This is a genomic window from Streptomyces sp. BJ20 (assembly GCF_022869105.1).
In the GTDB taxonomy this organism is placed as follows: domain Bacteria; phylum Actinomycetota; class Actinomycetes; order Streptomycetales; family Streptomycetaceae; genus Streptomyces; species Streptomyces griseoincarnatus.
Genome location: NZ_CP094918.1, coordinates 6,030,852 through 6,261,537, shown reverse-complemented (window position 1 = coordinate 6,261,537; position 230,686 = coordinate 6,030,852). Strand labels below are relative to the sequence as shown.

The window sequence follows — 230,686 nt, the reverse complement described above, 5'->3', positions numbered from 1 at the left end:
ACCTGGAAGTTTGCGGAAAACGTGCGCATCTGGGCGTTTCGGCTATCAAAAGCCGCAAACGTCGCTTACGTTAACAGCGTTCGGTGACCGGTCCACTACGGACTGTGTCCGCTCGAGAAACGGAGAGGTAATGCGTAAGTTCCAGAAGGCTGCGGTCGTCGTGGCCATGCTCGGCACCGTCGGGTTCGCCGGTTCCGGCGTCAGCTACGCCGGTGAGGGCCCGGAGTTCGAGTTCAACAACGAGCAGACGACGGTCTGCCCCCAGGACAACTCGGTCCTGGGTCTGGTCGCGATCGACGACGTCAACGCCGGCGTCGGCGCCCTCCTCGGCCTCGGTGCCGCGGAGAACAGCGAGGTCAACTCGATCGCGTGTGCCTCCAGCGTGGCTCTGGGCGGTCACTGACCACTGTCGGGTGGCTGAGGGCAGGTCCCGAGTCTCGTCCTTTCGTGGTCCGAGACCCGGGCCTGCCCGGCCCGGCCGCTGTTCCGGGACTGTCGAAGAAAAGGTGCATGGTGAAGTCGAAGAAGATCGCGACGGCGGCGATGGGCGTTCTGGGCGGCCTCGCTCTGCTCGCATTCGGCGCGGTGCAGGCCGTGGGTGCTGAAAATCCCGGGACGTGCACGGAGGACGAGAACGGAAAAGTTCGTTGCGTCCAGGTGAGTGAATACCGCGTCACGGAGACGGACAACGGCGTCCGTGTCGACAACAAGACGTCGCAAAGCTGCTCCGGCAAAGGTGAGCTCACCTGCGCCAGCAACCTTGTCGTGGGCTGAACGCTCGACAGGGAATGGTGTGCCGGTGATCGCGCGGTCGGTTCATGAATTCGGTGGTCGGATTTTCTGAGCGGGCGACAGCGGCACAAGGCGAATTTTCTTACTCAAACGCCATTCGGCGTTTCGCTATCAATTTCCGCAAGGGGTCGTTCTAGTTTGGCGGCCGTCACTGACCGGTCCGTTCGGGCCGTGTCAATCGAAGAATGGAGAGGCAATGCGTAAGTTCCAGAAGGCTGCGGTCGTTGTGGCCATGCTCGGCAGCGTCGGCTTCCTCGGCGCGGGCGTCAGCCACGCCGGCGACGACCCGGCCGTGGAGCTGAACAACAAGCAGTCGACCGCTTGCCCCCAGGACAACTCGGCGAAGGGGCTCATCGTGATCGATGACATCAACCTGGCCGTCGGCATCCTGGGGCTGGGTATCGCCGAGAACAGCGAGACGAACTCCATCGAGTGCGCCAGCAGCTTCGCCGTCGCCGGCGAGTGATCACTGCAAGGTGATCCGGGCAGGCTCCGGGGTCCTGTCGTCCATCGGGCGACGCGGACTCCGGAGCCTGCCCGGTTCTTTTAGTGAGCCGGGTATTCAGAGTTGAGCCAGGTATTCAAGGTGTCGACAAGCGGCGTCGCCGTCGGTCGAGGCGGAGCCGAGTTGAGGAACAGGTAGATGTTCAAGTCCAAGAAGATGTCAGCGGTGGCCGCGGTTCTCGGAGGTGTCGTCCTCCTCGGCATCGGAGGCGGCCGGTCCGTCGCCGCCGAGAGCCCGTCCACGTGCTCCGACGACGGCCAGGGCAACGTCCTGTGCAGGGACACCGGTGAACGCGAGTTCACCAGCAAGACCTACGGGAAGGTCCGCATGGTCAACGACGTGCGGCAGAGCTGTTCCGGTGAGCGGGCCGACGTCTCCTGCGGGACCAGCCTCAGCGTCGACGGGCAGGAGCTCTGACGGTCGTCGCCAGGCATCAGGAAGGGCCGGGACCCTACGGGGGGTCCCGGCCCTTCCTGATGCCTGGAGCGCTCGGACCTTCCGGGTGTCACACCTGGGCGAGGGTGTGGTCGGTGCAGGGCGCCTCCACCTCGGTGCAGTACGGCAGCCCCTCCACGGTGCGGTCCGTGCAGAAGCGGGCGATCAGGTCCGCCGACTCCTCCCGGCGTTCGACCGTGACGAGGTGGTCCGCCTCCTTCACGGTGGTGAACAGCGCCCCCGGCATCGTCGCCGCGAACTCCCGCCCCATGTCCGGGGTGCACAGCGTGTCGTACTCCCCGGTGAACACCAGCGTCGGCACCCGCGGCACCGGCAGCGGCTCGTAGCACCCGTGCGTCACCAACCGGATGTTGTGCTCCACGGCCTTCCTGATGTCGTCCGGCGTCTGGTTCATGAACTGCCGCTGGAGCAACCGGGCCACAGCCGCGTGCCGGCGGACCTTCCCGGCCTCCGGGTTCGACATGAAAAGCCGCACCAGCCCCTCCGCGGCCCCCTCGATGTCACCCCGCTCCAGTGTCTGCGTCAGCCGTGGCACGGCCTCGCTGTACAGCTCGGGCAGCCTGTTCGCCGCGGCCCCGAAGACGATGCGCCGGACCGACCGCGGATGACGCTGCGCGAACCGCAGCCCGACGACCTCGCCGAAGCAGCCGCCGAAGAGATTCACCTCGGGTACGCCGAGCTCCGTCAGCATGTGCTGCACCGCGTCCCCGAGGAAGCCGATGTCGTAGGAGGCCGGGAGGAAGTCCGAACTGCCGTATCCGGGGAGGTCCACCGTGATCAGCGTGCAGAGCGGCGCCAGCCACTTCTCGTGGCCCTGCCAGGAGTACCGGTCCTGCGACGAGCCGCCCAGCAGCAGCAACGGCGCCGTCTGCGGCGCGCCCTGCCGGACGATCCGGCAGGTGTACCGGAACCCCCCGAACACCAGCTCGCGCTCCTCCGCTCGCTCGGGCGCTGAGGGAACGGGCCGGGAACCCTCCGCACGGGGTGGGGCCTGGGCGGCGATGACGGCAGTGCGCATGAGCGGCTCCGGGAAAGGCGGAACGGAACGATGGTGAACCGTTCCATCCTTACCAGTGAACTCACTATTCAGGCGTAACCACCCAATTGTGGGCGATCCCGGACAATGTGACTGCTCGGTGCGGGTGTTCGCCCGCCCGGGGCAGGGCGGTGAAGGCCCGCGTGGGGGAGCGCATCCGCGCGCGAGCGCCCCCCGGCGGCGCCTAACGGACGACCGCGTAGTCCCCGGACGACGCCTTCGCGCCGGAGGTGGAGTTGCCGTAGTACACCCAGCGCCAGGTGCCGGACCTGGTGGCCTTCACCGTGGTCCTGAGCACACCCGTCCTGTCGGACTTCACCTTTCTGACGGTGGTGTACGCCTTGGCCCCCGCCGCCTTGAACTGGAGGCTCACGGTGCGGCCCGCGTACGCCTGGTACTTGTGCGTGTCCCAGTTGGCCCGGGTGACCTTCCCGGTCACGGTGAGCGTCCTGCCCTTCCGGACCGGCTCCGGCGAGGCGTTGACGGTGACACGGGTGGCCCGCTTGACCTGGAGCGGGACCTTCACGTCGTCGATGTCGTGCTTGTCACCGGCGAGCCAGACGCGGCCGGCGGTCTTCCATGCGCCCGCGTCCTCGTTGCCGAAGTCGTGGTGGCGCGGGTCGATGTACAGCCGTTCCTCGTAGTCGCAGATCCCCTTCGCCCGGTTCACCACCTTGCAGTCGGAGTTCTCGATCGTGTTCCACAACTGGTCGCCTGACTCGAGGCTGCCGCGGTAGGGGAACACGACCACCCCCGGGTCGTGCTTGAGCTTGGTCGTCATCCGGAAGGTCGCGTGCACCACGACCTCCTCCTTGACCCCGATCACGATCGGCTTGCCGCCGTTCACCTTGACGTTGCTGAAGGAGACCCCTCCCTCGGCCGCGCCCGCCGGTACCGCGGAGACCGCCGTGAACGCGATCGCGGCCCCGCCGGCCGCCAACGCGCTTCCCATGGCCCTTCTCGTCCTCAAGTGCCCTCCCTTTCACCTGTGCCCGCTGTGGTGTTCAGCGGTTGATCAAGGGACAGGGGGGCGCGGTGCGGGGTTGTACGCGCGGCGGCAACGATTCGATCACCGAGCACGCTTTCGACGGGAGGCGCAGTCGGACTACTCCCTCAGCCACGCGACGCACCCCCCGTCGTCCCGCTGACGGGCGCTGCCCGTTCCACTGGTGTCTCCACGGGATGCCCGTCGTCGCTGCAGTACGTCCGCCGGATGTGCGTGACGAGCACGGCCTTGAAACCGGGCCTGGCCAGAAAAAAGCCCTCCCCGACGGGAGGGCAGAGACTTGCGCCCCCGGCAGGACTCGAACCTGCGGCCAAGCGCTTAGAAGGCGCCTGCTCTATCCACTGAGCTACGGGGGCCGGGTGTGGTGGCCTGTCGTCGTGGTGCCCTGGTGGGGGCCTGTCCGTGACGTTGCCGGAGACAAGGATAGGGCTCCCGCATCCTTGTCCCTGTCGCCTCGCCTCCGTGGCTCGATGTGGAGGTTCGGTGAAGCGGTCCTGATAATCGCAGGCAGGTACGAATCGTGCACCCGTTTCGGCCTCTGGCGCATCGGGTGTTGTGCACTCGTTATGCCTTGGCTGTGCGCGCGTCGCAGACGCCCCTTCCATCCGCTTGTGTCCTGTCGGCGCGCAGACATGCTCATATGCTTCAGAATTACCCTGAAATTGGGCATTCTTCGCATGTGGTGACCTTGGACGTACGGCCTCAGCTGCTCGACGCACTCTCCGCCCTGCGCGACCGCGTCGCCGCCGCACGCTTCCCGCTGCCCCTCGCCGGGGCCGCCCGCGCGCGTGCCAACCGCGACGAACTGCTCGCCCAGCTGGACGACTACCTGGTGCCACGTCTGAGAGACCCCGGGGCGCCGCTGCTGGCCGTCGTCGGGGGATCCACCGGAGCCGGGAAGTCCACACTGGTCAACTCGCTCGTGGGCCGGCGCGTCAGCGAGGCGGGGGTGCTGCGGCCGACGACACGGACGCCGGTGCTCGTCTGCCACCCGGAGGACCACCACTGGTTCAGCGGGATGCGCGTACTGCCCGACCTCACCCGCGTCTGGGTGCCCCACCACCAGGACCCCGCCGACGACCTGCTGCTGCCCGGCGAGGACCCCGCGCGCGTCCTGCGCGTCGAGACCGCCGACACCCTGCCGCCCGGCCTCGCCCTCCTCGACGCGCCCGACATCGACTCCCTGGTCTCCGACAACCGGATCCTCGCCGCCGAGCTGATCAACGCCGCCGACATCTGGATCATGGTCACCACCGCCGCCCGCTACGCCGACGCCGTCCCCTGGCACATGCTGCGCACCGCCAAGGAGTACGACGTCAGCCTGGTCACGGTGCTCGACCGGGTGCCGCACCAGGTGGTCTCCGAGGTGTCACGGCAGTACGGCGCCCTCCTCACCAAGGCCGGGCTCGGCGACGTACCCCGGTTCACCGTGCCCGAGCTGCCCGAGTCCGCCTGGGGCGGCGGGCTGCTGCCCGGCACCGCCGTCGCAGCGCTGCGCACCTGGCTCGTCCACCAGACGCTCGACCCGGCCGCCCGCCAGCACGTCATGGCCCGCACCGCGTACGGCGTCCTCGACTCGCTCACCTCCCGGCTCCCCGAGCTGGCCGGCGCCGCCGCCGCCCAGTACGCCGCCACGCTGCGCCTCACCTCCGCGGTGGAGACCGCGTACGACAGCGAGCACTCACGGGTGCGAGGGCGGCTGCAGGCCGGGGCCGTGCTCGCCGGGGACGCCCTCAAACGCTGGCGCGCCTTCCCCCTCGACTGCACCCCCGGCGAACTGCTCGACACGCTCGTGGAAAGCCTCAGCGCGCTCCTGCTGTGCGCCGTCGCCGCCGCCGACGAACGCGTCGACGAGGCCTGGCGGCGTGAGCCCGCCGCCGACGCCCCCGAGCTGGCCGCCCGCGACAGCGCCCCGGAGAGCGTCGAGCACCGCATCGGTCTCGCCGTACGGCGCTGGCGGCGCGAGCTGGAGGAACTCGCCGAGGAGGAGGTGCGCGAGCTGGAGCGCGGCGTCGCGCCCGAGCCCGAGACGGTCACCGCCCTCGTCGCCACGGTCCTGCTCGGCGGCCGTCGCGCCCGGACCGCCGGGGAGACCCTCGCCGAGCGGATCGGCGCCCACGGCGCGCTGCGCCTGCGCGACCGCGGCGGACGGCTCCTCGTCGCCCACGTGGACCGCATCATGCGCGCCGAACGCGAACGCCGGCTCGCCCCGATCGACACGCTCGAGGTGCACGCGGAACCCCAGCCGGAACTCATCGCCGCGTTGTCCGTACTGCAGAAGGAGAGGTGACCGGTGACCGCCGTCACTGACCAGGACCACACCGAGCACCCGAAGCACCCCGACAACACCGAGCAGTCCGAGCGCCCCGCCGGCGCGGACGGCGCCGGGGCCTGGGACGACGGGCTGATCGCACGCCGGGTGAACGGCGCCACGGGCGGCGCCGCCGGGACCTCTCCGGCGGAACGGCCCGTCGTGGCGGAACCCCGCGCCTCCACACCGCAGAAGGTGATCCCCCTGTCGTACGACCCGCAGCTCGCCTCCCGTCTGGACGCGCTGCGCGAGCTGGTGGGGCTGAGCCGCGCACGCCTCGACAACCGCACCCTCTCCCAGGCGGGACGCGTGCTCGACGAGGCCGCCGCGCGGCGCCGCCTCTCCGGGCAGCACACCGTCGTCGCCATCGCGGGCGCCACCGGCAGCGGCAAGTCCCAGCTGTTCAACACGCTGGCCGGGGTGCCGATCTCCGAGACCGGCGTACGGCGCCCCACCACCGCCGCCCCCATCGCGTGCAGCTGGAGCGACGGCGCGGCGAGCCTCATCGAACGCCTCGGCATCCCGCCCCGGCTGCGCCGCCGTCCCCTCCAGGCGATGACGGACGCCGACGAACGGCTGCGCAGACTCGTCCTCGTCGACCTGCCCGACCACGACTCGGCAGCCGTGGAGCACCGCGAGCAGGTGGACCGGGTGCTGGGGCTGGTCGACGCGGTGATCTGGGTCGTCGACCCGGAGAAGTACGCCGACGCCATGCTGCACGAGCGCTACCTGCGGCCCATGGCGGCGCACGCCGAGGTCATGTTCGTCGTCCTCAACCAGGTCGACCGGCTGCCTGGCGACGCCGCCGAACAGGTCCTCGACGACCTGCGTCGGCTCCTGGACGAGGACGGCATCGTGCTGGGGGAGTACGGCGAGCCCGGCACGACCGTGCTCGCCCTCTCGGCGCTCACCGGGGACGGGGTGGGCGACCTGCGCGAGGCGCTCGCCCGGTTCGTCGCCGAGCGCGGGGCGCCCGCCCGCCGGATCTCCGCCGACGTCGACATCACCGCCGCCCGCCTGTGGCCCGCGTACGCGACGCGTCGGCGCACCGGGCTCAGCGAGGAGGCGCGGGACGAGTTCTCCGACCGGCTCGCGGACGCCGTGGGCGCCACCGCGGCGGGCGAGGCGGCCGAACGCGCCTGGCTGCGCAACGCCAACCGTGCCTGCGGGACCCCCTGGCTGCGACTGTGGCGCTGGTGCCAGGCGCGGCGCGAGCCGACCACCGGCAGGGTCCCCCTGGGCGGCCGGCCCGACGAGGAGGTCACCGCACGGCAGCGCGTGGAACAGGCGGTCCGCACGGTCGCCGACCGAGCCTCCGCCGGACTGCCCACGCCCTGGGCGCAGGCGGTGCGCGAGGCGGCGGTGCGCGGGTCGCAGGGGCTGCCGGAGGCACTCGACGAACTGGCCGTACGGGCCGGACTTCCGCCGGGGCGGCCGCCGCGGCCGGGATGGTGGCCGGTCGCCGTGCTCGCCCAGGCGTCCATGACGATCCTGCAGTTCGTGGGCGGACTGTGGCTGCTCGGGCAGATCATCGGCGTCATGGCGCCGAACCTGGGCGTGCCGGTGCTGCTGATGGTCATCGGGATCGTGGGCGGGCCGCTCGTCGAGTGGAGCTGCCGGATGGCCGCACGGGGACCGGCCCGGCGGTACGGGCTGGAGGCGGAGAGACGGCTGCGGGAGGCGGCGGCCGGGTGCGGGCGCGCCCGCGTGCTGGACCCGGTGGCGGCGGAACTGCTGCGGTACCGGGAAGTGCGGGAGCAGTACGGCCGTGTGGCGGGGTTGGGGACGGGGGGAGGGGGGCGCTGAGGCGGTCTCGTCTTCGCGGTGTGTTCGTCGCGCCCCTCGTCCGGGTGGCGGGGTTTTCCACAGGGTGGGGGCGGTCCACAGGGCTCGGCGGGGTCCGGCCCGGCGGAGGCAGTCTGGCTGCGCGGTGACCACGGAGCGCGAGGTGTTCCGGGGTCACCGCGCCAGACGGCAGCCGTACGGGACGGACCCGTACGCGTATCCGCCCGGCGCCGGTGAGCAAGCCGGCGGGGTCCGGGCCAGGGAGGGAAACGCGATGAACGAGACGATGGTGTGCGTGGTGGGCAACGTGGCGACGCGGCCCGTGTACCGGGAGACGGTCTCCGGACCCTCGGCGAGGTTCCGGATCGCGGTCACCGCGCGCTACTGGGACCGGGAGAAGAACAGCTGGGCCGACGGGCACACCAACTTCTTCACGGTGTGGGCCAACCGGCAGCTGGCCACCAACGCGGCGGCGTCCCTGTCGGTGGGTGAACCGGTGATCGTGCAGGGCCGGCTGAAGGTGCGTACGGAGACGCGGGAGGGCCAGCCCGACTGGATGTCGGCGGACATCGACGCGGTGTCCGTCGGGCACGACCTCACCCGCGGCACGACCGCCTTCCGCCGCGCACCGCGCCCGGAGTCGAATGCCGCACCGGACCGCCCGGAGCCCACGTGGGAGACGGATCCGGCACCGTCACCGCCGGTCGACGGGTCGGCGACGGACGGGGCCACGGCCGCCGACAGCGATGACGTGGCGGGTGAACTCCGTCCGGAAGCAGCCATGGTGACGTGAAATCAGCGGTGACGGATCGCGTCACGGCGGCTGTCCGAACCGAGTCTTATCGGCGGATCGATGGTGAACCGTCCTACGGGGATTTGTCGATAAGCCCTGTTCAGTGATGTCCCGGCGATAACGATTCCGATTCGGATCATCGCTCCGACGCGATCACCGGCAAGCGCTGTCCGACGGCTCCTTAGGATGCCGGGCATGGCTCCGGGGGTTCTCGGAGCCGGAGATTCTGCTGGTGGGACCGCCCCCCACGTCACGGGTCCTGCTCGGAAGGGAAATCGGTGTCTGTTTCGTTCTCCGCGCGGCGCCTGCGCGGACGTGGGTCGGCCCGCCTCGCAGCGGGGACGCTGGTGACGGGGATCGTCGCCACCACCGTGCTCGCCGGTGCCGGAACGGCCTCCGCGGGCGACCCCGGGACGATGCCGCGGCACAACGGAGCAGCGGCGACGATCGACGGGCTCAAGACGTACGGCGCGGCCGTCATCCACGGGGCCGCCGGTGACACGCAGGTGTCGGCGGGGCTGTTCGAGATGTCCGTCGAGGGCGGCGGCATGCTGCAGACCTACTGCGTCGACATCCACACCCCCACCCAGCAGGACGCCAAGTACCACGAGACCGCCTGGAGCGGCACCTCGCTGGGCACCAACAAGGACGCCGGCCGGATCCTCTGGATCCTTGAGCACTCCTACCCCCAGGTGAACGACCTGGCGGCGCTCGCGAAGAAGGCGGGCGTCCGGGGCCAGCTCACCGAGCAGGACGCGGCGGCCGGCACCCAGGTGGCGATATGGCGCCACTCCGACGGCGTGGACGTCGACGCGCTCGACCCGCAGGCCGAGCAGCTCGCCGACTACCTGGAGAAGAAGGCGCGGAAGGTGGCGGAGCCGCGGGCGTCGCTGACCCTGGACCCGCCGGTCGTCGCCGGCCGTCCGGGCGAGCGGCTCGGCCCGGTCACCGTCCGCACCGACGCGCGCAGCGTCACCGTCTCCCCGCCCGCCGACGCGGCCACCTCCGGCATACGCATCGTGGACGCCAAGGGCGAGCCCGTCACCACCGCAGGCAACGGCAGCAAGCTGTACGTGGAGGTCCCGGAGGACGCGGAGACGGGCACCGCCCAGCTGACCGTGCAGGCGGCGACGAGCGTGCCGGTCGGCCGTGCCTTCGTCTCCGAGAGCCGGAGCCAGACGCAGATCCTGGCCGGGTCCAGCGAGTCGACCGTCTCCGCGACGGCGAGCGCCGGCTGGGCCGCGGAGGGCGCGATACCGGCGGTGTCGGCCCGCGAGAACTGCGCCGCGGGCGCGGTGGACGTCACGGTCGCCAACCAGGGTGACGCCGCGTTCGCCTTCGAGCTGGCGGGCGCCGAGTACACGGTGCAGGCCGGCAGCTCCCACACGGTGACGGTCCCGCTGAACGAGGACCAGCCGTACGACTTCACCGTCGAGGGGCCGGACGGCTTCGAGCAGCGCTTCACCGGAATGCTCGACTGCCGTACGCGGGCCGCCGAGGCGGGGACGACGACCCAGACCCTCTCGGGTCCGACGCCGGCCCCGGTCGCCGCCCCGGACACGGACACCAACCTCGCCGAGACCGGCGCGTCCAGCGCCACTCCGTGGATCACCGGCACCGCCATCGCACTGGTCGTCCTCGGCGGTGCGGGCCTGGTCTTCACCCGCCGGCGGCAGGGCGTCTCCGGCGACCACGGCTGACGGGGACGCACGCGGGGCTCGCGCCCCGCGTTGCCTCACGACGGGTGGTCGAGGGCGGCGAGCCAGTCGCCGAGGGCGCGGAAGTCGGAGTCCTGGAGGCCGCGGGCCGGGTCGACGCGGTGGAGGAGCGCCGGCCCGGGGTGGGCGGCGGCGACCCACTGACGGTCGACGGCGCCGATCTCGTCGTCGACCCAGACGAACGGCCGGCCGCCGGCCCACTCGACGAGGGGACGGGTCTTCCAGTGCAGGCCGCGAAGGCTCGGCCCGTCTGCCTCCGGCAGGTCCAGCACGGGCAGCCTGGGCAGCCCGAGGCGCGGGGCGACGACCTCGTTCGCCTCCTCCATCCACGTGGTGGCCCAGACGAGCGAGCAGCCCAGGGCGAGCAGCCGGGCGCCGAGACCGGGGTCCAGCCGGGCGAGCAGGGGGTTGCCGTGGGCGGGGGCCGCTTCCGTCGGGGAGGGCTGTACCGACCCGAACGGAATCAACGGGCCGTCGATGTCGAGAAAGAGGAGGGGGCGCTCCGCCGCGGTACTCATGTGGGGCGTCTGGGCACTCATGTGGGGTGCCGACTATGCGGACACCGGGGCAGCGAGGCCCGTTCCGCTTCGGCGAGGAGGATGCGGAACTTGTTGCCCTCGGGGTCGGCGAGCACGACCCGTCCCGGGTCGAAGTGCGGGGCGCTGCCGTCGGGCAGCGTGATCCGGGTTTCGGCGTCACCCGGCCCGCCCTCCGGGTGGACCGGCTGCCCGGTCACCTCGCTCCGGAGAAGGGCGAACTGGTACGCGTTCGCGCAGTCGACCGCCATGTTCGCCACCGTCGGGACCATGCGGGTGATCCTCTCGGAGTGAACGGGCGGGCGCTACCGGAAGTGCCGCAGGGATGCGGTCGGCGTGATCGTGGCATGCACCAGGTCGCCGCCCCCATGCCACGCGATCATTTCGAGGAGTGGGCGGGTGTCGGGGACGGCCGTCGGTTGTGCGGGGCGTGGTGACGGAGGGTGGCGTGGGGGTCGTCCTCGACCGGTGTGTGGTCCGTGTGGACCGTGGCCGCGGTCAGGCGGGGGACCGCGTGGATGAGGGCATGCTCGGCGGCGACCGAGATGCGGTGGGCCTCGACCACGGTGAGCCGCGCGTCGACGACGATGTCCGCCTCGGCGCGCAGGGCGTGGCCGATCCACCGCATCCGCACCTGCCCGGTGTCGAGGACGCCGTCGACGCCGCGCAGCGTGGCGTGGGCGGTGGTGACGAGTTCCGGGTCGACGGAGTCCATCAGACGCCGGTAGACCTCGCGGGCGGCATCTTTGAGGACCAGCAGGATCGCGAGGGTGATGAGCAGTCCGACGACCGGGTCGGCGGCGCGCCAGCCCAGGGCGGTGCCGCCGGCGCCCAGCAGGACGGCGAGGGAGGTGAAGCCGTCGGTGCGTGCATGCAGGCCGTCGGCGACGAGGGCCGCGGAGCCGATGCGGCGGCCGGTGCGGATGCGGTAGCGGGCCACCCATTCGTTGCCGACGAAGCCGGCCAGCGCGGCGCCCGACACGGCCCACAGGTGGGTGATGTCACGGGGGTGGAGGAGGCGGTCGACGCCCGTCCAGGCGGCCAGGACGGCGGAGGCGGCGATGGTGGCGACGATGAGGACGCCGGCCAGGTCCTCGGCACGGCCGTAGCCGTAGGTGTAGCGGCGGTCGGCCGCGCGCCGGCCGAGCAGGAAGGCGATGCCCAGCGGGACGGCGGTCAGGGCGTCGGCGGCGTTGTGGACGGTGTCGCCGAACAGGGCCACCGACCCGGACAGGGCGACGATCACGGCCTGGACGACGGTGGTGACGCCCAGGACGACCAGCGAGATCCACAGCGTGCGCATGCCGTCGCGGGAGGTCTCCATGGCCGCGTCCACCTTGTCGCCGGCCTCGTGGCTGTGGGGGGTGAGGAGGTGGGCGAGCCGATGCCGGAGCAGCCTCAGCCGTCTCATCCGCTGCGTCTGCTCCGTCTGCTGTGTCCGCGTCGGCCGGCCGTGGTCCTGATGTGCGTGCCGCTTCCCGTCCATGCGGCACACCGTGGCAGAAGGAACGCATTGCGGCTACATCCGTCGTACACCGCTTGACCAGGTGCGATGTGTTCGCAACAGCCCCGAGCGCGCATCTGCTGTCGCCCGTCGCGCGACTGCCCCCGCCTCAGCCTCTCAGCACGCGATCGAGCGCCGCCCGACCCGCCGGTCCCCACGCAGGCTTGCCGCCGGGGAGGCCCAGGTCCCCGTTACGGCCCATCAGCATGAGGAACAGGCTCTTCATCGCGGCCAGCCCACGGGCGCGCCGGATCGTCCCCGCGTCCGCTCGCCGGTACGCGTCGAAGAAGCGGGAGGCTGCGCCGGCGGGAAGGACGACCCAGGCGGCCGCGAGGTCCCACGCCGGATCGCCGGCGGAGATGTCGCCGAAGTCGATCACGCCCGAGAGCGTCCCGTCCGAGACGACCACGTTGGCCGGATGGAGGTCGCCGTGCACCCAGAGCGGCGGCCCCTCCCACTCGGGCGCCGCGACGGCGTCGTCCCAGACGGCGCGGACGTCGTCGGCGAGGTCGTCGGGAACGACGGCGTGGAAGAACCGGTCGAAGCCGGCCGTGCACTCCTTGGGGTGGCCGCCGCGGTCACCGCTGACCGGCGCGTCGGCGGGCGCCTCCGCGTGCAGCGCCCTGAGGAAATCCGCCAGGGCCTCGGCCGCGTGGTCGCCGCGGCTGATCGAGGAGCAGTCCAGCGGATCGCCGGGCACCCACGTCATCACGGTCCAGTGCTTGGGGAAGCGGGCGGACGGTTCCCCGGAGCGCACCGGGGTCGGCACCGGAAGCGGCAGACGCGGTGCCAGCACGGGCAGCCACCGCCTCTCGTTGAGCTGGAGCTCCGGGGTGGGGTCCATGCGCTGCATGCGCACCGCCAGCTCGTCCCCGAGGCGCCACATCTGGTTGCCCCAGCCGCCCGCCACCTCGCGGATGCCGAGGTCCGCCAGGTCCGGATGCTGCTCCCGCAGCAGGTCACGGACCAGGTCCGCGGTGATCTCGATGTCGGTGTCGGTCATGCGCCCGCACAGTACGGGAGCGATCGGGCGCCGTGACCGACCGTGATGACCCCGCCGCGCGCCGCACCACGTACGCGCAGGTCAGGCCCCTGCCGCGATACGGGTTTCCCCCCAGGGGTGGCGGTCGGGCAAGATGGGGTGTATCTGCCCACTGCCAGATTTCAAGTTGCCGGACGGTTTCTCTTGGCTGAGTTCATTTACACCATGCGCAAGGCGCGCAAAGCGCACGGCGACAAGGTGATCCTCGACGACGTCACCCTGAGCTTCCTGCCGGGGGCGAAGATCGGTGTCGTCGGCCCGAACGGCGCCGGTAAGTCGACCGTTCTGAAGATCATGGCGGGCCTCGAGCAGCCGTCCAACGGTGACGCCTTCCTCACGCCCGGGTACACCGTGGGCATCCTGCTCCAGGAGCCGCCGCTGGACGAGTCGAAGACGGTCCTGGAGAACGTGCAGGACGGCGTCGCCGAGGTCAAGGGCAAGCTCGACCGGTTCAACGAGATCGCCGAGCAGATGGCCACCGACTACTCCGACGCGCTGCTCGAAGAGATGGGCAAGCTGCAGGAGGAGCTGGACCACGCGAACGCCTGGGACCTCGACGCCCAGCTCGAGCAGGCCATGGACGCCCTGGGCTGCCCGCCCGGCGACTGGCCCGTCACCAACCTCTCCGGCGGTGAGAAGCGCCGCGTCGCGCTGTGCAAGCTGCTGCTGGAGCAGCCCGACCTGCTGCTGCTCGACGAGCCCACCAACCACCTCGACGCCGAGTCGGTGAACTGGCTGGAGCAGCACCTCGCCAAGTACGAGGGCACCGTCGTGGCCGTCACCCACGACCGGTACTTCCTGGACAACGTCGCCGGGTGGATCTGCGAGGTCGACCGCGGCCGCCTGCACGGCTACGAGGGCAACTACTCCAAGTACCTCGAGACCAAGGCCACCCGCCTCAAGGTCGAGGGCCAGAAGGACGCCAAGCGGCAGAAGCGCCTCAAGGACGAGCTCGAGTGGGTGCGCTCCAACGCCAAGGGGCGCCAGGCCAAGTCCAAGGCGCGTCTGGCCCGCTACGAGGAGATGGCCGCCGAGGCCGACAAGATGCGGAAGCTGGACTTCGAGGAGATCCAGATCCCGCCGGGCCCGCGTCTGGGCAACGTCGTGGTCGAGGTCAACAACCTTACCAAGGGCTTCGGCGACAAGCTCCTCATCGACGACCTCAGCTTCACCCTCCCGCGCAACGGCATCGTCGGCATCATCGGCCCGAACGGCGCAGGCAAGACCACGCTGTTCAAGATGATCCAGGGGATCGAGCAGCCCGACTCCGGGTCCATCAAGGTCGGCGACACCGTCAAGATCTCCTACGTCGACCAGAGCCGCGAGAACATCGACCCGAAGAAGACGCTGTGGGCGGTCGTCTCCGACGAGCTCGACTACATCAACGTCGGCCAGGTCGAGATGCCGAGCCGGGCCTACGTGTCCGCGTTCGGGTTCAAGGGCCCCGACCAGCAGAAGCCCGCGGGCGTCCTGTCCGGCGGTGAGCGCAACCGCCTCAACCTCGCGCTCACCCTCAAGCAGGGCGGCAACCTGCTGCTCCTCGACGAGCCGACCAACGACCTCGACGTCGAGACCCTCTCCTCCCTGGAGAACGCGCTGCTGGAGTTCCCCGGCTGCGCCGTGGTCGTCTCCCACGACCGGTGGTTCCTCGACCGCGTGGCCACGCACATCCTGGCCTACGAGGGCGACTCCAAGTGGTTCTGGTTCGAGGGCAACTTCGAGTCGTACGAGAAGAACAAGATCGAGCGGCTCGGCCCGGACGCCGCCCGTCCGCACCGCGCGACCTACAAGAAGCTGACCCGGGGCTGATCTCTTGCGGCACATCTACCGCTGCCCGCTGCGCTGGGCGGACATGGACGCGTACGGCCACGTCAACAACGTGGTGTTCCTCCGTTATCTGGAGGAGGCCCGTATCGACTTCCTGTTCCGCCCGGAGAAGGACTTCAAGCAGGGGTCCGTGGTGGCGCGCCACGAGATCGACTACAAGCGGCAGCTCGTGCACCGGCACCACCCGGTCGACATCGAGCTGTGGGTCACGGAGATCAGGGCGGCGTCCTTCACCCTCACCTACGAGGTGAAGGACGACGATCTGGTCTACGTCCGCGCGTCGACGGTGATCGTTCCGTTCGACTTCGAGGCGCAGCGTCCCCGGCGGCTCACCGCGGAGGAGCGCGAGTTCCTCCAGGAGTACACGGACGACGCCGTCGCCGGTGACAAGGAGGAGGCCGTCGCCGCATGACGGCCCTCCACCTCGCCGACGAGGGGGAGGCCGCGGACCTCGCGGCCTTCCTGTCCCGGCTGCTGCACTACGACCGCGGCGCCGCCGTCCGCCTCCAGGCGGCCGGCACGGCGCTCGCGGTCTTCGGCCGCCCTCCCTCGTTCGAGGTGCTGGCGATCCGTGCCGTGCGGCTGGCCAAGCCGTACGAGAACGGACTCGACGTCACCCTGGACGTGACCGTGTCCGCCGGTGAGCTGCTGGAGTCGGTGGACGAGTCCGCCGCCACCGCGGCCGTGCCGGCGGCGGTCACCGGGCCGCCGTGGGCCGGAGTGCTCCCGCCGCGCGGCGGCTGGAAGCCCGAGCCCGGCCTTCCCGAGCCCGAGCGGCTGCGTCGGCTCGTCGCCGCCTCGGTCGCGGAATTCCGCTCCCGCACCGAGCAGTTGGCCCCGGAGCGGCGCACGCGCGCCGAACTCGACCGCATAGGGCGGGAGATATGGTCCCGCACGGTCGCGGACACCGGCCTGCCGGTGCGCGCCGTGCACGCCGCCCAGTCGCTCCGCTTCCTGCGGGGCGACGACCAGGCCCTGTTCTCGTCCGGGTCGTGGCTGCGGCTGCGGACGCCCTACGGGTCCGTCGCGGTGCGGCGGGCGGGCGTGGGCGCCCTCGGGCTCAGCGTCCGCTGACGCCCGAAGCGTTTGTCTCAGCGTTCCTCGGGGTCGGTCGTCGTCCGGGTTGGACGGCGATGTGGTGCGGTCCAGTTCCGTATGCGGCGGGCGGGTGTGGGTGCCCTCGGGGTCAGCGTTCGCTGGCGGCCGGCGCCCGCCTCACCGCTCCTCGCGGCCGCTGTCGTCCGGACGGACCGCGATGTGGTCCGGCTCCAGTTCCAGGGCCACGCGGTCGCGCATGCCGAGCGCGCTGGTGTACTCGGCCGGGAGCTGGAGGCGGCCCGCGCGGTCCAGCATCGCGTACTCGCGGGCGACCACCTTCTCGTCGCCGGTGGCGGCGTCCACCTCGCTGCGGCGCAGCACCTCCGTCGAGGTGCGGCCGTCGCGGATGGCGACCGTGCGGCTGACCTCGTTCGCCACCGCCTGGTCGTGGGTGACGATCACGACGGTCGTGCCGAGCCGCTCGTTGGCCGTGCGGAACGCTGCGAAGATCTGCTCGCCGGTGTGCGAGTCCAGCTCGCCGGTCGGTTCGTCCGCGAGCAGCACCGCCGGGTCGCCCGCCAGGGCCACGGCGATGGCGACCCGCTGCTGCTGGCCGCCGGACATCTCGTGCGGGCGCCGGTCACGGCAGTCCGCCACCTCCAGCATCTCCAGCAGCTCCAGGGCGCGTTCGGCCCGGGCCCGGCGCGCGGACCGGGAGCGCCCGCCGGGGCGGCCGGAGAGCTGCATCGGCAGTGTCACGTTCTGCGCCGACGTCAGGTACGGCAGGAGATTGCGGGAGGTCTGCTGCCATACGAAGCCGACGACCTCACGGCGGTAGGCGAGCCGGTCCCGGGCGGACATCGTCAGCAGGTCGCGGCCCGCCACCCGGGCCGCGCCGGCCGTGGGGGTGTCCAGGCCGGCCAGGATGTTCATCAGGGTCGATTTGCCGCTGCCGGACGCCCCCACCAGCGCCATCAGCTCGCCCTCCCGCACCAGCAGGTCGAGCCCCTGGAGCGCCTGCACCTCCACGCCGTCCGCGGTGAACACGCGGACCAGGCGGTCGCAGGTGATCAGCGCGTCATGGCCGTACGCGGGCCGGTCGCGGCGGGCCGCGACGCGCTCGGTGAGATCGGAGAGGGTCGGGTCCGAGGTCATCGGGAGCCTCCTGCGGGGAGAAACACGGAGTCGGGCGGGGTCATCGCGCGTCCCCCGCCCTGAGTTCGCCCACCGCGCCCCTGCGCCCCGACCACCAGGCCTGGGCGGCCGCCACGCCGACGGTCAGGGCGACCACCGCCAGCGCCGGCACCAGCAGGGACAGTTGGTCGGCGCGCAGCAGGGCACGTCCCGCGGCGGGCGCGCCCGAGGCGACGGCGACGGTCGTCAGGTCGATGCCGGGCGCCAGCAGCCGGATCGCCGCCCACGCGGTGAGGGCGCCGCCCACCGCGGCGAGCACCGCCTGCGGCAGCGACTCCAGGACCAGCAGCCGCCTGCCCTGGGCGCGGGTGAGGCCCATGGTGCGCAGCCGGGCCAGCAGCGCGGCGCGTTCCGGCGCGGCGCGGAGCAGGGTCAGCAGCAGGGCGAGCGCGGCGTAGGCGGCGCCCGCCGCCGCCGCGGTCGCGTAGACGCGCTCGGCGCCGGTCTGCAGGGGCGACTCGACGGTGGCGGCGACCACGTCCGACCGGAGCCGGACCTGCGCGTCGTCGCCGGCGGCCTTCCGCAGCGCCGCCGCGTCCAGGTGGTCCCCGGTGATCAGCAGGCCGGTGCGCGGTTCGAGGCCGGCGCGCAGGGCGGAGCCGTCCACGACGAGGAAGTCGTCCGCGCCGAGCGCCGGCGTCCAGGTGCGGACCGCCACGACCTGCGCGGTGAACGAGTCGCCGTCGTCCAGGATCACCGGGAACGGGTCGGCACCGAACCGCTCCGCCAGCGCGGGGGATCCCAGGGCGGGCACCGTGTCCTCGCCGTCCGCCTTCAGGGTGTCCGCGTCGAAGGCGCCGTCGTCGAGGCGGTCGCTCAGCGCCGCGTACGCGTCCGGTTCGACCCCGGCCAGCGACACCCGCTGGTTCCCGGCGAGCGCGAAGTAGGAGACCTTCACGGGGGTGACGTCCTCGACGCCGGGGGCGCGCCGTACCCGTTCCTCGACGTCCGCCGCTCCCTCGGCGAGGTTGTCGACGCGGGCGTCGGCGCCGACGGCGAACACCGAGGCGCGCTCCCGGGCGTCGGTCACCCCGGTGAGGACGGAGCCGCCGAACGCGGCGGTGGTCAGCGCGGTCAGCAGCGCGAGCAGCGGCAGCACGGTGGAACCGCCGACGCGTCCCGCGCGGGCCAGCGACAGCGGGCCGACGACGCCCCGCATCCGCCGCGCCGGGCGGGCCAGACCGCGCAGCGGCAGCGGGTACAGGCGCACCAGCACCAGGGCGGCGATCACCGCCACCAGCACGGGGGCCAGCGACACCAGTTCGTCGCCCGTGGGGTCGCCGTCGGCGGACGTGCCGCGCGTCCGCAGCGTCAGGACCGCGCCCACCGCCACGGCCAGCAGTGTCACCTCGGCGACCAGGCGCCGCTTGGACGGACGGGCCCGGACCACGTCCTCGCGGCCGGTGTGCACCGTCACCGCACGGTGGACGGCCATGGCGCGCAGCGGCAGCGCGAGGGCGGCGGCCAGGGCGACGGCGCCCGCCGCGACCGCGGACTGCGCCGGCCGGCCGGTGCCGACGGCGAGCCGGGCGGCCAGCAGGCCGAAGGCGGCGGCGGGCACGGCCACCACCGCCGTCTCCGCCAGCAGCCGGCCCGCCAGACCGCGGAGCGAGGCGCCTCTGGCGCGCAGCAGGGCGAGTTCGGCGCGGCGCCGCTCGGCGGCGAGTCCGCCCGCCATGCACAGGACCACGACCGCGACCGTGCCGGTGCCGAAGGCGGCGACCGCGACGAGGGGACCGATGGCCGACCACAGCCCCGCGTAGCCGCCGAGCACGTCGTCCAGGTCGGTGGACACGTCCAGGTGCGGCGAGACGGTGGCGGTGATCCGCTCCAGCAGCGGCCCGCCCTCCAGGGAGGCGACGGCCGACGTCAGATCATCCAGGTCACGGCCTTGGACGGCCGAGAGGTCGGGGGCCAGCGTCCAGTACCGCGCGGGCGCTCCCGGCGTGGCCGGCAGCACCGGGCCCGCGTCCGGTGCCACCAGCAGGGCGCCGGCCCAGTACTGGCTGGGCACCGGGCCCTGGGTGACCAGGAGGTCCGGCTCGCCCAGGCCGGGCAGCGTGGCCCAGTACGCGCCGTCCGGCTCGCGGGGCGCGACCAGGCCGGTCACGTGCACGGCGAGCGGGTCGCCCTCCGCCCGCGGGAAGTGGACGACCGACCCCACCCGGATGTTCAGCTTCTCGGCCGTCTCGGTGGTGACGGCGGCCTCCAGGGAGTCGGCGCCGGGCCCGGGGTCCTTCGGGGCCTTCGGCAGCCGTCCCTTCGTGAGCCGGGAGTGCTCGGCCACACCGCCCTGGGCGACGAGGTGGAACACCGGGGCGACGCCGTCCGGCTGGGACAGGTACGGGTCCGGGGCCTTCATGGCCCGGGTGGTGCGCACCCCGGCCGACGACTGCTCCTCGTCCAGCGGCAGCGCACGCCCCGGCAGCGCGAGCAGCTTCGCGAACGGGCCCTCCACCTGCTCCCGGGACAGCAGGTCCTCCCACGGCCCGTCGCTCAGGTACATGTCGGCGTCCGAGACCTGGATCTGGACGCTGGTGCGCACGGGCCCCGCGGCCTCCAGCGCGCGGCGCATGCCGTCCTCGTCGTACCGGTCCAGCGTTGGCGGCAGAGCGGAGGCGAGGAACGCGGTCACCGCGACCAGCAGCGCGAGCGCCGCCGCGGCGCCGGGCGCGGTCCGCAACCGGGTGCGCACCCAGGGCACGGTCACCCGGGAGGCGGCTGTCCCCGGCCGTCCTGAGGACCGTCTCGTCACCTCACTCACCTCCCCGGTCGCGCAGCGAGGACACCGCGTCGACCCTGCGCAGGGCCAGGACGGCCGTGATCACGAGCGGGACGGCCGCCACGGCGGCCAGCAACGCCGCGACCCGCGGCGGCGGCAGCACCACCAGCACCCCGGGCAGCGGGCGGGTGGCCTCGGCGGTCAGCATGACCAGCGGAACCACCGCACGGGCCAGCACCGCGCCGAGCAGCACGCCCACCGCGAGCGCCGTCCCCACCAGCACCGCGTGCTCGACGAGCACCACCCGGGCCAGCCGGCGCCGGGAGGCGCCGAGGGCGCGGTACACCCCGAACTCGGCGGACCGCTCCCGCAGTGAGCCGGCCGTGCTCACCGCGAACCCGACCGCCGTCAGGGCCGCCGCGGCGAACGCCGCCGCGGCGAAGGCGTTGCCGGGGCCGGCGCCGAACGGGTCGTCGCGCAGCTGCTCCGCGATCTCGTCACGCACCACCACCCGGGACGGGTCGATGTCGGGCCACTGCCGCAGCGCCGCCGCGACCTGTGAGGACGCGCCCGGCCCGGTGGCGAGCCACCACTCGTCGGGCAGCACGGCCTCGCCCTCGGCGGCCTGGAGCGCCCGGTTGACGGAGGCCAGGTCGAGCATCAGGGCGCCGCCGTCGTCGTCCGCCCCGTCCGACGGGGTGGTGGGCAGCGCCCGTACCGCGCGGGCGATCCGCACCGGGACGGTGCCGCCGCCGAGCCGCACGCCCAGCCGCTGCCCGACCCGGGCGCCGGTGGACTCCAGGTACCGGTCGGTCGCCACGCCCTCGACCACGGGCACCGGCGGCTGCTGGACGCGCAGGTCGAGCGTGAGGGCCGCCGTGGGCAGCCAGACCATGTCGGGCGGGAGGGGGGTCGCGGTGAAGTCGACGGTGGCGGGGACGCCGGCGGCCATCCGCGGCCGTGCGGTGTCGTCGTCGGCGGAGTCGGGGCCGTCGCCGTCCAGCGACGGCCGCCAGCGGGCCGACAGCGGCAGGGCGCGGTCCCGGCCCGCGGTGTCCGTGGCGGTCAGCGCGGTGAGGGCGAGCCGGCTCCGCTCGGGCGGCCCCACCGGCTGCGGCAGGTCCAGGTGGACGCCGGTCAGGGTCAGCGGTCCTGCCGGGCCCCCGGCGACGGCCTCCAGGTCGGCCACCAGGTCGTGCGGCCGTCCGTCCGGGGGCAGCTCGCCCAACGTGAGCGGGTACGGGGTGCCGTGCGCGTCCTCCACGGTGGCGGTCACGTCGGCGGTGGCGGCGGCGTCCGCGCCGCGCAGGGACGCGGTCAGCGCCAGCCGCGCGGTGCCCGCCGGTACGCGCACGCCCGCCGTGGCGCCCTTCGGCGCGAGCCCGGACAGCACCGTGCGCACCGGCACGTCCGCCAGGTCGGGGCGCATCAGCAGGGTGCCCGCGGTGCCCTCGGTGTCCAGCGCCAGCACCGTCGCCTGCCGTCCGCCGGACAGCGACACGGTCGTACGGAGGGCGGGGGAGGCCGAGCGGACGCCGGGGACGGCCGCGTAGGCGGCGCCGCGTCCCGGGCCCTCGGTGCCGTTGGACAGCACGCGCACCTGCGTGCCGGCCCGGAAGTCCGCCTGGTCGTCCTGCGAGCGCTCCCACGAGGAGCCCTGGCCGACCGCCAGCATGCCTAGAGCCACGGCGAGCACCAGTAGCAGCACCGGGCCCGCACCGCGCATCGGGCGGCGGCCGAGCTGCCACCCCGCGAGCGCCCCCGACAGCCCCCGGCTGCGGGCCGCCCGCCGTTCGGCGAGCCGGGCCGGCAGGGGCAGCAGCCGCAGCGTCAGCACCGTGCCGGCGAGCAGTGCCAGCGCCGGAGCGGCCACCAGCAGCGGGTCGACGCCGAGGTCCTCGCCGACGGCCCCGGCCGAGCGGCGGCTCAGCTGCCAGTACGCCACCCCGGCCACCGCCAGCAGCCCCAGGTCCCCGCCCGCCCGCACCAGGCCGGGCAGCGGCTTGGCGCGTCCTGGGGCGTACGGGGTGGCGAGCGCGGGAAGCGTGACGGCAAGCGCGCAGACCAGTGCCACCCCCGCCGACACCAGCCACACCGTGCCCTGCGAGGCGACCGACGTGACGGAGGCGTCCAGGTGGAGCCCGATGCGGGCCAGCGCGCCCCGTCCGGCGAGCAGCCTTGTGAGCGGGCCCGCCAGCAGCGGCGCGCACAGCGCCGCGGGCACGGCCGGCAGCAGCGCCTCCAGGGCGGCGAGGCGTGCCACCCGGGCGCGGGAGGCGCCGCGGGCCCGCAGCAGCCGGGTCTCCGCCGCGCGTTCGGCGGTCAGCAGACGGGCCACCAGCAGCAGGGCGCACGCGGCGAGCAGGGCGAGCTGGAGGACGACGACCAGCAGGGTGGAGCGGGAGACGAACAGGGCCCGCTCGACGCGGTCGAGGGTGGCGGGAAGGTCCCCGGCGGCGGTCGCCGAGCCGTGCAGGGCCGGCGCGTGGGGCAGGGCGGCCACGCCCTCCTTCATGGCGGTGCGCAGCGCGTCGATCCGGCCGGTGGTCGTCCCGGAGAAGTCGGCCGACGCCAGCCAGCCCACGGGCCCCGCGCTCACCCGGCCCCCGGCCAGCACGGCGGGGTCGGTGAGCAGCGGGCCGTAGGTGGTGAAGTGGACGGTGACGATGCCGCGGCCGGCGAGCTCGTCGAGCTGCCAGTAGGGCGCGGAGGTGTCGGCGGGGCGGTAGAGGCCGGTGACGAGCACCCGCGCCGCGGGGCCCTTCAACCGGTTGTCCAGGGTAATCCGGGCGCCCGGCCGCAGGTCCAGCTCACGGGCGGCGACGACGGGGAGGGCGACCTCGATCTCCGGGCCTGCGGGGCGCGCGGAGGGCATCCGGCCCTCGGTGAGGCGCACCTGGGTCCGGTCGAGCGCCGCGAAGTGCGTGAGGTCGGGCTCCTCGCTCCCGGCGCGCCGGTCGGCCGGGCGCAGGGAGGGCGGCAGGCCGTACGGACCGGACCGGGCCAGGGTGCGCAGCGTCACCGGCAGGCCGTCGTAGGCCCGTTCGGCCGCGCGGCGCACGGCGGCGTCGGCGGCGGTCCTGCCGCCCTCGGGCAGCGACTCGGCCTTGACGAGCAGCGTCGTCCCGGCGGCGTCGCGGGGGTTCGCCAACGCGTGCCGCAGGGACGCGTCGCCGATCGTCGTGGAGTAGGCGGCCAGGGTGGCCAGGACGGCCGTGGTCAGCAGGACGGTGAGCAGCGCTGCGGCGAGCAGCGGAGGGTGCGCCCGAGCGCGCGCGAGCACGAATCTCGCCGATCCCCCAGCGGCATCCACCGCGACCCCCCGCGTTGTCCGGACCTGTCGGGGATGGTGTCAGAGGGGGAGAGCGGAGAACATCCGTGCGAGACCGCTTTTGACCTGATCGTGATCGGAATGCGGAGTCGCGCGTTCGGTATGTGACAGCCGTGTGACCACGGCTGGTCGGGGGCTTCTCAGTCCGGGGAGTTGACCATGGAGGCTGCCGCGTAGGTCAGGTACTTCCACAGGGTCTGCTCGTGCTCCTCGGACAGGCCCAGTTCGTCCACGGCGTCACGCATGTGCTTCAGCCACGCGTCGTGCGCGGCCCGGTCGACCTTGAAGGGGACGTGCCGCATGCGCAGCCGCGGATGGCCCCGGTTCTGGCTGTAGGTGGTCGGACCGCCCCAGTACTGCATGAGGAACAGCGCGAGGCGCTCCTCTGCCGGGCCCAGGTCCTCCTCCGGGTACATGGGCCGCAGCAGCGGGTCCTCGGCCACCCCCTGGTAGAAACGGTGGACGAGGCGGCGGAAGGTCTCCTCCCCGCCGACCTGCTCGTAGAAGGTCTGCTCCTGAAGCGTGCCGCGCCGAATCTTTGTCACGCCGTCCATGGTCTCAGACACCACGGCATAGGACTCAAGGCCTAGGACCGCCCCCCGAGCCGGGGGCGGCCGGCCCCGGCCGGACGGCCTCGCGGGGAGGTGCGTCCGGCCGCCCGGTGCTCAGCCCCGGCGGATGGTGATCGTCGTCCAGGCGCCGACGTGGACCCGGTCGCCGTCCTGAAGCGGGACCGGGACGAACGGCTGGATGGGCTCCTCGGAGCCGTTGACCGTCGTGCCGTTCGTCGAGTTCTGGTCGACGACCGCCCAGCTGCCGTCCGGCTGCTGCACCAGCACCGCGTGCTGGTGCGAGACGCCCGGGTCCTCCGGCGGGGTGGACAGATCGATGTCGGGGGTGTCGCCGGTGGAGTGCCGGCGGCGGCCGATGGTGATCTGGTTGCCGGTGAGCGTGCGCTGCTGCTCGGGCGAGTACGCGGGCAGGTTCAGACCCGCGGCCTCGGGGCCGGAGCGCTGCATCATCGCCATGAAGTACTCACGGTCCGGACCGATGGTCGCCGTCCAGGTGACCGGGCCCTGCTGCTGCCGCGGCTGCTGCGGGAAGCCGCCGGGGCCGGGAGGCGCCTGGGTGCCGCCCTGCTGCGGGTAGCCGTAACCGCCGTGCCCGCCGGGGCCGTTCGGACCACCGGGACCACCGGGGCCGCCCGGGCCGCCGTGCCCGCCACCGGGACCGCCGGTCGGCGGGGAGATCACCCAGTCGTCCTCACCGCCGCCGTACGACGGGCCGCCGCCCTGCGGCGGACGGCCGGTCTCCTGCGGGAAGCCGGGAGGGGCCGGGGGACCGGGGTGGAACGCCTGCGGGGCGCCGGGGCCGTTCGGGCCACCGGGGCCATCAGAGCCACCGAAGCCACCGGGGCCATCAGGGCCACCGAAGCCACCAGGGCCGCCGGGACCGCCAGGGCCACCGGGACCGCCGGGGTTGCCGCGGCCGGGGCCGGGCGCGGGCGGGACCGGGCGCGAGGGCTCGCCGCCGAAGCCGGGCGGGCCCGGCGGGATCGGCTCGGCGGGCCGGTTCACCTGCGAGGGGCGCGAGCTCTGGTAGTCGAATCCGTCACCGCCGCCGTACGACGGAGGGGGCGGCTGCTGCCCGAAGGGGCCGCCTGGGCCGCCATGACCACCGGGGCCGCCGCCGGGACCGCCCGGGCCGGGGGCCGGCGGGCGCGGGGCGGCGGGGGTGTAGGAGGTCGCCGTGTTGGTGAGGAAGTTCCACCGGCACTCCTCGCAGAACGGCGCACCGCCCTCACGCGGTGTGCGGCACTGCGGGCACAGCTCCGGCTGCGCGCCGGGGCCGCCGTAACCGCCCGGGCCGCCGGGAGCGCCGCCGGGGCCGCCGGGCGGCGGGAAGCCGTAGCCGCCGCCACCGGGCGCAGGGGGCGGGGGAGGAGGTGGAGGCACGGCACCCGCCATGCGGTGACCGCACACCTCGCACCAGTCGTCGGAACCCGACTGGTGTCCGTTCGGGCAGGTCGGCATGTCGGCGCTTCCCCCTCTCCTTTTCCGGTCGTCTCCGACCGGATTTCTCCAACCCCGAGGGGCCAGGCTCGATTACTTGCAGATCATTTCTTTACACGAACAGTCTTGGTCGACCGTGTCTCGAGTGTCATCTCGTCGGCCTCCTCGACCTTCGTCTTCAGTCGCACAGTACCGGTCGCGGCGTCGACGACGTCCACCACCTTCGCAAGCAGTTTCGCAGTATCGGCGTTGCCGTAGGCGCTCGCGAGCTGAACGGCGCGGCCCAGCTTGGCCGTTGCTCCGTCCATATCTCCCACTTTGCGCAGATCCAGCCCCTCCTGGATGACTTCGGCCAGTTCGGCTTGACCCGTGTAATGGGCGACCTGGGGGTTGATCGACGTCGACGCGGCCAGGTCGTCCGTCCACACGGCCCGCACCAGCCCCTGCGCGCCCAGGTTCTGCACGCTGCCTCCCCCACCCCCGGCCGCCGTCGAGCGGGAGGCGCCCCCAGGGTGCGGGATGACCAGCGAGACGCGCGCCGCGAGCATCTCCCGGCCCACGGCGGCGGGCGGCACCTCCACGCAGAGGTGGTAGTCACGGGACTCGTCGCCCCAGGAACCGAGCGGGTAGTCGCCCGCGCGGGGGCCCGCCTCGGTACGCCGGTCGGTCAGCTCCTCCACCGTCGGCGCGACCTGCTTGACGAACGTGACGGTGGCGCCGGCCGGGGTCCACAGACGCAGCGAGACGTCCGCGACCTCCTTGCCCATCGCCGTCTCCATCATCCGCGTGAAGTCGGCGGCGAGTCCGCCCGGGTCGGCGACGATGTCGGCGGTGCCGAGCAGGCCCGAGGCGATGGCTGTGACTTCTTTCACCTCCCAGTCGGTGCCCACACCGCGGGCGTCACACGTGAACCGGCCGGCGCAGGCGTCCAGCGCCGCCTTCAGATCCTCAGGAGACTCGTGCTCGTTGCGGCCGTCGGTGAGCAGGATGCCGTGCCGGATCGCCACGTCCGCCGACGCCAGCAGCCGGTCGGCGCGGCGCAGCCACGTCCCGATCGCCGTGCCGCCGCCCGCGCCGAGCTTCCGCAGCGCCTGCTTGGCCTGCTCGCGGGTGTCCGGCCCGGCCACCGCGAGCCGGCCGTCGCCCGGGTATACCTCCCGCGCGAGGTGGGTGCCGGCGACCACCGCGAAGTGCACGCCGTCGCGCAGGGTGTCGATCGCGGCGGCCGTGGCGTCCCGCGCGTTGCGCATCTTCGTCGGCGGGTGGTCCATCGAGCCCGAGCAGTCGACCATCAGCACCACCGCCGCCGACGGGCCCTCGCCGGGCGAGTACAGGTGCGGCGCCGCCACCGCGCTGCCGATGGTGCCGCCGCCGGTCGCCGTGACCGTCACCACCGCGTTGACCAAGCGGCCGCCCTCCGGCAGGTACTCGTTCTGGTACACGTCCACCGAGAACCGCGGCACGTTCGATTTCGAGAAAATGGCCATGCCTGATCCGCTCCCCCTCCGGTGCCCCGACGGCGCGGGGCGACGACGTCCTCACGGGCCGGTCCCCTCCGGTCCGTCGAAGCTTCCCCGTGCGAGGCCGGCCGTACGCGGCACGCGGGTGCGGCACACGCGTGCGTGCGTGTGCCGCGTACGGCGCGCGGTGCGAGGTGCGCGGCCTCAGGCCGATCCTGCCCCTTGCGGGACGGCCGGGAACGGCACCAGCGCCACTGTTACGTTGTCGTGGCCGCCGCCGTCGAGGGCGTGACCGACCAGCACGCGGGCGGCGTGCAGGGGGCGCTCGGCGGCGTCGGCGGGAACCGCCTCGGCCATCTCGTCCGCGGACTCGGCGTAGTTCCACAGGCCGTCCGTGCAGACCACGACCACACCGGGGCGGTCCGGCTTGAACGCCGCGGTGTGCGGCTCCAGTTCGTACGCGTCCGCGCCCAGCCAGCCCGTGATCGCGTGCGCGCGGTGGTCGGCGTACGCCTCGGCCTCGCCCATCAGCCCCGCGGCGACCATCTGCGCGGCCCACGAGTCGTCCTCGGTCAGCCGCGCCGCCGGGGCGGATCGGTCCACCGGGATCCAGTACGTCCGGCTGTCCCCGACCCAGCCCACGACCAGCAGACCCGCGGTCACCACGGCTGCGACGATCGTGCACGCGGGCGCGTTCTGCTGCGGGGCGTGCTCGCGGGCCTCCACGCCCTGCTCGTCCGCCAGGGCGTTGACCGCCTCGGAGGCGGCGAGGATCGCCTCGTGCATCGCCTGCTGCGGGTGGGTGCCGCGTGGCAGGGCGTCGAGCAGGGACGCGTTCGCCGCGCGGGAGGCGGCGAGTGACGCCTCGTCGGGGCGGGTCGCCGAGGAGACGCCGTCGCAGACGACCGCCACGGACACGGGGGAGCCGTCGGGCAGCGTGGTCGTGCCGACGGCGAAGGCGTCCTCGTTGCGGTGGTGCCGCAGGCCGCGGTCGCTGACCGCGGCGACGGGGCCGCGTTCCTGTTCCATGTGGTCCCGTTCGCGCGGCTGGGCGTGGCCGCAGTTCTCGCAGTATCCGTCGTCGTCGACCCGGCCCGCCCGGCACGCCACACACACGGCGGCGTGCGGCTCGGGCGCGACGCGGGGGTCGGGCGCCTGAAGGGTGTAGTCGTCCCCGCCGCCGCCACCCTCGTCCGACGCCCGCCGGTCGAGCCTCACCCCGGCGCCGGACGCGGCGGGCCGGTCTTGAACGGGGGCTCCCTGAACGGGCGCGGCCGCGTCGGCGCCGGTCGGCGCGGTGTCGCTCGCGGACACGGACTGCGCGTCGGGCGCCGCAGGGTGCGGGTCGGCTGCCGCCGGGTACGCGGGGGCGCCGGTCCCGGGGATGCCCGGAACTGCGGCCTGCGGGCCTGGGGCGGCCGGGCGGGCGGCTCCATCTCCCTTCGGGCTCACGTCCGTTGGCCGGCCAGCGGACGCCGGGGGCCCGGCGTGCGGGCCGGGTGCCGGGCGATGCGCGGCCGCATCTCCGGACGGGCCGGCCCCCGGCACGTCGCCGCCGGACGCGGTGTGCGGTCCGGCTCCCGCGGTGTGCGGTCCGGGGGCTGCCGGGTGGGCGGAAGGGGCGGGTGTCGGTGCGCCGGGTGCCGAGGTCCCCGGGGCCGCCGCGTGCGGGCCGGGAGGTGGCGGGGCGGTCGGGCGTGGGGGGACCTGGCCCGTGGTGGGGGCGGACCAGGGCGACTGGGACGGCACCGCGCCGTTGAGCGCGATCGTCGGGTCGTCCGACGGCCGGGCCGGGACGGCCGACAAGTCGTATCCGCATGCGCCGCAGAAACGATCACCCGACTCGAGGGGTTCCTCGCAGCTCGGGCACTTCGACAGCGCGGCCTGCTGGGGCATCTGCGACATCAACTACACCCACGTCCGGGGGCGGTAACGATTGGCACGTTCCACCAGGTCGATCCTCTCCTCGCCGCTGCGCGCCAGCCGGGCCAGCGTGCGGTACGAGCGCTCCAGGCCGAAGCGCAGCCCACGCTCGTCCAGGCCGCTGCCGAGCAGCGTCCGCCCCCCGGCGGCGGGAGGAGCGGAACCCTGGCCCCCGGAGAGTACCCAGTCCAGTCCGCGACCGAGGACCTCCGCCGCCAACAGCTCGCGGCGCGCCGGATCCAGACCGTACGACTCCAGGGCCTCGACCTGCCCCGCGGCGGCGGTCAGGTCGTCCAGGAACGGCGCGTCGGCCGCGGTGGCCGTGCGCCCCCGTAGCCGAGCCCGGACCGCCGCGACCCGGGCGGCGGTGTAGTGGATGGAGGACTCCGGCACCGACTCCAGCGTCCGCACGGCGCCGTGCCGGTCGCCGGCCGCCAGCTGCACCCGGGCCAGCCCGAACGCGGCGCTGACGTGGCTCGGGTCGGTGGACCACACCAGGCGGTAGTACTCGGCCGCGTTGTCCAGCTGCCCCAGCACCTCCGCGCACAGCCCCAGCGCCAGCTTCGGTGCGACCTCGCCCGGGAAGGCGTCGTAGATCGCGTCGAAGGCGAGCGCCGCGCCCTCGTGGTCGCCGGTGACGAGCGCGGCCACGCCCCGGGCCCAGACCACCCGCCAGTCGTCGGGATCCTCCGCCTCCAGCGCGTCCAGCGCCTCCAGGGCGGTCGCCCACCCGCCCGTCTCCAGCCGGGCCCGCACCGCGCGCAGCCGCGTCTCGGTCGACGGGTCGGGCGCCGCGGCCAGCGCGTGGATCAGCTCGCCGGGCGCGGACGCCAGCAGACCGGCGAGGAAACCGGCGTCGGGGTCGGTGGGCTGGACGTGCGGCACGGGCAGCGCGAGAGCGGCCGTGGGGCAGTCGACGGGCCGCACCAGGGAGGCGGGGGACGGGGGCAGCGCGGGCGCCGGCACGGGTACGCCCTTGCGGGGCCGGGCGCGGCGGACGCCCAGCCGGGACACGTCCCCGTCCGGCGGCGGGAACAACTCCGTGTCGGTGACCCGCAGTTCCGGACCGAACAGCGTCGAGAGCGCCGGGCGCGCCTGCCCCGACTGCAGCGAGACGACCTCCCGCAGCACGCCCGTCAGCTGCTCCGCCATCTCCTGCGCGGAGGCGAACCGGCGCGCCGGGTCCGGGTCCGTGGCCCGTACGAGCAGCCGGTAGAAGGACTCGTACCGCCAGAACACCTCGATGGTGTCCGGGTCCGGCAGGGAGTCCGCGTAGACGTTGGTGTAGCCCTGGAAGTCGAAGGTGAGAACGGCCAGTGTGCGGGCGACCGTGTACAGGTCGGACGCCACCGACGGGCCCACCTCGGCGACCTCCGGCGCCTGGTAGCCGACCGTGCCGTAGATGGCCGACTCGTCGTCGTCCGTCCGCCGCACCGCGCCCATGTCGATCAGCTTCAGCTGGTCCTCGGTCTGGATCGCGTTGTCGACCTTGAAGTCGCAGTACAGCAGGTTGCGGCTGTGCAGGTGCCCGAGCGCCTCCAGCGCCTCGATGCCGTACGCGCACGCCTGCTCCACCGGCAGCGGGTCACGTCTGCCCTCCGGGGTGCGGCGGGCGTTGGCGATCTCCTTCAGCGACCTGCCGCCGACGTACTCCATGACGATGTAGCCGTCGAGGGAGCCGGTGCGCTGGTCGAGGTGCTCGACGAAGTTGTAGATCCGCACGATGTTGGCGTGCTCGATCTCCGCGAGGAAGCGGCGCTCGGAGATGGCCGCCGCCATCGCGTCCTGGTCGCCCGTGTCCAGCAGGCCCTTCAGCACCACCCAGCGGTCGGCCACCGCGCGGTCCACGGCCAGGTAGATCCAGCCGAGCCCGCCGTGCGCCAGACAGCCGACGACCTCGTACTGGCCGTGCACCACGTCGCCGGGGCGCAGCTTCGGCACGAACGAGTACGGGTGGCCGCACTTGGTGCAGAAGCCCTCCGTACGGCCCGGCCGGCCGTTGCGGGCGCGGCCGACCGGCGCCCCGCAGTCCGACCGCGAGCAGAACCGCTTCCGCTCCGGCACCTCCGGGTCGTCCAGCACCATCCGCCGCGGATCGGGCCGTGGGATCGGCGGCACCTGTACCAGCCCCGCACCCAGCCGGCCCCGCCCCGAACCGGTACCGCCCGCACCGGAACTGCGCACCGACACCGAGCGGCCCGCCGCCGTCCGGCCGGACAGCGAACGGGACAGCCGCCCGGAGACGGAGCGGCGGGACCTCGACGACTGGGAGGATGTACGGGAGCTGCGGCCACTGCCCCCGCTGCCCGCGCCCCCGCTCCCCGAGCGCGCGCCCTGCGAGTCGCGCCCGCCCGCCGTGACGCCCGTCGGGGGTGAGGCCACCAGGCCCGTCGGCGACACCACGGGCGCCAGACCGCACGTGTCGCAGTACAGCTCGCCCCCGCCGACGTCGTCGTACGTGCCGTCGCACTCGGGGCGCTGACAGGCGGACCGTTCCCGCGCGGGCGCGGGCGCCACGGGTCCCTGTGCTCCCGGCTCGCTCATGTGCCCGGCCCCCTCCGCTCGTCCGGTCCCGCCCCCTGCCCCGGCCCACCGGGCGCGGCGCCCAGCAGCTCCACCACCGCCTGCTGGTAGCGCAGCACCGCCTGCTCGGCCGCGCGCAGATCGCACGGCGCGCTCCACAGCATGCGGCGCGCCTTCTCGTACCGCTCCACCAGCAGCGGGTCCTCGGCCAGACCGTGGCGGGACACCTTCGCCTTGTACGCGTCCAGCCGTCCGCGCAGCTCCGCGCGCACCGCGAGCGGCGCCGTGACGGCGGTCAGCGACTCGCGGGCGCGCAGCAGTTCGTCCTCCGCCTTCTGCTCCAGCGACTCCAGCAGCGGGGACAACCGGTGCCACTGGGCGTGCCGACGGTACTCGGCGGCCGTCGACAGCTGCTCCTGGAGCGCCGTCGGCGGGCCGCTGACCACCGGCACCTCCGTCGCCGCGATCTTCGCCAGCACCTCGCCGCGCGCGGTCCGTGCCTCGGCGAGCGTGCGGTCGGCGCGCGAGAGGACGTCGCGGAGGCGGACGATGCGCTTCTCGGCGTCCTGACGGACCGCCAGCACCGCGTCGATCTCGCGGCGCACGTCCTCCAGGGCGCGGGCCTCACGGTCGTAGACGGTGGTGTCGGGTTTTCCGCCGCCCGGGGCGGAGCTGCCCTCGGCCGGCTTCCAGAACGCCAGCGGGTCCGACACGACCTGCTCGCGCAGCTTCTTCAGCGTGCGGGTGATCCGCTCCAGGTCGTCGCCCGCCGGATGCTCGCCCGGGCGCACCCCGACCGAGTGCGCCAGCCTGCTCGTGCGCTGCAGTTCCGCCGAGAGGAGATCGATCCGGGCGGGCAGGGCGGACCAGACCGCGTCCGCGGCGACCACCATGTCCAGCGAGGCCGCGTACAGCTCGTTCATGCGGTCGACGAGGGCGGACAGGGACCAGCGCTCGCTGAGGACGCCCGGACCGGCCCGACCGCCGTGCGGCGTCGCCGCGTTGGCCGTCGCGGCGGCGCTCCCCGCCACCGTCACCGGCTCGCCGCGCAGCAGCTCCGTCAGCTCCGCCAGGTCCTCACGGCTGGACCAGCGGCGCCGGGCACGGATCTCCCGCGCCGTGCGCAACACGTCCGTGTACGCGTCGAAGTACGTCCACAGCAGCGTGATCGCCGCCTCCGTGGACGTCCACCGCTCGGCGGTGACGCCCGTCAGCCGGGCGCCCTCCAGCAGTCGTCGGCCCGCGTGGTCCTGCAGGGCGAGGAGCGAGGTCTCGATCGCCTCGTGCTCCTGGCCGAGCCGCGCCAGCGCACGGTCCACCTCGTCCCGGTCCATCACCGGCCCGGCGGGATCCGTGTCGGCCATCGATCACCTCTCGCTGCGGGGGAGTTCAGGGGTTCGGTTCGGGTTCGGTTCACTCGGGGGCCGGGGCGGGCAGGGCGTGCGGTCAGCTGCGGCGCAGGTACTCCGGGGCCGGGGGCCTCGACGCGGACGGGTCGTCGTCCATCGTGGCGGACAGCCACTTCGTGTACGACGCCTGCCAGCCGGTCGCGGTGTCCTGCCGGAAGTCCACCAGGATCTGGTTGACCCGGCGCACCAGGTCGTCCGCGTCCTTCTTCATCGCCACGCCGTAGTACTCGGTCGTGAACGCCTCGCCCTTGAGCTCCACCGTCGGGTCCTGCGCGGCCTGACTCGCCGCGAGCGCGCCGTCGTTGACGACCGCGTCCACCTCGCCGAGCTGGAGCCGCACCAGGCAGTCCAGCTGGTTCGGCACGGTCGTGGAGATGTCCGTCGACGCCGGCAGGCCTCCGCTCTCCCGGTCCTCCTCCAGCTTCGCGTACGCCGTCGAGCCCTTCGCCGTGCACACCTTGCGGTTCGCGAGGGTCTCGTCGTACCCCTCGACCGGGGAGGACTTCGGCGCCAGCACCTGCTGTCCCGTCTTGAAGTACGGCGCGGAGAACGCCACGTCCTCCAGGCGCGAGCAGTTGATCGTCATCGTGCGGACCACCAGGTCCACCCGGCCGTCCTGGATCGCCGGTATGCGCTGGTCGGTCGGTATCGCCTTGAACTGCACCGCGTCCGGGTCGCCGAGGATGTCCTCCGCGATGCGGTGCACCAGGTCGATGTCGAAGCCCTCGAGGCGGCCGTACTCGCCGCTGTTCGGGTCGCGGTAGCCCCAGCGGTAGCTGTTCTGGTCCACGCCGACGACCAGCTTGCGCTTCTCGCCCGGGCGGTTCTTGATCGCCGTGATGGCGGGGCCGTCGGCGCGGGACGGGGGCAGGGTCTGCTTCTCGGGGGCCTCGCAGTCGTCGGCCGCGCGGGCGGCCTCGACGGTGAGGGCCTTCGCCGTGCGGTGCCCCGCCGGCTGTGCGCCCGCCTGTGAGGCGACCGAGCCCGTGCAGGTCACGGCGAGGGCGAACACGACGGCGAGGGCGCAGGCCGCCGCCATCGCGCCCACCCCGCCCCATCCCTTCAGGCGGGCCCGCAGGTGTCGTGCGTGCATCGTCATGGCCCCCTTCGGCTTCGTCGTGGTTCGCGTCCGCCGCTCCGTCATCGGTACTCCGAGAGCCTGCGGCCGATGCCCAGCACCGCGCCGGTCGCGCCCAGCACGGCGAGGACCGCCGCGCCCGTCGGCAGGCCCGTCAGCGCGTCCCGGCCGTCGCCGGCCGCCGTCGCGAACTCGGCCTGCTCGTGCTCCAGTGCCGTCGCCAGGTTCTTGTCGACCGCGTCGAAGCACTCGCCCGTCGCGCCCTTCGCGCCGATCACCATGTCCAGCGCCTGCTGGTAGTTGCCGTTCTCGTCCTGCTCGCGGGCGGCCGCGTGACGCTTCTTCCACTCCGTCATGTTGCCCAGGGCCGCGGTCACCGGCTTCGCGCCCGTGTCGTCGTCCGCGAGGCGCCGGGCGTGGGCCAGGCCCTTGGCGAGGGTGTCGATGTCGCGGGTGAAGTCGTGGTCGTAGGCGTCGAGGGTCGTGTCGCCGACCTTCACCGTTTCCGCGCCGCGGGCGACCAGGGTCAGGTTCTCGTTGCCGCGGGCCTTGAGGGAGGCGATGCGGGCGTCGTGGAGCACGGCGAGGGACCGCACGCCGTGGTCGTAGGAGTCGTCGAGGTGCGAGCGGGAGAGGGCGTGGCCCGCCGTGAGCCAGAGAAGCACGACGGTGGTCGCCGTCGTCGCCGCGACGAGACCGTGGTTGAGGACGCGGTTCGTGCGGAGGTACGTGCGGCGCTGCACCCAGGCGAGGGCGGCGAGGGTGGCCAGACCCAGGGCGATCGACGGCCAGGGGTACGGGATCGCGTCCGCGTAGTCCGCGCGGAGGCGTTCGTTCTCCATGGTGTAGAGGTCCTGGGCGGCCGGGAGCATCTCCTGCTGCATCTTCTCGTTCGCGTAGCGCAGGTAGGCGCCGCCCACGGGATATCCCTGGCGGTTGTACGTGCGGGCGCGTTCGACCAGGCCCTTGTACTCGGGGAGGAGGCGGTTGAGCTTGGTGATGGTGGCCGTGGAGGCGGAGCCCGGGGCCGCGTTGGCCGCCGCGTTCACCAGTTTCGAGGCGGCCGTCGCGATGTCGCGTTCGTAGCGGTCGCGGGTGGCCGCGGACTCCTGGCCGCCCGCCAGGAAGCCGCTGCTCGCCGCGGTGTTCGCGTCCGCGAGGGAGCGGTAGATGTCGGCGGCGTCCGAGGTGAGGGGCTGGCTGCTGGTGAGGACGGCGTCCGCGGCCGCCGCCCGGTCGGTCATCTGCCAGGCCGTGACCGCGCCGAACGTGACGACCAGGGCGGCCAGCACGGCGCCGATGACGCGGAGGCGGCCGGGTTCCGTGGTGGCGGCGTGACGGAGCTGGTCGACGCCCTCGGCGAAGGCCGTGCGGCGGCGGGCGGGGGGCGCGGGGGGAGAGGTGCCGGTACCGGCGGGTGCGGGGGTGGTGGTCGGCGCGGTGGGGGACGACGGCTGGGGTGGGATCGCGGGCAGCGTCGGTGGCGCGCCCGTGTTCGGTGTGTGTGCCATCTGACCTCCCCCGTGGTCATCCTCGGCGGCAAGTATCGCCGTCGGGCGCGACATCCGCACCGGCCTTGGCCCGATCTTGATCCAATTGCAGCGTGATGGCCGGAAGTTCCGGCCGCCGCACCCCACCCTGCCCAGGAACACGCCCGGGAAATCCGTTCGGTTCCGGGGCGTTGTGCCCGTGGGTGGGTGGGTGGCGCCTGTCCGGGAGGGGGGCTGAAGTCCGAGGCCTGCGGCGCATCCTTTTGTTCGGTGGGGTTGCTGTCGCGCCCACGGTGGGGTGGGGGGCGGGACCGCGGTGGGGGCGCCCGTCCTCGGTCCGGCGCGACTGTGCTTCTTGGAAAGCTCGGGGTGCGGACGCGCCGGCCGCTGCGGGCGGGCACCCCCGCCCCTCCCCTCCCCGCCGTACGCGGCCACCCCTTACGTGTAGTGCGCGCGCAGGCGTTCCTGTGCCTCCGGTGGGGCCTCCATGTCGTCCAGGCCGAGGAGTGCCGCGCCCAGGACCGGGCGTGCCGTCACGATGTGCGGTACGGCTTTGGGGGCTGCTGCCTGGAGTTTTGTGCGGATGCCCTCACTGAGGAGGGGATGGTCCGCTGCCAGGACGCTGCCTCCCAGGCAGACGGGCGTCTCCTCGTCGAGGAGGTCCAGGCGGGTGAGGGCCACCGTCGCCATCGTGACGATCTCGGCGGCCTGGTGGTCGACGACGCCGCGGGCCACGGCGTCGCCCTGGGCCGCCGTGGCGAAGAGGACGGGCGTCGCCTCGTGGCGGCGGCGGAGCGGGATGCGGTCGAGGTGCAGGGCCTCGATCAGGGCGGGCATGTCGGGCACGCCGTAGTGGGCGGGGAGGGCGGCGGCCAGGGCGGTCGGTTCGCCCCGGCCGTCCGCCGCGCGCGCCGCGTGCCACAGGGCCTCCTCGGCCAGGGCCCAGCCGCCGCCCCAGTCGCCCGAGAAGCGGCCCAGGGCGGGGAAGCGTGCCGTACGGCCGTCGGGGCGCATGCCGACGCAGTTGATGCCCGCGCCGCAGACGACGGCGACCCCCCGGGGTTCAGGGACTCCCGCTCGGAGGATGGCGAACGTGTCGTTCCTGACCGTGACCGTGGAAGACCAGGGGCGGGACGCGATGGCCTCGGTGAGTTCCTCCTCCTCGATCGGGAGGTCCGCGTTGGCCAGGCAGGCCGAGATGTGGGCGGCGGTGGGGGCGCCGGCCGCCGACAGGGCCTCCTCGACCGTCCGTGAGAGGGCCTCCATCGCCTTGTCCAGGCCGTCCGCCGGTGGGCGGAAGCCGCCTCCTCGGGCCGTGGCGAGCACCGTGCCGTCGGGGGCGACCACCGCCACGTCCGTCTTGCTGTTGCCCGCGTCGACGGCGAGGACGGCCGCGGTCAGGCCCACGTGAGGTGCTCCCGGTTGTGCGCGATCAGGTCGTCGGTCAGGCGGTCGGCGTACGCGTACTGGCCGATCAGGGGGTGGGCGAGCAGGGCGCGGAAGACGCGGTCCCGGCCGCCGTGCAGGGCCGCCTCCAGGGCCAGGTCCTCGTACGCCGTCACGTTGGCCATCAGGCCCGTGAGGAGCGGGTCGAGCCGCTGTACGGGGAGGGGGGCCGCGCCCTTGGTGGTGACCGCTGCCGGGACTTCGACCACCGCGTCGTCGGGCAGGAAGGGGAGCGTGCCGTTGTTGAGGGTGTTGACCACCTGGTGCCGCGAACCCGCGTCGCGCAGGAGCGCCGCCGCCAGGTCCACCGCCGCCTCCGAGTAGTACGCCCCGCCCCGCTCGGCGAGGAGGGCCGGTTTCTCGTCGAGGGCCGGGTCCGCGTAGAGGGTGAGCAGTTCCTTCTCCATGCGGGCCACTTCGGCCGCCCGGGAGGGCTTGGTGCGCATCTCCGCCACCACTTCGTCGTGCGCGTAGAAGTAGCGGAGGTAGTAGGAGGGGACCACGCCCAGCGTGGTGAGGAGGGGGAGGGGCAGGCGCAGGTCCGCCGCGATCGTCTCGCCGTGGTCGGACAGGAGGCGGGGGAGGACGTCCTCACCGTCGACGTGCACCGCCGTCTCCCACGTGAGGTGGTTCAGGCCCACGTGGTCCAGGTGAACCTCGGAGGGGGCCACGTTCAGGAGCGCCGCGAACTTGCGTTGCAGGCCGATCGCCACGTTGCACAGGCCCAGGGCCTTGTGGCCCTCCCGGAGCAGGGCGCGGGTCACGATGCCCACCGGGTTGGTGAAGTCGATGATCCACGCGTCGGGGTTGGTGCGGCGGACCCGGTCGGCGATGTCCAGCACGACCGGGACCGTGCGCAGTGCCTTGGCCAGGCCGCCCGCGCCGGTCGTCTCCTGGCCGACGCAGCCGCATTCGAGGGGCCACGTCTCGTCCTGGAGGCGCGCCGCCTGGCCGCCCACGCGCAGTTGGAGGAGGACCGCGTCGGCGCCCTCGACCGCCGCGTCCAGGTCGGTGGTCGTGGTGATGCGGCCCGGGTGGCCCATGCGGGCGAAGATGCGCCGGGAGAGGGGGCCGATCAGGTCCAGACGGTCCGTCGCCGGGTCCGTGAGCACCAGCTCCGTGACGGGCAGGACGTCCCTCAGCCGTGCGAAACCGTCGATGAGTTCGGGGGTGTAGGTCGAGCCTCCGCCGACCACGGTGAGTTTCATGCGGTGGTCCTTGTCTCCGGTGAGGGCGACGTCCTCGGCGGACGTCTGCTGGATGCGCGGATCAGGGTCGGCGCGAGGTGTCGAAGACCTCGTCGCGGGTGGTCGCGAGGGCGCTCTCCAGCGCGCCGCGCAGCACGGGGTGTTCACGGACGCCGGCGAGGACGAGCCGCGGGCGGGAGGCGGCCAGGTCCGCCAGCTCGGCCTGGACCAGGTCGCGCAGCGGCTCGCCGCCCGCGGTGAGGGCGGTGCCGCTCAGCACGACGAGCGCGGGGTCGAGGACGGCGACCAGGGAGGCCAGGCCGGTCGCCAGACGGGTGGCGTAGGTGCGCAGCAGCGCGCGGTGCGGTTCCTCGTCGGGGCGGGCCGCGGCGCGCTCCAGCAGCGCCGCCGCGACCTCGGCGTACGGGCCGTCGGGGATGTCCTCGACGCCCAGCTCGCGGGCCAGGCGGGGTATCGCCTGGGCGCCGGCCAGCTCCTGGAAGCCGCCGCTGTTGGCCTTGGTGACCTGCCGGACCAGCGGGGTGCCGGGCACCGGCAGGAAGCCGACCTCGCCGGCGCCGCCGGTGAAGCCGCGGTGCAGCCGGCCGCCCAGCACCAGGGCGGCGCCCAGGCCCTCCTGGTTCCACAACAGGACGAAGTCGCCGTGGTCACGGGCCGCGCCCAGCCGCTGTTCGGCCAGGGCGACCAGGTTGACGTCGTTCTCGTACTCGCACGGCATCGGCAGGGCGGCCGCCAGCTCGTCCAGCAGCGTGGGGGAGTGCCAGCCCGGCAGGTGGGAGGCGTAGCGCAGACGGCCGGTGTTCGGGTCGAACGCGCCCGGGGTGCCTATCACCGTCCGGTGGAGGTCCGCGCGGGTCAGTCCCGCCGCCTTCACCGCGCCGTCCAGGGCGTCGGTGACCTGCTGGACGACGGGCACGGCGGGACGGTGGCCGGGGGTGGGCAGCTCGTGGTGGCCGACGGTGCGGCCGGTGATGTCGGCGACGGCCGCGCGGATCCGGTGCGGGTTCACGTCCAGCGCGGCGGCGTACGCGGCGGCCGGGTTCACGGCGTAGAGCTGGGCGCCAGGGCCCGGGCGGCCCTCCGTCGTGCCGGTGGCGAGGACCAGCCCGGCCGCCTCCAGGCGGGCGAGGAGCTGGGAGGCGGTCGGCTTGGAGAGGCCGGTGAGCTTGCCTGTCCGGGTGCGCGACAGCGGGCCGTGCTCCAGCAGGAGGTCCAGGGCGGCACGGTCGTTCATGGCGCGCAGGACGCGCGGGGTGCCCGGAGTGCCCGGAGTGCCGGCCGTTCCTGCCATGGGGTGCGCCACCTGCCCTTCGTCGACTGCACAGCTTCTCAGCGGGCCGCACGGGACGTCCATCCCGCGGCCGCCCTCCGCGCACTGTCAGGAAGGTTTCCTGTTGGACGGGGAGGAAGGTAAGCCCGGCGCGGAGCGGGCGTCAAGAGCCCGGCCCGGACACGGCGAGGGGGCGGCGCCCGGGAGGTCCCGGGCGCCGCCCCTTCCGCGGTTCCTGCGGCTGCCTGTCGGCGGTTCCTGCGGTTACTTGGTGGTGTTCGGTCCCGGCAGCGGGGACGCGGCCATCGACTGCGGGGAGACGGAGCTGGCGTAGGCGGACGGCGCGGCCATCCCCGCCGTGGGGTCGGCGGCCGGGGCGTCCTCCGTGGCCGTGGCGCCGCCGACGATGCGGATGCCGTGCGCGTCGAAGGCGCGCTTGATGCGCCAGCGCAGCTCCCGCTCCACGGTGAGCGACTTGCCCGGCATGGTCTTCGCGGAGACCCGGACCACCATCGAGTCGAGCAGCACCGAGTCCAGGCCGAGCACCTCGACCGGGCTCCACAGGAGCTCGTTCCAGGGCTCCTCCTTGCTGGTCCGCTCGGCGACGTCGCTCAGCACGTCCTTCACCCGGTCCAGGTCCTCGTCGGAGCGGACCGTGACGTCCACGTGGGCGGTCGCCCAGCCCTGCGAGAGGTTCCCTATGCGCTTGACCTCGCCGTTGCGCACGTACCAGATCTCCCCGTCGGCGCCGCGCAGCTTCGTCACCCGCAGCCCGACCTCGATCACCTCGCCGGTGGCCACGCCCGCGTCGACGGTGTCGCCGACGCCGTACTGGTCCTCCAGAATCATGAAGACACCGGAGAGGAAGTCCGTGACCAGGTTGCGGGCGCCGAAACCGATCGCCACACCGGCCACACCGGCCGACGCCAGCAGCGGCGCGAGGTTGATCTGGAAGGTGCCCAGCACCATCAGCGCGGCCGTGCCCATGATCAGGAACGACGCCACGGAGCGCAGCACCGAGCCGATCGCCATGGACCGCTGACGGCGCCGCTCGGCGTTGACCAGGAGGCCCCCGAGGCCGCCGCCCTCCAGCGTCTGGCCGGAGCGGGACATGCGGTCGACCAGCTTGGTGATGGCCCGCCGCACGAGCACGCGCAGCACCGCCGCGATCACCACGATGAGCAGCACCCGCAGTCCTATGGCGAGCCACGTCGACCAGTTCTCCTCGACCCAGCCGGCCGCGCTCGTGGCGCTCTCCTGGGCGTCCTGCAGCGAGGGGACCCGTGGGGTCCCCGACTCCGCGGGGGTCGGTGAGGGGTCGGCTGCCGACAGGGCGGCTGACAAGGACACGGCTGGTACCTCCAGGTGCACGACCGTCCCCGGTGCGGGCGTCAAGACCGGCCGGATCACGAACAGGTCACCGGTGGGGACAGAACCACCACACTAACGGGGCATTGTGAGCGGAACGGCGGGATGTGTGAAGAAGAGACCGCGCTCACCTGCGCTTGAACAGGCCATGATCCTGGGGATGTATCCGGGTGTGGTCGAAAACACTCCCAGCCCGTTACCGGGACATGGTGGCGCGTTCACCAGGCATGAGGGGAAACTGACTACGGATCGTCCCGGCGCGAGCCACGCGCCGCCGGCGTACAAGGAGGCCGTCCGTGCCGCATGTCCTGGTCCTCAACGCGTCGTACGAGCCGCTCGGCGTCGTACCGCTCCGCCGCGCGCTCGTGCTCGTCCTCGAGAACAAGGCAGTCTGCCTCGAGGAGACCGGCGCCTATCTGCACAGCGCGACCGTCACCGTCCCCGCACCCAGCGTGGTCCGGCTCAAGCGTTTCGTGCGGGTTCCCTACCGGGGGCCCGTCCCACTCACCCGCAGGGCGCTGTTCGCCCGTGACGGGGGCCGGTGCATGTACTGCGGTGGCGTCGCCACCAGCGTCGACCATGTCATCCCGCGCAGCCGCGGGGGCAAGCACGTCTGGGACAACGTGGTGGCGTCCTGCCGCCGCTGCAACCACGTGAAGGCCGACCGCCACCTCTTCGAACTGGGCTGGCGCCTGCGCCACAAGCCCGCCCCGCCGACGGGCCTGGCCTGGCGCATCATCGGCACGGGCCACCGCGACCCGCGCTGGCTGCCGTACCTCCAGCCGTACGGCGCGGACGACGCGCTGGCGCGGATCGACGGGATCTCCGCCTGACGGCGGCGTCCTCGCGTGAGGGTGACGCCGGGACGTCGGTTCCCGCCCGGCCTCGTCCCGGGCCGCCACGCCCCGGCCCGGTTACGGGAAGCCCCCCGCGCCTCCCGGACCGGTCGAGCGCTGCCGGTCAGGCGTACCGCAGCTCCGTGGGACGTAGCCTGCGGTGCAGGAGGGGGAGGGCGGTGGCCGCGGCCAGGAGGGACGCCGTGCAGACGGCGGCCGGCACCAGCAGGAGCGTCCAGGACGTGGACCAGCCGCCGCCCTCGGCGAGCGCGGCGTACCAGAGGCCGATCGCGCCGCCGCCGGCGCCCGCGAGCAGCATGCCCGGCGCCAGCGGCAGGGCGGTCTCCAGCAGCAGCGCCCGGCCGAGGACCGCGCGAGGCACCCCGGCCGCGGCCTGTGCCGCGAGGGTGCGGCGGCGGGTGGCGACGGACTCCGCGGAGCCGACGGCCAGCCCGGCCAGGGTGATCACGAGGCCGGCACCGATGGCCGCGGCCGCCAGGTCGATTCCGGTCGTGTAGAAGTCCAGGTCCTCCGACACGCTCCTGCCGGAGCCCAGCACCTCCAGCAGGGCCCGCCGGATCCCGGCGTAGGCCGTGCCCACCACCGTCACCAGCAGCACCACCGTGTGCGTGCGGGCCGCCGCCCACGGGTCGTCGTTACCGACAGAGGTGAGAAAGGAGCCGGGGCGCGCCCGCCCCGGCTCCCGTGCGCTCAGTCCGCGACCGCGTACGCCTCCACCGACCACAGCGAGTACCCGTACCGCGTGGCCCGCTCCTCGCCCTGGACGCGGATGTGGCGGACGTCCGGCTCGTCCATGCGGACCGTCTCGTGGCCGCCGCGGCTGTCGTGGACCTCCGCGGCCGTGCGCCAGGCGCGGCCGTCCCGGGAGACCTCCACGCGGTACGCCGAGGCGTGCGCGTCCTGCCAGTGCAGGTCGACCCTGCCCAGCCGCACCGGGCGGTCCAGTTCCACCTGCCACCACGCGTCGTCCTCGGCCGGCGACGACCAGCGGCTGTCGGAGTCCCCGTCGTTGGCCGCCGACGCCGGGAAGTCGGGCGTCTCGTCGGCCGAGGACTCCGCGCGGCCGGTACGGGCCACGTCGCGGCCGTCGACGGGCGGCACCGCGTCCACGGTCAGCGTGCGGACCGCGCCGCCGAAGCCGAGGCGGACGTCGTAGGACCGGGTGGGTGTGCCCGGCTTCACGGTCACCTCGACCGGCACCCGCACCGGCGTCCCGCGCGGCACGGACAGCGGCTCCTGCGGCACCCGCACCTCGACGCCCTCCGGCGCGTCCACGGTCAGCCGGTCCCGTACGTCCTCGGGGCGGGCCGAGCCGAGGGTGACCGTCACCGTGCGGGTGCGGCCGATGTCGGCGTCGGCACGGTCGCCGGGCAGCTCCACCACGGCGTCCGGCACGTCGGCGAACCACGGCACCACGTGCCGCACCCGCTCCGGGTCCGCGTCCACGACCCGGACGGCGTCCACCGGCCGCCCGCCGACGGGCAGTTCGGTGGCGCCCTCCGCCGCCAGCGCGCCGATCCGCCGCCAGGCCCCGCCCTCCGTACGCACCTCGACGGAACCGGTGGTGCCCGGTTCGGCCAGTACGGTCACGGTGTCCAGCACCCGGGCGCGCTCCAGCCGCAGCGTGCCGCCGCCGTTCCCGCCGGGCGCCTGTGCGACGCCCGCCCAGCTCTCGTACGCGGTACGCGCCCGGCTCAGGAACGGGTCCAGTACGCCCTCGGCGACCGTGACCCGCGCCGACTCCAGTTCCGTGCGCAGCGTCTCCAGCCGCCGGTACGCGGCCCAGGCGTCCCCCGCGTCACCCGCCTGCTGGGCGCGCAGCATGTCCAGCGCGGCCGTGCCCGCCTCGCCGTAGCGGGCGAGGCGCCCGGTCCAGGGGGTGATCTCGTCGGAGAGGGACGTGCCCGACAGCCGGCCGGGCAGCTCGCGCAGATCGGTGAAGGCGGCGCGCAGCCGGCCGGCCGCCGCCGTGTCGCTCTCACCGCGCGCGGCGGGCCGGGTGCGCCAGAACTCCTCGATCAGCGGCCGCAGATACGCCGCGTCCGTGCCGCCCAGCACCGAGGAGGCGGTGTTGCGGGCGAGGGCGGTCAGCGCCTTCTCACGCCGGGCGTCGCCGCCGGCCAGGTCGGCGATCGCGGCCCGCCAGGACTCCTGGGGGCGGTACTCGCGGGGATTCCAGGCGAAGTCGGCGGCCGTGAACAGGGGGATGCGCGATGCCTCGGGCTGTTCCATCGCGTTGGCGAGCAGCGCGGCCGACCCGGCGGCCACGGCGGGCTCGCGGCCCTGGTAGGGGCCGAGGAAGAGCCGCCCGGGGGCGTAGTCGTTGACCGGGTAGTTGTCCATCGTCACGAGCGGGTGCGCGAACACGTCACGGGCCTCGGACAGCTGACGGCCCGTGATGGTGCGGGGCACCACGCCGACACCGGTCCACGCCACCTCGACACCGTCGTCCAGCTCCCGTGCGAGCGCCCGCCGGTACGCGGTCGAGCCGTCCTCGTAGTACTCCGTGGGCATCAAGGACAGCGCGGGCGCGTCCGGGTACCGCCGCTCCAGGTGCCGTGCGACCGCGTTGGCCACGTGCGCCTGGGCGCGGGCGGCCGCCTCGGGTCCGGAGCCGAACCGTTCGGCGTCCGCCCCGCAGTGCCACTCGCTGTAGCTGACGTCCTGGAACTGCACCTGGAAGGCGCGGAATCCCAGCGCCCACATCGCGTCCAGCTTGCGGGACAGGGCCCGCAGGTCGTCGTCGGAGGAGAGGCACATCGCCTGTCCCGGCGCGACGGCCCAGCCGAGGGTGACGTGGTTGCGCGCGGCCCGCTCGGCCAGTGCCCGGAACTCCGCGCGCCGTTCGGCCGGGTAGGGCTCGCGCCAGCGGGCCTGCCGGTACGGGTCGTCGCCGGGCGCGTACAGATACCGGTTCAGTTTGGCGCGGCCCATGAAGTCGAGCTGGCCGAGCCGCTGCCGGTGTGTCCAGGGGGCGCCGTAGAAGCCCTCGGTGATGCCGCGCACGGCGGTGGCGGGCCAGTCCCGTACGACGGCGGCTGTGAGCGTGCCGTCGGGGCGGACGAGACGGCGCAGGGTCTGCACGGCGTGGAAGAGGCCGTCGCCGTCCGCCCCGGTCAGGGTCACGGAGCCGGCGCCGGAGGTGAGGGTGTAGCCGCCCGCCGGGAGGGCGTGACGGGGGTCGGAGGAGGCGCGTTCGCTGCCCGCGCGCACCACGAGCGCCCCCTCGGGCACCGATGCGCCGGGGTCGGTGAACCGGCGCGCGCCGGCCTCCCGCAGGACGTCCTTCAGCGCCTCCACGGCGTACGGATCCGCGTTCCGCGCGGCGACCAGGGCGACCTCCTCGGTCACCCGGACCGGGGCGCCGTCGGCGCGCAGGGAGTGCGGGCGCGGCCACACCGCCGGCGCGTCCGCGGCGGCCTTCCCGGCCGGGTCGGCGACGGGCGACCGGGTGGGATCCGGCGCGGGCGCGGCCGTCGCGGCGGGGGCGACGCCCAGGGATCCGGCGAGCACGGCGAGTGCGAGTGCGGTCCTCCGCGCCGACGCCGTTCTGCCACGCCACAGCTGCACGAGGCCCCTCCTGATCCCCCGGGACCGGCCGGCCTACGACCGGCGGCCGTGTCCATTCCGTTACCGAGACGCCCCGAGCCCACCACTTCTGGAGTGAACGTGTCAATCAGAGGGGATGTTGTGGTGCATTTGTCCCCCTGTGGAGTGAGAGTGGAGGGAGAGAATGTGACCAGGTTCACGTTGAACGACTTTGTGCGTCTGCGCTCGCGTCCACTGGGTAGGGCTGCGAGATGACCCGCACGTCCGGCTCGACGAGGAGGCCCTTGGTGGCTACAGCGGCATACGTCTTTCCCCCGGTCCTGTCCAAACCCGTGGCGGAGCCCTCCGCTTCCGAGGCGGAGCACTCCGCCTGCGACCCGCACGACTGCTTCCTCAGCGCCGAGGGCACCGGCGCCGAGGCGCCCCTGACCAGCGAACCCCCGCTGCGCGACGCCGAACCCCTCACCAGCGAACCGCCGCTCGCCGACACCACCCCGCTGACCAGCGAGTCCGACACCTTCTCGGACCCCTCGGACTTCGCGGGACTCGACTCCTTCCCGGCCCAGTACCACCCGGAGCCCTAGCGTGACCGCGCCACGGCCGGAGGGGACCCCCTCCGAGGCGCTGTCCCGGCTCGCCGCCCTGCACGGTGTCGCCACCTCCTACCGCCCCTCCCCGGACACGACGGTCCCGGCCTCGGCCGCCGCCGTCACGCGCGCCCTGGCCGCCCTCGGTGTCGACGCGTCCACCGAGGAGGCCGTCCGCGCCGCCCTGGCCGTGCGCGAACAGGAGATCGCCGAGCGGCTGCTGCCGCCCACCGTCGTCGGCCGGGGCGCCCGCCCGCCCGAGGCGCTCGCCGCGCTGCCCGAGGGCACCCGGCTGGAGGTCCGCACCGAGGACGGCGGCACCCGCGCGTCCGCCGAGGACCTCCCGCCCGGAGTGCACCTGCTGACCGCCACCGCACCCGACGGCCGCACCGCCCGCTCCCACCTGATCGTCGCGCCACCCCGGCTGCCCGCGGTCGACGGCCGCTCGTACGGGCTGCTGGTGCAGCTGTACTCGCTGCTCTCCCGCCGCTCCTGGGGCATGGGCGACCTCGCGGACCTCGGTGAGCTCGCCGCGTGGGCCGGGCGCGCGCTGGGCGCCGGGTTCGTGCAGGTGAACCCGCTGCACGCGGCCGTGCCCGGACCCCCGACCGACCCCTCCCCCTATCGCCCCTCCTCGCGTCGCTTCCCCGACCCCGTGCACCTGCGGGTCGAGGCCGTGCCCGAGTTCGCGTACGTCGAGGACCGCGCGCGGCTGGGCGCCCTGCTGGAGCGGGCGGCGCGGCTGCGCGAGGCGGTGCTCGGCAAGGGGGAGCTGATCGACCGGGACGCCGTCTGGGAGGCCAAGCGGGAAGCCCTCGAACTGGTGCGGACGGTTCCGCTCGGTCCCGGCCGCGCCGCCGCCCTGCGCGCCTTCCGCGCAGGGCAGGGCCAGGCCCTGGAGGACCACGCCACCTGGTACGCCCTCGCCGAGGCGCACGGGCCCGACTGGCGCCGCTGGCCCGCCGCCCTGCGTGACCCCCGCTCGGCGGAGACCGCCCGCGCCCGCGAGGAGCTGCGGGACCGCGTCGACTTCCACTCCTGGCTCGTCTGGCTCACCGACGACCAGCTCACGGCCGCCCAGCGGGCCGCGCGGGAAGCCGGGATGGGCGTGGGGATCGTGCACGACCTGGCCGTCGGCGTGCACCCCGACGGCGCGGACGCCTGGGCGCAGCAGGACCACTTCGCGCCCGGCATGTCGGTCGGCGCGCCCCCGGACGCCTTCAACGCGCGCGGCCAGGACTGGGGGCTGCCCCCCTGGCGGCCCGACCGCCTCGCCGAGAGCGGGTACGCGCCGTTCCGCGACCTGCTGCGGGGCCTCTTCCGGTACGCGGGCGCCCTGCGCATCGACCATGTGATGGGCCTGTTCCGGCTCTGGTGGGTGCCCGAGGGCCGCCCGCCCACGGAGGGGACGTACGTCCGCTACGACGCCGAGGCCATGCTCGCCGTGCTCGTCCTGGAGGCGTCCCGCGCCGGGTCGCTGGTGATCGGCGAGGACCTCGGGACGGTCGAGCCCGGGGTGCGTGAGACGTTGCGCGACCGGGGGGTGTACGGGACGTCGGTGCTGTGGTTCGAGCGGGACTGGGAGGGCGACCGCCGTCCGCTGCCGCCGGAGCGGTGGCGCGCCGACTGCCTGGCCACGGCCACCACCCACGACCTGCCGTCCACCGCGGCCCGTCTCACCGGCGAGCACGTGGAGCTGCGCGACCGGCTGGGCCTGCTCACCCGGCCGCTCGCCGAGGAGCGGGCGGAGGCCGCGGCGGACGTGGGGGAGTGGCTGGAGCGCCTGGCGGACCTGGGGCTGCTGCCCGGGACGGACGAGGGCGGCCGGCGCCCCTCCCGGGAGGAGGCCGGGATCCGGGCGGTGTACCGCTATCTCTCGCGCACCCCCGCCCGCATGGTCGGCGTGTGGCTGCCGGACGGCGTCGGGGACCGGCGGCCGCAGAATCTGCCCGGCACCTGGGACCAGTACCCGAACTGGCGGCTGCCCGTCGCCGACGCGGAGGGGCGCCCGGTGACCCTGGAGGACCTGGCCGCGTCCCCCCGGCTGCGGGCCCTGGTCGACGTGCTCCGTGCCGACGCCCCGCCCGGCGGCTGACCGGCCCGCGCGTCCGTACGGCACCCCGGGCGCGCGGCCCCCGACCGCGTTCGATACTTTGGGGACCGTGGACAAGAAGAACGCCCTGCGCGCCGGCGCCCTGGCAGCCGGTACGACGCTGATGATGCTGCTCATGTCGTCCCCCGCGCTCGCCCTGACCCGCGATGACGGCGACGACCCCGGCACGGGCCTGAGCGTCATCGAGACGCTGGGCCTCTACGTCCTGCTCCCGATCGGGCTCTTCGTGGTCATCGCCGGTCTGGTGATGGCGCTCGACAAGTCCCACCAGAAGAAGGACCCGACGAGCTCCAACGTCCGGACCAAGGCGGACGCCAAGGCCTGACCCCCGGCCCGCTCGCCCGAGCGGTCCGCACGCGCTTTCCCCAAGGGCGCCGGCACCTCGCCGGCGCCCTTCGGCGTGTCCAGGGGGCGTCTCCTACCGCTCGGTGGCGAGCAGCAGATCCCGCAGCAGGTCCGCGAGGAGCGCCGACCGCTCCGGGCCCAGGGCGGCCAGCGCCCGCGACTGCTCGGTGACGCCCGCGACCACCGCCTCGTCGATCAGCCGCAGGCCCTCCTCGGTCAGCGTCACCTGGAGCCCGCGCCGGTCGTGCGGGTCGGGGGAGCGGCGCAGCAGCCCCGCGCGCTCCAGCTTGTCGAGACGGCCCGTCATCCCTCCGGTGGTGAGCATCAGCGTGGCCGAGAGCTGCCGGGGCGAGAGGGTGTACGGCTCCCCGGCGCGGCGCAGCGTGGCGAGGACGTCGAACTCGCCCCGGGAGATACCGAACGGCGCGTACACCCGCTCGTGACGGTCGCCCATGGCGCGCGCGAGCCGGTAGACGCGCCCGAAGACCTCCATCCCGGCGGTGTCCAGGTCGGGCCGCACCCGGGCCCACTGCTCGATGATCGCGTCGACGGGGTCCGCGGGGTTCGGCTCGGGGCGTGCACTCATAGCCGGGAGTATCCGTGGGTCAGGGGTTGCCCGCAAGAAAGTAGCTTGCGAACAAGTAGCTTGCGAATAAGTAGCTTGCGAATAAGTAGCTTATGACTAAGCTACTTACGGCCAACCCTTTGGAAGGGGTGCACATGTCCGCGCACCGCCGCGCCGCCGTCGTCGCGCTCACCGCCCTCGCCCCCGTCTCCTGGGGCACCACCTACGTCGTCACCACCGAGTTCCTCCCGCCGGAGCGCCCCCTGTTCACGGCCCTGGTCCGCGCCCTGCCCGCCGGGTTGCTGCTCCTCGCGGCCGCCCGGGTGCTGCCGCGTGGCGCCTGGTGGTGGAAGGCGGCGGTGCTGGGCGCGCTCAACATCGGCGCCTTCTTCCCGCTGCTGTTCCTCTCCGCGTACCGGCTGCCGGGAGGACTGGCGGCCGTCGTCGGTTCGATGGGCCCGCTGCTGGTGCTGGGTCTGTCGGCGCTGCTGCTGGGGCGGCGCCCCGCGCTCCGGGACGTCCTGGCCGGCGCCGTCGCCGCGCTCGGCGTGAGCATGGTCGTGCTGAAGGCGGCCGGGGCGCTGGACACGCTGGGCGTGGCGGCGGCGTTCGCCTCCACGGCGTCGATGTCCGCGGGCACCGTACTGACGCAGAAGTGGGGCCGCCCCGAGGGTGTCGGCCCTCTCGCCCTCACCGGCTGGCAACTGACAGCGGGCGGGCTGCTGATCGCCCCGCTCGCCTTCCTGGTGGAGGGCGCCCCGCCCGCCCTGGACGCCGGGGCGGCCGGAGGCTACGCCTACCTGGCCCTGGTCAACACGGCCGTCGCGTACTGCCTGTGGTTCCGGGGCATCGGCCGCCTCACCGCGACCCAGGCCACACTCCTCGGCCCCCTGTCCCCGCTGACGGCGGCGATGCTCGGCTGGGCGGCCCTGGGCGAAAGCCTGACGGCTCTCCAACTCGCCGGAATGGCACTCGCATTCGGCGCGACGGTGGCGGGCCAGCTGACGTCGGTCCCGGCGCGGCGCCGAGACCGGGCCCGGGGGCTCGACGCCGATACGGTGCCGTGCCCCCGGCCGGGCATCCTGGAAGCCCCACAGCCAGGAGGAACCCGTGTCGCACCCGCAGACCCCCGCGGAGACGCTCGTTGAGGCGAAGAAAGGGCTGGGCCTGCCGCGTATCGTCGTGATCTGCGGCTCCACCCGGTTCATGGCCGAGATGGCCGAGGCGGACGCGCGGGAGACCGAAGCCGGAAGGATCGTCGTCAAGCCGGGCGTCGACATGAAGTCGTCGCACGCGAGGCGGTCCGAACCCGCCGGCGCCGCGGCGCTGAAGGCCCGGCTCGACGAGCTGCACCGGGCGAAGATCCGGCTCGCCGACGAGGTGCTCGTGGTCGGCGGCTACATCGGGGACAGTACGCGCGCGGAGATCGCCTACGCGCGGTCGCTGGGCAAACCCGTGCGGTTCACGCACCCCGAGGTCGACCCCGACGCCTGACCGCCCACTGCGGCCGCCCCCGCGAACGGGTACGTCGGAGCGCCCAGTTCGCACCACACGACCTTGCCCCGGTTTCCCTCCCTCGTCAGCGGCTGCCAGCCCCACACGTCGGCGCAGGCCCGCACCAGCGCCAACCCTCGCCCGTCCTCGCGGTCGGTGACCGCGCTGAAGGGCCGCGGGGGTTCAGGAGGCGAGGGGTCCGCGTCCCACGCCCCGAGCCGCAGCACGCCGGTCCGTGACCAGCGCATCCGTAGCGCCGCCGAGCCTGTGGTGTGCCGGACGGCGTTCGAGACCAGCTCCGCCGCGAGCAGTTCGGCGACGCCGGTCAAGCCGATCAGGCCGTGCATCGTGAGGATGAGACGCAGAGTGCGGCGGCACACGGGGACGGCTCTGGGGTCGTTCGGGACGTGGAGGGAGTACTCCCACGATTCGTTCTCGGGCATGCGGATTCCTTGTGTCGGTGGAGGAGCTGTGCGGCGGCGGTGTCATTGCCGGCCCGTCAGGGCAGGACGGGGCGGTGCGCTTCCGCGGCCAGGTGCGCAACGTGTTCGTTGCGTGACCGAACGTAGGCCTTAGATTTAACCTACGGCAAGTGGATCGCGTAGCCTGACGCCCGAACGAGTTGCTGAGCGAGGAGGCGTCGATGGGGACGAGGCGCGATCCGACGGCGCGTCAGCTGCGCCTGGCCGTGGAGCTTCGGCGGCTTCGTGAGGCAGCGGGACTCAGCGCGCGTGAGGCGGCGGCGCTGCTCGGTGTCAACTCCGTGCAGATCAGCCAGATCGAAGCCGGTACGACCGGGGTGAGCGAGGAGCGGTTGCGGCGGCTCGCCGCTCATTACGCCTGCACGGACACTGGGTTGATCGACGCCCTGGCTGTCATGGCGTCCGACCGGGTGCGCGGTTGGTGGGAGGAGTACCGGGGCCGCCTCCCCACGGCGTTCCTGGACCTGTCCGAACTGGAGCACCACGCCACCTTCCGGTGGGATGTCGACTTCCTGCACGTGCCGGGGCTTCTGCAGACCGAGGGCTACGCCCGCGCGCTGTTCTCCCGCAGGGTCCCGGAGCTTCCGGAGGAGGAACTCGGGCTGCGGGTGCGGCATCGCATGCAGCGTGGCGTGATCATCGAGGGGCCACGTCCGGCCCCGTACCGGGCGGTCGTCCACGAAGCGGCGTTGCGGATCAAGGTGGGTGGCCGGGAGGCAATGCGCGGTCAGCTCGCGCGCATCCTGGAGCTCTCGGAGGCGGAGCACGTGACGGTGCGGGTGATCCCCTTCGAGCTGGAGGAGTTCGCGGACGTCACGGCGGCCATGGTGTACGCGGGTGGCGCCGTGCCCCGCCTGGACACCGTGCTGCGCGACGGTCCGGACGGAGTCGCCCTCGTGGACACGGAAGCGCGGCTTGCCGTGTTCCGCACGCTCTTCCATAGGGTGGAGGCGGTTTCACTCGACCCGCTGCGCTCGCGTGACTTCATCCACGGATTGGCCAAGGAACTGTGAGGACCCGGTGCTTACTCCCGACTGCTGGCGCAAGTCTTCGTACTCCGGAAGCGGCGACGGCAACGCCTGCGTGGAAGTCGCCCCCCGCCGTGCCCGGATAGCCATACGCGACTCCAAGGCGCCGTCCCACGGCACCCTCACCGTGCCCGCCCCGTCGTTCGCCGCGTTCGTGAAGGCGCTGAAGCGGCCGGGCGGGCTGCTGTAACGCCGCCCGGCCCACCGCACCGCGCGCGTCAGACCACGATCACCCGCCGCCCCCTCGTGTGCCCCGCCCGGCTGTCGGCGTGGGCGGCGGCCGCCTCCGTGAGGGAGTAGACCTTCTCCACCGGGATGTGGAGCGTGCCCTGTTCGAGGAGACGGACCGTCTCCTTCAGCGCGTCCGGGACGCTGCCCGCGACGTTCGAGAAGCGGACGCCCAGTTCGGGGGCGGTGCGGTCCGCGATGGAGACCACCGTGGCCGGGTCCCCGGTCAGCTCCACGAGTTCGCGGACGACGCCCGCGCCGGCCAGGTCGAGGGCCGCGTCGACCGAGGTGAACGCCCGCACCCGCTCAGGCCAGCCCTCGGCGTACGTCGTGGCGTGCGCGCCGAGGCCGCGCAGGTACTCCAGGTTGGCCGCCCCGGCCGTGCCGACCACCGTGATGCCGCGGTCGCGTGCGATCTGCAGCACCGCCGAGCCGACCCCGCCCGAGGCACCGCTGACCAGCAGCGTCTGTCCGGGGCGGACACCGCACTCGCCCAGGATGCGCAGAGCCGTCTCCATGACGGACGGATAGCCGGCCGCCTCCTCGAAGGAGAGGCCCTCGTGCATCCGGGCCCAGGCGTGCAACACCGCGAACTCGGCATACGTGTCGGCGCCTTCGCCGAAGACGCGGTCACCGGGCGCCACATCCGTGACGCCCTCACCGACCTCGTCCACCACCCCTGCGGCGTCCAGTCCGACGCCCGCGGGCAGTGACGCGGGGAGGGCCGGACGCATCTGGCCCTCCCGGATCCTCCAGTCGACGGGGTTCACCCCGGCCGCGCGCACGGCGATGCGTATCTCTCCCGGACCCGCGTGGGGCTTCTCGGCGTCGACGAGACGAAGGACCTCGGGGCCGCCGAACGCGGCGTAGCTCACTTTCCTCATGCCGCCGACCGTAACACCAACCGTTAGTTTATTGAACTCGTTAGGGTTTTGTATCTGCTAGCGTTCGGATCATGCCCGAGCAGCCGCAGTCCGGACGTCGCGAGCGCAAGAAGGCCGCCACACGTCAGAAGATCGCCGACACCGCCCTGCGGCTCTTCCTGGAGCGCGGGTACGACGCGGTGGGCATCCGGGACGTGGCCGCCGAGGCCGACGTGGCCGTCACCACCGTCTTCTCCCACTTCGCCTCCAAGGAGGCCCTGGTGTTCGAGCGGGACGCGGACTTCGAACGGCGGCTCGCCCGCGCGGTGACCGGCCGCGCGCCCGGCGCACCGCTCGTGCCTGCCCTGCGCCAGGAGATGCACGCCCTGGTGCGCCACTGCCTGGCCGACGAGGCCGCCCCCGTGTGGCGGATGATCGACGCCTCGCCCGCGCTGAGGGAGTACGAGGGCTCCATGCGGCTGCGGCACGCGGAGACCCTGGCGGCCGCCCTCGCCGCGGAACCGGGCGCGCCGCGCGGCGCCACCGCCTGCAGGGCGCTCGCCCGGTTCGTGGTCGACGCCTTCGCGCTGGCCCGCGAGGCGGACGACCCGCGGGCCGCGGTGGACGAGATCTTCCGGATGGTCGAGGCGGCCTGGGAGGCCGCCGAGGCGGGAGTGCCGGTCCGGCCCGCGACATGACGGAAGGGGCGCCCGGCCGGGAAGCCGGGCGCCCCTTCTCGCTGTCGGAACCGCGTTACGCCGACGTCGCCGCCGCGTCCGCCGCCTGCGCGCGCAGGGCGCGTTCCACGCCCGCGCGGGACTCCGAGACCAGGCGACGCAGGGCCGCGTTCGGCTCGGCGGAGGCCAGCCAGGCGTCCGTCCTGTCGAGAGTCTCGCCGGTGACCTGGATGCCCGGGTAGAGACCGACCGCGATCTGCTGGGCCATCTCGTGCGAGCGGGACGCCCACACGTCAGCCAGCGCCTCGAAGTACTTGTCCGTGTACGGCGCCAGCAGCTCGCGCTGGTCGGTCTGCACGAAGCCGGCGATGACGGCCTCCTGGACCGCGTTCGGCAGCTTGTCGGACTCGACGACCGAGGCCCACGCCTCCGCCTTGGCCTCCTCCGTCGGGCGGGCCGCCCGCGCGGTGGCCGCGTGCCGCTCGCCCGCGGCGGTCCTGTCCCGCTCGTACTCGGCGGCGATCTCCGCCTCGTCGAACCGGCCCACCGCCGCCAGCCGCTGCACGAACGTCCAGCGCAGCTCGGTGTCGACGGCCAGGCCCTCCACGGTCTGCGTGCCGGCGAGCAGCGCTTCCAGCAGGTCCAGCTGCTCCGGGGTGCGGGCGGTCGCCGCGAACGCGCGCGCCCACGCCAGCTGGTGGTCGCTGCCCGGCTCGGCGGACCGCAGGTGGGCCAGCGTGGCGTCGGTCCAGCGGGCCAGCAGCGTCTCGCGGGCGACCGGGTCGGCGTACAGGTCGAGTGCCAGCTTCACCTGCCGGTGCAGCGACTGCACCACACCGATGTCGGACTCCTTGCCGACACCCGACAGCACCAGCGACAGGTAGTCCCGCACGGGCAGCTCCGCGTCGCGGGTCATGTCCCAGGCGGAGGCCCAGCACAGCGCCCGCGGCAGCGACGACTCGAAGTCGCCCAGGTGCCCGGTGACGACGGCGAGGGACTGCTCGTCCAGGCGGACCTTGGCGTACGACAGGTCGTCGTCGTTGAGCAGGACCACCGCCGGGCGGCGCTTGCCCGCGAGCTGCGGCACGGCGGTCAGCTCGCCGTCGACGTCCAGCTCGACCCGGTCGCCGCGGACCAGCTTGCCGGTCGCCTCGTCCAGGTCGTACAGGCCGATCGCGATGCGGTGCGGGCGCAGGGTCGGCTCGCCCTTCGCGCCGGCGGGAAGCGCCGGGGCCTCCTGGCGGACGGCGAACGAGGTGATGACGCCCGCGTCGTCGGTCTCGATCTCGGGACGCAGGACGTTGATGCCGGCCGTCTCCAGCCACTTCTTCGACCAGGTCCTCAGATCGCGGCCGGAGGTCTCCTCCAGGGCGCCCAGCAGGTCGGACAGGCGCGTGTTGCCGTACGCGTGCCGCTTGAAGTACGCCTGCACGCCCCGGAAGAACTCGTCCTCGCCGACGTAGGCGACGAGCTGCTTCAGCACCGAGGCGCCCTTGGCGTACGTGATGCCGTCGAAGTTGACGAGGACGTCGTCCAGGTCGCGGATGTCCGCCATGATCGGGTGCGTGGACGGCAGCTGGTCCTGGCGGTAGGCCCAGGTCTTCATCTGGTTCGCGAACGTCGTCCACGAGTGCGGCCACTTGGAGCCGGGCGCGTCGGCCTGGCAGGCGGCCTCCGCGAACGTGGCGAACGACTCGTTCAGCCACAGGTCGTTCCACCACTCCATGGTGACCAGGTCGCCGAACCACATGTGCGCCAGCTCGTGCAGGATCGTGGCCGCGCGCACCTCGTACGCCGCGTCCGTCACCTTCGAGCGGAAGACGTACTGGTCGCGGATGGTGACCGCGCCCGCGTTCTCCATCGCGCCCGCGTTGAACTCAGGCACGAACAGCTGGTCGTACTTCTCGAACGGGTAGGCGTAGTCGAACTTCTCCTGGAACCAGTCGAAGCCCTGCCGGGTCACCTCGAAGATGGCGTCCGCGTCGAGGTGCTCGGCGAGCGAGGGCCGGCAGTAGATGCCGAGCGGCACCGACCGGCCGTCCTTCTCGTACACGCTGTGCACCGAGTGGTACGGGCCGGCGATCAGCGCCGTGACGTACGTCGACAGGCGCGGGGTCGGCGCGAAGACCCACACGTTGTCCTTGGGCTCCGGCGTGGGCGAGTTGGAGATGACCGTCCAGCCCTCCGGCGCCTTCACCGTGAACTGGAACGTCGCCTTGAGGTCCGGCTGCTCGAAGCTCGCGAACACCCGGCGGGCGTCCGGCACCTCGAACTGCGTGTACAGGTACGCCTGGTCGTCCACCGGGTCGACGAAGCGGTGCAGGCCCTCCCCCGTGTTGGTGTACGCGCACTCGGCGCTCACCCGCAGCACGTTGCGGCCCTTCAGCAGGCCGGGCAGGGCGATACGGGAGTCGGCGAAGGCCTCGGCGGGCTCCAGCGCGTCACCGTTCAGGGTGATCTCGTGGACGGCGGGGGCAACCAGGTCGATGAAGGACTCCGCGCCGTCCTCGGCCACGTCGAAGCGCACCGTGGTCACGGACCGGTACGTGCCCCCCTCCTGCGCGCCGGAGAGATCGAGATCGATCTCGTACGAGTCAACGGTCAGCAGCTTCGCCCGCTGCTGCGCCTCTTCGCGGGTCAGGTTTGTGCCAGGCACGCGGTCATCTCCTCGATATGTGTGGGTTGCGCCATCCTTCCACGCGGGATCGGCATCACGCGATGACGAAACCGCAGGCATGGGGATACCCCTGTGTCGAAAGGGGGACGCCTCGGGACTCGACGTCCGATTGCCGCCGGCGGGTCGGGCGGCGGGTCGGCCAGGGTGGAGACATGACCACTGCCACGTTGCGCGTCCGTGCCGTTCCGCCGCAGGTCGTGAGGGAGCTGCTCGTCCGTGACGACGCCGGGCGTCCGGCCGCTCCCTCCGTCGACGACGAGGGCGGCGCCCCGCTCCGCTGCTGTCTGCGCCGCAGCGGTCCGGGGGAGCGGATCGCCCTGGTGACGTACGCGCCCCTGCGCCGCTGGGCGGCGGAGACGGGCGTGGACCCGGGCGCGTACGACGAACAGGGGCCCGTCTTCCTCCACGCGGAGGAGTGCGCGGGGCCGGAGGGCGACGGCCTGCCCTTCACCTCGGCGCACCGCGTCCTGCGCCGCTACTCCGCCGACGGGCGGATCCTCGGCGGGCGGCTGGTCCAGGCGCCGGCGGACTTCGCGCCCGCCCTGCGCGAGGCGTACGCCGACCCGGCTGTGGCGCTGGTGCACGTACGCGCCGTGGAGTACGGCTGTTTCCTCTACGAGGTCCGGCGGGGCTGACCGCCGCTCACCCGGGCGGCGGAACGGCGAGAGGCGGGCGCCCCCTCGGGGACGCCCGCCTCTCCGGCTGCCGGTGCGCGGTCAGGCGCTCAGCTCCTGCGCCACCAGCTCCGCGATCTGCACCGCGTTCAGGGCCGCGCCCTTGCGGAGGTTGTCGTTGGAGACGAACAGCGCCAGGCCGTTCTCCACGGTCTCGTCGCGCCGGACGCGGCCGACGTACGACGGGTCCTGGCCGGCGGCCTGCAGCGGGGTCGGGATGTCCGTGAGGACCACGCCGGGCGCCTCGGCCAGCAGCTCGGTCGCGCGCTCCGGGCTGATCGGGCGGGCGAACCGGGCGTTGATCTGGAGCGAGTGCCCGGAGAAGACCGGGACGCGCACGCAGGTGCCCGAGACCTTCAGCTCGGGGATGTCCAGGATCTTGCGCGACTCGTTGCGCAGCTTCTGCTCCTCGTCGGTCTCGTTCAGACCGTCGTCGACGAGGTTGCCCGCGAAGGGCAGCACGTTGAAGGCGATGGGGCGCTTGTAGACGCCGGGCTCGGGGAAGTCGACCGCCGCACCGTCGTGCGTCAGCTTGTCGGCCTCGTCGATCACCTTCTGCGTCTGGCCGTGCAGCTCCGCGACGCCCGCGAGACCGGAACCGGACACCGCCTGGTACGTGGCGACGACCAGCGCCTCGAGGCCCGCCTCCGCGTGCAGCGGACGCAGCACCGGCATCGCGGCCATGGTCGTGCAGTTCGGGTTGGCGATGATGCCCTTGGGGCGGTTCGCGATCGCGTGCGGGTTGACCTCGGAGACGACGAGGGGGACCTCGGGGTCCTTGCGCCAGGCGGACGAGTTGTCGATCACCACGGCGCCCTGCGAGGCGACCTTCTCGGCCAGCGCCTTGGAGGTCGCGCCGCCCGCGGAGAACAGCACGATGTCCAGGCCGCTGTAGTCGGCGGTGGAGGCGTCCTCCACCGTCACGCCGTCCAGCTCCGTGCCCGCGGAACGGGCCGAGGCGAACAGGCGCAGCTCCGTGACCGGGAAGTTCCGCTCCTTGAGGATCCTGCGCATGACCGTGCCCACCTGACCGGTGGCTCCGACGATTCCGACCCTCACGGCGACTCCCTACTGCGTCTCTCGCGTACCTGATGTGCCTGGACGGGGCGCTTCCATCATGCGGCCGACCACGCCCCGGCTGTCCAATTCTTTGCCGCGACCGCCCGCACAGTGGGACGAACCGGCTGGGTGCGCCGGTTGCGGACCTTCGGTGCCAACCCCCCTGAGCTGCAGAAATTCCCCCCGCAGGGGTCGTCGGCCGCAAGGACCCCTGCCCAGGCCCACCCCGTCCACACGAAGGTGTGACGTACGCCTCTGCGCGCCCCGCGGACCCGTCCGAACGTTCCGGGCGCCCGCCGCGTCGTAGGAGAAACAGCACGAGGGGGTGAGCGGTGCTGCGCGGAAGGACCCGGCGCGGCCGCGGGGCGTACGTCACCGACGACGACCCGCTGGACGCGGCGCAGGAGCGCCGGGTGCGGGCGGTGCTCGCACTCGGGGGAGTGCCGCAGGCGGACCTGCCGGACGGGGTGCAGCAGGTCCGCCTGCGGCTGCTGGAGCGCGCCGCGAGCGGCAGGGAGGCGCCCCGGGACGTCTCGGCGTGGGCGGCGGTCGTCGCCTCCAACCTCGCCATGGACTGGCACCGGGCGAAACGGCGGCAGGAACGGCTGGGGGAGCGGCTGGCCGCGCTGCGGCCCGCCCAGGCCCCGTCCGGCGAGGAGACCAGCGTGCTGTCGCTGGCCGTCGCCCGGGGCCTGGACGCGCTGCCCGACGCGCAGCGCCAGGTCGTCGTGCTGCGCTTCTACGCCGACCTGCCGGTGCGCTCCATAGCCGAGCAGCTCGGCGTTCCGGAGGGCACGGTCAAGAGCAGGCTGCACACGGCCGTACGGGCCTTGCGCGCCCGCCTGCACGAGGACGAGGTGGTGTGACGTGACCGCCCACGACAACAACGGCGAGCGCGACCCGGCCCGTGCGGGGCACGAGCCCCCTCGGCACGACGCGCCCGGGCCGGACGGGGGGGAGCGGCATCCGTCGGACGCCCTTGCGGTGGCCCTGTTCGGGGAGGAGCTTCCCGAGGGCGCGCGGGAGGACGCCGGGTTCCTCGCGGCGCGGGACGCGGCCCTCGCGGACCTCGCGGTGCTGGGCGAGCAGCTCACGCTGATCGGGGACGCGCTGGCGGGGCGAGAGGAGGCCGCTCCGGCCGGGGAGCGGCCGGACCCCGAGGCCGGGACGGGGGCGCGTCCCCCGCAGACCGCGCCCGCCGCGCTGAGCCCGCCGGCACGCCGGCGCTCCCGGTACCGGCCGGTGCGGCTCGCGCTCGGCGGACTCGCCGCCGCCGCGGCGGCCGGCCTGGTCCTCGGCACGGGCTGGCTCGTGGCCCGGACCGGCCCCACGGCCGACTCCGCGGGCCCCGGGTTCGCCTCGGACGCCAAGGAGGACAGCGGCTCCGCCGCCTTCGGCCCCCGTTACCTGGCGTGCGCCCGCCTCGTCGCCGAGGGCAGGGTCACGGAGCTGGAGGAGGTGCCGGGCACCGGCGGCGTCCAGCGGGTCACACTGGCGGCGAGCCGGTACTACAAGGGGGGCGGCCCGGTGACCTTCCTCCGGGACGACGCGGCGGGCGTCCCGCTGCGCCTGGGCGACCAGGTGCTGGTCGGCCTGTCCCCCGGCCTCGCCCACCCGGACCGGACGGTCGTCGGCGAGGCGGACATCGCCCCCGCCCGGGCCGGGATCGTCGCCGCGCTCCCCGCCTCGCGCGGCACGAGCTGCGGCTGAGCGGGGCGGACACGGCGGAGGGGCGGGCGCCCGTACGGACACCCGCCCCTGCTGTTCGATCCGGTCCGTTACCCGACGACCTTCTCGATCGCCACGTTGCCGATGCCCGCGACCGTGCCGCGCGCGTTCACCAGCTGCACGCGGCCGAAGAACGCGCGTCCCTCGGGAGCCGCGGCGGCGACGGTGACCTCGCCGGAGACGGCGGCCTCGGCGCCCGTGCCCAGCTTCACCGGCGCGGACTCGTCGACGGTGACGGTGCCGAGCGTGGCGGAGAAGAACACGTCCAGGTAGTCGTACTCCGTCGTGCCGGCCGGGACCGAGTAGCCGTCCACCTCGACGGTGTACGTGCCGGCCTTCGGGGCGGCGATGGAGACGGACTCCTCCGAGTCGCCGTCCGCGGACTGCGCGACCCGGTTGCCGGCCTCGTCGTACACGGCCAGGTCCAGGTCGGCGGCGGTGTCGGAGACGTTGCCGATGGACACGTCCAGCGACGCGGCGCCCTCGGGCACCTCGACCGTGGTGGTGTGGACGTCACCCGTGCCGATCGAGGGGCGGGCCGTCTTCGACGAGCCGAGCGGGCCGCCGACCAGCTTGCCGTCGATCGCGGCGGCCTCGTTGGTCACGGTCCACTCGACGGAGGCCGGGGTGCCGACCTCCGCCTCGGGCACCGTGACGGTCTCCGGGTCGAAGGCCGCGCCGAGCACCGCGACGTCCAGCTTGTACGGGTTGTCGAGCAGCGGCGAGGTGCGGCGCGACTCGACCTCGATCTCCCAGACGCCCGGCTGCGGGTTCGCGTACGACCGCACGTCGGGGCGGCAGGTGTTCGCCGGGTTGCTGTAGTTCGGGTAGCAGTTGACCGTCGAGGTCGGGTCGGCCGGCACACCGTACGGGTGGATGGAGATGAACCGGGTCTGGCTCGTCGCCTTCAGCCCGCTCATCGCGACCTCCAGCGTCTTCGCGCCCTCGGGCACGGTGACGAAGTAGGAGGTGGTGCTGTTGCGCTGGGCGGTGCCCTTCGCCGAGTAGGTGTACTTCAGCGGGGTGGAGACGACCACGGTGGTGAGGATCTGCCGGTCCACGCCCTCGGTGCGCGGGTCGTCGACCTCGAGGATCGCGCTCTTGATGCCGGCCGTGCGGGACTGGGCCTGGACCTTGACGGTGACCGGCTTGTTCAGCGGCAGCGAGACCTTGCTGCCGCCGACGACGCGGAAGGCGCGGTCCGCGTTGTTCGCCAGGTCCAGCTCGTGGCGGACGGCGCGGTCCGGGCCGGACGTACGGGTGATCGTGATGTCGTACGTCTTCTTCTGGCCGGCCTTCAGGCCGCCCTCACGGTCGTACAGACCCGTGCCGTATCCGGGGGTCTTCAGGAACTGGTCGATCGCGGTGTCGACCGGCGCCTTCACCGTGTACTCGTGCGCGGTGGCGCCCTTGCGGATCGCCTTCCAGGCGTCCACGACGTCGATCAGGCCCGCGCCCTCCTCGTAGGCCTGCACACCCTTGATGTGCCGGGCGGTGGAGGTGAGGGCGGTGCGCAGCGTCGCCGGGGTGAGGTCGATGCGCTGCTGCTTCGCGGCGGACAGCAGCAGGGCGGAGGCGCCGGCGGCCTGCGGGGAGGCCATCGAGGTGCCCTGGAGCATGCCGTAGCCGGCCGGCAGGGAGTAGCCCGCCTCGGCGACCGGGGCGCCCGGCAGCCAGGTCTGGATGGTGTTGACGGCCGCGCCGGGCGCGGTCAGGGTCGGCGTGAAGCCGCCGTCCTCACGCGGGCCGCGCGAGGAGAACGGCATCATCGCGTACTTGGTCTTCACCTCGGAGCCGTAGTTGGCGGCCCAGGTCTCCTTGGAGACGGACGCGCCGACCGAGATGACCTTGTCGGCCAGGGCGGGGTCGCCGATGGTGTTGGCGCCGGGGCCGGAGTTGCCCGCGGAGATGACCAGCTGGACGCCGTAGGTGTCGATCAGCCGGTTGTACAGCTCGGCGCGGGCGTTGTTGCCGTCGTTCAGCGCCGGCAGACCGCCGATGGACATGTTCACGATGTCGACGCTGCGCTTGGTGACGAGGTCGATCATGCCCTCGGTCAGGGCGACGTTGGTGCAGCCGCCGGACCAGGTGCAGGCGCGGGAGGAGACCAGTTTCGCGCCGGGTGCCGCGCCGTTCATCCGCCCGCCGAACAGGCCGTTGGCGGCGGTGATGCCGGCCACGTGCGAGCCGTGCGAGCCCTCGATGACACCGATGTTGACGAAGTCGGCCTTCTGGCCGATCCAGTCGCCGCCGTAGGGGTCCATCGGGACGTCCTTGCGGATCTCCACGACGAACGGCTGGCGCTCGGCGACGTCGGTCTTCGGGTCGTCGGTGCCGAAGTAGCCGATCTGGAAGCCGTCCTTGTACGGCTTCATCGGGGTGTCGTCCGAGAAGTCCTGGTTGTTGTTCAGGTCGACGCGGACCGTGCCGGCGGCCGGGTCGTAGAGGACGCCCCAGACGTCGGTGGTGTCGCCGTCGCGGTTGGCGTCGCCGGCCGCGTCGCCGCCCGTGGTGTACGACTCGCGGAAGAGGCTGACCTGGTAGGAGCCCTGCGGGGCCTTCCAGGTGGCGCCGCCGTAGGTGAAGGCCGGGCCGGAGACCGCGTTGACCATGGGGCGCCAGGTCTGGTCGCCGTCGACGATCGGGTCGGTCGCCGTGACCCAGTCGACGATCTTGCGCTCGCCGGTGGTGGTCCGCTGCAGCGCGGGGTGGCCGAGGTCGACGCCGGAGTCGAGGATGCCGATGGTGACGCCGCGGCCGTCCGCCTTGGGGTTCTTCTTCACGAAGTCCACGGCGCCCGTCTCGAAGGACGGGTTGTACGGGTTCTTCGCGGGCGTCTTCCGGTCCGGGGCGGGGTAGCTCTTGACGCTCTTTCCCTTGCCCTTGGCGGCCTTGGTGGTGTCACCGGCCGGGGTGGGGTCGTCGAGCGGGATCTCGTCGCGCAGGTCGACGCCGTGCACGGTGGAGAGCTTGGTGGCGGCGGCGATGGCCGCGTCGGCCTTGCCGGTGGGCACGGTGGCGCGGACGTAACCGAGCTTGTCGTCCGAGCGGCCGACCGAGGCGCCCCTGACGGACTCGATCTCCTCGGTGACCTGGGCGGTCTTGCCGGGAGCCGTGGCGATCATCATCGTGACGTGCTTGGCGCCACCGGCCTTGGCCTCGGCGAGCAGTTCAGCGTCGTGCGAGCCGAGCTTGTCGTGGGCGGACTTGACGTCCGCGTCGGCGGGGGCGGCGGCCGGGCTGTCGGCGGCGAGCGCCAGCGGGACCGGCCCGGCCGCGGAGAGCGCGGCGACGAGACCGGCGGCGACGGCTATGCGGGCCGCGCGTCTGGTGCCCGATATGGGGGCGCGCTGCGGGGAGTTGGTCATCGGCATCCCTTGCAAGGAGCGAACGATCGGGAGCGGCCAGGGGTGATCGTTCCTGGTCGCGGGGGTCCGGAAGTGCACTACCGGACGATCGATGAGCTTCGCGTAAAGGGCCTTTGTTTGGCGAGGGTTGGCCGGAAGGCCGGAAGAGGTGTGGGGAAAACCCCCGGTGCGCGTAAGGGGAGTTCGCGACCGAAGCGGACAAGTCCGTCATGTTCGTGCGGGGTGGGTGTCCACAGTGCGGACCCGCCCGAATGCTCCCCTGCGCGCCCGGGGTGGTCCGGGTTACCGTCCGGCGATGCGACGGACGTTGAGGGTGGCGGCCTACGCCGTGGTGGTGCGCGACGGACAGCTCCTGCTCGCCCGGGCGCGGGACGACGACGGCCGCCCCGAATGGGTGCTGCCGGGCGGCGGCATGGAACACGGCGAGGACCCCTACGACACCGTGCGGCGCGAACTGGAGGAGGAGACCGGCTACCTCGTCGAGGTCACCGGGTTCCTCGGGGTCGACTCCAGCCGCCGCACCCTGTCCGGCCGCTTCCGCCGCCCGGTCGACCACCAGGGCCTGCGGCTGCTCTACGAGGGACGGGTCGCAGGAGGGGAGCTCCGGGACGAGATCGGCGGCTCCACCGAACTCGCCGCCTGGCATCCCCTCGACGCCGTCCCCGGCCTCGCCCGCATCGGCCTGATCGACACCGCCCTGCGGCTGTGGCGCGAACGCCCCGCGTCGGGACACCTGGAAGCGGGCCGCGGGTGACGCCCACGCGGCCGCGCGGAACGGCCGAAACCCGATCAACCGTCGCGAGCCGTGGCAACCCCGGCGCCCCTCGGCACGGTCCCTCCCCGCGACCAGGCAGGACGGACAGGGGAGGCACGAGCATGCGGAAGCGGATGCGGACGACGGCGGTGGCAGCGGTGGCGGCGGCCCTTTCGGCGGCCCTCGCGGCCCCCGCGGTCGCGGCGGGGCCCGGAGCGGACCGGACGGGGGACACCGGCGACCACCGGGCCACCACCCGGGCCGTGCGGGCCGCGGTCCAGGGCGGGGTGCCCGGCGTGACACTGCGGGCGGAGGACCGGCGCGGCGTGTGGACCATCACCGCCGGGGCGGGCGACCTGCGCACGGAGCGCCCGCGCTCCCCGCGCGACCGCTACCGGGTCGGCAGCATCACCAAGACCTTCGTGGCGACGGTGCTGCTCCAGCTGGAGGCCGAGGGCAGGCTGTCGCTGGACGACACCGTCGACTCCTGGCTGCCCGGCCTCGTCACCGGCAACGGCCACGACGGCGCCCGGATCACTCTCCGGCAGCTGCTCAACCACACCAGCGGCATCTACAACTACACGGCCGACGAGGACTTCGGCCGCACCTACTTCCTCAAGGACGGCTTCCTCGAGCACCGCTACGACACCCTCGCACCCGAGGAACTGGTGCGCGTCGCGATGTCCCACGAGCCGGACTTCGCGCCCGGCGCCGGGTGGAACTACTCCAACACCAACTACGTGCTGGCGGGCCTCGTGATCGAGAAGGCCACCGGCCGCCCCTACGGCGAGGAGATCCGCCGCCGTGTCATCAGGCCGCTGCACCTCACCGGCACCTCGGTCCCCGGCACCCGGACCGGCGTGCCCGGACCCAGCAGCCGCGCCTACGGCAAGCTCACCGAGGACGGCAGCGGACCCGTCCACGACGTCACCCGGCTCAACCCGTCCATGGCCTTCTCGGCGGGCGAGATGATCTCCGACTCCGAGGACCTCAACCGGTTCTACCGTGCCCTGCTCACCGGCCGGCTGCTGCCGAAGAAGCAACTGGACAGGATGACCGACACGGTGACCGTGGACGACACGCACGGCTACGGGCTGGGACTGATGAGCACCGAGCTCAGCTGCGGGGTGACCGTCTGGGGCCACGGCGGCGGCATCCACGGCTCCACCTCCGACGCCGTCACCACCCGAGGCGGGCGCCACTCCCTGGCGTTCAACTTCAACGGCGACTGGAGCGGGGACCCCGAGGCGGTGATCGACGCGGAGTACTGCGGCGACTGATCCGTGGGCGGCCGCCGGGGCACACCTCGGTCCCCGGCGGTCCGCCGCCCTAGCGGGGCAGCACGACGACGTACGCGGCCGGGTCGCGGTCCGCCGACGCCATCAGGGCCGTACGGACCACCGCCGCCTGCTGCTCCGTCGCGTCCCGCAGCTTGCGCGGGGTGATGTGCACGACCGTGACGCCCAGACGCTCCAGGTGCTCGCGCTTGCGGGCCTGCTCCACCCACTCGGCGTCGTCCTCCGGGCGCCCGCCCGGCCGGGGCGCGCGGGTGTCCAGCTCCACCGCCACCGCCTGCTCCGGCCAGTAGGCGTCCAGGCCGCCCAGGTGCGGGCCGCCGGGCAGACGCAGGTCCACGTTCCAGCACGGGTCCGGCAGACCGTACTCGCGGACCATCCGGTACAGCCGCGACTCCGCGAGCGCCCGCCCCTCGGCCAGCAGCGAGTCCACCGCGTCCACCACGTGCGGGCGGTGCAGCAGCTTCGCCGCCGTCAGCTCCCGTACGACCGCCGCCGGTTCGCAGTGGCCGCCGCGCACCGCCTCCGTCAGCAGCCTGCGCACCACGACCGCGTCCTTCAGACCCGCCACCGCGTCGGCCAGCGCGCGCGGCACGGGGGCCACCGGCAGGCCCGTGACCTGCTCCGGGACCGGCAGCGCGGCGGCCCGCACGATCCGGGCGCAGCCCGTCGACCGCAGCCTGCGCAGGCGCGGCACCAGTACATCGAACGTCTCCTGGGACGGCAGCGGGGGAGCGGAGGTGAAGCCGTGCAGGGTCAGCGCGGCCAGACCGGTGATCATGGCCTCGCCGTAGGGGGATGCGGGCGGCTCGTCCCGGCCCGGCTGCACGGGCACGCTCACGGTCCGCTCCCGGGCCGCGTAGAGCAGCACCGCGTGCAGCCGCTCCTCGCTGGTCGGCGGCCCCGGGTGCAGCAGGACCACGCCGGGCAGCAACTGCTGCCAGGGCCCGCCGGGACGGCACTGCTCCCCGGCCTCCGCGGCGGAGACGCCGTGTGCCCGCAGTTGCGTGTGGGTCAGCACACGGCGTCCTGTGCCGGCGGCGAGGTGGTGCAAGGGGCGCGGGGAGAGGGGGGTGTTGTGGTTCATGACCGGCAATTTCCCGCCTCCGGCCGCCCTCCGAACCCGTGTTACACGCCCGTCGCCGAACCCGGACAACTCCGCGCTAAAGGACGCCTGTTCGGATACCGAAAGCCGCTGGTCCGTTCGGGTGAAGGCCCGGGGTCACGGCCTGAATGCCCCCGTTCGGTAACGGCGGTCGCACGGCCGGAGAGGCTGACGATTCAGCCCCTCCGGCGTTCGAGGAAGGGGGGTCCGGGGCGGTAGGTGAGGCGCGGGAGTGTCAGCCCGCCGCGGCGTCACACGCCTGGCCCCGCAGGGCGCGCGCCAGATCGTCACGCGCCTCCAGCACCAGCCGCCGCAACGCAGGCGCCGCGTCCTCGTGGGAGGCGAGCCACGCGTCGGTCGCGTCCAGCGTGCCCCGGGAGTCCTCGTAGGACGGGAACAGACCCCGGACCACGTCCATGCCGATCTGGATCGACCGCTCCGTCCACACCCGCTCGATCACCGCGAAGTACTTCTCCGCGTACGGCGCGAGCAGCTCCCGCTGGGACGGCTGCGCGAAGCCCGCGATCGTCGCCTCCACCAGCGCGTTGGACAGCGCGTCAGACTCCACGACCTGCGCCCAGCACTGCGCCTTGACCGCCTCCGACGGACGGGCCGCCAGGCAGCGGACGTGGTGACGGCGGCCGGACGCGGTGTCGTCCCGCGCCAGCTCCTCGTCCAGCCGCTTCTCGTCGGCCGCCCCGTGCGCGGCCAGCGGCTCCAGGAACGCCCAGCGCAGCTCCTGGTCCACCTCGAGCCCCGGCAGGGTCACCGTGCCGTCCAGCAGCGACGCCAGCAGCTCGAAGTCGGCCTCGGCGCACGCCACACGGGCGACGAACCGCGCCCACGCCAGCTGCTGCTCGCTGCCCTCGCCGGCCGCCCGCAGCTGCTCCGCCGCGCCTTCGGCGAGCCGCCGCCCGGCCTCCTCGCGCCGCTCGGGCGCGGTGTAGTGCACGGCCGCCGACTCCGCCCAGGCGTGCAGCATCTGCAGCACGCCGATGTCGGTCTCCCGGCCCGCGAACCGCAGCACCAGGGCGATGAAGTCCCGGGCCGGCAGCAGCGCGTCGCGCGTCATGTTCCACAGGGCGGACCAGCACAGCGCGCGGGCCAGCGGGTCGGTGAGGTCGCCGAGCGCCTCCCGGAGGGTGGCCAGCGAGGTGTCGTCGAAGCGGGTCTTGCAGTACGTCAGGTCGTCGTCGTTGACCAGCACCAGCTCCGGCGCGTCCGCGCCCGCCAGCTCCGCCACGACCGTGCGCGGGCCCTCGACGTCCGTCTCCGCCTGCGCGTACCGCTCGAGCGTGCCCGCGCCGGTGCGCCGGTAGAGGCCCACCGCGACGCGGTGCGGGCGCAGTTCGGGGTGCGACTCGGCGGCCTCCTGCACCACGGCCAGCTCGTCCACGGTGCCGTCCGCACGCAGCAGCACCTGCGGGGTGAGGGAGTTGACCCCGGCCGTCTCCAGCCACGCCCGGGACCAGGCGGCCATGTCCCGCCCGCTGGTCTCCTCCAGCACGGACAGCAGGTCGCCGAGGCGCGTGTTGCCGTAGGCGTGCCGCTTGAAGTAGCGGCGGGCGCCCTCCAGGAACGCGTCCTGCCCGGCGTACGCCACCAGCTGCTTGAGCACGGAGGCGCCCTTGGCGTAGGTGATGCCGTCGAAGTTGAGCTTGGCGTCCTGGAGGTCGCGGATGTCGGCGGTGACGGGGTGCGTGGAGGGCAGCTGGTCCGCGCGGTAGGCCCACGCCTTGCGGCGGTTGGCGAAGGTGATCCAGCCGTCGGTGAAGCGGGTCGCGCCGACCAGGGAGAACGCGCCCATGAAGTCGGCGAAGGACTCCTTCAGCCACAGGTCGTCCCACCACTCCATGGTGACCAGGTCGCCGAACCACATGTGGGCCATCTCGTGCAGGATCACATTGGCCCGGCCCTCGTAGGAGGCCCGCGTCACCTTGCCGCGGAAGATGAACTCCTCGCGGAAGGTCACCATCCCCGGGTTCTCCATCGCGCCCAGGTTGTACTCCGGCACGAACGCCTGGTCGTACTTCCCGAACGGATACGGGTAGTCGAAGTGGTCGTGGAAGAAGTCCAGGCCCTGCTTGGTGACCAGGAAGACGTCGTCGGCGTCGAAGTGCGGGGCGAGGCCCTTGCGGCACATCGCGCCCAGCGGGATCTCCAGCCGGGTGCCGTCCTCGAGGACCCGCTCGTAGCGGTCGGTCACGTAGTGGTACGGACCCGCGACGACGCACGTGATGTACGTCGAGATCGGCTTGGTCTCCGCGAACCGCCAGACGCCGTCGGCCGCGTCGCCGACGCCGTTGCTCCACACCGTCCAGCCCTCGGGGGCCCGCACCTCGAAGCGGTAGGGCGCCTTCAGGTCCGGCTGCTCGAAGTTCGCGAAGACCCGGCGGGCGTCGGCCGGCTCGTACTGGGTGTACAGGTACACCTCGCCGTCCTCGGGGTCGACGAAGCGGTGCATGCCCTCGCCGGTGCGGGAGTAGGCGCACTGCGCGTCCACCACCAGCTCGTTCTCGGCGGCCAGGTCCTCCAGGAGGATGCGGCTGCCGTCGAACACCTGGGCCGGGTCGAGGTCCCGGCCGTTCAGGGACACCGCCGTCACGCCCGGCGCGATCAGGTCGGCGAAGCTGCTCGCCCCCGGCTCGGCGCAGCGGAACCGCACGGTGGTGACCGACCGGAAGGTGCGCGGGCCGTCGCCCTCGTGCCCGCCCACCGCGGACCGCAGGTCCAGGGACACCTCGTACCCGTCGACGGACAGCAGCGCTGCCCGCTCCCGGGCCTCGTCACGGGTCAGGTTCTCACCGGGCACGGGCGGACTCCTCATGCGTCGTCGACAGGGATGGACAGGACCGATCCTGCCATGCGCCCCTGACGCGGGTCAGCCGGGAATGGCCGGGGCGAGCCACGGCGTTGCCACGGGGAAACACCGCCTTCACGAGGAGCGACATGTCGGACAAGTCTCCCGCCACGCCCGTCGACTTCTGGTTCGACCCGCTGTGCCCCTGGGCCTGGATGACCTCCCGGTGGGTGCTGGAGGTGCAGAAGCAGCGGGACCTGGACGTGCGCTGGCACCTGATGAGCCTGGCCGTCCTCAACGAGGACAAGCTGGACGAGCTGCCCGCGGAGTACCGCGAGATGCTCGAGGTGAAGGCCTGGGGCCCGGTGCGCGTGGTCATCGCGGCGCAGGAGGAGCACGGCCCGCAGGTGCTCGGCGACCTCTACACCGCGCTCGGCACCCGCATCCACAACAAGGACGAGGGCCCCGGCAAGGAGACGGTCGCGGCGGCGCTGAAGGACGTCGGGCTGCCCGAGTCTCTCATGGACCACTGGGACTCCACCCCGTACGAGCCGCAGCTGCGCGCCTCCCACAAGGAGGGCATCGACAAGGTCGGCCAGGAGGTCGGCACCCCGGTGATCGCGGTCCCCGGCCCCGGCGGCGAGGAGATCGCCTTCTTCGGCCCGGTCGTCACCCCCGCCCCCCAGGGCGAGGAAGCCGTCCGCCTCTGGGACGGCACCCTCGCGGTCGCCTCGGTCCCCGGCTTCTACGAGATCAAGCGCACCCGCACGAAGGGCCCGGACTTCAGCAACCTCTGATCACCGGTCCGGCACACGCCGAAGCCCCCGCGAGGCCTCGCCTCGCGGGGGCTTCTGGTGAGGTGGGGGGGTCTCAGCGGCGCTCGCGCGCCCGCTGCCAGGCGTAGCCGGCCGCCGCCAGCACCAGCGTCATCGCGCCTGTGGAGTAGAGCTGCACCCGTGTGTCCGGTTCGCGGGCCATGAGGACGAAGACCGTCGCCATACCGGCCAGTGCCACCCAGGTCAGCCACGGGAACGCCCACATCCGTACGGCCAGCCGCTCCGGCGTCTCGCGCTCCAGGCGGCGGCGCAGCCGCAGCTGGAAGACCGCGATGAAGATCCAGACGACCAGGATCACCGCGCCGATCATGTTCAGCAGCCAGGCGAAGACGTCGTCCGGACGCCAGTAGCTCAGCAGCACGCACAGGAAGCCGAACACGGAGGACGCCATCACGGCGACACGCGGCACCCCGCCCGACACCCGGCCCAGCCACTTCGGGCCCTGGCCGCGCTCCACCAGCGAGTAGCCGATGCGGGAGGCGCCGTAGATGTTGGCGTTCATCGCGGACAGCAGCGCCACCAGCACGACCACGTTCATCAGCTGGCCCGCGCCGGGGATGCCGAGCCGGTCGAGTGCGGCGACGTAGGGGCCGTTCTCCACCACCTCGGGGGAGTCCCAGGGGACGAGCGCGACGATGACGGCCATCGAGCCGACGTAGAAGACGGCGATCCGCCACATCGCGGTGCGCACCGCGCGCGCCACGCCGCGGACCGGGTCCTGCGACTCGGCGGCCGCGATGGTCACCGTCTCCAGGCCGCCGTAGGCGAAGACGGACGCGAGCAGGCCGATGACCAGGCCCTCGCCGCCGTTGGGCAGCAGCTCGGTGAGATGGGAGCCGCCCGGCGAGTCGGTGCCCGGCAGCACACCGGCCAGCGCCAGCACGCCCAGCACCAGGAACAGGGTGATCGCGCCGACCTTCAGCGCGGCGAACCAGAACTCGAACTCGCCGAAGTTCTTCACCGCCGCGAGGTTGGTCCCGCAGAACACCACCATGAACAGCGCCACCCACGCCCACTCGGGCGTGCCCGGCAGCCAGCCGTGGACGATCTGCGCGGCGCCGATGCCCTCAAGACCGACCGCGGTGCACAGCAGCACCCAGAACGCCCAGCCGGCGGTGAACCCGGCCCAGGGGCCGATGGCACGCTCGGCGTGCGAGGAGAAGGACCCGGAGGAGGGGTACGCGGCCGACATCTCGCCCAGCATCCGCATCACCAGCATGACCAGCAGGCCGGAGAGGGCGTAGGCGATCACGATGGAGGGGCCCGCGGCGGCGATGCCGGCGCCGGAGCCGACGAACAGTCCGGCGCCGATCACCCCGCCGAGGGCGATCATCGACAGGTGGCGCTGTTTGAGGCCGTGCGAGAGGGAGGCGCCGTCGGTTTCCGTGGGCGTCTCGACCGTGGTGAGGGGCATGGGCGCGGCTCGTCCAATGTGGGAGGAAGGCAAAAACGGCCCTAGTCTGGGCGGCCGCCCCACGGTCACGGGGCGGCCGCCCAGCATGTGGACGACGCTCAAGCGGAGGGTCACAGTCCGCTCACTGCGGGCTGCTCGTCACGTGCGGCCGGCGCCTTCACGACGCCCGCGCGGTGCGGGACGTCCGCCCCGGTCGCGCAGGGCTCCTCGCCGTCGGCGCCGAGCGGCGCGTCGCCGGTGACCGCGGTCCCCGTTGGTGGATCCCTACAGCCGTCGCCGTGCCCGTCCATGTCGGCGACACCACGTCACCTCAGTGACCCGTGTCACCTCTGACGAGGTGTCGCCCCCGCCCTTTGTCCGGAGCCCACCAAGTCCGTGATCGCGCCTTTGTCGAGCGCTGCTGGTGATCGGCGCGGGGGCGCCGGTATAGCGTCGCCGTGTTCCCACTTGCCCTCACCCCGGGGAGTCCCCATGAGCACCGCCACCGTCACCTCCGCCCGGCCCGGACAGGTCCTCGCCGACCTCGTCCCCGCCTCCCGTGTCCGGGACGCGGCCCTCGTGCTCGGCGGCGCCGCGCTCACCGGTCTCGCCGCCCAGATCGCGGTGCCCGTGCCCGGCTCCCCGGTGCCGGTGACCGGCCAGACCTTCGCGGCGCTCCTCGTCGGCACCACCCTCGGCGCCCGGCGCGGCTTCGCCTCCCTCGCGGTGTACGCGCTGGTGGGCATGGCGGGCGTGCCGTGGTTCGCGGAGGGCAAGTCCGGGACGGGCATGCCGTCGTTCGGCTACATCCTCGGCATGCTGCTGGCGTCCGTCGTCGTCGGCGCGCTCGCCCGCCGCGGCGCCGACCGCTCCGCCTGGCGCACGGCCGGCACGATGCTGCTGGGCTCGGCGGTCATCTACGCCGTCGGCGTGCCGTACCTGGCCCTGGCCACCGGGATGTCCGCCTCCGCCGCGATCGCGGCCGGCCTGACCCCGTTCCTCATCGGTGACGTGCTCAAGGCGGCGCTCGCGATGGGCCTGCTGCCGACCGCCTGGAAGCTCGTCGACAAGCGCTGACGCTTCCCTTCCACGCCGAAGGGCCCGGCGGACGCTCGCACAGCGTCCGCCGGGCCCTTCGTGGTGCGCGCGGTGCGGGTCAGCCCACCCCCACCTCGTCCCGTTCCGGGGCGGCGGCGGTCGCCCGCCGGCCGGCCAGCCGGTGCCGGACCAGGGAGATCGCCAGCGTCACGGCCGCGACCAGCATCGTCAGCAGCATCGTGGACCGGCCGTCGTGCTCGGTGTCGGTGAGCATGTAGATCAGCACGAACACGATGAAGGCGATGCTCAGCCAGGTCAGGTACGGGTACAGCCACATCCGCACCACCAGCTTCTCCGGCGCCTCCGCCTGGATGATCTTCCGCATCCGCAGCTGCGAGAAGCAGATCACCAGCCACACGAACAGCGCGACCGCGCCGGAGGAGTTGACCAGGAAGAGGAAGACGGAGTCGGGGAACTTGTAGTTGAAGAAGACCGCGACGAAGCCGAACACGACCGACACGAGGATCGCGGCGCGCGGCACGCCCCGGTGGGTGGTCCGGGCGAACGCCTTGGGCGCGTCCCCGCGCTCGCCGAGCGAGAAGGCCATGCGGGAGGCCGTGTAGAGCCCGGAGTTGAGACAGGACAGCACGGACGTCAGCACGATGAAGTTCATGATCTGGCCCGCGTGCGCGATGCCCAGCGAGTCCAGCGCGGCGACGTACGAGCCGTCCTCGGCGATGGCCTCGCTGTCCCAGGGGAGCAGGCAGACCACGACGAGGATCGAGCCGAGGTAGAAGACGCCGATCCGCCAGATGATGCTGTTGGTCGCCTTGGTGACGGCCCGCTGCGGGTCCTCCGACTCGCCGGCCGCCAGGGTGGCGATCTCGCTGCCCATGAAGGAGAACACCACGAGCAGGATGCCGGTGAGGATGGCGCCCGCGCCGTTCGGCAGGAAGCCGCCGTGGCCGGTCAGGTTGGACAGGCCCGCCTGGTCGCTGTCGACGCCGGGCAGCACACCGAAGACGGCCAGCCCGCCGACGACGATGAACGCGGCGATGGCGACGACCTTGATGCCCGCGAACCAGAACTCGAACTCGCCGTAGGAGCCGACCGAGGCCAGGTTCGTCGCGGTGAGCACCACCATCACGATGAGCGCCCAGCCCCACTGCGGGACGGCGGGTATCCACCCCTCGAGGATGGCGGCGCCCGCGGTCGCCTCCACGGCGAGCACGACGACCCAGAAGAACCAGTACAGCCAGCCGATGGTGAATCCGGCCCAGGGCCCGAGGGCCCGGTCGGCGTGCGCGGAGAAGGAACCGGAGGTCGGGTTCGCCGCGGACATCTCGCCGAGCATCCGCATCACCAGCACCACGAGCGTGCCGACGAGCGCGTACGACAGGAGGATGCCGGGACCGGCGGTGGCGATGCCGGTGCTGGATCCGACGAAGAGTCCGGCGCCGATGACACCGCCGATGGCGATCATCGACAGATGCCGGTTCTTGAGACCGGCCTGGAGTCCGGAGCCCTGGGGCGGGCCTCCGGAGCCCTCGGGGCCGTCACCGGCCTTGGTGAGGGTCGGCTGCGACGTCATGTGGGGGTCTTCCTTTGTGCCGGTTGAGCGGTACCCGTGCGAGCGGTGCACGAGCTGAACCAGTGAAACGGAGGTCCACTTCCGCAGGAACCTTTGATTTCCAATCTTTACCCGAGCTTTTCCTGAGGTCCTGTGGACTGGCTCACACTTTGGCCAGCGCCCACCCCGCGCCGCTCCCCCGGAGCGGCCGTGTCACACTCGACGCATGCGCGTGTATCTCGGCTCCGACCATGCGGGCTACGAACTGAAGAACCACCTCGTCGAGTGGCTCAAGGGGGCGGGGCACGAACCCGTCGACTGCGGCCCGCACCTCTACGACGCCCAGGACGACTACCCGCCGTTCTGCCTCCGTGCCGCGGAGCGGACCGCCGCGGACCCCGGCTCCCTCGGCATCGTGATCGGCGGCTCCGGCAACGGCGAGCAGATCGCCGCCAACAAGGTCAAGGGCGTTCGGGCCGCCCTGGCATGGAGCGAGCAGACCGCCGCGCTGGGGCGCGAGCACAACGACGCCAACGTGGTGGCCGTCGGCGCGCGCATGCACAGCCAGGAGGAGGCGACGAAGTTCGTCGAGATCTTCCTCAACACCCCGTTCTCGGGTGACGAGCGCCACATCCGCCGGATCGACATGCTCTCCGACTACGAGACCACCGGCGACCTCCCGCCGATCCCGGCGCACCACCCGCAGCAGTAACGACCCGACACGGACAGCGGAGCGAGCGAGGGGGACCGTGCCCGAGGGACACACCATCCACCGGCTGGCCGAGGACTACGCCACGGCCTTCCGGGCGGACCCCTTCCTGCGCGTCACCAGCCCCCAGGGCAAGTTCAGCGACGCCGCGGCCCTCCTCGACCGCACCCCGCTGCGCACCACCGACGCCCACGGCAAGCACCTCTTCCTGGGCTTCGGCGACCCCGGCCACCCGGAGTGGGTGCACATCCACCTCGGCCTGTTCGGCAAGGTCACCTTCGGCTCCGCCCCGGCGCCGCCGCCCACCGACACCGTGCGGCTGCGCCTGGCCGGCGGCACCGCCCACGTGGACCTGCGCGGCCCCACCACCTGCGCCCTGATCACGGAGCCGGAGAAGCGGGCGATACACGACCGGCTCGGCCCGGACCCGCTCCGGCCCGACGCCGACCCCGAGCAGGCCTGGCGCAGGATCAGCCGCAGCCGCACGACGATCGCCGCGCTCCTCATGGACCAGAAGGTCGTCGCGGGCGTCGGCAACGTCTACCGCGCCGAGGTGCTCTTCCGCCACGGCATCGACCCCTACCGGGCCGGCAAGGACCTCGGCCGCGCCGAATGGGACGCGGTCTGGGACGACTTGGTGGTCCTGATGCGCGAGGGCGTCCGGAACAACCGCATCGACACCGTCCGCCCCGAGCACACCCCCGAGGCCATGGGCCGCCCGCCGCGCGTCGACGACCACGGCGGCGAGGTGTACGTGTACCGGCGGGCGAACCTGCCCTGCCACATCTGCGGCGGCGAGATCCGCACCGCCGACCTCGCCGCCCGCAACCTCTTCTGGTGCCCCGGCTGCCAGCGGGCCTGACCTGAGCCGCAGATCAGAAGCCGTGCGGCAGCCACGGCGCCGGGTCACTGCCGAATGCCACCGACGCCTCGGCCAGCGCGCCTTCCCGCAGCTCCCGCACCCGCCCGGCCGCGGCCAGCGCGGTCAGGCTCACCCCGCCCAGATAGGCGGCGCCCAGCTCCCGCACCGTCAGGGCGAGGTCGGCCGCGTCCCGGGTCGGCTCGCAGACCGCCCCCTTGGCGTCCCCGCTCAGCCGCCAGCGCCCCGCGTTCCACGGGCAGAAGGCGTCCTCCACCTCCAGCACCACGTCCACCGGCGTCCGGTACGTGCGCGCTGCGAGCGCCGCACCCACCTCCACCGGCCGCACGTACAGCGCGTCCCGCACCGCCGGACGGCAGCGCCGCACGTCCTTCACCAGGTATTGCCAGGCGTCGTCCACCGGCCGCCCCCGCACCCGCAGCGACGACGTCAGGTCCAGGTCGAACAGGAACCGCCACAGCGCCGCGGCCGCCGCCGGGTCCAGTGCGTCCAGGGCGCTCAGCGCCACCTCGCCCTCGGGCCCGCCCGGACCCCAGGACGGCTTCACCCGGAACCGCGCGTACCCGACCGTCGCGCCGTCGCGCTCGGCGACCACGCACTGCAGCGGCGACGCCCCGCCCCGCTCGCTCTCCGGGTCCAGCACCCCCAGCCGCTCCCAGCCGGGCAGCCGCGCCGGCATCCCGGGACGCCCCGGCACCAGCTGTGCGTAGACCGCCTCGCACGCGTCCAGCACCTCGGCCGGGTCCGCGTACCGCAGTCGTACGTCATCCGTACCGTCCGGCACCGACAGACCGGCGCGCACGGTGTCGATCTCCGCGTCCAGCTGGAAGGTGGCCGCTCCGTAGCCGAACCGGCCGTAGATCGCCGGCTCCGACGCCGTCAGCACCGCCAGCGGCTCGCCCCAGGAGCGGATGTCGTCCAGCTGCCGGCGCATCATCGCGGTCAGCAGCCCGCGCCGTCGGTGGGTGGCGGCCACGCTCACCATCGTCACGCCCGCGGCCGGCACCGACGCCCCGCCGGGCACGGTCAGCCGGAAGGAGAAGGCACCCCCGGACGCCACGCACCGGTCACCGTCCCAAGCGGCCAGGAAACGGCCGAACTCGGTCAGCTCGCGCCACAGTCGGCGCTCCTCGTCGGCCTCGGGCAGCCCTCCGAAGGCCCGCAGCAGGTTCCCGTACGCGCTGTCCCACTCGTCCGGCTGGAGGCTGCGCAGTTCGGGCGCCGGGCCCGTGTGATCGTCGACCATGGCGCCATGCCTACCAGGGCCGCGGAATCGGGGCGAGGCAATTTCCGCCGCCCGGGCCCCGGAACGGCCCTGGGTGAAGTTCACTGTGAGTCCGGCCCCCGTGAGGGGGGACAACCTGGACCTCCCGTGCCAAGCGGCCGGTTGGATGGATAGGGTCCCGAACTGATGGCAGCAGGACGAGAGCGGCGCGCGGCGGCCGAGACGTTCACGGCCCGGTTGAAGAAGCAGTGGCACCGGGCCCGCGTCGGCATGCGCCGGGCCGCCGTCGACTACTTCCGCGGCGACGGCTCGGACTGGATCGCGCTCGCCGGGCTGCTCCTCACCGTCCCGCTGATCGCCGCGGGCACCCTCGCCAACTCCGTGTGGTGCTCGCCCTCCGCCCTGTGCATCCCGATCGTCGCGGGCGGTCTGCTGCTGCGCCCGGCCAGCCTGCTCGGGCTCTACGCGGCGGCGGCCACCGCGCTGATCGTGGAGGCCGTGCAACTCGGCCCCTACACCGAAGGTGTGGCGCGGGTCACACCCGGCGTGGTTCTGGTCGTCGCGGCCTGCGGCTTCTTCGGGCTGCTCGTCGCCCAGTTCCGCAGCAGGGTCGGCGTGCCCTGGCGGCGCGGCGGCACCATGCTGTTCGACCTGCGAGAGCGCATCCGGGTGCAGAGCAAGCTGCCCAAGCTGCCGACAGGCTGGCACCGGGAGATGGCGCTCCGTCCCGCGGGCGGCCAGTCCTTCTCCGGCGACTTCGTGGTCGCGGCCCGCACCAACGGGGGACGCACGCTGGAGGTCGTCCTCACCGACGTCTCCGGCAAGGGCATGGACGCCGGCTCGCGCGCCCTGCTGCTGTCGGGCGCCTTCGGCGGCCTGCTCGGCAGTCTGCCCCCGCACGACTTCCTGCCCGCCGCCAACGGCTATCTGCTCCGCCAGGACTGGGACGAGGGCTTCGCCACGTCCATCCACCTGGTCCTCGACCTGGACTCCGGCGACTACGAGCTCTACTCCGCCGGACATCCGCCGGGTCTCCAGCTCAGCGCGGGCAGCGGCCGCTGGGAGGAGAAGGCCGCCGACGGACCTCTGCTCGGCGTGTACGACGGCGCCCAGTTCGACCCGGTGAAGGGCTCGCTGCGCCCCGGCGACGTGCTGATGCTGTTCACCGACGGCCTGGTGGAGACCTCGGACCGGGACATGGTCGAGGGCATCGACCGCCTCACCGGCGAGGCCGACCGCTATGTCGCGGGCGGCTTCCACGGCGCCGCCTGGCACCTCATCGAGGCCGTCGCCAAGGACGTCAACGACGACCGGGCGCTGCTGCTGATCTGCCGCGAGGGCCCCACCGCCGCCGCGGCACGCTGAGCGGCTCCGGGCACACTGGTCGTGTGAACCGGACACCGATCATGGACCTCGCCGAGGTCGAGGCCACCGCCCGCGCCGCGCACACCGGCCAGACCGACAAGGCGGGCCGCCCCTACGCCGAGCACCTGCACGCGGTCGCCGAGGGCGTACGGCTCCGGGGCGGCGACGACGAGCAGATCGCGGCGGCCTGGCTGCACGACGCCGTGGAGGACGACAGGCTCAGCCACGCGTGGCTCGAGGAGGCGGCGCTCACCCGGCGCACCAAGGACATCGTGCTCGCCGTGACCAAGCGGTCCGGCGAGCCGCCCGAGGAGTACGCGGCCCGCATCCTGGCCACACCGGGCGCGCCGCTGGTGAAGGAGGCGGACCTGGCGCACAACGCCGACCCGGCCCGCCTCGCCGTCCTCGACGACGCCACCCGCACCCGGCTGACCGCCAAGTACGCGCGGATGCGCGCCCTCCTGGGTCTGGACGCGGGGACCTAGACGGAGACCTTCTCGCCCGGCGCCCGCACCTCGACGGGCCTGGGCTGCTCACGGACCCGGGCCGCCTCGCCCGCGTCCCGGCGGAACGCCCACTCCATGCGCGGCTCCACCACGCAGCGCAGCGCCCGCTGCACCGGCCGGGTGCACAGCAGCGTCACGGCGGCGGCCGCGAAGACGGTGAGTCCCAGCACGCCGAGCGGCTCGTGCAGCGCGGGCTGGTCGTAGAAGTCGGTGTAGTTGCCCGCGCGCACCAGGAAGGCGTGCAGCAGGTAGCCGTAGATGGTGCCCGCGCCGAGGGAGGTGAACCACATGCGGCGGCGCGGCACCCAGGCGAGGAAGCAGACGGTCATCACCAGCGAGCAGCCGAGCGTGGCCCACACCACGAGCGGGCCGGCCCACCAGGCGGTGTCCAACTCCTGGGCGGCATCGCTGTGGTACAGCCAGCCCAGCCGCATGTACGGCATCGTCGCCCAGGCCGTGACCGCCGCCGCGACGAACACCGGCACGGACGCCAGGCGCACCGAGCGGCGCTTGACCATCCGGAAGTGTTCGGGGCGCAGGGTCAGACCCAGCACGAAGAAGGGGAGGAACTGCAGCACCCGCTGGAGCTCCAGGTCGTCGCCGATCTGCGGGGACACCGAGCCGAGCGCGGCGAGGACCAGGGACACCGGCAGCGGGTGCCTGATCGTCCTCCACACCGGCGTGGTGATCCGCCACACGAACAGCGCGCACAGGAACCACAGGTGGTACGTGGGGTCCAGCAGCGTGATGCCGTGCTCCGGCTCGTCGTTGCCGTAGCGCTGGAAGAGGGAGTACGCGGTCTCGAAGACCACGTAGGGGACGACGACTCCGGTGATCAGGCGCTGGACGTGCTTGGGGCGCAGGTCGAAGCTGCGGGAGAAATAGCCGGAGATGAGGATGAACGCCGGCATGTGGAAGGTGTAGACGACCCGGTAGGCCGTCTCGACCGCCCCGTCGTCCAGGAGCTGCCCCCAGGCGTGACCGACGGCCACCAGCACGATCGCCAGGTACTTGGCGTTGTCGAAGAAGGCGTCGCGCTGTCTGCCTCCCGGGGCGGGCCGGGAGCCCTCCGGGGTCCTGGTGCGCGGGGCCGGCACTCCGTCGGCCGGCGTCTGCACCGGAGGGAGCGGCGTCCTGCTGTTGCCGTACGGTCGCTGCGAGTTCGTCACTGGCCCTCCCGGCGGTGGAACGGGGAGGCGATCGGGGAGCTCGCTGCGCTTGCGGGGGACGAGGCAGCGTGGAACATCTCAGGCACCCTAGCGTCGTCTTCGGGAATCCGTAAAACGCCCGACGTCATTCCTGGTTATCGCGTTCGAGTACCCCGGATTCGGCAATGCGCGCATACCGTGGGCGTGATGGGCAACACAAGCGAAGAGCTGCCGTGTTGTCGCTCCCGCACGCCGTTCTTGTCAGGATTGTTCGTGATCAGTCCGGTCATGGCGGCGGGTGGCGACTCAGGTTGAGACTCAGGTGACATGTCCCCCTGCCCGGGAAACGGGGGTTATTCGAATTACCTGCGAACACCATGTGAGGGTGCGGAGAAGGCGGTGTTCGCAAGTCCCGCGTAAGCGCCCTTGAAGTCGCCCAATTCGCCGGGCGGGTGTTCTCTCGAATTACCGTACGACAAACAGGTGTTGCCTCTTGGCGGCCGGTGCGGCGGTGACGGTGGCGGGACCAGGGGACGGACGATGTGTCAGCCGCCGGTTAGGGCGGCCTTGTTGGTGGCACGATGGTTCTGGCGGGGTGCGCGGGGATGCGTCGCCCGGGCCGGCGAAGCCGAACCGACCAAGGGTGTGATCAGTTGTGGCCGTTTCACTGTCAGTGGTGCTGCTGTTGGCGATCATCCTGGTGGTGCTGCTGAGAGGTGGCTCCATCAAGGCCGGGCCGGCGATCGTCGCCGTCCTCTTCGGCTTCTTCCTCGCCTCGACGGGCATGGCCGACGACATCCAGCGCTTCCTGGACTCGATAGCCGACATGATCAACTCCATCAGCTTCTGACCCCGCCCCACGGCAGAGGTCCCCCCGCCGACGCGCCTCAGGGCCGGCCCTGGCACCCCGGACCGGCCCTGAGGCGTGCCAGGGAGGCGCGCCGCCGAGGTCCGCCCGGTGCCCGTCCTGGCGTGATCCTGGGGGACGCCGCGCGGCAGGTATGCGGTCCCGCCCGGCGGTACGGGGCCGCCTGAGGCCCCCGGCCCGGAGGTACGACGAAGGCCCAGGAGGCGGGTACACACCCTCTCACCTGGGCCTTCGGCCGTTCAGAGCGGGCGACGGGAATCGAACCCGCGTAGCCAGTTTGGAAGACTGGGGCTCTACCATTGAGCTACGCCCGCACGGTGCGCGCCGCGCGTCCGTGACCGCGGCACTGACAGGCATCGTAGCGGGTCGTGCGTCCTTGTCGCACACCCCGTGTCCGGCAGGCCGCCGTGCGGACACGGCGCCGGTAAAGGCGGCGGACCTTTCGCCCGCGTGCATGTACCCTACGGATCGCACCAGACGGGGTGTGGCGCAGCTTGGTAGCGCGTCCGCTTTGGGAGCGGAAGGCCGTGGGTTCAAATCCCGCCACCCCGACCAGCCACCTGCTCACCATCGGTGATCGCCTTTTGGGTGCCGCAGCCGCTGCCGTTACTATGCAAGCTGCACGCCCGTGTGTCTCTGAAAGTCCTCCGGGCGGCGAATCGGCCGGACCGCTCTGGTCCCGGCAGAACCCGAGAAGTCAGCCACAAGGAGACCGAACCGTGAAGAGCGCCGTGGAGACCCTGAACCCGACCCGGGTTCGGCTCACTGTCGAGGTGCCCTTCGAGGAGCTCAAGGACAGCCTCGACGCGGCGTACAAGAAGATCAACCAGCAGGTCACGGTGAAGGGCTTCCGCAAGGGCAAGGTCCCGGCCCGGGTCATCGACCAGCGCTTCGGCCGCGGTGCGGTGCTGGAGGAGGCGGTCAACGACGCCCTCCCGAAGTTCTACACCGACGCCGTGAACGAGGCGGAGCTGAGCCCCCTGGGCCAGCCCGAGGTCGACATCACGGAGCTGAAGGACGGCGAGACGCTGAACTTCACCGCCGAGGTCGACATCCGCCCGGCCATCGAGATCCCGGACTACTCCGGCATCGAGGTCGAGGTCGACGCCGTCGAGGTCACCGACGAGGACGTGGAGAAGTCGGTGGAGCAGCTCCGTGAGCGCTTCGCCTCCACGACCCCGGTCGAGCGGGCGGCCGAGGACGGCGACGTGGTCACCATCGACCTCGAGGCCAAGGTCGACGGAGAGGTCCTCGAGGACGGCGTCGCCGACGGCGTCTCCTACACGATCGGCTCCGGTGAGCTGCTGGACGGTATCGACGACGCCGTGAAGGGCCTGGAGGCCGGTGGCGAGGCCACCTTCACCTCCGAGCTGAAGGGCGGCTCGGCGGCCGGCAAGGAGGCCGAGGTCACCGTCAAGGTCACCCAGGTCGCCAAGCGTGAGCTGCCCGAGCTGGACGACGACTTCGCCCAGCTCGCCTCCGAGTTCGACACCCTCGAGGAGCTCAAGGCGGACAGCCGCAAGCGCCTCGAGAACATGAAGCAGTACGACCAGGCCACGCAGGCCCAGGAGCGCGTCCTGGACAAGCTGCTCGAGCTGGTCGAGGTGCCCGTCCCCGAGAAGCTGCTCGAGGACGAGATCAACACCCGCAAGCACAACCTCGAGCACCACCAGCTGGGCCAGATGGGCCTGGACCTCGCGAAGTACCTGGAGATCCAGGGCAAGACCGAGGAGGAGTTCGAGAACGAGACCCGCGAAGCCGCGGTCAAGGGCATCAAGACCCAGTTCGTCCTCGACGAGCTCGTGAAGCAGGAGAAGCTCAACGTCAACCAGGAGGAGCTCACCGAGCACCTCATGCGGCGTGCGGCCTCCTCCGGCATGTCCCCCGACCAGTTCGCCCAGGCCGTCGTCGAGCAGGGCCAGGTCCCGCTGCTCGTCGGCGAGGTCGCCCGCGGCAAGGCGCTGGCCGTCGTGGTCGAGAAGGCCACCGTCAAGGACACCAACGGCGAGACCGTCGACCTCGAGGACGACGAGGACGAGGCCGCCGAGGCCGAGACCTCCGAGGCCGCGGCCGACGAGAAGGCCGACGAGAAGGCCGAGGAGAAGACCGAGGGCTGAGCCCCGGCACGGTGATCGACCGCGAAGGCCCCGGGGCGAACCCCGGGGCCTTCGCGTCACCAGGAGACCGGACGCCCTCAGGAGCGCGGGGAACCGCGCGACCGACCCCCGCGCACCGTCGGGCGGACACGACGCGCACGCCCACGGGCGACCGGGCCACGGCCCCGCCGACTACGCCCCCGGCGAACACTCCCATCTCCGGGATTCCCCGAAGGGACCCGCGCGTTAGGGTCCATGAATACCAGGGCAGTGGAGTCTCCGATACGGCTCCCGCCCCGCAGGGAACACGTGAGACGGCCCGGCGCCGTCGTAAGACGAGCAGGTGGATACGTGACGAATCTGATGCCTTCAGCCGCCGGCGAGCCTTCCATCGGTGGTGGCCTCGGCGACCAGGTCTACAACCGGCTGCTCGGCGAGCGGATCATCTTCCTCGGCCAGCCGGTCGACGACGACATCGCGAACAAGATCACCGCACAGCTGCTGCTCCTTGCCTCGGACCCCGACAAGGACATCTACCTCTACATCAACAGCCCCGGCGGTTCGATCACGGCCGGCATGGCGATCTACGACACCATGCAGTACATCAAGAACGACGTGGTGACGATCGCCATGGGTCTCGCGGCGTCCATGGGGCAGTTCCTGCTCAGCGCGGGCACGCCCGGCAAGCGCTTCGCGCTGCCCAACGCCGAGATCCTGATCCACCAGCCCTCCGCAGGCCTCGCCGGCTCCGCCTCGGACATCAAGATCCACGCCGAGCGGCTGCTGCACACCAAGCGGCGCATGGCCGAGCTCACCGCCCAGCACACGGGCCAGACGGTCGAGCAGATCACCCGTGACTCGGACCGTGACCGCTGGTTCGACGCCTTCGAGGCCAAGGAGTACGGCCTCATCGACGACGTGATCGCCACGGCCGCCGGCATGCCGGGCGGCGGCGGCACCGGGGCCTGAGAGGTGCTGCGAGGCTCCACGAGCCCCGTAGGACCCCGCCCGGGCCCGTGACAGAGCCCGGGGCCCCAGCAGCCCCAGCCGACCGCCTCAGCCCCTTTCAGGAGACACCGTGAACGCATTCCCCGGCAGCGGGATCTACGACCGTATGCAGGCCGTGCAGGACATGTCCGGCTCGCAGGGCCGCTACACCGGTCCGCAGGCCGAGTCCCGTTACGTCATTCCGCGCTTCGTCGAGCGCACCTCCCAGGGCATCCGCGAGTACGACCCGTACGCGAAGCTCTTCGAGGAGCGTGTGATCTTCCTCGGCGTGCAGATCGACGACGCCTCCGCCAACGACGTCATGGCGCAGCTGCTGTGCCTGGAGTCGATGGACCCCGACCGGGACATCTCGGTCTACATCAACAGCCCCGGCGGCTCCTTCACCGCGCTCACCGCGATCTACGACACGATGCAGTACGTGAAGCCGGACATCCAGACCGTGTGCATGGGCCAGGCGGCCTCCGCCGCCGCCGTCCTGCTCGCCGCCGGCACGCCCGGCAAGCGCATGGCGCTGCCGAACGCCCGGGTGCTGATCCACCAGCCGTACAGCGAGACCGGCCGCGGTCAGGTCTCCGACCTGGAGATCGCCGCCAACGAGATCCTCCGCATGCGCACGCAACTGGAGGACATGCTGGCCAAGCACTCCACCCGTCCGATCGAGAAGATCCGCGAGGACATCGAGCGCGACAAGATCCTCACGGCCGAGGACGCGCTGGAGTACGGCCTGATCGACCAGATCATCACCACCCGGAAGATGGACAACTCCAGCCTGCGCTGAGGCACGGCTGGGGTGTAACGTCTGCCGCCCCTTGGCACGGTTTGGCACGGTCCACGTCAAAGTGAACCGTGCCAAGGGGGGCCCGAACGGGGGGCCAGGCAAGGTACCGTCGGACATAAGGCAGCACCAGGAGCCGCCGGACACGGACGTCCGGTCGTCTCCCAGGCGAAGGGGAAGCACACCGTGGCACGCATCGGTGACGGCGGCGATCTGCTCAAGTGCTCGTTCTGCGGCAAGAGCCAGAAGCAGGTCAAGAAGCTCATCGCAGGGCCCGGTGTGTACATCTGCGACGAGTGCATCGACCTCTGCAACGAGATCATCGAGGAGGAGCTCGCCGAGACCAGCGAGGTCCGGTGGGAGGAGCTCCCCAAGCCCCGCGAGATCTACGAGTTCCTCGAGGGGTACGTGGTGGGCCAGGAGGCGGCCAAGAAGGCCCTCTCCGTGGCGGTCTACAACCACTACAAGCGCGTCCAGGCCGGGGAGAACGGCGGCGCCCAGGGCCGTGACGACGCCATCGAGCTGGCGAAGTCCAACATCCTGCTGCTGGGCCCCACGGGCTCCGGCAAGACCCTGTTGGCGCAGACCCTCGCCCGCATGCTGAACGTCCCGTTCGCGATCGCCGACGCCACGGCGCTCACCGAGGCCGGCTACGTCGGCGAGGACGTCGAGAACATCCTGCTCAAGCTGATCCAGGCGGCCGACTACGACGTCAAGAAGGCCGAGACCGGGATCATCTACATCGACGAGATCGACAAGGTCGCCCGGAAGAGCGAAAACCCGTCGATCACGCGGGACGTGAGCGGCGAGGGCGTGCAGCAGGCGCTGCTGAAGATCCTCGAGGGCACCACCGCCTCGGTGCCGCCGCAGGGCGGGCGCAAGCACCCGCACCAGGAGTTCATCCAGATCGACACGACGAACGTGCTGTTCATCGTGGGCGGCGCCTTCGCCGGTCTTGAGAAGATCATCGAGGGCCGGGCGGGCGCCAAGGGCATCGGCTTCGGCGCGACGATCCGCTCCAAGCGGGAGATGGAGTCCAAGGACCAGTTCGAGGAGGTCATGCCGGAGGACCTGGTCAAGTTCGGCATGATCCCCGAGTTCATCGGCCGGCTCCCCGTCATCACCAGCGTGCACAACCTCGACCGCGAGGCTCTGCTGCAGATCCTCGTCGAGCCGCGCAACGCGCTGGTGAAGCAGTACCAAAGGCTGTTCGAACTCGACGGTGTGGAGCTGGACTTCGAGCGTGAGGCGCTGGAGGCCATCGCCGACCAGGCGATCCTGCGCCAGACCGGCGCCCGCGGCCTGCGCGCCATCATGGAGGAGGTCCTCCAGGGCGTGATGTACGAGGTGCCGTCCCGCAAGGACGTGGCCCGCGTGGTCATCACCGCGGACGTGGTGCTCTCCAACGTCAACCCGACGCTCATCCCGCGCGACTCGCGCGGCCGCGGCTCGGGCGAGCAGAAGACGGCATAACCCCCTGGCACACGGAAAGGGCGTCCGGCGCACTGCGCCGGACGCCCTTTCCGTGTGGTGAGGTTCTACTACTTGGCGACCCGCACGTCCTTGCGCACGTCGGCGGCCATGCCCGCGGACTCGTCGAGCGAGTACGTCTTGCCGGTGGCGGTCGGCTCGACCACGGCGAGCGTGCTGTAGTCGGCCCACACGCACATGAAGGTCGTCTGCTCCTTGTTGGTGACCGGGTGCGTGGTCTCGGCCTCCTGGCACTTCATCACGGCGCCGTCCAGCCCGTCGGGTGACACCGACGTGGGCTCGCCGACCAGCTTGACCTTCTTGTCGTCGGTGTTCTTGTGCATCTGCGTGAACATCACGTCGAGGGCCTTCTCCGGGTCCTCGACCTTGCCGTAGACGCCGAAGTAGGTGATGTTCTCCGCGGTCTGCAGCTTCGCCAGGTCGGCCGGGTCCTCGGGGTCCAGCTTCGTGAGGTCGGTGGTGGAGTAGACGGCGCCCACCGAGGTGGCGTCGCTCACCCCGGCCTTCGCCAGATCCTTCTCGTCGCTGGAGCTGGCCGACTCCTCCTGCGCCGGGCCCTGACGGTCGTACGTGTCCGAGAGGACCGACGCGGGCGCGGTCAGCTTGTGCGGGCCGTCGTCCTCCAGGCCGCCGGCGCCTCCGCCGCCGATCAGGAAGTAGGCGCCCACGCCGATGGCCGCGACCACCGCGACCGCGCCGACGATGATCCCGGCCTTCTTGCCGCCGCCACCGCCGGAGGCGGGGGGCTGGGGCGGCATGCCGTACTGCGGCTGCTGGCCGTAGGGCGGCTGCTGCGGCGGGACGCCAGGGTGGCCGGGCTGCTGCGGGTAGCCGTAGCCGGGCTGGCCGGGCGGGGGTGTCTGCTGGGGGTACCCGTAGCCGGGCTGCGGCTGGGGCGGGGTCTGCGGCTGCTGGCCGTACGGTCCCGGCTGCTGGCCGTACGGGCCGGGCTGCTGGGGCTGGCCGCCGTACGGGCCCGGCTGGTTGAAGCTCATGACTGGGTTCCCCCTCGTGTTCGCTGCTGCGGTGCCGTCAGACCTTGACGCGGATCTGCTCGCGGAGCTTGGTGGTGAGGTCGACCGCCGTGTCCTTGCCGACCCCCGTGCCGGCGTTGTCGCCGGGCGAGACCATGCCGACCGTGCTGCGGTCGGCCCAGGCGCAGAACCAGTCCGTCGACTCCTTCTTGGTGAGCGCGTTGGTGCTCTTCGTCGACTGGCACTTGGCCACGGTACCGGCGATCTCGACCTCCTCGGGCTCGCCGACGAGCTCCGCGTTCTCCATGCCCCCGGTGTTCTGCTCCGAGCTCTTCTCCACCTGCTCCTGGATGTTGGCGAAGAACTTGTCCAGCGTCTTCTGCGGGTCGGCGATCTCGCCGTAACCGCCCACCATGGTGATGCCCTTGGCGGTCAGCAGTTCCGACTGGTCGGGGAAGTCGTCCGCGGTGCTGGGGTCGGCCGGGTCGTAGTCCCCGAAGTCGGCGGTGGACCACTGGCCGAGGATGGCGGTGCCGTTCTCGACCCCGCTCTTCTCCATGTCCTTCGCGGTCTCCGAGCCGCTCTCCTCCGAGCCGTCGCCGAACCGCTGGTACTCGCCCAGCACGGTCTTCGGCACGGTCAGCTTGTGCGGGCCGTCGTCCGTCAGGCCGGCCGCGGTGCTGCCGCCGTCGCCGCCCATGAGGAGGTACGCGCCGACGCCGATGGCCGTGACGACCGCGACGGCGCCGACGACGATCGCGGCCACCTTGCCGCCGCCACCGCCGCCGGAGGCCGGGGGCTGCGGCGGCACGCCGTACTGGGGCTGTCCGTACGGGGGCTGCTGTGCGTACTGCGGCTGCCCGTACGGGGGCTGCTGCGGAGGCACCCCGGGCTGCGGCTGCGGGTAGCCGTAGCCGGGCTGGGCCGGCGGGGGCGCCTGCTGGGGGTAGCCGTAGCCGGGATGCGGGGTCTGCGGCTGCCCGCCGTACGGTCCCTGCTGTCCGTACGGGCCAGGCTGCTGCGGCTGCCCGCCGTACGGCCCCGGCTGGTGGTGACTCATGACTCGGTTCCCCTCGAGACGCTCAACTTCTGCTGACATCCTGGCTCAGAGTCAACGACTCCAGACCGGTGGGGGTCGCACCGTTACAAACGAAACGCGTTTCGGGACACCGCCGTGACGCCTCTAAACTGGGCGCGTGACCGACAACGCTCAGCAGCAGCCACCAGCGCCCACGACCGAACTGCCGACCCAGTACGCGCCGGCCGACGTAGAGGGGCCGCTGTACGAGCGCTGGGTGGAGCGGGGTTACTTCGAGGCGGACGCGAAGAGCGACAAGCCTCCATACACCATCGTCATCCCTCCGCCGAACGTCACCGGCAGCCTCCACCTGGGCCATGCCTTCGAGCACACGCTGATCGACGCCCTGACCCGCCGCAAGCGCATGCAGGGGTACGAGACGCTGTGGCAGCCCGGCATGGACCACGCCGGCATCGCCACGCAGAACGTGGTCGAGCGGGAGCTCGCCAAGGAGGGCAAGTCCCGCCACGACCTGGGACGCGAGGCGTTCGTCGAGCGGGTCTGGAAGTGGAAGGCGGAGTCCGGCGGCCAGATCGGCGGCCAGATGCGCCGCCTCGGTGACGGCGTCGCCTGGACGCGTGAGCGCTTCACCATGGACGAGGGCCTGTCCAAGGCCGTCCAGACGATCTTCAAGCGGCTCTACGACGACGAGCTGATCTACCGCGCCGAGCGCATCATCAACTGGTGCCCGCGCTGTCTGACCGCGATCTCCGACATCGAGGTCAACTACCAGGACGACGACGGCGAGCTCGTCTCCATGAAGTACGGAGACGGTGACGAGACCATCGTCGTCGCCACGACCCGCGCGGAGACGATGCTCGGCGACACCGCCGTCGCCGTCCACCCCGGGGACGAGCGCTACAAGCACCTCATCGGCAAGCTCGTCAAGCTGCCGCTGACCGACCGCTCCATCCCGGTCGTCGCCGACGAGCACGTCGACCCCGAGTTCGGCACCGGCGCCGTCAAGGTGACCCCGGCCCACGACCCGAACGACTTCGAGATCGGCCAGCGCCACGACCTGCCGTCCATCGCCGTGATGGACGAGCACGCCGTCATCACCGCGCACGGCCCCTTCCAGGGCCTGGACCGCCTCGAGGCGCGCTCCGCCATCGTCGCCGCGCTGCGCGCCGAGGGCCGGATCGTCGCCGAGAAGCGCCCCTACGTCCACTCCGTCGGCCACTGCTCGCGGTGCGGCACCACCATCGAGCCGCGGCTGTCCATGCAGTGGTGGGTCAAGGTCGGCCCGCTCGCCAAGGCCGCCGGTGACGCGGTCCGCGACGGCCGCGTCACGATCCACCCGCAGGAGATGGAGAAGCGCTACTTCGACTGGGTCGACAACCTCCACGACTGGTGCATCTCCCGGCAGTTGTGGTGGGGCCACCGCATCCCCGTCTGGTACGGGCCGGACGGCGAGGTCGTCTGCGTCGGACCCGACGAGGAGCCGCCGAGCGGTGAGGGCTGGCGCCAGGACTCCGACGTCCTCGACACCTGGTTCTCCTCCGGCCTGTGGCCGTTCTCCACGCTGGGCTGGCCCGAGCAGACCGAGTCGCTCGCGAAGTTCTACCCGAACTCCGTCCTGCTCACCGGCTACGACATCCTCTTCTTCTGGGTCGCCCGGATGATGATGTTCGGCCTCTACGCGATGGACGGCACCCCGCCGTTCCACACCATCGCCCTGCACGGCATGGTCCGTGACCAGAACGGCAAGAAGATGTCCAAGTCCTTCGGGAACGTGGTCAACCCGCTGGACTGGATGGACAAGTACGGCTCCGACGCGCTCCGCTTCACCCTGGCGCGCGGCGCCAACCCGGGCGTCGACGTCCCGATCGGCGAGGACTGGGTCCAGGGCTCGCGCAACTTCGCCAACAAGATCTGGAACGCCACGCGCTTCGCGCTGATGAACGGCGCCACGGTCGAGGGCCCGCTGCCGGACGCGTCGAAGATGTCGCCCACCGACCGCTGGATCCTGTCCCGGCTGAACTCCGTCGTCTCCGAGGTCGACGCGTACTACGACGACTACCAGTTCGCGAAGCTGTCGGACGCGCTGTTCCACTTCGCCTGGGACGAGGTCTTCGACTGGTACGTCGAGCTGTCCAAGACGACCTTCCAGGCCGGCGGCGAGGCGGCCGAGGTCAGCAAGCGGGTCCTCGGCGAGGTCCTCGACGTCACGCTGCGGCTGCTGCACCCGGTGGTCCCGTTCGTCACCGAGACCCTGTGGACGACGCTGACCGGCGGTGAGTCCGTCGTCATCGCCGACTGGCCGTCCGACAGCGGCTTCCGCGACGAGGCCGCCGAGCGGGAGATCGGGACGCTCCAGTCGGTGATCACCGAGGTCCGCCGGTTCCGCGCCGACCAGGGCCTCCAGCCCGGCCAGCGGGTCCCGGCCCGGCTCGCGCTGGACGGCACCGCCCTCGCCGCGCACGAGCCGGCCATCCGCCAGCTGCTGCGCCTCCAGCCCGAGGGCGACTCCTTCACGGCGACCGCGACCCTGCCCGTCGCCGGTGTCGAGGTCGCGCTGGACCTGTCCGGCGTGATCGACGTCGCCGCCGAGCGCAAGCGGCTCGCCAAGGACCTCGCCGCCGCCGAGAAGGAGAAGGCCCAGGCGACGGCGAAGCTCGGCAACGAGGCGTTCCTGGCGAAGGCCCCGGACCACGTGGTCGACAAGATCCGCACGCGGCTCGCCAAGGCGGAGGAGGACATCGTCCGCGTCCGCACGCAGCTCGAGCGGCTGCCCCAGGCCTGACCGCAGGCTCGCGGTGCGAACGGCCCCCGACCGGTACGTCCCGGCCGGGGGCCGTTCACGTCGTGGTGGGGGCCCCGTAACCCGGGAGAGGGAACCTGCGGAACCGCCCGCCGCAGGATCCCGCCGCCAGGAGCGCCCCGCCGATGTCCTCTCCCGCGTCCCCCGCCGCCGTGCCGTCCGCCGCACAGGACACGCCGGACCGCACCCCCGGCCGGGAGCGGCGCCACGACGTCGACCTGCTGCGCGTGCTGTGCACCGCCGCCGTGGTCCTGGTGCACGCCTCCGCCGCGTTCATCGACGCGGGCCACCGCACCACCGGGATCCTCGGCGACACGGCCGGGCGGTTCGCGGTGCCGGTGTTCTTCGCCATGGCCGGCTGGGCCGCGCTGTCCGGCGCTCCCGTGGACGACGAGACCCGCCTGCTGTCCCGGCTCGGCCGGATCCTGCGCCCGATGGCCGTGTGGACCGCCCTCTACCTGCTGTGCGCGTACGTCACCGGCGCATCCGGCGCCGGCACGGGCGAGGAGGCGGCGCGGGCGCTCTTCGGCTCCGTCGAGGCGGCCTTCCACCTCTGGTACCTGTACGCCTACGTCCCGCTGCTCCTGCTGCTCGGCGTCCTGGTGCTGGTGGTGCGGCGGCGCGCCGTGCCCCGCAGGTCCCTGGCGCTGCTCGTCGCCCTCGCGGTCGCGCCCGCGCTCGCCGGGGACGTGCGGGAGATCACCGGCTGGGCCCCGCCCGACTGGGGCTGGTCGGTGCCGCTGTCCACGGTGGTGTACGCGGTGGCGGGCGCCGCCCTGCTCGCCGCCCCGCGCCTCGGACCGAGGGCGCTGTGGGCCGCGGGCGCGGCCGTCGCCTTCGCCGCCCTCGCCGTGTACCAGCTCACGGTGCGCCACCCCGCCGCGTACGGGGGCGTGGCCGTGGCCGCCCTGACCTTCGCGGTGATCGGCACGGTGGCCGGCGTGCGGGTGCCGGAGCGGGTGCGGCCGCTGGTGGCGCGGCTGTCGGACGCGTCGTTCGGGACGTACCTGGTGCATCTGCTGTGGGTGCGGCTGCTGGTGGCGCCGGTCGCCGGGCGGCTGCCGGACGGGCCCTGGGCGCCGGCCGCGCTGGCCGTGACCGCGCTGGCGGCGGCCGCGCTGTCCTTCGCCGTGAGCCTGCTGTGGGGGCGGCCGGGCTGGCGGAAGTGGCTCGGCTGACGCCGCGCCGGGGTGTGCGGGGGACCACCCGCGCCGCTCCGTAGACTGGGGACCGTGAGCGAGCGCCCAGATTCAGCAGGTCCCGACCCGGACGACACCTTCGACGAGTTCGCGGAGCTCGTGGAGGAGGAGACCCGCCGCGACCCCGACCTGGCGGTGATCGAGGCCGGCAGCCGTACGCTGCGCACCCAGGGCGGCCCGCCGCAGGCGGACGTCCCGGCGCGCCCCGCCGACCCCGAGGTCGACAAGGCCCTGCGCGAGGTGGAGGCGGAGCTCGCCACCCGCTGGGGCGAGACCAAGCTCGAGCCGTCGGTGGACCGCATCGCCGCCCTGATGGACGTCCTGGGCGAGCCGCAGCGCTCGTACCCCTCGATCCACATCACGGGCACCAACGGCAAGACCTCCACCGCCCGCATGATCGAGGCGCTCCTCGGCGCCTTCGACCTGCGCACCGGCCGCTACACCTCCCCGCACGTCCAGTCGGTCACCGAGCGGATCAGCCTGGACGGGGCTCCCGTCTCCGCCGAGCGGTTCATCGAGACGTACCAGGACGTCAAGCCGTACGTGGAGATGGTCGACTCCGCACAGGAGTACCGGCTGTCCTTCTTCGAGGTGCTGACCGGCATGGCGTACGCCGCCTTCGCCGACGCGCCCGTGGACGTGGCCGTCGTCGAGGTCGGCATGGGCGGCACCTGGGACGCGACGAACGTCATCGACGCAGGGGTCGCCGTGGTGACGCCGATCGACCTGGACCACACCGACCGGCTGGGCACCACGCCCGCCGAGATCGCCACCGAGAAGGCCGGCATCGTCAAGCAGGACGCGACGGTGATCATGGCGCAGCAGCCGGTGGACGCGGCGCAGGTGCTGCTGAAGAAGGCCGTCGAGGTGGGCGCCACCGTGGCCCGCGAGGGCCTGGAGTTCGGCGTCCTGGACCGGCAGGTCGCCGTCGGCGGCCAGCTGATGACGCTGCGCGGGCTGGGCGGCGAGTACACCGAGGTGTACCTGCCGCTGCACGGCGCGCACCAGGCGCACAACGCGGCGGTGGCCCTCGCGGCCGTCGAGGCGTTCTTCGGCGTCGGTTCCCGGCACGCCCGGCCGCTCGACATCGACACCGTGCGCAAGGCGTTCGCCTCCGTCGCCTCGCCGGGCCGCATGGAGGTCGTCCGCAGGTCGCCGACCGTCGTCCTGGACGCCGCCCACAACCCGGCCGGCGCCCGGGCGGCGGCCGACACGATCGGGGAGGCCTTCCAGTTCAGCAACCTCATCGGCGTGGTCGGTGCGAGCGCCGACAAGAACGTGCGCGAGCTGCTGGAGGCGTTCGAGCCGGTCTTCGCCGAGGTCGTCGTCACCCAGAACTCCAGCCACCGCGCGATGGACGCCGACGCGCTCGCCGCGATCGCCGTGGAGGTGTTCGGGGAGGAGCGCGTGCAGGTCGAGCCGCGGCTGCCCGACGCCCTGGAGGCCGCGATCACGCTGGCCGAGGAGGAGGGCGAGTTCGCGGGCGGCGGCGTTCTCGTCACCGGTTCCGTCATCACGGTCGGCGAGGCCCGGCTGCTCCTGGGGAAGGGCTGACACCCCGTGCGTACGCTCTGTTCTTCGACGCTGATCGGCGAGTTCTTCGTGATCGGGTTCGCCGGTCTCGTCGCCATGAAGCAGCCCGACCTGTCCACCGGCACGGTGTGGACGGTCTGCGGCATCGCCATGTTCCTGTCGGTCGCCCTGTGCGGGATGGTCGGCCGGCCGGGCGGGGTGGCCCTCGGCTGGGCGCTGCAGATCGCGCTCATCGCCTCCGGCGTGTTCGTCCCGATGATGTTCTTCATGGGCGCGTTGTTCGCGGTGCTGTGGTGGGCTTCGGTGCACTTCGGGCGAAAGGTGGACGAGGCGAAGGCCCGTTTCGCCGCACAGGCGGAGCAGCCCGACACTGCGTGACGGGCCGTCCGACACGCCCGGTAATCTCGGTGCCCCGCACCGTTTGACCCACAAGGAGCCCGCAGTGAGCCAGCGCACCCTCGTCCTCCTCAAGCCCGACGCCGTCCGTCGTGGCCTGACCGGCGAGATCATCAGCCGCATCGAGCGCAAGGCCGGCTGGAGGATCACCGCGCTGGAGCTGCGCACCCTGGACCAGGACACGCTGGAGCAGCACTACGGCGAGCACAAGGGCAAGCCCTTCTACGAGCCGCTGGTGGAGTTCATGGCGTCCGGCCCGGTCGTCGCGATGATCGTCGAGGGCGAGCGGGTCATCGAGGGCCTGCGCCGGCTGGCCGGCCCGACCGACCCGATCGCCGCCGCCCCGGGCTCCATCCGCGGTGACTACGGCGTCATCGTCCGCGAGAACCTGATCCACGCGTCCGACTCGGAGGAGTCCTCCGCGCGCGAGATCAAGATCTTCTTCCCGGGCCGCGCCTGAGCGTCCCCCGACGCGCGCCGGTCACGGCCGTGACCGGCGCGCCTGCCCCTCCGGGCGGGCCCGGCGGTGACCCGGTGCGGCCGCGCGGGCACACGCGGGACGCGCCGCGCGAGGGCGCGCCGCCGCGAGGGAATCCGCGCATAACGATCACGTCGCGGACGCGGCCCGGGTATTTGTCGCACCTCGCATCGTCTGGGAGCTTTGCCCTCGGGTCTTTTCTGGCATATGCACGGCGTTCGGGGGAACGGATGCCCCCGTTGGCCCGTCTCCGAAGGCAGGGCGACCCGCCATCTGATGACAATGGCGAAGACCCTCGCACCGTGTGCGCGAAGGCACGTCTACCATGGACGCCATCGCGTCACCGCACCCACCTCGCCGACCTGAAAAGCCCTCAAAAGCTTGTGGGAAGGCCAGACGAATCCTGATGGGGAACTCAATGTCGTTCATCGGCCGTGACATGGCTGTCGACCTCGGGACCGCCAACACGCTGGTGTACGTCAGGGGTCGCGGAATCGTACTCAACGAGCCGTCCGTCGTCGCGATCAACACCAACACCGGTGGCATCCTCGCGGTCGGTGCCGAAGCGAAGAAGATGATCGGACGCACGCCGGGCAACATCGTCGCCGTGCGCCCGCTGAAGGACGGCGTCATCGCCGACTTCGAGATCACCGAGCGGATGCTCCGCTACTTCATCCTGAAGATCCACAAGCGGCGGTATCTGGCTCGTCCGCGGGTCGTCGTCTGCGTGCCCTCCGGCATCACGGGCGTCGAGCGCCGCGCCGTCATCGAGGCGTCGTCCCAGGCCGGCGCCCGCCAGGTGCACATCATCGAGGAGCCCATGGCGGCCGCCATCGGCTCAGGACTGCCGGTCCACGAGGCCACCGGCAACATGGTGGTGGACATCGGCGGCGGCACGACGGAGGTCGCGGTCATCTCCCTCGGCGGCATCGTCACCGCGCAGTCCATCCGCGTCGCGGGCGACGAACTGGACAACGCCATCATCCAGCACATCAAGAAGGAGTACTCGCTCCTGCTGGGTGAGCGGACGGCGGAACAGATCAAGATCACGATCGGTTCGGCGTACGACCTCGACACCGACGAGCACACCGAAATCCGCGGCCGGGACCTCGTCTCCGGACTGCCGAAGACCGTGGTGATCTCCGCCGCCGAGGTGCGCAAGGCCATCGAGGAACCGGTCAACGCCATCGTGGACGCGGTCAAGACGACCCTCGACAAGTGCCCGCCCGAGCTGTCCGGCGACATCATGGACCGGGGCATCGTGCTGACCGGCGGCGGCGCCCTGCTGCGCGGCCTCGACGAGCGGCTGCGCCGGGAGACCGGCATGCCGATCCACATCGCCGAGGACCCGCTGGACAGCGTGGCGCTCGGCTCCGGCAAGTGCGTCGAGGAGTTCGAGGCGCTGCAGCAAGTCCTGGACGCCGCTCCCCGCCGATGACACACCGCCACGACTCCGCCGCACGGGACCTTCCCTCCCGTGCGGCGGAGCGCTGGTGTCGAGGGGCGATCCGGGCGGTGACGCCCCGGAGACCCCTCACACGACCTGACACCTGAACAGAAACCACCTCCCACCCGTTCTCGACGAGGAAGGCACGGCCGCCGCACGTGAGGGACACGAAAGAGAGCCGGTTGCTCCTGGTGCTGCTGATCGCCATCGCGTTCGCGCTGATCACGGTGGACATCCGCGGCGGGGAGGATTCGCCGGTCGACGGTGCCCGCCAGGCGGCGGCGTCGGTCTTCGGCCCGATCGAGAACGGCGTGTCCGGCGCGGTCGACCCGATCGGCAACGCCGTCACCGCCGTCCGCGAGTCCGGCGACCGCCACGACCGGCTCGCCCAGCTGGAGCGGGAGAACGCGGCGCTCAAGGCCGAACTCGGCAGCGACGACCGCAGCCGCAGCCGCCTCAAGCAGCTCGACAAGCTGCTCGGCGTCGCCGGCAAGGGCCAGTACGGCATCAAGGGCGCCCAGGTCATCGCCATAGGAGCGGCCCAGGGCTTCTCCTGGACCATCACCATCGACGCCGGCGCCGACGACGGCATCGAGCGCGACATGACCGTCCTCAACGGCGACGGCCTGGTCGGCCGCGTCACCACCGTCGGGCCGAGCACCGCCACCGTGCTGCTCGCCAGCGACCCCGACTTCACCGTCGGCACCCGCATGGAGGCCGGCGACGAACTCGGCTTCGCCTCCGGCCAGGGCGACCGCCCGCTGCGCGTCGAACTGCTCAACGGCAAGGCGGAGATCAAGAAGGGCGACCGGCTGGTCACCTTCGGCTCGCAGGCCGACAAGCCGTTCGTGCCGGGCGTCCCCGTCGGCGTCGTCTCCCGCGTCGACCCCTCCGGCGGCGACCTGACCCGCACCCTGTACGTCACGCCGTTCGTCAACTTCAGCAAGCTGGACGTGGTCGGCGTCGTCGTCCAGGCGCCGAAGAAGGACCCCCGCGACACGGTGCTGCCCGCGAAGCCCAAGCCGACCCCCACGCCGACCGTGACCGTGACCGTCACGCCCTCGGCGCCCGCCGACGGTCCCGACCAGCAAGAGCAGTAGGAGCTGTCACCCCATGCGCGTCAACCGGATCCTGCTTTCCAGCTCGCTGATCGTCGTCGCCCTCGTCGTCCAGGTGAGCGTCCTCGCCCGCCTCCACCTCCCCGGCGCCGTCCCCGACCTGCTGCTGCTCGTCGTCCTCGGACTCGCCCTCGTCTACGGCCACGTCGGCGGCGCCCTCGTCGGCTTCGCCGCCGGCCTCCTCGCCGACCTCGCCCCGCCCGCCGACCACGCCGCCGGGCGCTACGCCCTCGTGCTGTGCGTCATCGGCTACCTCGCCGGACTCGTCAAACCCGAGAGCGGGCAGGTGAAGACGGCGGCAGGACCGATGCTCGTGGTGGTCGCCGCCGCCGTCGGCTCGACCCTGCTCTACGCCGGCGTCGGCGCCCTCGTCGGAGACACCGCGGCCCGTCATGTCGGCCTCAGCGGCCTGCTGTTCACCGCCGCCCTGTACGACCTCCTGCTCGCGCCCTTCGTGGTGCCGGGCGTGATGGCCCTGGCGCGGCGCGCCGAGAACGACCCGCTCGCCGAGACCAGCTCCGGCAAGTCCGGCGACCTCTCCTCGGGCTGGCTGTCCGGCGGCACCGGCCTGCGCATCGGCGGCCAGCGCAACGGCCTGCGGGTCAAGGCGGCCCGCGCCCGCTCGGCCCGCGCCGGACGCATCAAGGGGGTCAAGCGCCTGTGACCTACCGAAACTTCACCGGTACGGGTGAATACGGCTGGAACGCGCGTCCACCGGCCGGTCGTTCACCACTAGTCACCATCCGCACGCACGCGCTCTGAGAGGGGAGGAAGCAGCGTGACCAACATCCCCGAGACCGGCCGCAGCACACGCGTCCAGGTCCGGCTCGTCGTCATCCAGGTCCTCGTCATCTCCCTGCTCGGCACCCTCGGCGGGCGGCTGTGGTACCTCCAGATCCGTGAGGGCGACCAGTACGCCAAGGAGGCCTCCGGCAACCACGTGCAGCAGGTCGTCCAGCCCGCCGTGCGCGGCTCCATCCTGGACGCCCGCGGCGTGCCCCTCGCGGACAACGAGACGCGGCTGGTCGTCTCCGCCTCGCGCACGGACCTCATGAAGATGAAGGACGACGGCGAGGCGGTCCTCACCAAGCTGGCCGGCGTCCTCGGCATGAAGCCCGAGGACGTCATGACGAAGGTCCGGCTGTGCAACGCCGAGACCCCCCAGCCCTGCTGGAACGGCTCGCCGTACCAGCCGATCCCCATCACCGACGAGGCCACCCCCAAGCAGGCCCTGCAGATCCGCGAGCGCGCCGAGGACTTCCCCGGCATCACCGCCGAGCCCCAGGCGCTGCGCCGCTACCCGAGCCCCGGCAAGGCCAACACCGCCCAGGTCCTCGGCTACCTCTCGCCGGTCACCGACGAGGAGATCCAGCAGGCCCAGGACACCGACTCGCCCTACCTGCGCTCCGACATGGTCGGCCGCTCCGGCCTGGAGCGGCAGTACGACAAGCAGCTGCGCGGCAAGGCCGGCGTCACCCGCTACGAGGTCGACAAGCTCGGCCGCGTCCTCGGCCAGGCCGAGTCCGACCCGGCCGAGCCCGGCGCCAACCTCGTCACCAGCATCGACTCCCGCGTACAGCGCATCGCCGAGTACGAGCTGAACGAGGCGATGAAGGAGGCCCGCAAGCAGCACGACCGCAACACCAACCGGAACTACGAGGCCGACTCCGGCGCCGTCGTCGTCATGGAGGCCAAGACCGGCCGCGTCGTCGCCATGGCCTCCAACCCGACCTACGACCCCAACGCCTGGGTCGGCGGCATCTCCGCCAAGGACTACGCCGAGCTCACCGGCAAGAAGTCCAACTACCCGCTGCTGAACCGCGCCATCCAGGGCCTGTCGGCGCCCGGCTCCATCTTCAAGGTGATCCCGACGGCCGCCGCCATCAAGGCCGGCTACTCCTTCGAGGGTCCCTACAACTGCTCCAGCTCGTACTCCATCGGCGGCCAGGTCTTCAAGAACTTCGAGTCGCAGAACCACGGTGCGATCAGCCTGGGCCGGGCCCTCGAAGTCTCCTGCGACACCGTCTTCTACGCCCTCTCCCACGAGGAGTGGAAGCGCGACGGCGGCAACAAGCCGAAGAAGAACCCCAACGACTGGTTCTACAAGACCGCCCACCAGTTCGGCCTCGGCGAGGAGACCGGCATCGACCTGCCCAACGAGGTCACCGGCCGCGTCCCCGACCGCCAGTGGAAGGCCGACTACTGGAAGGCCAACAAGGACGCCTGGTGCAAGTACGGCAAGAAGGGCGGCAGCTACGCCGAGCAGATCGCCTACGAGAACTGCCTCGAAGGCAACCGCCTGCGCGCCGGTGACTCGGTGAACTACTCCATCGGCCAGGGCGACACCATGGTCACGCCCATCCAGATGGCCACCATCTACGCGGCCATCTCCAACGGCGGCACCCTCTACAACCCCACCGTCGGCAAGGCCGTCATCAGCCCCGACGGCCGGACGGTCAAGGAGATCGAGCCCCAGGCCCACGGCAAGCTGCCGACGTCGAAGAAGACGCTCGCGCAGATAGACGAAGCCCTCGAGGGAGTCGCCACCCGCGGTACGGCCGCGTGGCGGTTCGGGGGCTGGCCGCAGGACAAGATCCCGATGCACGCCAAGACCGGTACGGCCGAGGTGTACGGCAAGCAGACCACCTCGTGGTTCGCCACCTACACCGAGGACTACTCGATCGTGATGACGATCTCCCAGGGCGGTACCGGTTCCGGCGCCTCGGGCCCCGCCGTGCGCAACATCTACAACGCCCTCTACGGCGTGTCCGAGGACGGCGAGATCGACAACAAGAAGGCGCTGCTGCCCAAGCCGCAGAAGACCCTTCCCAAGGTCCGCACGGACGGCACCATCACCTCGCCGAAGATCGCCAAGGACTTCGCCAAGGAGTTCCGCCCCTCACCCTCACCGGACGCCGAGGCCACCACCCCGCAGGGCGACGACCCCGCCGACCCCCAGCAGGCGGGCACGACCCCGTCGCCGGAGAACACCAACCGCGACACCCGCCGCGGACGACGACGGCGAGGCGGCGGCCCCGGCCGCGGCGGAGGACACCCACGCCGCCGCGCCCCCCGGCCGCGCGCGGCACGCCCGGAGAGGACGGCGTCATGACCGGCGGCGTCAACAGCTTCCAGGTCTCCGGGTACGGACCCGAGCGGGCCGGCTGGACGCGGGTGTTCGCCCGCGACGGCCTGGCCCGCCGGCTGGACTGGCCGATACTGCTCGCGGCGCTCGCCCTGTCCCTGCTGGGCTCGCTGCTGGTCTACTCGGCCACCCGCAACCGCACCGAGCTGAACCAGGGCGACCCGTACTACTTCCTGGTCCGCCACTGGCTGAACACCGGCATCGGCGTCGCCCTGATGATCGGCGCCATCTGGCTCGGCCACCGCGGGCTGCGCACGGCGGTCCCCCTGCTGTACGGCGCCTCGGTGTTCCTGATCCTGCTGGTGCTCACCCCGCTGGGCTCCACGATCAACGGCGCCCACTCCTGGATCAAGCTGCCCGGCGGCTTCTCCCTCCAGCCCTCGGAGTTCGTGAAGATCACGATCATCCTGGGCATGGCGATGCTGCTGGCGGCGCGGGTCGACGCGGGCGACAAGCCCTACCCCGACCACCGCACGGTGCTCCAGGCGCTCGGCCTCGCCGTCGTGCCGATGCTGATCGTGATGCTCATGCCCGACCTCGGGTCGGTCATGGTGATGGTCGTCATCGTGCTCGGCGTGCTGCTCGCCTCCGGCGCCTCCAACCGCTGGATCTTCGGCCTGATCGGCGCGGGAGCGGCCGGCGCGATCGCCGTCTGGCAGCTCGGGATCCTCGACGAGTACCAGATCAACCGCTTCGCAGCGTTCGCCAACCCGGAACTCGACCCGGCCGGCGTCGGCTACAACACCAACCAGGCCCGCATCGCCATCGGCTCCGGCGGACTGACCGGCTCCGGCCTCTTCCAGGGCTCGCAGACCACCGGCCAGTTCGTCCCCGAGCAGCAGACCGACTTCGTCTTCACGGTCGCCGGCGAGGAACTGGGCTTCGTGGGCGGCGCGCTGATCATCGGCCTGCTCGGCATCATCCTCTGGCGCGCCTGCCGCATCGCCCGCGACACCACCGACCTCTACGGCACGATCGTCGCGGCGGGCATCGTCGCCTGGTTCGCCTTCCAGACCTTCGAGAACATCGGCATGACCCTGGGCATCATGCCGGTCACCGGTCTGCCGCTGCCGTTCGTGTCCTACGGCGGATCCTCGATGTTCGCGGTGTGGCTGGCCATAGGGCTGCTGCAGTCGATCCGGATGCAGCGCCCCATGTCCGCCTGACACCGGGCCCCGCCTCACCGGTGCGGAGCGGCCCACTGCCGCTCCGCACCCAGGGCGACTAGATTCGGTACATGGCGGACACCAAGCGCGAGATCGAGCGGAAGTACGAGTCCGACGACGCCACTCTGCCGGACCTGACCCGGGTACCCGGCGTCGCGTCCGTGCACGGGCGGGGCGTCACCCACCTCGACGCCACCTACCACGACACCGCCGACCAGCGTCTCGCCGCGTCCTCCATCACCCTGCGCCGCCGCACCGGAGGCGCCGACGCCGGCTGGCACCTCAAGTTCCCCGTCGCCCCCGGCGTGCGCGACGAAATCCGCGCCCCGCTCTCCGACACCCTCCCGGACGAACTCGCGGCCCTGGTCCGCTCCCGCGTCCGCGACCGGGAACTGCGGCCCGTGGTCCGCCTCCGCTCCGACCGCGACGTCCGGCACCTCCTCGACGACCAGGACCAGCTGCTCGCCGAAATCAGCGTCGACACCGTCCACGCCGAACGCCTCACCGGCGGGGGAGGAGAGGCGCGCTGGACCGAGATCGAGGTGGAACTCGCCGACGACGGCGACCCGGCCTTCCTCGACAAGGTGGAGAAACGACTGAGGAAGGCAGGCGTACGGCCCTCGTCGTCGTCCTCGAAACTGGCCCGCGCCCTCGCCGAGACCCAAACCGCCCGAACCGCCGGATCCTCCACGCAGGAGGCCGCCGCCTGCCCACCCCCCGCCACCGCACCCGAGGCCGCCCCCCGGCACAAGCACCGCCCCCGCCCGGACGGCACCCCCGTCACCGCAGGCGACCACGTCCTCGCCTACGTCCGCGCCCAGCGCGACGCCCTCGTCGAACTGGACCCCGCCGTGCGGCAGGACGTCCCCGACGCCGTGCACCGCATGCGGGTCGCCACCCGGCGACTGCGCAGCACCTTCCGCAGCTTCCGCGCCGTCCTCGACCGCGCGGCCACCGACCCGGTCGCCGCCGACCTGAAGTGGCTGGCCGCCGAGCTGGGCAAGGACCGCGACCAGGAGGTCCTCGCCGAACGCCTCACCCACGCCCTCGGCCGACTCCCCGCCGACCAGGTCACCGGCCCGGTCGCCGAGCGCCTCGCCGCCTGGTCCGAGGCCCGCCACAAAGGCGCCCACCACGAACTCGTCGCCATCCTCGACTCGCGCCGCCACCTCACCCTCCTCGACACCCTCGACGGCCTGCTGTCCGACCCGCCCCTGCGCAAGAAGGCCGCAGCCCGCCCGGACAAGGTCCTGGCCAAGGCCGTACGCAAGGACTTCGGCAAGCTGGCCGGGCTGGTGGAGCACGCCCTGGAACTGCCGCCCGGCACGGAGCGCGACACCGCGCTGCACGAGGCGCGCAAGAAGAGCAAGCGCACGAGGTACGCCGCCGAGGCCGCCGTCCCCGCGCTCGGCGAGCCGGCCGAGGAGGCCGTCAAGGACATGAAGTCACTGCAGGGCCTGCTCGGCGACCACCAGGACAGCGTCATGGCCCGCCGCACCCTGCGCGAACTGGCCGCCGTGGCGCACGCGGCAGGCGAGAGCGACTTCACGTACGGGGTGCTCCACGCCGGTGAGGCGCACCGCGCCCGGGCCGCCGAGGAGGCGCTGCCCGAGGCGTGGAGTTCGATCAGCCGGGCGTTCCCGTTCTGAGCGCCGTACGGGAGACCCCTCCGGGCGGGTTAGGCTGGATGGTCACCCGCCCCTGAGGCACCGGCCCGGGGGACCAGCAGTCACCCCACACGAAGGTTCGCGAGATGCCTGCCGAAGCCGCCGAGTCTGTGTTCCCGCAGCTCGAAGCTCTGCTCCCGCATGTGCAGAAGCCGATCCAGTACGTCGGCGGAGAGCTCAACTCCACGGTCAAGGACTGGGACTCCTGCGACGTCCGCTGGGCCCTCATGTACCCGGACGCGTACGAGGTCGGACTCCCCAACCAGGGCGTCATGATCCTCTACGAGGTCCTCAACGAACAGGACGGCGTCCTGGCCGAGCGCACCTACAGCGTCTGGCCGGACCTCGAGGCGCTGATGCGCGAACACCGTGTGCCGCAGTTCACCGTCGACGGCCACCGTCCGGTGCGGGCCTTCGACGTGTTCGGCCTGAGCTTCTCCACGGAGCTGGGCTACACCAACATGCTCGCCGCCCTGGACCTGGCCGGCATCCCGCTGGAGGCCAGGGACCGCGACCTCGACGACCCGATCGTCATGGCCGGCGGCCACGCGGCGTTCAACCCGGAGCCGATCGCCGACTTCATCGACTGCGCGATCATCGGCGACGGCGAACAGGCCGTCCTCGAGGTCACGCGGATCATCCGCGCCTGGAAGGAGGAGGGCCGCCCCGGCGGCCGCGAGGAACTCCTCCTGCGCCTGGCCAAGACCGGCGGCGTGTACGTCCCCGGCTTCTACGACGTCGAGTACCTCCCCGACGGCCGGATCGCCCGCGTCGTGCCCAACCGCTCCGGCGTGCCGTGGCGCGTGTCCAAGCACACCGTCATGGACCTCGACGAGTGGCCCTACCCCAAGCAGCCCCTCGTCCCGCTCGCCGAGACGGTGCACGAGCGCATGTCCGTGGAGATCTTCCGCGGCTGCACCCGCGGCTGCCGCTTCTGCCAGGCCGGCATGATCACCCGCCCGGTCCGCGAGCGCTCCATCACCGGCATCGGCGACATGGTCGACAAGGGCCTCAAGGCGACCGGCTTCGAAGAGGTCGGCCTGCTCTCCCTGTCCTCCGCCGACCACAGCGAGATCGGCGACATCGCCAAGGGCCTCGCGGACCGCTACGAGGAAGACAAGGTCGGCCTCTCGCTGCCCTCGACCCGCGTCGACGCGTTCAACATCGACCTGGCGAACGAGCTGACCCGCAACGGCCGCCGGTCCGGTCTCACCTTCGCGCCCGAGGGCGGCTCGGAGCGCATCCGCAAGGTCATCAACAAGATGGTCTCGGAGGAGGACCTGATCCGCACCGTCGCCACCGCCTACGGCAACGGCTGGCGCCAGGTCAAGCTGTACTTCATGTGCGGCCTGCCCACCGAGACCGACGACGACGTGCTGCAGATCGCCGACATGGCCACGCGCGTCATCCAGAAGGGCCGCGAGGTCTCCGGCTCCAACGACATCCGCTGCACGGTCTCCATCGGCGGCTTCGTGCCCAAGCCGCACACGCCGTTCCAGTGGGCGCCGCAGCTCTCCGCCGAGGAGACGGACGAGCGTCTGGCCAAGCTCCGCGACAAGATCCGCGGCGACAAGAAGTACGGCCGCTCCATCGGCTTCCGCTACCACGACGGCAAGCCCGGCATCGTCGAGGGCCTGCTCTCCCGCGGCGACCGCCGTACCGGCGCCGTCATCCGCGCGGTCTACGACGACGGCGGCCGCTTCGACGGCTGGCGCGAGCACTTCTCCTACGACCGCTGGATGCAGTGCGCGGAGAAGGCGCTGGCCCCGTTCGGCGTGGACGTCGACTGGTACACCACCCGTGAGCGCTCCTACGAAGAGGTGCTCCCCTGGGATCACCTCGACTCGGGTCTGGACAAGGACTGGCTCTGGGAGGACTGGCAGGACGCCCTCGACGAGACCGAGGTCGAGGACTGCCGCTGGACGCCGTGCTTCGACTGCGGGGTGTGTCCTCAGTTCGACACTTGGCCGCAACTGAGCGAGAGCGGCAAGAAGCTGCTGCCGCTGACGGTCAAGAAGTCGGCTCCGGCCGGCTGAAACGGGGGAGCGGGGATGACTGAGCCACTGCGGCGCATCGCTGAGGCTGTGGCGGACGCCACACAGGAGGAGGTGGCCGCGGTGCTCGGTTCGCTAGGGTCGGTGCAGACGCGGCAGGCGATCCGAGAGACTCCCCGGAGGCCTCTGCCGGCCGCCGGCGCTCACGCGGGCATCCAGTCCGAGGTGGAATGGGTCTAGCTGCTTGGGTGGGATCTCCCACGACATGGGGGACGCGTCGGACGATCAGGCCATCAGGAGCTTTCTGGCCCGTTCCAGGTCGGTGAGCGCTGCAGCGGTGTGGTGGCGGAAGTCACCCGGTCCGAGGTGACCGGATCGGCACGGTGGCGGCAATCGAGTCGTTCGGCGTGTTCGTGGCGCGCTGGAGGAGGGCCCCGATCACCCGGTCTGTCCCGGCGTCGGCTTCATCACGTATCCCGAGCTGTCCTGGCGTCGCTTCGAGGTGAGGCTCGCGCGAAGTCGTCCTCGCGGATCACGAGCCGTTCACGTACGTCCTTCGGGATCAGCAAGCGAAGGTGCACCTTCGGCGCCCGGACCTTCGGCACCTTCGTACGGGCGATCTCGCAGCGGATCCCGACTCGGTACAGGTCTGCGGACATGGCCTCCATGCCGCCTTCCTGCCAGTGCTCACGGAAGGTCTTGCCGCCGTGGACGTTGACCCACCGGTCCTTCGCCGTCTCGGGGTCGATGGACTCCAATTCCCCGATGAGCTTGTCGAGCGTTGCCTCTGCCTGCTCCTTCGTGAACCGGGTCTTCGTGTACCGGCCTCCAGGTTCGAGCTCCTTCATGTACAGCGCGATGGAGTCCTGCAGTCGCTTGATCTCCTTCCGTGCCTCGGTGCCCTCTGCGTACTGGCGTACCTGCACGGGGAAGTCTCCGAGGACCTTGAGCACGTCCTCGACCAGGCGCTCGTAGATCCGCTCGGGGTCGGGTGCCCCGAGTCCGCCGCTCTTGCAGTTGCGGCATCGCAGGTACTGGTAGGTCCCGTGCATGTTGCTCGTGATCTGGACCGTCATGTTCGTCTTGCAGTCGGCGCACAGGAGAACGCCGAGGAACTGGGTCGCTCCACCGACACGGCGCGGGGGCTGTTTCCTCTTGCGCTTGTCGAGAGCGGCGCCCAGGGTCTCGAACTCCTCCTCGGTGAAGATGGGGGGAGCGACCCTGATAGGACTGCCGTCCTTGCCGAGGACCGGCTTCGAACGGCGCTGTCCTCCGTTCTTGTCCTCTTCCACGCGGTGACCGAGGAGTGCCGGATTGCGGAGACGGCGGAGGAGCGTCGCCACGGTGAGCCCCTGGCTCATGAGGCCGGACCTCTTCAGGCAGCGCACCATGAAACGGGCGGAACGCCCCCGAAGCGCCATGTGCCGAGCCCAGTGCAGTGCCTTGTACGCCTCGGGATCGATGGCGAGAACGACCTTCCCCGTGTCGTCCTCGTCCGTGACGTATCCGTACGCCGGCTTCCCGACGAGCCAGTCCTCCTGCGACTTCGCGTAGTCCCACAGACTCGTGACGCGCGTGGAGGTGTTGGCTGCTTCGATCTCGGCGATGCCACCGATGATCGTTACCATGATCCTTCCGGCCGTCGTCGTGAGGTCGAGGCTGTCGTTCTTCGATACCAGATTCTTCCCGCGCTTCAGGCTCCACTCGATCATCGTCGAGAGATCGGAGAGACGACGTACGAAGCGATCGAGCTTCCAGAACAGGATCTCGTCGAACTCGGGGGAGCGGTTGTTCAACCAGTCCCCGAGCTCCTTCCGTTTCCACGGCGGGACCTTCGTCGCGGACACGTTCAGATCCGAGGCGACACCGATGACTCGGCAGCCTCGCTCCCTGGCCAGGATGCGGAGATCAAGCTCCTGTCGCACTGGTGACGTCGTGTCGTCCGTCAGCACCGACAGTCGGATCGACAGGAGCGCCCGAGGAGCGTCCTCGGGGAGCAGGGCCTCGGCCCGCTTCAGCTCCTCCAACAGCGCAAGGTCGGCTTCGGTCCACTCGGCTTCCACGTTGTAGACCGCTCGGTCTGCCGCCAGCCGCCGGTGTCCTCGATTCCTCATAGTGACCAGCGTAGAAGCAGATGCAGGCGTTTATCTCTGTAACGCAGATGGACACCTAGATCCAGGGCCTGCCGCTGGTGGTCAGGAACGCGGGTCCGGTGCCGAGCGGTCACGCGCACTGAACCCGGCGGCGCACCCCTGTGGAACGGAGCAGCAGCCCCTGACGGAGGGGCTGCTGCTCCGTTCCACAGGGGTGCGCGACATGTGGGTCACGGGACCTGGCGGCCGTTGTACGGGCGGACGCGGTGGCGGGGGCTGACCGTGCGGCGGGGTGGGCGGGTGAGGGTGATCTGGCGGACCAGTTGCTGGAAGCAGGCCAGGGCGGCGACGCCCGGGAGGGCCGCGGCCGCCGTGTCCGTGACGGTGCGGGGCGCCTGGGCCACGCAGAGCAGGACCGCGACGGAGGAGAAGAGCAGGACGACGAACCAGGAGTGCAGGGCGCGTCGTTGATGGAGGGCCGCGCGGAGGATGGAGAGGGAGCCGGCCAGCCAGGGGCCGTACACCAGGATCGGCCACCAGGACGAGGAGTCGCCGCTGCTGTGTGCCGTGGTGACGAGGAGCAGCGGCTCGTAGGTGACCACGCCGCTGAAGACGCTCACCATCGACACGGTGACCGCCGCCATCGCGGCGATGGTGTAGCTGGCGACGCGCAGGGCGTCGGGGCGTGGCCGTGGGGGCTTGCGGTGGGCGCGCGGCGCGGAGCGCAGGGGCGGCAGTTCGGCCGTGATCTCCTGCAGGTTGCCCATGGGGCTGCCGACCGGGGGAGCGGTGACCGAGGTCTCCTCGCGCGGCGGCGGCACCGTGGGGGCGGCGTACTCGTCGGTGCGGGCCTCCTGGAGGAGGTAGGCCAGTTCCTCGGCCGGGTCCCAGGGCGGCACGGCGGGCTCGACGGGCTCCGCGTAGACGGCTCCGGCCCGGTGCCGGCCGGTACCCATTTCGGTGAACGGGTCCGATGCGTCGGCGTTGTACCAGAGCGGGTCGTAGCGTTCATCATTCATGTCAGGATTGATTCATCGGGCCGGCGGGAGCACTCAACGGCGTTTGCCTGCAGTGCAGTTGGGGTGGAGCTGACCTGCTTGCCTTCATACAGCGACTAACGGCGGCACTTTCACTTGGATGCGCGGCGAATGAGTGAACGGCCATAGCGACAATTGGTTTGTCGAAGGCTCCGAATTTCCTTTTTTCGATGGGACTTTCAGCATATGAAGGGCCCGCGAGGGTGTGCTCGGATCCGCGCGGGCGTCCCTGGCGTCCTCGCTGGTATGGATCTGGAGAAGTCGCGGGAGGAGCAGGCCGGCGAGGGGTGCCTCGTCGTCGCGCTGCGCATGCCGGTGCGGGTCGTGGCGCTCGTGCTGGTGGTGCCGGTGCGGATGGTGTGGGACGCCCTGGTGGTCGCGGGGCGGTTCCTCAACGGCAGGGTGTTCCGTCCAGTGGGGCGCGCGCTGGCATGGGTGGGGCGCGCGGTGTTCGTGTGGCCGTTCGTCGCGCTCTGGCGCTGGGTGCTGGTGCCGCTCGGGGCGGCGCTGCGGTGGCTGGGCCTGGTACTGGTCGTCGTCCCGGCCGGGTGGCTGTACCGGAGGGTGCTGACGCCCTTCGGGCACGCCCTGGCCTGGTTGGGGCACCGGCTTCTCGTCGTGCCGTCGGTGTGGCTGTACCGGTGGGTGCTCACTCCGGTCGGGCACGCGCTGGCGTGGTGCGGCCGGGGGGTCTTCGCGGTGACCTCGCTGCTCGTCGCCGGGATCGCCACGGCCCTGTACTGGATGGCTCGCGTCCTGGTGGTGTGGCCCGCTGCCGCCGTGTGGCGCTGGGTGCTGGCGCCCGTCGGCCGGGTGCTGGCCGTCGTCGCGCGGGAGGTCGGAGCGGCCCTCGGGCATGCCTGGCGGGTCGCCGGGTACGTCTCGCTCGCCGTGGGTCGCGCCCTCGCCGCCTTGTTCCGGTGGACGGTCGTGGAGCCGGCCCGATGGGTGTACCGGACCGTGCTCACTCCGGTCGGTCACGCAGTCCGTGACGCGGTGCTGAGACCGGTCGCGAATGCCGCACGCAGTGTGGGGCGCATCACAGGGGACACCCTTCGCTCCGTCCGTCTGACGGTCCGCCAGGTCCGTCAGGACGTCCGGCGGGCGCTCCTCGGTGGTCCCGGAACAGCGGGCAAGCGGGACGATCAGGCTGTGAAGGGAGCTGTCGTGTCACCAGGCGGACGGGATGAACGCATTCCGCTGGCCAAGCGCTGACGGGTCTGCCTGGCCCGCCCCGTCCCTCCCCACGGCCACGCCCCACGGCTTTCCCGGACCCCGCCCCGCACGGGACGGCATGTCCGGTGTCTCCCGGGGTACCGGAGCTGGTGCCGGCGCGCGGGGACAGCGTCCCGCCGGCTGGTGACGCCGGGGAACCGGCGCCCCCACGGGCACGTACCCTGAGAGGGACACGGTCCGGCGCCCGGCCGGGCCCGCCGGGGCCGTCCCGTACGGCCGTACCCTGGAAGGGGAAGGCGCTTCCCGCGCCTTCTTGCGACAAGGAGAAGATCCACTGGGCAAGCGACAGCCCGAAGGCCCGCCGCCCGCACCCGCGGTGCAGCGCATCCGACTGCGCTACACCAAGCGCGGCCGCCTCCGGTTCACCAGCCACCGTGATTTCCAGCGTGCCTTCGAGCGCGCGCTGCGCCGCGCCGAGGTGCCCATGGCGTACTCGGCCGGTTTCACGCCGCACCCGAAGGTGTCGTACGCCAATGCCGCACCCACCGGCACGGGCAGTGAGGCCGAGTACCTGGAGATCGCGCTCACCGAGCCGCGGGACCCCGAGCGTCTGAGGGCCCTGCTCGACGAGTCGATGCCCGGCGGGCTCGACATCGTCGAGGCCGTCGAGGCCCGCACCTCCGGGCTGGCCGACCGGCTCACGGCCTCGGTGTGGGAGCTGCGGCTGGACGGCGTCGCCCCCGAGGACGCCCGCCGCGCGGTGGACGCCTTCGAGGCGGCCGAGAGTGTCGAGGTCCAGCGCCGCATGAAGAACGGCATCCGTACCTTCGACGCCCGTTCCGCGGTCGCCTCCCTCGAAACCGTCGAGGAGGACGCCGCGACGGACTCCTCGCCGGCTGATAGGCCGACCGACCGGCCCTGTGCGATACTGCGGCTGGTTGTTCGGCACGTGACGCCTGCCGTACGACCCGACGACGTCCTGTCCGGTCTCCGCGCCGTGGCCGACCTGGCGCCGCCGGTCCCCGTAGCGGTGACCAGGCTGGCGCAGGGGCTGTTCGATGAAGAGACCGGCACGGTGACCGACCCGCTCGCGCCCGACCGCGAGGCAGCAGCGACCGAGCCGCACACGGCCGCCGCCACTGCCGCCGCGACGGCGCCGGCGTAAGGAAGGTCCCGCGTAGGGACGGACGTCGTAAGCGCCGCCCTCGAACTCGGGAGCCACCTGGGTCGGGCAGCGCACCGACCAGAAGACTTTCGCCAGGCCGTACGCATTCGGCGTACGGAACCGGCGAGACAGGACACAGAGAGCTTCCGAGCGGCGCCCGCGCCCCGGACGGCGGCCACCGCGCACCGCGCGGGCCGCGGACGTCACCGGCATCGCCGGACCAGGCGCGGCGCCCGGGAGCCTGACGGGAGAAACGCCCGCATGCTCGAACCGACCGAGCCCACCGAGGGTTCCGAACCGAACACCCCCAGCGACACCCTGCCGCCCCGTCGGCGACGCAGGGCCGCGTCCCGCCCGGCGGGCCCGCCCGCCGCCGCCGAAGGCAGCACGGCGGAGACCGTCACGTCGGCCATACCGGCCGCGGAGGCGCCCGCCGAACCGGCGGAGACGCCCCTGCCCGCCGAGGGCGCGACCGACACCCAGCAGGAGACCGGGGCCCCCGCGGCCCGGCGTCGCCGTGTGGTCCGCCGCGCGGCCGCGCCCGCCGGAGCACCGGCGTCAGCGGAGGCCGCCGAGACCGTCGTCCCCGCGGCGCAGCCCGCGTCCGAGGCCGCCTCCCCGGCGCCCGAACCGGCCGCCGACACCACGGAGGACGCTGCTCCGCGCCGCACCCGGCGCCGTGCCACGCGCACTGTGACCGCCCCGGCGCCGCCCGCCGACACCGGGGCCGCCGACGAGACCGCCGCGGTGCCCGAGAGCGCCGAGACCCCGGCCGAACCGGCCGCCGACACCACGGAGGACGCTGCTCCGCGCCGCACCCGGCGCCGTGCCACGCGCACTGTGACCGCCCCGGCGCCGCCCGCCGACACCGGGGCCGCCGACGAGACCGCCGCGGTGCCCGAGACCGCCGCGGTGCCCGAGACCGCCGCGGCGTCCGAGGCCGCCTCCCCGGCGCCCGAGCCGGCCGCCGCCGTGACGGAGGACGCTGCTCCGCGCCGCTCCCGGCGCCGTGTCACGCGCACCGTGACCGCCCCGGCGCCGGCCGCCGACACCGGGGCCGCCGATGAGACCGCCGCGGTGCCCGAGAGCGCCGAGACCCCCGCCGAGCCGAAGGCGGAGGAGCCCGCTGCGGAAGAGACCGCCCCGGCCGCCGCCGACACGGCCGCCGAGCCCGCCGCCGACGTCGCCGAGGACGCCGCCCCGCGCCGCTCCCGCCGCCGTGCCTCTCGGCGCGCGTCCGCGCCCGCCGGTGCTCCCGCCGCCGAAGCGACGGCGGAGGCCGTCGCCGCACTGGGCGACGACGAGACCGAGCAGGCCGCCCCGACCACCGAGGAGGCCCCGGTGACGGAGAACGACAAGCAGGACGAGACCCCCGCCGAGGCGCTCGCCGCGCAGGCCCCCGCCGAGGAGGGCGGCCCGCGCCGCCGCCGGCGCGTCGTCCGCAAGGCCGCCGCCGGGTTCGCCGAGCCCGCGCGCCCCGCCCGCGGCGCCGAGGCCGAGGACAAGGACGACGCCCCGCGCCGTCCCGCGCGTCCCGCCGTCGCCGTGTTCCAGCCGCCGGTGTTCACCGAGCCCCGCTTCCAGACCCCGGAGCGGGCCGCCGCCGAGGCCGCCGCCGGACTCGCCGAGAGCGCGGAGCCGGAGGAGGAGACCGAGGAGCTCCCGGAGGAGCAGCCCGCCGCCTCCCGCCGTCGCCGTCGCCGCAAGGGCGCCTCCGACGAGCCCGAGGCCGCCGCTCCGGCCGCCGCCGAGGAGACCCCCGAGGCCGACGCCGAGGAAGCCCTCGATCAGGCCGAGGACCGGGCCGACAGCGACGAGGGCGACGACCACGACGACCACGAGTCGTCCGGTTCGCGCCGCCGCCGTCGCCGTGGCGGCCGTCGTCGCCGCCGTGGTGAGTCCGCCGACGCCGACAGCGGCGAGCAGCAGGACGACGACACCGAAGCCGCAGAGCGGGCCGGGACCGAGCAGTCCGCGCAGGACGCCGAGGACACCGACGGACGGAGCGACGAGGACGCCGAGGAGCGCGAGGAGTCCGAGGACAACGGCGGCTCCAGCAGCAGCCGTCGCCGTCGTCGCCGCCGTCGCCGTGCCGGGGACAGCGGCGGTGAGCCCGAGCCGTCCGCCGACGACCCCGAGCGCACCGTCGTCAAGGTCCGCGAGCCCCGTCCCCTGCGGGAGAAGGGTGCCGAGCCGTCCGACGAGGTGCAGTCCATCAAGGGCTCGACCCGACTGGAGGCCAAGAAGCAGCGCCGCCGCGAGGGCCGCGAGCAGGGCCGCCGGCGCGTGCCGATCATCACCGAGGCCGAGTTCCTGGCCCGCCGCGAGGCCGTCGAGCGCGTGATGGTGGTCCGCCAGCACGGCGACCGCACGCAGATCGGCGTCCTGGAGGACGGCGTGCTCGTCGAGCACTACGTCAACAAGGAGCAGGCCACCTCGTACGTCGGCAACGTGTACCTGGGCAAGGTGCAGAACGTGCTGCCGTCGATGGAGGCCGCCTTCATCGACATCGGCAAGGGCCGCAACGCCGTGCTCTACGCCGGCGAGGTCAACTTCGACGCGCTCGGCATGTCCGGCGGTCCGCGCCGCATCGAGTCCGCGCTGAAGTCCGGGCAGCCGGTGCTGGTCCAGGTCACCAAGGACCCGATCGGCCACAAGGGCGCCCGCCTCACCAGCCAGGTCTCCCTCCCGGGCCGCTACCTCGTGTACGTGCCCGAGGGTTCGATGACCGGCATCAGCCGCAAGCTGCCCGACACCGAGCGGTCCCGGCTGAAGACCATCCTCAAGAAGATCGTCCCCGAGGACGCGGGCGTCATCGTGCGCACCGCCGCCGAGGGCGCGAGCGAGGACGAGCTGCGCCGTGACGTCGAGCGTCTCCAGGCGCAGTGGGAGGAGATCAAGAAGAAGTCCAAGAACGGCGGCACCGCCCCGACGCTGCTGTACGGCGAGCCGGACATGACCGTCCGCGTCGTCCGGGACATCTTCAACGAGGACTTCTCCAAGGTCATCGTCAGCGGTGACGAGGCCTGGGAGACCATCCACGGCTACGTCTCCCACGTCGCGCCCGACCTGGCCGACCGTCTGCAGCGGTGGACCAGCGAGGTCGACGTCTTCGCCACGTACCGGATCGACGAGCAGCTCGCCAAGGCGCTGGACCGCAAGGTCTGGCTGCCCAGCGGCGGTTCGCTGGTGATCGACCGGACCGAGGCGATGGTCGTCATCGACGTCAACACCGGCAAGTTCACCGGTCAGGGCGGCAACCTCGAGGAGACGGTCACCAGGAACAACCTGGAGGCGGCCGAGGAGATCGTGCGCCAGCTGCGGCTGCGCGACCTCGGCGGCATCATCGTCATCGACTTCATCGACATGGTGCTGGAGTCCAACCGGGACCTGGTGCTGCGCCGTCTGCTGGAGTGCCTGGGCCGGGACCGCACCAAGCACCAGGTCGCCGAGGTGACCTCGCTGGGCCTGGTCCAGATGACCCGCAAGCGGGTCGGCCAGGGTCTGCTGGAGTCGTTCTCCGAGACCTGCGTCCACTGCAACGGCCGTGGTGTCATCGTCCACCTCGACCAGCCGTCCTCCTCCGGGGGCGGCAAGCGCCGCAAGCGCGCCCGGGCCGGTGCGGCGGACCAGCCGCACGAGCACGAGGCCGCCGTGGAGACGCCCGAGCAGGAGGCCGAGGCCGAGTCGGAGACGCCGGCCGAGGTCGCCGCCGAGGTGGCCGAGCCGGCCGCGCTGCCGGCGCCCGAGTTCACGCCGGACGAGGAGCTGTACAGCAGCGCCGCCGAGGCGGAGGCCGCCGCGTCCCGGGGCCGTACGCGTCGCCGGGCGAGCCGTCGGGCCTCCGCGCCCGCGGGCTCCCCGCAGCGTGAGAGCGCCAAGGGCGGCCGCAAGCAGGCCGAGGAGCGCGCCGAGGAGGCGCCCGCCGGCGAGGAGACGCGGGCCGTCCCCACGGCGCAGGACGTGACGGCCACCGAGGAGGCGCGGCGTCCCGTGCAGCCCGAGTCGGCCGCCGAGGCGCTGGCCGAGCCGGCCGCCGCCGAGGACGTCGTGGTGCCGCAGGCCGAGGAGGCCGCTCCGAAGGGCCGCACCCGCCGCCGGGCCACCCGCAAGGCGACCGCGCCGGCCGGTTCCCCGGCGGGCGCCGAGGCCGCGGTGGTGACCGTCGCCGAGTCCGCGAGGACGGAGGAGGCGCCGAAGGCCGAGGAGACCCCGGCCGAGGCCGCCGCCCCGGAGGCCGCGCCCGAGGCGCCCGCCCCGGCCCGGCCGCGGCGTCGCGCGGTGCGCAAGCCGAGCACCTCGACCGCGTCCGAGGACACGGCCGTCGTGGTCCTGCCGTCCGCCCCGGCGGACGAGCAGAAGCGCGCCGAGGAGCCCGCCGCCGAGCCCGTCGAGGGTGCCGAGGGCGCCGAGGGCGCCGAGGAGGCCGCTCCGGCCAAGAAGGCCGCGCGCAAGACGGCCAAGAAGGCCACGGCGAAGAAGGCCGCCACGAAGAAGACGACGACGGCCAAGAAGACGGCAGCCAAGAAGACGACGACGGCGGCGAAGAAGACCACCGCCAAGAAGTCGACGGCGAAGAAGGCCACGACGAAGAAGACGGCCGCTGCGGAGCAGCAGGCGCCCTCCTCCGTCACGGCCGCGGCCGACGAGAGCTGACCAGCGTCTACGCTGTGTGGTCCTGTCCCCCTGCGGGGCAGGGCCACACGCTTTTCCAGTCCCTGAAGGAGAACGACCGCGATGATAGGCCTCGTGCTCGCGGCCGGCGCCGGCCGGCGTCTGCGCCCGTACACCGACACGCTCCCCAAGGCCCTGGTGCCGGTGGGCGCGGAGGGCGACCCGGACGCCGCGACCGTCCTGGACCTGACGCTGGGCAACTTCGCGGAGATCGGGCTGACCGAGGTGGGTGTCGTGGTCGGCTACCGCAAGGAGGCCGTGTACGAGCGGCAGGCGGCGCTGGAGGCGAAGTACGGGCTGAAGCTGACGCTCATCGACAACGACAAGGCGGAGGAGTGGAACAACGCCTACTCGCTGTGGTGTGCGCGGGACGCCCTGAAGGACGGTGTGATCCTCGCCAACGGCGACACGGTGCATCCCGTGTCGGTGGAGCGGACGCTGCTGGACGCGCGGGGTGACGGCAGGCAGATCATCCTGGCGCTGGACACGGTGAAGCGGCTCGCCGACGAGGAGATGAAGGTCGTCGTCGACCCGGAGAAGGGGATGCGGCGGATCACGAAGCTGATGGACCCGGCGGAGGCGACGGGCGAGTACATCGGTGTGACGCTGATCGAGGGCGGTGCGGCCGAGGCGCTGGCGGACGCGCTGAAGGCGACGTTCGAGCGGGACCCGCAGCTGTACTACGAGGACGGCTACCAGGAGCTGGTGAACCGGGGCTTCCGGATCGACGTGGCGCCGATCGGCGACGTCCGGTGGGTCGAGATCGACAACCACGACGACCTCGCCCGCGGACGGGAGATCGTCGCCGGTCGCTGAGCGGCGCGGGCGCACGGGGGTCCGGTTTGACCCCCGTGGCTCCGGCCCCGTAACCTTGACCGTCGGCGTGTCCATCGGGACCGCCACATCCCCGTAAACCTCTTCCTCCCGGACGCGGGCCGCGACCGGGAGAGGTCGCCCGCGTATGCGCGTGGGCGACTGGCCTGCGGGGGTGCCGTTCTTCGAGTGAGAGTGAGATCCGCGTGTACGCCATCGTGCGCAGCGGTGGTCGCCAGCACAAGGTTGCTGTCGGCGACATCGTCGAGGTTGACAAGATTTCCACCGCCAAGGTCGGCGACACGGTCGAGCTCTCGACCCTGCTCGTCGTCGACGGCGACGCCGTGACCAGCGACCCGTGGGTGCTGGCCGGCATCAAGGTCCAGGCCGAGGTCGTGGACCACCACAAGGGCCAGAAGATCGACATTCTGCGCTACAAGAACAAGACCGGCTACCGCCGTCGTCAGGGCCACCGCCAGCAGTACACGGCGATCAAGGTCACTGAGATCCCCGCGGCTGCGAAGTAAGGGACTGAGGAGAGATGGCACACAAGAAGGGCGCATCGTCCACCCGTAACGGTCGTGACTCCAACGCCCAGCGCCTCGGCGTGAAGCGCTTCGGTGGTCAGGCCGTCAACGCGGGCGAGATCCTGGTCCGCCAGCGCGGCACCCACTTCCACCCGGGCGCCGGCGTCGGCCGTGGCGGCGACGACACCCTGTTCGCGCTGCAGGCCGGTGCGGTGCAGTTCGGCACCCACCGTGGCCGTAAGGTCGTGAACATCGTTCCGGTCGCCTGATCGGACACTTTCGCGAGGCGGACCTCACTTCCCGACGGGAAGCGGGTCCGCCTTTCGCGTGTTACCCAAGAGACACAACCCCGTAGTAGCTGGAGGCACATTCCATGACCACCTTCGTGGACCGCGTCGAACTGCATGTCGCCGCGGGTAGCGGAGGTCACGGCTGTGCCTCCGTCCATCGCGAGAAGTTCAAGCCGCTCGGCGGCCCCGACGGCGGCAACGGCGGACGTGGCGGCGACGTGATCCTCACCGTCGACCAGTCCGTGACCACGCTGCTCGACTACCACCACTCGCCGCACCGCAAGGCCACCAACGGCAAGCCCGGCGAGGGCGGGAACCGCTCCGGCAAGGACGGCCAGGACCTGGTCCTGCCGGTGCCGGACGGCACCGTGGTGCTCGACAAGGCGGGCAACGTGCTCGCCGACCTCGTCGGCCACGGCACCTCCTTCGTCGCCGCCCAGGGCGGCCGCGGCGGGCTCGGCAACGCCGCCCTCGCCTCGGCGCGGCGCAAGGCGCCCGGGTTCGCGCTGCTCGGCGAGCCGGGCGACCTGCGCGACGTCGTCCTGGAGCTGAAGACCGTCGCCGACGTGGCCCTCGTGGGCTACCCCAGCGCCGGCAAGTCGTCCCTGATCTCCGTGCTCAGCGCCGCCAAGCCGAAGATCGCCGACTACCCGTTCACCACCCTGGTGCCCAACCTCGGTGTGGTGACCGCCGGTTCGACCGTCTACACCATCGCCGACGTCCCCGGCCTGATCCCCGGCGCCAGCCAGGGCAAGGGCCTGGGCCTGGAGTTCCTGCGCCACGTCGAGCGGTGCAGCGTCCTGGTGCACGTGCTGGACACCGCCACCCTGGAGTCCGACCGCGACCCCGTCTCCGACCTCGACGTCATCGAGGAGGAGCTGCGCCAGTACGGCGGCCTGGACAACCGGCCGCGGCTCGTCGTCCTCAACAAGATCGACGTGCCCGACGGCAAGGACCTCGCCGACATGGTCCGCCCGGACCTGGAGGAGCGCGGCTACCTCGTCTTCGAGGTGTCCGCCGTGGCCCACACCGGTCTGCGCGAGCTGTCCTTCGCGCTCGCCGACCTGGTGGCCAAGGCGCGCGCGGCCAGGCCGAAGGAGGAGGCGACCCGCATCGTCATCCGTCCCAAGGCGGTCGACGACACCGGCTTCACGGTCACCCGCGAGGAGGCCGGCGGCGAGCTGGTGTTCCGCGTGCGCGGCGAGAAGCCCGAACGCTGGGTGCGCCAGACCGACTTCAACAACGACGAGGCCGTCGGCTACCTCGCCGACCGGCTGGGCCGCCTCGGTGTCGAGGAGCAGCTGATGAAGGAGGGCGCGCGCGGCGGCGACGCCGTCGCCATCGGCCCCGAGGACAACGCCGTGGTCTTCGACTGGGAGCCGTCCGTCAGCGCCGGTGCGGAGATGCTCGGCCGCCGCGGTGAGGACCACCGCTTCGAGGCGCCCCGCCCGGCCGCCCAGCGCCGGCGTGACCGCGACGCCCAGCGCGACGAGGCGGAGCGGGAGTTCGACGGCTTCGAGCCGTTCTAGTCCGGCCGGCGCAGCGATCGCACGACGCGCGCACCGAGAAGGGCCCGTTCCGAACGGAACGGGCCCTTCTCGGTGCGCGCGGTGGCTCAGTTGCCGGGCGTCCGGCTCAGATCCGCCCCGAAGAGCCGCAGCAGCCGCTCCTCCACCACCGGGGTCAGGGCCTCGACGTAGGCGTCCGCCAGGTGGCCGTAGTCCCGGTACACCAGCGTGTTGCCCACCACGACCGGGCAGTTGCCGGAGGGGGCGCAGACCCAGGGGGACGGGTCGATGACCGCAACGTCCTCGGCGGCCGCCGCCTCGCGGATCGCCTTGGTCACCGAGGGCTGCTTGTCGGACTCGGACAGCGTGTTGGCGCACTCGGACAGGTCGTCCGGGTTGGCGACCGCGCAGTCCACCGCGTTGTTCTTCGGCCAGGGGTTGTCCAGCAGCGTGAGCACGCGGGTACGGCCCTGCTGGAGGATCCGGTACGTCTCGGCCTGCCCCTTGCCCCACTCGGTGGCGGTGTCGCCCTCGCCCCACAGCTTCGCGGAGTTGGAGCTGGAGGTGACGACCAGTTCGGGCTCCATCGCGCGGATCTTGTCGATGGTCACCTCACGCCAGTCGTCGCAGGACGAGTAGGGACCGTTGTTGTAGGCGATGGTGATCTGGGAGATCTTGCAGGCGTTCTTGGTGAACGAGTAGAGCTTCCAGCCGTGCTCGCGGGCGATCGCGTCGAACGCCGGGAACCACTGCGCGACGTGCGAGTCGCCGAACAGCACCACGCTGCGGTCGCCGTCCTTGTCGCCGTACAGACACGGCTGCGTCTGCTTCTCGTCCGACATGGTCAGCGCGCAGTCGTCGTTGTAGACGGCCGTCCGCTTGTACGCCACGTCGTGCACGTTCGGCGAGAGGTTGGACGGCATCTTGTCCGCCGGGTCCTGCAGCAGCCGGGTCAGCGCCGCCTGCGGGTCGGGCGCCTGGGCGATCGCCTCCGTGGTGTTCTGCTGGGCGCCGCCCGAGGACAGGCTCGGCGGGAACTGCGTGGCGACGAGCGCGGCCACCGCCGCGACCGCCGACAGACCGAGGCCCAGCGACAGGCCACGGGCCGCGTGCGCCTTGAACGCCCGGTGGAACCGCATCGGATCCTCGACCAGCTTCAGCGTCAGCCAGGCCAACACCAGACCGCCCAGGGCGGCGATCAGCCGCAGCGGGCCCTCGTGCTCGCCGAACCCGGCGGCCGCGGGCACGATGACGATGAGCGGCCAGTGCCACAGGTACCAGGCGTAGGAGACGCCGCCGACCCACACGGCGGGACGCAGCGACAGCACCAGGCCCGCGCCGTACCGGCCGCCCGCCGCACCGCCGGCCAGCACTGCGGCGGCGCCGAGCACGGGGATCACGGCGTTGTGGCCGGGGAAGACGGTGTGGTCGTCGAAGGCCACCGCCGCGTAGGCGATGGCGGCCAGGCCGGCCCAGCTGAGGACCGCGGCGACCGGGCGCGGGATGTCGTCCAGCCGGTGCGCCACCAGCGCCAGCAGGGCGCCCACCGCCAGCTCCCAGACGCGGCCCTGCGAGCCGAAGTAGGCCCAGGACGGGGACGTCTCGGTGAGGTGCAGGTTCACGGCGAACGACGCGGCGGCGAGGGCCAGCAGCGGGATCGCCAGCAGGGCGCGGCGCCGGAAGATCTTCAGTGCGACGATCAGCAGGACGGGCCAGATCAGGTAGAACTGCTCCTCCACCGCCAGCGACCAGAAGTGCTGGAACGGCGAGGGCGGCACGTCCGTGTTGAAGTAGTCGGTGCCCGTGTCGGCCAGGCGGAAGTTGACGACGTACCAGGCGGAGGCGATGGCGTCCTTGGCGTAGTCCGCGAACCGCAGCGGGCCCAGGAACAGCCACGACCCGGCCAGCGTCGCGATGACGACCAGCGTGGAGGCGGGCAGCAGGCGCATGGCCCGGCGGGCGTAGAAGCGGCCCAGCGAGATCCGGCCCTCGCGCTTCCACTCGCGGAGCATCAGCGAGGTGATGAGGAAGCCGGAGATGACGAAGAAGACGTCCACGCCGACGAAGCCGCCGGCCAGGGACGACACACCCGCGTGGGCGACCACCACGAGCGTGACCGCGACGGCGCGCAGTCCCTGGATGTCCAGCCTCAGTCCGGCACCGCCCCCGGCGGGGGCGGGCCTGCCGGCGGACGGCGGTGCGGGGGAGCCGCCCCGCGTGTGGGGGACGGACGGGGCACCATCTGCTGACGGCCGCGGTGGGGACGCGAGATCGCGGGCGGACAATTCGGGGATTCTCCTTGTTCGGGGAGCGTCTGCGAGACGTGAGAAGTCTGCGACACGGTCCGGGGCCAGGCGCCGCCGGGACCTGCCGACTCCGGGTGATCGACGCGGAGTCCGACGCTTGAGCGTATCTCCGCTCAGACCGGGAGCCGTCGCATCTTCTGTCGCATTGTCGTAACAAGTGAGATCCTGCGCCGGGTTGGCGCACTCTGCCGAGGACGACACGCGGAGGAGGAATCGCGTGGACGTTCCGGTCGAATTCCGTGTCCTTCTCGAGGAGATCCCGCACCACGGAATTCACGCTGCCCGGGAAGTGCGGGGGACTCCCGCCCCGGGACACGCCCAGCCGCTCCGTGAACTCCTGTCGAGCGACTGGACGGACTCCGGCACCGGGATCCTGTCCGCGGGGAGGGCTGCTCCCTCTCAGACCAGCGTGGCCTGCTCCGACGGGCTGGACGTCTCGGACTTCATCTCCGCCTCCAGGCGGTCGTACCGGGCCATGGTGCGCTGGAAGGCGCGGGTGGCCAGGAGGAGGCGGTAGACCACGAGCACCTCGAAGGCGAGGAGCAGGGCGCCCGCGGCGACCGTCGGCCAGAAGACCGAGCCCAGCAGCGGCGCGACGATGAAGATCGTCATCTGGAACTCGATGCCGCTGAACAGGTGGATGCGGATCCGGTGGCTGACGAGGAAGTCGCGCAGACGCACGTAACCGGGCAGGCGCGTGATGAAGGTCTTGGCCGGGGGCACCACGTGCGCGGGGGCGGCCGGGGCCGTGGCGGCGGCCGCGGAGGCGTCGCCGGCCGTCGGCTGGGCGGGGACCTTGGCGGTGCCCTTCACCGGGGTGTCGTCGGCCTCGTCGTCCGCGCCGTTGTCCTGGGAGGTGTCGATCAGGCCCAGTTCCTCGGCGCGCTCACGCTGGCGCCGCCGCATGTTCAGGCGGACCTTCCATATCTCCAGCGCGTCCATGTAGCGGAGCATGTCGAGGAACACCACGGCCACGGCGAGCCATATGTAGGTGACGTCCTCCGTCCGCTGGTACTGCCCGCCCATCAGGGCGATGGCGCACACCAGCACGCGGACGCGGTCGAAGATGTAGTCGAGCCAGGCGCCGAACGCCGAGCCCTTCCCCGTCAGACGGGCGAGCTTCCCGTCCATGCAGTCCAGGATGAAGCTGACGTGATAGACGACGGCACCGGCCACCAGCCACTGCCAGTCACCCTGTGCGAAACAGGCCGCGGCCCCGATGCCGAGCACCAGGGCGGCCCAGGTGATCTGGTTCGGGGTCACCCGTGTCCACATGGCGGTCCAGCGGACAAGAGGAGTGGCGACGGGGTCGACCAGGAGCACGGTCCACCAGGCGTCTCGCTCTTTTTCCGTGAGGCGGCGGACTTCGGGGAGTGAAGGTACACGCATGACCGTAAGTCTGCATGCTCGCCCGAACACTCTGCGCTCAAACGCGAGTGTGTGCTACGTCACGAATATGATCGCCGGGCGATCGTGATCGGTCGGAATCTCAAGAGGACGGATAAGTCCGAAGAATACCCTTACGGGAGATGTAAGGACCGGAATTGACGGTCGCAAACGCAGGCAACGAAAGTGTGAACTCCGTCCGTCGTGGCGGCCCATGTCATCGAACAGGAATGTGACACCGTTGCTGTAAACTTCCCCCCTGCGGCTTGACCCTGGAGGAGCCTCGAGCGCTCCGCGTGTGGCGCCGTATGGGGGTACAGCGCTCGTTGCCGCTGGTCGCCTTGATGCCTCCGTCATGTAGGCCACGTCGGGACTCGCCGAAAGGTTTGGGATTGAAGTGAGTGTGCGTACCCGCATCGGAAGCAGTCTGAAGTCGCGCACCAAGAGCGCGATGCAGGCGCAGAAGCGCCGGGCGTGGTTGTTGCGGGTCACGCGGCAGCGGCAGGGCCTGCTGCGGTCCGACGCGGGTGTGCGTCAGGTCTCGTTCGACGGCGAGCCGCTGTGGGGGCGGGTGGTCGACGGGTTCACGGCGGCCGGCGCCGCCGCGGACAACCTGGCGCTGGTCGCCGACGCGCTGGAGCGCGCGGAGATCTCCTACTTCGTGGTGCCGGGTGTGTCGCGGACCGCGTGGGCGCTGGGTGTGCGCGAGTCCGACCGTGAGGCGTTCCTGCGGTCGATGCGCGAGTTGTACGCGGGCACCGTGGTGTTCGCGGCGCGTCCCCGCTCAGGCGGTGTGTCGGACTTCTCGCTTTTCGCGGACGAGGCCTGGCCGAAGTCGCTGTCGGCGGCCCCCGTGATGCGTTTCGGCGTGGTGCGGCTGGGCCCCGCGGGGCAGGTCCTGGGCGGTCCGCTGCTCGGCTGCGACGTGGAGTTCTGGCAGGACGGCGCCGAGGTGCTGGCGGGTCCCGACGCGGAGGCGGAGCTGGCGCGCGTGTCGCCGCAGGCCTCCGCGGACGTGCTGGCCGACTCCCTGGTCGCCCCCCGGCGCAACCGGATATCGGACGTCATGCCGACCAGCGAGCAGAAGTCCGCGAAGATCACGGTGCAGGGCCGCGACTACCCGACGTTCGCGCCCTTCACCGTGACCACGGTGGAGGACGTCACGTTCCCCATCGACGTCGTCTACACCTGGGTCGACGGCGAGGACCCCGAGCTGCGCGCCAAGCGGCAGAAGTACAAGAGCGAGGGCGTACCGGCGATCCTCGACAAGGAGACCAACGAGTCCCGCTACACCAGCCACGACGAGCTGAAGTACTCGCTGCGGTCGCTGGAGATGTACGCCGGCTTCGTGCGGCACATCTACATCGTCACCGACGGCCAGAAGCCGGAGTGGCTGGACGCCGACGCGCCCGGCATCACGGTCGTGGACCACAAGGACATCTTCCCCGAGGGCGTCCTGCCGGTCTTCAACTCGCACGCCATCGAGACGCGGCTGCACCACATCCCGGGCCTCTCCGACCACTACCTGTACTTCAACGACGACGTGTTCGTCGGCCGCAGCGTCACCCCGCAGCACTTCTTCTTCGCGAACGGCATCGCCCGCATCCCGTTCTCGCCGCTCAAGGTCGGCGTCGGCCAGCCGCACGGCGGCGAGACCGCGACCAACTCGGCCGGCAAGAACGTGCGCCAGCTGCTGATGAAGGCCCACGACCGCTTCATCACGCACAACTTCATGCACACCCCGCTGCCGCAGGTGCGGTCGGTGCTGAACGAGCTCGAGGAGATGTTCCCCGAGGAGGTCGGCCAGACCATGCGCTCGCGCTTCCGGTCGCCCGACGACATCGCGATGACCGCGTCGATGCACTACAACCACGCGTACATCACCGGCAAGGGCGTCCCCGGCAAGTTCCGCTTCCGGTACGTCAACATCAGCCGTGAGGACGCGGACCGCCGTCTCGAGGGCATCCGGGCCAAGCGCAACTACGACTTCTTCTGCCTCAACGACGTCGACGTGCCGCCGGAGCAGCGCGAAGAGGTCACCGCCCGCATGTTCTCCTTCCTGGAGGAGTACTTCCCCTTCCCGAGCTCCTTCGAGAAGGCGCCTGAAAGCACCTCCTCCGGGAAGCGTTGATGACACCGGCCTCGCGGCGGATCCGCCGGCTGGCGCGACGGGGACTCGGCGTCGGCCGCAAGGTGCGCGACCGGGCCTCGGCGGCCCGGCTCGCCAGGCAGCGGCAGGGCCTGCTGGGGTCCGACGCGGGTGTGCGCCAGGCGTCGTTCGACGGCGAGCCGCTGTGGGGGCGGGTGGTCGACGGGTTCACGGCGGCCGGCGCCGCCGCGGACAACCTGGCGCTGGTCGCCGACGCGCTGGAGCGCGCGGAGATCTCCTACTTCGTGGTGCCGGGTGTGTCGCGGACCGCGTGGGCGCTGGGTGTGCGCGAGTCCGACCGTGAGGCGTTCCTGAAGGCGATGCGCGAGTTGTACGCGGGTACCGTGGTGTTCGCGGCGCGTCCCCGCTCCGGCGGTGTGTCGGACTTCTCGCTCTTCGCGGACGAGGCCTGGCCGAAGTCGCTGTCGGCGGCCCCCGTGATGCGGTTCGGCGTGGTGCGGCTGGGCCCCGCGGGGCAGGTCCTGGGCGGTCCGCAGCTGGGCTGCGACGTGGAGTTCTGGCAGGACGGCGCCGACGTGCTCGCGGGTCCGCGGGCGCAGGCGGAGCTGGCACGGGTGTCGCCGCAGGCCTCCGCCGACGTGCTGGCCGACTCCCTCGTGGCGCCGCGCCGCAACCGCGTGGCCGACGTGGTGCCGACCGCGGAGCAGACGCCCGCGAAGGTCACGGTCGGCGGGCGGGACCACCCCACCTTCGCGCCGTTCACCGTGACCACGGTGGAGGACGTCACCTTCCCCATCGACGTCGTCTACACCTGGGTCGACGGCCAGGACCCCGAACTGCGCGCGAAGCGTCGGAAGTACCGGGGCGACGGAGACGCCGGCATCGCCGCCCGCGAGGTCGGCGAGTCCCGCTACACCAGCCACGACGAGCTGAAGTACTCCCTGCGCTCCCTCCAGATGTACGCCGGCTTCGTGCGACACGTGTACATCGTCACCGACGGCCAGACCCCCCAGTGGCTCGACCCGGAGGCGCCCGGCGTCACGGTCGTGGACCACAGGGACATCTTCCCCGGGGGCGTCCTGCCGGTCTTCAACTCGCACGCCATCGAGACGCGGCTGCACCACATCCCGGGCCTCTCGGACCACTACCTGTACTTCAACGACGACGTGTTCGTCGGCCGCAGCGTCACCCCGCAGCACTTCTTCCACGCCAGCGGCGTCGCCCGGCTGCCCTTCTCGACCTACCAGATCGGCGTCGGCGCCCCGCACCCGCAGGCCTCCGCCCCCAACTCCGCCGGGCGGAACGTGCGCCGGCTGCTGGAGGGGACCTACGGGGTGTCCATCACCCACAAGTTCCTGCACACCCCGCATCCCCAGCGCCGGGACGTGCTGACCGATCTGGAGCGGGACTACCCGGAGGCGATCGAGCGGACCATGCGGTCCCGGTTCCGGTCGATCGAGGACGTGGCGCCGGCCACCTCCTTCCACCACCACCTGGCGCTGCTCACCGGCCGCGCCGTCCCGGCGAAGTTCAAGTACCGCTATGTCGACGTCGGCAAGCCCCACCTGGAGGAGCGCGTCGAGTCCCTCAAGGCGCGCCGCGGCTACGACTTCTTCTGCCTCAACGACGTGGACACGGCCCCCGAGCGCCGCGACTACGTACGCTCCTACGTCCACGACTTCCTGGAGTGGTACTTCCCGTACCCGAGCTCCTTCGAGCGCACCTGACGGCACCGCCCGAACCCCCGGCGGGTCGCCGCGCGTCCACACACGCGGCGACCCGCCGTTCTGCTCGGTGAGCCCTTCTCCGCGGGGCTGACCACCCCCGACCTCGGTGCTTGCACGAGCCACCCATATGATCTTGCTTCCGTCGAGGAACCTTCACGTTCCCGTCACGCGGATGAGTGCTGCCCGGATCCGTCCGGTGACGGCCGTCCTCCACCGTTGTCGCGTCGGCCCCGTGCCGTCGCAGGGACACGGACCCGTTCGTTCTTCCTCCAGTTGGTGTCAATGATCAAGAGACTGTGCGGTGCGGGCCTCGCCCTGGCCGTCGGCGTCGTCGTCATGGTGAACGTGCCGTCGCTCCACGCGTCCTCGGCCGCGAACCAGGGGGAGAACGCCCTGCCGCTGGGCCCCTCGGGCCTGAAGGAGATCCGCACCACGCGGACCGTTCAGCCGGGCGTCACCCTCACCCGCATCGTCCGCGGCGCCAAGGACCCGGCCCTGCGCTGGACGGTCGAGGTCGCCGTCCCGGGCGGCCACACCTCACCGGACCCCGACGCGCCGCCGACCGTCCTGAAGGACAGGCCGAGCGCCGACGAGTGGGCCGGTGACCTGGAGCGGGACGGTTTCCGGCCCCGGGTCGAGCAGGTGACGACACCCGAGGTGGCCGATTACGCCGGAGGCACCCTCGGCTGGCGGGTCCGCGTGGGATCGTTCGGCTCGCAGTCCGCCGCGAAGTCCGAGCGCGCCAGGCTGAAGGCGGCCGGGTACACGGGGACCGTCGTGTACACGGGCTGGGACAGTGACGTCACGGCCGAGGGCCCGTGGCGCCTCGACGTGCTCACCATCGATCCCAGCCGGTTCCGCGGCAGCCTCCGGGCGTCGTACGGCGCGGACCTGGAGAACATCGAGACGACCAGCGAACTGGCGGAGGAGGCCGGTGCCGTCGCCGCGGTGAACGCAGGGTACTTCGTCTTCGACCCCGACGCGGGCGCGCCCGGGGACCCGGCCGGCACGGGCGTGTACGACGGGCGTCTGCTGAGCGAGCCGGTGGGCGGGCGCCCCAGCCTGGTGGTGCACGCCGACGGGCGGGGGACGGAGATCACCCGGTACACCTGGGAGGGGCACGCCGTCGGCGGGGACACCTCTCTGCGGCTGACCGGCCTCAACCGGGTGCCGGGTCTGATACGCAACTGCGGCGGCTTCGCGGACGACACCCCCACCTCCCTGCCGCTGCACGACGTGACCTGCACCAACGACGACGAACTCGTCGCCTTCACACCCCACTACGGGCAGCGCACGCCGGAGGGCGAAGGGCTGGAGGCGGTACTGGACGCCGAGGACCGGGTCGTCGAACTGCGCTCACCGAGAGGCGGACCGCTCCCGGAGGACGGCAGCTCGGTCCAGGCGACCGGGCGTCGCGTCGCCGAGCTGACGGACCTCGCCGTGATCGGGGAGAGCCTGCGCCTGGAGACGGCCCTGCTGGACCCGCGCGGACGCCGGGTCGAGCCGGTGCCCGGGACCGACGTGCTGAACGGCGGCCCGGAACTCGTCCGCGGTGGCCGGATCCACGTCACCCCCGCCACCGACGGCATGGTGCGCCGGGACGACCCGAGCTTCTACTACGGCTGGGCGCACAAGCGGAATCCGCGCACGTTCGCCGGGACGGACGCGGACGGCCGCACCGTGCTGGTCACAGCCCATGGCCGCACCGCCGACGCCCTCGGGCTCAGCGTCCTGGAAAGCGCCGAGGTCGCCAGGACGCTCGGGCTGCGCGAGGCCCTCAGCCTCGACGGCGGCGGCTCCACCACGATGGTGGTCGACGGCGCGGTGCTCACCACGCCGTCCGACTCCACCGACGAACGGTCCGTGGGCGACGTCCTGCTGATCATGCCCCGCAGGGACTGACCGGCCTCAGGCGAGCTGCCCCGGCCGTTCCGGCGCGGGCAGCGTGATCCGGGCGGGCGCCGGCCGGACCTGGCGGGGGGCCGGGACCCCAGCCGTCGCCCTGCCGGTCATCCGGGCCCTGTGCGTCGCGGCGGCCGCGCCCAGGGCGCGTACGGCCTCCGCGAAGCGTTCCTGGGACGAGGGCTCGGACGGGCCCAGCAGGCGCAGGCGCAGCTCCGCCCGTTCCCCGGCCAGACCGTCCTTCTCCGGGTGCCGGACCGTCTCCAGCAGGGCCGGCACGCCCGTCGCGTCCGGGGTGAGGACGGTAGCCGCCGCCACCGTCGGGAACCGGGTGCGGAACGTCTCCTCGGTGAGGCCGCCGGTGTTCGTCACCGCGTACGGCTTGCCGCTCGCCAGGAAGTCGCTGATCACACTCGACACGTCGCTGATCAGCAGGTCGGCCACGTCGAAGCAGGAGTACAGCGAGGGGCGGGCGTCCACGACGACCTGGTGCTCCCACTCCGGCAGCGACGCCCAGTACGCCGCCTCCCAGGCCTCGGTCGCCCGTGCCACCGCCTCCGCGCGGCCCGCCGGGGGAGCGGACTGGACGAGCATCCGCTCCGCCTGGTCGGCGCCCTCTCGGAACTCCGCGGCGGTCAGCCGGTCGAGCTCGGCCGTGCGGGCGGCCAGCTCGTCCGACGCGGCGGGGCGCGAACCGGAGCGAGTCCGGCCGGCCGCGCGGATCAGCTCCCGGATGCGGCGGTCCGCGGCGCCCGCGCGCGGGTCCACCGAGCCGGTCAGCGGGTGCGGCTTGTACAGCAGCCGCACGCCCGGGTCCGCGAGCAGCGCCCGCACCAGGTTCTCGCCGGCCGCGATCACCGAGGTGTTGCCCGGGTTGCCGTCCCAGCCCTCCCAGGTCGGCGCGTACAGCACGGTGACGTACGAGCCCGCCGGCGGCCCCGCGTACGGCCGGACCGCGTCCAGCTGCGGGCGGCCGATCTCCACCACGTCCTTGTCCTCGACCCCGACCTCGGCCAGCGCGTACCGCTCGCGCGCCGCCGGACCCGCGACCCACACCTCGTCGTACGCCTTCGCGTACGGGTTGCAGGACGACAGCTTGTCGCTCTCCCCGTGGTTGACGAACGCGTGCTTGATCGTGGGGATGCGCAGCACCTGCGAGGTCTTCCCGGAGTTGGACGGGTGGATGAGCACCTGGAGCGTGGAGTGCTCCAGCCGCATCAGCGTCGGCACCTTCGGCAGGCACACGATCGGGATGTCGGTCGCCGGGATCCGCGACACCATGTACCGCTCGCGCAGGACGATCAGCGGCCGGCCGTCCAGCCGGGCCAGCGGCTCCAGCCACATCCCCGCCTGGTAGACGGAGGACGGCCCGCCGGAGAAGTACAGCCCCACGGTGGGCCGGTACTCGGCCAGCCAGGCGTCGAACCAGGCGAGCACCTCCTGCTCGCCGGCCGGGCGCCTCCCGGGCAGCAGCCGCAGCGACAGCGCGACCAGACCGCCCAGCGCGAGCCCCAGCGACAGGGCGATCCCGGCCGCCGCGCACCGCGCGTCGTCCGTCACCGCCGTCGCCGTCAGCCCGGCCGTCGCGGGCAGCCCGAACACCGGCAGCCGGTGCCCTGGGCGGCGCAGCAGGGCGGGCGGGGCGGGGGACAGGCGCAGCGCGGAGGCGTCGATGTTGCGGGTCACCACCGGCAGCGTGCGGGTGCGGCGCACCAGCACGGACACCGCCTGAATGGCGCAGTGCAGGGCGTAACACAGCAGCAGACCGGCGAGCAGCGGCGCGTACTGCGTCTCGCGGTGCTGCTCGCCGAGCCGCAGCAGGCCCACCACCAGCAGCAGGTCGCGCAGCACATGGCGGACGGTGACGTCCGCGTGCGCCTTGGCGAACAGCGCGGGAACCCCCCGCTGCCAGCGGTACAGCACGCCCTCCACGGCCAGCGAGAGGGCGGTGGCGGCCAGCAGCAGCGGCACGTGCGGAACCAGCGCCGCCACGGCCTGCACCACGTAGGCACCGGCCAGGACGGACGCCGTGAGGAGCGTGGCGAGCGCGGGGCGGCCGGGCGCGCGGAGCAGCGGGAGGCGGGGCCGGCGGATACCCGCCCTGCACCGCCGACGGGACGTGGGTAGGGGCACTGCGGTCACTCCAGGGTCGTGAGGGACGTGCGCTGGGGTTAACTGCAGTCGGCCTGCAGACGACACGCGCGTGTCGCGCCGCCGCAGGCCAGGTGCCGTCGCACAGGTGTCCACACCCCGGTTCGCACGGACGGAGTACGACGTCCCGCGGGCCGCCGGGCGGTGTCCGGCGCGGTGTCCGGAGGCTGGACCGCCGAGCGTCCTTCGACGTACTTCGCGTAGATTGCCTGCCGGGCGGAACGATCGACGTGAGGGGCGACGGCACAGTGGCAGGGGCACGGCAGACCGTGGGCGAGGCGCGCAGGATCGTCGTCAAGGTCGGCTCCTCGTCGCTGACCACCGCCGCGGGCGGACTGGACGCCGACCGCGTGGACGCGCTCGTGGACGTCCTCGCCAAGACCAGGAAAGAGGGGGCGGCCCCCAGGGCCTCGGTCGAGGGTGGCGGCGGGAGACGGGTGGGCGGCGAGCGGGAGATCGTCCTCGTCTCCTCCGGCGCCATCGCCGCCGGGCTCGCCCCGCTGGGACTGCGCCGCCGCCCCCGCGACCTGGCCCGCCAGCAGGCCGCCGCCAGCGTCGGCCAGGGCCTGCTCGTCGCCCGCTACACCGCCTCCTTCGCCCGCTACGGCGTCCGCGTCGGCCAGGTGCTGCTGACCAGCGACGACATGAGCCGCCGCGCCCACCACCGCAACGCCTCCCGCACCCTGGACAAGCTGCTCGCGATGGGCGCCCTCCCGGTCGTCAACGAGAACGACACGGTCGCCACGGACGAGATCCGCTTCGGCGACAACGACCGCCTCGCCGCGCTCGTCGCCCACCTGGTCCGCGCCGACCTGCTGGTGCTGCTCTCCGACGTGGACGGCGTCTACGACGGCGACCCGTCCCGCCCCGGCACCTCACGGATAACGGAGGTCAGGGGTCCCGAGGACCTCGCCCACGTGGAGATCGGCAGCGCCGGCAAGGCGGGCGTCGGCACCGGCGGCATGGTCACCAAGGTCGAGGCCGCCCGGATCGCCGCCGCCGCGGGCATCCAGGTGGTGCTGACCAGCGCGGTCCACGCGGCCGAGGCGCTCGGCGGCGGTGACACCGGCACCTGGTTCCACCCCACCGGGCGCCGCTCCGCCGACCGGCTGCTGTGGCTCCAGCACGCCTCCACCCCGCAGGGCTCGCTCACCCTGGACGACGGAGCGGTGCGCGCGGTCGTCCAGGGGCGCAAGTCGCTGCTCCCGGCCGGCATCGCCGGCGTCGAGGGCGACTTCAGCGCGGGCGACCCGGTGGAGCTGCGGGACCGGGAGGGACGCGCGGTGGCCCGCGGGCTCGTCAACTTCGACGCCAAGGAGATCCCCCTCCTGGTGGGCCGCTCCACCCGCGAGCTCGCGCGGGAGCTCGGCCCCGGGTACGAACGCGAAGTCGTACACAGGGACGATCTCGTGGTCCTGCAACCGTAATGCCCCAAAACGTCGGCCCTCGGTGGTGGACGTTCCGCGAAACCGCCCCGCGATCCGCGACGGCCTGCTCAACTTTGTCGCAGGGACAAATTCCTCCGCCCGGCGTGCGGGCGGTCCGCGTGTGAAGGAGGCCGTCGTGAGACGAGTGCGCCCCGGGACGACGGTGCCTCACGGTGGCCGCGGCTCCCGGGCGGCGGGTGAGGAACGCGCCCTGACCAGCGTCGCGGCCGGGGACCGGCACCGGGGCGGCGAGGCGCGCGACCTGCCCCGCCTGTGGCACGTCACGCTCAGCGTCTCCGGCGAGCCCGCGCCGGTCGCGGACGTACGGCGGGCGCTGGAGCAGCTCGCACACGACCACCCGTTCCTGCTGACCAGCCGCTACGCCGACGACCACGCGGAGATCCGCTACTGGGAGGAGGCCCGCGACCTGCACGACGCGGCCGCGGTGGCGCTGCGCCTGTGGGGCGAGCACCGGAGGACCGCGGGACTGCCGCCGTGGGAGATCGTGGGCCTGGAGGTCATCGACCGGGCCACCTACCGCAGCCGCGTCGCCGCCGGGCACGGGCCGGTGCCGGCCACCCCGGTCGGGGTGCACCCGTTTCCGTGACGCCCGGAACCTCTCCCGTCACACCCGTTTTGCCCCTGAACGTCCCTGTCTCGGGGTGTGGGACGAACGCCTCCGCGCCGCCCCGGGCGCACTACGCTTCCCTCCATGACCACGCTCTCGCCGTTCGACTCGATGTCCCCGGTCAGCCAGGCCGCCTACCGCGCCAAGGGCGCCGCCGCCACCCTCGCGCCGCTGCCGCGCGCCGCCAAGGACGACGCGCTGCTCGCCATCGCGGACGCGCTGGAGGTCCGCGCGAGCGAGATCGTCGAGGCCAACGCCCAGGACGTGGCGAAGGCGCGCGAGGCCGGCATCAGCGAGGGCATGATCGACCGGCTCACGCTCACCCCGGAGCGGGTCCGCGCCATCGCCGCCGACGTGCGGGACGTGGCCGCGCTGCCCGACCCGGTCGGCGAGGTCGTCCGCGGCTCGACCCTGCCCAACGGCATCGACCTGCGCCAGGTCCGGGTGCCTCTCGGCGTCGTCGGCATCATCTACGAGGGCCGTCCCAACGTGACGGTCGACGCCGCCGCCCTCTGCCTGAAGTCGGGCAACGCGGTCCTGCTGCGCGGCTCCTCCTCCGCCTACCGCTCCAACACCGCTCTGGTGCGGGTGCTGCGCGACGCCGTGCACGGCGCGGGCCTGCCCGCCGACGCCGTCCAGATGGTCCCCGGGGAGAGCCGGGACAGCGTGCGGGAGCTGATGCGCGCCCGCGGCCTGGTCGACGTGCTGATCCCGCGCGGCGGCGCCTCGCTGATCAACACGGTGGTGCAGGAGTCCACCGTCCCCGTCATCGAGACCGGCACCGGCAACTGCCACGTCTACGTCGACGCCCACGCCGACCTCGACATGGCCGTCGACATCCTGGTCAACAGCAAGGCGCAGCGCGTCGGCGTGTGCAACGCCGCCGAGACGCTGCTGGTGCACCAGGACATCGCCGCCGAGTTCCTGCCCCGCGCGCTGGACGCCCTCGCCGACGCCGGGGTCACCGTGCACGCCGACGAGCGCGTGATGGCGTACGCCAAGGACTCCCGGGCCACCGTCGTGGAGGCCACCACGGAGGACTGGGAGACCGAGTACCTGTCGTACGACATCGCCGCCGCCGTGGTCGATTCCCTGGACCGGGCCGTCGAGCACATCCGGCTGTGGACCTCCGGCCACACCGAGGCCATCGTCACCACCTCGCAGCAGGCCGCCCGCCGGTTCACCCAGCTGGTGGACTCCACCACGGTCGCGGTGAACGCCTCCACCCGGTTCACCGACGGCGGCCAGTTCGGCTTCGGCGCGGAGATCGGCATCTCCACGCAGAAGCTGCACGCCCGCGGTCCCATGGGCCTGCCCGAGCTGACCAGCACGAAGTACATCGTCACCGGCGACGGCCACACCCGGCGCTGAGGGGCGCGCCCCGCCGGTGCGGCCCGGCGGGGCGGTGTCCGGTGGGCGGACGAATTTCCGTACCGTCTGCCCAAAATGACCCCCCAGGTCTACTCTGGACGCGTGCCGGAGGACGTGGGGGGCACGCCGTTCCCTGACGGCTGGAAGCCCGACGACGACCACGACCGCGGGGTGTCGGACGAAGAGTTCGCCTCCGTGGTCTTCGACGAGGCCTTCGTACAGGCGGCCGCGGTGCACGAGCCGACCGCCGTCGAGCGCCTCCTGGCCGCCGCGCAGGCCAGAGCCGAGGCCTCCGAGGCCGAGGCCCACCGCGCCCGCTCCCGGCGGCACGACGACGGTTACGGCGGCTACCGCGCCGGGGGCCACGACCCCGACGACGAGGATGCCGACGCCCTGGAGGCCGGGTACGGCTCCCCCTACGGCAGACAGGTCCGCTGGCACCGCCCGGTCGCCTGGATGCTCGCCCTGGTGATGGGCATCGGCATGGTCGCGCTCGCCTTCTCGGCGGTCTACCGGGGCGGCTCCGCGCAGCGCCAGGAGCCTGCCCCGCCGCCCGCCACCACAGGCGTCGGCCAGGGCGCCGGCGCGGCGCCCTCCGCGTCGGCGGACCACTCCCGGCCGACCGTCCCGGTGATCCCCACGGGCGGGCCGTGACCCCTGCTCCGCCTTGGTGAGAACCTGTCAGAAGTTCGGTTCCAGACGGGCGTTTACCGGCACCCCGCCAGACCTACCCTGAAGGTATGGGAGAGCCTTCGGACCCGCCCGAGGGGACGCCCGAGGGAGCCCCCCGAGGCGGCGACGACGAGTACCGGTCCGTCGTCTTCGACGAGACCTTCGTGCGCGCTGCCCGGCTCCAGGAATTCTCCGCGCAGGAGCGCATCACCGACCACACCCCCGCAGTGCGCCGCCTCCCGCCGGCCCGCCGCAGCGGCCTCTCCCGGCAGGCCCTCGTCCTGGTCCTGCTGATCGCCGTGGCCTTCGGCACCGCCGTCTACATGGGTGTACGCCACCCCTACCGCACCCCCGTCGCCGAGCGGCCCGCGGAACCCGCACGGATGACCGTGGTGCCCCTCGCCCCCGAGGGGGCGGTGCCCGGCTCCCGCGACGTCGACCAGCTGTACGCGCACAGCCCCGCCGCCCACTTCCGCGCGGGTGCCGGGGGCGTCCCCCTCCCGCCGACCCGGCGCACCGCGAACTTCTCCGACGACCAGGTGGTGTCCGCCCTGCTCACCGCCCGGGACTACGTCGTGCGGTCAGCCCTGGACCCGGCCGTGGTCACCGGCCGCGAGACCCGCGCCGTACGGATGCTGCTCGACTCCCGCCAGCAGGAGCAGTTCGACGAGAGCCTCGACCGGCCCGCCGCCGACGGACGGCACGCGGTCACCGGATGGCTCGTCCGCTTCGATCCCGCCCATGTGCGGCTCGCCGACCCGCACATCCGGGTCCAGGGCACCCTCCAGGCCGCCGAGGCCGACTCCGGGACGCTGGAGGTCACCACCGACCACACCGTCGTCTACGCGCTCCGCCCGGCCGGCGCGGGCCCGGACACGGAGGCGTCACTGTTCACGGTCCGCCGCGAGCTGCGCTTCCGCTTCGACCGTGAGGACCTGCGGCTGCACCAGGCGGAGCTGGTCGTCTCGCACGTCCAGGCCGGCCCCCAGTCCTGCGCCCTGGACCCGGCCCCGCGCCTGCACCCCCTGCTCGCCGGCCAGCGCGCCCCGCACACCGCCCCACCCGGCACCGATCCCTACGCGCCCGACACTGCCGGCCCGGCCCTCTGCGGCACCCTGGCGGACGCGGCGCAGCCCCGGCTGTGACGGGCGCGGAGGCAGATGCTCAGGCGCCGTCGCGCGGCGGGTCCCGGTCCGTGTCGTTGTCGCCGTCCGGGCGGGACGGGCCCGGCTTGGGACCCGTGAAACCGCCGAAGCCGCGGCGGACCCGGCCGCCCAGGTCGCCGGCGCCGCCCGCGATGTCGCTGACCAGCTTCATCAGCGGATCCGTGGAGGTCCGCACCTCGTCGGCGTAGGTGCTCGCCGACTCCCGCCAGGAGTCCCGCACCGACGCGTCCTTGTCGTCCTCGCGGCGCGGGTAGTGGCCGTCCATGATCCGCTGGAAGTCCCGGGAGGCCGCCCACTTCTTCAGCTCGGCCGCCCGCACCGTGGTGAACGGGTGCGAGCGCGGCAGCACGTTGAGGATCTTCAGCACGGAGTCGCGCAGGTCCCCGCCCGACTCGTACTCCTCGGCCTGCTCCAGGAACGCGTCCACGTTCATCTCGTGCAGATGGTTGCCGCCCGCGATCTTCATCAGGCCGCGCATCGACGCCTGGACGTCCTGACCCACCAGCAGCCCCGCGCGGTCCGCGGACAGCTCCGACTTGCGGAACCACTCCCGCAGCGCGGTCACGATCGCCATGATCGCCACGTTCCCCAGCGGGATCCAGGCGACCCGGACCGCCAGCGACGTCAGGAACAGCAGGACCGTCCGGTACACCGAGTGGCCGGACAGCGCGTGCCCGACCTCGTGCCCGACGACCGCCCGCATCTCCTCCTCGTCGAGCAGTTCCACCAGACCCGTGGTCACCACGATGATCGGCTCGTCGAGACCGATGCACATCGCGTTGGGGTTCGGGTCCTGGTTGACGTACATCGGCGGGACCTTCTCCAGGTCCAGGATGTAGCAGGCGTCCCGCAGCATGTCGTTGAGATGCGCGAACTGCCGGTCCGAGACCCGCACCGAGTCGGACAGGAACAGCAGCCGCAGACTCCGCTCGGGCAGCAGCCCGCTCAGCGCCTTGAAGACCGTGTCGAACCCGCTCAGCTTCCGCAGCGCCACCAGCGCGGAACGGTCGGCGGGGTGTTCGTACGCACGCGAGGAGATTCCCGGGAAACGCCTGCGCTGCCTGCCGGGCACCCTCTCGTGCCCGTTGTGCTGGTGGCCGTCGGACATGTATCCCCCATGTGCGTCTGATGGACCTGCGCGGTCGCCGGTGCGGCCCCCGCTCCCCCGCGGCGGCACCCAGCCTAGGCGGGATTCCCGTCGGCGGGCAGGGGGGACGGCCGCTCCGTGCGGCCCCACGCGGAAGGACGACCGGGCACCCGGCAACGGTTGCCTCCCGCGCCGGGACGGCCCCGCCCGGACGCCGCATGCCCGCAACGGCGGAGTCGGCGTGATCGCCGGGAACCCGCCCGCATACGATGAGCGCACGTCTTTATCCCGCCCACACGCGATAGGTCCTGCCGAAGATGAGCTTCCCCAGCACCGCTGCCCAGATGGTCACCCTCGCCGCCGAGGGCGGAGAGCACGGCGGCAACCACGAGAGCCTCAGCCCCTACCTCACCGGCGGCGGCGCCCTGTTCGTGCTGCTGCTCCTGCTGTGGATCACCACCCGCTTCAACCGCGACCGCTGAGCCGCCGGGTCCTCGCCCCGAGGGCACTGGCGGACGGGGCCCACGGGCCGGGCCGGTAGGGTCTGCACGCATGGGAGAGCAGGACATGCCTACCGGCCCCGGCACCGGCCCGGTCGCGCGGGGCAAGCGCCGTCTGGGCGTCATGGGCGGCACTTTCGACCCGATCCACCACGGGCACCTGGTGGCGGCCAGTGAGGTGGCCGCGCAGTTCCACCTCGACGAGGTGGTCTTCGTCCCCACCGGCCAGCCGTGGCAGAAGAGCCACCGCGCGGTCTCGCCCGCCGAGGACCGCTACCTGATGACGGTCATCGCCACCGCCGAGAACCCCCAGTTCTCGGTCAGCCGCATCGACATCGACCGCGGCGGACCCACCTACACCGTGGACACCCTGCGCGACCTCAACGCGCTCAACCCGGACACGGACCTGTTCTTCATCACCGGCGCCGACGCCCTCGCCCAGATCCTGACCTGGCGCGACAGCGAGGAGCTGTTCTCCCTGGCACACTTCATCGGCGTGACCCGGCCCGGCCACCATCTGACCGACGCCGGCCTGCCCGAGGGCGGAGTCTCGCTCGTGGAGGTCCCGGCCCTCGCCATCTCCTCCACGGACTGCCGTGCGAGAGTCGCCAAGGGAGACCCCGTCTGGTACCTGGTGCCGGACGGTGTCGTGCGCTACATCGCCAAGCGCCAGCTGTATCGCGGCGAGTGAGCCGAGAGGGGCACCGGTGAACGACGGATACGACGCGGGATACGGGGACGGGGGCCCGTACGAGCTCGTCGGCTACGACGAGTACGGCCGGCCGGTCTACCGGCAGACCGACGGCCGGCAGACGCAGCAGCAGTACGACCCCTACGGACAGCAGGGCGGGCAGACCCAGCAGGACTACGGCTACGACCCGTACGCGACCGGCGGCCACCAGCAGCCCGCCTACGACCCGTACGGGAACGGCGGCGGCTACGGCTACGACCCGTACGCCACGGGCGGCCACCAGCAGCCCGTCCACGACCCCTACGGGCAGGGCGCGCATCCCGACGGCACCGGACAGCAGCCCCGGGTGACCGAGCAGACCGCGTACATACCGGAGCAGCACGGCCACGCCCCCGAGCGCACCGCGCACATCCCGCGGCAGGCCGGCCCGGCCGACGACGCGAGGGACGACGACGGCTCCGCCCCCGAGTACCGCACCGAGCAGTTCGCCTTCGTCGAGGAGCCGGACGACGGCTCCGAGGACGTCATCGACTGGCTCAAGTTCACCGAGAACCGCACCGAGCGCCGCGAGGAGGCCCGCCGCCGCGCCCGCAGCCGGATCATCGCCCTGACCGTGGTGTTCGCGCTGGTCGTCGCCGGCGGCGTCGGCTACCTCTGGTACGCCGGGAAGCTCCCCGGACTCTCCGCCTCCGACGCGGACACCGGAACCACCACCGCCGCGGGCGCGCAGAAGCGGGACGTGCTCGTCGTCCACCTGCACGACACCGAGAACGGCGGCACCTCCACCGCGCTGCTCGTCGACAACGCCACCACCGAGCAGGGCACCACCGTGCTGCTGCCCAACTCCCTCGCCCTGACCGCCGAGGACGGCACCACCACCACGCTCGCCAAGTCCGTCGAGGACGACGGCTCCGAGGGCACCAGGACCGCCCTAGACACCGTCCTCGGCACCGACATCGAGGGCACCTGGCGCCTGGACACCCCCTTCCTGCTCACCCTCGTCGACCTGGTCGGCAACATCGAGGTCGACACCGACGCCGACGTGCCCGACCCCAACGCCAAGAAGGGCGAGGCGCCGCTGGTCAGGAAGGGCAAGGGCCAGACCCTCAGCGGCAAGATGGCCGTCGCCTACGCCACCCACCGCGGCCCCGGCGAGGCCCAGGACGCCCAGCTGGAGCGGTTCGGGCAGGTGCTGCACGGGGTGCTGCGCAAGATGACCTCCGACCCGGACGCCGCCACGGTCACCGTCCAGACCCTCGGCCAGATCATCGAGCCGCCGCTCACCGACGCGGACCTCGGCGCCTTCCTCGCCCGGCTCTCCGACCTGGCCAAGGGCGGCGACCACCGCACCCGGCTGCTGCCCGTCGAGGAGGACGGCACGCTGACCGCCGAGGCGAGCGACAGCGTCGTCAAGGACGTCCTCGGCGGCACCGCCAAGAGCCCCGACCGGGACGCCGCGGTCACCGTCTCCGTGCGCAACGCCACCGGCGACAAGGACGACACCGAGAAGGCCCGCGTGGTGCTGCTCAACGGCGGCTTCACCTTCCTGGAGGGCGGCACCGCCGGCTCCGCCGAGGCGACCTCCGAGGTCGTCTACGCCGACCCCGCGGAGAAGGAGAACGCCGCCGAGGTCGCCAAGACCCTGGGCCTGCCCGCCGACGCCGTCACCAAGGGCAAGATCTCCGGCAACGCGCGCGTGGCGGTCGTCCTCGGCCAGGACTACGACCCCGGCTCGTAGTGAGGACCGGCGCACCCCGCGTCACGACGTGGGGTGCGCCCGGCGGTCCGTGAGACCCTGGAGGTCAACCGACCGTCGACCGAAAGCCACGCAGTGACCGCAACCGACCGTTCCATCGAGCTCGTCCACACCGCCGCCCAGGCGGCCGCCGACAAGCTCGCGCACGACATCGTCGCCTACGACGTCAGTGACGTGCTGTCCATCACCGACGCATTCCTGCTGGCCTCCGCGCCGAACGACCGCCAGGTCAAGTCGATCGTCGACGAGATCGAGGAGCGGCTCGGCAAGGAGCTCGGCGCCAAGCCGGTCCGCCGCGAGGGCGACCGCGAGGCCCGCTGGGTGCTGCTCGACTACGTCGACATCGTCGTCCACGTCCAGCACAGCGAGGAGCGGGTCTTCTACGCCCTGGAGCGGCTCTGGAAGGATTGCCCCGAGCTGGACCTCCCCGAGGACGCCAAGGCCACCCGCGGCAAGGCCGCCGAGCACGCCAAGCTCCAGGAGACCGAGGAGGCGACCGAGCCGGGAGGTGAGTGGCGGTGAGCACCACCGGTGAGGTGAGCGGCTCCGCGCGCCGGGGCCGCCGCGTCGTCCTGTGGCGGCACGGCCAGACCTCCTGGAACGTGGAGCGCCGCTTCCAGGGCTCCACGGACGTCGAGCTGACCGGGACCGGCGTCGCCCAGGCCCGCCGGTCCGCCGGCCGGCTCGCGGGTCTGAAGCCCGACGCGATCATCGCCTCGGACCTCAAGCGGGCCGCGGCCACCGCCGCCGAGCTGGCCGCGCTCACCGGCCTGCACGTCGTCCACGACGAGGCCCTGCGGGAGACCTACGCGGGCGTCTGGCAGGGCCTGACGCACGACGAGATCATCGCCCGGTACGGCGAGGAGTACGCCGCGTGGAAGCGCGGCGAGCCCGTCCGCCGCGGCGGCGGCGAACTGGAGACCGAGGTCGCCGACCGCGCCGCCCCCGTGGTGCTGCGGCACGCCGACAAGCTCCCGGAGGACGGCACGCTCGTGGTCGTCAGCCACGGCGGGACCATCCGCACCACCATCGGCCGGCTGCTCGGCCTGGACCCGCGCAGCTGGGAGAGCCTGGGCGGCCTCAGCAACTGCTGCTGGTCCGTCCTCGGCGAGGGCGCCCGGGGCTGGCGGCTGATGGAGCACAACGCCGGCTCCCTGCCGGAGCCGGTGCTCGGCGACGACACCTGAGGACGGCCGTGCCCGCCGCCGGGGCCTCCGGCGGCGGCCGTGCGACCCGCACCCGGCGTCCCGGACCCGGATTTCACTTTCTGGCAGGTCGCAGGCTAAAGTTCTTCTTGTTCGCCCCGCCGAGCGGAGCGAAACCAGGAAGTCACTTCATGTGGCGGCCAGGGGCTATAGCTCAGTTGGTAGAGCGCCTGCATGGCATGCAGGAGGTCAGGAGTTCAATTCTCCTTAGCTCCACATGGTGAAGATCCCGTCTCCCTCAGCGGAGGCGGGATCTTTTGTCGTCCGCCGATGAGTGCGGCGGCGTTCTCCGACGTACACCTCTACGAGGCGTACAGCCGTGTCCCTACCGGTACCACGGCGTCGCTGACCGTATTGGTCCGGTCGTGGCAGAATCAAACGACCGGAAGGGGGCGCGGCCCGACGGGAGGGAGTTGTGATGCCTGCGAGCATCCTCGAGGAGGTCGACCACCTCCTCGGAGCGGTGTCGACCCGACGGACCTCTACGCGTCTCAGCTGCCCCTCCTGCGGTTCCGCACACGTCGCCCAGGTGCTCGGCGACAACGGCGGGATCTCCTACGTGTGCACGGCCTGCGGCCACAGCTGGAGCTGACCGATGGGTGCACACAGGCGGAAGTGCGACTGGTGCGGCAGCGGCACGCCCATCGTCCGCGACATGGAGCCGATCAACCCCGACTACCAGTACTGGTGCGAGGAGTGCGCGCGGGCGCTGATCATAAAAGGCGACCCCATCGAGACGTACCGGGAACTCGAGGGGGAGCCGATCTACGGCCGGCTGCTGGAGGAGCACTGCACCCTCAAACGCTTCTACTCGTTCGTGACGGCGTGAGCGCTGAGGTGGGGGCCCGCCAGCGAGGGCGGGCGTTCCGTGCGGAACCGGGCGAAGCGAAACCGATTTGGTGTTGGGCCGGGGGGACCGTGTAAAGTTGGCGTCGCCGCCGGGGAAACCCGGGGGAACACCGCAAGGGGCTATAGCTCAGTTGGTAGAGCGCCTGCATGGCATGCAGGAGGTCAGGAGTTCAATTCTCCTTAGCTCCACAGAAGTCGAGGGCGGATCATCCGAACGGATGGTCCGCCCTCGGTCTTTGTGCACAGGTCCCCGGACCCGGCGTCGCACAGAACGCGAACGGCCCTCTCCGGCGGCCTGAGACCGCGGGAGCGGGCCGTTCCGCGTCGTCGTCCCCCGTCGGGGCGTCAGCGTCCCAGGGCGCGCCTGCCGCGCCCCTGGGAGAGCACCGGAAGGTTCCGGGACGGCGCCTTCGCCTGGGGCGCCGATTCCTCGATGCGCAGGGCCAGCGCCGGGCAGCGGCGCACCGCGCGCAGCGCCTTCGCCTCCGCGTACCGGGGCACCTGCGCCTGAGCCACCGTCGGGAAGCCGTCCGCACCGAGCTGAAAGACCTCCGGAAGGAGGTCCGCGCACAGCCCGTGACCCCGGCACAGCGTCCAGTCGACGAAGATCTTCTGACGGCTGGGGCCGTTCACCTCGTCCTCGCCGCCCGGGACGCCCGTCGGGGCCGCGCCGCCCTCGAAGAGGGGCAGCACGCCGGTCACGGGCCGCCCGCAGCCGTTGCCGAGGGCGTGCAGCGCGATGTCCTCGGTGAACGCCTTCAGCGTCGACTCCAGGAACATCGCCGAGCCGTCCGGGTGCGAACAGGCCCCGCGCCGCTTCACGTTCTTCGCGACCTGCCGGACCGCCTCGAGCGCGGCCGCGCCGCCGCCGCCCAGGATGTCCTCCAGGCCGCGCGCGGCTGCCGGCAGCCCCAGGTAGCAGGGGCCGCACTGGTTGGCGCTCTCCTGCGCCAGCCACTTCGCCACCATCAGCGACTCGCCCAGCGGGCAGGTGTCCTGACTGATCGGCAGGATCGCGCCCGCGCCCAGCGAACCGCCCACCGCGTCCAGCGAGTTGCGGGAGACGATCGCGTCGTTCACGGTCGCCGCGTCGATCCACTTGCCGTGGTAGCCGCCCGTGAGCACCCCCTGCGGGACCGGCGGGGCGCCGGCCAGCTGGAGCACGTAGCGCAGCGGCACGCCGGTGGGGACCTCGACCACCATCGGGCGGGCCACCGCCCCGGACACCGTGAGCATCACGGTGCCCGGCTCGTCGTACAGGCCGGTGTTGCCGTAGCGCTCCGGGCCGATGCGGGCGGCGATGGCGAGCTGGGCGAACGTCTCGGCGTTGGACAGCAGCGTGGGCGCGCCGCCCACACCGCTCTTGGAGGCGCTGACCTTGCGGCCCGGCGGGATGGCCGGACCGCCGTCGATGGAGCGGATCAGGGAGGCGGCGGCCCCCGTCACCATGCGCACCGGGTTGCGCTGCACACGGGCGCGCAGCGCCGAGCGGCGGCCGTTGCTCAGGCCGCGCTCGGCGAGCGCCTGTTCCATCGAGCGCTGCGTGGACTCACGGGTCACCCCCACCACGAGCGTGCGGGCGCCCATGGCCTCGGCGCACAGCAGCGCGCCGTCGAGGATGAGGTGCGGCGCCCGGTTGATGAGCACCGTGTCCTTGCGGCAGGCCGGTTCGTCCTCGCTGCCGTTGACGACGACGACCGGCCGGACGCCGCGCTTGATCGCCGATTCGGCGACCGAGCGCAGCTTCTTGTGGAAGGGGAAGCCCGCGCCGCCGCGGCCCCTGAGGTTGATGCGTTCGGCGAGCTGAGCGAGCTGCTCACCGCCCAGGGGCTCGAGCGGGCCGTGCACCTTGAGGTGCATCTGCAGATCGAGCCTGTCGACAAGGTCGAAACCCGACGTGAGCTGGGGAAGCCCTACGACGCGGACTTCGGGGACGTCGGGCAGGGCCTCGTTCACTTAAAGCCTCCGGAAGGCGTGTTCCAAGGTTCGCCCGACCCCGGTGCGTCGAAGTCGTAGGACGACGAGGGCACACCGGGGGTTGGTGCATTGGCGGGACCGCTGTTGTACGTGTCATCCGGGTTGTACGTGCCGTAGAGGGTGTTCGTCTCAGCGGTGTCGTACACATCACTCGATCCGTAGCCGGAGGCGACCGAATTGTTGTAGGTCGGGATGTTGTATCCGGTGTCGTTGAGCGGGTCGTAGGCCGAGGGAGGGGCCTCGCCGACCGGCGGCGGGGACGGGACCGGCCAGCTGCCCGAGGTGCTGGAGGGCGGGTCCACGCGGGGTATCGCCTCCGTGGCCTGGAGGTCCGGCATCTCCATGCGGGCGGTGGCGTCCGTGAGCGGGGCCTGCGCGGCGGACTGCCGGGGGGACACCGCGCGGTAGGCGGCCGCGAAGCCGTTCGCCGGTTCGGGGGCCGGCGCCGGGTCGAAGGCGTCGTACGACGGGCGTTCGGCGCGCGACCGGCCGTCGTCCCGGGCGCTGCCGCCGCCGTAACCGGGGAGGGCGGACTCGGCGTTGCGCGCTCTGGCCTCCTCCAGCCGGCTGCCGGGCTGCTGGTCGAGGCCCAGCAGGGAGGTGAGGCGGTCGGCCACCATGCGCTTGACCGGGCGCGGGGAGGCCCGCAGCATCAGGGCCGCGAACACGCCGAGCAGCGACAGGCCGTACAGGACCAAGAAGATCGGCTTGGCCGCTCGACCCGCGTAGAGGCCGTGCACCAGCGCCGCGCACCAGGCCGGGTAGGCCAGCATGTGCACCGCGCGCCAGCGGGCGGCGACCTCCGCCGGGGAGGCGAAGCGGTTGCGCAGGATGCCCGTGATCGCCACGAAGATCATCAGCATGCCGGCCAGGGTGCCGAGGCCGATCAGGAAGGATCGCCCCATCACGGTCTCGTCGTCGGTGAGGGCGAGGCCGAAGGGGATCACGGCGGCGATCCACGTGGTGTGGTCCAGCGCCAGCTTGATCACGATGTGGATCAGCAGGAAGAAGACGGCCGCGACCGCCGTGGCGCGGTGCACCGCCTGCGCGATGATCCGCTGCCGGGGTCCGAGCAGGACGCGGTCCTGCGCCACGAGTCCCCAGATCACGGAACAGGTGAGGCAGACGAGCGACAGGACGCCGACGCCGAAGTCGAGGAAGTCGACGAACCAGTCGTCCGCCGTGCTGTCGTCCGGCCTCACGACGCACCTCCGGACGTCCGGACGCACAGCGGGTACGACGGAGTCGCAGCCGACCTGCCCCGGACGGGGGGTGGGCTGCCGAGTGGACGAGGGTTCATGGGGGCAACTCCGAACGGTTCGGTAAAGCGGTCCCGCTGCCGAACTCTAAGCCTCGTCGTACCCGTCAGTACCAGGTTTGAGTTATTGCGCTGTTATCAAAAGACAATGAGGCCGTGGCGTTGTCCCCTTAGGGGTTGTTACGCGAAGTAACTCTTGACCATTGTTCAGTGTCTTGGGGAAGGGCGTCGCGACGAGATCCGTCCCTGCGGTACCCTGACCGCATGCGTGCCGTACGCCTTCTGCTTAGCGAGCCGCGCTGATCAGTCCCGACCGCCGATGTTCCGGCAGGCCGGAATCGGCGCGGCGTCCCCTCCTGTGCGAGGGGTTTTTTCATTTCCAGGAAGTCGCAGCAGCAGGCAGAGACGATCGATGGAGCTTTGAGGATCATGAGCGAGACGAATCCCGCAGCCGCGGAGGCCGCGCCGCACCGCTACACGGCCGCCCTGGCCGCCGAGATCGAGGCACGCTGGCAGGACTTCTGGGACGCCGAGGGTACGTACGCGGCGCCCAACCCCAAGGGCGACCTGGCGGGCGACCCGGAGCTGGTCGCGCGGCCCAAGAAGTTCATCATGGACATGTTCCCGTACCCCTCGGGCGCGGGCCTGCACGTCGGACACCCCCTGGGCTATATCGCCACCGACGTCTACGCCCGCTTCCAGCGCATGACCGGGCACAACGTCCTGCACACCCTGGGCTTCGACGCCTTCGGCCTGCCCGCCGAGCAGTACGCGGTGCAGACCGGCACGCACCCGCGCGTGTCCACCGAGGCCAACATCAGGAACATGCAGGTCCAGCTGCGCCGGCTGGGCCTGGGCCACGACAAGCGCCGGTCGTTCGCCACGATCGACCCGGACTACTACAAGTGGACCCAGTGGATCTTCCTGCAGATCTTCAACTCCTGGTACGACCAGGACGCGAAGAAGGCCCGCCCGATCTCCGAGCTGGTCGCGCAGTTCGAGTCCGGTGAGCGCGAGGTACCGGGACACACCCGCCCCTGGAGCGAGCTGACCGAGGCCGAGCGCGCCGACGTCCTGGGCGAGTTCCGCCTGGCCTACGCCTCCGACGCGCCCGTCAACTGGTGCCCCGGCCTGGGCACCGTGCTGGCCAACGAGGAGGTCACCGCCGACGGCCGCTCCGAGCGCGGCAACTTCCCCGTCTTCAAGGCCGAGCTGCGCCAGTGGAACATGCGCATCACGGCCTACGCCGACCGGCTGCTGGACGACCTGGACGCCCTGGACTGGCCCGAGGCGATCAAGCTGCAGCAGCGCAACTGGATCGGCCGCTCCGAAGGCGCCCGCGTCGGCTTCCCGATCGACGGCGAGAAGATCACCGTCTTCACGACCCGCCCCGACACCCTGTTCGGCGCCACCTACATGGTGCTGGCGCCCGAGCACCCGCTGGTCGAGAAGTTCACCCCGGACGCCTGGCCCGAGGGCACCCACGACGTGTGGACCGGCGGCCACGCCACGCCCGCCGAGGCCGTCGCCGCCTACCGTGCCCAGGCCGCCTCCAAGTCCGACGTCGAGCGGCAGGCCGAGGCCAAGGACAAGACCGGCGTCTTCACCGGCGCCTACGCGACCAACCCGGTCAACGGGCAGAAGGTGCCCGTCTTCATCGCCGACTACGTCCTGATGGGCTACGGCACCGGCGCGATCATGGCCGTCCCCGGCCACGACACCCGCGACTTCGCGTTCGCCCGCGCCTTCGAACTGCCCGTGGTGTGCGTGGTGGAGCCGACCGACGGCCGCGGCACCGACCCCGCCACGTGGGACGACGCCTTCGTCTCCCACGACGCGAGGATCGTCAACTCCTCCGGCGAGCACGTCTCCCTGGACGGCCTGAACGTCACCGAGGCCAAGGCCCGCATCACCGAGTGGCTGGAGCGCGAGGGCCACGGCGAGGGCACCGTCAACTTCCGCCTGCGCGACTGGCTGTTCAGCCGCCAGCGCTACTGGGGCGAGCCCTTCCCGATCGTCTACGACGAGGACGGCATCGCCCACGCGCTGCCCGAGTCGATGCTGCCGCTGGAGCTGCCGGAGGTCGACGACTACAGCCCGCGCACCTTCGACCCGGACGACGCCGACACCCAGCCCGAGACGCCGCTGTCCCGCAACGAGGACTGGGTCAACGTCACCCTGGACCTGGGCGACGGACCGAAGAAGTACCGCCGCGAGACCAACACCATGCCCAACTGGGCCGGTTCCTGCTGGTACGAGCTGCGCTACCTGGACCCGAACAACAGCGAGAAGCTGGTCGACCCGGAGATCGAGCGGTACTGGATGGGCCCGCGCGAGGGCATGCCGCACGGCGGCGTCGACCTGTACGTCGGCGGCGCCGAGCACGCCGTGCTGCACCTGCTGTACGCCCGCTTCTGGTCCAAGGTGCTGTACGACCTGGGACACGTCTCCTCGGCCGAGCCGTTCCACAAGCTGTTCAACCAGGGCATGATCCAGGCCTACGTCTACCGCGACAGCCGGGGCATCGCCGTGCCGGCCGCCGAGGTGGAGGAGCGCGACGGCGGCTACTGGTACCAGGGCGAGCGCGTCACCCGGCTGCTGGGCAAGATGGGCAAGTCCCTGAAGAACGCGGTCACCCCGGACGAGATCTGCGCCGAGTACGGCGCCGACACGCTGCGCCTGTACGAGATGGCCATGGGCCCGCTGGACGTCTCCCGCCCCTGGGACACCCGCGCGGTCGTCGGCCAGTTCCGCCTGCTGCAGCGGCTGTGGCGCAACATCGTCGACGAGGCGACCGGCGAGGTGACCGTCGCCGACACCGGCGACGTCGACGAGGACACCCTGCGCGCCCTGCACAAGGCGATCGACGGCGTGCGCGGCGACCTGGAGGGCATGCGGTTCAACACCGCCATCGCCAAGGTCACCGAGCTGAACAACCACCTGACCAAGCGGGGCGGCCCGCTGCCGCGGTCGGTCGCGGAGCCGCTGGTGCTGCTGGTCGCGCCGCTGGCCCCGCACATCGCCGAGGAGCTGTGGCGCAAGCTGGGCCACACCGACTCCGTGGTGCACCGCGACTTCCCGGTGGCCGACCCGGCGTACGTGGTCGACGAGACCGTCACCTGCGTGGTCCAGATCAAGGGCAAGGTGAAGGCCCGGCTGGAGGTGTCCCCGGGCATCTCCGACGACGAGCTGGAGAAGACCGCCCTGGCCGACGAGCGCGTGGTCGCGGCGCTGGACGGCGCCGGGATCCGGAAGGTGATCGTGCGGGCGCCGAAGCTGGTGAACATCGTTCCGGCCTGAATCCCTCACCGGCCCGACCCCTACGGGTAACGGCCGGACGGTCTGCGGGCAGGTTCGGGGTTCAGCCGGAACTCCGGGCCTGCCCGCTGCGTTTACCGTGGAGGAGCGGCACGACATGTGCCGGGACAGACCGCACGTGCCCGGAGGAGGAGCCTCGTGGAAGCGGTGTTCGCAGTGATCGCCCTGCTTTTCGTGCTCTTCGTGGCCCTGGGCGTGTACGCCACGGTGAAGGTCGTCGGCGCCGCCAAGCGCAGCGCGGACCGCCACATCCACCAGGCCCGCCGCACGGTCGAGGACCACACCCTGCGCGCCAAGGCGTTCGCGCAGACCGGCCCGGCGGGCGAGATCGCCCAGCTCAGGCTGAAGCTGCGCACCTCCATGCGGGCCACGCAGGACGCCCTGGAGGCGGTCGCCGCCGAGGACGACTCGGTCAAGGAGACCCTCGCCCTCTTCCAGCGCCTCAGTGCGCACGGACACGAGCTGGACGCGGAACTACGCCGCCTGGAGGGCGAGCCGGACCGCTCGACGCTGTCCGCGCGCCTGCCCGACCTGCGCGAGCGCACCGAGCGCATCACCAGCTCCGCCGACTCCCTGCGCTGGGCCACCCGCGACCGCGCCCGCCGCTTCGCGGACGACGACCTCGACTCGCTGAGCGCGCAGATCGACATGGAGGCCGGCGCCCTGCGGCACTGGACCACCACGGAGGAGCCGTCCACGCCCGCGCCCCCGCGCTGGCCCGAGGCCCCGGCCGCCGACGCCGCCGGACCCGGCCAGACCTGGCCGGACACCGCCCGGCAGGAGGCGGAGCCGCAGCAGAGTGACGACCAGGAGCGGCCCGCCATCGCCCCGGCCGCCCCGCGCCCCACCTACCCCTGGCAGAAGAAGCCGCGCCCCGAATCCACGACGTGACCGCCGCCCGAGCGGCACCGGTCACCCCGCGGCGGACGACGCCCCCACGAGCCCGGGCTGCCGCAGGGCCACCACGGCAGGTAACCTCCAGCTCATGTCCCGCCATGTCGCGATCGTCACCGATTCAACGGCCTACCTTCCGGCCCGGACGATGGAGCGGCACGGCATCACGGCGGTACCCCTGACCGTGGTGCTGGGGGACCGTGCCCTGGAGGAGGGCACCGAGATCTCCACCCGCTCCCTCGCCCAGGCTTTGCAGAAGCGGCGTCCCGTCACGACGTCCCGCCCCAGCCCGGAGCTGTTCGCGGAGACCTACCGCAGGGCCGCCGAGTCCGGTGCGACCGGGATCGTCTCCCTCCACCTCTCCGCCGAGCTGTCCGGCACCCACGACGCGGCGGTCCTCGCGGCCCGCGAGGCGCCGGTGCCGGTCCGCGTGGTCGACACCGGCATGATCGCGATGGCGCTCGGCTTCTGCGCGCTGGCGGCCGCGGAGACGGCGGAGGCGGGCGGCACCGTGGACGAGGCGGTCACCGCGGCGGAGAAGCGGGCGGCGGGCACCTCGGCCTACTTCTACGTCGACACGCTCGACTATCTGCGGCGGGGCGGCCGGATCGGCGCGGCCCAGGCGCTGTTGGGCTCAGCCCTCGCCGTGAAGCCGCTGCTCCAACTGGCCGGAGGACGCATCGAACCGCTGGAGAAGGTGCGGACGGCGTCCAAGGCCATCGCCCGGCTGGAGGAGATCGCGGCGGACCGCGCGGGAGGCGCCGAGGTGGACGTCGCCGTCCACCACCTCTCCGCCCCGGAACGCGCCTCCGCCCTGGCCGACCGGCTGCGCACCCGGCTGCCGGGACTGTCCGAGCTGCATGTCAGCGAGGTGGGCGCGGTGATCGGGGCGCACACGGGGCCGGGGCTGCTGGGGGTCGTGGTTTCGGCGCGGTGAGGCTCCTCCGGGGGCGGGGCGCGCGGGTGCTCCTTCGATCGGGTGACGGCGTTTTCCACAACTGGGCGCCTCTCCACGGATTCTGACCATGATCATCGCGAGGGCGTGGCGGTGCCCCACCCTCGTCGCATGGCACTTCGATCACACACACGCACCGCTGTTCCGACGAGTGGTCCGGGGCGCGGGCCCCTGTCCGACGGCCGCACGTCCCACCACCGTCACCGCCGGGGCCGCCCTGGCCGGGCGCGCGCCTGGGCCCGGGACGGTGACCGTCAGGAGCAGGGGGAGGAGATCCGGCGCCGTGCGGAGACGTTGTTCGGCGGGGAGCCGGCGGTCGTGCGCGGCGGGGAGCCGATGGCCGTGCGTGGCGGGGAGCCTGTGGTCGTGCGCGGCGGGCGTCCGGCCGCGCGGAGGGCGCCGAGCTGGGCGCGGGAGGGTCGCGCCCTGGCGGGAGTGGAGGGCGGCGCGCCTCGTCGGCCGCGCCGCCGCGTCGTGGTGGTGGACCGTCAGGGAGTGGCAGGACACGCGCTGCTGACGAGGCCTCGGGCGTCCGGCGGGCGGCGACGGGCCTCGGGCGTGGAGCAGACGTTGGAGCTGAGGCGGCTGCCGGACCGCGCGGGGGCGCCTGCGGTGGCCGGGTCGGGCGGAGGCACGGATGCGGCCCGACCCGGGCGGTTCCTCGGCGTCGGCCCGGAGGGCGAGGAACCAGCCACCTACCCGGTGCGCCTGCCCGCCGGACACCCTGGCCGGGACGCGGCCGGCTCTCCGCACCCGGAGCACCAGGAACACAGGGAGACGCCCGGCGGAGTGCTCGAACCGGAACCGCCGCCAGGGCCACCGCCCGGCCGGTTCGGCCCCGCGCTGCGCGAGCGGCTGCCGCTGTGGGTGCAGGCCCGGTGCGGGCTGGAGCGGCGCAGTGTCGTCGCGCTCTCGGCGCTGCTCGCGCTCGCGCTCGTCCTCGCCGTGCAGCACTTCTGGACCGGGCGCACCCAGCCGGTGCGGGCGCCGGAGGTGGTGCGGGCGGCTCCGGCAGGGCAGGGAGGAGGCGTGGACGGTGGGAAAGGCCTCCCGGCCGCTCCGGGGTCCTTCGGGCAGGCGGGCGGGACGGCGGCTCCCGAGATCGTGGTCGACGTCGGCGGCAAGGTGCGGGACCCGGGCGTCCACCGTCTGCCCGCGGGCTCACGGGTCGAGGACGCGCTGAAGGCGGCCGGCGGGGTGCGCCCAGGCACGAAGACGGGCGGTCTCAACCGGGCCCGGTTCCTCGTCGACGGCGAGCAGTTGGTGATCGGCGGTCCGGCACCGGCAGGAGCGGCCGCACCCGCGGCCCCGGCGGGCACCGGAACGGCGGCCGGCCCCACGACTCCCGTCTCGCTCAGCACCGCCACCGTGGACCAGCTCGACACCCTCCCCGGCGTCGGTCCCGTCCTCGCCCAGCACATCGTCGACTACCGCACCCGCAACGGCGGTTTCCGCTCGGTGGACGAGCTGCGGGAGGTCAACGGCATCGGCGAACGCCGCTTCGCCGACCTGCGCGACCTCGTACGGCCATGAGCGCCCGCCTGCGCGTCGACCGCGAGGCCTCGGCCGAAAGGGCGGACGCCTCCCGTCCCCGGCGGGAGGGACCGACCGACCTCCGGCTCGTCCCGCCCGCCCTCGCCGCCTGGGCCACGGCGGCGGTGACGCTGCACGCCCCGCCGGGCTGGGCCGTGACGACCGTGGTCGCCTCGGTCACGGTCGCCGCCGTCCTGCTGTCGACGCGCGGCCGCCCGCTCCTGGCGCGTCGGCGTGTCACGGAGCGGGCGCGTGTCACCGGCCACGCCATCGCCGCCACCCTGCTCTGCGTCGCGGCAGCCGCGGGTTCGGCAGGCCTGCACGGCGCGGACGTCCGGCGCGGTCCCGTCCCCGAACTGGCCCGCGAGTACGCCCGGGTGGTCGCGGAGGTGGAGGTCACCGCGGATCCACGGCTCACCAGGCCCCGGGTCAGCGGCAACCGCATGGCCCCGGTGTCCGTGCTGATCGAGGCCGAGGTGCGGCGCGTGGAGCGGACCGGAGCGGCGGTGCGGAAGACCCGGACGCCGGTCCTGCTGATCGTCGGCACCGGCGACCGGAAGCCGGCCGCGCCCGCCGCCGGCCACCAGGGCTCACCCTGGCTGTCCCTGCTGCCCTCCACCCGGCTGCGGGTGGAGGCGGGGCTCGCGCCGGCGCGGGAGGGAGGCGACCGGTTCGCGGCGGTACTGCGCGTGAACGGCCGCGACGGTCCCCAGGCAGTGGGCGGTCCCTCGGCCCCGCAGCGGCTCGCGGGACGGCTGCGGGCCGGACTGCGTGAGGCGACCGAGGATCTGCCGGAGGACGCGCGGGCGCTGCTCCCGGGGCTGGTCGTCGGGGACATCTCGCGGGTGACGCCGGAGCTGGACCGGGCGTTCCGGGAGACCGACCTCACCCACACCCTCGCCGTGTCCGGGGCCAACTTCACCATCCTGCTCGCCCTGCTCCTCGGCCCGCCGGGGCTGGCGCAGCGGGCCGAGCGGCGCGGGCTCGCGCCCCGCCTCGGAATCTCGCTGCGGACCACGGCTGTCCTGGGCGCGGTGCTGTCCCTGGCGTTCGTCGTCGTGTGCCGGCCGCATCCCAGCGTGCTGCGCGCCGCCGCCTGCGGTTCCGTGGCGCTGCTCGCGCTCGCCACCGGCCGCCGCAGATCGCTCGTCCCGGCCCTGGCGACGGCCGTCCTGCTCCTCGTGCTGTACGACCCGTGGCTGTCCCGCAGTTACGGCTTCCTGCTCTCCGTACTGGCGACCGGTGCGCTGCTCACCCTCGCCCCGCGCTGGAGCGAGGCGCTGCGCCGTCACGGGGTGCCGCCCCGGATCGCGGAGGCGCTGGCCGCCGCCGGTGCCGCGCAGGCGCTGTGCGCCCCGGTGGTGGCCGTGCTGTCGGCCCGGGTGAGCCTGGTGGCGATCCCCTGCAACCTGCTCGTCGAGGCCGCGATCGCCCCGGCCACCGTGTTCGGATTCCTCGCCCTGGCCGCCGCGCCGGTCGCGATGCCGTTGGCCGAGGCGGTGGCGTGGTGCGGGGGCTGGCCCGCCGGGTGGATCGCGCGGGTCGCCCGGACCGGGGCGGCGATGCCGGGCGCCGGCGTGGACTGGCCGGGCAGCTGGACGGGGGCGGCGGCGCTCGGCGCGGTCACCGTGGCCGTGCTGCTCGTGGGGCGCCGGCTGCTGCGGCACCCCTGGTGGTGCGCGGCGTGCGCGCTGCTGCTGGCGCTGCTGGTGGTGCAGCCCCGGCCGCTGGTGCGCACGATCACCGGGTGGCCGCCGCCGGACTGGCGGATGGTGATGTGCGACGTGGGGCAGGGGGACGCGCTGGTGCTGGCGGCGGGGGACGGCGCCGGGGTGGTCGTGGACGCCGGGCCCGATCCGGAGCCGGTCGACCGCTGCCTGCGCTCCCTGGGCGTCACCCGTGTCCCGCTCGTCGTCCTCACCCACTTCCACGCCGACCACGTGGCCGGGCTGACCGGGGTGCTGCGAGGTCGTGAGGTGGGCGGCATCGGGACCACGGGTCTGGACGAGCCGGCCGATCAGGCGGCGGCCGTCCGGAGAGACGCTGCCGCCGCGGGCGTCCCCGTGGCGCGGGTCGTCGCGGGGGAGCGGCGCCGGGCCGGGGACCTGTCCTGGGAGGTGGTGTGGCCGCCGCCGGGCGGACACCCGGCGGTGGAAGGCCCCAACGACGCCAGCGTGGCCATGCTGGTCCGCGCCGGGAGCCTGCGCCTGCTCCTCCTCGGCGACCTGGAGCCCCCGGCTCAGCGCGCCCTGGCCCGCTCACCCGCGGCGAGGGATCTGGCCGGCGTCGACGTCCTCAAGGTCGCCCACCACGGCTCGGCGTACCAGGACCCCGGCCTCGTGCGCCTCGCCGCACCGCGCCTGGCGCTGATCAGCACCGGCGAGGACAACTCCTACGGCCACCCCGCCCCGGGGACGGTGGAGGCGCTGCGGGCCCAGGGAGCGGCGGTGCTGCGGACCGACCGGGACGGGGCGCTGGCGGTCGTGTCCGGCACGGGCGGGGACGGGGAGGTGGGGGTGGCGCGACACTGAGGGTATGACCGACGGGATCGACACCGCGACGACCGACGCCTATCTGCGCCGCCTGGGGGTGGAGCGGCCTGCCCGGCCCACGCCGGACGCGCTGCGGGAGCTGCATCTGCGCCATCTGCGGACCGTGCCGTTCGAGAACCTGTCCGTGCATCTCGGCGAGGAGATCGTGCTGGACGAGAAGCGGCTGCTGGACAAGGTGGTGGAGGCCCGGCGCGGCGGGTTCTGCTACGAACTCAACGGCGCCTTCGGTGCGTTGCTGACCGCCCTCGGCTACGACGTCACCCTGCTCGCCGCACGGGTGTACGGGGAGGGCGGACGCCTGGGCATCCCGTACGACCATCTCGCGCTGCGGGTGCGGACGGAGGGCGGGGGCGACTGGCTGGCGGACGTCGGGTTCGGCTCGCACTTCCATCTGCCGCTCGCCGTCGGGGAGCGGGGCGAGCAGCGGGACCCGGCGGGTGTGTTCCGGGTCGCCGAGGCGGAAGCGGACGCGGCCGGGGTGCGTGGCGGGCACGAGGCGTCGGACGCGGCGGACCTGGACGTGCTGCGCGACGGGCGGCCGGTGTACCGGCTGGAGACGCGGCCCAGGACGCTCGCCGACTTCACGGCGGGAGTCTGGTGGCACCGCACCTCGCCGCACTCCCACTTCACCCGCTCCCTGGTGTGCTCGCGGGTCACCGAGGACGGCGGGCGGATCACGCTGAGCGGCCGCCGGCTGACACGCACGGCCCCGGACGGCACGCGGCAGGAGCGGGAGACCGGGTCGGACGCGGAGGTGCTGGGGATCTACCGGGACGAGTTCGGGATCAGGATGGACGCGGTGCCGACGGTTCGGGGCGGCGGGACGGGCGGCTGAGCCCGTACCGGACAATGAGCCGTGTGAGTGATGTGCGACATGTGCTGGTGCTGCCCGACCGGGACGCGGCCGAGGAGGTGGCCGAGGCGCTGGCGGAGCGCTTCGGCGTGGACGAGGAGCCGCGGCTCGTGCGGGACGCGCTCGCCGGGGAGGACGACGCGGAGGACGCGCAGTGGCTCGTCGTCCTACGGGACGAGGCGGGCCGGCTGGACGCGGACGAGCTGAACGAGTTCGTCGCCGGGTGGGACGGCTGGCGCGAGGAGCCGTAGGCCGTGGCTCCTGGCGGAACGCCCGGCGGGGCGGGGCTGTCGGTGGCCCGTGGGATGCTTGTCCGCGATGGCCAGGAAGAACGCATCCGACGACCCCCTCGCCCCCGTGACGCTCGCCGTGGGCCAGGAGGAGCTGCTGCTCGACCGTGCCGTGCGGGAGGTGGTGGCCGCCGCCAAGGCCGCGGACGCCGACACGGACGTCCGCGACCTGACCCCGGACCAGCTCCAGCCGGGCACCCTCGCCGAGCTGGTCAGCCCCTCGCTGTTCGCCGAGCGCAAGGTCGTGGTCGTGCGCGGTGCGCAGGACCTGTCGGCCGACACGGTCAAGGACGTCAAGGCGTACCTGTCCTCGCCCGCCGAGGAGATCACCCTCGTGCTGCTGCACGCGGGCGGCGCGAAGGGCAAGGGCCTGCTGGACGCGGCGCGCAAGGCGGGCGCGCGGGAGGTGGCCTGCCCGAAGATGACCAAGCCGGCGGACCGGCTGGCGTTCGTGCGCGGCGAGTTCCGTACGGCGGGGCGTTCGGCGACGCCCGAGGCCTGCCAGGCCCTCGTCGACGCCATCGGCAGCGACCTGCGCGAGCTGGCCTCCGCGGTGACGCAGCTCGTGGCGGACGTCGAGGGCACCATCGACGAGGCGGTCGTCGGCCGCTACTACACCGGGCGGGCCGAGGCGTCGAGCTTCACGGTCGCCGACCGGGCGGTGGAGGGACGGACGGCGGAGGCCCTGGAGGCGCTGCGCTGGTCGCTGTCGACGGGTGTGGCCCCGGTGCTGATCACCAGCGCGCTGGCCCAGGGCGTGCGGGCCATCGGCAAGCTGTCCTCGGCGCGCGGCGGCCGGCCCGCCGACCTGGCGCGGGAGCTGGGCATGCCCCCCTGGAAGATCGACCGCGTGCGCCAGCAGATGCGCGGCTGGACCCCGGACGGCGTCGCCGTGGCGCTGCGCGCGGTCGCCGAGGCGGACGCGGGCGTGAAGGGCGGTGGGGACGACCCGGAGTACGCCCTGGAGAAGGCGGTCGTCACCATCGCCCGCGCGGCCCGCTCCCGCGGCCGGGCGTGACTCCACGACACAGGCGCCGTATGCCGAAGGCCCCGCCCGCCCGCGCGGCCCGCTCCCGCGGCCGGGCGTAACTCCACGACACAGGCGCCGTATGCCGAAGGCCTCGCCTCCCGCCCTGGGGAAGGGAGGGAGGCGAGGCCTTCGGATGAAGCTGTCGAGCCCGTACCCGCGTGGCGAACGCAGGCCGCGTACGGGCTCGGGGGTGTCGGCCGGGGGCGGATGAGAGAGGGCCCGCCCGGGTCCCGCCGACGGTCAGATCAGGGTGGTTCAGCCCTTGACGGCCGCGACCTTGCGAGCCAGCGCCGACTTCTTGTTGGCGGCCTGGTTCTTGTGGATGACGCCCTTCGAGACGGCCTTGTCGAGCTGACGCGCGGCGACGCGCTGGTACTCGGTGGCCTTCTCGGTGTCACCCGCGGCGGCGGCCTCACGGGCCTTGCGGATCGCGGTCTTCAGAGAGGACTTGACGGCCTTGTTGCGCAGCCGGGCCTTCTCGTTGGTCTTGTTCCGCTTGATCTGGGACTTGATGTTCGCCACGAATGAGCCTCTACAGGTTCTGGCACGGGGCCGTACGCTGACGCACGGTTCCGCACCGGGTGATTTCTTGGGGTTGTGCCTCGCGCTGAGAGGGCATGAGACACAGCCCCCCACACTACCAGCGGGCCATTCCGTGGCCCAAACCCGTCCCGGGTCGCCGCCCGTGGGACCATGGAAGCTACGTATCGATCCGACCCGAGACCGCAGACGGACAAGCACACGTATGCGGACGCCTCAAGAATCAGGACCCTGCGTGCCCGCGATCCCCAGCCATGTGCCCGAGCCGAGCCGTACCGACCCCGCGCTGATCCGCAATTTCTGCATCATCGCGCACATCGACCACGGCAAGTCCACGCTCGCCGACCGGATGCTCCAGCTGACCGGTGTGGTCGAGCAGCGGCAGATGCGCGCCCAGTACCTCGACCGCATGGACATCGAGCGCGAGCGCGGCATCACGATCAAGTCCCAGGCGGTGCGTCTGCCGTGGGCCCCGACCCACGACAAGAGCAAGACGCACATCCTCAACATGATCGACACCCCCGGGCACGTCGACTTCACGTACGAGGTCTCCCGGTCGCTCGCCGCGTGCGAGGGGACCATCCTCCTGGTCGACGCCGCCCAGGGCATCGAGGCGCAGACCCTCGCCAACCTGTACCTGGCGATGGAGAACGACCTCCAGATCATCCCGGTGCTGAACAAGATCGACCTGCCGGCCGCGCAGCCGGAGAAGTTCGCCGAGGAGCTGGCGAACCTGGTCGGCTGCGACCCCGACGACGTGCTGAAGGTGTCCGCGAAGACCGGTCTCGGCGTCGAGGCGCTGCTGGACCGCGTGGTCGCCGACATCCCGGCGCCGGTCGGCGTCGCCGACGCCCCCGCCCGTGCGATGATCTTCGACTCGGTCTACGACTCCTACCGCGGTGTCGTGACGTACGTGCGGGTGATCGACGGGCAGCTCAACAAGCGTGAGCGCATCCGGATGATGTCCACCAACGCCACCCACGAGCTGCTGGAGATCGGCACCAACTCGCCGGAGATGCTGGCCGCGGACGGCCTCGGCGTCGGCGAGGTGGGTTACCTGATCACGGGTGTGAAGGACGTCCGCCAGTCGAAGGTCGGTGACACCGTCACCAGCCAGTCCAAGGGCGCCACGGAGGCCCTCGGCGGCTACAAGGACCCCAAGCCGATGGTGTTCTCGGGCCTCTACCCCCTGGACGGCTCGGACTACCCGGAGCTGCGCGAGGCCCTCGACAAGCTCCAGCTCAACGACGCCGCCCTGGTCTACGAGCCGGAGACCTCCGCCGCGCTCGGCTTCGGCTTCCGCGTCGGCTTCCTCGGCCTGCTGCACCTGGACGTGATCCGCGAGCGGCTGGAGCGCGAGTTCGGACTCGACCTGATCGCCACCGCGCCGAACGTGGTCTACCGCGTGCTCATGGAGGACGGCAGCGAGCACACCGTCACCAACCCGAGCGAGTTCCCCGAGGGCAAGATCGACGAGGTCTACGAGCCGGTGGTGCGGGCCACGATCCTCGCGCCCAGCGAGTTCATCGGCTCGATCATGGAGCTGTGCCAGAACCGGCGCGGCGTCCTGCTCGGCATGGACTACCTCTCCGAGGACCGGGTGGAGATCCGCTACACCCTGCCGCTCGCCGAGATCGTCTTCGACTTCTTCGACCAGCTGAAGTCCAAGACCCGCGGCTACGCCTCCCTCGACTACGAGCCCACCGGTGAGCAGACGTCCAGCCTGGTCAAGGTGGACATCCTGCTGCACGGCGACAAGGTGGACGCATTCTCCGCGATCACCCACAAGGACCAGGCGTACGCGTACGGCGTGCGGCTCGTCGCCAAGCTGAAGGAGCTGATCCCGCGGCAGGCGTTCGAGGTGCCCGTGCAGGCGGCCATCGGCTCCCGGGTGATCGCCCGCGAGACCATCCGCGCCATCCGCAAGGACGTCCTCGCCAAGTGCTACGGCGGTGACATCTCCCGTAAGCGGAAGCTGCTGGAGAAGCAGAAGGAAGGCAAGAAGCGGATGAAGATGGTGGGGTCCGTGGAGGTCCCGCAGGAGGCCTTCATCGCCGTCCTCTCCAGCGACGAGAACGCGGGATCCGGCAAGGCCAAGAAGTAGCCGCAGGTTACCGGGGGTCACTCCGCAAACCGGGCGAATCGGGGCCCGTCGCACGTCCGTGCGGCGGGCCCCGCACGTTCCTCATGTGGCTGTCTGTGTGAAGTTACAGGCCGTGGCCCCTTACGCAGTGGCCGGTCGACCTTTACTCTGTCCGTGCTCGATAGTTACTCGCGAGTTAAACAACGACGCGAGGAAACCCCAGCCGCACTGAGCCAGCCGCACCGTCGCGGGCCCCGGAGGATGTCGTGAGCGACACACAGACACTGATCGAGAACCGTCCGCCGAGCGTGGCGACCCTCTTCCTGGAGCGTGTGGCGGCCACACCGGACGCCGAGGCCTACCGCTACCCGGTCCCACCGGCCTCCGGGGAGGGCCCGGACGACTGGAAGTCTCTCACCTGGGCCGAGGCCGCCGAGCGGGTCCACGCGATCGCCGCGGGCCTGATCGAACTGGGCGTGCAGCCGGAGGAGCGGGTCGCCCTCGCCTCCTCCACCCGGGTCGAGTGGATCCTCGCCGACCTCGGCATCCTCTGCGCCGGCGCCGCCACCACCACGATCTACCCGCAGACCAACGCCGAGGAGTCCGCGTACATCCTTGCCGACTCGCAGAGCCGGGTGCTGGTCGCGGAGAACGCCGAGCAGGCCGCCAAGGCCGTCGCCAAGCGCGACGAGCTGCCCGAGCTGACCCGCGTGGTCGTGATCGACGCGGACGGCGCCGACACCGACGACTTCGTGATCACGCTGGCCGAGCTGGAGAAGCGCGGCGCCGCCCGCCTCCAGAAGGAGCCGGAGCTGATCAAGGAGCGGGTCGCGGCCCTCACCAAGGACCAGCTCGCCACCCTCATCTACACCTCCGGCACCACCGGCCGCCCCAAGGGCGTGCGCCTGCCGCACGACAACTGGTCGTACATGGCGAAGGCGATCGCCGCGACCGGCCTGGTCCACGCCGACGACGTGCAGTACCTGTGGCTGCCGCTGGCGCACGTCTTCGGCAAGGTGCTCACCTCCGGTCAGATCGAGGTCGGCCACGTCACCGCGGTGGACGGCCGCGTCGACAAGATCATCGAGAATCTGCCGGTGGTCCAGCCGACGTACATGGCCGCCGTCCCCCGCATCTTCGAGAAGGTCTACAACGGCGTCGCCGCCAAGGCGAAGGCCGGCGGGGGCGCCAAGTACAAGATCTTCCAGTGGGCCGCTGGCGTCGCCCGCGAGTACGCCAAGGTCACGCAGGACAACTTCCGCCGCACCGGCAGCGCGACCGCCCCGGCCGGACTGCGCACCAAGCACGCCCTCGCCGACAAGCTCGTCTACGCCAAGATCCGTGAGGCCTTCGGCGGCCGGCTGCGCGCCTGCGTCTCCGGCTCCGCCGCCCTCGCGCCGGAGATCGGCTACTTCTTCTCCGGCGCCGGCATCCACATCCTGGAGGGCTACGGCCTCACCGAGTCCTCCGCTGCCTCCTTCGTGAACCCCGGCGAGGCCTACCGCACCGGCACCGTCGGCAAGCCGCTGCCCGGCACCGAGGTCCGCATCGCCGAGGACGGCGAGATCCTGCTGCGCGGCCCCGGCATCATGCAGGGCTACCACAACCTGCCCGACAAGACCGCCGAGGTCCTGGAGGAGGACGGCTGGTTCCACACCGGCGACATCGGCGAGCTGTCCGCCGACGGCTACCTGCGCATCACCGACCGCAAGAAGGACCTGATCAAGACCTCCGGCGGCAAGTACATCGCGCCGGCCGAGGTCGAGGGCCAGTTCAAGGCGGTCTGCCCGTACGTCTCCAACATCCTGGTGCACGGCGCCGACCGGAACTACTGCACCGCCCTCATCGCCCTCGACGAGCAGTCCATCACCGCCTGGGCGGCCGAGAACGGCCTGGAGGGCAAGCCGTACGCGGAGATCGTCGCCGCGCCCGTCACGGTCGAGATGGTCGACGGCTACGTCAAGCAGCTCAACGAGGGCCTGCAGCGGTGGCAGACCATCAAGAAGTTCCGCCTGCTGCCGCGTGACCTCGACGTGGAGCACGGCGAGATCACCCCGAGCCTGAAGCTCAAGCGCCCGGTGGTGGAGCGCGAGTACAAGCACCTCATCGAGGAGATGTACGAGGGCGCGCGCGAGAAGTGACGGGCCGTCGGCCGGGGGACACGCTCTCCCGGCCGACGCCGTCCCTCCGCTTCTTGCCGCCGCTCCCGGGAATCGTCAGCGGGCCTGCGCGGTTGCCTCACGCCATGAAGGCAATCGCATCAACGACCTACGGCGGCCCCGACGTTCTGCGGGAGCTGGACCTCCCCACTCCCGAGGCGGGACCCGGTGAGGTCCGCATCCGGGTGCACGCCGCGGCCGTGAACCCCACCGATGCCCTGCTCCGCGGCGGCGCCTACGCCGCCCGTACGACGGACGTCCCGCCCCCGTACGTGCCCGGCATGGACGCGGCCGGCGTGATCGACCAGCTCGGCCCCGGTGCCGACGGCCGGCTGAGCGTGGGGCAGCGGGTCGTCGCCCTCGTCGTGCCCACCGGCCCGCGCGGCGCCTACGCCGAACAGATCGTCGTGCCCGCGGAGTCCGTCGTCCCCGCGCCCGCCGGGACGGACCACGCCGAGGCGTCCACCCTCCTGATGAACGCCGCCACCGCCCGGCTGGCCCTCGACACCCTCGCCCTGCCGAAGGGGGCGACCGTCGCCGTGACCGGCGCGGCGGGCGCCGTCGGCGGCTACGCGGTCGAACTCGCCAAGGCCGACGGTCTGACCGTCGTCGCCGACGCCGCCCCGCACGACCGTGACCTGGTGCGCGGCTTCGGCGCCGACCATGTCGTCGACCGGGGCGCGGACGTCGCCGCCCGCGTCCGTGAGCTCGCGCCCGACGGTGTGCCCGGCCTGGTGGACGGCTCCGACCAGCGCGAGGAGGCTGTCCCCGCGGTCGCGGACGGCGGCGCCCTCGTCGCCCTGCGCGGCTGGCAGGGCCCCGCCGAGCGCGGCGTCACGGTGACCCCGGTCTTCGTGGCGAGCGTCCGCGGCGACACGGCCCTGCTGGACACCCTGCGGCTCCAGGCCGAGGAGGGCGTGCTGTCCCTGCGCGTCGCCAAGGTGCTGCCCGCCTCCGACGCGGCCGAGGCGCACCGCCTGCTGGAGGCGGGCGGTCTGCGGGGGCGCCTCGTCCTCGACTTCTCCTGACGCGAGGGCTTCTGTCGTACGGGCCCGCGCCGAGCGGCGCGGGCCCACCACTTCTGATCCTCGGGTGACCGAAAGCGAGCGGTCGCGGGGTCGTTCCTGACCGAACGTGGAGCACCGTTCCCCCGACAAGCGCTCCACTTTCGTGACTCCACGCTTATGGGCGGGTCCGTTCTGTCACTCTGTCGGCAAGCGATCGAGTTCTCTTCGTACGAACTGCCCGGGGAGCTGCCCATGCGGGCCATTCCGACCCAACGGGAGACCACCTCGTGCGCCCCAGACGCGCAGGGGCGCACGCGGGTGGAGGCGACGCTGTCCGGAAGCCCTCTCGCGCCGGGCTCGGCACGCGCGATGCTGCGCAAGGCGCTCACCGAGTGGGCACAGTCCTCGGCGGACGGCGCCGACCTCCTCACCGGCCGCGTCGGTGACGACGCCGCCCTGGTCGCCAGCGAACTGGTCACCAACGCGGTCGTGCACGCCGGCACCGAGGTGCGGCTGACCTGCCGGCGGGAGGACACCGGCGCGCTCGTCGTCGAGGTCGCCGACCTGCACCCGTCCCGCGCCCCGCGCGACGACGCCGCGGAGGCGCCGGCGCACGACATCCCCGAATACGGGCGCGGCCTGCGCCTGGTCGCCGCGCTCGCCGAGTCCTGGGGCGTCACCTACCGGGCCGGCAGCAAGACCGTGTGGGCGCGGCTGCCGACCCGTGGGGAGGCGCCCGCCGACCCGCCCGCCGCGTACGCCGGGGAGCGCGCCTCCGCGCGGGACCTGCGCGCCGCCGCACTCCTCGCCTCCGACCCGCTCGACCCCCTCGCCCCGCGCGGCCACGACGGACCCCGAGAGGGCCCGCGTGACGCCCCCCGGGACGCCTGGCGTGCCGCCTCCTACGGCGACGACTGGCTGGCACGCCGCCCCGGGCGCGACGGCGCCTGGCTGGGCCGGGGCGCGCTGTCCTTCCTCGCCGAGGCGTCCGACCTGCTCGCCGGACAGCTGGACGAGGACCTGGTCGCCTCCCTCACCGGCCAGTTGATCGTGCCGCGGCTCGCCGACTGGTGCGCGGTCTGGCTGGAGGACGAGGCCACCGCGCACGGCGGACGGCCCGGCGCGGGAGGCCGCCTCGCCCGCGTCTGGCACGCCGGCGAGCATCTGGTGGAGGAGCTGAGCCGTGCGCTCGAACGCACGCCGCCGCCCCGGACCGACGACCCGCTCGGCACCGGGCCCTTGCCGTATCCGTGGCCGGTTCTCGACGCCGCGGGAACCGGGGACGCCCAGGTGACCGACGGTGTCGAGGGCGCCGGGGCCGCGCTCGCGTACCGGCTCGTCGCCGGGGGCCGCCCGCTCGGCACGCTGGTGATCGGGCGCGGCGGCATCGGCCGCTTCCCCGACGAGATCACCGGGCTCGTGGAGGACCTGGGCCGGCGGGTCGCGCTCGCCATCGGGGCGGCCCGGCAGTACGCCCGCCAGGCCACCATCAGCGCCGTGCTCCAGCGCGGCCTGCTGCCCGGCGCGGTCGCCGAGATCCCCGGCGTGCGCAGCGCCCTCGTCCACGAACCCTGCGACAAGGGCGGCCCCAGCGGCGACTTCTACGACCTCTTCCCGGCCGGTCACGGACGCTGGTGCTTCGCCGTCGGCGACGTCCAGGGCAAGGGCCCCGAGGCGGCCGTCGTCATCGGCCTGGTCCGCCCCTGGCTACGGCTGCTCGCCCGTGAGGGCTACCGCGTCGCCGACGTCCTGGACCGGCTCAACCAGCTCCTCCTCGACGACGCCACCGAGGCCGCGGACGCCGCCGCCCGCGCGCTGGTGGCGGCCGGCGCACGCCCCACCGCCCCCGGCGACGGCCCCCAGACCCGATTCCTGTCCCTCCTCTACGGCGAGCTGGTGCCCTTCGAGGGCGGCGTCCGCTGCACCCTCGCCTCCGCCGGGCACCCCCTGCCCCTGCTCCTCGACCCCGAGGGCCGTGTCCGGGCCGTCGCCCAGCCTCAGACGCTGCTCGGGGTGGTCGAGGACGCCGGGTACACCGGCGAGACCTTCGAGATGTACTCCGGCGACACCCTGCTGTGCGTCACCGACGGGGTCACCGAGCGGCGCTCCGGGTCCCGGCAGTTCGACGACGGGGACGGGCTGGCCCGGGCGCTCGCGGGCTGCGCCGGGATGGAGGCCGGGGCGGTGGCGGACCGGATCACCCAGCTCGTGCACGAGTTCGGGGCGCGGCCCCCGGCCGACGACATGGCGCTGCTGGTGCTCCAGGCGGAGTGAGGGCCAGGCAGGGAATCGCGCGCGGTGCGGGACAATGGAGCACATGCCTTCCGCACTCCCCGACGGCGAGCCCGTCCCCGCCGACGGCGCGCTGCCCGCGTCCGCGCTCGCCGGGGCGGCCGACCGCCCCCTCGGGTTCTACCTGCACGTCCCGTACTGCGCGACCCGCTGCGGCTACTGCGACTTCAACACCTACACCGCGACCGAGCTGCGCGGCACCGGCGGAGTACTGGCCTCCCGCGACAACTACGCCGAGACCCTCGTCGACGAGATCCGGCTGGCCCGCAAGGCGCTCGGCGACGACCCCCGCCCGGTGCGCACGGTGTTCGTCGGCGGAGGCACGCCCACCCTGCTCGCGGCGGGCGACCTGGTGCGGATGCTGGGCGCGATCCGCGAGGAGTTCGGACTGGCGCCGGACGCCGAGGTCACGACGGAGGCCAACCCCGAGTCGGTCGACCCCGCCTACCTCGCCGAGCTGCGGGCCGGCGGCTTCAACCGGATCTCCTTCGGCATGCAGAGCGCCCGGCAGCACGTGCTGAAGGTCCTCGACCGCACGCACACCCCCGGCCGGCCCGAGGCATGCGTCGCCGAGGCGCGGGCGGCCGGGTTCGACCACGTCAACCTCGACCTGATCTACGGCACGCCCGGTGAGTCCGACGACGACTGGCGCGCCTCGCTGGACGCGGCGACCTGGGCGGGCCCCGACCATGTGAGCGCCTACGCGCTGATCGTCGAGGAGGGCACGCAGCTGGCCCGGCGGATCCGGCGGGGTGAGGTGCCGATGACGGACGACGACGTCCACGCCGATCGGTACCTCATCGCCGAGGAGATGCTGTCGAGGGCGGGCTTCTCCTGGTACGAGGTGTCGAACTGGGCGACCTCGGAGGCGGGGCGTTGTCTGCACAACGAGCTGTACTGGCGGGGCGCCGACTGGTGGGGGGCCGGGCCCGGGGCGCACTCGCACGTGGGCGGGGTGCGGTGGTGGAACGTGAAGCATCCGGGGGCGTATGCGTCGGCGCTGGCGGAGGGGCGGTCGCCCGGGGCGGGACGGGAGGTGCTGTCCTCGGAGGACCGGCGGGTCGAGCGGATCCTGCTGGAGCTTCGGCTCCGGGACGGGGTGCCGCTGGATCTCCTCCGGGCGGAGGGGCGGGCGGCTGCCGACCGTGCGCTGTCGGACGGCTTGCTCCGTCCCGAGCCCTTCGCCGAGGGCCGAGCGGCCCTCACCCTGCGGGGACGCTTGTTGGCTGACGCCGTGGTCCGTGACCTGGTCGACTGACCACAGGTTTTTCGCCCCCGCCGCCCTTTCCCGTCCCGACCCTGGGGGCTGCGCCCCCAGGCCCCCCCTTGTCGGCCCTGGCGGGCCTCGTCCTCAAACGCCGGAAGGGCTGAAATCAGCCCTTCCGGCGTTTGGGGAGCGGGGTCCGGGGCGGGAAGGGCGGCGGGGGCGAGGAAACCGGTGTCACGACGGGGCCGTCACGAAGTCGATCAGTTCTTCCACCCGCCCCAGCAGCTGAGGCTCAAGATCCTTGTAGGAGCGGACGGAGTCCAGGATCCGTCGCCACGCCTCACCGGTGTGGGCGACCCGCCACCCCAGCGCCTCGCACACCCCCGTCTTCCAGTCCACCCCCCGCGGCACCCGGGGCCACGCCTCGATCCCCACCGACGCCGGCTTCACGGCCTCCCAGATGTCGATGTACGGATGTCCGACCACCAGCGCGTGCTCGCTCGTCACGCCCTGCGCGATCCGCCACTCCTTCGTGCCGGGCACCAGATGGTCCACCAGCACCCCCAGCCGCGCGTCGGCCCCGGGCGCGAAGGACTCGACGATCGACGGGAGGTCGTCCACGCCCTCCAGGTACTCCACGACCACCCCCTCGATCCGCAGGTCGTCGCCCCACACCTTCTCGACCAGCTCGGCGTCGTGCCGGCCCTCGACGTAGATGCGCCCCGCGCGGGCGACGCGCGCCCGCGCGCCGGGGACGGCGACCGAGCCGGACGCCGTGCGGGTGGGGCGGGCCGGGCCGGAGGAGGGGCGGACCAGCGTGACCACGCGGCCCTCCAGCAGGAACCCGCGCGGCTCCAGCGGGAACACCCGGTGCTTGCCGAAGCGGTCCTCCAGGGTCACCGTGCCGGCCTCGCAGCGGATCACGGCGCCGCAGAACCCGGTGCCGGGCTCCTCCACCACGAGGCCCGGCTCGGCCGGCACCTCGGGGACGGACTGCGGCTTCTTCCACGGAGGGGTCAGATCGGCGGAGTACTGGCGCATTCTGCCGACGATACGAGGAACACCCGAACGGCGATCACTCCGACACGCCGAACCGCGCCGCCAGCGCGTCCCGTTGGGCCCGCACGAACGCCGCGTCGACCACCGCGCCGTGACCGGGGACGTACACCGCGTCCTCGCCGCCCAGCCGCAGCAGCCGGTCCAGCGCGGCCGGCCAGCGGGACGGCTCGGCGTCCGGGCCCGCCTGCGGCTCGTCCGACTCCTCGACCAGGTCGCCGCAGAACACCACCCCCGGGTCGCCGGGCACCAGCACCGCCAGGTCGTACGCGGTGTGACCGGGACCCACGTCCGCCAGCAGCGCCTGGCGGCCGCCGCCCAGGTCCAGCGTCCACTCGCCGGACACCGCGTGCCGGGGCGGGACCAGCGCCGCCACCGCCTCGTCGGCCGCCGCCGGGTCGAGACCCCAGCGCACCGCGTCCGCCCGCAGCTCCTCCCGCCCCCGCCCGGCGAGCGCCACGTCCAGGCCGACCGCGCCGTACACCTCCGCGTCCGCGAACGCCGGCGCCCCGAGCACGTGGTCGAAGTGGGGATGGGTGAGCGCGAGATGCGTCACACGGCGGCCGGTCAGCTCCCGCGCCTCGGTCCGCAACCGCGCGCCCTCGGCGAGGGACGAGCCCGCGTCGACGGCCAGAACGCCTTCCGCGCCCAGCACGAGCCCCGCGGTGCAGTCCCACCCCGGAAGCCGGCGCCGCCCGACCCCCGGCGCCAGTTGCTCCCATCCCGACTCTTCCCAAGTCACGGTCATGACCGGGACGCTAGCGGGGACGACGTCACCCGGCACAGCCGCGCGGACCGGCCTTGCCGACGTCGTACCCCCCGGCCGTACACTGGGCCGGGGAAGTCTGGCACTCGCGTGCGAAGAGTGCCAGGGTCGTTACCGGGCGGAAGCCAGCTGGAGGTGTGCGCGATGCTCAGTGAACGCAGGCTCCAGGTGTTGCGCGCGATCGTCCAGGACTACGTCGGCACCGAGGAGCCCGTCGGTTCGAAGGCCCTCACCGAGCGGCACAGCCTCGGCGTCTCCCCGGCCACCGTGCGCAACGACATGGCGGCCCTGGAGGAGGAGGGCTTCATCGCCCAGCCGCACACCAGTGCCGGGCGCATCCCCACCGACAAGGGCTACCGGCTGTTCGTCGACAAGCTGGCCGGCGTCAAGCCGATGAGTCCGCCCGAGCGGCGGGCCATCCAGAACTTCCTCGAGGGCGCCGTCGACCTCGACGACGTCGTGGCCCGCACGGTGCGGCTGCTCGCGCAGCTCACCCGGCAGGTCGCCGTGGTGCAGTACCCCTCGCTGACCCGTTCGACGGTGCGGCACGTGGAGCTGCTGGCCCTCGCCCCGGCGCGGCTGATGCTGGTGCTGATCACCGACACCGGCCGGGTCGAGCAGCGCATGGTCGACTGCCCCGCGCCGTTCGGCGAGGCGTCCCTGGCGGACCTGCGGGCGCGGCTCAACAGCCGGGTCGCGGGCCGCCGGTTCAGCGATGTGCCGAGTCTGGTGGAGGACCTCCCGGAGGCCTTCGAGGCCGACGACCGCGGTACGGTCTCCACGGTGCTCTCCACTCTCCTGGAGACGCTCGTCGAGGAGAACGAGGAGCGGCTGATGATCGGCGGTACCGCCAACCTCACCCGCTTCGGCCACGACTTCCCCCTCACGATCCGGCCCGTCCTGGAGGCGCTGGAGGAGCAAGTCGTGCTCCTCAAGCTGCTCGGCGAGGCGCAGGATCCGGGTGTGACCGTACGGATCGGTCACGAGAACGCCCACGAAGGACTCAACTCCACGTCCGTCGTGTCGGTCGGCTACGGTTCGGGCGGCGAGGCTGTCGCCAAGCTCGGCGTGGTCGGACCGACCCGCATGGACTACCCCGGAACGATGGGAGCGGTACGCGCAGTGGCACGGTACGTCGGACAGATCCTGGCGGAGTCATAGGTGGCCACGGACTACTACGCCGTACTCGGCGTACGCCGCGACGCGTCGCAGGAAGAGATCAAGAAGGCCTTCCGGCGGCTCGCCCGCGAGCTGCATCCGGACGTCAATCCGGATCCGAAGACCCAGGAGCGGTTCAAGGAGATCAACGCCGCCTACGAGGTGCTGTCGGACCCGCAGAAGAAGCAGGTCTACGACCTCGGCGGCGATCCGCTCTCGCAGGCCGGCGGCGCCGGCGGCGCGGGCGGCTTCGGCGCCGGGGGCTTCGGCAACTTCTCCGACATCATGGACGCGTTCTTCGGCACGGCGTCGCAGCGCGGACCGCGCTCGCGGACCCGCCGCGGCCAGGACGCGATGATCCGGATCGAGGTGGAGCTGGACGAGGCCGCCTTCGGCACGACCAAGGACATCCAGGTCGACACGGCCGTCGTCTGCACCACGTGCAGCGGCGAGGGCGCCGCGCCGGGCACCACCGCGCAGACCTGCGACATGTGCCGCGGCCGCGGTGAGGTCTCGCAGGTCACCCGGTCCTTCCTGGGCCAGGTCATGACCTCGCGCCCCTGCCCGCAGTGCCAGGGCTTCGGCACGGTCGTGCCCACGCCCTGCCCGGAGTGCGCGGGCGACGGCCGGGTCCGCTCCCGCCGCACGCTCACGGTCAAGATCCCGGCCGGTGTCGACAACGGCACCCGCATCCAGCTGGCGGGCGAGGGCGAGGTCGGCCCGGGCGGCGGCCCCGCCGGTGACCTGTACGTGGAGATCCACGAGCTGCCGCACTCGCAGTTCCAGCGGCGCGGCGACGACCTGCACTGCACGGTCACGCTGCCGATGACCGCGGCGTCGCTCGGCACCAAGGTGCCGCTGGAGACACTGGACGGCCTGGAGGAGGTCGACATCCGGCCCGGCACCCAGTCCGGCCAGTCGATCCCGCTGCACGGCCGGGGCGTCACCCACCTGCGCGGCGGCGGCCGGGGCGACCTCATCGTGCACGTCGAGGTGCAGACCCCGACCAAGCTGGACCCGGAGCAGGAGCGCCTGCTCCGCGAGCTGGCCAAGCTGCGCGGCGAGGAACGGCCCACGGGGCAGTTCCAGCCCGGGCAGCAGGGGTTGTTCTCGCGGTTGAAGGACGCGTTCAACGGGCGCTGAGCGGTGTACGCCGGGGGCGCGGTCGGGTCTTGCTGCCGGGGGTCCGGGGGTCGTCCCCCGGGTGGGCACGGTCGGCCCGGGCGGCAGGGGTTGTTCTCGCGGTTGAAGGACGCGTTCAACGGGCGCCGATCCGTTCCCCGCGTGGGGGCCGCCGACCTCGTCGGCGGCCCGGCGAAAAGTGGCTTATGCCAAGGGGAAGGGCCAATTCGGAGTTGGTCGGGGGACGTGACAACATGCGGTCATGTCCTCCGTACTGACCGATCTCTTCCCGCACCCGATCGTGCAGGCGCCCATGGCGGGCGGCGTATCGGTGCCGCAGCTCGCCGCCGCTGTGTCCGACGCGGGCGGGCTCGGTTTCCTGGCCGCCGGGTACAAGACCGCGGACGGGATGTACCAGGAGATCAAGCAACTGCGGGGACTCACCTCCCGCCCCTTCGGCGTCAACCTCTTCCTGCCCCAGCCCGAGACCCCCGGCGCGAGCACCGGCTCCGCCGGAGCGGCTGACACCGCGCCCTCCAACGCCGCCGTCGACGTCTACGCCCACCAGCTGGCCGGCGAGGCCTCCTGGTACGAGACCGAGCTGGGCGACCCCGAGAGCGGCCGCGACGACGGCTACGACGCCAAGCTCGCCGTGCTGCTCGACAACCCCGTGCCGGTCGTGTCGTTCCACTTCGGCGTGCCGGCCCGCGAGGTGATCGACTCGCTGCACCGCGTCGGCACCCTCACCTTCGTCACCGCGACGACCGCCGAGGAGGCGCGCGCCGTGGAACGGGCCGGCGCGGACGTGGTGATCGCCCAGGGCGTCGAGGCCGGCGGCCACCAGGGCACCCACCGGGACGTCCCCGAGACGGACGGCAGCGGCATCGGACTGCTGTCCCTCGTCGCCCAGGTCCGTGAGTCCGTGGGCATCCCGGTCGTCGCCGCCGGCGGCATCATGCGCGGCGGCCAGATCGCCGCCGTGTGCGCGGCCGGCGCGAGCGCGGCGCAGCTGGGCACCGCCTTCGTCGCCGCCCACGAGTCCGGCGCGCACGCCCTGCACAAGCAGGCCCTCACGAACCCCCTCTTCGCCCGCACCGAGCTGACCCGCGCGTTCACCGGCCGCCCGGCGCGCGCCCTGGTCAACCGCTTCCTGCGCGAGCACGGGCCGTACGCGCCCGCCGCCTACCCGGAGGTCCACCACCTCACAGCGCCCCTGCGCAAGGCCGCCGCCAAGGCCGGGGACGCGCAGGGACTGGCCCTCTGGGCCGGGCAGGGCCACCGGATGGCCCGCGAACTGCCCGCCGGACAGCTGGTGGGGGTCCTGGTCGCCGAACTGGCCGCCGCCCGGACAGCGTTGTCGGCCGGAGGCGCCCGATGACCGCTCCCGTCTTCGTCGTCGACGACTTCGACACGCACGGCACCGGCCGCTACGTCCTCGACGGCCCCGAGGGCCGGCACGCCGTCGCCGTGAAGCGGCTGCGGGCGGGCGAGGAGGTCGTCCTCACCGACGGCGCGGGCCGTTGGGCCTCCGGCGAGGTGGACGGAACCGAGGGCAAGGAGCGGCTGATCGTCCGGCTCGGCGAGGTCGTCGAGGAGCGGGTGGAGACGCCCCGGCTGACCGTCGTGCAGGCGCTGCCCAAGGGCGACCGGGGCGAGCTCGCCGTGGAGACCATGACCGAGGTCGGCGTCGACGCGATCGTGCCGTGGTCCGCCTCGCGCTGCATCACGCAGTGGAAGGGCGACCGGGGCGCCAAGGCCCTCGCGAAGTGGCGGGCCACGGCACGGGAGGCGGGCAAGCAGTCGCGCCGGGTGCGGTTCCCGGAGGTCGCGGACGCGGCGACGAGCAAGGGGGTTGCCTCACTTCTCGCCGAAGCGGGGTTCGCGGCGGTGCTGCATGAATCCGGAACGGCGCCGTTGGCGTCGGCCCCGTTGCCGGACACGGGAGACATCGTGCTGGTCGTCGGACCGGAAGGCGGGGTGTCGCCCGAGGAGCTGGCGCTGTTCGAGAGCGTGGGGGCGCGGGCGTACCGCCTGGGGCGGAGCGTGCTGCGGACGTCCACGGCGGGTACGGCCGCCGCGGCGCTGCTGCTCGGCCGTACCGGCCGCTGGTCCTGAGGCCCCGGGGCCCCGCCCCGGGCCCCGCTCCTCGAACGCCGGAGGGGCTGGAAATCGCACGTGGCCCAATGCGCCCTACCGCCGCGCGAGCGGCAGTGGCACGCTGCCGTCCATGGGGGCGACGACAAGGTTCCCGCGGGGAACACGAGGGCGGCGGCTCGCGCTTGCCGCCGGTTTCGCCGTGGCCGCGGTCACGGGCGTGACCGCCTGCGAAGGCGGCGGCATCAGCTCCGCCGCCGTGGCGCTCACCACCGACGGGACCGTGACCAAGGAGCTCAACCGCCAGAAGGACAAGGTCCGCTGGCTCACCTGCACCGCCTCCCTCGGGGACCGGGACAGGTCCGCGTCGCCGGCCTCGGAGGAGACCGCCGCCTCGGTCGACTGCGAGGGCGAGACCGAGGGCGGCAAGGAGATCACCGTCACCGGACGGGTCACCCACGCCGTCAACAACGCCTGTGTCCGCGGGGACATCACCGCGAAGGTGGACGGCCGGCAGGTGTTCCGCGTCGAGGGCCTCGGCGACTGCGACTCCAAGAGCCCGCCCCGCGTGGGCGAGCCGACCCGGCAGGGGCCGCGGCCCACCGTCACCGTGACCGTCACCACGACGGTGTGGTGCGACCAGTACCCGTCCTGTCGCCCCGTCGAGGGCAAGTGATCCGGAACCTCTGGCCGGACCGCACGCGCGCCCATAGGGTGATCGGGTGACACAGCCTGCATCGGTCGCATCCAGCGCATACCTCCGTTTCCCGCACCTGCACGGCGAGTTGGTCGCCTTCACCGCCGAGGACGACGTGTGGCTCGCCCCGCTCGACGGCGGCCGCGCCTGGCGGGTCAGCGCGGACAACGTGCCGGTGAACCATCCACGGATCTCCCCGGACGGCACCACCGTCGCGTGGACCTCCACCCGCGACGGCGCCCCCGAGGTGCACGTCGCCCCCGTCGACGGCGGCCGCGCCCGGCGGCTCACCCACTGGGGCAGCGTGAGGACCCAGGTCCGCGGCTGGACCGCGGACGGCCGGGTCCTCGCACTGAGCACGTACGGCCAGGCCAGCCTGCGCCGCACCTGGGCACGCGCCGTGCCGCTCGACGGCGGGCCCGCCGAGACCCTGCCGTACGGACCGGTCGGCGACATCGCCGCGGGCCCGCACACCGTGCTGCTGTCCGCCACCATGGGCCGCGAGGCGGCCAGCTGGAAGCGGTACCGGGGCGGCACCGCGGGCAAGCTGTGGATCGACCGGGAGGACGACGGCGAGTTCGTCCGGCTGCACGAGGACCTCGACGGGAACATCGAGTACCCGCTGTGGGTGGGGGAGAGGATCGCGTTCCTCTCCGACCACGAGGGCACGGGCGCGCTGTACTCGTCCCTCGCCGACGGCTCCGACCTGCGCCGCCACACCCCTCTGGAGGGCTTCTACGCCCGTCACGCGGCCACCGACGGCAACAGGGTCGTGTACTCCAGCGCCGGCGAGCTGTGGATCCTCGACGGCCTCGACACCGCCGAGCCGCGCCGGCTCGACGTCCGGCTCGGCGGGCAGCGCGTCGACCTCCAGCCGTTCCCGGTGAACGCGGCCCGCTGGTTCGGCTCCGCGTCCCCCGACCACACCGCGCGCGGCAGCGCCGTCTGCGTACGCGGCACCGTCCACTGGGTCACCCACCGCTCCGGCCCAGCCCGCGCCCTCGCCGCCACCCCGGGCGTCCGCGCCCGGCGCCCGCGCACCTTCCGCGCGGACGGCGAGGAATGGGTGGTGTGGGTGACGGACGCCGAGGGCGACGACGCCCTGGAGTTCGCCCCCGCCACCGGACCGGCCCCCGGCGCCACCCCGCGCCGGCTGGCCGCCGGACAGCTCGGCCGGGTCGTCGAGCTGGCGATGGCGCCCGACGGCAGCCGCGCCGCGATCGCCTCGCACGACGGCCGCCTCCTGCTCGTCGAGCGGGAGACCGGCGAGGTCCGCGAGGTCGACCGCAGTGAGGACGGCGACGTCTCCGGGCTGGTCTTCTCGCCAGATTCCACCTGGCTCGCCTGGTCCCACCCCGGCCCGCGCCCGCTCAGCCAGATCAAACTCGCCAACACCACCGACCTGTCGGTCACCGAGGCGACCCCGCTGCGCTTCCAGGACTACGCGCCCGCCTTCACCCTCGACGGCAAGCACCTCGCGTTCCTGTCCACCCGCTCCTTCGACCCGGTCTACGACGAACACGTCTTCGACCTGGCCTTCGTCGAGGGCGTACGGCCGTACCTGATCACGCTCGCGGCGGCCACACCCTCGCCGTTCGGGCCGCAGCGGCACGGGCGGCCCTTCGAGACCCCCGACCGGGACGAAACCCCCGACAGCGAGGGCACCCCCACCACCCGCATCGACCTCGACGGGCTCGCCGACCGCATCGTGCCGTTCCCGGTCGAGGCCGCCCGCTACAGCAACCTGCGCGCAGCCAAGGACGGCGTGCTGTGGCTGCGGCACCCGGTGCGCGGCGTGCTCGGGGCGTCCCGGGCCACGCCCGACGACCCCGACCCCAAGACCGACCTGGAGCGCTACGACCTCGCCCAGCAGCGCCTCGAGCACCTCGCCGTGGACGCCGACCACTTCGAGGTCAGCGGCGACGGCAAGCGGGTGCTGCTGTGGACCGACGGGCGGCTCAAGGTCGTGCCGAGCGACCGGCGCGCCTCCTCCGACGACGACAGCGACAGCAACATCACCGTCGACCTGGCGCGGGTGCGGCAGTTCGTCGACCCGTCCGCCGAGTGGCGGCAGATGTTCGACGAGAACGGCCGCATCATGCGGGACAACTTCTGGCGTCCCGACATGAGCGGCGTCGACTGGGACGGGGTCCTGGACCGCTACCGGCCCGTCCTGGACCGGCTGGCCACCCACGACGACCTGGTGGACCTGCTGTGGGAGGTGCACGGCGAACTCGGCACCTCGCACGCCTACGTCACGCCGCGCGGCGGCTCCGGCGGCGGGGCCCGGCAGGGACTCCTCGGCGCGGACATCTCCCGGCACGAGGACGGCAACTGGCGGGTGGACCGCATCCTGCCCGCCGAGACCTCCGACCCGGAGGCCCGCTCCCCGCTGGCCGCACCCGGCGTCGCCATCCGTCCCGGCGACGCGATCGTCGCCGTCGCCGGACAGCCCGTCGACCCGGTGACCGGTCCCGCGCCGCTGCTGGTGGGCACGGCCGGCAAGCCCGTCGAGCTGACCGTGTCACCGGCCGGCGGGGGCGAGCCGCGGCACGCCGTCGTCGTACCGCTCGCCGACGAGGAGCCGCTGCGCTACCACGCCTGGGTCGCCGGCCGGCGGGCGTACGTGCTGGAGAAGTCCGGCGGCCGGCTCGGCTACATCCACGTCCCCGACATGCAGGCGCCCGGCTGGGCGCAGATCCACCGCGACCTGCGCGTCGAGGTGCTGCGCGAGGGCCTGGTCGTGGACGTGCGGGAGAACCGAGGCGGCCACACCTCGCAGCTCGTGGTGGAGAAGCTGGCCCGGCGGATCGTCGGCTGGGACCTGCCGCGCGGCATGCGCGCCGAGAGCTACCCGCGCGACGCGCCCCGGGGACCCGTCGTCGCCGTCGCCAACGAGTTCTCCGGGTCCGACGGTGACATCGTCAACGCGGCGATCAAGGCGCTCGGCATCGGCCCCGTCGTCGGCACCCGCACGTGGGGCGGCGTCATCGGCATCGACAGCCGCTACCGGCTCGTCGACGGCACGCTCGTCACCCAGCCCAAGTACGCCTTCTGGCTGGAGGGCTACGGCTGGGACGTCGAGAACCACGGCGTCGACCCGGACGTCGAGGTCGTCCAGCGCCCGCAGGACCACGCGGCCGGGCGGGACGTCCAGCTCGACGAGGCGGTGCGGCTGGCGCTGGAGGCGCTGGGGACGACCCCGGCGAAGGTGCCGCCGCAGCTGTCGTGACCGCGCGCGGCGGGGGCGCCTCCCCGGCCTCGAGGCACTGCGGGAGGCACGACGGCGCGCGGGAGGATCGGTAGCATGCCCGGGTAGGGAAGATCGCCGGGCCGAGGAGGGCGTATGGCAGGGGAACCTCAGGACGACTGTCTGTTCTGCAAGATCGTCGCGGGCACCATCCCGGCGACGATCGTGCGGGAGACGGACACGACCGTCGCGTTCCGTGACATCAACCCCCAGGCGCCCACCCATGTCCTGGTGATCCCGAAGGCGCACCACAGGGACGCCGCGGCGCTCGCCGCCGCGGCGCCCGAGCTCGCCGCGGACGTGCTGCGCGAGACGCAGGCCGTCGCGGACCAGGAGAAGCTGGAGAGCTACCGCACCGTGTTCAACACGGGCAGCGGCGCCGGCCAGACCGTGTGGCACGCGCACGCCCACGTCCTGGGCGGGCGCGGTCTCGAGTGGCCCCCCGGCTAGGCCGCCTTGTCCGTCCGTGAACTGGTGGTGCTCGGCACCGCCAGCCAGGTCCCGACCCGGCACCGCAACCACAACGGCTACCTGTTGCGCTGGGACGGCGAAGGCTTCCTCTTCGACCCCGGCGAGGGCACGCAGCGGCAGATGCTGCGCGCCGGGGTGGCCGCCCACGACATCAACCGGATCTGCGTCACCCACTTCCACGGCGACCACTCGCTGGGGCTCGCCGGGGTGATCCAGCGCATCAACCTCGACAAGGTGCCGCACCCGGTGAGCGCGCACTACCCGCGCTCCGGTCAGCGGTTCTTCGACCGGCTCCGGTACGCGACCGCCTACCGGGAGACCGTCGCCCTGCTGGAGGCGCCCGTCGACACCGACGGACCGCTCGTCCGCGCCTCCGGCTACACGCTGGAGGCACGCCGCCTCTCCCACCCGGTCGAGGCGTACGGCTACCGGATAGTCGAACCCGACGGCCGCCGCATGCTGCCCGACCGGCTCGCCGCGCACGGCATCAAGGGACCGGACGTGGGCCGCCTCCAGCGCGAGGGCTCGTTGAACGGCGTCGCCCTGGAGGACGTCAGCGAGGTCCGGCGCGGACAGCGGTTCGCGTTCGTCATGGACACCCGGCTGTGCGACGGCGTGTACGCGCTCGCCGAGGGCTGCGACATGCTGGTGATCGAGTCGACGTTCCTCGACGAGGACGAGTCCCTGGCGGTCGAGTTCGGCCACCTGACGGCGGGCCAGGCAGCGAGGGTCGCCCGCGAAGCGGGCGTACGTCATCTGGTCCTGACCCACTTCAGCCAGCGCTACACGGACCCGGAGGAATTCGAACGCCAGGCGCGGGCAGCGGGCTACGAGGCGGAGCTGACGGTGGCGAGAGACCTCCAGAGGGTCCCCCTCCCCAAACGCCGGGCGTAGCTGCGGGCAGCTGTGCCTCCCCCAGTGCCCTGAGGGCCTGGCAGCTGCCCCCAGCGCGGTGGGGGAGGGTGGGCGCGGCGGCGCCTGAGCAGCGCCGGGTGCGGGTCGTGCGTGGCTGGTCGCGCAGTTCCCCGCGCCCCTGAGGTGCCTCCGACGCAGCGCCGGGTGCGGGTGGTCGGTGGCTGGTCGCGCAGTTCCCCGCGCCCCTGGGGGAGCTGCCGTTGCGGGCATTCGTGCCTCCCCCAGTGCCTCAAGGGCCTGGGAGGTACCCCCAGGGACGATGGGGGGTACCGCCGCTCGAGCGCAGCCGAGAGTGGGGGAGGGTGGGCTCAGCCGGCCGAGGCTGTCTCCACGTACCTCACATCGCACCCGGTGCCCGCGTGGCCGCAGCCGTGTCGTACGCGCCCTGGGCGGCAACGGCCGTACCGTCGAGCGGAATCTCGACGACAGGCTGCTCCGGCGCGCCGACCTCCGGCACCACCCCCGACGGTGTCCCCGTCGTCGCGGCGAGGACAGCCGCGGGATGTCCGCCCCGCCTCCGCACGGCCCCCGGCAGCAACGCCCGTCCGCCCGCATGCAGGGCGACCCCCGTCATCGGCACGGCGACCAGCACCAGCCCCACCGCCAGCACCGCGCCCATCACCGGAAACCCGGCCTGGGCCGACAGCACACTCCCGGTCAGCGGTCCCGCCGCGGTCCCCAGTGCCGACGCCGACCCCACCAGCACGGCCCATCGCCCCCGCGGGTCCAGCGACGCGGCCAGCCCGATCAGGTACGACAGCACCACCGGATAGAACGTGTTCCAGGCGATCTCCCCGGAGGCGAAACTCCCCAGCCCGGTCGCGGAAGCGCTCAGCGCGATGCAGCAAGCGATGACGACGGTCCCGCCCCCGATGGGCAGCGCCCGCCCCAGCCGCGAGCCGAGCGCCCCCGCGCCCAGCACACCCAGCAGTCCCGCGCCCAGCGCGACCGCGAAGACCACGCCCACGGTCGGCTCGGACAGACCCGCCTGACCGACGCCGATGCGCCCGCTGACTCCCCACAGCGCGTTCTGCGCGAGCGACCACAGCAGCATCGCCCCGGCCAGCACCATGCCCGAACGCCGGTGCGGCAGACGCCCGGCGCCCGAGCCGTCGGCCTCCGCCGGCTCGACCGCGGCCTGCCCCGCCGTGCCCGCCCTACCTCCGGGCAGCCGCCCCGTCAGCGGCCACACCGCGAGCGCGGTGAGGGCGATGGCCGCCAGGGTGAGCCCGTGTCCGGGCAGGTGCGGCACCGTCAGGTAGACGGCGCCGGCCAGCGCGGACACGCTCAGCAGGCCCAGGGTGGACGCCCGGTGGGGGTCCTTCTCCGCGGCGATCCGGGTCGCCGCGACCGTGGTGGCCGTGCCCGACCCGAATCCGCCGACGACGGCGCCGGCGACGACGGCCGGGACGGAGGTGGTGAGGGCTGCCCCGCCGTAGCCGACGGCGGCGAGGACGAGACCCAGCCGGGCCAGGGTGCGCGCGCCGGTCCGTTCGACGCGGGAGGCCAGCAGGAACCCGGCCGTTGCCGAGCTGAGCAGCAGCAGACTGCCGACGGCCCCCGCCTGTGTGGGCGTCAGATCCAGGCCGCGTTCCAGCCGTCCGACAGTGGTCGGCAGCAGATACGGGGCGAGGTACCCGGCCGTGAAAAGGGCGACGAGGGGCCAGGGGGTGGTGCGAGGGGCGTACACGGGCGTTCCCAGGGCGTGCGAAAGGGACGGTGCGAAAAGAGGTGATGGGGGGCGACGACCGTCGACGGACGAGAACGCGCGGGCAATTTGTATCAAGCGGGGGCAGCGCAACGGGAGTGAGGAAGCTGTGATCTAAGTCACTCTTGCGTTTGGGTGTTTGGAGGGGTGGGTAGCAGCGCGCATTTAGCTGCCCGGCCTGGGGCGTGGTCCCTCTCGTCGGTCCCATTGACGCCCCTTGTTCACCCCTCTAGCCTTCGTTCTCATACGTGGATGCCGTCTACATGGGGAGATGGGCGAGGGTGGGTCCCGGCACCGGAGGAGACGGCAGCGCCGCCGTGGCGAGACGCCTCAAGGACGGTATGGCGCACGGTGTCCCCTCCTTCCCGCCCACGTCGTTCCACGACCGCGGCACCCTCGCCCCCGACGGTTACCGCGCTCACGTGGCGGAAACGGATCGCCGCCGGAAGCCCGGCCAGGTCGCCTGCACCGCCGCTCACCGACCCGTCCGCCCGGGACCTCGCCGGTCCCGGGACCCGGCTCGACGCCGGACTCGACCTCGTAGGAGCCGCCCCGTGACCGCATCCGCCTCCCGCGACCTGACCGTCACCGAGGTCCGCCTCACCCCGGTCCTGGTCGCCGACCCGCCGCTGCTCAACACGCAGGGCGTGCACCAGCCGTACACCCCCCGGCTGATCGTGGAGGTGGTGACCGCCGACGGGGTCACCGGGCTGGGCGAGACGTACGGCGACACCAAGTACCTGGAGCTGGCCCGCCCGCTCGCCGACCGGCTCGTCGGACACCGCGTCGACGACCTGAACCGGCTGTTCGCCGAGGCCGACGAGGTCGCCGTCGACGCCGCCCGCGTCTCCGGACAGGTCGACGTCGGCGGACTGCGCGGCGTGCAGACCGCCGACAAGCTGCGGCTGTCCGTGCTCTCCGCCCTGGAGGTCGCCTGCCTCGACGCCCTCGGCAAGAGCCTCGGCCTGCCTGTGCACGCCCTGCTCGGCGGCAAGGTGCGCGACGCCGTCGAATACAGCGCGTACCTGTTCTACAAGTGGGCCGAGCACCCCGCGGGCGTGACGGCGGAGAAGGACGACTGGGGCGCGGCCGTCGACCCGGCGGGGGTGGTGGAGCAGGCCCGCCGCTTCACCGAGCGGTACGGCTTCAGGTCGTTCAAGCTCAAGGGTGGCGTCTTCCCGCCCGAGGAGGAGATCGCCGCCGTCCGCGCCCTCGCCGCCGCCTTCCCCGGCCACCCGCTGCGCCTCGACCCCAACGGCGCCTGGTCCGTGGAGACCTCGCTGAAGGTCGCGAAGGAGCTCGGGGACGTCCTGGAGTACCTGGAGGACCCCACGCTCGGCACTCCGGCCATGGCGGAGGTGGCCGCCGGGTTGAAGAGGGCGGCGCGAAGCGCCTCGGACAAGGGTGGCGGTGGGCGACGGGTGGGAGTGCCGCTCGCGACGAACATGTGCGTGACGACGTTCGCCGAGATCAAGGAGGCGTTCACCCGGGACGCCGTGCAGGTGGTGCTCTCCGACCACCACTACTGGGGCGGACTGCGCAACACCCAGCACCTCGCGGCGATCTGCCGCACCTTCGGCGTGGGCGTCTCCATGCACTCCAACACCCACCTCGGCATCAGCCTCGCCGCCATGACGCACGTGGCGTCCACCGTGCCCAACCTGCACCACGCCTGCGACTCCCACTACCCCTGGCAGTCCGAGGACGTCCTCACCGAGCGGCCGGCGTTCGAGGACGGCACGGTCCGTGTGTCCGACGCGCCGGGCCTCGGCGTGGAACTCGACCGCGACCGGCTGGCGTTCCTGCACCGGCGATGGCTGGACGACGACGGCGCGCTGCGCGACCGCGACGACGCGGCGGCCATGCGGGTCGCCGACCCCGGCTGGGTCCGGCCCGCCGTGCCCCGCTGGTGACCGGTCCGGACACGGCGCGGCCTGACGGCCGCCTCCCTGTCGGCGGTGTGGTGCACACTGGCTGAAACCGCACCACGTCAGGGAGCGCACCGAGATGGCGTCCACCGGGAAGAGGAACGGCGGGAGAGCCGGGAAGGCACCCGTCGCGGGACCGCCCTGCCCGGCTCAGATCGACCCGCTGGCCGCCCTGCGCGGCCCGGACGACCCGGCCTGGGACGTCTACCTGACCGGCACCGTCTTCCTCGACATCGTCTTCACCGGGCTCGACTGCGCCCCCGTGCGCGGCACCGAGACCTGGGCGCGCGGCATGGGGTCGAGCCCGGGCGGCGTGGCCAACATGGCCACCGCCCTGGCCCGGCTCGGCCTGCGCACGTCCCTGGCGGCCGCCTTCGGCGACGACCACTACGGCGAATACTGCTGGGACGCGCTGGAGCAGGGCGAGGGCATCGACCTCTCCCCGTCCCGCACGGTCCCCGGCTGGCACTCCCCGGTCACCGTCTCCATGGCGTACGAGGGCGAGCGCACGATGGTCTCCCACGGCCACGAACCGCCCCCCGAGGAGCCGGCCCGCCCGGCACCCGCCACCGCCCTCAAACGACGCCCTTCGGGCGCGGACCTGCCTGCGAGCCCGCCCCGCGCCCGCGCCGCCGTCGCCTCCCTCACCCCCGGCCGCAGCGCCCCCTGGATCGCCCAGGCCGCCCGCAAGGGCACCCGGATCTTCGGCGACGTCGGCTGGGACGACACCGGGGCGTGGGACCTGGCGGGCCTGCACGACCTGCGGTACTGCGAGGCGTTCCTGCCGAACGCGGCGGAGGCCATGCGCTACACCGGCACGGACACCCCGCGCGCCGCCGCCCACGCCCTCACCGAGCACGTGCCGGTCGTCGTGGTCACGCTGGGCGCGGAGGGAGCGTACGCGGTGGACCGGCGGACGGGGGAGACCGCGTCGGTCCCGGCGATCGAGGTGGAGGCGCTGGACCCGACCGGGGCGGGGGACGTGTTCGTCGCCGGCTTCGTCACCGGCTCCCTCGCGGGCTGGCCGCTGGCCGACCGGCTCGCCTTCGCCGGGCTCACGGCCGCGCTGTCCGTCCAGGAGTTCGGCGGCTCGCTGTCCGCGCCGGGCTGGGCGGAGATCGCCGGGTGGTGGCGCAGGGTGCAGTCGGTCGAGGGCCAGGATCCCTCCGCGCTGCGCCGTTACCGTTTCCTGACCGGGCTGGTCCCGGAGGAGGCGGCGCGGCCCTGGCCGTTGCGGCGGGCCGTCCCGACGATCGGGTTCCGCAGGTCCGCGTGACGCCCGGCCCCCTCCGCCGGACGCGAGGGCGTGCGACGGCGCAGGCGGGGAAGAGGGCCGACGGGCTCGAGCGCCCGACCGGATAAAAGGCCTACGAGCTTGTCACCCCGCCGTCGTACCCTGGGAGTCGCGAGGCCGCCCTCAGCTGCGCGGCCGTGACGAGGAGGAACCGCAGGCCTCAGAGCCGGCCCATGACTCAGACACCCACAGCTCACACCCCCGCGCAGGGGCAGGCGAGAGTGCAGTTCACCGTCCCCGCCCAGCACCCCATGGTGACCGTGCTGGGCTCCGGCGACTCCCTCCTGCGTGTGATCGAGAAGGCCTTCCCGGGGGCCGACATCCACGTCCGGGGCAATGAGATCAGCGCGGTCGGCGACGCCACGGACGTGGCCCTGATCTCGCGCGTGTTCGACGAGATGATGCTGGTGCTCCGCACCGGGCAGCCGATGACGGAGGACGCAGTGGAACGCTCGATCGCCATGCTCAAGGCGAGCGACAGCGGGGAGAGCGACGGCCAGGAGACCCCGGCCGAGGTGCTCACGCAGAACATCCTGTCCTCGCGCGGCCGTACGATCCGCCCCAAGACGCTCAACCAGAAGCGCTACGTGGACGCGATCGACAAGCACACCATCGTCTTCGGCATCGGCCCCGCCGGCACCGGCAAGACCTACCTGGCCATGGCCAAGGCGGTGCAGGCCCTGCAGTCCAAGCAGGTCAACCGCATCATCCTGACCCGGCCGGCGGTCGAGGCGGGCGAGCGGCTGGGCTTCCTGCCGGGCACGCTCTACGAGAAGATCGACCCGTACCTGCGCCCGCTGTACGACGCGCTGCACGACATGCTCGACCCCGACTCGATCCCCCGGCTGATGGCCGCGGGCACGATCGAGGTCGCGCCGCTGGCGTACATGCGCGGCCGCACGCTCAACGACGCGTTCATCATCCTGGACGAGGCCCAGAACACGAGCCCCGAGCAGATGAAGATGTTCCTCACCCGCCTCGGCTTCGACTCGAAGATCGTGATCACGGGTGACGTGACGCAGGTGGACCTGCCCGACGGAACCAAGTCCGGTCTGCGCCAGGTCCAGGACATCCTGGAGGGCGTGGACGACGTCCACTTCTCCCGGCTGTCGTCCCACGACGTCGTCCGGCACAAGCTGGTGGGCCGTATCGTCGACGCGTACGAGCAGTACGACAGCCAGCACGGCACCGAGAACGGCACCCACAAGGGCGGCCGCGGCCGGTCCGGGCACAAGGGGAAGTAGACCGAGCACCAGATGTCGATCGACGTCAACAACGAGTCCGGCACCGAGGTCGACGAGCAGGCGATCCTCGACATCGCCCGTTACGCACTGGCCCGGATGCGCATCCACCCGCTCTCCGAGCTCTCGGTGATCGTGGTGGACGCGGGCGCCATGGAGCAGCTGCACATCCAGTGGATGGACCTGCCCGGGCCCACGGACGTCATGTCGTTCCCGATGGACGAGCTGCGGCCCCCGTCCAAGGACGACGACGAGCCCCCGCAGGGACTCCTCGGCGACATCGTGCTCTGCCCCGAGGTCGCCGCCAAGCAGGGCGAGGAAGCACCGACGCGGCACACCATGGACGAGGAGCTCCAGCTGCTCACCGTCCACGGTGTGCTGCACCTGCTCGGCTACGACCACGAGGAGCCGGACGAGAAGGCCGAGATGTTCGGCCTCCAGGCGGCCATCGTGGACGGCTGGCGCGCGGAGAAGGGCCTCACCGGCCCCTCTCCGGCCCCGACCGTGTCATGAGCGCCCAACTCGTCCTGGGGGCGCTCGCGCTCGTCGTCGTCGCCTGGCTCGCCGCCTGCGCGGAGGCCGGCATCGCGCGCGTCTCCAGCTTCCGCGCCGAGGAGGCCGTACGGTCGGGCCGCCGCGGCAGCGCCAAGCTCGCGCAGATCGCCGCGGACCCCACCCGCTACCTCAACGTGGCGCTGCTGGTCCGCGTCACCTGCGAGATGTCCGCCGCCTCACTCATCACCTACGGCAGCGTCCGCGAGTTCGACGACACGGCCGAGGCGCTGCTGATCGCCATCGCCATCATGGTCCTCGTGTCGTACGTCGCCGTCGGCGTCTCCCCGCGCACCATCGGCCGGCAGCACCCGCTGAACACGGCCACGGTCGCCGCGTACGTCCTGGTGCCGCTCGCGCGGATCATGGGCCCGATCCCCTCGCTGCTGATCCTCATCGGCAACGCCCTCACACCCGGCAAGGGCTTCCGGCACGGCCCGTTCGCCTCCGAGGCGGAGCTGCGCGCGCTGGTGGACCTCGCGGAGGCGGAGTCGCTGATCGAGGACGAGGAGCGCCGCATGGTGCACTCGGTCTTCGAGCTGGGCGACACGCTGGTGCGGGAGGTCATGGTGCCGCGCACCGACCTGGTGGTCATCGAGCGGTACAAGACCATCCGGCAGGCCCTCACGCTCGCCCTGCGCTCCGGGTTCTCCCGCATCCCGGTGACCGGCGAGAGCGAGGACGACATCGTCGGGATCGTCTACCTGAAGGACCTGGCCCGCAAGACGCACATCAGCCGGGACGCGGAGAACGACCTGGTGTCGACGGCGATGCGGCCCGTGTTCTTCGTGCCCGACACCAAGAACGCCGGCGACCTGCTGCGCGAGATGCAGAAGGAGCGCAACCACGTCGCCGTCGCGGTCGACGAGTACGGCGGTACCGCGGGCATCGTCACCATCGAGGACATCCTCGAGGAGATCGTCGGCGAGATCACCGACGAGTACGACCGCGAGCTGCCCCCGGTCGAGGACCTCGGCGAAGGCCGCCACCGGGTCACCGCGCGCCTCGACATCACGGACCTCGGCGAGCTGTACGGGCTCGAGGAGTTCGACGACGAGGACGTGGAGACCGTCGGCGGACTGCTCGCGAAGCAGCTGGGCCGGGTACCGATCGCGGGCGCGTCCTCGGTCGTCGAACTGCCGGACGGGCGTGAGCTGCGGCTGACGGCGGAGGCCGCGGCAGGACGCCGGAACAAGATCGTGACGGTGCTGGTGGAGCCCGTGGGCCCGGCGAAGCCCCTGGCCGGCGAGGAGGAGCCGGAGGAATGACCCCGGAGCGGCTGCGCGCCCTGCGCCTGTCGTTCAACGCGGCGGTGGAGGAGTTCCCCTTCAACCCGGAGACCTCGGTCTTCAAGGTGCTGGGGAAGATGTTCGCCCTGACGGACCTGGGCGCGCGCCCGCTCAAGGCCAATCTCAAGTGCGACCCGGACGACGCGATCCGCCTCCGCGCCGCACACCCGGACCTCGTCGTCCCGGGCTGGCACATGAACAAGCGGCACTGGAACACGGTGACGGTGTCCGGCGGACCCGCCGGCTCCCTCCCGGACCGCCTGGTCAGGGAGCTGGTGGAGGACTCCTACGACCTGGTCGTGGCGGGCCTCCCGCGAGCGGCCCGCCTGCGCCTCGACCGCCCGTAGCGCCCCCTTATGCTCGGATCATGACCGAGACTCCCGACCTCGACCCCGAGGACCGCAAGATCGTCACCCTGGCCCGCTCCGTCCGGGCCCGCAACGGCGTGCCCGAGGGCGCGGCCGTACGCGACGAGACCGGCCGCACGTACGCCGCGGGCACCGTCGCCCTGGACTCGCTGAAGCTCAGCGCGCTGCGCACGGCGGTGGCGATGGCGGTGGCGTCCGGCGCGACGTCGCTGGAGGCGGCGGCGGTGGTGACGGACGCGGAGTCGGCCTCGGACGAGGACCGCGCGGCCGTACGGGACCTGGGCGGCGCGGACACACCGGTGCTGGTGGCCGGGCCGGACGGCACGGTACGGGAGACGGTCACGGCGGGCTGAGGAGCCCGCTCGCGCCCCACCGCTGTTACCTCCGGTAATTAGGCCAGATCTCAACCTTGTCGTGCGGCGCCTCCCGCGCATCAATGGACACGCAGCGGGTCCGGACCCCCAACTGCCCCCCACACGAAAGGGAGCCGGAATCCCATGAGAGGCAAGCGATTCGGAACAGGTCTGTCCCTGGCCGCGGGCGCACTGGCCGCCTGCGGCCTGGCGTTCGCCCCCACCGCCGCCGCCGTCGACCCCGGAACGGCGACCGTCAACGCCGACTGCGGCAGCTACGGCGGCGGTGACGCCACCCTCACCGCCACTCAGAGCGGCACGTCCGCGACGATCACGCTCCAGACCTCGTCGGTCACCGCGCCGGTCTCCCTCGGCCAGGACTCCCTGGTCTCGGAGCTGACGATGGTGAAGGCGGACGGCGGCACGGTCACCTTCAAGGGCACCAAGAACCCGGCGATGTCCACGGGCGACGCCCTCGAGGTGGGCCCCCTCTCCGGCACGGTCGCCCCCGGCGACAGCCTGGAGGCCTACGGCGGCACCCTCAAGGTGACGGCCTTCGGCTTCATCACGATCACCTGCACGGCGACGGCTCCGCAGGCACCGGGGCCGTTCGTGTTCGACTGACGTCGGTCGGCAGGCCTGGGCCGGACTCCGGTCCGGCCCAGGTGACTCGTGAAGGAGTCCTCGCGCTCCTCCCGTCACCTCGGCGAGAAGCGAGCCGATCAGACAGAGAGGAATTCTTCCTCGAACCCAGCCAAGTAACGTAGATATCGCGGTGCCAGGTACGATTCGTCGTCCACCAGTTTCCGCATATAGCTGAGGTGATGCTGAGCCTTCTCGTACTCCCCTTGCAGTGCATATGTGAGGGGGAGTCTTTCGATTTGGCGATCAGGCATCTGCCCCTTCACGGTGATCAGGGCATGCGTCACACCCTGGTACGAGGCTGTCCGACGCAAGAACTCGAGGGCGATGCCGGTGACATCCTCCATGTTCCTCTGGGCGCTTTCGGCCGGCTCATCACCGGTCAAGTCGACGGGGTGCTCCAACCACTGCGCTTCAGGCCTGAGGTAACCGACGTTTGCCGATACCGTGGCCACGTAGCTCCGTCCATCCCAGCCAGGCACGACGTCGCCGCACCATCGTGCAATACGTTCTTCGACGGCTGAGCAGCGGACTCCGGCGAAGGTCGCCACCAGCAGGTTGCTGCTCCCACGCTTGGCGTGATCCGCGAAGGAGCACCATCCTTCGAAACCAGGCCCGAGATCCAGCACGTACTCGTAGTTGGAAGCCCGTCGTCTGAAGCCGACGGCCTTCATCGCGCCGGCAATCTCTTTGAAGACCTCAGACTTTTTCACTGCGGCAACCTCCGCGGCCAGGGGAGAAGCGCACGCCTTGGCCCCGGCATGACCCTGCAGGGAACGTGGGTGTGCGTGCGCTGCGACATCATACGTCTTGATGGACGACGTTGATCACGAATCGTGATGGGTCCAGGTACCCGGCGATGCCTCCTCGCCTCGCGTACCGGCCATAGAGGATCAACCCCGTCTCCGTGAAGAGATCATCCATTGCCTTTTGGTGTGGTTCGTAATTGGCGCCGGGCCCGTTCTTTGATTCGTGCAGGTAGATGTAACCGTCTTTCATCGTGACCAGGTCGTACTTGCGGTAGTTGCCCTTTGCGTGCCTAGTACCCGGTATACGAGCATGGACTTCTCGCCCCACCACAGTGTGCCCCTGGGCCACTACGTCACTTTCCAGTTGATCGACTCCTCGATCTCCGATCTGACCAGGCGTCGCGCCACCCCTGGCCGGACAGTTGTGAACCAGGACCGGCGTGGCCTCCGCGAGCACGTAGTACGTGTGGGTGTCGCCGACGGTGAGGTTGTGGACGGTGGTGCCCGGTGTCGTCCAGCGTTCGATCGCGGTGATCTGGACGTACGTGCCGGCGCTCGTTTGGAGCCACTGGCCGGGCTGGAGGTCGGTGGCGTCGAGCCATTGGCCGAGTTCGGGGACCCAGAAGGGGTGGCCGTCGGTCGCGGTGACCTCGGCAGTGGCCTCGCCCTTGTCGCCGTCGGTGTCGATGACGACCTTGACCAGGTGCTTGAGGCCCTTGCCCTTGATCTCGGCGGTGACCGTCTCGATGCGGGTCTCACCGGTCTCGGGGTCGGTGGCGACGACCTTGTCGCCTACTTCGACCTCCTCGATCGGCTTGGACGACCCGTCCGCCATGAGGACCTTGGTGCCGGGGACGAAGCTGTTGCCGACGTCGCAGGATTCTCCGCCACCTCCGTCGGCCTTGCCCGAGTCGCCGCTGCCGCTGCTGCCGCCCTTGCTGCGGGAGGAGCCGCCCGAGTCGCCGCCCGGCTTGGAACCGCCGCTCTTCGAGCCGCCTCCGGAGCCCTTGCTCACCGAGGACGCCTTCGGGGCCGCCTTGGCCTGGGCCTGTTTCTGGACGGGGTTACCGGTCTTCTTGGTCTGCGCGACCGCCTTGTCGGAGGTTCGTTTCGCCTGCTCCGCCGCCTTCTTCTTGGCGCGTTGCGCGGCCTCAGCCAGCGTCCGCCGCCCAGGAAGTCCAGCTGCACGCGCTCCGTGCTCTTCGCCTTCTCGATCGCGGCCTTCTTGGCCTTCAGCGCCGCCGTCTCGGCCGCCTTCTTCGCCTTACGGAAGGCCTGGATCGCGTCGATCGTGCGGTCGATGGCCTTCAAAACGCCGGGGATCTTGCCCGCCTTGAACCACGGGATCGCACCCAGAACCATCCCGGCGCACGACCACATGTCACCGCCGAAGCAGGCCATCGCGTCGTTGATGCCGATGAAGTCCTTCAGCGTGGACCACGCCGCGCCGAAAATCACCGAGGACAGCGACTTGCCCATGGCGGCCTGCGCCTGCGCGACCTGCGCCGCGGACAGACCCGCTCCCGCCAGGGCCGCCGCCCGCTCCGAGGCGGTCAGACTGATGGCCAGACCCGTCGGGTCGGACATCGTCACTGAGTTGTTGTGCGCGTAGGCGTAGCCGTTGGACTGCAGCAGGTCGTTCACCCGGTATGGGCCTGCAGGTTGGCACCGGTCTCACCCGCACCCCGCTGGTTGCCGAACGGGTCCTGCTTGCAGATCCGCACCGACATGGTGCCGCCGAGCACGACCTCCGCGTACGTGCTGCCCTGATGATCACCAGCCAGGGCGACCAACTGGTCGGAGCCGTTGCCGTACGCGTAACGCATGACCGCGCCGCCCGGTGCGGAGTAGGTCCGCTGGGTGTTGACCAGGACCCCGCCACGCTGGTCGGTGACCTCGGCCTCGCCCAGGTGCAGTGTGGCCTGCTTGCCCTTGATGGTCAGCAGCTGTGCGCCGTCAGGACCGTAGCTTCCACGTCGGCGAGCGGATCCCGATCCGGCTGCCCTTGAACGCCCCCGCCCCCTCGACCTGGACGCAGATCAAGGCGGTCGGCGACATCACCGGCGACGGTCACCCCGATCTGGTGCTGCGGGCCGGCGCGGAGTTCTGGACGCTGTCCGGCTACACCGGAGGCACCTTCCGGGAGGCCACGCTGATGAATTCCGACGCCTGGGCCCGGCGCGAGATCGTCAACGTCGCCGACATCAACGGCGACAAGACGCCCGACCTGCTGTGGCGCAATCTGGACAACGGCAACATGTACGTCCGGCACGGGCGACCCGGCCCCACCAGCGGCAGCGTCGACCTCGACTCGCTGAAACTGGCCGCCAACGCGCTCAACGGCGACGTGGCCTACGGCACCAGCTGGACCGACACCAACGTCCCGACCGCCCTCGGCATCCCCGACGTCAGCGGTGATGGCATCCCGGACATCTGGGCGCGCCTGCGGACCGACGGTGCGACCCGGATCTACAACCCGTCCCGGACCAACACCGGATCCCCGGTGAAGGTGGTGCTGAGCGTGGACTGGAACCAGGTCAAGGCCTTCGGCTGACCACCACGGCGACGTTTCCGGCGGACCCGGGTCTCCCCTCGCGGGCGGCCCGGGCCCGCCTTGGTCCGAGCCGCCTCGGCGATCAGGGAGAATGGGCGGCATGAGTGTTCGTACCCAGTCATCCGAGCAGCCGGCCGACGCCGTTCACCGGGCCGGTTTCGCCTGCTTCGTGGGCCGGCCCAACGCGGGCAAGTCCACCCTCACGAACGCTCTGGTCGGGCAGAAGGTGGCGATCACCTCGAACCGGCCGCAGACCACCCGGCACACCGTGCGCGGCATCGTGCACCGGCCGGACGCGCAGCTCGTGCTGGTGGACACCCCCGGGCTGCACAAGCCGCGCACCCTGCTGGGGGAGCGGCTGAACGACGTCGTGCGGACCACCTGGGCCGAGGTCGACGTGATCGGGTTCTGCCTGCCCGCCGACCAGAAGATCGGCCCCGGCGACCGCTTCATCGCCAAGGAGCTCGCCGGGATCAAGAAGACGCCCAAGATCGCCGTCGTCACCAAGACCGACCTGGTGGACAGCAAGGCGCTCGCCGAGCAGCTGATCGCCGTCGACCAGCTCGGCAAGGAGCTGGGCATCACCTGGCAGGAGATCGTCCCGGTGTCGGCCACCGCCGGCCAGCAGGTCGGCCTCCTCGCCGACCTGCTGATCCCGCTCATGCCGGAGGGCCCCGCCCTCTACCCCGAGGGCGACCTCACCGACGAGCCCGAGCAGGTCATGGTCGCCGAGCTGATCCGCGAGGCCGCCCTGGAGGGCGTGCGCGACGAGCTGCCGCACTCCATCGCCGTGGTCGTCGAGGAGATGCTGCCGCGCGAGGACCGCCCCGCCGACAAGCCGCTGCTCGACATCCACGCCAACCTCTACATCGAGCGCTCCAGCCAGAAGGGCATCGTCATCGGCCCCAAGGGCAAGCGCCTGAAGGACGTCGGCATCAAGTCCCGCAAGCAGATCGAGGCGCTCCTCGGCACCCCCGTCTTCCTCGACCTGCACGTCAAGGTCGCCAAGGACTGGCAGCGGGATCCGAAGCAGTTGCGGCGGCTCGGCTTCTAAGCGCCCCGCCGGCACCCGTGCTGCTCCCGCAGCAGCGCGCGGTACCAGTCGTACGACGCCTTCGGCGTCCGCCGCTGCGTGGCGAAGTCCACGTGGACCAGGCCGAAGCGGCGGCCGTACCCCTCCGCCCACTCGAAGTTGTCCATCAGCGACCACACGAAGTAGCCGCGGACGTCCACCCCCGCCTCCACCGCCCGGTGCAGCGCGCGGACGTGGCCGTCCAGGTAGGTGATGCGGTCGGTGTCGTCCAGGCCCTCGTACGCGCAGCCGTTCTCCGTGACGACGACCGGGGGGAGGCGGTCGCCGTAGCGTCCATGGAAGACCTCCAGCACCTCCGTGAGCGCCTCCGGCACCACCGGCCAGCCGAAGTCCGTCACCGGGTATCCCTCGATCTCTCGTACGGAGAAGGGCAGTTCGGCCGGCATCCGGACCCCGCCGAACTCGATCTCCGCGCCCTGCGGCGCACCCACCCGTGTCGGCGCGTAGTAGTTGATCCCGTACCAGTCGAGCGGCTCCGCGATGATCTTCAGGTCCGCCTCGACGTCTCCCGGCATCAGCTCCCCGATCCCCTCCGGGTAGCGGCCGAGCAGCAGCGGGTCGGCGAACAGCCGGTTGAGCAGCGTGTCGTAGAAGTCCGCCGCAGCCACGTCCGCCTCGTCGCCCGAGGCCGGCCACGTCGGGCCGTGGGAGTTCGCGATGCCGATGTCGGACGCCCCGGACGCGCGCAGCGCCCGTACCGCCAGGCCGTGTGCCAGCAACTGGTGGTGTGCCGCCGGCAGCGCGTCGAACAGCAGCGTCCGGCCCGGCGCGTGCACGCCCAGCGCATGACCCAGCAGCGTGTGTTCGGCGGGCTCGTTCAGTGTGATCCACTTCGTCACCCGGTCCCCGAGGCGCGCGGCGACCCGCGCCGCGTGCTCCGCGAACCGCTCCGCCGTGTCCCGCTCCAGCCAGTCCAGGTCCGCCGGCAGGTCCCAGTGGAACAGCGTCGGCACCGGCCGCACCCCCGCCGCCAGCAGGTCGTCGACCAGCCGGTCGTAGAAGTCGAGGCCGCCCTCGGCCCGCACCCGCGGCCAGGACACCGAGAAGCGGTACGCGTCCACGCCGAGGTCCGCGAGCAGCGCCACGTCCTCGCGGTGGCGGTGGACGTGGTCGCAGGCCACCGCCGCCGTCGAACCGTCCCGCACCTTCCCCGGCCGGGCCGTGAACACGTCCCACACCGACGGTTCGCGCGTGTCGACGGCCCCCTCGATCTGGTGCGCCGAGGTCGACACACCCCACAGGAAACCGGCCGGGAAACGGGGGATCGGGTTCGTCGTCGCCATGGCCCGGATCATCCGCACCCCGCCCGAGCCACGTCAACGCCCGTACGCGACAGACTGGTTACGCGCCCTCCTTCAGCACCCGGCGGATCAGCGCCCGCTGCTCCTCCGTGAGCCCCGGGTCCGCGCAGTGCACCGTCCTGCCGTCCACCGTGATCGTGTAGCTGAACCCGTCCGGGACCCCGGCCGGCGCAGCGGTCCGCCCGCCCGCCAGGGCCCGCTCGGCCAGGGCCTGCCACTCGGACGCGTCGGCCCGCCCCGAGGTGTCCACCTCGGCCTGCCGCTCGATCCCCGCGAAGCCGCCCGTGCGCCGCACCTGAATACGCATGGTCCGTGTCTAGTACGGAACTACAGCGTGCGCACCCCCACCCGCTCCCACGCCTTGGTGACCGCGTTGAGCTCCGCGCCCTCCCCGTACCGGGCGCGCGCCGCCTTCACGGTGAGCGTCGCGAAGTCGGTGAACTGAGCGTCCTGGTCCAGCTCCCCGCCGGTCAGCACGTCGTACCAGATCTGCCCGGCGCGCTCCCAGGCGTGTCCGCCGAGGGTGGTGGCCGCCAGGTGGAACGCGTGGTTGGGGATGCCGGAGTTGATGTGTACGCCGCCGTTGTCCCGGCCGGTGCGGACGTAGTCGTCCATCGTCGCCGGCTGCGGGTCCTTGCCGAGCACGTCGTCGTCGTACGCCGTGCCGGGTTCCTTCATGGAGCGCAGCGCCACACCGGTGACGCGCGGGGCGAGCAGCCCGGCGCCGATGAGCCAGTCTGCCTCCTCGGCGGTCTGGCCCAGCGTGTACTGCTTGATGAGCGCGCCGAAGACGTCCGACACCGACTCGTTGAGCGCGCCCGACTGGCCGAAGTAGTCGAGATTCGCGGTGTACTGCGTGACGCCGTGGGCGAGTTCGTGGCCGATGACGTCGACGGCGACGGTGAAGTCGAGGAAGATTTCCCCGTCCCCGTCGCCGAACACCATCTGCTCGCCGTTCCAGAACGCGTTGTTGTAGTCGCGGTCGTAGTGGACGGTGGCGTCCAGCGGCAGTCCGCTCCCGTCGATCGAGTCCCGGCCGAACTCCTTCAGGAACAGCTCGAAGGTGGCGCCGAGTCCGGCGTAGGCGCGGTTCACGGTGGCGTCCTGGCCGGGCTCCTCACCCTCGCCGCGCGCCTTCACGCCGGGCAGGTCGGTGCCGTGCTCGGCGTCGTACACGGTGCGCTGCGGGGTGCCGGGCTCGGCCGCCGTGGCGCGCGTGGTGACGGCCGGTGCGCCGACCACCGTGGTCAGCCGGCGCTGGGTGCGCTCGTAGGCGTCGCGGCGCAGGGTGCGGCGCGCGGGGCCGTGGACCAGGGGGTCCTCGGCCTGGGAGAGCCGGTCGAGGACGTGCGGCGGGACGATGGTGCAGAAGACGGGCCGGTGGCCCCCGTTCGTCGTCATGCCGGAACCATCGCACCGAGTGACAGGTATGTCACTGCCTGTGACCATGACGGATGAATTCCCTTGTGATTACCGCCCGGCGTTCACTACGGAAGTGGTATACGGCACTCTTTGTCCCGTTCATCCCGCCGATCCCGCATACTGATACGGACCCCCGCACGGTGGGCGACTCGGTTAAGCTGCCGAGCATCATGTACTCCGGGCTGCTTCTCCTTAGCTGCCGCGGTGAGGGTCTGCGTTAGAGGCCGACCCCCTCCCCGCGGAGTATGGCGCTGCGCCGTCGGCCGTCCCCAGGACATTCCGCGGACCATCGAGGAGCTCCCGCATCATGGCGAACCGCCAGCAGCACAGCCCCATGCCGATCCACAAGTACGGCCGGTACGAGCAGGTCGACCTCCGCGACCGCACCTGGCCCGAGAAGCGGATCACCGCAGCGCCCCGCTGGCTCTCCACCGACCTGCGTGACGGCAACCAGGCCCTGATCGACCCCATGTCGCCCGTGCGCAAGCGCACGATGTTCGACCTGCTGGTACGGATGGGCTACAAGGAGATCGAGGTCGGCTTCCCCGCCTCCGGCCAGACCGACTACGACTTCGTCCGCTCCATCATCGAGGACCCGGACGCGATCCCGGACGACGTCACCATCTCCGTGCTGACCCAGGCCCGCGAGGACCTGATCGAGCGCACGGTGGAGTCCCTGAAGGGCGCCAAGCGCGCCACGGTCCACCTGTACAACGCCACCGCGCCCGTCTTCCGCCGCGTGGTCTTCCGGGGCTCCAAGGACGACATCAAGCAGATCGCCGTCGACGGCACCCGTCTGGTGATGGAGTACGCGGAGAAGCTGCTGGGCCCCGAGACCGAGTTCGGCTACCAGTACAGCCCGGAGATCTTCACCGACACCGAGCTGGACTTCGCGCTGGAGGTCTGCGAGGCGGTGATGGACGTCTACCAGCCCGGTCCCGGCCGCGAGATCATCCTCAACCTGCCCGCCACCGTGGAGCGTTCGACGCCGTCCACGCACGCCGACCGCTTCGAGTGGATGCACCGCAACCTCTCCCGGCGCGAGTACGTCTGCCTGTCCGTCCACCCGCACAACGACCGCGGCACCGCCGTCGCCGCCGCCGAGCTGGCGCTGATGGCGGGCGCCGACCGCGTCGAGGGCTGTCTGTTCGGCCAGGGTGAGCGCACCGGCAACGTCGACCTGGTCACCCTGGGCATGAACATGTTCTCGCAGGGCGTCGACCCGCAGATCGACTTCTCCGGCATCGACGAGATCCGCCGTACGTGGGAGTACTGCAACCAGATGGAGGTCCACCCGCGCCACCCGTACGTGGGCGACCTGGTCTACACGTCCTTCTCCGGCTCCCACCAGGACGCCATCAAGAAGGGCTTCGACGCCATGGAGGCCGACGCGAAGGCCAAGGGCGTCACCGTCGACGACATCGAGTGGGCCGTCCCGTACCTGCCCATCGACCCCAAGGACGTCGGCCGTTCCTACGAGGCGGTCATCCGGGTCAACTCGCAGTCCGGCAAGGGCGGTGTGGCATACGTCCTGAAGAACGACCACAAGCTGGAACTGCCGCGCCGGATGCAGATCGAGTTCTCGAAGATCATCCAGGCCAAGACGGACGCCGAGGGCGGCGAGATCACCCCGGCCGACATCTGGACGGTCTTCCAGGACGAGTACCTGCCGAACCCGGACAACCCCTGGGGCCGTATCCAGGTCGCCGGCGGCCAGAGCACCACCGACCACGACGGCGTGGACACCCTCACCGTCCAGGCCACGGTCGACGGCCAGGAGACCACCCTGGTCGGCACCGGCAACGGCCCGATCTCGGCCTTTTTCCACGCCCTGCAGGGCATCGGCATCGACGTACGCCTGCTGGACTACCAGGAGCACACCATGAGCGAGGGCGCCTCCGCGCAGGCCGCCTCGTACATCGAGTGCGCCATCGGCGACAAGGTGCTGTGGGGCATCGGCATCGACGCCAACACCACCCGCGCCTCGCTGAAGGCGGTCGTCTCCGCCGTCAACCGCGCGGCCCGCTGATCAGCCGGTCGGGGTCGATCCGGGCCCCGTCCGCCGTCACCGGCGGGCGGGGCCCGGCGTCGGTTACCGGCCAATAGCTGTGAGGGTCACGGAAAGGTCTCGTCCCGGGTACTGACTCCGCCTCCCGGATGTGGCTAACATCACGCAAGCGCGGCGACGGAGCTGTGTGGCGTTGATGGAGGTGCGACGTGCTGCCAGAACGGGGACCCGACGGCCGTACCGCTGCCACCCGGCGTGCGCGCCGCCTGGTCGGCACCCGCACCGCGTGGACCGCCGTCGGCGACGGGGAGTTCTTCTGCCCGCACTGCGGCGGCGACCGCAACTACCAGCGGCTCACCGGACGCCGCCGGTTCACCGTGCTGGGCGTGCCCGTGCTGCCGCGCGGGGTGTGCGCGCCGACCGTGGAGTGCGCCGCCTGCCGCGGCCACTTCGGCACCGACGTGCTGGACCACCCCACCACCACCCGCTTCTCCGCGATGCTGCGGGACGCCGTCCACACCGTCGCCCTCGCCGTGCTCGCCGCGGGCGGCACCTGCTCCCGCGCCGCCCTGGAGACCGCCGCCGCCGGGGTGCGCGCGGCCGGCTTCGAGGACTGCACGGAGGAGCAGCTCGCCGCGCTGGTCGAGGCGCTGGAGGAGGACACCGGCCGGTTCAGCGGCGAGCCCTGCGTGGCGGGGCTGTCCATCGAACTGCACGAGGCGCTGGACCCGCTGGCCCCGCACCTGGCCGCGCCCGGCCGTGACTCGATCCTGCTCCAGGGCGCGCGGATCGCCCTGGCCGACGGCCCGTACACCCCCGCGGAACGGGACGCCCTCGCCACGGTGGGCGCGGCCCTCACCATCTGCACCGACGACGTCGGCCGCCTCCTGGCGGCGGCACGGACGCCGTCCTGAACCGTGCCGTGCCCGTCGGACGCTGTGCCGACTCGGCCCGAGCCGGTCGGGCGCCGTCCCGTCCCGCCCCGCGTGCAGCGGACCCGCGTAGACCCCGCGTACCGCGGATCCCGCGTACCGCGGACCCCGTCCTGAGGGAAGCGCGCTAGCACAGCTCCAGTCGCATGATCCTCCGGTGTTCGCCGGGTCCGAAGTAGTCCCTGCGCAGGCCACCGTCCGGCTCCTCCGGGCCGAAGCCGAGGGAGCGGTAGAGCAGGATCGCGGCGCGGTTGGCGGGTTCGACCGTCAGCCGCACCGTCTCGGTGCCGTCCCGGCGGAGCCGCTGAAGGATCTCCGTCATCAGTTCCCGGCCCAGCCCGTGCCGGCGGTCCCCCTCGGTCACGCACAGGCCGAGGATCCAGCTGTCCCGGCTGAACGCGGCGGTCGCGGCCAGGACGTACCCGCGCAGTCCGCCCGCGCCGTCGTCCAGCACCAGGAAGTGTTCGGCGTAGACGTCGTACAGCTGGCGGAGCAGGAAGGCGGGATAGGCGACCTCCTGGAACACCTCCTCGTCGAGCCGGCGCAGCTCGGGCAGATCGGACTCGAGGGCCCCCCTCAGGACCAGGCGCCCGGGCCCCGGGAACCCCTCGGGTCCCGCGAGTCGCCCGCGCCGCTCCAGGGTGCGCTCCAGCGGTTCGGCGGTCATGCCACCCCCCAGTCGGGACATGCGGATGCGTCAACGCGAAGACACCGGCGTTCACCCGGAAGGGATTACTGCTTCCGGTGGCGGCCGGTGGCGTCTCTGGTTAGAGTGAGCCGTCAACTCACCGCGTGCAAGGGCGAGTTCAGGGGTGCACGGACAACCGGCGTGCGCCTTCCGTGCGCCCGTCGACGAGGAACGGCGTGTTCCTGGCTGTCTCCGCGTGCTGCTTAGGCCTACCGTGCGAGAACCGGAGATGCTGCTTCACCTGCCGACGTTCAGCGGAACGGCGCAGACAGGGCACACGGTCTTGTCCGACACTGAATGGAACGCGGCAGGGTGATGATGGACCGTAACGCCGACGCCCCGTGGTCGAAGTTCGATCCTGAGGCCTACGTCGACGCCAACTACCGCAGCCCCCTCGAGGTCGATCTGCTGATCGTGCGGCTGATGCGCGACTACTTCGGCAAGTGCTTCGAGGGCGGCGTCCCGCGTACGGGCCGCGGCGTCGACGTCGGCGCCGGAGCCAATCTCTACCCGGCGCTGTCCATGCTGCCCTGGTGCGAGAAGGTCCTGCTCCTGGAGTACGCGCAGCCGAACGTGGAGTACCTGGAGAAGCAGGCGTCCCCCGCCGGGTTCGACACCGTCTGGGACCCCTTCTGGGACCAGTTGCGCGAGCACCCCGCCTACGCCGCCGTCGAACCCCGAGGCCGGTTCGGCGAGATCGTCCGGGTCGAGCGCGCCAACCTCCTCGACCTCGACGGCCAGCGCCGCTGGGACATCGGCACCATGTTCTTCGTCGCCGACTCCATGTCCGAGTGCCCCGACGAGTTCCGCCGCGGCGTCACCTGCTTCATGGGCGCGCTGACCGAAGGCGCGCCGTTCGCCACCGCCTTCATGAAGGAGTCCGTCGGCTACCAGGTCGGCGACCATCGCTATCCGGCCTACCGGGTCAACGAGGAACAGGTCCGCGAGAGCCTGTGCGACTGGGCCGACGACCTGGAGATCCACGATCTGCACCACATGGTGCGCGAGGGCCACGAGGGCATCATTCTCGCCCTGGGACGGCGGAATTCGGCGATTGCGGACACGTAGGAACGGGGACCATGTCTGCACACGGTCTGTACGAGGGGTAGGGGGATGCAGATCAAGCCACGCCAGCATCTGCTGGACATCTGGCGGGCCGCGGCCCGCCACTCGTTCGACGACGGCAAGCTCGTGTGGGGGGACACCGACGGGCTGAGCAGTGTCGCGGACGCCGAGCGGCTGCTCTGCCTGCTGTACCCGGCCACCGAGATCCCCTCGTTCCGCCTGGACCAGCCCGACACCACCGAACGGGACGTGCTCCAGGCGCTGGAGCGCGTCGGCAGCCGGCTGGAGATCCCGCCCAACCTGATCACCGCGCTGACCCAGTTCATGCGCACCCACACCGGCCCCGACGACGCCCCCGCCTTCGCCGGCGGACCGTACTTCAAGACCGTCGACCCCGAAGGCGAACTGACTTATGAACAGGGCAAGTTAGGCGTCGTCGACTCCTACTCCATGTCCGTCACGCTCTGCCTGGCGACCCTCGGCTTCCTCAAGGTCTACGAGAACAGCACCACCCGCCCCGAAGTGCGCCGGGCGCTCGCCGAACTCCGCGACGCCACCAATCTGCGGCTCACCGCCGCCATGGTCAGCCTGCTGCGCTCCTTCGCGGTCAACGTCTTCGACGCCGAGTCCGAGCAGGGCCGGCGGCTCATCCAGGTCATCGGCCAGAACCGGCACTCCGACCGGGCCGTCCTCCAGCAGTTCGCACGCCGCTTCCGGCCGCTGCGCGCCACCATCATCGAGAGCCTCAGCCGCGGCATCGAGGTCGACGAGTCCATCCGCGACGAGAGCCAGCTCTTCGAGTGCGGCTGGGCCTGGGGCGTCGTCAAGGACGCCCCCAAGGTCACCGACCTCGACGCCCCGGTGCCCGGCCAGCCCGACGGCATCGCCGACCGGCTGCCCTACGTGTACTTCACCGTCGTCGCCCTCGACGGCATCCAGGACCTCTTCTCCGAGCGCACCCTCACCCTCGGACTGCTCGACGCCGACCAGCAGAAACTCGCCGAGGCGCTGCGGCTGCGCTGGGAGCTGAGCCAGCAGTACTGGTCGGCCGTCGCCCGCTTCGGCACCGAGCGCTGGCCCCTGGAGGACCTGCCCTGGCAGACCACCGGACTGCGGCTCGAGTCCGAGTACTTCTCCCTCACCGTCGCGGCCATCCTCGTCCACGACCTGGTGCGCCGCAGGGCCACCGACGACGACCTCACCCGGACCGTCTCCATCATGGAGCGGCTCGCCGACCGCGGCCGCGTCACCAGCCGCATGACCAGGAACGACCCGGTCGTCCGGCTGCACGACCCGGGCGTGCTGATGCCGCTCGCCGGGTCCGAGCGCTCCGGGTCACGGCTCCAGTGGCGGATGACCGACTTCTCCGCCCAGCTGCTCAAGCGGACCGTGCAGCTCGCCGAGCTGTCCCGGAACATCGAGGCGCAGGACCGGCTGCTGCGCCTCGCCGAGCAGACCTTCGAGCACCTGTGGAGCCGCAGGATCGAGGACGGCCACGGCGCCGGCCTCTGGGACGACGTGCGCGCCGTCTTCCCGGACGCCGAGGCCGCCAACCTCCGCCTGTCCTGGAGCGTCACCGAACGCGTCACCGAGTGCCTGGTCGCCGCCCGCAACCTCTACGAGCAGGAGCCCATCCGCAGCCCCGACCTGGCCGACCTGGCCCGGGACCTGCTCAGCGAGGCCACGCACCTGTTCGGCAGGGAGCAGCTCGAGGCGTCCACCGGCGACGACGGCAGCCGCGCCCGGGCGATGCGGAGCATGGAGAACCGGCTGGACCACGCCCGCGGTCTGGTCGACGAGCGCCCCGCGACCGCCTTCGCGCTCGCCCTGCCCGTCCTGCGGGAGCTCGACACCCTGGCCCAGGCCCGGGACGCCGCCGCGCAGGAGGGCTGAGCCGTGCTCGTCTTCGCGGCCTCCGACAAGGGAGGCACGGGCCGCTCGGTCACCAGCGCCAACCTGGCCTACCAGCGCGCCCTCGTCGGCGACCACGTCGCCTACGTCGACTTCGACTTCGGCTCGCCCACCGCCGCCGCCGTCTTCGACGTGCCCAGCGCCCTGCGCGGCACCGCGGAGAGCGGCCTGCACTCCTACCTGGAGGGCGAGGTCACCGAACCGGCCAGCATCGACATCTGGCGGCACACCGAGCACCCGGTGCTGCGCACCCGGCAGAACCAGTCCGGGCGGCTCGTCCTCTACCCCGGCGACGCGGGCGGCGGCGAGTTCGCCACCGGCGAGGAGGCGCTGGAGCGCTGCGTCGACCTGCTGCTGCGGCTCAACAGCGAGTTCGACCTGGTCATGGTCGACCTCAGCGCCGGCCGCAGCTACGCCGTCGACCTCGTCCTCGCGGCCACCGCGCACCCGCAGCTGCGCCATGTTGCCTACCGCTGGCTGGTGTTCCACCGCTGGACCCGGCAGCACGTCATCGCCGCCGCGGGCCTGGTGCACAAGGAGAACGGCATCCTCCGCAGCGGCGTCGACCGCGGGCACGACGAGGAGACCCTCCAGGGCAGCGTCCGCTTCGTGCGGGCCGCCGTGCCCGACCCGGAGTCGGCCATGTGGGCGCAGGGCTCGCCCGCCCAGGCCGCCTGGATGCAGTCCTGCAACCGGGCGCTCCGCCGGCTCGCCTCCGACCAGCACATCGGCGACAGCGTGGTGCTCGGCACCGTGCCGCTGGAGCCGATCCTGCAATGGCGGGAGCAGCTGATCACCGAGGAGGACGTCCTCGCCACCCAGATCGCCAACAAGGAGACGCTGGAGGCGCTCGAGGAAATCGCCCGGCGGCTCACCGACGACGCGTACTGGGGGCTGCCATGACCGAAGCGGTGTTCCGTGAGACCACCGCCGAACCCCGCACCCAGGCGGTGCCCCTGTCCCACCTCTCCCTGGAGCTCGGGCACCTGTACATGGAGGACTTCGAGGCGGGGCCGGAGCATCTGCGCCGGCACTTCGCGCGGGTCCGTCCCTGGGCGGAGGCCGCCCGGGCCTTCGCCGCCGACCGGGCAGGCGGGCGGCGCGCCCGGATCAGCACCTGCTTCCTGATCGACGACTACTTCACCCGGTTCGCGAGCCCCGCCGAGGTCGTCCCGATGCTGCTGGCGGAGGCCGAGCGCGCCGGGCTCGCCGTCGACTACCTCGCCCGCGAGTCCGCCTGCGCCGTCAGCGGGAAGATCCCCGTCGCGGAGGCGGTGGCCGCGCGGATCGTCGAGGAACCGCCGCCCGGCAGTCACGGCAACCGGCCGCCCGCCGCGCAGACCGGCTGGCTCGCCAACGGCGTGCGCAGCCCCGCCGTCCGCGCCCCGCAGGCGATGCGGAGGGCCACCGCCTGGGAGCCGCCCCGCGAGACCGCGGCCCGCCGCCACTCCGTGTTCCTCGACGTCGAGTTGTGGAACGAGACGCCCGACGGCGAACGCCTGTGGTCCTGCCCCTTCCTGGCCGCCGTGTGGCAGCTCGCCCGCCTCGGGCTGCTGCGCCATCAGGGCGAGCCCGTGTTCGACCCGCAGCCGCACACCGGCGCGTTCCCCGACGACTGGGACGACCTGCCGCCACTGGTCCGGCTCAGCGCGCGGGCGGACCCGTTCGCCGCCTACCGCACCTGCTCGGTGCTGCCCAGCCGCTTCCTGCCCGTCGAGCACGCCGTGCGGGTCGTCCTCGACCAGACGGACGTGGACCGGGACGCCCTGCGCCAGGTCGCCGAGCGGTCCGCCGGCGAAGGCGTGCCCGTCCCCGGCCCGGTCGCCGACCGCGTCTCCTACGTCTTCTGCGAGGAGACCTGAGATGCCGGCCGCGACCAGGCCGGCCCCCGGCGCGGCGCCCGACACCGGCGTGCCGCGCACGGTGCTGGCCTGCGGCGAGGTCCGCACCTGCCTGCTGCCCGCCGGGCAGGCCCTCGACAGCCGCGCCGCCGCCCAGCTGCTGCGGCTGCGCGCCGACGAGCGGGTCCTGGTGTCCGAGCGCCCCAACCTGTACGGCCGTTCCCCGGACACCCTCACCGGCGTCGACTGCCCGCTGCCCAGCGCCAACGGCGCCCGGGTCCGCGCCGTCGGCACGGTCGCCGCGCGGGCCTCGCTCACCGAGGGACGTGTGCTGCAGACCTCCGCGTACTTCACGCTTCCCGCCTCCGGGCCCGACCACCGCCGTCCCTGGGGCGACTACCTGGTGCGGCCCGGAGTGGTCGAGCCGCTGGGAAAACTGCCCTGCGACGCGGTCGCCGCCGGACTGCTCGACGGCGGACGCCACGGCGACCTCGACGTGGGGCTGATCGCGGCAGGACTGCTCACCCGGCTGCTGCGGCACCCGCTGCTCGACCAGCGTCCGCCGCTGAGGTCCCGGCAGACCCGGCTGCGCTGGGTCGCGCTGACCGCACCCCCGGGCGAGGCGCCGGCCCTGGAGCGGTTCACCCTCGCCGAGGACGAGCTGCGCACCGTACGGCTGCGCGTGCCGGAGGACATCCCCGCCGCCGACCTGGCCGGGCTCTGCGACGACCTGGCCCTGCACGACTGGCTGCTGACCACCCTGGTCCGCGTCCTCGACGGCATCCGCCTCGGCCCGGCCGCGCCCGGACCCTGGCCCCCTTCGGCACCGGACGGCGGACTCCCGCCGGTGGTGCGGGCGTTGCGGCCGGCCGTCGACCATCTGCTGCACCTGTGGATGCCGCGGGCCCGTGTGTCCGGTGAGCTGGCCCCGCTGTGGGAGGCGCTGGAGGAGCGGCCCGGGTTCACCCGGCAGTGGCTCGCCCTCGTGCAGCGCGTCCGCGACCAGCTCACCCTGCACGCGATCCCGCCCGTGCGCCGGGAGGTGGAGCCCGCGTCCTGACGCGTCCCCGACCCCTGCCCGCGAGACGCCCACCAGCCGTGGGCGGCCGCGTCCGGACCCCCACGCACATTCCGCATCCCGAACCGACGTGTTTCCCAACGGGGGGAGAAGCGAGATGAGCACGGCACAGACACCGCAGCCCGACGACACGGCCGGCCCGCCGGGCGCGGTGGACACACCCGAACACCCCGCGGAGCGGACTGCGGGGACGCCCGGCGCCCTGGACTCCACCCGGTCCGCAGGCCCGGCCGAGCATCCCGACCCCGTCCCGTGGCGGCGCAGGCTGCTGGTGGGCCTGGCCGCCGGAGTGCTCGCGTGGGGCCTCGCCGCGCTGCTCAGCCCGGAGGACGGCGCGGTACGGCAGCTCGGCGCCGCCGCCCTGGTCGCCGTCGCCGCCGTCGCCGTCCAGCACCTCGTGCTGGTCCCGGACCGGGCCGCCGAGGAACGGGCCCGGCGCGCGGAGAGCCTGCTGGCGGAGACCGCCGATACCGTGCGCGGCGGCTTACGGCGCTACGACGAACTCCGGCACGGGCTGACCCGGCACACCGAGGACATGAAGCAGCTCGTCGAGACACGCCTGGTCCCCCCGCCGCGACCGGCGGAGCCCGAACCGCCGGCGCCGTCCCTGGTGCGGATCGGATCCGTGTCCGACCTGGCCGCCAACTTCGCCGAGGTCCTCTCGCCCGGCGTGCCGATCCTCTCCACCTTCGTCCGGCTGGAGATGCAGCGGGTGATCGGGCACCTGAGCGACCTCACCACGCTCACCGCGGAGTGCCCGGGCGAGAACCACGACTGGATGCTCACCCTCACCCGGGCCGCGGAGAAGTCGATCTGCGCCACCAGTACCTCCGTCGACCGGACGTTCTGGAACAGCGAGCCCGCCAGCCGCTATCTGCACGCCCAGGCCGAGGCGATCGAGCAGGGCGTCCCGGTGCGCCGGCTGTTCCTGCTGGAGAGTGCGCGCGAGCTGGACGACCGGCTGCTGCGGCTGTGCGAGGAGCAGGAGGTGCTGCACATCGAGGTGCGCGTGGCCGTCCTGCCGGAGCTGCCGCCGCATCTGCTGCGCGGCACCACCAACGACTTCATCGTCTACGACGAGGCCGTGTCCTTCGAGATCGACCAGGACCTGCGCGACGTCAACATCCGGACCCGGCTGATCGCCCGTCAGGACCATGTGCACGACCGGATGAAGCGCTTCCGTGAGCTGTGGGAGGCCGGCATGAGCCTGCGGGAGCTGGAGGTCCGGGTGGACGACGAGGAGGACGGCACCTGGATGGTCGACCGGGGCTGACCTCCCGCGGGACCTCGCCGCTACTCCCGGGGGAGTAACGGCCGGCCTCCGGCCGCCCGTCGCAGTACCCGCCGTCTCGGTCTCACGCCGGACGTGCCGGCTCCCCGCCGCCGGAAGGCTGGACAGCGTATCCAGACGACCGGACCGGAGGGGAGCAGAGGCCATGGGGCCAGTCAAGAGGGGCACACAGGGGAGGCGGGCCGTGCCCTGGGCGGTGGCGGGACTGTGGGTGGCGGCGCTGGTGCTGCTCCTGCCGCTCGCGGGCAAGTTCGCCGACGTGCAGCAGAACCGGGCGGTGGACTACCTGCCCGAGGGCGCCGACTCGACGCAGGTGGCGCGCGTCCAGGACGAGCTGCCCGGCGGCGAGTCCACCGACCTGGTGGTGGTCTACCACCGCGACGGAGGGCTGACCGCCGCCGACCGGGAGACGGCCGCCGCGCAGATCGCCGAGGTGGAGCGGGACTTCGAGCTGTCGGACGTGCCGCGGGGCGTTCCCTCCGCGGACGGCAGCACGCTGATGTACCCGGTCTCCAGCACGCGGCCCGGGCAGGACGAGGAGGCGCAGCTCGCCTTCGTCGACGGGGTGCGGGAGGCCGTCGGGGGGACGGGCGGACTGAGCGCCGAGGTCGGCGGGCCCGGGGCGGTCGGCGCCGACATGGACGAGGTGTTCGAGACCATCGACGGCACGCTGCTGACGGCCACGCTCGGCGTGGTCACCGTGCTGCTGGTGCTGATCTACCGCAGCCCGTTCCTGTGGCTGGTGCCGCTCGCCGTGGCGGGCGCCGCGACCGTCCTGGCGATGGCCGCCGCGTACGGCACGCACGAGCTGTTCGGCATCACGATCACCGGACAGAGCGGCGGCATCATGACCGTCCTCGTGCTCGGCGCCGGGACCGACTACGCGCTGCTGCTGGTCTCCCGCTACCGCGAGGAACTCCGCCGCCACGAGCGGCCGTACGACGCCATGCGGGCCGCCCTGCGCGGCTGCGGTCCCGCCGTGCTGGCCTCCTCCGGCACGGTCGCCGCCGGACTGCTGTGCCTGCTCGCCGCCGACCTCAACAGCAGCAGCGGCATGGGCCCCGTCGGCATGGTCGGGGTGCTCGCCGCACTGGTCGCGATGACGACGCTGCTCCCCGCCGTCCTGGTGCTGCTCGGGCGGCGCGTGTTCTGGCCGCTGATCCCGGCCTACGGCAGTACGCCGAAGGCACGGCGGTCCCTGTTCGCCGCCATGGGCACGTCCGCCACCCGCCGGCCCGCTGCCGTCCTGACCGGCGGCGCGGTGCTCCTCGGCGCGCTCGCCCTGGGCGCGCTCAACCTGGGCGGCGACCTCCGGCAGGAGGACGCCTTCACCGAACGGCCCGAGTCCGTCAGCGCGATGCGAACCCTGGCGGAGGAGTACCCGGGGCGCGGCGCCCAGCCGATCAGCGTGATCGCGCCCGCCGGGGACGCCGACGAGGTCGTGGAGCGGGTCCGGGGGACGGAGGGCGTCGCCGAGGCCGCCGCGGGACGGGCCGGCGACACCTGGGCCGAGATCACCGTGTTCGCCACCGCACCGCCGGAGTCGGCGGGGGAGACCCGCACCATCGAGGCCCTGCGCGACACGCTCGACGGCACCGGCGCCCATGTCGGCGGGCCCAGCGCGGAGCGGCTCGACCTCGCCCGCAGCGAGGCGCGGGACCGCGCGGTCATCGTGCCGCTGGTGCTGGCCGCCGTGTTCCTGATCCTGGTCGTCCTGCTGCGCAGCCTCGTCGCCCCGCTGCTGCTGCTCGGCGCGGTGGTCGCCGTCTGGGGCGCGGCGCTCGGCATCGGCGGGCTGGTCTTCGGGCCGCTGCTCGGCTTCGCCGGCACCGACCCCGGGATCGGGCTGCTGTCCTTCGTGTTCCTGGTGGCCCTCGGCGTCGACTACGGCATCTTCCTCATGCACCGCATGCGGGAGGAGTCCCTGAACGGCGCCGAACCCGACACGGCCGCCCTCACCGCGCTGCGCACCACGGGCGGCGTCATCGCCTCCGCGGGCGTCGTGCTCGCCGCGACGTTCGCGGTGCTCACCACCCTCCCCCTGGTCGCGATGGTCGAACTCGGCTTCGTCATCGCCGTCGGTGTGCTCCTCGACACCTTCCTGGTCCGCACCTATCTGGTCACCACGGCGAGTGTGCTGCTGGGCCGCCGGATGTGGTGGCCGGGCGCGCTGTCCCGCACGCCGGAGCCGGAACGCGGTGAGCGGCAGCCGGAGCCGGTGTGATCCGCCCGTACGACCGTGACAGGGCGCCCCTCCCTCCCGGAGGGGCGCCCTCCTCCCCGAGGATGGACCCCGTGCACCCGACGACAGCACAGGCAGCCGAACCCGCCCGGACCGAGGACTCCCGTGACCGCGGTTCCGCGACCCCGGCCTCCGGGCGTACGGACCCGAGGTCCACGGAACCCCGGACGTCACGCACGGCGGACTCCCGTACGAGAAACGGCATCATCACCGTCCTCAGCCGCGACCCCCTGACCCGCCCGCACGCCGTCCGCAACGACGCGGTGCTCGCCGCGTGCGTCGCCGTCCTGGGCCTCGCGCTGGCGCTGCTGACCGATGACGGCCGCCGGCCCGACGCGCTCGGCTGGGTGCTGCTGCTCGCGGCCCATGTGCCGCTGGCCTGGCGGCGGAGGCGGCCGCTGCCGGTGCTGCTGGCGGTGCTGGCCGCGGTCGTGCCGTACCACGCCCTGGACAACCACCACGGGGCGCCCGTGGCCGCGACCCTGGTGGTGCTCTACACGGTCGCCGCGACGGGCACCCCGCGCCGGACGCTGCTGATCGGCACCGCCGTCATCGGCACCACCCTCACCGTGAACGCCCTCACCAACCCCGACGGGTTCACGGAACTCGTCCGCATCACCGGCTGGGTCGTCGCCGTCCTCTTCCTGGGCCTCGACGTCCGCTACTACCGGCAGTACGTCGCCGCGATCGTCGAACGCGCGGAACGGGCGGAGCGGACCCGGGAGGAGGAGGCGCGCCGCCGGGTCGCCGAGGAGCGGCTGCGCATGGCGCGTGACCTGCACGACCTGCTCGCCCACAGCATCACGCTCATCGGGGTGCAGACGTCCGTCGCGGCGCACGTCCTGGCCGCCGACCCCGACCGACTGGACCGGGCGGCCGTGGCGAAGGCCCTCGACGACATCGCCGGCACCTGCCGCACCGCGCGCGGTGAACTGCGCGCCACGCTCGAGGTGCTGCGGGACAGCGGCGGCCCCGAGGACGCGCGGGGCCCGCTCGCCGGTCTTGACGGACTGCCCGACCTGGTCGGGGCCGCGCGGCTGGCCGGGGCCCGCGTGGAGCACCGCGTGCGGGTGGCCGAGCCGGTGCCGCCCGCGGTCGGGGCGGCCGCGTACCGCGTGGTTCAGGAGGCGCTGACCAACGTGGTCCGGCACGCCGGTCCGGAGCCCGTCGTACGCGTCGACGTGAGCGACCGGGACGGGGTGCTGCACATCGGCGTCACCGACGACGGCACCGGGCCCGACCCCGCCGGCACCCCCGGGTTCGGGCTCGTCGGCATGCGGGAGCGGGCCCGCAGCGTGGGCGGCACGCTGGAGGCCGGTCCCCGCGAGGGCGGGGGCTTCCGGGTGACCGCCGTCCTGCCTCTGACCGACGCGACCCGGGAGGGACGGGCCCGATGACCGTCCGTGTGCTGCTCGCCGACGACCAGACCCTGGTGCGGGAGGCGTTCGCGATGCTCGTCGAGTCGGCGCCCGACATGGAGGTCGTCGGGCAGGCCGCCACCGGCCGGCAGGCCGTCGAACTCGCCCGCAGCGAGCGGGCCGACCTCGTCGTCATGGACATCCGCATGCCGGACCTCGACGGCATCGAGGCGACGCGCCTGATCGCCGCCGACGACGACCTGGCGGGGGTGAAGGTGCTCGTCCTCACCACCTACGACACGGACGAGAACATCGTGGACGCGCTGCGCGCCGGGGCGTCCGGGTTCCTGGTGAAGGACACCCGGCCCGCCGAACTCCTCGACGCCATCCGCACGGTGGCCGCCGGTGAGGCGCTGCTGTCCCCCGGACCCACGGCCCGGCTGATCGCCCGCTTCCTGCGCGGTCCCGCTGCGGCGCCGGTCACCGCCGGCCCCGACTGCCTCTCCGACCGGGAGCGGGAGGTGCTGACGCTGGTCGCGCGCGGCCTCAACAACACGGAGATCGCCGAGAAACTGGGGCTCAGCCCGCTCACCGCGAAGACCCACGTGAGCCGCACCATGGGCAAGCTCGGCGCCCGCGACCGGGCCCAACTGGTCGTCGTGGCCTACGAGTCGGGGCTGGTCGCACCGGGCGCCGGCTGACCCCCTCTACAGGGTGTGCCGGAGCCAGCGCTGGATGGTGCTGTTGATCCCGGCGGACAGGGCGCTCAGGTGCTCGATGGCCTCGCGGTCCTCGGGACGCGGCGGGATGCCGGCGGCGGTCAGGGCGGCGTGCAGGTCGAGGCGGCGCCGGTCGCGCGGGTCGATGGGGGAGCCGACGCGGGTGGCCGGGTCCGGCGGGGCCAGCAGGTAGTCGCTGCCCGGCTGCCCGGCGGCGGAAGGATTCGGGCCGTACTCGAAAGCGGTCGCGGTCATGTCGCTCTCCTCACCGAAGGAGTGTCGGTTCGCAGGGGAGGAGAGCGGGGCCGCGCTCCCCGGTTGCACCTCCGCGGAAACGTCACGCCTTCGGCGTCATCGGCATATCGTCCGTTTGCACAGGACCCGATGCGCAGAACCCGACGCACAGACACCCTGCGTCACGCGTGTGACGTGAAGCGTGACATGGGTGAGGGATGGGAATCACGGTCTCCGGACAACAGCCGGCGTGGCGCCGGAGAAGCGGAGGACGTGGTGAAGGAATCGCGGGAGGCGTCCGGCGCGGCGGTGGTGCGGTGAATCCGCCCGTCGGCGCGTACGTCGTGGACGCCCGCGCCGAGCGGCTGGGCATCGTCATGGGGCACGAGGGCCCCTACGTGCAGCTGCGGCCGTACGGCGGCGGACGGGAGTGGGACGCCGACCCCCGGGCCGTGCGGCACGCGACGGCCGAGGAACGGCTGGGCGCGGCCACCGCGTACGCCGACGCCAGGAGCCGCGGCGAGGTGCCGTGAACGTGCGCGACAATGGCTGCCATGAGTCTGTTCCGCGACGACGGCATCGTGCTGCGCACCCAGAAACTGGGTGAGGCGGACCGGATCATCACCCTGCTCACCCGCGGTCACGGACGGGTCCGTGCCGTGGCGAGGGGCGTGCGCCGGACCAAGTCGAAGTTCGGGGCGCGCCTGGAACCCTTCTCGCACGTGGACGTGCAGTTCTTCGCCAAGGGCAGCGAGCTCGTCGGACGCGGCCTGCCGCTGTGCACGCAGAGCGAGACGATCGCGCCCTACGGCGGCGGCATCGTCACCGACTACGGGCGCTACACCGCCGGCACGGCCATGCTGGAGACCGCCGAGCGGTTCACCGACCACGAGGGCGAGCCGGCCGTCCAGCAGTACCTGCTGCTCGTCGGCGGACTGCGCACCCTCGCCCGGGGCGAGCACGCCCCGCACCTGGTCCTCGACGCCTTCCTGCTGCGCTCTCTCGCGGTCAACGGCTACGCGCCCAGCTTCACGGACTGCGCGAAGTGCGGCATGCCGGGACCGAACCGGTTCTTCTCGGTCGCGTCGGGCGGAACCGTATGCGCCGACTGCCGCGTCCCCGGGAGCGTCGTACCCTCGCCGCAGGCCCTCGAACTCCTGGGCGCGCTGCTCACGGGAGACTGGGCCACGGCGGACGCGTGCGAGGCGCGGTACGTCCGGGAGGGAAGCGGGCTCGTGTCCGCCTACCTCCACTGGCATCTGGAGCGCGGGCTGCGCTCGCTCCGGTACGTCGAGAAGCAGTAAGAACCCCCGTCAGCACGAGGAGACGAGAGACACATGGCCGTACGCGGATTCCTGGGGCGGCAGCGCCGGGAGTACAGGACCCCGGAACCGCACCCCTCCGGCGCGCGGCCCCCGAAGCTCCCCGGGGAACTCGTCCCCAACCACGTGGCGATCGTCATGGACGGCAACGGGCGCTGGGCGAAGCAGCGGGGCCTGCCCCGCACCGAGGGGCACAAGGTCGGCGCCGAGCGGGTGCTGGACGTGCTCCAGGGCGGCATCGAGATGGGCGTGGGCGCCATCTCGCTGTACGCCTTCTCCACCGAGAACTGGAAGCGGTCGCCGGACGAGGTGCGCTTCCTGATGAACTTCAACCGGGACTTCATCCGCAAGACCCGGGACCAGCTCGACGAACTCGGCATCCGGGTCCGCTGGGTGGGCCGTATGCCCAAGCTGTGGAAGTCCGTCGCCAAGGAGCTCCAGATCGCCCAGGAGCAGACCAAGGACAACGACCGGCTCACCCTGTACTTCTGCATGAACTACGGCGGCCGCGCGGAGATCGCCGACGCCGCGCAGGCGCTGGCCGAGGACGTGAAGGCGGGCCGCCTGGACCCGTCGAAGGTCGACGAGAAGACGCTGCGGAAGTACCTGTACTACCCGGACATGCCGGACGTGGACCTGTTCCTGCGGCCGAGCGGTGAGCAGCGCACCTCCAACTACCTGCTGTGGCAGAGCGCCTACGCCGAGCTGGTCTTCCAGGACGTGCTGTGGCCGGACTTCGACCGGCGCGACCTGTGGCGGGCGTGCCTGGAGTTCGCCTCCCGTGACCGCCGGTTCGGCGGTGCCATCCCCAATGAGGAGCTGCTGGCCATGGAGGGCCGCCAGCCCTGACCCGGCCCGCGCGGGGCCGCCCTGCGCCGGGCGTGCTCCTCGGCCGCGTGTCGCACGGCTGCTGCCGGGCGGGCGCGGCCGCCCTGGCCAGGCCGGCCGTATGTCCGGCCTGCCCCCGTCCGAGGTGCGGCGCACCGCCGCCATGACCGTCCTCACGGTGATCGCGGGCGCGGTGGACGCGGTGAGCTTCCTGACCCTGGGCAAGGTGTTCTGCGCGCTGGTGACGGGCAACGCGCTGTTCCCGTCGTTCGCGCCGGCGGGCTAGGGGGACGTGCCGGTGGCGCGGGACCGCCGCGGCCGTCGCCGCGTTCCCGGCGGGCGCCGCGCCCGGCGCGCCGGCCCTCGCCGGGCTCGCCGCGCGGGGATGCCCCCCGGTGCGCGAAGCGACTCCCCACGGCACGCTTCCCGCCCACCTGCGGGCATGAATCGCGCGCCTCGGCGCGGACACCGAGCGCCGCCCTCAGTGCGCCGACCACCCGCCCTCGGCGTGGAAGCCGGCCGCTTCCCGAACGCGCCCCGCGCCCCCGGGCGCGGGGCCCCGCGTGGGACGTCCGCGGGCTACGCGGCCGCGCAGTCCGCGCAGGTGCCGAAGATCTCCACCGTGTGGGCCACGTTGACGTAGCCGTGCTCGGCGGCGATGGCCTCGGCCCACTTCTCCACGGCCGGGCCCTCGACCTCGACGGCCTTGCCGCAGTTGCGGCACACCAGGTGGTGGTGATGGTCGCCGGTGGAGCAGCGGCGGTACACGGACTCGCCGTCGGCGGTGCGCAGGACGTCGACCTCACCGGCGTCGGCGAGGGACTGCAGCGTGCGGTAGACCGTGGTGAGCCCGACCGAGTCGCCCTTGTGCTTGAGCATGTCGTGCAGTTCCTGCGCGCTGCGGAACTCGTCGACCTCCTGAAGGCACGCCGCCACGGCGGCACGCTGCCGTGTGGCGCGGCCCTTCACGGGCGGTCCTGCGGTCGTCACCGGAATGCCTCCTCACGTCTGGCTGCTGCCCGGGCCATTGTGCCAGTCCGGGCAGCGGCGAGTCAGGCGCCGACCTTGCCGTCCGCCGGACGACTGGCCGGAATCGAGCACTCCGCAGGGTCGGGCCCGGGCCGCGCGGTGGCCAGCGCCCGGGCGCGGCGCCGGGCCAGCGGGGCGGCCAGCGCGGTCAGCAGGATGAAGGCGCCGATGGTCAGCAGCACGATCGTCGCGCCGGGCGGCACGTCCTGGTAGTACGAGGTGACCGTGCCGCCGACGGCCACGCTGACGCCGATCGCGACGGCGACGGCGAACGTGGCGGCGAAGCTGCGGGTGAGCTGCTGGGCCGCCGCGACCGGCACCACCATCAGCGCGCTCACCAGCAGCAGGCCCACCACCCGCATCGCCACGGACACCGTGACCGCGGCCGTGACCGCGGTGAGCAGGTTCAGGAACCGCACCGGCAGACCCGTCACCCGCGCGAACTCCTCGTCCTGGCTGACCGCGAACAGCTGCCGCCGCAGGCCCACGGTGACCAGCACCACGAACGCGGCCAGCACGCAGATCGCGGTCACGTCGGACGGGGAGACCGTGGACAGCGAGCCGAACAGGAACGACGACAGGTTCGAGGTGGAGCCGCCGGGCGCGAGGTTGATGAACATGACGCCGCCGGCCATGCCGCCGTAGAAGAGCATCGCGAGGGCGATGTCGCCGCGGGTCCGGGCGTACCAGCGGACCAGTTCCATGAAGACGGCGCCGAGGACGGAGACCACGGCGGCCATCCACACCGGGGACCAGGACAGCAGGAAGCCGAGGCCCACGCCGGTCATCGCGACGTGGCCGATGCCGTCGCCCATGAGCGCCTGGCGGCGCTGGACGAGGTAGACGCCGACGGCGGGGGCGGTGACGCCGACCAGGACGGCGGCGAGGAGCGCCCGCTGCATGAAGGCGTAGTCGAGGATCTCCATCAGCTCAGCAGTCCCGTGCGGATCGGTCCGGCGTCCGCCGGTGCGTGCGGGTGTACGTGGTCGTGGCCGGGCAGGGCGTGCTGGCCGACCGCCTTGGGCGGCGGGCCGTCGTGCAGCACACAGCCGTCGCGGAGCACGACCGCCCGGTCGATCAGGGGCTCCAGCGGCCCGAGTTCGTGCAGGACGAGGAGGACCGTGGCGCCCCGGTCGACCTGCGTGCGCAGGGTCTCGGCGAGAACCTCCTGGCTGGCCAGGTCCACGCCCGCCATCGGCTCGTCCATGATCAGCAGGTCCGGTGCGGAGGCGAGCGCGCGGGCGATCAGCACCCGCTGGTGCTGGCCGCCGGACAGGGCGTCGACGGAGTCCTTGGCGCGGTCCGCCATGCCGACCAGCTCCAGTGACCGCCGGACGGCCTCCCGGTCGCCCTTGCGGAACAGACCGAAGCGGGTGCGGGCGAGCCGTCCCGAGGAGACGACCTCGGTGACCGTGGCGGGCACCCCGCCGGCGGCCGTGGTGCGCTGCGGCACGTAGCCCACCCGCGCCCAGTCGCGGAAGCGGCGCCGCTCGGCGCCGAACAGCTCGATCTCCCCGGCGGTGACCGGAACCTGACCGATCACGGTGCGGACGGCGGTGGACTTGCCGGAGCCGTTGGCGCCGAGCAGGGCGACGACCTCGCCGCGGCGCACGGTGAGGTCGATGCCGCGCAGCACGGGGCGCGAGCCCAGTTCGGCGCGCACCCCCCGCAGGGTGATGACGGGCTCGGTGGTCATGCCGTCCTCCGGTGTGGCGTCGTCAGGGTCACCGGGCGCCCAGCGCGGTGCGCAGGGCCGTGAGGTTCGCCTCCATGACCTGGAAGTAGTCCTCGCCGCGGGAGTGGTCGGTGATGCCCTCGACCGGGTCGAGCACGTCGGTCTTCAGACCGGTGTCGCCCGCGAGGGTCTTGGCGGTCTTGTCGCTGACCAGCGTCTCGTAGAAGACGGTGGTGACGCCGTCGTCCTTCGCGATCTTCTGGAGCTCCTTCACGCGCGCGCCGCTGGGCTCGGTGTCCGGGTCCAGACCGCTGATGGCCTCCTCGGTCAGCCCGTAGCGCTCGGCGAGGTAGCCGAAGGCGGCGTGGGTGGTGACGAAGACGTCCGATGTGCGGTTCGTGAGGCCGGTGCGGAACTTCTCGTCGAGCGCCTCGAGATCCTTGACCAGGGTCGCCGTGTTCTTCCGGTAGTCGGCGGCGTGGTCCGGGTCGGCCTTCTGGAAGGCCTTGCCGACGCCCTCGGCGACCTCGGCGTACTTCACCGGGTCGAGCCAGATGTGGGGGTCGCCGCCCTCGTGGTCGTGGTCGTGTCCGTGCTCGTCCTCGTGGGAGTGCTCGTCCTCGTGTCCGTCCCCGTGCTCCTCGCCGTGGCCGGCCTCGGTGCCGTGCTCCTCCAGCGCGGTCAGCTCGGCCGCGTCGATCTTCGTGGCGATGGGCGACTGGCCGATGGCCTCGTCGACGGAGGGCTGGAGGCCCTTGAGGTAGAGGGCCGCGTCCGCCTCCTCGAGCTGCGCGGTCTGCCGGGCGCTGATCTCCAGGTCGTGCGGCTCCTGGCCGGGCTGGGTGAGACTGGTGACGTGGACGTGCTCGCCGCCGATCCGCTCGGCGAGGAAGGCCATCGGGTAGAACGACGCGACGACGTCGAACGTGCCGGTGTCGCCCGCGGCGGCGCTGTCGGACGAGCAGGCGGTGAGGGTGCCGAACCCGAGGGCGGCGACCGCGGTGAGCGCGACCGCGGATATGTGGCGTCGTCGTACGTTCATGACAGTCATTTTCAGCTGATATGGAAACCGTTGTCAACAAGCCTTCCGTGCCGGGCCCGCGGAGGGCCGCCCGAGGGGACCGATTTGGTCGAGGGGCCGTCCCCGCCGGTAACCTGAGGCATTCGCTGGAAGCATCTCCGCTTCGTCGCCCGTCGTCGTAATGAAGAGAGCACCGTGGCCGCCGACAAGATCGACACCATCGTCAGCCTGAGCAAGCGCCGTGGCTTCGTATTCCCCAGTAGTGAGATCTACGGCGGCACGAAGGCCGCCTGGGACTACGGACCGCTGGGTGTCGAGCTCAAGGAGAACCTGAAGCGCCAGTGGTGGCGCTACATGGTGACGTCGCGCGAGGACGTGGTCGGTATCGACTCGTCCGTCATCCTGGCCCCCGAGGTGTGGGTCGCCTCCGGTCACGTCGCGACGTTCACCGACCCGCTCACCGAGTGCACCTCCTGCCACAAGCGGTTCCGCGCGGACCACCTGGAGGAGGCGTACGAGGAGAAGAAGGGCCGTGCCCCGGAGAACGGCCTCGCCGACCTGAGCTGCCCCAACTGCGGCAACAAGGGCACCTTCACCGAGCCCAAGCAGTTCTCGGGTCTGCTCTCCACCCACCTCGGCCCGACGCAGGACTCCGGCTCCATCGCCTACCTGCGCCCCGAGACCGCCCAGGGTATTTTCACCAACTTCGGCCAGGTGCAGACCACTTCGCGCCGCAAGCCGCCGTTCGGCATCGCCCAGATGGGCAAGTCCTTCCGCAACGAGATCACGCCCGGCAACTTCATCTTCCGGACCCGCGAGTTCGAGCAGATGGAGATGGAGTTCTTCGTCAAGCCGGGCGAGGACGAGCAGTGGCAGGAGTACTGGATGGAGCAGCGCTGGAACTGGTACACCGGTCTCGGCCTGCGCGAGGAGAACATGCGGTGGTACGAGCACCCGAAGGAGAAGCTCTCCCACTACTCCAAGCGCACCGCTGACATCGAGTACCGCTTCCAGTTCGGCGGCAGCGAGTGGGGCGAGCTCGAGGGTGTCGCCAACCGCACCGACTACGACCTGTCCGCGCACTCCAAGGCCTCCGGCCAGGACCTCTCCTACTTCGACCAGGAGGCCGGCGAGCGCTGGACGCCGTACGTCATCGAGCCGGCGGCCGGTGTCGGCCGGGCGATGCTCGCCTTCCTCCTCGACGCTTACGTCGAGGACGAGGCGCCCAACGCCAAGGGCAAGATGGAGAAGCGCACCGTGCTGCGGCTCGACCACCGCCTCGCGCCGGTGAAGGTCGCGGTGCTGCCGCTGTCCCGCAACCCGGAGCTGTCCCCGAAGGCCAAGGGTCTCGCCCAGGCGCTGCGGCAGAACTGGAACATCGAGTTCGACGACGCCGGCGCCATCGGCCGCCGCTACCGCCGCCAGGACGAGATCGGCACGCCGTTCTGCGTGACCGTCGACTTCGACACCCTGGACGACAACGCGGTGACCGTGCGCGAGCGCGACACCATGAAGCAGGAGCGGATCTCCCTCGACCAGATCGAGGGCTACTTGGCCGCTCGCCTGGTCGGCTGCTGACCCGTCTCTTCTGACCGGCACGAACGCCGGGTCCCGGAATCTCCGGGGCCCGGCGTTCCGCGTGTGCGGGCCGTGTACGGTCCGGAACCGAGTGACAGTTATGTGAATGACAGATATTGATATCTGTCATTCGTCATGGCAGGGTGGACGCATGACGACGCACACACGACCTCTCGGAAAGACCGGCCCCAGCGTGTCCGCCCTGGGGCTCGGCTGCATGGGCATGTCCGCGCTGTACGGCTCGGCGGACCGCGGCGAGGCGATCGCGACGATCCACGCCGCCCTGGACGCCGGCGTCACCCTGCTCGACACCGGCGACTTCTACGGCATGGGCCACAACGAGCTGCTGATCGGCGAGGCGCTGCGCACCGCCCCCGCCGGACTGCGCGAACAGGCCCTCACCAGCGTCAAGTTCGGCACCCTGCGTGACCCGGACGGCGGCTGGGGCCCGATCGACGGCCGCCCGGCCGCGGTGCGCAACTTCGCCGCGTACTCCCTCCAGCGCCTGGGCGTCGACCACATCGACGTCTACCGCATCTCCCGCGCCGACCCCGACGTGCCGATCGAGGAGACCGTCGGCGCCATCGCGGAACTCGTCGAGAAGGGACACGTACGGCACATCGGCCTCAGCGAGGTCGGCGCCGACGCGATCCGCCGGGCCGCCGCCACCGCGCCGATCACGGACCTCCAGATCGAGTACTCGCTGATCTCCCGCGCCGTGGAGGACCAGATCCTGCCCGCCACCCGTGAACTGGGCATCTCGATCACGGCGTACGGGGTGCTCTCGCGCGGGCTGATCTCCGGCCACTTCACCGCCGACCGGGAGCTGTCCGCGGACGACTTCCGCGCCCACTCGCCGCGCTTCCAGGGCGACAACCTCCGCCACAACCTGGGCCTCGTCGACGCGCTGCGCGAGATCGCCGCCCGCAAGGGCGTCACGGTCGCGCAGATCGCCATCGCCTGGGTGCTGTCGCGCGGCGAGGACATCGTGCCGCTGGTCGGGGCCCGCACCCGGGAACGGCTGACGGAGTCGCTGGGCGCGCTGGACGTGACGCTGGACGCGGACGACCTCGCGGCCGTCGAGCGGGCGGTGCCGCCCGGGGCCGCGGCGGGCGCACGCTACCCGGAGCAGCAGATGGCACACCTCGGCACCGAGGAGTGACCGTGGCGCCGGGTACGGTTCAGGCATGGCAGCGACCGAGACCCTGACCGCCGAGCGCATCCTGGAGGCGACGGAGGAGGTGCTGCGCCGGCACGGGCCCGCGAAGGCCACCGTGGTGGACGTGGCCCGCGCCCTCGGCGTCAGCCACGGCAGCGTCTACCGTCACTTCCGTACCAAGGCGGCGCTGCGGGAGGCGGTCACCAAACGGTGGCTGGACCGTACGTCCGAGGCGCTGGACGGGATAGCCGGCGACGGGTCCCGCGACCCGGAGACCCGGCTGCGGGACTGGCTCGCCGCGCTCTTCACCGCCAAGCGGCGCAAGGCGGGTGACGACCCGGAGCTGTTCGCCACCTACAGCGTGCTGGCCGGTGAGCAGGTGGGCGCGGTCGCCGAGCACATCGACGAGCTGACGGAGCAGTTGACGCGGATCGTCGCCGACGGGGTGGCTGCCGGGGCCTTCCACAGCGAGGACCCCGCGGTCAGCGCGCGTGCGGTGTTCCAGGCCACCGGGCGGTTCCACGATCCCGCGTACGCGGGGGAGTGGGACAGGGCCGAGGCGGACGCGGACTTCGCGGCGGCGGTGGATCTGCTGCTGCGGGGGTTGCGGGCCTGACCCCGGTCAGGCGGCAGTCGGGTCCACCGTCGCCTGGTGGGCCTGCTCCAGGTGCTCCTGCGCCTTCAGCCACGGCAGGAACTGCGCGGACCGGCGCCAGCCGCACGTGCCGCATCTGATCGTCCGCTGCACCCCGGTGCGGTGGACGTGCACGGTGTGCTCGCGTCCGTGCAGGTCCCAGCGGCTTACCTTGCTCGAGTCGATCTGGGGCATGGTGCCTCCGGCGGTCGGCGGACGGGTGTCGCCGAGTGTGCAGCAAAAGCAACATCAACAGGTGCGGGTCCGCGGAACCCGCGCACGGGGTGTCGCCCACGGCCCCAATCCAACGCCGACGGCGAAGGCGCCTTCCCAGGGGCGCGGGGAACTGCGCGACCGGCCACCGACCACCCGCACCCGGCGTTGGAGAGGGTGCCGCTGCGCCCACCCGTGCCGCCCCAGCGGCACGACTGCCCGCAGCGGTGGCGTGTCTGTCTGCCCGCAGCGGCGGGCCGCTTTCGGCGCTGTGGCGGCGGTGCCCTTCAGGGGCGCGGGGAACTGCGCGACCGGCCACCGACCACCCGCACCCGGCGCTGCAGAGGGTGCCGCTGCGCCCACCCGTGCCGCCCCAGCGGCACGACTGCCCGCAGCGGCGGCGTGTCTGTCTGCCCGCAGCGGCGGGCCGCTTTCGGCGCCGTGGCGGCGGTGCCCTTCAGGGGCGCGGGGAACTGCGCGACCGGCCACCGACCACCCGCACCCGGCGCTGCAGAGGGTGCCGGCGTGTGTGCGCCGTAGCGGGCAGGCGCTGCTCCTGCGGCGGCGGCCGGCTGGGGCGTCCTCAGGCCCCCACCTCCGTGCGGCGGGACGGCTGCTCCTCCTTCAAGCGGCGAGCCGCCCGCTCCGCCGTTGCCCGGGCCCACGGCCCCGTCGTGACGACGCCCAGCGTCAGAACCACCGCGCCGCACGCCGCCAGGATCCACCACCCGGGCCGGGACGCCGTCACGAACGTGTCGGCGTACGAGGACGCCCCCACCCCCGCCGCGAGCACCGCGCCCAGGACCGCCACGCCCAGCGTCTGGCCCAGCTGCCGGCTGGTGGACGCGACCGCCGAGGCGACCCCGGCCTGGGAGAGGGGCATGCCCGAGACCGCCGTGTTGGTGATCGGCGCATTCACGAATCCGAAGCCGACGCCGAAGAGGACATAGCCCGTCAGCAGCGTCGCGTTCGACGTCTCCGCCTCGAAGAGGGCGAACAGCAGCCCGCTCACCGTCATCGCGCCGCCCGCGACCAGCAGTGGCAGCCTCGGGCCCCGGCTGCCGACGAGGCGGCCGGACAGCGGGGCGCACAGGAACGTCGGCACCGCCATCGGCAGCATCCACAGCCCCGCCTCCATCGCGCTCAGCCCGCGCACGTTCTGCAGGTACAGCGTCGACAGGAACAGGAACCCGCCCAGCGCCGCGAACGCGCTCACCGCGATCACCGTCGCCCCGCTGAACGGCGCCGAGCGGAAGAAGCGCAGGTCGATCAACGGCTCCGGGCGGCGCGGTTCGTAACGGAGGAGCGCCAGGAGGGCGATCACGGCGACCGCCGCGAAGGGGGCCGTGGACAGCCAGGAACCGTGCGGGGCCTCGATGATCGCGTAGGTGAGGGAGCCGAACAGGGCGATGACCAGGACCTGGCCGGCCGGGTCCGGGCGGCGGGCCCGAGGCGCGCGCGACTCCGGCACGAAGCGCCAGGTCAGCAGCAGCGCGGCGAGGCCCACCGGCAGGTTGACCCAGAAGATGGAGCGCCAGCCGACCGAGTCCACCAGCAGCCCGCCGACCAGCGGCCCGGCGGCCATGGACAGACCGACCACCGCGCCCCACACCCCGATCGCGCGGGCCCGCTCGCGCGGGTCGGTGAAGGTGTTGGTGATGATCGACATGGCGACCGGGTTGAGCATCGACCCGCCCACCGCCTGCACCATGCGGAACACCACGAGCCAGCTCAGGTCCGGGGCGAGCGAGCACAGCAGCGAGCCCAGGGTGAAGACCACCAGGCCGGACATGAAGACCCGCCGGCGGCCGATCCGGTCGGCGGTCGAGCCGGCCAGCATCAGCAGCGAGGCCAGCACCAGCGTGTACGCGTCGATGGTCCACTGCAGTCCCGAGGTGCTCGCGTCGAGCTCCCGCTGGAGGGACGGCAGGGCGACGTTCAGGACCGTGTTGTCCAGGCTCACGATCAGCAGGCTCATGCAGCAGATCGCGAGCACCAGCATGCGGCGGCCATGGCTGAGCTCGGGCATGCGCGCCATCGTACGCCGATGTCGATAGTGCGTCTAACTAATGACCAATACACGATCTCTGTGCGGGGCGCCCTCCGGAATGCTGGACAATGGGGGAATGCCCACTGCCTCGCCGACCGTGAACACGGCCCTGTCCATCGGCCCGCACGCCGTGCAGCCACCCGTCGTACTCGCCCCCATGGCCGGGATCACCAACGCGCCCTTCCGCACCCTGTGCCGGGAGTTCAGCGGCGGCAAGGGCCTGTTCGTCAGCGAGATGATCACCACCCGGGCACTGGTCGAGCGCAACGAGAAGACCATGCAGCTCATCCGGTTCGACGCCTCCGAGCAGCCGCGCTCCATCCAGCTCTACGGCGTCGACCCGGCGACCGTCGGCAAGGCCGTCCGCATGATCGCGGAGGAGGACCTCGCCGACCACATCGACCTCAACTTCGGCTGCCCGGTGCCCAAGGTGACCCGCAAGGGCGGCGGCTCCGCGCTGCCCTTCAAGCGGAACCTGCTGCGCGCCATCCTGCGCGAGGCCGTCGCCGGCGCCGGCGGCCTGCCGGTCACCATGAAGATGCGCAAGGGCATCGACGACGACCACATCACCTACCTCGACGCCGGCCGGATCGCCGTCGAGGAGGGCGTCACCGCGATCGCGCTGCACGGCCGCACCGCCGCCCAGCACTACGGCGGCACCGCCGACTGGGAGGCGATCGCCCGCCTCAAGGAGCACGTCCCCGAGATTCCGGTCCTCGGCAACGGCGACATCTGGTCCGCCGACGACGCCCTGCGCATGGTCCGCGAGACCGGCTGCGACGGCGTGGTCGTGGGCCGCGGCTGCCTCGGCCGGCCATGGCTCTTCGCCGACCTGGTCGCCGCCTTCGAGGGCCGCCCCGACGGCTACGTCCGGCCCACCCTGCGCGAGGTGGCCGACGTGATGGTGCGGCACGCCGCTCTGCTCGGCGAGTGGATCGGCGACACGTCGCGCGGCGTGATCGACTTCCGCAAGCACGTCGCCTGGTACCTGAAGGGCTTCGCGGTCGGCTCCGAGATGCGTCGCCGCCTCGCGGTCACCTCCACCCTGGAGGAGCTGCGGGCCGGGCTCGACGAGCTGGACCTGGACCAGCCCTGGCCGTCCGGCGCCGACGGCCCTCGCGGCCGTACGTCCGGCAACAACCGCGTGGTGCTGCCGGACGGCTGGCTGAAGGACCCCTACGACTGCGCGGGCGTCGACGAGGACGCCGAGCTGGACACCTCCGGCGGCTGATCAGCGCTTCGTCGGCCGCGGCACGGACCCGTAGGCGGTCAGGAAGCGGTCGCGGAAGGCGTCCATCTTCCACACGGGCGCGTCGTCGGCGGGCCGGAGGCCGGGCGTCCACCGCCAGCCGTCGATCTTCTTCAGCACCTCCGGGTCCTTGGCGACGACCGTCACCGGCACGTCCCGGTTCTTGGTGTGCCCGGTGACCCGGGCGACCGGCTGGTGGTCGCCGAGGAAGACCAGCACGGTGTCGTCGGTGCCGTAGCGCTCCAGCCACTCGGTGAGGGCGGTCACCGAGTACGAGACGGACTTGCCGTACTCCTTGCGGGACTCGGTGGAGTCGGCCATCACCTCGGACGCGTCCCGGCCCTCCTCCTCGATCGCGTCGAAGATCGAGCCGTCGCCCAGGTCCTCCCAGTCGACCATCTCCGGGACCGGCGCCCACGGCTGGTGGCTGGAGGTGAGGATGACCTCCGACATCAGCGGCCGGCTCCGCTTCCTCCCGTGCTCCAGACGCTCGAACGCCTCCAGGGCGTACTGGTCCGGCATCGTGGACCAGCTGAACTTCGGGCCCTCGTAGCCCATCTCGAAGGCGTCGTAGACCTTGTCCAGGCCGTACCACTCCGCCTCCGGCCAGGTCTTCTGCACGCCCGGCATGATGCCGACGGTGTCCCAGGCGCCGGACTTCCGGAAGGCGGCGGTGAGGGTCAGCCGGTCGCTGTGGGTGGCGGTGCGATACCGCTGCTGGTTGTCGATCCACAGCCCGGACAGCGTCGTGGAGTGCCCGAGCCAGCTGCTCCCGCCGTACGTCGACGAGGTCAGCCAGCCGCTGCGCGCCCGGTAGCCGGCCGCGGCGAGCGCGGCGCCCCGGGTGTCGAGGGTGCGGGTGACGCCTGGCTCGATCAGCGGGTCCTCCAACGCCACCCGGCCGTAGCTCTCGATGAACGCGATGACGACGTCCTTGCCGCGCAGGTCCGGCAGGAGCTGTCCCGGCGGGGTGGCGCCGAAGGTGTCGGTCCGGGCCTCCTTGGCGAAGGCCGCCTCGTCGCGCAGGGTGTCCACCACCCGCTGGGTCTGCCCGCGCAGGGTGTCCGCCGCGCGGTCGGAGGCGACCGGCAGCCCCGAGATCTGCAGGCCCAGCGAGGCGCAGGTGATCCACACGGTGCCCGCGACCATGGCGCCCTGGCCGGCGCGGGCGCGGTGCCGGGCGATCACGTTGCCCAGCCGCACCGTGGCCAGCGCCATGACGACCACCACGAGCAGGGCGAGCAGTACCGCGCCGACGGCCGCGGCGTTGGCGACGAAACCGCCCATGGAGTCCCGCATGTAGGACAGGGCGTCGTCCAGCAGGCCCCAGTCGAGGACCAGGTTGAAGCCGCGGCCCAGGTACTCGCTGAAGCCGATGTCCAGCAGGTTGAGCACGGTGAGCACGCCGAGGCCCGTCCCGTAGAGCGCGGCGAAGACGACGCGCGGCCGGCGCGGCAGGGCCAGCAGCAGCACCGCACCCACGATCGCCTCGGCGGGGATGCGGGTGAAGCGGTCGGGGCGCAGGCCCGGCGCGGTGTTCGGCATGAGCAGGGCGCTGAGCACCAGCACGGCGGCGAGGACGTGCCCCGCGATCCGCAGCGCGCGGTGGGCGGAGGGGTGTGCGTCGCGAGCGGCCCGCAGGCGCACGAGGACACGTGCGTCCCGCGGGCGCAGGGGGACACGGAGGGCGCGCAGGCGCGTGAGGACGCGAGTGAAGACGGGCAACCCGGAGGTTCCTTCCGTACCGAAACCGGTGAGGCGGGAGGCGGATCCGGCGTGGGGGTCCGGATCCGCCTCCCGTCCGTACGGGCGGCCGGGCCGGAGCGTTCATCCCGCCGGTCCGCATGGTGGAAACGGACGCTGTGTGGGAGCGTGATTCTCGCCACCCCTGATAGGGGATGTGCTCAGATGAGCGGATCATGGGAGGCTGCACTTCTCAAAGGTTGGCACTCAGTGCCACTCGATGATCGTTCACCGGGCGAAATCAAACGTGGTTCAGGATGCTCACATGAGCGTCCCGGTCGGTTCCGGGAGGCGCTCCGCGTTCAAGAAGTGAAAACACCGAGCGTCAACGGCTTGCCAAGCTTTGACTTTCGATCCGCTGGCGCTCGGACGGTGACAGGCGCACGACCCACAAGTGGACGTACCCAGACGCCTTTGATCTGGGTACATTCCTCGCCGTCAGGGCAGCCACCGCGTCCTCGAGGAGTCGAGACCCGTGTCGGAAAACAAAGATCCCCACGTAGCTCAGTCGGGCACGAGCGTTGAGAGCGTGAAGTTCGTCTACGACTTCACCGAGGGCAACAAGGACCTCAAGGACCTTCTCGGCGGCAAGGGGGCCAACCTCGCCGAGATGACCAACCTCGGTCTCCCCGTGCCACCCGGCTTCACCATCACCACGGAGGCCTGCAAGGTCTACCTGGACAGCGGCGAGGAGCCGGCGGCGCTGCGTGACGAGGTGAGTGCGCACCTCGAGGCGCTCGAACAGCGGATGGGCAAGAAGCTCGGCCAGGCCGACGACCCCCTCCTCGTGTCGGTCCGCTCCGGCGCCAAGTTCTCCATGCCCGGCATGATGGACACCGTCCTCAACATCGGCCTGTCCGACAAGTCCGTGCAGGGCCTGGCCAAGCAGGCCGGCGACGACCGGTTCGCGTGGGACTCCTACCGGCGCCTCATCCAGATGTTCGGCAAGACCGTCCTCGGTGTGGACGGCGAGCTGTTCGAGGACGCGCTCGAGGCGGCCAAGGCGGCCAAGAAGGTCACGGTCGACACCGAGCTGGAGGCCGCCGACCTCAAGAAGCTCGTCACCAAGTTCAAGAAGATCGTCAAGACCGAGTGCGGCCGGGACTTCCCGCAGGACCCGCGCGAGCAGATGGACCTCGCCATCAAGGCGGTCTTCGACTCCTGGAACGGCGACCGGGCCAAGCTCTACCGCCGCCAGGAACGCATCCCGCACGACCTGGGCACCGCCGTCAACGTCTGCTCCATGGTCTTCGGCAACCTCGGCCCCGACTCCGGCACGGGCGTCGCCTTCACCCGCGACCCCGCCTCGGGGCACCAGGGCGTCTACGGCGACTACCTGCAGAACGCGCAGGGCGAGGACGTCGTCGCGGGCATCCGCAACACGGTCCCGCTCGCGGAGCTGGAGCAGATCGACAAGAAGTCGTACGACCAGCTCATGCAGATCATGGAGACCCTGGAGAACCACTACAAGGATCTCTGCGACATCGAGTTCACCATCGAGCGCGGTGTGCTGTGGATGCTCCAGACCCGCGTGGGCAAGCGCACCGCGGGCGCGGCCTTCCGGATCGCGACGCAGCTGGTGGACCAGGGCCTGATCGACGAGGCCGAGGCGCTCACCCGCGTCAACGGCGCCCAGCTCGCCCAGCTGATGTTCCCGCGCTTCGACGAGAGCGCCAGGGTCGAGCAGGTCGGACGCGGCATCGCCGCCTCCCCGGGCGCCGCGGTCGGCAAGGCGGTCTTCGACTCCTACACCGCGGTGAAGTGGTCCCGCTCCGGCGAGAAGGTCATCCTCGTCCGCCGCGAGACCAACCCCGACGACCTGGACGGCATGATCGCCGCCGAGGGCATCCTCACCTCGCGCGGCGGCAAGACCTCCCACGCGGCCGTCGTCGCCCGCGGCATGGGCAAGACCTGTGTCTGCGGCGCCGAGGAGCTGGAGGTCGACACCAAGCGCCGCCGGATGACCGTGCCCGGCGGGCACGTCGTCGAGGAGGGCGACCTCATCTCCATCGACGGCTCCTCCGGCAAGGTGTACCTGGGCGAGGTCCCGGTCGTGCCGTCGCCTGTCGTGGAGTACTTCGAGGGCCGGATGCACCCGGGCGCCGACGACGCCGACGAGCTGGTCGAGGCCGTGCACCGGATGATGGCCTTCGCCGACCGCAAGCGCCGGCTGCGGGTGCGGGCCAACGCCGACAACGCCGAGGACGCGCTGCGCGCCCGCCGGTTCGGCGCCCAGGGCATCGGCCTGTGCCGCACCGAGCACATGTTCCTCGGCGACCGGCGCGAGCTGGTGGAGCGGCTGATCCTGGCCGACACGGAGGAGGAGCGCGAGGAGTCGCTGAAGGCGCTGCTTCCGCTCCAGAAGAAGGACTTCGTCGAGCTGTTCGAGGCGATGGACGGCCTGCCCGTCACCATCCGGCTGCTCGACCCGCCGCTGCACGAGTTCCTGCCCGACATCACCGAGCTGTCGGTCCGCGTCGCCCTCGCCGAGTCCCGGCAGGAGCCGCACGAGAACGAGCTGCGGCTGCTCCAGGCCGTGCACCGGCTGCACGAGCAGAACCCGATGCTGGGCCTGCGCGGCGTCCGCCTCGGCCTCGTCATCCCGGGCCTGTTCACCATGCAGGTGCGGGCCATCGCGGAGGCGGCGGCCGAGCGCAAGGCAGCCAAGGGCGACCCGCGTGCGGAGATCATGATCCCGCTGGTCGGCACCGTGCAGGAGCTGGAGATCGTCCGCGAGGAGGCCGACAAGGTCATCGCGGAGGTCGAGGAGACCACCGGGACCCGGCTCAAGCTCGCCATCGGCACGATGATCGAGCTGCCGCGCGCCGCGCTGACCGCCGGTCAGATCGCCGAGGCCGCCGAGTTCTTCTCCTTCGGCACCAACGACCTCACGCAGACGGTGTGGGGCTTCTCCCGGGACGACGTGGAGGCCAGCTTCTTCACCGCCTACCTGGAGAAGGGCATCTTCGGGGTGTCGCCGTTCGAGACGATCGACAAGGACGGCGTCGGCTCCCTGGTGAAACTCGCCGCGAAGGCCGGCCGGGAGACCCGCCCGGACCTGAAGCTCGGCGTCTGCGGCGAGCACGGCGGCGACCCGGAGTCGGTCCACTTCTTCCACGAGGTCGGCCTGGACTACGTCTCCTGCTCCCCGTTCCGCATCCCGGTGGCCCGTCTGGAGGCCGGCCGCGCGGCCGTCACCTCGGCGGGCAGCGACCACCGCTGAGCCCTCCGGGGGGCGCATGACCCCGGGGCCGTCGTCTGTCACCCGACCACCCTCACCGATCGGCGACGGCTCCGGATCACGAAGGAGGGGCGGCACCCGTGCGGGGGTGCCGCCCCTTCCGTCGTGCGCGCGACGCGCCCTGTGGGGCGGTCAGCTGTCGCGGCGCCGGCGGGAGGCGAGGAGCACGGCGCCTCCGGCGAGGACCACGGAGGCCACGCCTATGGTCACGTAGGTGGTGAGGTCGTCGTCCGACCCGGAGTCGTCGCTCGTGGCGGCCTGGGTGGTGTCGGCCACGGGAGTCGTGTTCCCGTCGTCGACCGTGGTGTCGTCGCGCGGGATGAAGCCGGCGGGCGGCTCGTCGCAGGCGATGCCGTCGCCGTCGGGGTCCAGTGCGGGACCGTAGTGGTCGTCCCCGCTGGAGATCCTCGACCAGCCGTTGTCGTACGCCTCCGCGCAGGTCTTGAACGGGTGGTCCCCGTCGTGGGCCGACGCGGTGGCGGGGAGGACGGCCAGGGTGAGGGCGGCGAGGGCCGTGAGGGTGTTTCGTGTCAGGTGCATGGCAAATGCCCCCAAGTCCGAGTGCGGGTGCCGTTGGCCGGGCTGTGGCGAGACGAAGTTACTGGCGGTTCGGGTGTGCTGCGGAGAGCTGCGGACGACCTGTGATGTGAACGTGATGTGACGGAACGGTGGCGTAATGCCACGAGCGGAGGGGTGCGTTCCTGCCGTGGGGCAGGGGTTGGCCAGGTCGGAGGGGGTGTGGGGCTCGGTCGGAGGCGCCCCAGGTCATCGGTCCTCCGTTGGTCGTGCGTCCGCCGGGTCTGGCCGGCGGACAGCGCCCAGCGGTACAGGCGATCCCGCAACAGCCCCACCACTACTATTCAAGTTTGACTAGGATGTCGGTATGACGGAGAAGGCGATCCCGATCCTGCCCTGCCGGACAGTCCAGCCTGTTCTCGACTTTTACACCGTCCTCGGATTCAAGGTGACCTTCCATCAGAAGGCCCCCAACCCGTACGCAGTCGTGGAGCGCGGCGGCATTCAGCTCCACTTCTTCGGGATGAAGCAGTACGAGCCGGCCGAGTCGTACAGCACGTGCTACGTCCATACCGATGATGTCGATGAGCTGCACGAGGTCTTCCGTGCCAGGCTCAAGGCGACGTACGGGAGAATCCCGACCCGCGGACTGCCACGAATCGGGCCGCTGAAGGACACGTCGCACGGCGTGCGGCAGTTCCTTGTGACCGATCCGGGCGGCAACTGCCTCCGAATCGGGCAGCGGACGAGTCAGAACCAGCACCACCGGCCCCCACCCGAGGAAACCTTTTCCCGAGCCCTCCATCACGCATCCCTGCTCGCGGACTCGAAGGAGGACCCCGCGGGCGCCGCAAAGATCATCGATCGGGTGCTGGGCATCGAGGGCGAGCGGCCCACGCCCGTGCAGTTGCTTCGCCTCCTCGTGCTGCGTGCGGATGTCGCCGGGCGCCTCGGTGACGAAGAGACCGCGAGGTCCGCGCTCGCCGAGGCCGCCGCAGTCCACCTCACTGCCCAGGAACGGGAGTCGGTCCCTGACGACCTCGATCGTCTCGAGGAGCTGAAGGGCTGAGGCTGCTGTGAAAGTGCTGGTCACGGCCATTCGTTGAAGGACGCTACGGGGATGCTTGCAGGTCCCCCTGGCCGGTCGCGCAGTTCCCCCGCGCCCCCGGAGGACGCCTCCGTCGGCGGGCGGTTGGGGGCCGAGGGGGCCGGGTGCCCGGCCCCCTCGGGGGTGGGTCAGCGGTTCTCGCGGCGCTTGCGGGCGGCGATCATCAGGCCGCCGCCGAGCAGGACGACGGCCCCGCCGCCCGCCGCGATGTACGGCGTGGTGTCGTTGCCGCCGGTCTCGGCGAGGTCGGTGCCGCCGCCGCTCTCCTCCTCGGCGCCGCCGGCCCCCGTGCCCGCGCCCGCGTCGTCGTCGCTCTCGTCGCGCGGCACGAAGTCGGAGGGCGGCTGGTCGCAGCCGACGCCGTCGTTGTCGCGGTCGAGGTGCTTGCCGTAGTGCTCGTCGCCCTTGGCGATGTTGCTGTACCCGTTGTCGTACGCCTCGGTGCAGTTCTCGAACGGGTGGCTGCCGTCGTGCGCCACGGCGGTGGCCGGTACGGCGGCCAGGGCGACGGCGGCGAGCAGTGCGGCGGCTGAGGTACGGAACGGAATCATGGTGAGGAGCCCCCCAGGTCGGACGAAAGCGTGTGCTCGGTACGAGGGTGTCGAAGCTACTGGGGGGCTCGTGGAGCGTGGGGCGTATGAAGGACACGTGACGAGAACGTGACGTGACTGGGAGGTAACTGTCCGCCACCTCCCGTACGTCACGTTCGGAAGGGGCCCTTCACTTCGTACGTGATGCCGCCCGACGAACTCCCGCTCGTACCGCGCTGACTGGAGAAGTACAAACGGGTGCCGTCCGGGGAGAAGGCCGGGCCGGTGATCTCGGAGCCCGACTGACCGCTGACGCGCAGGAACGGGGCCACCACCTCGTCGGGAGTGATGACGCAGATCTCCATGTTCCCGCCGTCCTCGGCGACGAAGAGGTCGCCGGAGGAGGAGCCGGTGACGTTGTCCACCCCGGTCAGCGGGGCCGTTCCGCCGGTCACCAGCGAGTCGTCGTAGGCGAGTTCGACGGTCTGGGCGGCCGCGTCGTACCGCCAGACCCGGTTGTCGCCCTTGGTGGTGAACCAGCACGTGTCGTTGGCGTAGTGGCAGCCCTCGCCGCCGTTGAAGCGCTTGGCTCCGGAGACCTGACCGCGGGTGGCGGTGGCGCCGGACGGGTCCGGGACCCGCGCCCAGCTCACCGGGCCGCTGGTGCCGCTGCCGCCGACCAGCACCTCCAGCGTGCCGGACGACAGGTCGCCCCAGGTCGTGGGCCTGAAGCGGTAGAAGCAGCCGTCCGAGACGTCCTCGGTCAGGTAGATCACCCTGCGTACCGGGTCGGCTGCCGCCGCCTCGTGCTTGAAGCGCCCCATGGCGTCACGGCGGACGGCCGCCTTCACGCCCCACGGGTCGGTCTCGTAGACGTATCCCCGGTCCACCTCCTCGCAGGACAGCCAGGTGTTCCACGGGGTCTTCCCGCCCGCACAGTTCTGCCGGGTGCCGGACAGGACGCGGTACGCGCCCGTGATGGCGCCGGTGGCCGCGAACTTCACCGCGCTCGCGCCGCCCGACGGGTTGATCTCCGAGTTGGAGACGTAGATCCAGCCGCTGCCGTCGGCGTAACAGGCCCCGCCGTCCGGGGCGTTGTGCCAGGTGTACGACGTGCTCCCGACCCGCTGCCCGGAGCGGGCGATCACCCGGCTGCTGAACCCCGCCGGGAGCGCGATGCCGTTGGCGTCCGCCGCTCCGAGCGCCCCGTACGGGCCGGTGCCGGGCTGGGCGGGGGCGGCGTACGCGGCACCGCGCCACAGGGTTCCGCCGAGTACGGCGGAGCCGCCGCCGAGGGCGGTCGCACGAAGGAAGTCACGACGTTCCACAGTCACTCCAGGTGGCCGTTACCGCCCCGCCGCCGGCCGGCGGCGGGGGCGTGCGAGCAGCGAACCTACGGGAATGACATGGACGCCTCATGACCGGCGGCGTACGGGCGGGTGGCCGTCCCGCGGGGAGGCACGTACCGGGCCGGCGGCCCTCGCGTCGCACAGCGGCACCGCCACCGCCGTAGATGGCGCCCGAGGCGCCCATGGGCCGGTGAAGCGGGCGTTGGCCAGGTGGAGGCGGTCGCGGAAGCGGACGGCGGTGGCGGGAGGCAGACGCGCGGGCCGGTGACCGAGCGGCCCGGGGCGGCCCTCGTGCCCCGGGCGGCCGGGCCGACCGGGCCCGGGGCCGCAGCGCCCCGGATCCCGACAGCCCCGGCCGCCCCCCGGCCGGTCAGGCCGCCTTCACCTCGTACGTGGTCACACGGACCGCGTCGTCGTCCAGGCACCGGCCCGTCTCCAGGTCGAAGCGCTGCTTCAGGAGCGGGGAGGCGACGAACGGGCGGCCCCGGTGGGTGCCGGTGAGGCCGCGGGAGAGGACCGCCGCGCCCGTGAACGGGTCACGGTTGTCGACGGCGTACAGGCGGCCGGCGCGGTCGGTGAAGACGGCGGCCTGCCGGCCGTCGGGCAGCAGGGCGGCCACGCCCCGTCCCGGGATCAGCCGGTCGAGGCCGCAGACCTCGAACCAGTCGTCCGCCAGGCGGAGCCGGACGGTCAGGCCGGTGGTCGTCTCGAGTGCCAGGGTCATCGCTGTGCGCTTCCTTCCAGGACGTCGTCGGCGGGACGCAGGCCGATGCCGAGCAGGGGCAGGTCGGGCTTCATCTGGTCGCGCTCCGGGACGAAGGCGACCACCGGGTCGGGGGTGTCGGGCGCGTTGACGAAGGACACGAACCGGGCCAGCTTCTCCGGGTCGTTGATCGTCTCGGCCCACTCGTCGCGGTAGTGCGCCACGTGCGCGGCCATCAGCGACTCCAGTTCGTCGCAGATGCCCAGCGAGTCGTGCACCACCACGTCC

188 protein-coding genes, 5 tRNA genes and 3 pseudogenes (1 of these 196 running past the window's edge) are annotated in these 230,686 nt (G+C 72.4%); 126 read left to right on the top strand and 70 right to left on the bottom strand.

Annotated elements, in window-relative coordinates; genetic code table 11:
- Window positions 1-130 precede the first annotated feature (130 nt).
- From MTR79_RS28220 to MTR79_RS28205, 4 genes are all read left to right on the top strand, one after another.
- Window positions 131-403, top strand: a complete 273-nt coding sequence (locus MTR79_RS28220; protein ID WP_086704797.1) for a hypothetical protein — start codon at window positions 131-133, stop codon at window positions 401-403.
- 107 nt (window positions 404-510) lie between these two features.
- The gene (locus MTR79_RS28215; RefSeq protein ID WP_086704798.1) at window positions 511-774 is read left to right on the top strand and encodes a hypothetical protein; all 264 of its coding nucleotides are present in this window, start codon (window positions 511-513) and stop codon (window positions 772-774) included.
- A 214-nt stretch (window positions 775-988) separates the two neighbouring features.
- Window positions 989-1,258 carry a hypothetical protein gene (locus MTR79_RS28210; RefSeq protein WP_048457830.1) on the top strand — a complete coding sequence of 90 codons (270 nt, stop codon included), beginning with the start codon at window positions 989-991 and terminating at the stop codon, window positions 1,256-1,258.
- 177 nt (window positions 1,259-1,435) lie between these two features.
- A complete protein-coding gene (locus tag MTR79_RS28205; RefSeq protein ID WP_086704799.1) occupies window positions 1,436-1,714 on the top strand; it encodes a hypothetical protein in 279 nt (92 codons plus the stop codon).
- 88 nt (window positions 1,715-1,802) lie between these two features.
- On the opposite strand, the gene MTR79_RS28200 is transcribed toward MTR79_RS28205, so the two are convergent.
- The 3 genes from MTR79_RS28200 to MTR79_RS28190 form a co-directional block, all read right to left on the bottom strand.
- Window positions 1,803-2,771, bottom strand: a complete 969-nt coding sequence (locus MTR79_RS28200) for an alpha/beta hydrolase (protein WP_244792230.1) — start codon at window positions 2,769-2,771, stop codon at window positions 1,803-1,805.
- A 202-nt stretch (window positions 2,772-2,973) separates the two neighbouring features.
- A complete protein-coding gene (locus tag MTR79_RS28195) occupies window positions 2,974-3,741 on the bottom strand; it encodes a hypothetical protein (RefSeq protein WP_244792229.1) in 768 nt (255 codons plus the stop codon).
- Between the two features lie 337 nt (window positions 3,742-4,078).
- A tRNA-Arg gene (locus MTR79_RS28190) sits at window positions 4,079-4,151 on the bottom strand.
- 323 nt (window positions 4,152-4,474) lie between these two features.
- On the opposite strand from MTR79_RS28190, the gene MTR79_RS28185 reads away from it, so the two are divergent.
- The 4 genes from MTR79_RS28185 (at window position 4,475) to MTR79_RS28170 (ending at window position 10,384) form a co-directional block, all read left to right on the top strand.
- Window positions 4,475-6,085: a dynamin family protein gene (locus MTR79_RS28185; protein ID WP_086704801.1), complete on the top strand. Its 1,611-nt coding sequence runs from the start codon at window positions 4,475-4,477 to the stop codon at window positions 6,083-6,085.
- A 3-nt stretch (window positions 6,086-6,088) separates the two neighbouring features.
- A complete protein-coding gene (locus tag MTR79_RS28180) occupies window positions 6,089-7,912 on the top strand; it encodes a YfjP family GTPase (RefSeq protein WP_244792228.1) in 1,824 nt (607 codons plus the stop codon).
- Window positions 7,913-8,165: 253 nt separating this feature from the next.
- The gene (locus MTR79_RS28175) at window positions 8,166-8,684 is read left to right on the top strand and encodes a single-stranded DNA-binding protein (protein ID WP_189365678.1); all 519 of its coding nucleotides are present in this window, start codon (window positions 8,166-8,168) and stop codon (window positions 8,682-8,684) included.
- Window positions 8,685-8,962: 278 nt separating this feature from the next.
- Window positions 8,963-10,384: a Cys-Gln thioester bond-forming surface protein gene (locus tag MTR79_RS28170; protein WP_244792227.1), complete on the top strand. Its 1,422-nt coding sequence runs from the start codon at window positions 8,963-8,965 to the stop codon at window positions 10,382-10,384.
- 35 nt (window positions 10,385-10,419) lie between these two features.
- On the opposite strand, the gene MTR79_RS28165 is transcribed toward MTR79_RS28170, so the two are convergent.
- From MTR79_RS28165 to MTR79_RS28150, 4 genes are all read right to left on the bottom strand, one after another.
- Window positions 10,420-10,920: an HAD domain-containing protein gene (locus tag MTR79_RS28165; RefSeq protein ID WP_086703102.1), complete on the bottom strand. Its 501-nt coding sequence runs from the start codon at window positions 10,918-10,920 to the stop codon at window positions 10,420-10,422.
- 17 nt (window positions 10,921-10,937) lie between these two features.
- Window positions 10,938-11,210: a hypothetical protein gene (locus MTR79_RS28160; RefSeq protein ID WP_244792226.1), complete on the bottom strand. Its 273-nt coding sequence runs from the start codon at window positions 11,208-11,210 to the stop codon at window positions 10,938-10,940.
- Window positions 11,211-11,317: 107 nt separating this feature from the next.
- On the bottom strand, window positions 11,318-12,349 hold the full coding sequence (locus tag MTR79_RS28155) for a cation diffusion facilitator family transporter (RefSeq protein ID WP_244792225.1): 1,032 nt from the start codon (window positions 12,347-12,349) through the stop codon (window positions 11,318-11,320).
- Between the two features lie 202 nt (window positions 12,350-12,551).
- Window positions 12,552-13,445: an aminoglycoside phosphotransferase family protein gene (locus tag MTR79_RS28150; protein ID WP_244792224.1), complete on the bottom strand. Its 894-nt coding sequence runs from the start codon at window positions 13,443-13,445 to the stop codon at window positions 12,552-12,554.
- Between the two features lie 183 nt (window positions 13,446-13,628).
- On the opposite strand from MTR79_RS28150, the gene ettA reads away from it, so the two are divergent.
- The 3 genes from ettA to MTR79_RS28135 are packed head-to-tail and all read left to right on the top strand — an operon-like array spanning window position 13,629 to window position 16,385.
- The gene (ettA, locus tag MTR79_RS28145) at window positions 13,629-15,293 is read left to right on the top strand and encodes an energy-dependent translational throttle protein EttA (protein WP_048457845.1); all 1,665 of its coding nucleotides are present in this window, start codon (window positions 13,629-13,631) and stop codon (window positions 15,291-15,293) included.
- A gap of 4 nt (window positions 15,294-15,297) precedes the next feature.
- Complete coding sequence (locus MTR79_RS28140) at window positions 15,298-15,723, top strand: thioesterase family protein (protein WP_033274622.1); 426 nt, start codon at window positions 15,298-15,300, stop codon at window positions 15,721-15,723.
- Window positions 15,720-16,385, top strand: a complete 666-nt coding sequence (locus MTR79_RS28135) for a hypothetical protein (RefSeq protein ID WP_086703108.1) — start codon at window positions 15,720-15,722, stop codon at window positions 16,383-16,385. Before MTR79_RS28140 ends, MTR79_RS28135 begins: the two co-directional genes overlap by 4 nt.
- Window positions 16,386-16,526: 141 nt before the next feature.
- Here the strand turns inward: MTR79_RS28135 and MTR79_RS28130 are convergent, their stop codons facing one another.
- The 7 genes from MTR79_RS28130 to MTR79_RS28100 all read right to left on the bottom strand — a co-directional run bounded on the left by MTR79_RS28130 (window position 16,527) and on the right by MTR79_RS28100 (window position 28,616).
- Complete coding sequence (locus MTR79_RS28130; RefSeq protein WP_086703109.1) at window positions 16,527-17,504, bottom strand: ABC transporter ATP-binding protein; 978 nt, start codon at window positions 17,502-17,504, stop codon at window positions 16,527-16,529.
- Window positions 17,505-17,544: 40 nt separating this feature from the next.
- Window positions 17,545-20,298, bottom strand: coding sequence for an ABC transporter permease (locus tag MTR79_RS28125; protein WP_244792223.1), 2,754 nt, complete (start codon window positions 20,296-20,298; stop codon window positions 17,545-17,547).
- A gap of 1 nt (window position 20,299) precedes the next feature.
- Window positions 20,300-23,548: an ABC transporter permease gene (locus MTR79_RS28120; RefSeq protein WP_244792222.1), complete on the bottom strand. Its 3,249-nt coding sequence runs from the start codon at window positions 23,546-23,548 to the stop codon at window positions 20,300-20,302.
- A 188-nt stretch (window positions 23,549-23,736) separates the two neighbouring features.
- A complete protein-coding gene (locus MTR79_RS28115; protein WP_244792221.1) occupies window positions 23,737-24,150 on the bottom strand; it encodes a globin in 414 nt (137 codons plus the stop codon).
- A 111-nt stretch (window positions 24,151-24,261) separates the two neighbouring features.
- On the bottom strand, window positions 24,262-25,629 hold the full coding sequence (locus tag MTR79_RS28110; RefSeq protein ID WP_244792220.1) for an FHA domain-containing protein: 1,368 nt from the start codon (window positions 25,627-25,629) through the stop codon (window positions 24,262-24,264).
- A gap of 83 nt (window positions 25,630-25,712) precedes the next feature.
- Window positions 25,713-27,095 (bottom strand): VWA domain-containing protein, encoded by a 1,383-nt coding sequence (locus MTR79_RS28105; protein ID WP_244792219.1) that lies wholly within the window; start codon window positions 27,093-27,095, stop codon window positions 25,713-25,715.
- A 177-nt stretch (window positions 27,096-27,272) separates the two neighbouring features.
- Complete coding sequence (locus MTR79_RS28100; RefSeq protein ID WP_244792218.1) at window positions 27,273-28,616, bottom strand: PP2C family serine/threonine-protein phosphatase; 1,344 nt, start codon at window positions 28,614-28,616, stop codon at window positions 27,273-27,275.
- A gap of 166 nt (window positions 28,617-28,782) precedes the next feature.
- Here MTR79_RS28100 and MTR79_RS28095 point away from each other — a divergent pair, with 166 nt between their 5' ends.
- Window positions 28,783-29,001, top strand: a complete 219-nt coding sequence (locus MTR79_RS28095) for a hypothetical protein (protein WP_244792217.1) — start codon at window positions 28,783-28,785, stop codon at window positions 28,999-29,001.
- Here the strand turns inward: MTR79_RS28095 and MTR79_RS28090 are convergent.
- The 8 genes from MTR79_RS28090 to MTR79_RS28055 form a co-directional block, all read right to left on the bottom strand.
- The gene (locus MTR79_RS28090) at window positions 28,977-31,535 is read right to left on the bottom strand and encodes a serine/threonine-protein kinase (RefSeq protein ID WP_244792216.1); all 2,559 of its coding nucleotides are present in this window, start codon (window positions 31,533-31,535) and stop codon (window positions 28,977-28,979) included. The genes MTR79_RS28095 and MTR79_RS28090 overlap by 25 nt on opposite strands.
- Complete coding sequence (locus MTR79_RS28085; RefSeq protein ID WP_175449483.1) at window positions 31,532-32,878, bottom strand: hypothetical protein; 1,347 nt, start codon at window positions 32,876-32,878, stop codon at window positions 31,532-31,534. The genes MTR79_RS28090 and MTR79_RS28085 overlap by 4 nt, the downstream gene beginning before the upstream one ends.
- Window positions 32,879-32,960: 82 nt before the next feature.
- The gene (locus MTR79_RS28080; protein ID WP_244792215.1) at window positions 32,961-34,016 is read right to left on the bottom strand and encodes a glutamate ABC transporter substrate-binding protein; all 1,056 of its coding nucleotides are present in this window, start codon (window positions 34,014-34,016) and stop codon (window positions 32,961-32,963) included.
- Between the two features lie 47 nt (window positions 34,017-34,063).
- Window positions 34,064-35,512, bottom strand: coding sequence for a hypothetical protein (locus tag MTR79_RS28075; protein WP_189365689.1), 1,449 nt, complete (start codon window positions 35,510-35,512; stop codon window positions 34,064-34,066).
- A gap of 417 nt (window positions 35,513-35,929) precedes the next feature.
- A complete protein-coding gene (locus tag MTR79_RS28070) occupies window positions 35,930-36,898 on the bottom strand; it encodes a BadF/BadG/BcrA/BcrD ATPase family protein (RefSeq protein WP_086700020.1) in 969 nt (322 codons plus the stop codon).
- Window positions 36,889-38,145, bottom strand: a complete 1,257-nt coding sequence (locus MTR79_RS28065; protein ID WP_244792214.1) for a 6-phospho-beta-glucosidase — start codon at window positions 38,143-38,145, stop codon at window positions 36,889-36,891. The genes MTR79_RS28070 and MTR79_RS28065 overlap by 10 nt, the downstream gene beginning before the upstream one ends.
- 61 nt (window positions 38,146-38,206) lie before the next feature.
- Window positions 38,207-39,436: an ROK family transcriptional regulator gene (locus MTR79_RS28060; protein ID WP_086700023.1), complete on the bottom strand. Its 1,230-nt coding sequence runs from the start codon at window positions 39,434-39,436 to the stop codon at window positions 38,207-38,209.
- A 243-nt stretch (window positions 39,437-39,679) separates the two neighbouring features.
- On the bottom strand, window positions 39,680-40,765 hold the full coding sequence (locus tag MTR79_RS28055) for a mechanosensitive ion channel family protein (protein ID WP_086700025.1): 1,086 nt from the start codon (window positions 40,763-40,765) through the stop codon (window positions 39,680-39,682).
- Between the two features lie 314 nt (window positions 40,766-41,079).
- Here MTR79_RS28055 and MTR79_RS28050 point away from each other — a divergent pair, with 314 nt between their 5' ends.
- On the top strand, window positions 41,080-41,616 hold the full coding sequence (locus tag MTR79_RS28050) for an HNH endonuclease (protein WP_006133642.1): 537 nt from the start codon (window positions 41,080-41,082) through the stop codon (window positions 41,614-41,616).
- Between the two features lie 127 nt (window positions 41,617-41,743).
- Here the strand turns inward: MTR79_RS28050 and MTR79_RS28045 are convergent.
- Both MTR79_RS28045 and MTR79_RS28040 read right to left on the bottom strand, forming a co-directional pair.
- Window positions 41,744-42,274, bottom strand: a pseudogene (locus tag MTR79_RS28045) (ABC transporter permease); the annotation flags it as partial.
- A gap of 56 nt (window positions 42,275-42,330) precedes the next feature.
- A complete protein-coding gene (locus tag MTR79_RS28040) occupies window positions 42,331-45,210 on the bottom strand; it encodes a beta-N-acetylglucosaminidase domain-containing protein (RefSeq protein ID WP_244792213.1) in 2,880 nt (959 codons plus the stop codon).
- A gap of 266 nt (window positions 45,211-45,476) precedes the next feature.
- Between MTR79_RS28040 and MTR79_RS28035 the strand changes: the two genes are divergently transcribed.
- From MTR79_RS28035 to MTR79_RS28025, 3 genes are all read left to right on the top strand, one after another.
- Entirely contained in the window at window positions 45,477-45,773 is a 297-nt protein-coding gene (locus MTR79_RS28035; RefSeq protein ID WP_086700030.1) for a hypothetical protein, read from the top strand.
- 1 nt (window position 45,774) lies between these two features.
- Window positions 45,775-47,871 (top strand): 4-alpha-glucanotransferase, encoded by a 2,097-nt coding sequence (malQ, locus tag MTR79_RS28030; RefSeq protein WP_244792212.1) that lies wholly within the window; start codon window positions 45,775-45,777, stop codon window positions 47,869-47,871.
- Window positions 47,872-47,938: 67 nt separating this feature from the next.
- Window positions 47,939-48,214 carry a hypothetical protein gene (locus MTR79_RS28025; protein WP_048457862.1) on the top strand — a complete coding sequence of 92 codons (276 nt, stop codon included), beginning with the start codon at window positions 47,939-47,941 and terminating at the stop codon, window positions 48,212-48,214.
- A gap of 93 nt (window positions 48,215-48,307) precedes the next feature.
- On the opposite strand, the gene MTR79_RS28020 is transcribed toward MTR79_RS28025, so the two are convergent.
- On the bottom strand, window positions 48,308-48,820 hold the full coding sequence (locus MTR79_RS28020) for a MarR family transcriptional regulator (protein ID WP_086698917.1): 513 nt from the start codon (window positions 48,818-48,820) through the stop codon (window positions 48,308-48,310).
- Window positions 48,821-48,954: 134 nt separating this feature from the next.
- Between MTR79_RS28020 and MTR79_RS28015 the strand changes: the two genes are divergently transcribed.
- Both MTR79_RS28015 and MTR79_RS28010 read left to right on the top strand, forming a co-directional pair.
- On the top strand, window positions 48,955-49,947 hold the full coding sequence (locus tag MTR79_RS28015) for an EamA family transporter (RefSeq protein ID WP_189365695.1): 993 nt from the start codon (window positions 48,955-48,957) through the stop codon (window positions 49,945-49,947).
- Window positions 49,910-50,293 (top strand): hypothetical protein, encoded by a 384-nt coding sequence (locus MTR79_RS28010; protein ID WP_183153434.1) that lies wholly within the window; start codon window positions 49,910-49,912, stop codon window positions 50,291-50,293. Before MTR79_RS28015 ends, MTR79_RS28010 begins: the two co-directional genes overlap by 38 nt.
- Window positions 50,294-50,331: 38 nt before the next feature.
- Here the strand turns inward: MTR79_RS28010 and MTR79_RS28005 are convergent.
- Window positions 50,332-50,736 (bottom strand): annotated as a pseudogene (locus tag MTR79_RS28005) (ATP-binding protein); the annotation flags it as partial.
- A gap of 200 nt (window positions 50,737-50,936) precedes the next feature.
- Here MTR79_RS28005 and MTR79_RS28000 point away from each other — a divergent pair.
- Together MTR79_RS28000 and MTR79_RS27995 are read left to right on the top strand one after the other, a co-directional pair.
- Window positions 50,937-51,788, top strand: coding sequence for a helix-turn-helix transcriptional regulator (locus MTR79_RS28000; protein WP_244792211.1), 852 nt, complete (start codon window positions 50,937-50,939; stop codon window positions 51,786-51,788).
- Between the two features lie 7 nt (window positions 51,789-51,795).
- Window positions 51,796-51,993 (top strand): DUF397 domain-containing protein, encoded by a 198-nt coding sequence (locus tag MTR79_RS27995; protein ID WP_086698922.1) that lies wholly within the window; start codon window positions 51,796-51,798, stop codon window positions 51,991-51,993.
- Between the two features lie 28 nt (window positions 51,994-52,021).
- Here MTR79_RS27995 and MTR79_RS27990 read toward each other — a convergent pair whose 3' ends face one another.
- Window positions 52,022-52,915, bottom strand: coding sequence for an NADP-dependent oxidoreductase (locus tag MTR79_RS27990; protein ID WP_244792210.1), 894 nt, complete (start codon window positions 52,913-52,915; stop codon window positions 52,022-52,024).
- Between the two features lie 71 nt (window positions 52,916-52,986).
- Here MTR79_RS27990 and MTR79_RS27985 point away from each other — a divergent pair, with 71 nt between their 5' ends.
- Window positions 52,987-53,592: a TetR/AcrR family transcriptional regulator gene (locus tag MTR79_RS27985; protein WP_086698924.1), complete on the top strand. Its 606-nt coding sequence runs from the start codon at window positions 52,987-52,989 to the stop codon at window positions 53,590-53,592.
- Window positions 53,593-53,647: 55 nt separating this feature from the next.
- On the opposite strand, the gene pepN (MTR79_RS27980) is transcribed toward MTR79_RS27985, so the two are convergent.
- Window positions 53,648-56,227 carry an aminopeptidase N gene (gene pepN, locus MTR79_RS27980; protein WP_189365702.1) on the bottom strand — a complete coding sequence of 860 codons (2,580 nt, stop codon included), beginning with the start codon at window positions 56,225-56,227 and terminating at the stop codon, window positions 53,648-53,650.
- Window positions 56,228-56,400: 173 nt separating this feature from the next.
- Here pepN (MTR79_RS27980) and MTR79_RS27975 point away from each other — a divergent pair, with 173 nt between their 5' ends.
- Window positions 56,401-56,883 (top strand): DUF1203 domain-containing protein, encoded by a 483-nt coding sequence (locus MTR79_RS27975; protein ID WP_086698928.1) that lies wholly within the window; start codon window positions 56,401-56,403, stop codon window positions 56,881-56,883.
- Between the two features lie 81 nt (window positions 56,884-56,964).
- Here the strand turns inward: MTR79_RS27975 and MTR79_RS27970 are convergent, their stop codons facing one another.
- On the bottom strand, window positions 56,965-57,981 hold the full coding sequence (locus MTR79_RS27970; RefSeq protein WP_244792209.1) for an aspartate-semialdehyde dehydrogenase: 1,017 nt from the start codon (window positions 57,979-57,981) through the stop codon (window positions 56,965-56,967).
- Window positions 57,982-58,313: 332 nt separating this feature from the next.
- Here MTR79_RS27970 and MTR79_RS27965 point away from each other — a divergent pair, with 332 nt between their 5' ends.
- Together MTR79_RS27965 and MTR79_RS27960 are read left to right on the top strand one after the other, a co-directional pair.
- Entirely contained in the window at window positions 58,314-58,847 is a 534-nt protein-coding gene (locus MTR79_RS27965; RefSeq protein ID WP_189365704.1) for a sigma-70 family RNA polymerase sigma factor, read from the top strand.
- Window position 58,848: 1 nt separating this feature from the next.
- Window positions 58,849-59,691 carry a hypothetical protein gene (locus tag MTR79_RS27960; RefSeq protein ID WP_189365705.1) on the top strand — a complete coding sequence of 281 codons (843 nt, stop codon included), beginning with the start codon at window positions 58,849-58,851 and terminating at the stop codon, window positions 59,689-59,691.
- A 68-nt stretch (window positions 59,692-59,759) separates the two neighbouring features.
- On the opposite strand, the gene MTR79_RS27955 is transcribed toward MTR79_RS27960, so the two are convergent.
- Window positions 59,760-63,077: a S8 family serine peptidase gene (locus tag MTR79_RS27955; RefSeq protein ID WP_244792208.1), complete on the bottom strand. Its 3,318-nt coding sequence runs from the start codon at window positions 63,075-63,077 to the stop codon at window positions 59,760-59,762.
- A gap of 295 nt (window positions 63,078-63,372) precedes the next feature.
- Between MTR79_RS27955 and MTR79_RS27950 the strand changes: the two genes are divergently transcribed.
- Together MTR79_RS27950 and MTR79_RS27945 are read left to right on the top strand one after the other, a co-directional pair.
- Window positions 63,373-63,831, top strand: coding sequence for an NUDIX domain-containing protein (locus MTR79_RS27950; RefSeq protein ID WP_233229443.1), 459 nt, complete (start codon window positions 63,373-63,375; stop codon window positions 63,829-63,831).
- A gap of 122 nt (window positions 63,832-63,953) precedes the next feature.
- Window positions 63,954-65,111: a serine hydrolase domain-containing protein gene (locus MTR79_RS27945; protein WP_244792207.1), complete on the top strand. Its 1,158-nt coding sequence runs from the start codon at window positions 63,954-63,956 to the stop codon at window positions 65,109-65,111.
- A 49-nt stretch (window positions 65,112-65,160) separates the two neighbouring features.
- Here MTR79_RS27945 and MTR79_RS27940 read toward each other — a convergent pair whose 3' ends face one another.
- Window positions 65,161-66,213, bottom strand: a complete 1,053-nt coding sequence (locus MTR79_RS27940) for a hypothetical protein (RefSeq protein ID WP_244792206.1) — start codon at window positions 66,211-66,213, stop codon at window positions 65,161-65,163.
- Window positions 66,214-66,466: 253 nt separating this feature from the next.
- Window positions 66,467-69,043, bottom strand: a complete 2,577-nt coding sequence (pepN, locus tag MTR79_RS27935; RefSeq protein WP_244792205.1) for an aminopeptidase N — start codon at window positions 69,041-69,043, stop codon at window positions 66,467-66,469.
- A gap of 137 nt (window positions 69,044-69,180) precedes the next feature.
- Here pepN (MTR79_RS27935) and MTR79_RS27930 point away from each other — a divergent pair, with 137 nt between their 5' ends.
- Window positions 69,181-69,828, top strand: a complete 648-nt coding sequence (locus MTR79_RS27930; protein WP_086698939.1) for a DsbA family protein — start codon at window positions 69,181-69,183, stop codon at window positions 69,826-69,828.
- 73 nt (window positions 69,829-69,901) lie between these two features.
- On the opposite strand, the gene MTR79_RS27925 is transcribed toward MTR79_RS27930, so the two are convergent.
- On the bottom strand, window positions 69,902-71,281 hold the full coding sequence (locus MTR79_RS27925) for an amino acid permease (protein WP_244792204.1): 1,380 nt from the start codon (window positions 71,279-71,281) through the stop codon (window positions 69,902-69,904).
- Window positions 71,282-71,752: 471 nt separating this feature from the next.
- Here MTR79_RS27925 and MTR79_RS27920 point away from each other — a divergent pair, with 471 nt between their 5' ends.
- Window positions 71,753-72,337: a biotin transporter BioY gene (locus tag MTR79_RS27920; RefSeq protein ID WP_244792203.1), complete on the top strand. Its 585-nt coding sequence runs from the start codon at window positions 71,753-71,755 to the stop codon at window positions 72,335-72,337.
- A gap of 79 nt (window positions 72,338-72,416) precedes the next feature.
- Here MTR79_RS27920 and MTR79_RS27915 read toward each other — a convergent pair whose 3' ends face one another.
- The gene (locus MTR79_RS27915) at window positions 72,417-73,889 is read right to left on the bottom strand and encodes an amino acid permease (RefSeq protein WP_189365708.1); all 1,473 of its coding nucleotides are present in this window, start codon (window positions 73,887-73,889) and stop codon (window positions 72,417-72,419) included.
- Between the two features lie 205 nt (window positions 73,890-74,094).
- Here MTR79_RS27915 and MTR79_RS27910 point away from each other — a divergent pair, with 205 nt between their 5' ends.
- Window positions 74,095-74,580, top strand: a complete 486-nt coding sequence (locus MTR79_RS27910) for a ribose-5-phosphate isomerase (protein ID WP_048457882.1) — start codon at window positions 74,095-74,097, stop codon at window positions 74,578-74,580.
- Window positions 74,581-74,617: 37 nt separating this feature from the next.
- Window positions 74,618-75,439 (top strand): DNA-formamidopyrimidine glycosylase family protein, encoded by an 822-nt coding sequence (locus MTR79_RS27905; protein ID WP_086698943.1) that lies wholly within the window; start codon window positions 74,618-74,620, stop codon window positions 75,437-75,439.
- 13 nt (window positions 75,440-75,452) lie between these two features.
- Here the strand turns inward: MTR79_RS27905 and MTR79_RS27900 are convergent, their stop codons facing one another.
- On the bottom strand, window positions 75,453-76,703 hold the full coding sequence (locus tag MTR79_RS27900; RefSeq protein WP_189365710.1) for a GNAT family N-acetyltransferase: 1,251 nt from the start codon (window positions 76,701-76,703) through the stop codon (window positions 75,453-75,455).
- Between the two features lie 165 nt (window positions 76,704-76,868).
- On the opposite strand from MTR79_RS27900, the gene MTR79_RS27895 reads away from it, so the two are divergent.
- Both MTR79_RS27895 and MTR79_RS27890 read left to right on the top strand, forming a co-directional pair.
- Window positions 76,869-78,047, top strand: a complete 1,179-nt coding sequence (locus MTR79_RS27895) for a PP2C family protein-serine/threonine phosphatase (RefSeq protein WP_048457885.1) — start codon at window positions 76,869-76,871, stop codon at window positions 78,045-78,047.
- Between the two features lie 41 nt (window positions 78,048-78,088).
- Window positions 78,089-78,532 carry an HD domain-containing protein gene (locus tag MTR79_RS27890; protein ID WP_086698946.1) on the top strand — a complete coding sequence of 148 codons (444 nt, stop codon included), beginning with the start codon at window positions 78,089-78,091 and terminating at the stop codon, window positions 78,530-78,532.
- On the opposite strand, the gene MTR79_RS27885 is transcribed toward MTR79_RS27890, so the two are convergent.
- The gene (locus MTR79_RS27885; protein WP_244792202.1) at window positions 78,529-79,722 is read right to left on the bottom strand and encodes an acyltransferase family protein; all 1,194 of its coding nucleotides are present in this window, start codon (window positions 79,720-79,722) and stop codon (window positions 78,529-78,531) included. The genes MTR79_RS27890 and MTR79_RS27885 overlap by 4 nt on opposite strands.
- Window positions 79,723-80,356: 634 nt before the next feature.
- Between MTR79_RS27885 and MTR79_RS27880 the strand changes: the two genes are divergently transcribed.
- Window positions 80,357-80,551, top strand: a complete 195-nt coding sequence (locus MTR79_RS27880; protein WP_244792201.1) for a hypothetical protein — start codon at window positions 80,357-80,359, stop codon at window positions 80,549-80,551.
- 261 nt (window positions 80,552-80,812) lie between these two features.
- On the opposite strand, the gene MTR79_RS27875 is transcribed toward MTR79_RS27880, so the two are convergent.
- Window positions 80,813-80,883 (bottom strand) — tRNA-Gly (locus MTR79_RS27875).
- Window positions 80,884-81,047: 164 nt separating this feature from the next.
- Between MTR79_RS27875 and MTR79_RS27870 the strand changes: the two genes are divergently transcribed.
- The 5 genes from MTR79_RS27870 to clpX all read left to right on the top strand — a co-directional run bounded on the left by MTR79_RS27870 (window position 81,048) and on the right by clpX (window position 85,921).
- Window positions 81,048-81,124, top strand: a tRNA-Pro gene (locus tag MTR79_RS27870).
- A gap of 164 nt (window positions 81,125-81,288) precedes the next feature.
- A complete protein-coding gene (tig, locus tag MTR79_RS27865) occupies window positions 81,289-82,686 on the top strand; it encodes a trigger factor (protein ID WP_086698962.1) in 1,398 nt (465 codons plus the stop codon).
- Between the two features lie 342 nt (window positions 82,687-83,028).
- A complete protein-coding gene (locus tag MTR79_RS27860; RefSeq protein WP_006133589.1) occupies window positions 83,029-83,634 on the top strand; it encodes an ATP-dependent Clp protease proteolytic subunit in 606 nt (201 codons plus the stop codon).
- A 109-nt stretch (window positions 83,635-83,743) separates the two neighbouring features.
- Complete coding sequence (locus MTR79_RS27855) at window positions 83,744-84,451, top strand: ATP-dependent Clp protease proteolytic subunit (protein ID WP_033276868.1); 708 nt, start codon at window positions 83,744-83,746, stop codon at window positions 84,449-84,451.
- Window positions 84,452-84,634: 183 nt separating this feature from the next.
- Window positions 84,635-85,921 carry an ATP-dependent Clp protease ATP-binding subunit ClpX gene (gene clpX, locus MTR79_RS27850; RefSeq protein ID WP_019527658.1) on the top strand — a complete coding sequence of 429 codons (1,287 nt, stop codon included), beginning with the start codon at window positions 84,635-84,637 and terminating at the stop codon, window positions 85,919-85,921.
- A gap of 68 nt (window positions 85,922-85,989) precedes the next feature.
- On the opposite strand, the gene MTR79_RS27845 is transcribed toward clpX, so the two are convergent.
- Both MTR79_RS27845 and MTR79_RS27840 read right to left on the bottom strand, forming a co-directional pair.
- On the bottom strand, window positions 85,990-86,934 hold the full coding sequence (locus MTR79_RS27845; RefSeq protein WP_086698964.1) for a hypothetical protein: 945 nt from the start codon (window positions 86,932-86,934) through the stop codon (window positions 85,990-85,992).
- Between the two features lie 37 nt (window positions 86,935-86,971).
- On the bottom strand, window positions 86,972-87,973 hold the full coding sequence (locus MTR79_RS27840) for a hypothetical protein (RefSeq protein WP_244792200.1): 1,002 nt from the start codon (window positions 87,971-87,973) through the stop codon (window positions 86,972-86,974).
- Window positions 87,974-88,109: 136 nt separating this feature from the next.
- Here MTR79_RS27840 and MTR79_RS27835 point away from each other — a divergent pair, with 136 nt between their 5' ends.
- The 12 genes from MTR79_RS27835 to MTR79_RS27780 all read left to right on the top strand — a co-directional run bounded on the left by MTR79_RS27835 (window position 88,110) and on the right by MTR79_RS27780 (window position 104,937).
- Window positions 88,110-90,734 (top strand): valine--tRNA ligase, encoded by a 2,625-nt coding sequence (locus MTR79_RS27835; protein ID WP_244792199.1) that lies wholly within the window; start codon window positions 88,110-88,112, stop codon window positions 90,732-90,734.
- 143 nt (window positions 90,735-90,877) lie between these two features.
- Entirely contained in the window at window positions 90,878-91,930 is a 1,053-nt protein-coding gene (locus MTR79_RS27830; RefSeq protein WP_086698969.1) for an acyltransferase, read from the top strand.
- Window positions 91,931-91,984: 54 nt separating this feature from the next.
- Complete coding sequence (locus MTR79_RS27825) at window positions 91,985-93,505, top strand: folylpolyglutamate synthase/dihydrofolate synthase family protein (RefSeq protein ID WP_189365715.1); 1,521 nt, start codon at window positions 91,985-91,987, stop codon at window positions 93,503-93,505.
- 6 nt (window positions 93,506-93,511) lie between these two features.
- Window positions 93,512-93,862, top strand: a complete 351-nt coding sequence (locus tag MTR79_RS27820; protein WP_086698972.1) for a DUF4233 domain-containing protein — start codon at window positions 93,512-93,514, stop codon at window positions 93,860-93,862.
- Between the two features lie 64 nt (window positions 93,863-93,926).
- Entirely contained in the window at window positions 93,927-94,340 is a 414-nt protein-coding gene (gene ndk, locus MTR79_RS27815; RefSeq protein WP_086698973.1) for a nucleoside-diphosphate kinase, read from the top strand.
- 436 nt (window positions 94,341-94,776) lie between these two features.
- On the top strand, window positions 94,777-95,796 hold the full coding sequence (locus tag MTR79_RS27810) for a rod shape-determining protein (RefSeq protein ID WP_048457894.1): 1,020 nt from the start codon (window positions 94,777-94,779) through the stop codon (window positions 95,794-95,796).
- A gap of 167 nt (window positions 95,797-95,963) precedes the next feature.
- Window positions 95,964-96,905 carry a rod shape-determining protein MreC gene (gene mreC / locus MTR79_RS27805; protein WP_086698975.1) on the top strand — a complete coding sequence of 314 codons (942 nt, stop codon included), beginning with the start codon at window positions 95,964-95,966 and terminating at the stop codon, window positions 96,903-96,905.
- A gap of 13 nt (window positions 96,906-96,918) precedes the next feature.
- On the top strand, window positions 96,919-97,587 hold the full coding sequence (mreD, locus tag MTR79_RS27800) for a rod shape-determining protein MreD (protein ID WP_048457896.1): 669 nt from the start codon (window positions 96,919-96,921) through the stop codon (window positions 97,585-97,587).
- Between the two features lie 114 nt (window positions 97,588-97,701).
- Complete coding sequence (gene mrdA / locus MTR79_RS27795) at window positions 97,702-100,035, top strand: penicillin-binding protein 2 (protein WP_086698976.1); 2,334 nt, start codon at window positions 97,702-97,704, stop codon at window positions 100,033-100,035.
- Window positions 100,032-101,234, top strand: a complete 1,203-nt coding sequence (rodA, locus tag MTR79_RS27790; protein WP_048457898.1) for a rod shape-determining protein RodA — start codon at window positions 100,032-100,034, stop codon at window positions 101,232-101,234. Before mrdA ends, rodA begins: the two co-directional genes overlap by 4 nt.
- Before the next feature lie 71 nt (window positions 101,235-101,305).
- Window positions 101,306-102,883: a CYTH and CHAD domain-containing protein gene (locus MTR79_RS27785; protein ID WP_189365718.1), complete on the top strand. Its 1,578-nt coding sequence runs from the start codon at window positions 101,306-101,308 to the stop codon at window positions 102,881-102,883.
- A 104-nt stretch (window positions 102,884-102,987) separates the two neighbouring features.
- On the top strand, window positions 102,988-104,937 hold the full coding sequence (locus MTR79_RS27780; RefSeq protein ID WP_244792198.1) for a TIGR03960 family B12-binding radical SAM protein: 1,950 nt from the start codon (window positions 102,988-102,990) through the stop codon (window positions 104,935-104,937).
- 425 nt (window positions 104,938-105,362) lie between these two features.
- Here the strand turns inward: MTR79_RS27780 and MTR79_RS27775 are convergent, their stop codons facing one another.
- Entirely contained in the window at window positions 105,363-106,958 is a 1,596-nt protein-coding gene (locus MTR79_RS27775; RefSeq protein ID WP_244792197.1) for a recombinase family protein, read from the bottom strand.
- Between the two features lie 260 nt (window positions 106,959-107,218).
- The gene (locus MTR79_RS27770; protein ID WP_048460865.1) at window positions 107,219-108,007 is read right to left on the bottom strand and encodes a DUF2637 domain-containing protein; all 789 of its coding nucleotides are present in this window, start codon (window positions 108,005-108,007) and stop codon (window positions 107,219-107,221) included.
- 264 nt (window positions 108,008-108,271) lie between these two features.
- Between MTR79_RS27770 and MTR79_RS27765 the strand changes: the two genes are divergently transcribed.
- From MTR79_RS27765 to obgE, 7 genes are all read left to right on the top strand, one after another.
- Window positions 108,272-109,240 carry a hypothetical protein gene (locus MTR79_RS27765; protein ID WP_244792196.1) on the top strand — a complete coding sequence of 323 codons (969 nt, stop codon included), beginning with the start codon at window positions 108,272-108,274 and terminating at the stop codon, window positions 109,238-109,240.
- Window positions 109,241-109,577: 337 nt separating this feature from the next.
- Window positions 109,578-110,366: a TIGR03936 family radical SAM-associated protein gene (locus MTR79_RS27760; protein ID WP_086704612.1), complete on the top strand. Its 789-nt coding sequence runs from the start codon at window positions 109,578-109,580 to the stop codon at window positions 110,364-110,366.
- 261 nt (window positions 110,367-110,627) lie between these two features.
- Window positions 110,628-115,022, top strand: a complete 4,395-nt coding sequence (locus tag MTR79_RS27755; RefSeq protein ID WP_244792195.1) for an Rne/Rng family ribonuclease — start codon at window positions 110,628-110,630, stop codon at window positions 115,020-115,022.
- Window positions 115,023-115,103: 81 nt separating this feature from the next.
- The gene (locus tag MTR79_RS27750; RefSeq protein ID WP_199208643.1) at window positions 115,104-115,856 is read left to right on the top strand and encodes a phosphocholine cytidylyltransferase family protein; all 753 of its coding nucleotides are present in this window, start codon (window positions 115,104-115,106) and stop codon (window positions 115,854-115,856) included.
- A 203-nt stretch (window positions 115,857-116,059) separates the two neighbouring features.
- Window positions 116,060-116,380: a 50S ribosomal protein L21 gene (gene rplU, locus MTR79_RS27745; protein WP_004931419.1), complete on the top strand. Its 321-nt coding sequence runs from the start codon at window positions 116,060-116,062 to the stop codon at window positions 116,378-116,380.
- Between the two features lie 14 nt (window positions 116,381-116,394).
- Window positions 116,395-116,649: a 50S ribosomal protein L27 gene (gene rpmA, locus MTR79_RS27740; protein WP_003976205.1), complete on the top strand. Its 255-nt coding sequence runs from the start codon at window positions 116,395-116,397 to the stop codon at window positions 116,647-116,649.
- Between the two features lie 104 nt (window positions 116,650-116,753).
- Window positions 116,754-118,199 carry a GTPase ObgE gene (gene obgE, locus MTR79_RS27735; protein WP_086704836.1) on the top strand — a complete coding sequence of 482 codons (1,446 nt, stop codon included), beginning with the start codon at window positions 116,754-116,756 and terminating at the stop codon, window positions 118,197-118,199.
- A gap of 86 nt (window positions 118,200-118,285) precedes the next feature.
- On the opposite strand, the gene MTR79_RS27730 is transcribed toward obgE, so the two are convergent.
- Together MTR79_RS27730 and MTR79_RS27725 are read right to left on the bottom strand one after the other, a co-directional pair.
- Window positions 118,286-120,463: an acyltransferase family protein gene (locus tag MTR79_RS27730; RefSeq protein WP_086704837.1), complete on the bottom strand. Its 2,178-nt coding sequence runs from the start codon at window positions 120,461-120,463 to the stop codon at window positions 118,286-118,288.
- 420 nt (window positions 120,464-120,883) lie between these two features.
- On the bottom strand, window positions 120,884-121,873 hold the full coding sequence (locus tag MTR79_RS27725) for a CDP-alcohol phosphatidyltransferase family protein (protein WP_048460881.1): 990 nt from the start codon (window positions 121,871-121,873) through the stop codon (window positions 120,884-120,886).
- 394 nt (window positions 121,874-122,267) lie between these two features.
- On the opposite strand from MTR79_RS27725, the gene MTR79_RS27720 reads away from it, so the two are divergent.
- The 3 genes from MTR79_RS27720 to MTR79_RS27710 all read left to right on the top strand — a co-directional run bounded on the left by MTR79_RS27720 (window position 122,268) and on the right by MTR79_RS27710 (window position 127,609).
- Window positions 122,268-124,001: a stealth family protein gene (locus MTR79_RS27720; protein WP_346152970.1), complete on the top strand. Its 1,734-nt coding sequence runs from the start codon at window positions 122,268-122,270 to the stop codon at window positions 123,999-124,001.
- A complete protein-coding gene (locus MTR79_RS27715; RefSeq protein WP_244792194.1) occupies window positions 124,001-125,707 on the top strand; it encodes a stealth family protein in 1,707 nt (568 codons plus the stop codon). The genes MTR79_RS27720 and MTR79_RS27715 overlap by 1 nt, the downstream gene beginning before the upstream one ends.
- Before the next feature lie 282 nt (window positions 125,708-125,989).
- On the top strand, window positions 125,990-127,609 hold the full coding sequence (locus MTR79_RS27710; RefSeq protein WP_244792193.1) for a phosphodiester glycosidase family protein: 1,620 nt from the start codon (window positions 125,990-125,992) through the stop codon (window positions 127,607-127,609).
- A gap of 6 nt (window positions 127,610-127,615) precedes the next feature.
- Here the strand turns inward: MTR79_RS27710 and MTR79_RS27705 are convergent, their stop codons facing one another.
- A complete protein-coding gene (locus tag MTR79_RS27705; RefSeq protein WP_244793316.1) occupies window positions 127,616-129,682 on the bottom strand; it encodes a CDP-glycerol glycerophosphotransferase family protein in 2,067 nt (688 codons plus the stop codon).
- A gap of 326 nt (window positions 129,683-130,008) precedes the next feature.
- Here MTR79_RS27705 and proB point away from each other — a divergent pair, with 326 nt between their 5' ends.
- The 5 genes from proB to MTR79_RS27680 all read left to right on the top strand — a co-directional run bounded on the left by proB (window position 130,009) and on the right by MTR79_RS27680 (window position 135,003).
- Window positions 130,009-131,187, top strand: coding sequence for a glutamate 5-kinase (gene proB / locus MTR79_RS27700; RefSeq protein ID WP_244792192.1), 1,179 nt, complete (start codon window positions 130,009-130,011; stop codon window positions 131,185-131,187).
- 136 nt (window positions 131,188-131,323) lie between these two features.
- Entirely contained in the window at window positions 131,324-131,794 is a 471-nt protein-coding gene (locus MTR79_RS27695; RefSeq protein ID WP_048460329.1) for a hypothetical protein, read from the top strand.
- A gap of 105 nt (window positions 131,795-131,899) precedes the next feature.
- Entirely contained in the window at window positions 131,900-133,186 is a 1,287-nt protein-coding gene (locus tag MTR79_RS27690) for a glutamate-5-semialdehyde dehydrogenase (protein WP_048460318.1), read from the top strand.
- Window positions 133,187-133,261: 75 nt separating this feature from the next.
- Complete coding sequence (locus MTR79_RS27685; RefSeq protein WP_086704843.1) at window positions 133,262-133,840, top strand: hypothetical protein; 579 nt, start codon at window positions 133,262-133,264, stop codon at window positions 133,838-133,840.
- Between the two features lie 86 nt (window positions 133,841-133,926).
- Window positions 133,927-135,003: a hypothetical protein gene (locus tag MTR79_RS27680; protein ID WP_244792191.1), complete on the top strand. Its 1,077-nt coding sequence runs from the start codon at window positions 133,927-133,929 to the stop codon at window positions 135,001-135,003.
- 19 nt (window positions 135,004-135,022) lie between these two features.
- Here MTR79_RS27680 and MTR79_RS27675 read toward each other — a convergent pair whose 3' ends face one another.
- Window positions 135,023-136,132 carry a M48 family metallopeptidase gene (locus MTR79_RS27675; protein WP_244792190.1) on the bottom strand — a complete coding sequence of 370 codons (1,110 nt, stop codon included), beginning with the start codon at window positions 136,130-136,132 and terminating at the stop codon, window positions 135,023-135,025.
- Between the two features lie 296 nt (window positions 136,133-136,428).
- Here MTR79_RS27675 and MTR79_RS27670 point away from each other — a divergent pair, with 296 nt between their 5' ends.
- The 9 genes from MTR79_RS27670 (at window position 136,429) to MTR79_RS27630 (ending at window position 141,301) form a co-directional block, all read left to right on the top strand.
- On the top strand, window positions 136,429-136,593 hold the full coding sequence (locus MTR79_RS27670) for a hypothetical protein (RefSeq protein WP_006136080.1): 165 nt from the start codon (window positions 136,429-136,431) through the stop codon (window positions 136,591-136,593).
- A gap of 70 nt (window positions 136,594-136,663) precedes the next feature.
- The gene (gene nadD / locus MTR79_RS27665; RefSeq protein WP_048460314.1) at window positions 136,664-137,302 is read left to right on the top strand and encodes a nicotinate-nucleotide adenylyltransferase; all 639 of its coding nucleotides are present in this window, start codon (window positions 136,664-136,666) and stop codon (window positions 137,300-137,302) included.
- Between the two features lie 16 nt (window positions 137,303-137,318).
- Window positions 137,319-139,040: an LCP family protein gene (locus tag MTR79_RS27660; RefSeq protein ID WP_086703009.1), complete on the top strand. Its 1,722-nt coding sequence runs from the start codon at window positions 137,319-137,321 to the stop codon at window positions 139,038-139,040.
- A gap of 93 nt (window positions 139,041-139,133) precedes the next feature.
- Complete coding sequence (gene rsfS, locus MTR79_RS27655) at window positions 139,134-139,580, top strand: ribosome silencing factor (RefSeq protein WP_086703017.1); 447 nt, start codon at window positions 139,134-139,136, stop codon at window positions 139,578-139,580.
- Window positions 139,571-140,245, top strand: a complete 675-nt coding sequence (locus MTR79_RS27650) for a histidine phosphatase family protein (RefSeq protein WP_175449856.1) — start codon at window positions 139,571-139,573, stop codon at window positions 140,243-140,245. Before rsfS ends, MTR79_RS27650 begins: the two co-directional genes overlap by 10 nt.
- Window positions 140,246-140,406: 161 nt before the next feature.
- Window positions 140,407-140,479: transfer RNA gene (locus MTR79_RS27645), tRNA-Ala, on the top strand.
- 202 nt (window positions 140,480-140,681) lie between these two features.
- The gene (locus tag MTR79_RS27640; protein ID WP_006136075.1) at window positions 140,682-140,855 is read left to right on the top strand and encodes a hypothetical protein; all 174 of its coding nucleotides are present in this window, start codon (window positions 140,682-140,684) and stop codon (window positions 140,853-140,855) included.
- Between the two features lie 3 nt (window positions 140,856-140,858).
- Complete coding sequence (locus tag MTR79_RS27635; protein WP_006136074.1) at window positions 140,859-141,092, top strand: hypothetical protein; 234 nt, start codon at window positions 140,859-140,861, stop codon at window positions 141,090-141,092.
- Between the two features lie 136 nt (window positions 141,093-141,228).
- Window positions 141,229-141,301, top strand: a tRNA-Ala gene (locus MTR79_RS27630).
- 156 nt (window positions 141,302-141,457) lie between these two features.
- Here MTR79_RS27630 and MTR79_RS27625 read toward each other — a convergent pair.
- On the bottom strand, window positions 141,458-143,068 hold the full coding sequence (locus MTR79_RS27625; RefSeq protein WP_244792189.1) for an NADH-quinone oxidoreductase subunit NuoF family protein: 1,611 nt from the start codon (window positions 143,066-143,068) through the stop codon (window positions 141,458-141,460).
- On the bottom strand, window positions 143,065-144,291 hold the full coding sequence (locus MTR79_RS27620) for a ferric reductase-like transmembrane domain-containing protein (RefSeq protein ID WP_086703013.1): 1,227 nt from the start codon (window positions 144,289-144,291) through the stop codon (window positions 143,065-143,067). The genes MTR79_RS27625 and MTR79_RS27620 overlap by 4 nt, the downstream gene beginning before the upstream one ends.
- A 485-nt stretch (window positions 144,292-144,776) precedes the next feature.
- On the opposite strand from MTR79_RS27620, the gene leuS reads away from it, so the two are divergent.
- The 8 genes from leuS to holA all read left to right on the top strand — a co-directional run bounded on the left by leuS (window position 144,777) and on the right by holA (window position 155,760).
- Window positions 144,777-147,647 carry a leucine--tRNA ligase gene (leuS, locus tag MTR79_RS27615; RefSeq protein ID WP_086703014.1) on the top strand — a complete coding sequence of 957 codons (2,871 nt, stop codon included), beginning with the start codon at window positions 144,777-144,779 and terminating at the stop codon, window positions 147,645-147,647.
- Window positions 147,648-147,803: 156 nt separating this feature from the next.
- Window positions 147,804-148,556, top strand: a complete 753-nt coding sequence (locus MTR79_RS27610) for a hypothetical protein (RefSeq protein WP_189365905.1) — start codon at window positions 147,804-147,806, stop codon at window positions 148,554-148,556.
- 94 nt (window positions 148,557-148,650) lie between these two features.
- Window positions 148,651-149,496: a DegV family protein gene (locus MTR79_RS27605; RefSeq protein ID WP_048460308.1), complete on the top strand. Its 846-nt coding sequence runs from the start codon at window positions 148,651-148,653 to the stop codon at window positions 149,494-149,496.
- A gap of 576 nt (window positions 149,497-150,072) precedes the next feature.
- Window positions 150,073-151,047 carry a ComEA family DNA-binding protein gene (locus MTR79_RS27600; RefSeq protein WP_244792188.1) on the top strand — a complete coding sequence of 325 codons (975 nt, stop codon included), beginning with the start codon at window positions 150,073-150,075 and terminating at the stop codon, window positions 151,045-151,047.
- Complete coding sequence (locus tag MTR79_RS27595) at window positions 151,044-153,578, top strand: ComEC/Rec2 family competence protein (protein ID WP_244792187.1); 2,535 nt, start codon at window positions 151,044-151,046, stop codon at window positions 153,576-153,578. The genes MTR79_RS27600 and MTR79_RS27595 overlap by 4 nt, the downstream gene beginning before the upstream one ends.
- A 4-nt stretch (window positions 153,579-153,582) precedes the next feature.
- Window positions 153,583-154,434: an arylamine N-acetyltransferase gene (locus tag MTR79_RS27590; protein WP_086701102.1), complete on the top strand. Its 852-nt coding sequence runs from the start codon at window positions 153,583-153,585 to the stop codon at window positions 154,432-154,434.
- A 23-nt stretch (window positions 154,435-154,457) separates the two neighbouring features.
- Window positions 154,458-154,703, top strand: a complete 246-nt coding sequence (locus MTR79_RS27585) for a hypothetical protein (RefSeq protein ID WP_102640817.1) — start codon at window positions 154,458-154,460, stop codon at window positions 154,701-154,703.
- A gap of 67 nt (window positions 154,704-154,770) precedes the next feature.
- A complete protein-coding gene (holA, locus tag MTR79_RS27580; protein ID WP_128126517.1) occupies window positions 154,771-155,760 on the top strand; it encodes a DNA polymerase III subunit delta in 990 nt (329 codons plus the stop codon).
- Between the two features lie 267 nt (window positions 155,761-156,027).
- Here the strand turns inward: holA and rpsT are convergent, their stop codons facing one another.
- Complete coding sequence (gene rpsT / locus MTR79_RS27575) at window positions 156,028-156,294, bottom strand: 30S ribosomal protein S20 (RefSeq protein WP_048460296.1); 267 nt, start codon at window positions 156,292-156,294, stop codon at window positions 156,028-156,030.
- A 253-nt stretch (window positions 156,295-156,547) separates the two neighbouring features.
- Here rpsT and lepA point away from each other — a divergent pair, with 253 nt between their 5' ends.
- The 5 genes from lepA to hemW all read left to right on the top strand — a co-directional run bounded on the left by lepA (window position 156,548) and on the right by hemW (window position 165,111).
- Window positions 156,548-158,416, top strand: coding sequence for a translation elongation factor 4 (gene lepA, locus MTR79_RS27570; RefSeq protein WP_048460295.1), 1,869 nt, complete (start codon window positions 156,548-156,550; stop codon window positions 158,414-158,416).
- Window positions 158,417-158,661: 245 nt separating this feature from the next.
- On the top strand, window positions 158,662-160,536 hold the full coding sequence (locus tag MTR79_RS27565) for an AMP-dependent synthetase/ligase (protein ID WP_086701097.1): 1,875 nt from the start codon (window positions 158,662-158,664) through the stop codon (window positions 160,534-160,536).
- 104 nt (window positions 160,537-160,640) lie between these two features.
- Window positions 160,641-161,582 carry an NADP-dependent oxidoreductase gene (locus MTR79_RS27560; protein ID WP_244792186.1) on the top strand — a complete coding sequence of 314 codons (942 nt, stop codon included), beginning with the start codon at window positions 160,641-160,643 and terminating at the stop codon, window positions 161,580-161,582.
- A 231-nt stretch (window positions 161,583-161,813) separates the two neighbouring features.
- Entirely contained in the window at window positions 161,814-163,835 is a 2,022-nt protein-coding gene (locus MTR79_RS27555; protein ID WP_244792185.1) for an ATP-binding SpoIIE family protein phosphatase, read from the top strand.
- Between the two features lie 43 nt (window positions 163,836-163,878).
- Complete coding sequence (hemW, locus tag MTR79_RS27550; RefSeq protein ID WP_244792184.1) at window positions 163,879-165,111, top strand: radical SAM family heme chaperone HemW; 1,233 nt, start codon at window positions 163,879-163,881, stop codon at window positions 165,109-165,111.
- Window positions 165,112-165,294: 183 nt separating this feature from the next.
- On the opposite strand, the gene MTR79_RS27545 is transcribed toward hemW, so the two are convergent.
- Complete coding sequence (locus MTR79_RS27545; protein ID WP_244792183.1) at window positions 165,295-166,101, bottom strand: DUF3097 domain-containing protein; 807 nt, start codon at window positions 166,099-166,101, stop codon at window positions 165,295-165,297.
- Window positions 166,102-166,135: 34 nt separating this feature from the next.
- Entirely contained in the window at window positions 166,136-166,864 is a 729-nt protein-coding gene (locus MTR79_RS27540) for an MBL fold metallo-hydrolase (RefSeq protein ID WP_244792182.1), read from the bottom strand.
- Window positions 166,865-167,026: 162 nt separating this feature from the next.
- Between MTR79_RS27540 and hrcA the strand changes: the two genes are divergently transcribed.
- From hrcA to MTR79_RS27500, 8 genes are all read left to right on the top strand, one after another.
- Window positions 167,027-168,043: a heat-inducible transcriptional repressor HrcA gene (hrcA, locus tag MTR79_RS27535; protein WP_189365912.1), complete on the top strand. Its 1,017-nt coding sequence runs from the start codon at window positions 167,027-167,029 to the stop codon at window positions 168,041-168,043.
- The gene (gene dnaJ, locus MTR79_RS27530) at window positions 168,044-169,183 is read left to right on the top strand and encodes a molecular chaperone DnaJ (RefSeq protein ID WP_048460288.1); all 1,140 of its coding nucleotides are present in this window, start codon (window positions 168,044-168,046) and stop codon (window positions 169,181-169,183) included.
- Window positions 169,184-169,424: 241 nt separating this feature from the next.
- Window positions 169,425-170,540: a nitronate monooxygenase gene (locus MTR79_RS27525; RefSeq protein ID WP_244792181.1), complete on the top strand. Its 1,116-nt coding sequence runs from the start codon at window positions 169,425-169,427 to the stop codon at window positions 170,538-170,540.
- Complete coding sequence (locus MTR79_RS27520) at window positions 170,537-171,277, top strand: 16S rRNA (uracil(1498)-N(3))-methyltransferase (RefSeq protein WP_086703121.1); 741 nt, start codon at window positions 170,537-170,539, stop codon at window positions 171,275-171,277. Before MTR79_RS27525 ends, MTR79_RS27520 begins: the two co-directional genes overlap by 4 nt.
- A 112-nt stretch (window positions 171,278-171,389) precedes the next feature.
- Window positions 171,390-171,932, top strand: a complete 543-nt coding sequence (locus MTR79_RS27515; protein WP_244792180.1) for a hypothetical protein — start codon at window positions 171,390-171,392, stop codon at window positions 171,930-171,932.
- 46 nt (window positions 171,933-171,978) lie between these two features.
- Window positions 171,979-175,185, top strand: coding sequence for a S41 family peptidase (locus MTR79_RS27510; RefSeq protein WP_244792179.1), 3,207 nt, complete (start codon window positions 171,979-171,981; stop codon window positions 175,183-175,185).
- Window positions 175,186-175,299: 114 nt separating this feature from the next.
- The gene (locus MTR79_RS27505) at window positions 175,300-175,653 is read left to right on the top strand and encodes a histidine triad nucleotide-binding protein (RefSeq protein ID WP_048460283.1); all 354 of its coding nucleotides are present in this window, start codon (window positions 175,300-175,302) and stop codon (window positions 175,651-175,653) included.
- A gap of 6 nt (window positions 175,654-175,659) precedes the next feature.
- Window positions 175,660-176,568, top strand: a complete 909-nt coding sequence (locus MTR79_RS27500; protein ID WP_189365915.1) for a ribonuclease Z — start codon at window positions 175,660-175,662, stop codon at window positions 176,566-176,568.
- Between the two features lie 358 nt (window positions 176,569-176,926).
- Here MTR79_RS27500 and MTR79_RS27495 read toward each other — a convergent pair whose 3' ends face one another.
- Window positions 176,927-178,279 carry an MFS transporter gene (locus MTR79_RS27495; protein WP_086703126.1) on the bottom strand — a complete coding sequence of 451 codons (1,353 nt, stop codon included), beginning with the start codon at window positions 178,277-178,279 and terminating at the stop codon, window positions 176,927-176,929.
- 572 nt (window positions 178,280-178,851) lie between these two features.
- Between MTR79_RS27495 and MTR79_RS27490 the strand changes: the two genes are divergently transcribed.
- The 8 genes from MTR79_RS27490 to MTR79_RS27455 all read left to right on the top strand — a co-directional run bounded on the left by MTR79_RS27490 (window position 178,852) and on the right by MTR79_RS27455 (window position 185,946).
- Window positions 178,852-180,210, top strand: a complete 1,359-nt coding sequence (locus MTR79_RS27490) for a glucarate dehydratase family protein (RefSeq protein WP_086703127.1) — start codon at window positions 178,852-178,854, stop codon at window positions 180,208-180,210.
- A gap of 94 nt (window positions 180,211-180,304) precedes the next feature.
- On the top strand, window positions 180,305-181,501 hold the full coding sequence (locus MTR79_RS27485; protein WP_189365918.1) for a PfkB family carbohydrate kinase: 1,197 nt from the start codon (window positions 180,305-180,307) through the stop codon (window positions 181,499-181,501).
- A 191-nt stretch (window positions 181,502-181,692) separates the two neighbouring features.
- Window positions 181,693-182,763 (top strand): PhoH family protein, encoded by a 1,071-nt coding sequence (locus MTR79_RS27480; protein WP_086700682.1) that lies wholly within the window; start codon window positions 181,693-181,695, stop codon window positions 182,761-182,763.
- Window positions 182,764-182,775: 12 nt separating this feature from the next.
- Entirely contained in the window at window positions 182,776-183,273 is a 498-nt protein-coding gene (gene ybeY, locus MTR79_RS27475; RefSeq protein ID WP_024888363.1) for an rRNA maturation RNase YbeY, read from the top strand.
- The gene (locus MTR79_RS27470) at window positions 183,270-184,580 is read left to right on the top strand and encodes a hemolysin family protein (RefSeq protein WP_244792178.1); all 1,311 of its coding nucleotides are present in this window, start codon (window positions 183,270-183,272) and stop codon (window positions 184,578-184,580) included. The genes ybeY and MTR79_RS27470 overlap by 4 nt, the downstream gene beginning before the upstream one ends.
- Window positions 184,577-184,948, top strand: a complete 372-nt coding sequence (locus tag MTR79_RS27465) for an MmcQ/YjbR family DNA-binding protein (protein WP_244792177.1) — start codon at window positions 184,577-184,579, stop codon at window positions 184,946-184,948. Before MTR79_RS27470 ends, MTR79_RS27465 begins: the two co-directional genes overlap by 4 nt.
- Before the next feature lie 20 nt (window positions 184,949-184,968).
- Window positions 184,969-185,322, top strand: coding sequence for a cytidine deaminase (locus MTR79_RS27460; RefSeq protein ID WP_114873723.1), 354 nt, complete (start codon window positions 184,969-184,971; stop codon window positions 185,320-185,322).
- A gap of 144 nt (window positions 185,323-185,466) precedes the next feature.
- Entirely contained in the window at window positions 185,467-185,946 is a 480-nt protein-coding gene (locus MTR79_RS27455; protein WP_244792176.1) for a hypothetical protein, read from the top strand.
- 98 nt (window positions 185,947-186,044) lie between these two features.
- On the opposite strand, the gene MTR79_RS27450 is transcribed toward MTR79_RS27455, so the two are convergent.
- Window positions 186,045-186,677, bottom strand: coding sequence for a hypothetical protein (locus MTR79_RS27450; RefSeq protein ID WP_086700690.1), 633 nt, complete (start codon window positions 186,675-186,677; stop codon window positions 186,045-186,047).
- Window positions 186,678-187,131: 454 nt separating this feature from the next.
- Window positions 187,132-188,680 (bottom strand): annotated as a pseudogene (locus MTR79_RS27445) (polymorphic toxin-type HINT domain-containing protein); the annotation flags it as partial.
- On the opposite strand from MTR79_RS27445, the gene MTR79_RS27440 reads away from it, so the two are divergent.
- Both MTR79_RS27440 and era read left to right on the top strand, forming a co-directional pair.
- Window positions 188,662-189,267 carry a VCBS repeat-containing protein gene (locus tag MTR79_RS27440; RefSeq protein WP_346088025.1) on the top strand — a complete coding sequence of 202 codons (606 nt, stop codon included), beginning with the start codon at window positions 188,662-188,664 and terminating at the stop codon, window positions 189,265-189,267. The pseudogene MTR79_RS27445 and the gene MTR79_RS27440 sit on opposite strands and share 19 nt — an antisense overlap.
- Before the next feature lie 100 nt (window positions 189,268-189,367).
- Window positions 189,368-190,321 (top strand): GTPase Era, encoded by a 954-nt coding sequence (era, locus tag MTR79_RS27435; protein ID WP_048460862.1) that lies wholly within the window; start codon window positions 189,368-189,370, stop codon window positions 190,319-190,321.
- Here the strand turns inward: era and MTR79_RS27430 are convergent.
- The 3 genes from MTR79_RS27430 to MTR79_RS27420 are packed head-to-tail and all read right to left on the bottom strand — an operon-like array spanning window position 190,318 to window position 193,062.
- Window positions 190,318-191,643 (bottom strand): GH1 family beta-glucosidase, encoded by a 1,326-nt coding sequence (locus tag MTR79_RS27430; RefSeq protein WP_244792175.1) that lies wholly within the window; start codon window positions 191,641-191,643, stop codon window positions 190,318-190,320. The genes era and MTR79_RS27430 overlap by 4 nt on opposite strands.
- A gap of 58 nt (window positions 191,644-191,701) precedes the next feature.
- Complete coding sequence (locus MTR79_RS27425; RefSeq protein WP_189365923.1) at window positions 191,702-191,968, bottom strand: protealysin inhibitor emfourin; 267 nt, start codon at window positions 191,966-191,968, stop codon at window positions 191,702-191,704.
- Between the two features lie 20 nt (window positions 191,969-191,988).
- Entirely contained in the window at window positions 191,989-193,062 is a 1,074-nt protein-coding gene (locus MTR79_RS27420) for a M4 family metallopeptidase (RefSeq protein WP_086700699.1), read from the bottom strand.
- 328 nt (window positions 193,063-193,390) lie between these two features.
- On the opposite strand from MTR79_RS27420, the gene leuA reads away from it, so the two are divergent.
- Complete coding sequence (gene leuA, locus MTR79_RS27415; protein WP_244792174.1) at window positions 193,391-195,112, top strand: 2-isopropylmalate synthase; 1,722 nt, start codon at window positions 193,391-193,393, stop codon at window positions 195,110-195,112.
- 188 nt (window positions 195,113-195,300) lie between these two features.
- On the top strand, window positions 195,301-196,005 hold the full coding sequence (locus MTR79_RS27410; RefSeq protein ID WP_086700702.1) for a TerB family tellurite resistance protein: 705 nt from the start codon (window positions 195,301-195,303) through the stop codon (window positions 196,003-196,005).
- Window positions 196,006-196,150: 145 nt separating this feature from the next.
- On the opposite strand, the gene MTR79_RS27405 is transcribed toward MTR79_RS27410, so the two are convergent.
- A complete protein-coding gene (locus MTR79_RS27405; protein ID WP_086700703.1) occupies window positions 196,151-196,690 on the bottom strand; it encodes an N-acetyltransferase in 540 nt (179 codons plus the stop codon).
- Between the two features lie 336 nt (window positions 196,691-197,026).
- Here MTR79_RS27405 and MTR79_RS27400 point away from each other — a divergent pair, with 336 nt between their 5' ends.
- The 9 genes from MTR79_RS27400 (at window position 197,027) to MTR79_RS27360 (ending at window position 208,198) form a co-directional block, all read left to right on the top strand.
- On the top strand, window positions 197,027-197,779 hold the full coding sequence (locus tag MTR79_RS27400) for an SCO2525 family SAM-dependent methyltransferase (protein WP_189365926.1): 753 nt from the start codon (window positions 197,027-197,029) through the stop codon (window positions 197,777-197,779).
- Window positions 197,780-197,824: 45 nt separating this feature from the next.
- Window positions 197,825-199,669 (top strand): SCO2524 family protein, encoded by a 1,845-nt coding sequence (locus MTR79_RS27395; RefSeq protein ID WP_156700414.1) that lies wholly within the window; start codon window positions 197,825-197,827, stop codon window positions 199,667-199,669.
- A 3-nt stretch (window positions 199,670-199,672) separates the two neighbouring features.
- Complete coding sequence (locus MTR79_RS27390) at window positions 199,673-200,590, top strand: SCO2523 family variant P-loop protein (protein ID WP_048457522.1); 918 nt, start codon at window positions 199,673-199,675, stop codon at window positions 200,588-200,590.
- The gene (locus MTR79_RS27385; RefSeq protein ID WP_189365928.1) at window positions 200,587-201,549 is read left to right on the top strand and encodes an SCO2522 family protein; all 963 of its coding nucleotides are present in this window, start codon (window positions 200,587-200,589) and stop codon (window positions 201,547-201,549) included. Before MTR79_RS27390 ends, MTR79_RS27385 begins: the two co-directional genes overlap by 4 nt.
- A 1-nt stretch (window position 201,550) precedes the next feature.
- A complete protein-coding gene (locus MTR79_RS27380; RefSeq protein ID WP_244792173.1) occupies window positions 201,551-202,588 on the top strand; it encodes an SCO2521 family protein in 1,038 nt (345 codons plus the stop codon).
- 115 nt (window positions 202,589-202,703) lie between these two features.
- Window positions 202,704-203,879 (top strand): hypothetical protein, encoded by a 1,176-nt coding sequence (locus tag MTR79_RS27375; protein ID WP_244792172.1) that lies wholly within the window; start codon window positions 202,704-202,706, stop codon window positions 203,877-203,879.
- 163 nt (window positions 203,880-204,042) lie between these two features.
- Window positions 204,043-206,121 (top strand): MMPL family transporter, encoded by a 2,079-nt coding sequence (locus tag MTR79_RS27370; protein WP_086702889.1) that lies wholly within the window; start codon window positions 204,043-204,045, stop codon window positions 206,119-206,121.
- 221 nt (window positions 206,122-206,342) lie between these two features.
- Window positions 206,343-207,536: a histidine kinase gene (locus MTR79_RS27365; RefSeq protein WP_244793314.1), complete on the top strand. Its 1,194-nt coding sequence runs from the start codon at window positions 206,343-206,345 to the stop codon at window positions 207,534-207,536.
- The gene (locus MTR79_RS27360) at window positions 207,533-208,198 is read left to right on the top strand and encodes a response regulator transcription factor (RefSeq protein WP_086702893.1); all 666 of its coding nucleotides are present in this window, start codon (window positions 207,533-207,535) and stop codon (window positions 208,196-208,198) included. Before MTR79_RS27365 ends, MTR79_RS27360 begins: the two co-directional genes overlap by 4 nt.
- A gap of 6 nt (window positions 208,199-208,204) precedes the next feature.
- Here MTR79_RS27360 and MTR79_RS27355 read toward each other — a convergent pair whose 3' ends face one another.
- A complete protein-coding gene (locus tag MTR79_RS27355; protein WP_122217211.1) occupies window positions 208,205-208,471 on the bottom strand; it encodes a hypothetical protein in 267 nt (88 codons plus the stop codon).
- A gap of 296 nt (window positions 208,472-208,767) precedes the next feature.
- On the opposite strand from MTR79_RS27355, the gene MTR79_RS27350 reads away from it, so the two are divergent.
- From MTR79_RS27350 to MTR79_RS27335, 4 genes are all read left to right on the top strand, one after another.
- On the top strand, window positions 208,768-208,983 hold the full coding sequence (locus tag MTR79_RS27350; protein WP_048457529.1) for a hypothetical protein: 216 nt from the start codon (window positions 208,768-208,770) through the stop codon (window positions 208,981-208,983).
- A gap of 21 nt (window positions 208,984-209,004) precedes the next feature.
- Window positions 209,005-209,754 (top strand): DNA repair protein RecO, encoded by a 750-nt coding sequence (gene recO, locus MTR79_RS27345; protein ID WP_086702896.1) that lies wholly within the window; start codon window positions 209,005-209,007, stop codon window positions 209,752-209,754.
- 33 nt (window positions 209,755-209,787) lie between these two features.
- Complete coding sequence (locus tag MTR79_RS27340) at window positions 209,788-210,621, top strand: isoprenyl transferase (RefSeq protein ID WP_048457530.1); 834 nt, start codon at window positions 209,788-209,790, stop codon at window positions 210,619-210,621.
- Between the two features lie 100 nt (window positions 210,622-210,721).
- Complete coding sequence (locus MTR79_RS27335) at window positions 210,722-210,886, top strand: DUF1275 family protein (protein WP_244792171.1); 165 nt, start codon at window positions 210,722-210,724, stop codon at window positions 210,884-210,886.
- A 293-nt stretch (window positions 210,887-211,179) separates the two neighbouring features.
- On the opposite strand, the gene MTR79_RS27330 is transcribed toward MTR79_RS27335, so the two are convergent.
- The 4 genes from MTR79_RS27330 to MTR79_RS27315 all read right to left on the bottom strand — a co-directional run bounded on the left by MTR79_RS27330 (window position 211,180) and on the right by MTR79_RS27315 (window position 214,346).
- The gene (locus tag MTR79_RS27330; protein ID WP_048457531.1) at window positions 211,180-211,590 is read right to left on the bottom strand and encodes a Fur family transcriptional regulator; all 411 of its coding nucleotides are present in this window, start codon (window positions 211,588-211,590) and stop codon (window positions 211,180-211,182) included.
- A gap of 62 nt (window positions 211,591-211,652) precedes the next feature.
- Window positions 211,653-212,555: a metal ABC transporter permease gene (locus tag MTR79_RS27325; RefSeq protein WP_086702901.1), complete on the bottom strand. Its 903-nt coding sequence runs from the start codon at window positions 212,553-212,555 to the stop codon at window positions 211,653-211,655.
- A complete protein-coding gene (locus MTR79_RS27320) occupies window positions 212,555-213,325 on the bottom strand; it encodes a metal ABC transporter ATP-binding protein (RefSeq protein WP_048457533.1) in 771 nt (256 codons plus the stop codon). The genes MTR79_RS27325 and MTR79_RS27320 overlap by 1 nt, the downstream gene beginning before the upstream one ends.
- A gap of 28 nt (window positions 213,326-213,353) precedes the next feature.
- The gene (locus MTR79_RS27315; protein ID WP_086702902.1) at window positions 213,354-214,346 is read right to left on the bottom strand and encodes a metal ABC transporter substrate-binding protein; all 993 of its coding nucleotides are present in this window, start codon (window positions 214,344-214,346) and stop codon (window positions 213,354-213,356) included.
- A 174-nt stretch (window positions 214,347-214,520) separates the two neighbouring features.
- Here MTR79_RS27315 and MTR79_RS27310 point away from each other — a divergent pair, with 174 nt between their 5' ends.
- The 3 genes from MTR79_RS27310 (at window position 214,521) to MTR79_RS27300 (ending at window position 217,678) form a co-directional block, all read left to right on the top strand.
- Window positions 214,521-215,903 carry a glycine--tRNA ligase gene (locus MTR79_RS27310; protein WP_086702904.1) on the top strand — a complete coding sequence of 461 codons (1,383 nt, stop codon included), beginning with the start codon at window positions 214,521-214,523 and terminating at the stop codon, window positions 215,901-215,903.
- Window positions 215,904-216,054: 151 nt separating this feature from the next.
- Entirely contained in the window at window positions 216,055-217,065 is a 1,011-nt protein-coding gene (locus MTR79_RS27305) for an aldo/keto reductase (RefSeq protein ID WP_244792170.1), read from the top strand.
- A 25-nt stretch (window positions 217,066-217,090) separates the two neighbouring features.
- The gene (locus MTR79_RS27300; protein WP_189365934.1) at window positions 217,091-217,678 is read left to right on the top strand and encodes a TetR family transcriptional regulator; all 588 of its coding nucleotides are present in this window, start codon (window positions 217,091-217,093) and stop codon (window positions 217,676-217,678) included.
- A 6-nt stretch (window positions 217,679-217,684) separates the two neighbouring features.
- Here the strand turns inward: MTR79_RS27300 and MTR79_RS27295 are convergent, their stop codons facing one another.
- Window positions 217,685-217,891: a hypothetical protein gene (locus MTR79_RS27295; protein WP_048457538.1), complete on the bottom strand. Its 207-nt coding sequence runs from the start codon at window positions 217,889-217,891 to the stop codon at window positions 217,685-217,687.
- A gap of 601 nt (window positions 217,892-218,492) precedes the next feature.
- Window positions 218,493-219,938: an MFS transporter gene (locus MTR79_RS27290; RefSeq protein WP_244792169.1), complete on the bottom strand. Its 1,446-nt coding sequence runs from the start codon at window positions 219,936-219,938 to the stop codon at window positions 218,493-218,495.
- Between the two features lie 97 nt (window positions 219,939-220,035).
- Here MTR79_RS27290 and dusB point away from each other — a divergent pair, with 97 nt between their 5' ends.
- On the top strand, window positions 220,036-221,190 hold the full coding sequence (gene dusB, locus MTR79_RS27285) for a tRNA dihydrouridine synthase DusB (RefSeq protein WP_244792168.1): 1,155 nt from the start codon (window positions 220,036-220,038) through the stop codon (window positions 221,188-221,190).
- On the opposite strand, the gene MTR79_RS27280 is transcribed toward dusB, so the two are convergent.
- On the bottom strand, window positions 221,191-222,933 hold the full coding sequence (locus MTR79_RS27280) for a CDP-alcohol phosphatidyltransferase (RefSeq protein ID WP_244792167.1): 1,743 nt from the start codon (window positions 222,931-222,933) through the stop codon (window positions 221,191-221,193).
- 493 nt (window positions 222,934-223,426) lie between these two features.
- Here MTR79_RS27280 and ppdK point away from each other — a divergent pair, with 493 nt between their 5' ends.
- Window positions 223,427-226,174: a pyruvate, phosphate dikinase gene (gene ppdK, locus MTR79_RS27275; protein ID WP_244792166.1), complete on the top strand. Its 2,748-nt coding sequence runs from the start codon at window positions 223,427-223,429 to the stop codon at window positions 226,172-226,174.
- Window positions 226,175-226,324: 150 nt separating this feature from the next.
- Here the strand turns inward: ppdK and MTR79_RS27270 are convergent, their stop codons facing one another.
- A complete protein-coding gene (locus MTR79_RS27270) occupies window positions 226,325-226,732 on the bottom strand; it encodes an excalibur calcium-binding domain-containing protein (RefSeq protein ID WP_086705524.1) in 408 nt (135 codons plus the stop codon).
- Between the two features lie 343 nt (window positions 226,733-227,075).
- On the opposite strand from MTR79_RS27270, the gene MTR79_RS27265 reads away from it, so the two are divergent.
- On the top strand, window positions 227,076-227,777 hold the full coding sequence (locus tag MTR79_RS27265) for a VOC family protein (protein WP_244792165.1): 702 nt from the start codon (window positions 227,076-227,078) through the stop codon (window positions 227,775-227,777).
- Between the two features lie 167 nt (window positions 227,778-227,944).
- Here MTR79_RS27265 and MTR79_RS27260 read toward each other — a convergent pair whose 3' ends face one another.
- From MTR79_RS27260 to nirB, 4 genes are all read right to left on the bottom strand, one after another.
- Window positions 227,945-228,367, bottom strand: coding sequence for an excalibur calcium-binding domain-containing protein (locus MTR79_RS27260; protein ID WP_086702958.1), 423 nt, complete (start codon window positions 228,365-228,367; stop codon window positions 227,945-227,947).
- Window positions 228,368-228,516: 149 nt separating this feature from the next.
- Window positions 228,517-229,674 (bottom strand): alkaline phosphatase PhoX, encoded by a 1,158-nt coding sequence (locus MTR79_RS27255; protein ID WP_244792164.1) that lies wholly within the window; start codon window positions 229,672-229,674, stop codon window positions 228,517-228,519.
- A 391-nt stretch (window positions 229,675-230,065) separates the two neighbouring features.
- Window positions 230,066-230,419 (bottom strand): nitrite reductase small subunit NirD, encoded by a 354-nt coding sequence (nirD, locus tag MTR79_RS27250; RefSeq protein WP_086700795.1) that lies wholly within the window; start codon window positions 230,417-230,419, stop codon window positions 230,066-230,068.
- Window positions 230,416-230,686, bottom strand: the end of a protein-coding gene (nirB, locus tag MTR79_RS27245; RefSeq protein ID WP_244792163.1) for a nitrite reductase large subunit NirB. 2,330 nt of this gene lie beyond the right edge of the window; only the last 271 of its 2,601 coding nucleotides appear in the window; its start codon lies beyond the right edge, outside the window — the gene reads right to left on this strand; its stop codon occupies window positions 230,416-230,418. Before nirB ends, nirD begins: the two co-directional genes overlap by 4 nt.

What these genes read in the sequence shown, in the direction of transcription:
- MTR79_RS27355 (WP_122217211.1), bottom strand. Translation starts at nt 208,471, where the DNA reads ATGACCGCGACCGCTTTCGAGTACGGCCCGAATCCTTCCGCCGCCGGG.
- MTR79_RS27320 (WP_048457533.1), bottom strand. Translation starts at nt 213,325, where the DNA reads ATGACCACCGAGCCCGTCATCACCCTGCGGGGGGTGCGCGCCGAACTG.
- MTR79_RS27485 (WP_189365918.1), top strand. Translation starts at nt 180,305, where the DNA reads ATGGCGTCCACCGGGAAGAGGAACGGCGGGAGAGCCGGGAAGGCACCC.
- mreD (WP_048457896.1), top strand. Translation starts at nt 96,919, where the DNA reads ATGCGCGTCAACCGGATCCTGCTTTCCAGCTCGCTGATCGTCGTCGCC.
- MTR79_RS28135 (WP_086703108.1), top strand. Translation starts at nt 15,720, where the DNA reads ATGACGGCCCTCCACCTCGCCGACGAGGGGGAGGCCGCGGACCTCGCG.
- MTR79_RS27675 (WP_244792190.1), bottom strand. Translation starts at nt 136,132, where the DNA reads ATGTCCGACGGCCACCAGCACAACGGGCACGAGAGGGTGCCCGGCAGG.
- MTR79_RS27505 (WP_048460283.1), top strand. Translation starts at nt 175,300, where the DNA reads ATGGCAGGGGAACCTCAGGACGACTGTCTGTTCTGCAAGATCGTCGCG.
- MTR79_RS27290 (WP_244792169.1), bottom strand. Translation starts at nt 219,938, where the DNA reads ATGCCCGAGCTCAGCCATGGCCGCCGCATGCTGGTGCTCGCGATCTGC.
- MTR79_RS28195 (WP_244792229.1), bottom strand. Translation starts at nt 3,741, where the DNA reads ATGGGAAGCGCGTTGGCGGCCGGCGGGGCCGCGATCGCGTTCACGGCG.
- MTR79_RS27465 (WP_244792177.1), top strand. Translation starts at nt 184,577, where the DNA reads ATGACCCCGGAGCGGCTGCGCGCCCTGCGCCTGTCGTTCAACGCGGCG.
- MTR79_RS27810 (WP_048457894.1), top strand. Translation starts at nt 94,777, where the DNA reads ATGTCGTTCATCGGCCGTGACATGGCTGTCGACCTCGGGACCGCCAAC.
- MTR79_RS28210 (WP_048457830.1), top strand. Translation starts at nt 989, where the DNA reads ATGCGTAAGTTCCAGAAGGCTGCGGTCGTTGTGGCCATGCTCGGCAGC.
- MTR79_RS27470 (WP_244792178.1), top strand. Translation starts at nt 183,270, where the DNA reads ATGAGCGCCCAACTCGTCCTGGGGGCGCTCGCGCTCGTCGTCGTCGCC.
- MTR79_RS27385 (WP_189365928.1), top strand. Translation starts at nt 200,587, where the DNA reads ATGACCGAAGCGGTGTTCCGTGAGACCACCGCCGAACCCCGCACCCAG.
- MTR79_RS27590 (WP_086701102.1), top strand. Translation starts at nt 153,583, where the DNA reads ATGACCGACGGGATCGACACCGCGACGACCGACGCCTATCTGCGCCGC.
- MTR79_RS27545 (WP_244792183.1), bottom strand. Translation starts at nt 166,101, where the DNA reads ATGCGCCAGTACTCCGCCGATCTGACCCCTCCGTGGAAGAAGCCGCAG.
- MTR79_RS28155 (WP_244792225.1), bottom strand. Translation starts at nt 12,349, where the DNA reads ATGAGACGGCTGAGGCTGCTCCGGCATCGGCTCGCCCACCTCCTCACC.
- MTR79_RS27480 (WP_086700682.1), top strand. Translation starts at nt 181,693, where the DNA reads ATGACTCAGACACCCACAGCTCACACCCCCGCGCAGGGGCAGGCGAGA.
- MTR79_RS27910 (WP_048457882.1), top strand. Translation starts at nt 74,095, where the DNA reads ATGCGCGTGTATCTCGGCTCCGACCATGCGGGCTACGAACTGAAGAAC.
- leuA (WP_244792174.1), top strand. Translation starts at nt 193,391, where the DNA reads ATGGCGAACCGCCAGCAGCACAGCCCCATGCCGATCCACAAGTACGGC.
- MTR79_RS27325 (WP_086702901.1), bottom strand. Translation starts at nt 212,555, where the DNA reads ATGGAGATCCTCGACTACGCCTTCATGCAGCGGGCGCTCCTCGCCGCC.
- MTR79_RS27915 (WP_189365708.1), bottom strand. Translation starts at nt 73,889, where the DNA reads ATGACGTCGCAGCCGACCCTCACCAAGGCCGGTGACGGCCCCGAGGGC.
- MTR79_RS28015 (WP_189365695.1), top strand. Translation starts at nt 48,955, where the DNA reads ATGTCCGCGCACCGCCGCGCCGCCGTCGTCGCGCTCACCGCCCTCGCC.
- MTR79_RS27405 (WP_086700703.1), bottom strand. Translation starts at nt 196,690, where the DNA reads ATGACCGCCGAACCGCTGGAGCGCACCCTGGAGCGGCGCGGGCGACTC.
- MTR79_RS28075 (WP_189365689.1), bottom strand. Translation starts at nt 35,512, where the DNA reads ATGGCACACACACCGAACACGGGCGCGCCACCGACGCTGCCCGCGATC.
- era (WP_048460862.1), top strand. Translation starts at nt 189,368, where the DNA reads ATGAGTGTTCGTACCCAGTCATCCGAGCAGCCGGCCGACGCCGTTCAC.
- MTR79_RS27765 (WP_244792196.1), top strand. Translation starts at nt 108,272, where the DNA reads ATGGATCTGGAGAAGTCGCGGGAGGAGCAGGCCGGCGAGGGGTGCCTC.
- MTR79_RS27845 (WP_086698964.1), bottom strand. Translation starts at nt 86,934, where the DNA reads ATGAGCTTCAACCAGCCGGGCCCGTACGGCGGCCAGCCCCAGCAGCCC.
- holA (WP_128126517.1), top strand. Translation starts at nt 154,771, where the DNA reads ATGGCCAGGAAGAACGCATCCGACGACCCCCTCGCCCCCGTGACGCTC.
- dusB (WP_244792168.1), top strand. Translation starts at nt 220,036, where the DNA reads ATGCCCACTGCCTCGCCGACCGTGAACACGGCCCTGTCCATCGGCCCG.
- hrcA (WP_189365912.1), top strand. Translation starts at nt 167,027, where the DNA reads ATGCTCAGTGAACGCAGGCTCCAGGTGTTGCGCGCGATCGTCCAGGAC.
- nirD (WP_086700795.1), bottom strand. Translation starts at nt 230,419, where the DNA reads ATGACCCTGGCACTCGAGACGACCACCGGCCTGACCGTCCGGCTCCGC.
- MTR79_RS27455 (WP_244792176.1), top strand. Translation starts at nt 185,467, where the DNA reads ATGAGAGGCAAGCGATTCGGAACAGGTCTGTCCCTGGCCGCGGGCGCA.
- MTR79_RS28065 (WP_244792214.1), bottom strand. Translation starts at nt 38,145, where the DNA reads ATGAAACTCACCGTGGTCGGCGGAGGCTCGACCTACACCCCCGAACTC.
- MTR79_RS27770 (WP_048460865.1), bottom strand. Translation starts at nt 108,007, where the DNA reads ATGAATGATGAACGCTACGACCCGCTCTGGTACAACGCCGACGCATCG.
- MTR79_RS27340 (WP_048457530.1), top strand. Translation starts at nt 209,788, where the DNA reads ATGGCCGTACGCGGATTCCTGGGGCGGCAGCGCCGGGAGTACAGGACC.
- MTR79_RS27940 (WP_244792206.1), bottom strand. Translation starts at nt 66,213, where the DNA reads ATGAACCACAACACCCCCCTCTCCCCGCGCCCCTTGCACCACCTCGCC.
- MTR79_RS27900 (WP_189365710.1), bottom strand. Translation starts at nt 76,703, where the DNA reads ATGGTCGACGATCACACGGGCCCGGCGCCCGAACTGCGCAGCCTCCAG.
- MTR79_RS27985 (WP_086698924.1), top strand. Translation starts at nt 52,987, where the DNA reads ATGCCCGAGCAGCCGCAGTCCGGACGTCGCGAGCGCAAGAAGGCCGCC.
- MTR79_RS27515 (WP_244792180.1), top strand. Translation starts at nt 171,390, where the DNA reads ATGGGGGCGACGACAAGGTTCCCGCGGGGAACACGAGGGCGGCGGCTC.
- MTR79_RS27605 (WP_048460308.1), top strand. Translation starts at nt 148,651, where the DNA reads ATGTCCCGCCATGTCGCGATCGTCACCGATTCAACGGCCTACCTTCCG.
- MTR79_RS28115 (WP_244792221.1), bottom strand. Translation starts at nt 24,150, where the DNA reads ATGGACGGCGTGACAAAGATTCGGCGCGGCACGCTTCAGGAGCAGACC.
- MTR79_RS27975 (WP_086698928.1), top strand. Translation starts at nt 56,401, where the DNA reads ATGACCACTGCCACGTTGCGCGTCCGTGCCGTTCCGCCGCAGGTCGTG.
- MTR79_RS27395 (WP_156700414.1), top strand. Translation starts at nt 197,825, where the DNA reads ATGCAGATCAAGCCACGCCAGCATCTGCTGGACATCTGGCGGGCCGCG.
- MTR79_RS27540 (WP_244792182.1), bottom strand. Translation starts at nt 166,864, where the DNA reads ATGACCGTGACTTGGGAAGAGTCGGGATGGGAGCAACTGGCGCCGGGG.
- MTR79_RS27670 (WP_006136080.1), top strand. Translation starts at nt 136,429, where the DNA reads ATGAGCTTCCCCAGCACCGCTGCCCAGATGGTCACCCTCGCCGCCGAG.
- MTR79_RS27725 (WP_048460881.1), bottom strand. Translation starts at nt 121,873, where the DNA reads ATGCGTGTACCTTCACTCCCCGAAGTCCGCCGCCTCACGGAAAAAGAG.
- MTR79_RS27785 (WP_189365718.1), top strand. Translation starts at nt 101,306, where the DNA reads ATGGCGGACACCAAGCGCGAGATCGAGCGGAAGTACGAGTCCGACGAC.
- MTR79_RS28000 (WP_244792211.1), top strand. Translation starts at nt 50,937, where the DNA reads ATGGGGACGAGGCGCGATCCGACGGCGCGTCAGCTGCGCCTGGCCGTG.
- MTR79_RS27335 (WP_244792171.1), top strand. Translation starts at nt 210,722, where the DNA reads ATGTCCGGCCTGCCCCCGTCCGAGGTGCGGCGCACCGCCGCCATGACC.
- MTR79_RS28165 (WP_086703102.1), bottom strand. Translation starts at nt 10,920, where the DNA reads ATGAGTACCGCGGCGGAGCGCCCCCTCCTCTTTCTCGACATCGACGGC.
- MTR79_RS27460 (WP_114873723.1), top strand. Translation starts at nt 184,969, where the DNA reads ATGACCGAGACTCCCGACCTCGACCCCGAGGACCGCAAGATCGTCACC.
- MTR79_RS27950 (WP_233229443.1), top strand. Translation starts at nt 63,373, where the DNA reads ATGCGACGGACGTTGAGGGTGGCGGCCTACGCCGTGGTGGTGCGCGAC.
- MTR79_RS27370 (WP_086702889.1), top strand. Translation starts at nt 204,043, where the DNA reads ATGGGGCCAGTCAAGAGGGGCACACAGGGGAGGCGGGCCGTGCCCTGG.
- hemW (WP_244792184.1), top strand. Translation starts at nt 163,879, where the DNA reads ATGCCTTCCGCACTCCCCGACGGCGAGCCCGTCCCCGCCGACGGCGCG.
- MTR79_RS27680 (WP_244792191.1), top strand. Translation starts at nt 133,927, where the DNA reads ATGGGAGAGCCTTCGGACCCGCCCGAGGGGACGCCCGAGGGAGCCCCC.
- MTR79_RS27520 (WP_086703121.1), top strand. Translation starts at nt 170,537, where the DNA reads ATGACCGCTCCCGTCTTCGTCGTCGACGACTTCGACACGCACGGCACC.
- MTR79_RS27560 (WP_244792186.1), top strand. Translation starts at nt 160,641, where the DNA reads ATGAAGGCAATCGCATCAACGACCTACGGCGGCCCCGACGTTCTGCGG.
- MTR79_RS27315 (WP_086702902.1), bottom strand. Translation starts at nt 214,346, where the DNA reads ATGAACGTACGACGACGCCACATATCCGCGGTCGCGCTCACCGCGGTC.
- MTR79_RS27715 (WP_244792194.1), top strand. Translation starts at nt 124,001, where the DNA reads ATGACACCGGCCTCGCGGCGGATCCGCCGGCTGGCGCGACGGGGACTC.
- MTR79_RS27400 (WP_189365926.1), top strand. Translation starts at nt 197,027, where the DNA reads ATGATGGACCGTAACGCCGACGCCCCGTGGTCGAAGTTCGATCCTGAG.
- MTR79_RS27300 (WP_189365934.1), top strand. Translation starts at nt 217,091, where the DNA reads ATGGCAGCGACCGAGACCCTGACCGCCGAGCGCATCCTGGAGGCGACG.
- MTR79_RS28130 (WP_086703109.1), bottom strand. Translation starts at nt 17,504, where the DNA reads ATGACCTCGGACCCGACCCTCTCCGATCTCACCGAGCGCGTCGCGGCC.
- MTR79_RS27360 (WP_086702893.1), top strand. Translation starts at nt 207,533, where the DNA reads ATGACCGTCCGTGTGCTGCTCGCCGACGACCAGACCCTGGTGCGGGAG.
- MTR79_RS28200 (WP_244792230.1), bottom strand. Translation starts at nt 2,771, where the DNA reads ATGCGCACTGCCGTCATCGCCGCCCAGGCCCCACCCCGTGCGGAGGGT.
- MTR79_RS28215 (WP_086704798.1), top strand. Translation starts at nt 511, where the DNA reads ATGGTGAAGTCGAAGAAGATCGCGACGGCGGCGATGGGCGTTCTGGGC.
- MTR79_RS28090 (WP_244792216.1), bottom strand. Translation starts at nt 31,535, where the DNA reads ATGAGCGAGCCGGGAGCACAGGGACCCGTGGCGCCCGCGCCCGCGCGG.
- MTR79_RS27755 (WP_244792195.1), top strand. Translation starts at nt 110,628, where the DNA reads ATGCTCGAACCGACCGAGCCCACCGAGGGTTCCGAACCGAACACCCCC.
- MTR79_RS27890 (WP_086698946.1), top strand. Translation starts at nt 78,089, where the DNA reads ATGGACCTCGCCGAGGTCGAGGCCACCGCCCGCGCCGCGCACACCGGC.
- MTR79_RS27930 (WP_086698939.1), top strand. Translation starts at nt 69,181, where the DNA reads ATGTCGGACAAGTCTCCCGCCACGCCCGTCGACTTCTGGTTCGACCCG.
- MTR79_RS27260 (WP_086702958.1), bottom strand. Translation starts at nt 228,367, where the DNA reads ATGATTCCGTTCCGTACCTCAGCCGCCGCACTGCTCGCCGCCGTCGCC.
- MTR79_RS27380 (WP_244792173.1), top strand. Translation starts at nt 201,551, where the DNA reads ATGCCGGCCGCGACCAGGCCGGCCCCCGGCGCGGCGCCCGACACCGGC.
- MTR79_RS28060 (WP_086700023.1), bottom strand. Translation starts at nt 39,436, where the DNA reads ATGGCAGGAACGGCCGGCACTCCGGGCACTCCGGGCACCCCGCGCGTC.
- MTR79_RS27780 (WP_244792198.1), top strand. Translation starts at nt 102,988, where the DNA reads ATGCCTGCCGAAGCCGCCGAGTCTGTGTTCCCGCAGCTCGAAGCTCTG.
- MTR79_RS27990 (WP_244792210.1), bottom strand. Translation starts at nt 52,915, where the DNA reads ATGAGGAAAGTGAGCTACGCCGCGTTCGGCGGCCCCGAGGTCCTTCGT.
- MTR79_RS28105 (WP_244792219.1), bottom strand. Translation starts at nt 27,095, where the DNA reads ATGGCCATTTTCTCGAAATCGAACGTGCCGCGGTTCTCGGTGGACGTG.
- MTR79_RS27640 (WP_006136075.1), top strand. Translation starts at nt 140,682, where the DNA reads ATGCCTGCGAGCATCCTCGAGGAGGTCGACCACCTCCTCGGAGCGGTG.
- MTR79_RS27750 (WP_199208643.1), top strand. Translation starts at nt 115,104, where the DNA reads ATGATAGGCCTCGTGCTCGCGGCCGGCGCCGGCCGGCGTCTGCGCCCG.
- MTR79_RS27420 (WP_086700699.1), bottom strand. Translation starts at nt 193,062, where the DNA reads ATGACGACGAACGGGGGCCACCGGCCCGTCTTCTGCACCATCGTCCCG.
- MTR79_RS27690 (WP_048460318.1), top strand. Translation starts at nt 131,900, where the DNA reads ATGACCACGCTCTCGCCGTTCGACTCGATGTCCCCGGTCAGCCAGGCC.
- MTR79_RS27595 (WP_244792187.1), top strand. Translation starts at nt 151,044, where the DNA reads ATGAGCGCCCGCCTGCGCGTCGACCGCGAGGCCTCGGCCGAAAGGGCG.
- MTR79_RS27525 (WP_244792181.1), top strand. Translation starts at nt 169,425, where the DNA reads ATGTCCTCCGTACTGACCGATCTCTTCCCGCACCCGATCGTGCAGGCG.
- MTR79_RS27375 (WP_244792172.1), top strand. Translation starts at nt 202,704, where the DNA reads ATGAGCACGGCACAGACACCGCAGCCCGACGACACGGCCGGCCCGCCG.
- MTR79_RS27270 (WP_086705524.1), bottom strand. Translation starts at nt 226,732, where the DNA reads ATGCACCTGACACGAAACACCCTCACGGCCCTCGCCGCCCTCACCCTG.
- MTR79_RS28080 (WP_244792215.1), bottom strand. Translation starts at nt 34,016, where the DNA reads ATGCACGCACGACACCTGCGGGCCCGCCTGAAGGGATGGGGCGGGGTG.
- rodA (WP_048457898.1), top strand. Translation starts at nt 100,032, where the DNA reads ATGACCGGCGGCGTCAACAGCTTCCAGGTCTCCGGGTACGGACCCGAG.
- MTR79_RS28150 (WP_244792224.1), bottom strand. Translation starts at nt 13,445, where the DNA reads ATGACCGACACCGACATCGAGATCACCGCGGACCTGGTCCGTGACCTG.
- MTR79_RS27860 (WP_006133589.1), top strand. Translation starts at nt 83,029, where the DNA reads ATGCCTTCAGCCGCCGGCGAGCCTTCCATCGGTGGTGGCCTCGGCGAC.
- MTR79_RS28110 (WP_244792220.1), bottom strand. Translation starts at nt 25,629, where the DNA reads ATGCCGACCTGCCCGAACGGACACCAGTCGGGTTCCGACGACTGGTGC.
- MTR79_RS28205 (WP_086704799.1), top strand. Translation starts at nt 1,436, where the DNA reads ATGTTCAAGTCCAAGAAGATGTCAGCGGTGGCCGCGGTTCTCGGAGGT.
- MTR79_RS28175 (WP_189365678.1), top strand. Translation starts at nt 8,166, where the DNA reads ATGAACGAGACGATGGTGTGCGTGGTGGGCAACGTGGCGACGCGGCCC.
- MTR79_RS27925 (WP_244792204.1), bottom strand. Translation starts at nt 71,281, where the DNA reads ATGCCCCTCACCACGGTCGAGACGCCCACGGAAACCGACGGCGCCTCC.
- MTR79_RS28160 (WP_244792226.1), bottom strand. Translation starts at nt 11,210, where the DNA reads ATGGTCCCGACGGTGGCGAACATGGCGGTCGACTGCGCGAACGCGTAC.
- MTR79_RS27945 (WP_244792207.1), top strand. Translation starts at nt 63,954, where the DNA reads ATGCGGAAGCGGATGCGGACGACGGCGGTGGCAGCGGTGGCGGCGGCC.
- MTR79_RS27710 (WP_244792193.1), top strand. Translation starts at nt 125,990, where the DNA reads ATGATCAAGAGACTGTGCGGTGCGGGCCTCGCCCTGGCCGTCGGCGTC.
- ybeY (WP_024888363.1), top strand. Translation starts at nt 182,776, where the DNA reads ATGTCGATCGACGTCAACAACGAGTCCGGCACCGAGGTCGACGAGCAG.
- MTR79_RS27920 (WP_244792203.1), top strand. Translation starts at nt 71,753, where the DNA reads ATGAGCACCGCCACCGTCACCTCCGCCCGGCCCGGACAGGTCCTCGCC.
- MTR79_RS27305 (WP_244792170.1), top strand. Translation starts at nt 216,055, where the DNA reads ATGACGACGCACACACGACCTCTCGGAAAGACCGGCCCCAGCGTGTCC.
- leuS (WP_086703014.1), top strand. Translation starts at nt 144,777, where the DNA reads ATGAGCGAGACGAATCCCGCAGCCGCGGAGGCCGCGCCGCACCGCTAC.
- recO (WP_086702896.1), top strand. Translation starts at nt 209,005, where the DNA reads ATGAGTCTGTTCCGCGACGACGGCATCGTGCTGCGCACCCAGAAACTG.
- MTR79_RS28085 (WP_175449483.1), bottom strand. Translation starts at nt 32,878, where the DNA reads ATGGCCGACACGGATCCCGCCGGGCCGGTGATGGACCGGGACGAGGTG.
- MTR79_RS27685 (WP_086704843.1), top strand. Translation starts at nt 133,262, where the DNA reads ATGACCCCCCAGGTCTACTCTGGACGCGTGCCGGAGGACGTGGGGGGC.
- MTR79_RS27430 (WP_244792175.1), bottom strand. Translation starts at nt 191,643, where the DNA reads ATGGCGACGACGAACCCGATCCCCCGTTTCCCGGCCGGTTTCCTGTGG.
- obgE (WP_086704836.1), top strand. Translation starts at nt 116,754, where the DNA reads ATGACCACCTTCGTGGACCGCGTCGAACTGCATGTCGCCGCGGGTAGC.
- rpmA (WP_003976205.1), top strand. Translation starts at nt 116,395, where the DNA reads ATGGCACACAAGAAGGGCGCATCGTCCACCCGTAACGGTCGTGACTCC.
- MTR79_RS27840 (WP_244792200.1), bottom strand. Translation starts at nt 87,973, where the DNA reads ATGAGTCACCACCAGCCGGGGCCGTACGGCGGGCAGCCGCAGCAGCCT.
- MTR79_RS27895 (WP_048457885.1), top strand. Translation starts at nt 76,869, where the DNA reads ATGGCAGCAGGACGAGAGCGGCGCGCGGCGGCCGAGACGTTCACGGCC.
- MTR79_RS27635 (WP_006136074.1), top strand. Translation starts at nt 140,859, where the DNA reads ATGGGTGCACACAGGCGGAAGTGCGACTGGTGCGGCAGCGGCACGCCC.
- MTR79_RS28220 (WP_086704797.1), top strand. Translation starts at nt 131, where the DNA reads ATGCGTAAGTTCCAGAAGGCTGCGGTCGTCGTGGCCATGCTCGGCACC.
- MTR79_RS27955 (WP_244792208.1), bottom strand. Translation starts at nt 63,077, where the DNA reads ATGACCAACTCCCCGCAGCGCGCCCCCATATCGGGCACCAGACGCGCG.
- MTR79_RS27555 (WP_244792185.1), top strand. Translation starts at nt 161,814, where the DNA reads ATGCGGGCCATTCCGACCCAACGGGAGACCACCTCGTGCGCCCCAGAC.
- MTR79_RS27265 (WP_244792165.1), top strand. Translation starts at nt 227,076, where the DNA reads ATGACGGAGAAGGCGATCCCGATCCTGCCCTGCCGGACAGTCCAGCCT.
- MTR79_RS27295 (WP_048457538.1), bottom strand. Translation starts at nt 217,891, where the DNA reads ATGCCCCAGATCGACTCGAGCAAGGTAAGCCGCTGGGACCTGCACGGA.
- nadD (WP_048460314.1), top strand. Translation starts at nt 136,664, where the DNA reads ATGGGAGAGCAGGACATGCCTACCGGCCCCGGCACCGGCCCGGTCGCG.
- MTR79_RS28020 (WP_086698917.1), bottom strand. Translation starts at nt 48,820, where the DNA reads ATGAGTGCACGCCCCGAGCCGAACCCCGCGGACCCCGTCGACGCGATC.
- MTR79_RS27425 (WP_189365923.1), bottom strand. Translation starts at nt 191,968, where the DNA reads ATGCGTATTCAGGTGCGGCGCACGGGCGGCTTCGCGGGGATCGAGCGG.
- MTR79_RS27830 (WP_086698969.1), top strand. Translation starts at nt 90,878, where the DNA reads ATGTCCTCTCCCGCGTCCCCCGCCGCCGTGCCGTCCGCCGCACAGGAC.